Genomic DNA, 219462 nt, shown 5'->3' on the forward strand with positions numbered 1-219462 from the left:
CGGTCTCAAGCTTCAGCGTCAGCTTGTCGTAATCCAGAACCTGGCCCTCACGGGTGGGCTGCACGTCATAGGACACCTTTTTGACCGGCGAATAGATCGCATCGATCGGCATCAGGCCGATGGGCGCATCCTCGGGCCGGTTCTTGTCGGCGGCGACGTAGCCTTTGCCGGTATTGACCGTCAGCTCGATGTAGAGGTCGGCGCCATCGTCGAGGTGGCAGATCACGTGATCCTTGTTCAGGATCTCGATCCCCGCGGACTCGGAGATATCACCCGCCGTCACAACGCGCGGCCCTTTCGCGGAAATCGAAACCCGCTTGGGCCCTTCGGCTTCCATGCGGATCGCGACGCCCTTGAGGTTCAACACGATGTCGGTGACGTCTTCGCGCACACCGGGCACCGACGAAAACTCGTGCAGCACGCCGTCGATCTGAACCGACGTGATGGCCGCGCCTTGCAGCGACGACATCAGAACGCGGCGCAGCGCGTTGCCAAGCGTCAGGCCAAAGCCCCGCTCAAGCGGTTCCGCGACAACCGTCGCCTTCCGCGCAGGGTCATTGCCCGGCTGGACTACCAGCTGTGTGGGCTTGATCAGCTCTTGCCAATTTTTGTGGATCATGCGTCGCCTCCATGCTCGTGTCGGGGGGATCCATCCCGGACACACTCGAGGTAAAAATGACGAATCCGGGCCGCGCGAAAACGCAGCCCGGGAAGAAGTCCGGCCACCTTAGACGCGGCGGCGTTTGGGCGGGCGGCAGCCGTTGTGGGCCATCGGGGTCACGTCGCGGATGGACGTGATCTGAAAGCCAAGGGCCGCCAGGGCACGCAGCGCGCTTTCACGGCCCGAACCGGGGCCCTGCACTTCGACCTCAAGCGTTTTCACGCCGTGGTCCTGCGCCTTCTTGCCCGCGTCTTCGGCGGCCATCTGGGCGGCGAACGGCGTGGACTTGCGGCTGCCCTTGAAGCCCATCGTACCGGCGGACGACCATGCGATCGCATTGCCCTGTACGTCAGAGATCAGGATTTTCGTGTTGTTGAACGAAGAATTCACATGCGCAACGCCGGTGGCGATGTTCTTGGAAACCTTCTTCTTTGCGGGACGACGATCACGTGCCATGTGTCCAGCCCTCCCTTATTTCTTCTTGCCGGCAATGGCCTTTGCAGGGCCTTTGCGGGTGCGTGCGTTGGTGTGGGTGCGCTGACCGCGAACCGGCAGGTTGCGGCGATGGCGCAGGCCACGGTAGCAACCAAGATCCATCAGGCGCTTGATGTTCATCTGCGTCTCGCGGCGCAGGTCACCCTCAACGCTGTAGTTGGCGTCGATGTGCTCGCGGATCTGCAGAACCTCTGCATCGCTGAGCTCGTTGATACGGCGGGTCCCGTCGATGCCAACCGCTTCGCAGATCGCTGCGGCGGAGGTGTGGCCAATCCCGGTGATGTAGGTCAGCGCAATCGGGACGCGCTTGGACGTGGGGAGGTTAACCCCGGCAATACGTGCCATGTGTGGCATATCCTTCGGTTGCGAGCCCGTAATCCCAGGCCCTGTTTTCACAACGTAAGCCCGGGCGATTTTTCCCGGGCTTCTATACGCTCCGCCCAGAGTGATTCCTGCGGAGATGGCGGTAACTATGACTTGGCGACCGAAAGGTCAATAGCGGCCGATCAGCTGTCGAGAACGGCGGCAATTCCACCTGCAACCTCGTCGATATCGCCCAGACCCGGGACCCAGCGGAGCTGACCCTTGGCGTGGTAATATCCGATCAGGGGAGAGGTCTTTTTGTAGTATTCCATCAACCGCGTGCGCAGGCTTTCCTCGTTATCATCCGCGCGGCGCTTGAAGCTTGACGCACCGCAATTGGTACACGTCCCATCTGCAGGGATCGGCTTGGTGATGTCGTTATAGACCTCCCCGCACATGCCACAGGTGGCGCGCGCCGTGATCCGTGTGACGAGTTCGTCGTCGTTCACTTCCATCGCCACCACATGATCAAGCGTCTGACCCACCTCGGCCAGCAAATCCCCAAGCGCGTCGGCCTGTGCCAGCGTGCGCGGGAAACCGTCGAAGATGAACCCCGTGCCGCCACCTTCCAGCTTCTCGCGGATCAGGCCGATGACGATCTCATCGGTGACAAGCTCGCCCCGCGCCATAACATCGGCCACGACCTTGCCCATCTCGGTGCCGCTGTCTTTTGCTTCACGCAACATGTCGCCGGTGGACAGCTGTGTCATGCCACGGCCGTCAACCAAGATGCGCGCCTGTGTTCCCTTGCCCGCTCCCGGCGGGCCCAAAAGTATGATGTTCATCGACGCGCCGGTCCCTTCCGCGGTTTCTTGGCGCCACTCTTGCGCCCGCGGAGTTGGGACTTTTCGAGCAGGCCTTCGTATTGATGCGCCAGCAGATGCGATTGGATCTGCTGAACCGTATCCATCCCCACCGAAACGATGATGAGAATCGAAGTGCCTCCAAAGTAAGCAGTAATTGAAAGGTTTGTCCGCACAATTTCTGGCATCAGGCAAACCAACGCAAGATAGGCCGAACCAAGGACCAGGATGCGGCGCACCACATATTCCAGATATTCCGCCGTCCGAGCCCCCGGACGAATGCCCGGAATGAAACCGTTCTGGTTCTTCAGATTGTCGGCCACGTCCTCGGTCTTGAACGACACATTCAGCGTATAGAAATACGTGAAGAAGATGATCATCGACGCAAAGAACAACAGGTAAAGCGGCTGACCCGGTCCGAAGTTGGCAAGGATCCAGCCCATCACCGGGCCGTTGCCCTCGGCCCCACCGAACGTCGTCAGCGTGGTCGGCAGCAGCAGAAGCGACGAGGCGAAGATCGCCGGGATCACGCCCGCCGGGTTCACCTTCACCGGCAGGTGGCTCGACCCGCCATCGTAAACCTTCATGCCGACCTGTCGGCGCGGGTACTGGATATGGATCTTGCGCAGGGAGCGCTCCATGAACACCACGAAGAACAGCGTCCCGATCAGCATCACGATTACGCCCAGGATCGCAGGCGTCGACAGCGCGCCCTGACGGCCGGATTCGAAGAATTGCGCCAATGCGGCGGGGATTTCGGCGATGATGCCGACAAAGATGATCAGCGAGATACCGTTGCCGATGCCGCGCTGGGTGATCTGTTCGCCCAACCACATCAGGAACATCGTACCGCCCACCAGCGTGATCACGCAGGCCGCGCGGAAGAACCAGCCGGGATCAGTCACCAGACCGCCCGATTCCATGCTCACGGCCAGGCCATAGGCCTGCGCCGTGGCCAGAACCACCGTGCCGTAGCGCGTCCATTGGTTCAGCTTCTTGCGCCCCTGCTCGCCCTCTTTCTTGAGCTGCTCCATCGCAGGCACCATGGCCGCCATGAGCTGTACGATGATCGAGGCCGAAATGTAGGGCATGATGCCAAGCGCGAAGACACCCATCCGGCTCAACGCGCCGCCGGTGAACATGTTCAAGACACCGCCAAGACCGGCTGCCGCCTGATCAAAGAAGGCTTGCAATTCGACCGTGTCGATACCGGGCACGGGAATATAGGTGCCGATCCGGTAGATGATCAGAAGGCCCAGGGTAAACCAGATGCGCTGACGCAGCTCGGTGGCTTTGCCAAACGCGCTCCAGCTCATGTTGGAGGCCATTTGCTCCGCTGCTGATGCCATGCCGTCTCTCTTATGCGCTAAAGCCGCCGGCCCCATCATGGGGGCCCTGCGGCGCAAGAATTCCTAAGGATAGGATGTAGGCGGAGAGGTCCCCGCCCACAAGCGTTACGAGGTCACAAAGACCCCGAACGGGTTACTCCGCCGCAACAGGCGCTGCCGTGGCAAGCGATCCGCCGGCTTTTTCGACCGCCTCGACTGCCGCCTTGGATGCGCCGGTGACCGAAATGTTCAGCTTGGCCGAAACCTCACCCTTCGCCAGAACCCGCACGCCATCAAGCTTGCGGCGTACCAGGCCGGATGCGACCAGCGCATCTTCGGTAATCTCGGATTTCGCGTCGATCTTGCCCGCGTCGACGAACTTCTGGATCAGGCCCAGGTTCACAACGGCAAATTTCTTGCGGTTCGGCTTGGTGAAGCCGCGCTTGGGAAGCCGTTGGTAGAGGGGCATCTGGCCGCCTTCATAGGCGTTGATGGCTACACCCGAACGGGACTTCTGACCCTTGATACCGCGACCGGCGGTCTTACCGGTGCCCGAACCCGGGCCACGGCCCACGCGCTTGGGCTTCTTGGTTGCGCCGGGATTGTCGCGCAATTCATGCAGTTTCATATCGCTTCTCCTTCAAGCCGGACGCGCCCCCGGAAGCGAAATGGGACAGCCACGGCATTTCTTGATGACGCACCCTTGGTGCGCGTTTGGTTTTGATGGTGCGCCAGAGGCGCGCGCATCACTGCGACGGCCGATTCCGGCCACCGGGCGCGTATATGGGCTTGGCGGCAATCAGGCAAGACCCGTCTGGCCCCTGCAGCGATACAGGCCCCGACGCCATGTCCTCGGTGCCTGCGCAAGCTATACCTTGGCCGGGGTTGCGGGAAGAAAGGTTTCCACCCTCAACAGATGCGCAATGCTCTCATGCGGCAGCTCCAGCGCGTCCATAGCCTCCCGCTCGGTGCGAAACACCTCGACCTGCGTGCCTCCGGAAATTTCCGCCAGTGTCTGATACATGCGGCCAATCCCGAACGCCGTCTCATCAGGCGCATAAATGATGCTTCGGGTGTTCACGATCTTGCCCGGCGCCTGTTCATTGACCTGACGCACCATGGACCGGACCAGATTGAAATTGATATCGATCGAGGTAACGGCTGCAAGGTCGATCAATTCCGGACGGCCCGCCCGATAATTCGCATCCTGGAGGTAGCGGACGAAATTGGCTTGGAATTGGTCGTAATTGACCGCACCGCTCCAGCGGGCATAGAGCAGATCGTGCTCCAGGGATGTTGAAAATTCTATTGGCACGCGAACAGGACCCAATTTGCATAGGTTAGAGTAACAAATAAACCGCAGCGACGCTGAAATATTCGATCCGATAGCCAAAGAGACACAAAAGCCCCGGAAAATCCGGGGCTCTGCGGTACTTTGATGTCGGTCCGTGAGGGGCGGTTTAGCCGCGTTCCTCGACGATTTCGACGAGATGCGGGATCTTGTTGATCATACCGCGGACCGAAGGGGTGTCCTCCAATTCGCGGGTCTTGTGCATCTTGTTCAGGCCCAGACCGATCAGCGTTGCGCGCTGATCCTGGGGGCGGCGGATGGGCGAACCCACCTGCTTGACGACGATGGTTTTTGCCATGGGTCTCAGGCCTCCTCGGTCTCTGCGGCTGCGGGCGCATCATCGCGCTTGGGCAGGATGTCGGCGACCTTCTTGCCGCGACGTGCCGCCACCTGACGGGGCGAGCTTTCCTTGCGCAAGCCGTCCAGCGTGGCGCGGATCATGTTGTAGGGGTTCTGCGAGCCGGTCGATTTGGACACAACGTCCTTCACACCCAGCATCTCGAACACGGCACGCATCGGACCACCGGCGATAATCCCGGTCCCTTCCGGCGCCGTGCGCATCACGACCTTGCCCGCGCCATGACGGCCCAGAATGTCGTGGTGCAGCGTGCGGCCTTCCTTGAGCGGCACGCGGATCAGGTTGCGCTTGGCCTGCTCGGTGGCCTTGCGGATCGCCTCGGGCACCTCTTTGGCCTTCCCTTTGCCAAAGCCCACGCGACCGCGCTGATCACCAACGACGACAAGGGCTGCAAAGCCGAAACGCTTACCACCCTTCACGGTCTTCGAAACGCGGTTGATCGCGACCAGGCGATCGGCAAATTCCGGCGTTTCCTCTTCACGGTTGCGACCGCGGCCGCGCCCTCTGTTCTCACGTTCTGCCATATGGCAATTCCTTCAAATCGAAGCGCTCGAAAGCGCCGGAGTTATCTCAATCCTCGTGAGCCCAAGACCCCGGGATCATCGAGGCGGCCCCACCGGAGCCGCCTTCAAGTCTTCAGAACTTCAGACCACCTTCACGTGCGGCGTCGGCCAAGGCCTTCACACGCCCGTGGAACAGGAAGCCGCCACGGTCGAAATAGCATTCCTCGACCCCAGCCTTCTTCGCCCGCTCGGCAATCGCGGCGCCCACCTTGGTGGCGGCCTCCACGTTGTTCTTGCCGACCACGCCAAGCGACGATTCCAGCGAAGAAGCCGACGCGAGCGTGCGACCTTCCACATCGTCGATCAGCTGGACGCTGATGTTCTTGTTCGAACGATGAACCGAAAGGCGCGCGCGCCCTGCAGCCATCTTCTTCATTTTGTTCCGGTTGCGCAGGCGGCGCTTCTGGAACAGATCGCGTTTGCTCATAGCCATAGTGCCAGCCCTTACTTCTTCTTGCCTTCCTTACGGAAGATGTACTCACCCTTGTAGCGAATGCCCTTGCCCTTGTAGGGCTCCGGCGCACGCCACTCACGAATGTTCGCAGCCACCTGACCAACAAGCTGTTGGTCGTTGCCCTCGATCACCACTTCGGTGTTCTTCGGGCAGGTGACGGTCACACCCTCGGGCACGTCGAAATCGACATCGTGGCTATACCCCAGCGACAGCTTCAGGGTGTTGCCCTGCATCTGTGCACGATAACCAACACCCTGGATCTCAAGCTCTTTCTTGAAACCGTCGGTGACGCCGGTGACGAGGTTCTGCACCATGGTGCGGCTCATGCCCCATTGCTGACGCGCGCGCTTGGACTTGCCGCGCGGCTCAACATTGATGACATTGCCGTCCACCGTGACGGAGACATCGTCGGTTGCCTTGAAGCTGCGGGCACCCTTGGGGCCCTTCACTTCGATGGTCTGACCCGACACGGAAGCTTCAACACCCCCGGGCAGCTCGACCGGTCTTTTACCAATACGAGACATGTGTCACCCCCTCAGAAGATCGTGCAAAGCACTTCGCCGCCAACATTCTGGCTGCGAGCGTTTGCATCGGACATCACGCCCTTCGAGGTGGAGACGATCGACACACCCAGGCCCTGACGGACCTGCGGGATGTCGCCCACGCTCATGTAGACGCGGCGGCCGGGTTTCGACACGCGCTTGAGCTCACGGATCACCGGGGTGCCTTCATAGTACTTCAGGCTGATCTCGAAGGCCGGGTGTCCGTCCTTGCCGGTGGCGGGCTCATAGCCGCGGATGTAGCCTTCGTCCACCAACACATCCAAGACACGCGCGCGTTGCTTGGAGGCCGGGGTCTCGACCGTGGATTTACCGCGCATCTGGCTGTTGCGGATGCGGGTCAGCATATCGCCGATAGGATCATTCATCTTATCTGCTCCTCACCAGCTCGACTTGACCATGCCGGGGATCTGACCGTTGGAGGCCAGATCACGCAGCTTGATGCGCGACATTTTCAGCTTGCGGTAATACGCCTTCGGGCGCCCGGTCAGCTGGCAACGGTTGTGAAGACGGGTGGCCGAGCTGTTGCGCGGCAGTTTCGCCAGTTTCAGACGCGCCTTGAAGCGCTCTTCCATCGGCTTGTCTTCGTCATTTGCGATCTCTTTCAGCGCAGCACGCTTGGTGGCATACTTCTCCACCAGGCGCTGACGCTTGAGCTCACGTTGAACCATGGAAACTTTTGCCATTGGTCTATTCCTCTCGCGTCAGGCGTTGAAGGGCATGTTGAAGTGCTTCAACAGCGACTTCGCCTCGGCGTCTGTGTCCGCCGTTGTGACAATGATCACGTCAATGCCCCAAACCTCATCGACCTTGTCGAAGTTGATCTCGGGAAAGACGATGTGTTCCTTGATGCCCATGGCAAAGTTGCCACGACCGTCAAACGACGGCTTCACACCACGGAAGTCGCGAATGCGGGGCATTGCGATGGTGGTGAGGCGATCCAGGAAATCATACATGCGGTCGCCACGCAGCGTGACCTTCGTGCCAAGCGGCATGTCTTCACGGACGCGGAAGCCAGCGATGGACTTCTTGGCCTTGGTGATGACGGCGTGCTGGCCTGCGATGGCGGTCAGATCTTCCTGGGCCGATTTGGCCTTCTTGGAATCCCGAACCGCTTCCGCACCGGCGCCGATGTTGAGAACGATCTTCTCAAGACGCGGGATCTGCATGTCGTTCTTGTAACCGAATTCCTCCTTCATCGCGGCCTTGATGGCGTCGCGATAGGCGGTCTTCATACGCGGGGTATATGTTGCGGTGTCCAGCATCAGATTGCGTCCCCCGTGGTCTTGGCGAAACGTACCTTCTTGCCGTCTTCCATCTTGAAGCCGACGCGGGTCGCTTTGCCGTTGCTGTCGAGCAGCGCCAGGTTCGACAATTCGATCGGCATCGGCTGTGGGATGCGACCGCCCTGCGAGGATTGGCTTTGCTTGGTGTGACGGATGGCGATGTTCACGCCCTCCACGATGGCTTTGCCGGCCTTGGGGTTCACGGAAGCGATCTCGCCTTCCTTGCCCTTGTCCTTACCGGCAAGCACGACGACCTTGTCGCCTTTCTTGAGCTTGGCAGCCATCTTACAGCACCTCCGGCGCGAGCGAGATGATCTTCATGAAGTTCTTCGCACGCAGCTCACGAACAACCGGCCCGAAGATACGGGTGCCGATCGGCTCGTTGTTGTTGTTGAGAATGACGGCGGCGTTGCGGTCAAAACGAATGGCGGTGCCATCGTCGCGACGCACTTCCTTGGCCGTGCGAACGACGACGGCCTTGCGGACATCCCCCTTCTTCACGCGACCACGCGGAATAGCCTCCTTGACCGACACCACGATGATGTCGCCCACAGAGGCGTATTTGCGTTTGGAACCACCCAGAACCTTGATGCACTGAACACGGCGCGCGCCGCTGTTGTCAGCAACATCCAGATTTGTCTGCATCTGGATCATATTGGTTTCTCCCGACGTCCCGGACCGGCTGTTTGCACATTGGCCCGGGGGTTTCGATCAAACCGAGATGTGAACGCTTAGGACGCGATCACCTCCCAGCGCTTGGATTTCGAGACGGGGGCACATTCCTGAATGCGGACCTGGTCCCCGACCTTGAAAGTGTTCTCCGGATCATGCGCCCGATACTTCTTGGACTTCCGGATGGTCTTCTGCATGACCGGGTGCTTGAAGCGGCGCTCCACGGATACGGTCACGGTCTGCTCGTTGGCGTCGCTGGTCACGGTGCCGGTCAAAATACGCTTGGGCATAGATCAGGCCTCCGATGCGGCTGCGGACGAAGCGTCCGATGCAGCGACTGCTGCTTTTTCGTTCAGAATGGTCTTTACCCGCGCGGCGTCGCGGCGCACCTGGCGCATACGGGCGGTGTTCTCAAGCTGGCCAGTGGCCTGCTGGAAGCGGAGGTTGAAGGCCTCCTTCTTCAGGGCCGTCAACTCGTCACGGAGCTGATCCGGCGTCTTGTCACGCATTTCCTGGGCGTTCATCGCCTTTGTCCTTCTCTCACATCACGGGGGCGCCCTGTTGGCCGGATCGACCAAGGTCACGCTGATTCCCGTGGAGTTCGGTGAATAGAGGGCGCGTATAGGGGGGATGGGAGGGGTTGGCAAGGACGGATTAATCGGACGTTTTTTCTCTCTCTGGCTTGGGGGTGTTCCGCCCGCCAAGCTCATACTCCAGCCAATCAACCGGAGCCACATCAGCAGCCTGGAGTGTTCTGATCCAAACCTTCTCGCAAGTCCTTGTAACTGAGTAGAAGAAGAACAATCCGCTCGGGATGCCTAACGTTGTCGCAAATATTTGGCGATAGCTTGCCCATTCACCAAATTCGTCGATACGGCCATTATCCTCAAGAAACCAAAAGAGTCCGGAAAACACTTCGAAGCCAGCCCAAGCCCCGAGTATATGGAGCGCGAACGGCGTCGCGCGAACGCAGCAAATTTCCCAAATAGAGAAACGCGCTCGATCAAGGAAGCGGCGGTCGAACGCTTGATTGCAGGCCGCAATGTACTCTGGGCCCCTGAGGACTGCTCGTGCGACCAGGAACAAGGCCAATGCTCCGGTCAACGTGACAAGCCCTTGAATAAGGCCTAAAATCAGCAAACTGTTTCCCTACCTCAAAACTGCGCAGCATTAATGCGACTCCGCCAAGCCGGCCCGTCCTCCGCACCATAATCCCCCCTCACAAAAACGTCACCCCGGCGGTCCGAATAAACTCCGACGCCCAATCGTTCTCCCCATACACACCGCACGCCCGTGCGATCAATCGCAATGAAAAGGGAGATCTCCATGAAAACCACCGCTTTTACCGCCGCCCTTCTGGCGCTCGTCGCAACCCCCGTCCTGTCCGAGACCTGGACCCTGAACGCAGAGGGCTCGCATCTGGCCTTCGCGTCGGTCAAGAACGACTACATCGGCGAGGTCCACACCTTCGACGGCCTGTCCGGCACCGTGTCCGACACCGGCGCGACCGATATCGAGATTGACCTGACCACCCTTGAGACCATGATCGACATCCGCAACGAACGCATGGCCGAGCATGTCTTCAACGCCGTGCCCGCCGCGCGCCTGACGACCGAGATCGACATGGCCGCCACCGAAGCGCTTGCCGTCGGCGACATGATGGAGATGGAAGTGGACGCCGTCTTGTCGTTCATCGGCACCGAGCTGGACCTGACCACCGATATGGTTGTTGTCCGCCTGTCCGAAGATCGCGTTATGGCGATGACCAGCGACATGGTGTTTCTCGAAACCGATGTGGCCGGGATCGACGCGGGCATCGACGTTCTGCAAGAGCTGGCCAGCCTTGATCACATCTCGCGCGCCGTGCCCGTCACCATGCGCCTGATGTTCGACATCGAAAACTGACCCTGCCCGGCCGCAGGCCGCCCCTCCGCAAGCCGTCGTCGCTCACTTCGGCTTGCGGACCATCTCGATCGCGACGCTTTCGGTCGAGAAACTGATATACCGGTAATCGCCCTCTTTCAGCACCTCGGTCAGCGCCTTGTATTCATGGTGCCGCCAACCCGGATAGCCGTAGAGCTCGTCGAACAGGATCACCGTCCCCTTCACCAGCCGCTTCTTGATCGCCTTCAGCGCAAACAGCGTCGGCGTGTAGGTGTCCATATCCATATGCACAAAGGCGAACGGCCGCGCCCCGGTGTCCTTCAGATACCCCGGCAGCGTGTCCTGCACCCAGCCTTTCACCAAAGTCACGTTGTCGGGCACCTTCGGCATTGCGCCCCCTTGGGTGAACGCGCCCGCTTCCCGGCCAGATTGGATGCCGGTCCAATCCTCTTCCAGCCCCTCGAAACTGTCGAACCCGGTCAGCGTCTGACCATGGGGCTGCAACGCGTCCCCGAACAAGCGCGATCCAGCACCACCGGCGACGCCGAATTCCACGAACAAGCCGTCCTTGATCCCCGCCTTGATCGCCCGCCCCACCGCGTAGGACCGGTTCTTGTCGCGGTTCCGGAACAGCATGGATTGCTCCATATGCGCCTTGAAATGCGCGAAGCTTTCCTGCTTTGACGCCTCGGTGAGGTAGCTGATTGGGTTTCCGCCCGCCATGTGCCTGTGCCTCCTGCTCTTGTTTTGCCGCACCAGAACACGCCACGCGCCCCTCATGCAACACAGGCGTCAAGACCAGCTGTAATTGAAGCTCACACTGATGCGGTCGTCTTCATCCATGTTCATCGGCACCTCATGGCGGAGCCACGATTCCCAAAGCAACACATCCCCCGCCTGCGGGTTCGGATAGACAAACGCCTGCAATTCCGCGCGCGCGTCGGGTTTGCGTCCGGGGGCAGCCATCATCATCGCGTGGCGCGGATCTTCAAGCTTGATCGACCGCGCCCCCGGCGGCACCGCCACATAGGTCGTGCCCGAAATCACCGAATGCGGGTGGATATGCGACGTGTGTATCCCCCCCTCGGGCAGGATATTGATCCAGATGTCTTCGAGCTTGAGCTCCCGCCCCTCCAGATCGAACTCCAGGTCTTCGGCAAAGGCCGCGACATGGGCGTCCAACGCCTCCACCACCGAGGCAAAGATCGGAAACCGCCACGGCAGATCGGTCAGCGACGCATAGGACGTGTATCCGGGGAACCCGTTTTCCGCGCACCATTGCTGCCCCGCCTGGTCGTCATCGGCGATGGAAAAGCACGACGCCATCAACTCGTCCTCCTCCACCTGCGGGCCAAATTCGGCGAGCTTGGCATGGTAAAGACGCGTCGCAAAAAGGGATTTGATCGTAGCCATGGCCCGTCTTTAGGCGCGTGGAAACGGATTTGAAAGGTATTGCCGCCACATTGCCCGCCAAGAGTAATCCTGCGGGAATTGGCCAGAATGGCGAACCGACTGTATGGGGCCTTGTTCCTGCCCCTCACGATCATCTTCCTTCTCACCGGTCTGGCCAAGGCCGATGTCGCGCCCCTCGTGGCCCGCGCCTCTCCGCTTATCGACGGCTCCATCGGCGCAAGCGGCCCTGGCACCGGTTCGCTTTTTGCGGGCACTCGCGACGGTAGCCTCTTCGCCCCTTTTCCGGTCCGCACCCGCCCTGATCCGGTCGGGCAATCCGGGCCCATCGGCCAATCCGGACAGGTCGCGCTCCTTTTCAACCTCATCGCCCGGGCCGAGGCCGGGGCCGCGGGCTATGATGCCTACAACCGCGGTGCGCGCATTCCGCCGCCGCGGGCACCCACGCAAATGACGTTGGGCGAGATCTACGCCTGGATCGCCGCCACCCCCGGACAACCCCACGCCATCGGCCGGTATCAGTTCATCCCCGACACCCTGCGCCGCGTCGCGCGCATCCGCGGCTATGGCCCCGAAGTGCCGTTTACGCCCGAGGTGCAGGATAGCCTTGCCACCGTTTTGTTGCACGAGGCCGGGCTTGAGGGTTTTGAAGAGGGCACTCTTGGCCGTCGTGATTTCATGCACAACCTTGCCCGCATCTGGGCCGGCCTGCCGCTGCCCAACGGGCGCTCCTATTACGAGGGCTACGCCGGCAACCGCGCCACCATGTCCTGGGCCGATTTCAACGGCGGGATGGAGGCGATCTGGCCCTCCACCTGACCGCCGCGCGGCTTGACCCATCGCCAACGGGCGGCCTTACTGTCGCCCATGACCAACGCACTCGACACCGCCTTCCGCCGCCTCGACGCCCTCGACCTCTCCGCGATCCAATCGACCGGCGATTGGGACCTTGGCCGCACCTTCAGCCACCTCGCCCAAGGGGTCGAATTCTCAATGTCCGGCTACCCTGAACAGAAACCGAAACTGTTCCAGATGACCGCCGGGAAACTGGCCTTTACCGTTTTCAAATTGCGCGGACGCATGAGCCACGGCCTTGACGAACCCATCCCCGGCGAAATCATCGGCGACGTGACCGCCGATGCCGGGCTGCACCGCCTCTGGATCGCGCTGGAACACTTTCGCGATTTCGACGGCGCCCTGCGCCCCCACTTCGCCTTTGGCGCGCTCGGGAAGGATCACTTCGCTTTGGCCCACCTGATGCATATCGACAACCATTTGGAAGAGGTCCGGGGGCGTTAACCTACCCGCCGCACGTATAGGTCTTCGCGACAAACAGCACACCAAACGGCACAACAATCACACAAAGGCGCATTGCTTCCTGAGCGTTCGTCAAGAACACCCTTTTGACCCCAACTGCGTCTAACAAAGCCTCTCGCACGCTCAACGCATGGCACCGTCCAATGTGGATGGTGAACGGCAGGGCAAGGCACCAGAATGCGATGGCGGCGAAGATAACTGCGCCCTCCAGACAAGCGCTCATCGCCACCGGTTCCAACGCTCATAATTCTCGAAGAACGGGTCACCGAACCACGTCGCCCACTCCTCCTGCGGAACGGGAACTTCGCCGATGTATTCAGCGCCGCAGGCCTCAAAGGCTTCTGTGGTTTGCTGGAAGGAAGCCCGGTCCCGCATCGACTCCAGCACAGGCACCGGTTGCAGCCGCACATCGTAGACAAGCGGCTGCTCGCCCCGAGTATCCACCGCGAACACCCATCTGCCCCGTGTGGAGCGTCCAATCGTGAGTGTCGTAAAGGACTCCGATCGCTCAATGACGCGGGCATTAAAGCGCGCCTCCGTCGTGGGTCGCATGATTAGGTAACTCGGAGGCGGCTGGTCGTTGACGCAATTCGCCAGATCTGTTGCAGGATGCGCCGTGTTTATGATCGGGGGCGGCGGGGATAGGAAATCCCGTATGGCAACCTCGCGCATGGTGAATACGAGAAAGAACGCCGCAAAGCCAAAGGCCGCAATGCACGCAATGGATTGAATGGATTTTTTCAATACCGCCATTCGATCCCACTACATCTGGAATTTGAACAAAATAAGACCCCCGCCGATCGCTCGGCAGGGGCCCTGAACTCTCAATCAGCCAGAAAACGCAAAAGCGCCTTCGACCTTACCAGTCTTCGCGGACCACCGTGCGGGTCTTGACCGGAAGCTTCATCGCAGCAAGGCGCAGGGCCTCGCGGGCGACGGGCTCCGACACACCGTCGATCTCGAACATGATCCGGCCCGGCTTGACCTTGCAGGCCCAGAAATCGACCGACCCTTTACCCTTACCCATACGCACTTCGACGGGCTTGGAGGTCACCGGCGTGTCCGGGAAAATCCGGATCCAGACGCGACCCTGACGCTTCATGTGGCGCGTCATGGCCCGACGGGCGGCTTCGATCTGGCGTGCGGTGACGCGCTCGGGCTGAAGGGCTTTCAAACCGTAGGTGCCGAAGGTCAGGTCAGACCCGCCCTTCGCTTCGCCCTTGATCCGGCCCTTGTGCATCTTGCGGAACTTTGTCCGTTTCGGTTGCAACATGTCTCAGCCCCCCTCAGCGATCACGGCGCGGGCGCGAGGCCCCACCGCTTTCCTGAAGCTCCTGCTGGCGACGGTCACGGGCACTGGGATCGTGCTCCATGATCTCACCTTTGAAGATCCAGGTTTTGATGCCGATGATGCCGTACGGCGTCTTTGCCTCGGCATGTGCGTAGTCAATGTCCGCACGCAGGGTGTGCAACGGCACGCGGCCCTCACGGTACCATTCGGTCCGCGCGATCTCGGCGCCGCCAAGGCGGCCCGCGACGTTCACACGAATGCCCAACGACCCCATGCGCATGGCGTTCTGCACGGCCCGCTTCATGGCCCGGCGGAACGAAACGCGGCGCTCAAGCTGCTGCGCGATGGACTCAGCCACCAATTGCGCGTCCAGCTCGGGCTTGCGGATCTCAACGATGTTGAGGTGCAATTCGCTGTCGGTGATCTTCGCCAGCTCCTTGCGCAGACCCTCGATGTCCGACCCCTTCTTGCCGATGATCACACCCGGACGTGCCGAATGGATCGTCACACGGCACTTCTTGTGCGGACGCTCGATGATGATCTTGGCGATCCCGGCGTCACCGGGGTTGCGCTTGTCCCGCTTGGCGACAAATTCCCACCAGCCCGTCTTGATGAACTCGCGGATCTTGATGTCTTCCAGCAGCAGATCACCGTATTCCTTGGTGTTTGCGTACCAACGGCTGTCCCAGGTCCGGTTGACCTGAAGACGCATGCCGATCGGGTTTACCTTATGTCCCATTAGGCGGTCTCCTCAACCTGGCGGACCGTGATGGTCAGCTCTGCGAACGGCTTGTGTATGCGACCGAACCGGCCACGCGCCCGCGGACGGCCACGCTTCATCACAAGGTTCTTGCCCACATAGGCCTCGGTGACGACCAGTTCGTCGACATCCAGACCGTGATTGTTTTCGGCATTAGCGATGGCCGACTGAAGGCACTTCTTCACGTCAACCGCGATGCGCTTTTTCGAGAAGGTGAGATCGGTCAGCGCCTTCTCCACCTTCTTGCCGCGAATGAGGCCGGCAACAAGGTTGAGCTTCTGCGGGCTGGTCTTCAGCATCCGCAGCTTGGCGCGCGCCTCGTTATCCGCCACGCGGCGGGGATTTTTATCCTTGCCCATGGCTTACTTCCTCTTGGCTTTTTTGTCGGCCGCGTGCCCGTAATACGTGCGCGTGGGCGAATATTCCCCGAATTTCTGACCGATCATGTCCTCGGTGACGTTCACGGGCACATGCTTGTGGCCGTTGTAGACACCGAACGTCAGACCGACGAACTGGGGCAGAATGGTGGAGCGGCGCGACCAGATCTTGATGACCTCGTTGCGACCGGATTCCTTGGTGGCTTCGGCTTTCTTGAGGACATAACTGTCGACAAAAGGCCCTTTCCAGACGGAGCGGCTCATGACTTAGCGCCCTTTCTTCTTGGCGTGACGCGAGCGGATAATCAGCTTCTGCGACGCCTTGTTCTTGTTGCGGGTGCGCTTGCCCTTGGTGTCCACACCCCAGGGCGTAACCGGCGTACGGCCACCCGAGGTCCGACCCTCACCACCACCATGGGGGTGATCGATCGGGTTCATGGCCACACCGCGCACGCTCGGGCGCTTGCCCATGTGACGCACACGACCGGCCTTACCAAGGTTCTGGTTCGAATTGTCGGGGTTCGACACCGCGCCAACCGTTGCCATGCATTCCTGACGGACGAGGCGAAGCTCACCACTCGACAGGCGGATCTGGGCGTAACCGCCATCCCGACCGACGAACTGGGCATAGGTGCCCGCGGCGCGCGCGATCTGACCACCCTTGCCGGGCTTCAGCTCGATGTTGTGCACGATTGTCCCGATCGGCAGGCCCGAGAACGGCATCGCGTTGCCCGGCTTGATGTCGGCCTTGCTGGACGAGATCACCTTGTCCCCAATCGCCAACCGCTGCGGCGCAAGGATATAGGCCTGCTCACCATCGGTGTATTGCACCAGCGCGATGAAGGCGGTCCGGTTCGGGTCATATTCGATCCGAACGACGACTGCTTCGACGTCGAGCTTGGTGCGCTTGAAATCCACGATACGGTAAAGGCGCTTGGCCCCACCCCCACGACGACGCGCCGTGATCCGTCCGGTGTTGTTCCGGCCGCCCTTCTTGGTCAAACCCTCAGTCAGGGATTTGACAGGACGTCCTTTCCACAGCTCCGAACGGTCGATCAGTACCAGCCCACGCTGGCCCGGCGTCGTCGGCTTATACGACTTGAGTGCCATGTTAACTGTCTTCCGTTTGCTTGAAGGACCGGCATGAGGCCGACCCCGATGTTAAAGGCCCCCGGAGGTGCCCGTAGAGTTGGTCATGAGACCAAAAACGACAGCCCCGGACGAATCCGGGGCCATGCCGATGCGTGCGTTTAGGAGGTTGGGCGGTGGGGGTCAACACCAAGCACACAATGAAATGCGTCACGCCAAAGCTAGGGCCGGATCCTTACGACCCCAACGTCATCAAATGCCCTGTCCGACGAAACGCATGTCATGTTCTCGGACAAGGCCGTCGCCGCGATTATTCGGTCGAACGGGTCTCTGTGCGCCCAATCCAGATTGGCGGCATTCAAAGCCAAATCTGCCGTGATCGGCAAAACCCCAATATTTCCCGTGTTCGCGGAGGCAACAAGGTGCGGAACGATGTCATCGACGTCAGGCCACTTTCCCAACCTGGATTTTTGAGCGATTTCGTAGAAGGAAATGGCGGATACAAACACCGTGTCGCCCTCACTCAAGGCCATGCGTGTTGCGGGCGTCAGGCGCTCACTCCCAAGCAACAGCATAACGAACGGCCCTGTATCGAGAATGATTGAGGCCATTACCCGCCTTCCCAAAGTCGCAACTCTTCCTCAGACATCGGTTCTTCGAGGGCATCGATAAACGCGTCGACCACTTTGGGGTCCACCTTTCCCGCCAAACTCCCGAAGACCACACCACCCCTCTTCGGCGGCACCAGCTCCGCCGCCGGCTTACCATGTTTGGTGATCACGACACGTTCACCGCGCGCCACCGCTTCAAGCAGCTTTGACAGGTTCGTTTTCGCTTCATGGACCGAGGCTTGCATCGGGTCTCTCTGAAAATATGGCTAAGTCTTAGCTAAGTCAAAATACCCGAAAAATCAATGCTCCCTCAAAACAACATCCCCATCACCCCAAGCGACACCACCAGAAACAGCACCGTCATGATCCCGCCGCTCTTCATGAAATCCTTCACCGTGTAGCCCGCCGGCCCCATGATCAGCGCGTTGACCTGATGCGTCGGGATCAGGAAGCTGTTCGACGTCGAGATCGCCACGGTCAGCGCGAAGATCGCCGGGTTTCCGCCCGCCGCCACCGCAATCGACACCGCCAATGGCACCAGCAACACCGTCGCGCCGACGTTCGACATGATCAGCGTGAAGATCGTGGCCAGCACCGCCACCCCCGCCTGCAACGCCCAGATCGGCCACCCGTCCAGCAGGAACAGGATGCGGTCCGCGATCCATGCCGCCGTGCCGGTGCTCTGCACCGCCAGCCCCAGCGGGATCAGGCTCGCCAACAGGAACACCGTGCTCCAGCTCACCGATTGATACGCCTCGTCAATCGACAAGACCCGCGTCAGGATCATGCCCACCGCCCCGGTCAGCAAACACAGCGACAACAGGATGTCCGTGAACAGGATCATCCCCAACGCCACGCAGAAAAACGCCAACGCCCATCCCACCTTCGTCGGGCGCAGCTCTTCCTGCGGGAAATCCGTCGTGACCACCACGAAATCGCGGTTCTTGGTCAGGCGCGTCAACGCTTCCCATGTCGAATGGAGGACCAGCGTGTCGCCCGCGCGGAACGGCACTTCGGCAATCGCGGTCGGCGCGTGGTCTTCCGTTTCGACATAGCTGAGCGTTTGCTCGTCGCGGTGAATGGCCAGCATGCTCGCGCCATATGTCTTGCGGAACACCAGATCATGCGCGCATTTCCCGATGATGGATGAGCCCGGCGGAATAACCACCTCCGCCACGCCGGATTTCGTCGGCGCATAATCCTCGGCAAAGACGTCGAGGCCCGAATGCATCGTCAGGCCACGGTCCAGCACCATCTCGTTCACATCCCGCCCCCGGCCCAGAACCGCCAGACGGCACGGCGTCGTGATCGGCGTGTCGATCGTGGGCGCGAACCAGCGTTGACCGCGATAGGCGCTGCCGATGATGTAGACGTGGTATTCCTGCATCAATTCGTCAAACGTCATCCCCTCGCAGGGATGGCCGACCGGGATGCTCACCTCGAAGATATCGGCATGCAGGCCATAAAGCTTCCGCAGGTAATCGCTCAGCGATTGCGCGCTGGTGCCGTCGTCCTCATCCGGCGCGCCGGGAAGCACCCAGCGCCCCAGCAGCATGAAATACAAGATCCCCGTCAGGATCAGCGCGATCCCGATGGGCGTCACATCGAACAGGCCGAACTGCTCCATTTGCTGGTCGGCGGGCAGGCTTTCGTTCGCATTCTGGATCAGGTCATTCAGCAGGATCAGCGGCGACGAGCCCACCATCGTCATCGTGCCGCCCAGGATCGCGCAGAAGCCCATCGGCATCAACAATCGGCTCAGCGGGAGTTCCGTGCGCACCGAGATCCGGCTGACCACCGGCAGGAAAAGCGCCGCCGCGCCCACGTTCTGCATGAACGACGAAATCACCCCCACCGTGCCCGAGATGATCGGCACGATCCGCGCCTCGCTCCGCCCGCCGTGCTTGAGGATGAAGGCCGCGACCTTCGACATGATCCCCGTCTTGTCGAGCCCTGCGCCGATGATCATCACCGCGATGATCGACACCACCGCGTTCGATTCCAGTCCCGAGAACAGCTCGTCAGGGTCCGCGATATTCTCCAGCCCCGGCACCTGGCTCAGCAACCCAAGCAAAACCAGCACCGCTATCGCGGCCAGGTCGATGCGCACGACCTCGGTCACGAACAGGGTCACGGTCAACGCCAGCAGCCCCAAGACCACCGTCATCTCCAGTGTCAGTCCAATCGCGTCCAATCATGCCTCCCTTACCCCATTAACCCCACATCCGCCCCCGCGCGAAAGGGCCAGATCCCGACAAAACGCAAGACAGCGGGTTTGCAGACACACACGCAACGAAAAACCCCGCCGCGGCTGCGACGGGGTTCCCCGAATTCAGGCGATCGCTGGGATCAGAGGCCGGTCGACACGTCGATCGTATTGCCCTCTTCCAGCGTCACATAGGCCTTCTTGACGTCCCTCCGGGTGCCCAACTGGCCCCGGAAACGCTTGACCTTGCCCTTGGTGATGGTCGTGTTCACGGCCTTCACCTTGACCCCGAAGACCGCCTCGACGGCCTCCTTGATCATCGGCTTGTTCGCGTCGATGGCCACCTCGAACACAACGGCACCGTTTTCCGAGGCCATCGTGGTCTTTTCGGTGATCAGCGGCTTGCGGATCACATCGTAATGCTTGGCGTCTGCACTCATTTCAGGCGAGCCTCCAATGCTTCGACACCCGCCTTCGTGATCACCAACGTGTCACGCTTGAGGATGTCATAGACGTTTGCACCCATGCTCGGCAGCACATCGAGACCTTCGATGTTGCGCGCCGCCTGGGCGAAGTTTGCGTCCACGTCGGCACCATCGATGATCAACGCACGCTTCCACCCCATCTCCTTGACCTGCTTGGCCAGGGCTGCGGTTTTCGCGTCCTTCATCTCGATCGAGTCGATCACCACCAAACGCCCCTCGGCCGCCTTGGCCGACAGCGCATGGCGCAGACCCAGCTTGCGGAACTTCTTGGGCAGATCGTGGCCGTGGCTGCGTGGTGTCGGACCCTTGTAGATGCCGCCGCCGCGGAAGATCGGAGCCGACCGCGCGCCGTGGCGAGCGCCGCCGGTGCCCTTCTGGCGATAGATCTTCTTGGTGGAATAGCTGACTTCCTTGCGGGTCTTCACCTTGTGCGTGCCGGCTTGCGCATTGTTGCGCTGCCAGCGGACGACGCGATGCAGGATATCGGCGCGCGGCTCCAGCCCGAACAGGGCCTCGTCCAGGTCGACCGAACCGGCTTTCTTACCGTCCAGTTTGAGTACGTCGACTTTCATCATTCACCGTCCTTCTTCTCGGTCTCACCACCCTCGGGGGCAGCGTCACCTTCAGCAGCGATTTCAGCTTCGGCCTGTGCAAGGGCTTCGGCCTCGGACGCGGCCTGCTCTTCAGCAAGGCGGGCCGCTTCTGCTTCGGCCTCAGCCGCCGCCGCAGCAGCCGCCTCTTCCGCAGCCTTGGCCGCTTCCGCCGCCGCCGACGCCAGTGCCGCAGGCAGAATGGCGTTGTCGGGGAACGGCTTCTTCACCGCATCCTTGACCGTCACCCAGCCGCCCTTCGATCCGGGCACGGCGCCCTTGATCATGATCAGGCCGCGGTCGCTGTCGGTCTTCACAACCTGCAGGTTCTGCGTGGTCACCCGCGCAGCCCCCATGTGACCGGCCATCTTCTTGCCTTTGAAGACGCGGCCCGGGTCCTGACACTGACCGGTGGAGCCGTGCGAACGGTGCGAGATCGACACACCGTGCGTCGCGCGCAGACCACCGAAGTTCCAGCGCTTCATCGCACCAGCAAAACCTTTACCGATCGAGGTGCCCGTCACGTCGACGAACTGACCCTCGAAGTAATGGTCGGCGATGATTTCCTCGCCCACATCAAGCAGGTTGTCCGCATCGACGCGGAATTCCACCAGCTTGCGCTTGGGCTCCACGTTCGCCTTGGCGAAATGGCCGCGCATCGGCGCCGACGTCCGCTTGGCCTTCGCCGTACCGGCACCAAGCTGAACAGCCGAATAGCCGTCGCTGTCGGAGGTCTTCTTGGCGACCACCTGCAATTTATCCAATTGAAGAACGGTCACAGGGATCTGCTTGCCGTCTTCCATGAAAAGGCGGGTCATCCCGACCTTTTTCGCGATCACACCAGAGCGCAACATATCCGAAGCCCTCCCTTAGACCGAAATCTGAACATCAACGCCCGCCGCGAGGTCGAGCTTCATCAGCGCGTCCACGGTCTGCGGGGTCGGGTCAACGATGTCGAGCAGACGCTTGTGCGTCCGGATTTCCCACTGGTCGCGGGATTTCTTGTCGACGTGCGGGCCACGGAGAACCGTGAACTTCTCGATCTTGTTCGGCAGCGGGATCGGACCACGCACCGTCGCACCTGTGCGCTTGGCCGTGTTTACGATTTCCTGCGTGGAAGCGTCGAGAACCCGATAATCAAACGCCTTGAGGCGGATACGGATATTTTGGCTGGCAACTGCCATGCTGTTCCCCTTGCTTTAGGGGTTCCAACGGATTGGACGATGTACGCTCATCGCACACCCTCTTCGCGTCTTCGTCACACCAAAGGTGTGTATGGTGTCGTACCCAACTAAAAAAGGCACGCACGCAGCGCACCCTTGTTGGATGTGCGGCGTATAGGCGGAGTCGGAGGAGGGGGCAAGGACATTCGCCAGATTTTACACGCCCGGATAGGCGTATTGCGGAGCCACGCCGTCGTCGCACTGCCCGGCAGGGTCTTTTGCACCGCAAAAGGTCCCGATAGGGGGGCCTGGGTTCGGCGATGGCGGGGCGGGCGTTGCCCGCTGTTAACCCGCTGGGTGCATTGATCAACTCGTTGCGGGTATGATCGGCTGATCTGAGGAATGCGGGCCAGGAACATGCCCGGCGGAAACTACTGACGACGCCCCAAGAACATGTTTTTCTTGATCATCGAAAAAGATATGTGCCTGCATCGCATCAAGAATTGGCGATTTTTCGTTCGGACCCACAAAGTGTACTTCATCGACAGGTGTGCCCCAGACTCTGAGTGTTTGGATCACACGCTCATGTGCTGGTGCGTTGCGAGCAGTCACAATTCCAATTCGAACTTTGCTAACGCCGGGTTTGACGAGATGGATTTCCCGTAAAAGTGAGAGTTTCTTTAGAAACTTCCCAAATGGACCCTGCGACATTGGCTCGGACGCATTCTCAGTTTCGTGCTCTAGAAATGCATCCAGACCTTTGTCTTTGTAGATCATGTCCGACTCTGCACTGAACACAACGGCATCGCCGTCAAATGCAAATCGGACTTCTCTATCGTTATCTTGACCGGTTCGAATTTGGGGCGAAGTCAAAAGTTTTGCTGCCGCAGTTCCTGCAGCTGCCGCAGCTTGGACGTCGGCGGCCTCGTTAGAAAGAAAAAGGTCGATACCCCACGCAGGAACAAATGGACCGAGAGAACGGCCACTGGTGAAACTGCCGAGCCTAACGTTCAGACCGAGTTCTTTGATGGAATGGAAAGCCCGTAGGGAAAGGTCTGGAGAGTTTCGGGAGAGCACAATAACCTCGACCTGTGGCTTTTTGCCGATTTCATTAAGATCAAGTAATCTCTCGACGACCTCGTAACCCGAACCCTTTCGAAGCGGCTGTTTTTCGAGCTCTCTTTGCAATTTGCAGTAGGCTTCAACACCTTGCTCGACGAACACACTGTGCTCTTCTTCCAGATCAAACAGAGCCCGCGTCGATACGCCGATCCTCAAGGGCTCTTTTTCGAGTTGTTGCTTGATGTCCAATCCATTTCCTCTCTGCGCACAGGTCTTCATTCGCATTTAGGCATTCATGACATCACTACAAGCGGGGCAGCCGCTTCAACTAAGCGCCCCCCCTCCGATCATGGTTAAGCGTTCGTTAACAGAAACGGGTTTTCCGTTTTGGATCAGAGGGATGACCCCTTTGTGCACGCGTGCACAAAGCACGGCGACGGACGCAGAAAGGCCCCGCCGGTGGGGCGGGGCCTTCTATATCGTCTCAACCGAGGTGGTCGGTTCTCAGATCAGCCTTTCATGACAAAGGCCCCCGTGGGGGCCTTTGCATTACCGGCTTCGCGCATCGGCCCGTTGGGCCGCTACGCTTACTCGATGATCTTCGACACAACACCAGCTCCCACAGTCCGGCCACCTTCGCGGATAGCAAACCGCAGGCCGTTCTCCATCGCGATCGGCGCGATCAGCTCCACGTTGAACTTCAGGTTGTCGCCCGGCATCACCATCTCGGTGCCCGAAGGCAGCTCAACCGTGCCCGTCACATCCGTCGTGCGGAAGTAGAACTGCGGGCGGTAGTTGGCGAAGAACGGCGTGTGACGGCCACCCTCTTCCTTGGTCAGGATGTACGCTTCCGCCTCGAACTTCGTGTGCGGCGTCACCGAGCCGGGCTTGCAAAGGACCTGGCCCCGCTCGACGCCTTCACGGTCCACACCACGCAGAAGCGCGCCGATGTTGTCGCCCGCCTCACCACGATCGAGCAGCTTGCGGAACATCTCGACGCCCGTGCAGGTCGTCTTCGACGTGTCGCGGATGCCCACGATTTCGATCTCGTCGCCCACGTTGATCACGCCACGCTCCACACGGCCGGTCACAACCGTACCACGGCCCGAGATCGAGAACACGTCTTCGATCGGCATCAGGAACGGCTGATCCACAGCGCGCGCAGGCGTCGGGATGTACTCGTCCACGGCCGCCATCAGCTCGGCGATCTTCTCCGACCCGATGTTGTCGTCACGGCCTTCCAGAGCCGCCAGGGCCGACCCCGCGATGATCGGAATGTCGTCGCCCGGATACTCGTAGGACGACAGAAGCTCGCGGATCTCCATCTCGACCAGCTCAAGCAGTTCCGCATCGTCAACCTGATCGACCTTGTTCATGAACACGACCATGTAAGGGATGCCAACCTGGCGACCCAGAAGGATGTGCTCACGCGTCTGCGGCATCGGGCCGTCGGCCGCGTTCACAACCAGGATCGCGCCGTCCATCTGCGCCGCACCCGTGATCATGTTCTTCACGTAGTCCGCGTGGCCGGGGCAATCAACGTGCGCGTAGTGACGGTTCTCCGTCTCATATTCCACGTGCGCCGTCGAAATCGTGATCCCGCGCGCCTTCTCTTCCGGCGCACCGTCAATCTCGTCATACGCCTTGAAGTCGCCAAACTGCTTCGTGATCGCAGCCGTCAACGTCGTCTTGCCGTGGTCAACGTGACCAATCGTGCCGATGTTCACATGCGGCTTCGAACGTTCAAACTTTTCCTTTGCCATGATGGCCTCCTTGAAGAGTTGCGAGCCTAGGGCTCGTTTGGTGGGGCGGGCGGCGCAACCGCCCCGCCGTTATGCGTATTTCGCCTGGATCTCGTCCGAGATGTTGTTCGGAACCGGCTCATAATGGTCGAACTGCATCGTGAACTGCGCGCGGCCCGAAGACATGGACCGCAGCGTGTTGATGTAGCCGAACATATTGGCCAGCGGCACGAAGGCGTCGATCGCGATGGCGTTGCCGCGCGTGTCCTGGCCCTGCACCTGACCGCGACGCGAGGTGAGGTCGCCGATGATGCCACCGGTGTATTCCTCGGGCGTCACGACCTCGACCTTCATGATCGGCTCCAGCAACTTGGCGCCAGCCTTCTTCATGCCTTCACGCATGCCCATACGGGCCGCGATTTCAAAGGCCAGAACGCTGGAGTCCACGTCGTGGAACTTACCGTCGACAAGGGCCACCTTGAAATCGATCACGGGGAAGCCGGCCAGCGGACCGCTATCCATGACCGAATTGATGCCCTTTTCCACGCCGGGGATGTATTCCTTCGGCACGGAACCACCGACGATGCGGCTCTCAAAGGAATACCCTTCGCCCGGCTCGGTCGGCGTGATCTCAAGCTTGACCTCGGCGTATTGACCAGATCCACCCGACTGCTTCTTGTGGGTGTAGGTGTGCTCGACCGCGTGAGAAATCGTCTCACGGTAAGCCACCTGCGGAGCACCGATGTTGGCTTCGACCTTGAACTCGCGCTTGAGGCGATCGACGAGGATGTCGAGGTGAAGTTCGCCCATGCCCTTCATGATGGTCTGACCGGACTCCATGTCGGTCTCCACCCGGAAGGACGGGTCTTCTGCGGCCAGACGGGCCAGACCCTGGGACATCTTCTCCTGGTCGCCCTTGGTCTTGGGCTCGACCGCGATCTCGATCACCGGATCGGGGAAGGTCATCGTTTCCAGAACCACCGGATCGCTCTTGTCGCACAGCGTATCCCCGGTTGTGGTGTTCTTCAGACCACCCAGTGCGATGATGTCGCCCGCAAAGGCTTCTTCGATCTCTTCGCGGTTGTTGGAATGCATCATCATCATCCGGCCGACACGCTCGTTGTTCTCCTTGGTGGAGTTGAGCATGCTGTCACCCTTCGACAGGGTGCCGGAATAGATGCGCACGAAGGTCAGCGACCCCACGAACGGGTCGTTCATGATTTTGAACGCCAGGCCCGAGAAGGCCATATTGTCGTCGGCACGGCGCGGGATGTCGCGGGTTTCCGTTTCATCACCGGGCTTGAAGCCCATGTAATCCACAACGTCGAGCGGGCTCGGCAGATAGTCGATCACAGCGTTCAGAAGCGGCTGAACACCCTTGTTCTTGAACGCGGACCCACCCAGAACAGGCACAAAGGCCATCGCGAGCGTCCCCTTGCGCAGCAATGCACGCAGGGTCGGCACGTCGGGCTCGGTGCCTTCCATCAGGTAGGCTTCCATCGCGTCGTCGTCTTGTTCGACGGCGGCTTCGATCATCTTGCCACGCCACTCGGTGGCCATGTCCTGAAGCTCGGCGCGGATCGGGGCCTTGACCCAGGATGCACCAAGATCTTCGCCCTGCCACAGCCATTCTTCCATGGTCACGAGATCGACCAGGCCTTCCAGCTCGGTCTCGGCCCCGATCGGAATGCCGACGGGAACGGCGCGCGCACCGGTGCGGTCTTCGATCATCTCAACGCAGTTGAAGAAATCGGCGCCGATCTTGTCCATCTTGTTGACGAACACCATGCGCGGAACCTTGTAGCGGTCGGCCTGACGCCACACCGTTTCGGTCTGCGGCTCCACACCCGCGTTGGCGTCAAGAACGCAAACGGCGCCGTCAAGAACGGCCAGCGAACGCTCGACTTCGATGGTGAAGTCCACGTGGCCGGGCGTGTCGATGATGTTCAGGCGGTGCTTTTCGGAATCTGCGGATTGACCGTCTTCGGTGCGTTCCCAGAAGGTGGTCGTCGCAGCCGAGGTGATGGTGATCCCGCGTTCCTGCTCCTGCTCCATCCAATCCATGGTGGCCGCACCATCGTGCACCTCACCAATGTTGTGGGATTTGCCGGTGTAATACAGAATCCGCTCCGAACAGGTGGTCTTGCCCGCATCAATGTGGGCCATGATCCCGAAGTTCCGGTAACGGTCGAGGGGATAGTCGCGTGCCATGGGAATGTCCTCAGGCTTGAGATTGCAAACGGAAGACGGCCCCCGGGCGGGGCCGTCGAAGCCTTACCAGCGGTAGTGGCTGAACGCGCGGTTGGCGTCGGCCATCTTGTGCGTGTCTTCGCGCTTTTTCACGGCGGAGCCACGCATGTTGACGGCGTCGATAAGCTCGCCGGCCAAACGCTCTTCCATCGTGTTTTCGTTGCGCGCGCGGCTGGCATTGATCAACCAGCGGATCGCCAGCGCTTCACGACGCTCGGGGCGCACGTCGACGGGCACCTGATAGGTGGCACCACCCACGCGGCGCGAGCGCACTTCGACAGCAGGCTTCACGTTTTCCAGCGCTTCGTGGAAGACTTCCACAGGCGCCCGCTTGAGCTTGCCTTCGACGCGATCGAACGCGTTGTAGACGATCTTTTCTGCAACCGACTTCTTACCGTCGATCATCAGATTGTTCATGAATTTGGTCAAGACGGTGTCACCGAACTTGGCGTCGGGCAGCACCTGGCGCTTTTCAGCGGCGTGACGGCGGGACATGGCGGTATCCTCTTACTTGGGGCGCTTGGCGCCGTATTTCGAACGACGCTGGCGACGATCCTTGACGCCCTGCGTATCGAGCACACCGCGCAGGATGTGATAGCGCACACCGGGAAGGTCTTTCACACGACCGCCACGGATCAGGACCACGGAGTGCTCCTGAAGGTTGTGGCTTTCACCGGGGATGTAGCTGATCACCTCGTAGCCGTTGGTCAGGCGCACCTTCGCAACTTTCCGCATGGCGGAGTTCGGCTTCTTCGGCGTCGTGGTGTACACACGGGTGCACACACCACGCTTCTGCGGGCAGCTCTCGAGGTGCAGCGACTTCGAGCGTTTCACTTTGGGCTGCCGCGGCTTGCGGATCAGCTGTTGAATAGTTGGCATTCGGGGTCCCCGTCTTGCTCTCTCATCATGTCGGCGGTGCCCCCGTGCGTGCGGCCAGACCACACAGAAAACACCAAAACCGCATGCATCCCTTCCCTACCTGGAGGACGCTGCGGTGGAAGTTCCAGAGGATCGGGGCGGCAAAATTGCCCGGATCGTGGCCACTCAGATCTGTATTTCGGCCACGCTGGATGCGGATGCGCACCCGGGCCAAGTGGCGCGGGGTATAGGGGGTTGCCGGAAGGGTGTCAACAGCACCTGATCAGGCGTCGGGCAACGCGCTCCACTTGGCCTGAAACGCGGGCAAATCAACGCAAAACCGGCGCTGCAGGAGCGAGACGATTTCATCCTCCGGCACGCTTGTGGGCAAGGCCGCACCAAACGGTGTGCGCGCGTCGTTATGACCGTGGTCGCCGCGGATGAACATCAGCTGTTCGGTGAGGTTCACAAACGGCACCCGCGCCCAGATCTTGTGATGCGGGAAGTCCATGATGATCTTCTCGTCATCGGGCCGCAGAAAAAGCGCAAGCCCCGCAGACCAGCAATGGGTGTTGAGCACATGCGGCGTGATCCCACCGCCGGGCACCGCCTCCAACACCAGCCCCTTGCCGTGATCAAGCGCCACACGACCGGCGACATTTGCAATCCGGCGAAGACGCGGCCAGGACCGGCGCAGCTGCTGCACGTAATCCACGGCCACCGCGTCATCGTCATCCAATCGAAACTCGGCCACCACGTCCCGCATTGCGTCGCGACCGCGCCACAGCACATCGCGGCAGATCGCCCGGTGATCGCCCGGTGCCCGCCAATGGGCATTGATCTGCGGGATGTCTCGGATCGCATCCTCCACCCGGCCGCGCCACGGCTCGGGCAAATCCTCCCCCAACAGAAGGTGCATGGAAAAGTCAGCGTCGGTCTGCGCCCGGATCGACGGCATGAAGATATGCTCGAACCAGAGCGTCCGGGTGTCGAGCCGTCTGGGCGCATAAAGCGCCGCGCGCCGGTCCTCCAAGCTCTCGTGGTACTTCTTGAAGCCCCCTGTGCAGGGGAACGAAAACCGGCACAAGCCCTGCACCTGAACCGCTTCAGCCACGCGCCACCCTCCGCTCGCGGATCAAGGTGAAGACCCCGGTGGCAACCACGATGGCCGATCCGGTCAGCGCCAGCGCATTGGGAAACTCCGAGAACACGACCACGCCAAGGATCAACGCCACGACCAGCGCCGTGTAGCGAAACGGCGAGGTCACGGACACATCGCCCACCCGCATCACGAAGATCGACAGGACATAGCCCCCGATGATCGTGATTGCACATGCCAGAAGGTAGGCGACCTCCGCCGCCCCCATCGGCGCCCATTCGATCGTCGTCGACATGACCCCACCAAAGGCCCCGACGCCCGCCGCCGTAATCACTGCCACTGACATCAATGGTACATCGTTGCTGAAGGCGCGCGTGGTCAGGTCGCGACCGGCCACCAGAACCACCGCAATCAACGCCAGAAGCGAATAGGAATTGAACCCCGCCATCCCCGGCTGCACGATCAACAACACGCCGAACGCCCCGATCAGGATGGCGGTCCACCGCCGCCAGCCCACGGGCTCCCGAAACAGGATCGCCGCGCCGAATGTCACCACCAGGGGCAAGGCCGCAAGGATCGCGGCGGCATTGGCGATCTGCATGTTCACAAGCGCAGTCAGAAACGTCACCACCGTCAACATTTCGAACCCCGTGCGCAGGGCAACCTTCCAGCGGTCTCCCTTCGGGATGCGAAACGTCAACTTGCCGAACACCGCCACGGTCACGGTCAGAAACAGCGTCGTCAGGATCCCGCGCAGGAAGACGATTTGAAACAGCGGCACCGTCTCGGCCAGCAGCTTCACAAAGACATCGTTCAATGTGAACGCCGTCATCGATCCCATCATCAACAGCGCGCCTTTGAGGTTTGGCGTCATGGCTTGCCGCCACCCCGCGCGATGTCAGCCCGCGCCTCATCCGCCAATTTTTGCGCCATGCCCGAGCCGTCTTCCTGCAACTTCTCCATGATCGGCAAAAGCCGCTTGGGCGCCAGGCCAAAGCGTTCCCGGAACAACTTGCGCGCCTGCCAATCCGGCAATTGCCGCGCGCCGGGCGGGATCGAGCGTCCGCTGTCGTTGTGACCATGCAGCGTGCGCACGAACATATATTCGTTCGGATCAATCCAGCAGCGCGCGTTGCACGCCAGCTTGCGGTGGTTCCAGCGGAAGATGTTATGCGTGCTGTCGGGCGTGTGGATCATCGCGGACGCAAGCCCAAGCGGCTGCGGTTCGGAATAATCCCAAAACGGGTCGTCCTTGCGCGTCATGTCCCAATAGATCCCGCGATGGAAACACACCGCCGCGGGCGTGTCGGCGGTGGCCCAGTTCATCGCGATCAATGCATCGGCGACCGCGCGCGTACGCTCGATGTAATCGCAGGCGACGGCGTCGTCGTCATCAATGCGAAAGCCGGTGATGAAATCGGTTTCCTCGTCAAGGCCGCGCCGAAACGCCCGCCGGGTGGAATTGACCGGCCCCGCCGCCTCAAGCGTGCAGACCCGCAAATACGGGTGTGTTTCCGTCAGGCGCTTGAGCCGCTTGCGAAAATGGAACGGCATCGTGTCCCCGATCAGGGCGACTAGAACGAAATCGGGGTCGGTCTGCGCATCGAGCGACGGCAGGCAGATGTTCTCGAAATACGCGAAGCGGCGCTGCATTCGCGCAGGCGCGTAAAGCGCCTTCGCCGCCGCCTCCGGGCCGCCATCAAGCGAACGGAAACCGTGCTCTCCCAAGTAGGAAAACCGGCACACTCCGATGATCTTGTTCACTGCCATTGTCCGGCCCTTACCCGCGCCATGTACGCGAGGTTAGGCGAATTGGCGGACGCAGGGAATCCCCGGTGTCAGCCCGGGGTCCATACGGCCATTTCAGTGCCGCCCGGTTCGCGAAACTGGAACCGGCGACCACCGGGAAAGTCGAAGATCTCCTGCGTGATCTCGCCTCCCGCCGCCACAACCCGCGCCAGCATCGCTTCCAGATCATCGGCCTTGAGAACCGGAAGCGGTGGACGCAACGGCCCGCGCTCGATCCCACCGCCCAGACCCGCGCCCTGCAGATCGCGGTAGTCGGGGCCGTAGTCGATGAAGCTCCACCCGAAAGCCTCGGCGAAGAAGCTTTGCGTCTTTTCCAGCTCGGGGGAGGTGAATTCAAGGTAATCCAGCGGTGGATGGGCGTCGTTTGGCATCGGGTTTCCAGACGGGATGTGGACAAGGGACAATCCCATGCGCGCATGGGGCATCCGGCGCGTCAAGGTCCGCATCAGGAATGGGGCCCACAGCCACGGGGCGTCATGCACGCCCCCTCAATCGCCCATCTTTCGCCAATTTCGCCCCCTACACACAGCACCGATGCTTGACGGAAACGAGAAGTCATTGCTGTTCATCGGCATTCTGGTGGCGGGCTTCATCAGCCTCGCCTCTCAAAGCCTTGCGCCGGATGACGGCGGGCCGGTGCAACTCGACATCGCCGACCTGCCCGCATTGCCGGCAATCTCCAGCGCCGATCTTGCCGGCGCCGCGCCGCTGCAACTGGACTTGCCCGCACAGACCCATCGCCTGACCGACGACATGCAGGCGACGCTGCTCTATTCCTATGTGCTTGAAGGAGAGGTCGTCTCCCGGCGTCGTTTTCGGGGCGAACAGCATAACGCGGTCTCCCCCCTTGATCTCGGGATTGTCTGGGGCAATTTCGACACCACCGGGTTCGAGTTTACCGCCGGCAATCGCGTGCTCTGGTCGCGCCCGCCGCGGGGGGCCGCCCTCCCCCATGATTGGGATGACCACATCACCAACAACCACCTCCTGCCCGCCACAAACGCAATCCGCGCGGACCTCATGGCTGTTGAAGTGGGTCAGCGCGTCCGTATCGAGGGTTACCTCGTGGAGGTGACCGGCGACCGGCTCAGTCCCTGGCGCTCGTCCACGCTCCGCAACGACAGCAGCATAGGCGGCGGGTGTGAGATCATCCTTGTGCGCGGGGTCGAAATCCTCTCGGACGCCGCGGGATAACACCACGCGCCCAAAGAAAAGCGCCCCACCGTTTCCGATGGGGCGTTTCGATCTTGATCGCGGGGAACGGTTTACTCCGCCGCATCCCCTTCGGCGGCCTCGGGTGCGGCCTCGACGACCTCCTCGGGCGCGGCAAGGGCTGCGGCCTGTGCCGCCGCCGCCTGCTGCTCCTCGATCACGTCCATGTCGCGCGACTTGGCGACGCGCTCGACCTTCTGCGTCGCGCCACCGGTGCCCGCCGGGATCAGGCGGCCCACAATGACATTTTCCTTCAGGCCGACCAGCTTATCCCGTTTGCCCTGAACCGATGCCTCGGTCAGCACGCGCGTGGTTTCCTGGAACGACGCTGCCGAGATGAACGACCGGGTCTGGAGCGAGGCCTTGGTGATCCCCAGAAGGATCGGCTCACCCTGCGCCGGACGACGACCATCGGCGATGGCCTTCTCGTTGGCCGCGTCGAATTCGGCCTTGTCGACATGCTCGCCCTTCAGAAGCGTGGTTTCGCCAGAATCCTGGATCTCCCACTTCTGAAGCATCTGCCGTACGATGACCTCGATGTGCTTGTCGTTAATCTTCACACCCTGAAGGCGGTAAACGTCCTGCACCTCGTCGATCATGTAATCGGCCAGCGCCTCGACACCCATCACCGCAAGAATGTCATGCGGGGCCGGGTTGCCGTCCATGATGTATTCACCCTTCTGGATGAAATCACCCTCCGCCACCGGGATGTGCTTGCCCTTGGGCACCATGTATTCGACCGGCTCAAGGCTCTCGTCGGCGGGGACGATGCTGATGCGGCGCTTGTTCTTGAAGTCGCGGCCGAATTTCACATAACCGTCGAGCTCGGCGATGATGGCGTGATCCTTGGGACGACGGGCTTCGAACAATTCGGCCACACGCGGCAGACCACCGGTGATGTCCTTTGTCTTGGCACCTTCACGCGGGATCCGCGCGATCACGTCACCGGCTTCGACCTTCTGCCCTTCTTCGATGGACAAAATGGCGTCGACCGACATCGTGTAGGTGACCGGGTTGCCCTGATCGTTGCGCATCGGCTCACCGTCTTCACCCGCGATGATGATCTCGGGCTTGAGCTCGTTGCCCTTGGGCGCGGTGCGCCAGTCCGACACGATCTTCTGGGTCATGCCGGTCGCATCGTCCGTCTCATCACGCAGCGAGATGCCCACGGTCAGATCGACGAACTTCGCGGAACCCGCCGCCTCGGCGATGATCGGCAAGGTGTACGGATCCCATTCGAACAGGCGATCGCCACGGGCGATGTCCTGCCCGTCTTTCACCAGCACATTGGTGCCGTATCCCAGCTTGAACGAGGCGCGCTCTGCGCCCTGCTCATCCACGATGGCCAACTGCATGTTGCGCCCCATGACAACCGTCTGGCCGTCGCGGTTGGCCAGCAGGTTGGCGTTGCGGAACTCGATCTTGCCTTCGACGTTGGCTTCCTGGAACGACTGCTGGCCACCCTGGGCCACGCCGCCGATGTGGAACGTCCGCATCGTCAGCTGCGTGCCCGGCTCACCAATCGACTGCGCCGCGATGATGCCCACGGCCTCGCCGGTGTTCACCTTCGTGCCGCGCGCCAGGTCACGACCGTAGCAGGTCGCGCAGACACCCTCTTCCGCTTCACAGGTCAGCGGCGAGCGCATCTGCATCGTGGTCACACCGGCCTGCTCAACCGCATCGGCCTTGCGTTCGTCGATCAGCTCGCCCTTGGCAACGATCACCTCATCGGTGCCGGGCACCAACACGTCTTCCCCGGCCGTCCGGCCCAGAATACGCTCGGCCAGCGACGCCACGACCTCACCGTCATTGACGGCAGCCTCGGCCTTGATCGTGTTCTCGGTGCCGCAATCGTCCATCCGCACGATGCAATCCTGCGCCACGTCCACAAGACGCCGCGTCAGGTAGCCCGAGTTCGCCGTCTTCAACGCCGTATCCGACAGACCCTTCCGGGCGCCGTGGGTCGAGTTGAAGTATTCAAGAACGGTCAGACCTTCCTTGAAGTTCGAGATGATCGGCGTCTCGATGATTTCACCGTTCGGCTTGGCCATCAGGCCGCGCATGCCGCCCAACTGCTTCATCTGCGTGACCGAGCCACGCGCACCGGAGTGGGCCATCATGTAAACGCTGTTCGGCTCCATTTCGGCGCCTGCATCGTCCCGCTTGGAGGCCGAAATCGTGCCCATCATGGCATCCGTGACCTTGTCGTTGGCTTTCGACCAGGCATCGATGACCTTGTTGTACTTCTCACCCTGGGTGATCAGGCCATCCATGTACTGCTGTTCGAATTCCTTGACCTGACCGCGGGTGTCATCGACCAATTCCCACTTGTCCTCTGGAATGACCATGTCGTCCTTGCCGAACGAAATGCCCGCCTTGAACGCTTCGCGGAAGCCCATCGTCATGATCTGGTCGCAGAAGATGACCGATTCCTTCTGACCGCAATACCGGTAGACGGTGTCGATGACCTGCTGCACCTCTTTCTTCCGCAGAAGACGGTTCACCAGATCAAACGGCGCCTTGGCGTTGAGCGGCAGAAGCGCGCCAAGCAACACACGGCCCGGCGTGGTTTCAAACCGCACCATGACCTCGTTGCCCTCTTCGTCGATCTGCGGAAGGCGGGCGTGGATTTTCGAATGCAGGTGAACCTCACCCGCATCCAGCGCGTGACGCACTTCGTCCACATCCGCAAAGATCATGCCTTCGCCCTGCATCCCCTCACGCTGCAGCGTGACGTAATACAGACCCAGGATCATATCCTGCGACGGAACGATGATCGGCGCGCCGTTGGCGGGCGACAGAACGTTGTTCGTCGACATCATCAACACGCGGGCTTCCAACTGTGCCTCAAGGCTCAGCGGCACGTGAACGGCCATCTGGTCACCGTCGAAGTCGGCGTTGAACGCGGAACACACCAGCGGGTGAAGCTGGATCGCCTTGCCTTCGATCAGAACCGGCTCGAACGCCTGAATGCCAAGACGGTGCAGCGTGGGCGCGCGGTTCAGAAGGACCGGATGCTCACGGATCACCTCGTCGAGGATATCCCAAACCTCCGGACGTTCCTTTTCGACCAGCTTCTTGGCCTGCTTCACGGTCGAAGACAGACCCTTGGCCTCAAGCCGAGAATAGATGAACGGCTTGAACAGCTCCAACGCCATCTTCTTCGGCAAGCCACATTGATGCAGCTTCAGCTCCGGACCCGTCACAATCACCGAACGGCCCGAGAAGTCGACGCGTTTCCCCAGAAGGTTCTGGCGGAAACGGCCCTGCTTACCCTTCAGCATGTCCGACAGCGATTTCAGCGGGCGCTTGTTGGCCCCCGTGATCACGCGGCCACGACGGCCGTTGTCGAACAGGGCATCGACGGATTCCTGCAACATCCGCTTTTCGTTACGGATGATGATGTCCGGCGCGCGCAATTCGATCAGGCGCTTGAGGCGGTTGTTGCGGTTGATCACGCGGCGATAGAGGTCGTTGAGGTCCGACGTCGCGAACCGACCCCCATCCAGCGGCACCAGCGGGCGCAGCTCTGGCGGAATCACCGGAACCACGGTCAGAACCATCCATTCCGGCCGGTTGCCGGACTCAAGGAACGATTCAACGATCTTCAGACGCTTGATGATCTTCTTCGGCTTCAGCTCACCGGTCGCTTCCTTGAGGTCCTCGCGCAGGTTCTGCGCCTCACTATCAAGGTCGATCTGGGACAGCATCTCGCGGATCGCTTCCGCGCCGATATTGGCCTGGAACGCGTCGGAGCCATAGGCATCCTGCGCGTCCATGAACTCTTCTTCCGACATCAACTGACCGTATTCCAGGTCGGTCAGGCCGGGCTCGATCACCACGTAGTTCTCGAAATACAGGATCCGCTCAAGATCACGCAGCGTCATATCCAGCATCAGGCCGATGCGCGACGGCAGCGATTTCAGGAACCAGATGTGCGCGACAGGTGCGGCCAACTCGATGTGGCCCATCCGCTCACGACGGACCTTCTGCAGCGTGACTTCCACACCGCATTTTTCGCAGACAACGCCGCGATACTTCATCCGCTTATACTTGCCGCAGAGGCATTCGTAATCCTTGATCGGCCCGAAGATACGGGCACAGAACAGGCCATCACGCTCGGGCTTGAACGTGCGGTAGTTGATCGTCTCGGGCTTTTTGATCTCCCCGTAGGACCACGACAGGATCCGCTCGGGCGATGCGAGCGAGACCTTGATCTCATCAAACGCCTTAGGCGGTGTGAGCGGGTTGAACGGGTTGTTTGTCAGTTCCTGGTTCATATCAGTATCCAATCCCCTGCGAAGCAGGTGTCATCCAAAACGCACGGCAAACAAAAACAACGCAAACAGCGCGATGAAGCCGAACAAGTTGGGGAGTGTTGCGAGAAGCTCTCTCCACAAGAAGGCAAGCGACCAAGTCCTTATGTCCAAAGGATTGACGCCCATCTCCATGCGAAGCCTCAGCGACCGTGCCAACATGTTCATCAGGTTGGCAAAGGCCGCCAAAGCCAGGATTGCGAAGAAAGCTAGCTGCCAATTCACTCCGCCGCGATGCCTCCTTCGTCTTCCTCCGCATCCAGGAGTTCCATGTTGAGGCCCAGGCCGCGGACCTCTTTGACGAGAACGTTGAACGATTCCGGCACGCCGGCCTCGAAGTTGTCCTCACCCTTGACGATGCTTTCGTAGACCTTGGTCCGGCCCGCGACGTCATCCGACTTCACCGTCAGCATTTCCTGCAAGGTGTAGGCGGCGCCGTACGCTTCCAACGCCCAGACCTCCATCTCACCGAAGCGCTGACCGCCGAACTGCGCCTTACCACCCAGCGGCTGCTGCGTGACGAGGGAGTACGGCCCGGTTGAGCGGGCGTGGATCTTGTCGTCAACGAGGTGGTGCAGCTTCAGCAGGTATTTCACACCCACCGTCACCTGACGGGCGAACTTCTCGCCGGTGCGGCCGTCGAACAGATCCGACTGACCGGATTCCGAGAACCCGGCCCGCATCAACGCATCGTTCACATCGGCCTCTTTCGCACCGTCGAACACCGGCGTTGCGATCGGGACACCTTTGGTCACGTTGCCCGCCGCTTCCAGCAACGAGTCCTCGTCACGGTCGGCAAATGCCTCTCCGTAAACCTCGTCGCCATAGGCGATCTTCAGGGCATCGCGCACCGGGGTCATGTCGCCCGAGCGGCGATATTCGTCCAGCGCATCGTCGATCTTCAGGCCAAGGCCGCGCGCGGCCCACCCCATGTGGGTTTCAAGGATCTGACCCACGTTCATGCGCGACGGCACACCCAGCGGGTTCAGCACGAAATCAACCGGCGTCCCGTCCGCAAGGAACGGCATGTCCTCCATCGGGACCACCTTCGAAATCACGCCCTTGTTGCCGTGACGGCCGGCCATCTTGTCGCCCGGCTGAAGCTTGCGCTTCACGGCGATGAAGACCTTGACCATCTTCATCACACCCGGCGGAAGATCGTCGCCGCGACGCACCTTCTCGACCTTGTCCTCGAACCGGTGATCCAGCGCACGTTTCTGCGCGTCGAACTGTTCGTTCAACGCCTCCACCTGCGCCGCGTCCTGCTCGTCTTCAAGGGCAAGCTGCCACCACTGACCGCGCGACAGCTGCTCGTCCAGAAGCTCGGCGGTGATCGGCGCATTGGACTTTACGCCCTTCGGACCCTTCACCGCGACCTTGCCTTCGATCATGCCGCGCAAACGGGCGTAGATGTTCCGCTCAAGGATCACCAACTCGTCGTCCCGGTCACGGGCCAGGCGCTCGACCTCTTCGCGCTCGATCTGAAGCGCACGTTCGTCTTTTTCCACACCGTGGCGGTTGAAGACGCGCACCTCCACAACCGTCCCGAAATCACCGGGCGGCAGGCGCAGCGACGTGTCGCGCACGTCAGAGGCCTTTTCACCAAAGATGGCGCGCAGAAGCTTTTCTTCCGGCGTCATCGGGCTTTCACCCTTCGGCGTGATCTTACCGACCAGAATGTCGCCCGGCCCCACTTCGGCGCCGATATACACGATGCCCGCCTCGTCGAGGTTGCGCAAAGCTTCCTCACCGACATTCGGGATATCGCGGGTGATTTCCTCGGGCCCAAGCTTCGTGTCACGGGCGGCGACCTCGAATTCCTCGATGTGGATCGAGGTGAAGACGTCGTCCTTCACGATACGCTCGGAGATCAGGATCGAGTCCTCGTAATTGTACCCGTTCCACGGCATGAAGGCGACGATGACGTTCTTGCCGAGCGCCAGTTCCCCGATATCCGTGGACGGGCCATCCGCGATGACCTCACCCTTGCCGACCTTGTCACCGACCTTCACCAGCGGACGCTGGTTGATGCAGGTGTTCTGGTTCGAGCGCTGGAACTTGCGCAGGCGGTAGATGTCCACGCCCGCGTCGCCCAATTCCAGATCCTCGGTGGCACGCACAACGATACGCTGCGCATCGACCTGGTCGATGACACCGCCACGCTTGGCCATGATCGCCGCACCGCTATCCTGCGCCACGATGCTTTCGATGCCGGTGCCCACGAAGGGGGCATCCGCCTGCAACAATGGCACAGCCTGACGTTGCATGTTCGATCCCATCAGCGCGCGGTTCGCGTCGTCGTTCTCAAGGAACGGGATCAACGATGCCGCGACGGAGACCAACTGCTTCGGCGACACGTCGATAAGGTCAACGCTTTCACGGGCGTTCAGCGTGTATTCACCGGACATCCGCGTGTTGACCATGTCGTTGACGAACATGCCCTTGTCATCAAGGTTCGCGTTCGCCTGCGCCACGGTGTGCCGCATCTCTTCGGTGGCAGACATGTAGACCACGTCATCCGTGACCTTCGCATCCTCGACCCGGCGATACGGCGTCTCGATGAAGCCGTACTTGTTCACCCGCGCATAGGTCGCAAGCGAGTTGATCAGGCCGATGTTCGGCCCTTCCGGCGTCTCAATCGGGCACATCCGGCCATAGTGCGTCGGGTGCACGTCGCGCACCTCAAACCCCGCGCGTTCGCGCGTCAGACCACCCGGCCCAAGCGCCGACAGGCGGCGTTTGTGCGTCACTTCCGACAGCGGGTTGGTCTGGTCCATGAACTGCGACAGCTGGCTGGAGCCGAAGAATTCACGCACCGCCGCCGCGGCAGGTTTCGCATTGATCAGATCCTGCGGCATCACCGTGTCGATCTCGACCGAGGACATACGCTCTTTGATCGCACGCTCCATGCGCAACAGACCCACGCGGTACTGGTTCTCCATCAGTTCCCCGACGGAGCGCACACGGCGGTTGCCGAGGTGGTCGATGTCGTCGATGTCGCCACGCCCGTCGCGCAATTCGACCAGCGCCTTGATACAGGCGATGATGTCTTCCTTGCGCAGCGTCCGCATCGTGTCTTCGGCATCCAGGTCGAGACGCATGTTCATCTTCACGCGACCCACGGCCGAAAGGTCGTAACGCTCGCCATCGAAGAACAGCTGATCGAACAGGTTCGACGCCGCTTCAACGGTGGGCGGCTCGCCCGGACGCATCACACGGTAGATGTCCATCAGCGCGGTTTCACGGTTCAGGTTCTTGTCCGCCGCCATGGTGTTGCGCATGTACGGGCCGACCGTGATGTTGTCGATGTCGAGCACCGGAATCTCGGTGATGCCCGCGTCCAGCAGCTCTTTGAGCGTACCGCCCGAAACTTCACCTTCCTTGTCGACTTCCCACGTCAGCTCATCACCGGCCTCGACGTAGATCGCGCCGGTTTCCTCGTTGATGATGTCCTTCGCGGCAAAGCGGCCCACGATACCGTCGAACGGCACCAGAAGGTTCTCGATGTCGCCCTCGTCGATCCACTTCTTGACCGCGCGCGGCGTGACCTTCTTGCCCGCCTCGGCAATCACTTCGCCGGTTTTCGCATCCACCAGATCCGACACCGGGCGCGTGCCCCGCACACGCTCGGGGAAGAACTTGGTGGACCATCCCTTGTTCTTGACCATCTTGAAGGTGACGGTGTCGTAATAGGCATCCATGATGCCTTCCTGATCCAGACCCAGTGCATAAAGCAGGGTGGTCACAGGCAGCTTGCGGCGACGGTCGATGCGCGCGAACACGATGTCCTTGGCGTCGAACTCGAAGTCGAGCCACGACCCGCGGTACGGAATGATCCGGCAGGCAAACAACAACTTGCCCGAGGAATGCGTCTTGCCCTTGTCGTGGTCGAAGAACACACCCGGCGAACGGTGCATCTGCGATACGATCACACGCTCGGTGCCGTTCACGATGAACGTCCCGTTCGGCGTCATCAGGGGCATGTCGCCCATGAACACGTCCTGTTCCTTGATGTCCTTCACGGACTTCGCGCCGGTATCTTCGTCGATATCGAACACGATCAAGCGCAGCGTCACTTTCAGCGGCGCGGCATAGGTCAAATCGCGCTGTTGGCACTCCTCAACGTCGAACTTGGGCTGTTCCAGCTCGTATTTGACGAACTCAAGGACCGCGGTCTCGTTGAAATCCTTGATCGGGAAAACCGACTGGAACACGCCCTTGATGCCTTCGCCATCGGCGGGCTCGGGCTGATCACCAGACTTGAGGAACAGGTCGTAAGACGACTTCTGCACCTCGATCAGGTTCGGCATCGCGAGGACTTCCTCGATCTTGCCGTAAAATTTGCGGATACGTTTCTGGCCTGCGTAGGTCTGAGCCATGGTTGTCGCGCACCTTTCTGTCTCGCGCGGCACTCCCGCCGCCGGGGCCTCGGCGGAGCGCTCGCAAGATAATAGACGTGACGGATCAATCTGTTTGCCGTCCCACCGACAAAGCCCGACCCTCTTGTCACCGCCTAAGAAAAAGCCCTCTCACGCGAAGGCGCTTTCTAAGACGACGATAGCTGGACCCGGAAATTCCGGATCCAGCCATATGTAATACGCACCTTCCGGCGCGATGGACCAATCAGGCCAGCTCGACCTCGGCGCCAGCTGCTTCCAGCTTGCCCTTGATGTCTTCGGCTTCGGCTTTGTCGACGCCTTCCTTGATCTTGCCACCGGCTTCGACCAGATCCTTGGCTTCTTTCAGGCCAAGACCGGTGATGCCGCGCACTTCCTTGATCACGTTGATCTTCTGTGCGCCGGCGTTCTTCAGGACGACGTCAAATTCGGTCTTCTCTTCGGCTGCGGCGCCGCCACCATCGGCAGGGCCAGCCATCATCACTGCGCCGCCAGCGGCGGGCTCGATGCCGTATTCATCCTTGAGGATGGTCTTGAGTTCCTGGGCTTCCAGGAGGGTCAGACCAACAATCTCTTCTGCGAGTTTCTTAAGATCAGCCATTTTTCAAGTTCCGTATGTAAGTTTGTGTTCCAACGCCGCAAGGTGCGGGTCTCAACGATTTGCTTACGCCGCCTTCTCTTCGATGGTCGAAAGGATGGAAGCGATATTCGAAGCAGGCGCGCCAACGGCACCGGCGATGTTGGAGGCAGGGGCGCCGATGCAGCCTGCGATGGAGGCAATGAGCTCCTCGCGGGACGGCAGTTTGGCGACAGCCTTCACACCATCAGTGTCCAGTACGTTTCCGCCCATCGCGCCGCCGAGGATGACGTATTTGTCATTCTCCTTGGCGAACTCGTCCGCAGCCTTTGCAGCTGCGACCGGGTCTTCCGAATAGGCAAGAACGGTCATGCCATCCATAAGGTCCGCGATGCCGGCGGCAGGCGTCCCCTCGAGGGCAATCTTGGCGAGCTTGTTCTTGGCGACACGCACGGATCCGCCCGCGTCGCGAACGCGACCACGCAGATCCTGCATCTCGGCAACCGTGAGGCCCTGGTAGTGTGCAACCACCACGACGCCAGAGCTTTCGAAGATCTGGCCGAGTTCCTCGACCACTTTCTCTTTCTGGGCTCTATCCACAGGTTATCTCCAATTTGGCAGGCCCCCTCATCGTGAGGGAGCATCTGCCGGCTCAGGTTGTTACCGGATCGCTCCGGCGCTAGTCGGTCCGTATCGCAACGGAACCAAACCACGCCCGGGCGCTCAAACGGATCTGAGCCCTGAAACACATGTCTGATCCCGTCTCAGGCAGGATTTATCGGGGCTATATGGCCCCCACCCACCGTCTCGGACGAAACGCAAAAGAGCGCCCGACGAATCGCACGCTCCAATGCAAGGGCGTCCCTAAACCGCTTGGTGCGATTTGCCAAGGGGCATTCCCCAGGCGCGGCCCTGCCAACGGGCCGGTTGTGCAGCGCGCTAGAGCACGAAACTCTCCGCCTCGGACGTCTCGTCCGACCCGCAACTCGGGCACCCATTGCCACCGCAGGACGGGCAGCCCTCCGCGATATCGGGGAACGGCACAAGCGGCAGACCGACCAACTCCTCCAATGCCGCCGTCATTGCAATCGCCGACGCATCCGCCGGGGCGATCTCGGGCACGGCCTCTTCCGCGTCCTCTTCGCCGAACGGCATGCAAGTGCTGCACCCCGCGCCACCGCACGATGGGCATCCCGCAAGCGAACTGCCGAAGAAACTCTCATCAAGCGTCGCGGTCGCGTCACGGCTCGGGGCGATGCTCGATGGCGGTGAAACCTCCGTCAAAACCGTCTCTTCAAATGCAGGCGCACATGTGGCACATCCCGCGCCGCCGCAGGCCGGGCAGCTGGTGAAGGCAAACGGGTCGCTTTCCGCCGCATCGGCAGTGTCTGCGGCATCTTCGTCGTCCTCGCCGTCCTCGTCTTCCGGCTCATCGACCTCACCGAAGGCCAGCGCCGTACCCACGGCCGCACCGCCGCCGCCGCCGCCAAACAGGCCAAGCCCCGCAAGCGCCCCGCCAAACAGCCCGGCGATGCTGCCGAACAGGGCCAGCAATACGCCGATCCCAAGAAGCGCCGCGATGCCACCGGCCCCGCCGTCGTCGCCGTCGTCTTCCATCACAATCGGCACAGCCTCGGGTTCCGGCTCATCCTCCGGCTCCGGCGCCGCGTCAGGCTCCGGGTCTTCCACAGGCGGCTCGGGTTCTGGCTCCGGCTCGGGCTCAGGTTCCGGCTCGGGTTCTGGCTCCGGCTCAGGCTCGGGCTCAGGTTCCGGCTCCGGTTCCGGCTCGGGCTCCGGTTCAGGTTCCGGCTCGGGCTCGGGTTCCGGCTCGGGCTCAGGTTCGGGCTCAGGCTCAGGCTCGGGCTCCGGTTCAGGTTCCGGCTCGGGCTCAGGTTCGGGTTCCGGCTCGGGCTCCGGCTCCGGCTCGGGCTCCGGCTCCGGTTCAGGCTCCGGCTCCGGTTCAGGCTCGGGCTCCGGCTCCGGTTCAGGCTCGGGCTCCGACACCGGCGCAGGGCCATAGAGCGCCCGGATACCATCCAGATCGCCGTCGCCCAACTCGTCCGTTGTGATCGTCGGGTTCATGATCTCGGTCGGGTCATTCACATGCCCCAGGCCGATCGCGTGGCCGATCTCGTGTAGCGCGACTGCGTAGAAATCCGTGCCGCTCTCACCTTCGGGCGACCACACGCGCGGGTCGTCGAACGTGATCCGCGCTGCCGTCAACTCTTCGAAATCCCCCCCCGTCTGGCGGAACGAGAACTGCGCAACCCCGACCGTGTTGCCAGACAGATTGCCGGCTGCAAAGGTGATATCGGCCGGGTTCGCCGCATCGGCCAGTTCGAAATCAATGCCCGACGCGTCTTCCCAAGTCTGGAACGCACGGGCCAGCGCATCAATGAATTCCGCTTCGGAATACAGGGTCCGGTCGAAATCCAGCTCCCCGACAAACGTGCCCGGATCCCAATACACCGGGCCACTGGGCGTGCCCCCGTCCGAGGGGCCCCATTTCTGTCCATTCAGCGCAAACATCGTCGTCCCTTTTCTCCGACACACCTGTGGACGTTGAAAAGATCCACCGGCTCCCCTGTCTCGTGTTCACTTTCTGGCAATCAGTGCGGCGAAAATGAGGCGGAACCGAAGCGCTGCGTTAACTTTATGGCCACCTCGGCAAAAAGCCGCGTAATAACGGGGGGTGTCGGCGAGAAATCGACGTTTGGGCACACGAAGGGCGGGCGTCCCGTCCCTCTGCGCCGGATCTGGCGTCACGCCTCGGCCCTGAGATCGAGGCCGTCGCCCGCGCCTTAATCCGGTATCGAGATCAGCTGCCATTCGCCCGCGATGGCAACCGGCATGCCGCCCTCCGCGATCCGATCCGCAATCGCCCCACTTTCACTCAACGGGCAGCCCACGAGGGTCGCCGTATGGTCGAGATACTCCTGCGTTGCCGGGCTTTCGCCGACCACGAGACAGACATCCCCGGCGCTCGGATACGCACGGACCGGCACAAGGCCAGAGTCTTCGGGCGGGCTGTAGGACGCCATCGGCAAGCAGCCGGTCAGAACCACGAAAGCAGGTAGAAAAACGGGAAGTCTGAACATGTCTATATCCTCCAATACCCGAAGTCTGCAGGCCGCCGCGCGCGCGCGCAAGAAAAACGGCGCGAAGGCTCTCGCCCCGCGCCGCTTTGCCGAAATCCCGTACCAGCTCAGTTGCCGGTCGCGTTTTCCACGTTGATCGACACACCGCGACCCATGGTCGACGAAATGGCGATTTTCTTCATGTAGGTGCCCTTGGCGCCCGTCGGCTTGGCCCGGTTCACCGACTCGACAAACGCGCGCACGTTCTCGACCAGTTGGGCCTCATCGAACGATGCCTTGCCGATGCCCGCGTGCACAACACCGGCCTTCTCGGCCTTGTACTGCACCTGACCGCCCTTGGCGGCTTCAACGGCTTCCTTGACGTCCATCGTCACCGTGCCGATCTTCGGGTTCGGCATCAGGTTACGCGGCCCGAGCACTTTACCCAGACGGCCGACAATCGGCATCATGTCCGGCGTGGCGATGCAGCGATCGAACTCGATCGTGCCGCCCTGAACCGTCTCCATCAGGTCCTCGGCACCAACGATATCCGCACCGGCGGCCTGCGCCTCTTCGGCCTTGGGGCCACGGGCGAACACGGCCACACGGACCGTCTTGCCGGTGCCGTTGGGCAGGTCAACCGTACCGCGCACCATCTGGTCGGCGTGGCGCGGATCGACACCGAGGTTCATCGCGATTTCAATCGATTCGTCGAACTTCGCAGTCGCGTTGGCCTTCACCATCGCCACGGCCTCTTCGACACTCACATCTTCCTTGCCTTCAAACGCGGCCGTTGCGGCGGTCAGGCGCTTTCCCACTTTTCCCATGGTCTTACCCCTTTACCTCGATACCCATCGACTTGGCCGAGCCAAGGATGATCTGCATTGCGGCTTCCACGTCGTTTGCCGACAGATCCACCATCTTGGCTTCCGCGATCTCGCGCAGCTGCTTGGCGGTGATCGTGGCGACCGTTTCGCGACCGGGCGTTTCGGCCCCGCGCGGACGGTTGCGCTTGCCCACCGGCTTCAGGCCAGCGGCCTTCTTGAGGTAATACGACGCGGGCGGCGTCTTGATGTCCATCGCGAACGACTTGTCCTGGTAATACGTGATCACCGTGGGGCAAGGCGCGCCCTGTTCCATCTCCTGCGTCTTGGCGTTGAACGCCTTGCAGAATTCCATGATGTTGATGCCGCGCTGACCCAGCGCAGGGCCCACAGGGGGGCTGGGGTTGGCTTGACCTGCAGGGATCTGCAGCTTCATCGTGCCAGCAAGTTTCTTGGCCATGATTGACCTCTCCTTTTTGCAACAGCCGCCGGGCGCGCCCTTTGGCCTTTGTCGATGTGGTCCGGTCCGGGCACCGCGGTGCCCTCGCCTCCCACATTGGAATGTCCGATACCTCGGACGCGCGGGGTATGGGCGTTCTGGCGTGAAATGGCAAGGCCGCGTTTGACGCCCTACCGAAGGTGCGAAAACAACCGCGCATACCGCGGCGCAAAGAACCGCGCGAACGCCTTCACCTCGGGCCTGCGCCACGCTTCGGGCGAGATCAGCATCAAATGATCCGCCGCCCAGGCCTCGGGTGGATCAAAACACCGGATCAAACGGCCCTCCGCCTCATCCTTTTCCGCCATGCCCAGGTTGTTGATCGCCAATCCCTGCCCCGCCCGCACGGCGGCATCGAGCATTCCGATTTCCGTGTAGGTCCGCGAAATCTCGGCCTCCGACACGTAGTGCTGCAACCACGTATGAAGCACGGGTGCCATGCCCTTGCGCACCACCGAAAACAGGGTGTGACCCGCCATATCTTCGGGCGTTGCGGGCAGGCCGTGCCGCTTGGCATAGGCCGGCGCGCCGTAAAGCGTGAAGCGTGCCTTGCCCACGCGGCGCGAAATGAGGTCGGGCGGGTCCCCCCCGAAGGTCAGCCGAAGCGCGATATCCGCCTCCCCCGCCATCAGGTCGTATTTGCGCGTCCCGGGCAGAAACTCGAATTCGACATCCGGATAATCGGCGTGGAAACCGGCGATGATATCGGTGAAGGCATCGTTGAAGTTCCTCTGGAAGGCGGTGATGCGAATGACCTGCGGCGCGTGCAAGCCCTGCGCAATCCCGGTCAGCCCCGCCGCCGCCGCTTCCATCGCCTCCGCCCCGGGCAGCAACGCCTTCGCCGCGTCGGTGGGATGGAACCCGCGCGTGTCGCGCTCGAACAACGTCAGCTTGAGCGCATGTTCCAGCGCCTCAATCCGCCGCGCCACCGTGGGCTGCGCCACACCAAGACCCTTCGCGGCGGCCAGGGTCGACCCCTCGCGATAGACCACAAGAAAGACCCGAAGGTCGGACCAGTTGGAAATCTCGCTCAACATTTTTGTAGAGCAGCACAATTTCAACGCCAGTTCCAGCACCACGTCACCCGCGCCTAGCTTGGGGGCAGTTCAACGCCATCCCCGAAAGGCTTCACCTGATGTCCCTGACCCTGCCCGCCCTGCCGTTGCCCGCCCTGCCGTTGCTTGCCCGGTTCCGCCGCCCCGCCTTGCCCGAGGCCGGTCCGATGAGCGCCCCGGAAGACACCGATGAGACGCGCGCGGGCCGCGCCGCCGCCATGAACCTGATGGACCATTGCCCGGACGCGCTCGCCAGCGAGAACGATTTTCACGCCATGATGTATGTCTATGCGGGCCGCTACTAGGCGCTCGCCCCAAGGCGGGCCGCCCGTATAGTACGCCTTGCGATGCCGCGCCTCCCACGGGTTTAACGGACGGGCACGCAGGCCAATCCGAAGACTGGCTTGCAAAATGGGGGGATCGCACAGGAGGCAAATGGAATTTGCGCCCCGCTTTCACGCCTGCGGCCTCACGCCCTCCGCCTTCACGTTTTATAAACACGCTCCAGACAATTTCGCGCCGGGTCCGCGATCCCGCGATCCTCAACCTCGGCCAGGCGCTGCAACACCGCCGCCATCCCGTCCACCGGTTCCTGCATCTCTGTTGCGCACAACAGCGCTTCCCAGGTCAGGCCCGCGTCGATCATCTTGTCCACGAACGGCGGGTCAAGGCAGTAATGCTCATGCACCGGAAACCAGAACCCCTGCGCGCCGGGAAGGTGGACCTCGGGCACCGGGTCCGCGAAGATGCGCATCACCCAGCCATCCACATCATAGCCTTCAAGGCGCGGGTCTTTCTTCAAATCGACAAACACGTTGTTCCCGAAGTCATCAAGACCGTGCAAAAAGCCCCCCGCCACGGCACGGCGGTTTGTCGCAAGCGCGCCGATATGATCGAGGATGTTCGCCAAGGGCTGCGGCGTGCCGTTGTTGAACGACCGCTTGGTGTCCTTGTAGACCCTGCCAACGAACCGCCCCGCACAGCCCGCAATCAGCGGATGCGGATCGTCGAATTGCGGCAAGATCTCATGATCCATCGCCTTGCGGCTGACCTTTTGCCTGCCCGACTGCGCCAGAGAGGCCAGTGCAAACCCGCGCCGCAGGGCCTCGCCGGTGTTGCCAAGGCCAAGGCCGAGCGCGTCGATATCGGCGATCCAATCGTTGAAAATTACGTCGAACGGCGCGGCGGGGTGTTCTTTCACGCTCCAGCACAGGGGCAGATGCGACAGCGGCGCGTCGTCCAGACGCGCCTCCAGCATCTGCAGATACGGCAGCGCCAGCGCGCGGGCCTCCTCCAGGTCCAGGGGGAAATGGGGCAGCGGCGAGTGCGGATCAGAGACGTAATCAGGCAGCGGACGGTTGAAGGCGCTGACATGGTCCAATGATCCCTGCCGAAACGCGCGGGAGTCCCCATGGGGGTCCACGAAAAACCCTTCGATCAGCGTCTTGACCTGCCAGCGGAGCCGCCAGACATCCCGGTTTTCATCGCCGCCGGGATAATCGGGCCAGCGATCAAGCACCCCGTAGCAATGGGCAAAGATGCCACGGATCTGCTCACCCGTGAACATCACCTCATTGAACGGGTGTACCTCGGGATAGCGTGGTCGCCGGTGATTTTCCAACGCCCCAAAAGCCGCGCTGACAGCGGCAGCATCCGGCGCGGGACTGGCCATTTCGGCATCCAGTGCCGCCAGTGCTGCCTCAACCTCAACCGCGCCCATCCGTGCCCTACCCACTCTTCTCTTTGCGCGCGATGAACGTCCGGGCGGCCTCGGCCAACTCGGTCTCGCCCGCCACGATCCGATCCAGAACCGGGCGCACAAGCGCCAACTCAGCCCCTTCGGTAGCGCACATATACGCTATCCAATCGTGGCCTGCATCCAGAAGGCCAAACATGAAATCCACATCTCGCCAGTAATATTCGTGCACGTGAAACCAGAACGCCTGCGCGCCCGGCACGTAAGGCTCACCCAGCGGATGCGCCAGAATTTCCATCACCCAAGCGTCCAGATCAAACGCGTCGCCCAGGTCCTCCACCAGATAAGGCATCTCATCGAACGCAACCACAAAACCACCCGCCACGGCGCGGCGACAGCCTTGCACATGGGTCAGATGATCCATCATCTTCGTCAAAGGCCACGGCGTCGTGTTGCCAAACCGATCCATGTCAGGCGTGTAAAGCGAGCCCACCAGCTTGCCCGCACAGCCTGCCACCATCGGGTGTGGGTGCTCCAGCTTCGGCAACAGCACATCCTCGCAGGTCTGCCAGCCCACCACCTGCCGGCCCTCTTGCGCGATCTTCTCCAGCGCCTGCGCCTCTCGCAACGCGGGCAAGCTGTCGCCCGTCCCCACACCGCGCGCGTCCAGATCGGCCAGCCAATGCTCAAAAACCACGTCAAACGGCGCAACCGGGCGGCGGAACACATCCCATGCCAGTTTCAGGTGACTATAGGGCTTTTCGGCAATCTCGGCCTCCAGCCGCGCCAGATAGGGGGCGACCAAACCCGTGGCCTCCTCCAAATCCATCGGCACATGGGGGACAGGCTTCACAGGCTCCGGTGGCTTGCCGCCCCGGTCAAACCCCAGCGCCAGATACCGATTCACGCCCGATTGCGTGGCGGCGCGATACCCGGCGGCATCGTCCGTCACCGTGGCCTCGATCAGGCCGATGCAAATCCAATGGGCGCGCCAGCCGGGCGTTTGCGGCTCTGCCGTGCGCGCCTCGGCAAACCGATCCAGCGCCCAATAACACGCCGCAAACATGCGGGTCAGATCATCGCGCGAAAGCAGCGCCGTGCGGTTGGGCTTCAGCGTCGCCAGCGCCTCCACCACCACATCGCCATCGGGCGTGTCAGCCTCCCGCTGAGCGTCCAACACATCCAGCGCCGCGCGGAACTCGACCATCCCCATGGGCGCATCAGCCCTGCTTGGTGACCTGCGTGAATTCCAACTCCACCGGGGTCGCGCGGCCAAAGATCGACACCGTCACCTTCAGGCGCTGGTTGTCTTCGTCCACTTCCTCGACCATGCCGTCGAAATCCTCGAACGGACCGTCGGAGACCTTGACCTTTTCGCCGACCTCATAGGTGATCGTCGACCGCGGCGCGGCCTCGCCCTCTTCGACGCGGTTGAGGATCGAGTTCACCTCTTCATCGCGCATCGGCATCGGGCGGCCCTGCGGCCCGAGAAACCCCGTCACCCGCTGGATCGAGTTGATCGCGTGGTAGCCCTCGCCGGTCATCTCCATCCGCACCAGTACGTAGCCCGGCATGAACCGGCGCGGCACCGTGACCTTCTTGCCCCGGCGGATCTCGATCACGTCCTCTTCGGGAACCAGAACCTCTTCGATGACGTCCTGCAGGCCCTTCTCCTCGACGGCGGTGCGAATCTGCTCTGCGATACGCTTTTCGAAGTTCGAAAGAACCGACACCGAATACCAACGCTTGGCCATGGCCTTATCCCCTTTGCGTGGGGCGCGTGTGCCACCCCGTCCAACATGGTCCCTGAACATCCGGTAGAGACCCTTCGGGCCAGTTCTACCATAATCATGTCAGGAAAGTTGAAGCCCGATACCGCCGCAGGCCCCAAAACGCAAGGCCCCCGAAAACGCAAAACGCCCGAAACGCAGCGCCTATCCGAACGAGGTCAGGATCAATTCCAAAGCGGTGCGGATCACCCAATCGACGCCGAAAAAGAAGATCGCCGCCAGAACCGCCATCACGAAGACCATCGCCGTCGTCACCAACACCTCGCGCCGCGTCGGCCAAACCACCTTGGCGATTTCAGAGCGGGTCTGCTGGAGGAACTGGAACGGATTGGTCATGATGGCGCCACTTGCTTGGGTTGAGGGGCATATACGCATGGGGCAGACAGCATGCAAGACGGCACAATGACCGCGATCGTCGTTCTTGGGGCTGCGGTCTGGCCCGATGGCCCCTCGCCCACACTCCGACGCCGCGTGGCCCATGGCGCGTCGCTTTACCATGCGGGGGCCGGTCGCGTGGTGATCTGCTGCGGCGGGCTGGGGCGCCACCCGCCGTCCGAGGCCTCGGCAATGGCCGACCTGCTGCGCTCTGCCGATGTCCCCGCTTCCGCGATCCACCTTGAAGACCAATCCACGAACACAACTGAAAACCTGCGCTTTGCCCTGCCGATCCTGCGCGATCTGGGCACAAACCGCGTTCTGATCGTGTCTGACGCGTATCACCTGCCTCGGGCGAGGCTGATCGCGCGACGGCTTGGCCTGCACGCCTCCGGCACCGCGCCTTCGCTCCACGGGGCCCGCCTCTGGCCGCAACTCAAGGGCTGGCTGCGCGAGGGGCCGGGGCTTTTGGCCATTCTCCTGCGCATCCGCTGACACGACGCTTGCCGCCACCGACACGCAGGGGCCGCCTCAACACCGCTCCTTTGGGAAAACCGGCCTGGCAGGGGCAGCAGGATTCGAACCCGCGACCTACGGATTTGGAATCCGTTGCTCTACCAACTGAGCTATACCCCTATGGCCGTGGGACCGATTAAGCCGATTTCGAAACCGTGTCCAGATGTGAGCAGCGGATTTCCGGCGTGACCCTATATTCGAACCATACAAACCCGCTGTTCCCTTTTTGGAGTCTTTTCAGATGCGTAAGATTGCCCTTGGCCTGTCCCTCGCGATGGCCCTTCCGATGATCCCCGCCATGGCCACCGCCAACACCAACGGCTGTCACCAGCTTCGGCTGACCGTCGAGAACCGCGCGCCGTTGACCCTGCGCAACCTGCCCTACGATGCGCTGAGCTGTGGCGGCATCAGCCAGATCTATTCCCTGATCGTGCTGCGCTCGACCAACACGCACGGGCGACTTGAGGACCGCATCGAAGCGGTGTTCCGGCGGCAGGGTCTGATCCGCTGACCCCTTTGGCTGGCGCGCCCGCGCCCTTGCCCTCCTGCCGCGCGCCAGCCTCTCTTCCCGAAATCCCCGCTTCGAACCGCAATCTGTGGTAAGCTCCGCACATTGAAAGCTGCGGAGTGTCCCATGCGTCCCCTCATTTTGATTCTGTCCCTTGCCCTCGCGCTGCCCCTGGTGCCAGGCGCGGCGCAGGCCACCAACCATTCGTGCAATCAATTGCGGCAGACCGTGTTGAACCGTGCCCCTGCCTCCAGCCGCACCCTGCCGTATGGCGCTTTGCCCTGTTCCGCCATCAGCGAAATCCACCTCCTGATCGCGCGCCGTGGGAACATGTCGATGGGCCGTCTGGCAGACCGCATCGAAGCGGTTTTCCGCCGCGAAGGCCTGATCCGCTAGGCCCGGACAACCGAATTTCTCAAAACTTAATATTTCATTTCAGGGACTTACTAGATATTTCCCCGAGTTCTTCGGATTCATTTGGAACATCCAACGGGGGGTCTGCGTCGTCTATCCGACCGCCGCGATGATGTGGTGGACGTGAAGACAATAAGGAGAATTCCTATGAAACGCCTGATGCTTGCAACAACCGCCGCTATTGCCTTGACGGGTCCGGTCGCAGCTCAGACGAGCGCCGATGCCCTGGTCGAAAGCGAATTGACGACGATGGGCTATGACGCGGCAACCATCGACATGCTGACCGACGCTCAGATCGCTGAGCTCTACATCGCAATGACCTCCGAAGATGAAAGCGCCGTGATGTCGCTTCTGCGCGGCTACGAAGCAACGCAATCCGACGGTCCAGACGCCATTGTGGACACCGCCCGTGATGACGACACGCGTGCCATCGTGGTCGAAGCGCTGGCCGAAAACGGCATGGCGCCCGGCGTGGCCGACCTTCTGTCAGACGGTGAATACACCGAGTTGTATCTGGCCGCGTCCGGTGAAGACCAGACCGCCGTGCAACAGGTGATCGCTGGCTTCGACTTCGGCAGCAACGACGATGGGGCAATCGAAATCGCCGCATCGAGCGCCGAGCGCCGTGTGATGAGCGCCCTTGAAGCGCGCGGCTTTACCAGCGCCGAGTTGAATGAGATCGAAGGTGCCGAGATCACTGAGATCTTCGTGGCATTGGTCTCCGGTGACGAAACCGAGATCAGCAACGCCATCGAGAGCGCATTGAACTCGTAACGACGCGCTGCTCGTAGACACCGAGTAACCAGTACGATCCGGGGTGCGTCCGCGCATCCCGGATTTTTTGCGTCTCCTGCAAGATAGACCGCCCTGCCGTCCCGACAGCGGCGCAAGCCTCCCGGCCCCTCCTCCAACCTCCGATTGTCCTCGCAGCTGCGCTGTTTTGGGCGGGGCGGTTATGGGTGGGGATCGTGGTTAAGCGTTCGTTAACAGGAATGGGTTTTCCGTTTCGAAACAGGGGCTTGACCCCGGGTTGCAACCTTGCAACCGGCGTGCGGGGAAAGCAAAAGGCCCCGCCGGTGGGGCGGGGCCTTTTCGATAATGGCTAATGGGTGCTGCACCCTGCTCTCGGGATCATTTGGCCTTGCCAAATAACCCTGCCACAGGGCGCCCACGGTTCAGCAAAATCACTCGATGATTTTGCTGACCACACCAGCTCCCACAGTCCGGCCACCTTCGCGGATAGCAAACCGCAGGCCGTTCTCCATCGCGATCGGCGCGATCAGCTCCACGTTGAACTTCAGGTTGTCGCCCGGCATCACCATCTCGGTGCCCGAAGGCAGCTCAACCGTGCCCGTCACATCCGTCGTGCGGAAGTAGAACTGCGGGCGGTAGTTGGCGAAGAACGGCGTGTGACGGCCACCCTCTTCCTTGGTCAGGATGTACGCTTCCGCCTCGAACTTCGTGTGCGGCGTCACCGAGCCGGGCTTGCAAAGGACCTGGCCCCGCTCGACGCCTTCACGGTCCACACCACGCAGAAGCGCGCCGATGTTGTCGCCCGCCTCACCACGATCGAGCAGCTTGCGGAACATCTCGACGCCCGTGCAGGTCGTCTTCGACGTGTCGCGGATGCCCACGATTTCGATCTCGTCGCCCACGTTGATCACGCCACGCTCCACACGGCCGGTCACAACCGTACCACGGCCCGAGATCGAGAACACGTCTTCGATCGGCATCAGGAACGGCTGATCCACAGCGCGCGCAGGCGTCGGGATGTACTCGTCCACGGCCGCCATCAGCTCGGCGATCTTCTCCGACCCGATGTTGTCGTCACGGCCTTCCAGAGCCGCCAGGGCCGACCCCGCGATGATCGGAATGTCGTCGCCCGGATACTCGTAGGACGACAGAAGCTCGCGGATCTCCATCTCGACCAGCTCAAGCAGTTCCGCATCGTCAACCTGATCGACCTTGTTCATGAACACGACCATGTAAGGGATGCCAACCTGGCGACCCAGAAGGATGTGCTCACGCGTCTGCGGCATCGGGCCGTCGGCCGCGTTCACAACCAGGATCGCGCCGTCCATCTGCGCCGCACCCGTGATCATGTTCTTCACGTAGTCCGCGTGGCCGGGGCAATCAACGTGCGCGTAGTGACGGTTCTCCGTCTCATATTCCACGTGCGCCGTCGAAATCGTGATCCCGCGCGCCTTCTCTTCCGGCGCACCGTCAATCTCGTCATACGCCTTGAAGTCGCCAAACTGCTTCGTGATCGCAGCCGTCAACGTCGTCTTGCCGTGGTCAACGTGACCAATCGTGCCGATGTTCACATGCGGCTTCGAACGTTCAAACTTTTCCTTTGCCATGATGGCCTCCTTAGCTGGTAGCGGACCCGAGGCCCGACAAAGAGTTGCGGGCCTCAGGCCCGACGGCACCCCGTGATTTTGGGGTCATGCAGACCAAAGGTGCCGCAGACCCATTTTATCATCGCGCGCCACCTATTCGGGCGGCGCGGAAAAATCAAGACATGTTGATGATGACGGAGCGGATCAGTTCGCCACTTCAGCCTCTTCGACGGCTTCTTCGATCTCGGCGGCCTCTTCGGCGGCCTCGGCCAAGGCTTCGACACTGCTCAGCGCTTCGGCGGCTTCGGCGTCCGTGATGTTGAACCACTCGGGGTTCTCCAGCATGAACAACTGCACGCGACGCGCAGCGTTGCGGGCGAGGATTTGCATCTGCTCGTTGCGGTTGCGCGCGATACCCGAACCCACAATCAGCGTCTCGGGCGAGGCGCCTTCAAAGACGATGATCTGCTCCGATTCCTCGTGCAGCTTGCGCCCCAGCTCATCGTCCCAGATGTTGACCGACAGAACCAGAACCGACCGCGGGCTCAGCACGATCGGGATGCCCGGAGGGGCAAGGGAATAGCCGTCGACGGCAATGCCGATGTGATACAGACGCTCGCCCTCGTACCCGGAAAAGCGGCGGTCAATCTCGGCCACCAGAATCTCTTCCCATTCCTCCGGCGTGGCGTTGCGCGACGGCGGAACCTGCTGCATGTTGTCGGCCACGACGATGTTGTGCGCCAAGCGGAAGTCCCCCATCGGCGGCAGATCTTCGTCGAGGGGATCCCCGGCGGCGCAGGCCATGAGGAAAAGGGCGGGGGCAAGCGCGGCGAAGCGGGCCAGTCGAAGCATCTTGCGAACTCCTGAGATCATTGTTGCGCGGGAAACTAAGGGGCGGCGCGGTGCGGGTAAAGGGGGCGCGGAAACGCGGCCACATGGAGCGGGGTTGCAAGGTTGCAACCCATATCTAAGATCTTGATATATAGTCTTATTGCCATTTTTGGTAATGGTTTATTTACCACTGACATCCCAAAATTCCGCCCCAAAATCCCAACCGGATCGCCACGCAGGCAATCCCCACGCTCAGGTGAAGCGATTGTCTCGCGGGAAGCCGCGCGGCGCCATGCGACCGGCGGAGGCGCGTTTGGCCGTCCATTCCGCAAGCTCGGCCTCGGTTCGGGTACGTCCGGCGGGGTCGTGCCATGTGAGGCCATCGGCGAGATCAAACGTGCGCGCATCAGAAAGGCCGCCGTCCTTGAACTTCTGCAGCCGCACGCCTTTGCCGCGCCCCATCTCTGGCAATTCCTCCAGCGGGAAGATCAGCAGTTTGCGGTTTTCCCCGACGGTGGCGACATGGGTTTCGCCCGCAGCAATGGCACGACACACCAGCGCGGTGATCCCCTCCCTGACGTTCAGAACCTGTTTGCCGGATCGGGTCTGCGCCAGGATCTCTTCCTCGGCCACGACAAACCCATCCCCGGCGCTGGACGCCATGAGGCGTTTGGTGCCCGGCACATGGGTGAAGAGGTCGACGATCTGCACTTCGTTGGGCAGATCGACCATCAGGCGCACCGGCTCGCCCAGACCGCGCCCCCCCGGAAGCCCATTGGCGGAGAGCGTATAGACGCGCCCCTGCGACCCAAGGATCAGAAGCTTGTCGGTGGTCTGCGCGTGAAAGGCAAAGCGAGGACCATCGCCGTCGCGGAACTTCATCTCGGACGACAGGTCCACATGACCCTTCATCGCGCGGATCCAGCCCATCTGCGAACAGACCACGGTGATCGGTTCCTTTTCGATCATCGCCTCAAGGGGCACGTCCTCGACCTCCCCCGCCTCTGCAAAGATCGTGCGCCGCGCGCCGCCGTCTGCCTTGGCGCCGAACTTCGTGCGGACCTCGCGCAGTTCGTCGGCGATCTTGTTCCACTGCAAGCCTTCCTCGGCCAGCAAATCATCAAGGTTGGCGCGTTCCTCCATCAGACGATCACGCTCGGCCTGCAACTCCATCTCTTCAAGACGGCGCAAACTGCGCAGGCGCATGTTGAGGATGGCCTCGGCCTGAACCTCGGTCAGTTCACCCTCGCCCTCACGCGGGCTGACGTAATCGGCCTCGGACGTGGCACGGACGAACTCCTGATCCCACGTCTCGCGCATCAATGCGGGCTTGGGCGCGTCGTCATAACGGATGATGTCGATCACGCGGTCGAGGTTGAGGAACGCAATCAGGAAGCCTTCCAGCACCTCAAGCCGGTGGTCGATCTGCGCCATGCGGTGCTTGGAGCGTCGGATCAACACGTCGCGACGATGATCGAGGAAGGCGCGCAACACCTCCTTCAGGGAACAGACCTTGGGGGTGCGCCCGTCGATCAGGACGTTCATGTTGAGGCTGAAGCGGTTTTCCAGATCCGACTGCCGGAACAGCGTGCCCATCAGCACCTCGGGGTCCACGGTCTTGGCGCGCGGCTCCAGGACGATGCGGATATCGTCGGCGGATTCGTCGCGCACATCGGCGAGGATCGGGACCTTCTTGAGCTGGATCAGCTCGGCCAGCTTCTCGATCAACTTGGATTTCTGCACCTGATACGGGATCTCGGTGACGACGATCTGCCATTGGCCACGGCCCAGATCCTCGATCTCGTATTTCGACCGCAGGCGGAAGCCGCCCTTGCCGGTGCGATAGGTCTCGGCGATGGAGTCGGGCGGCTCGACAATGACGCCACCGGTCGGAAAATCGGGGCCCTGCACGTAATTCAGAAGCGTGTCGTCGCGCGCATCGGGCGTCTTGATCAGGTGCAGGCAAGCGGCGATCAATTCGTCGAGGTTGTGCGGCGGGATGTTGGTGGCCATGCCCACGGCGATACCCGAAGATCCATTGGCCAGAAGGTTGGGCACCTGCGCCGGCAGAACCTCGGGTTCCTGCAAGGTGCCGTCATAATTGTCGCGGAAGTTCACCGCATCCTCGGACAGCCCCTCCAGCAGAGCCTCCGCCATCGCGGTCATGCGCGCCTCGGTGTAGCGCGAGGCGGCGGGGTTATCGCCGTCGATGTTGCCGAAGTTCCCCTGCCCGTCGACCAGCGGATACCGGATGACGAAATCCTGCGCGAGACGGGCCATCGCGTCATAGATCGCGGCGTCGCCGTGGGGGTGGTAATTGCCCATCACATCGCCGCTGATCTTGGCCGATTTTCGGAAGCCGCCGTTGGAGGCCAGCCGCAGTTCGCGCATCGCATAGAGGATGCGCCGATGGACCGGCTTCAACCCATCGCGCGCGTCCGGAAGGGCGCGGTGCATGATCGTCGACAGGGCATATTGCAGATATCTTGAGCCAATCGCTCGGCCTAGAGATTCCTGTTCCTGACGGTCATCTTGTGTGTCGTTATCACTGCTCATCTAGATCATGTGCATATCCCGCGGGCGCTTGCATCGGCAAGGGATCAAAGAGCACGAAACAACGTTTTTCCCCTGAAAAATCACTATTTTCGAATCGGCTGAGCGCTTATCCACAGGCTCTGCGGGGGCAAACTGAATTGAAGGGGCGTGGGGATGATCCGCCTGACCGTCACGTTGATCGTGGCTATCTATGTTGTTTTGATCGTGGTTCCCGGTGAGGAGCACGGCGCAAATGTCACCGCCGCATCTTCGGGTGGGTCGAATTGGCTGATCGAGATCATTTCCTCGGCCGAGGCAAACGCGCAACGCCCAAGGGCGCAGCCGGTCTATGCGCGCGCCTACCGCACACGGCTGAGCGATGCGCTGATCGAGGACGGCGACGGCTACGTGATGGAAACCGCCGCCGGTGAGACATTGGAAATCACCGCCGTGATCGACCCCGCCGACCTGATGCCGGAAGACTCCAGCGCGCAGATTGCCACCGTTTCGGTGGTGGACAGCGGCGTGGTTGAGATTGCGCGGGCGCAGGCGCGTGCCAATCGCATCGTGTGGCGGGTGACCGGGAACAACGTGAATTTCCGGGCCGGCCCTTCGACCAACACCGCCGTTCTGGCCGGGCTGGTTCGCGGCGATCAGCTTGAGTTCATCGGCAACGGTCCGGACGGGTGGGCGCATCTTCGGGTGCTTGATAGCGGGCTTGAAGGTTACATGGCCGCGCGGTTTCTGGAGCCCGTGAACTGACTTGCGCGCCCCGCGCCGGGTGATCTACCCATGAGCCACCACGACGGCGCGGGCAGGTTCAGTGACAAAATCCATACTGATAACAGGGTCCTCAAGCGGGATCGGATATGCGGCGGCCCATGCGCTGACCGCGCGCGGCTGGCGCGTGTTCGCGAGCGTGCGCAAACCGGACGACAAGGCGCGGCTTGAGACCGAAGGGCTTGAAAGCTTGCGTCTGGATTGCGCCGACACGGTTAGCATCGAGCGCGGGCTGGCCGAGGTGCTTGAGCGCACTGGCGGGCGGCTGGACGCTGTGTTCAACAACGCGGGTTTCGGCCTACCGGGTGCGGTCGAGGATCTGCCGACCGAGGGGTTGCGCGCCACGTTTGAGACCAACGTGTTCGGCCTGCACCACCTGACCCGCGCGGTGATCCCCACGATGCGCGCCCAGGGACACGGCCGGATCGTGCAGCATTCGTCGGGCTTCGGGCGGCATGTGATGAAATGGCGCGGCGCCTACAACGCCTCGAAACACGCGCTGGAGGGGCTGACCGATACGCTCCGGCTTGAGATGCGCGGAACGGGCATCTTTGTCTCGACCTTGAACACCGGGCCGGTCACCTCGAAATTCCGTCTCAATTCCATCCCGCAATTCGAGCGCTGGATCGACTGGGAGAACTCGGCCGATCCGGACCGCTATCGGCGCGAGCTGCTGCGCCACCTTTATGAGGACACCGGGCCCGCGCCATTTCAGCGCGAACCCGACGCCGTGATCCGCCACCTGATCCATGCGGTTGAATCGCCGCGCCCGCGCCCGCGCTATCATATCACCGGCGCGACCCATATCGCCGAGGGCCTGCGCCGCATCCTGCCGCAGCGCGCCCTCGACGCAATCGCCGCGCGCCTCTAGCCTTTTTCGCACGACCCGCTAGGTAGGATCGGGCATTGAGCGGAGTTACCATGACTGACGACCCCCTACTATTGATCGCATTGCTGGCGTGCGCCGCGGTGCTCGTGATCTTGCTTCTGGGCATCAACTCTTTCCGCAAGGGCGGGGTCGAGGCCAGCAAGGAAAGCAACAAATTCATGCAATGGCGGATCGGGGCACAGTTTGTGGCGGTCCTGTTGATCCTCGCTTTCGTTTATTTCCGTCGCCAATCGGGGGGCTGATCCATGGTGGTTCTGAACAAGATTTACACCCGCACCGGCGATGCCGGCGAAACCGCTCTGGGCGATGGCAGCCGGGTGGCGAAGCATTCCGCGCGCGTCACGGCCTACGGCACGGTGGACGAATTGAACGCGACGCTCGGCGTGGCAAAGCTGCATGCCGAAGGTGTGATGGCCGACCGTCTGGCGATGATCCAGAATGACCTGTTCGATCTGGGTGCCGATTTGTGCACGCCGAACATGGAGATGGACGCGGATCGCGACTATCCCCCCTTGCGGGTCGCCGACGCCCAGGTGGATCGGCTGGAAGCGGAGATCGACAAGATGAACGGCAAGCTGGAGCCGCTGCGCTCCTTCATCCTGCCGGGCGGCTCGGCGCTTGCGGCGCATCTGCACATCTGCCGGACCGTGGCGCGGCGCGCCGAACGGCTCAGCGTGGAATTGGGCGGCGTGGAATCGATCAACCCTGCCGGGGTGAAATACCTCAACCGCCTGTCCGACTGGTTCTTCGTCGCGGGCCGCATCGCCAACAACGACGGCAAGGACGATGTCCTCTGGGTACCGGGCGCGAACCGCTAACGCGGTCTTTCGGTTCGGTAGGCCGAGTGGGGCGCCGCCAGAAGCGCCGCATCGCGCCAATCCAGCAGGTTCGACAGGTACTGCATCCACTGCTGATCCCGTGCGCCCATGGCGTAGCGCAGGATCAGCGTCTCGACCTCGGGCGCGGCCAGCGCGTCGATCAGGCGCTGCCGACCCTCGGGCTGCATACCCCTGTAGAACAGGTGGATATCGGTGCCACGCTGGGGTCGGTTCGGATCATGGATACTGTTGACCTGCGCGATTGTGGACCAGAAGCGCAAGTGGTGACGCGGCGGCCCGGTGCGGTAGTACCGGATCACTTCGGGCAATGCGTCGGTGAACACGGCGAGGTAGGTCAGAACATCCTGGATGAAGTAGGTGCCCCCGGCGACGGCGTAGTGCGTCATATCCAGCAGATAGGCCCGGATCCGCGCCGTGGTGGCGGGCGGCAAGGTGTCGAGCACGCCGGTGTCGAGCAGGTAGGGCAACAGGTAGTCGCAGTCTGCATAAGAGGACATCCGAAGGCTCATCTCGCGCGCCTGATCCAGCGGCAGGACGATCATCTGGCCCATCAACCGCAAAACATGGGTCAGGATCACGCGGGCCTCGTAAATCGCCTCGGGTGTCTGCACGGTTTCGACCGCCGCGACACCGCCGAAATACTGGCTGATGTGCTGCTCGGTCAGGTCGGGCGGCGGCGTCTTGATCAGCTGCGGATAGATATCGGGGGCGATACAGTTATCGCAGCAGCAGGCCAGTTCGATCTGCCGTAACGGCTCCGGCGGAAGGTCGGCGACAAGCGTATCGCCCCGCGTTGTGATGCGGTCGGCAAGCGTCTTGAGTAACTCTTTTTTGATGCCCATCTTCACGGCCATGACGTCACGACACCAAATTGTTTCCGATTGTTTACGTGGTTGTTAACCAGACTTGGTCTACACTCAACCGCATGTCGCATGTGAAACCCAATCGCGAATACAGTCGGGCCGAGTATATTTCGGACGCTGTTGTGCATGGGATGGGCATCGGAAGCGCATTGATCGCCGGGCCTGTCCTGGTGACGCTGACCGCCGTCTGGATCGGGGATCCGGGCATCATCACGGCCGCCGTGGTGTATACCATAACGATGCTGGCAATGTGGATCTGCTCGGCGCTTTACAACCTTGTCCAACGGGAAGACCTGATCCCGGGTTTGCGCCGGTTGGATCAATCGGCGATCTATTTCAAAATTGCAGGCACCTACACGCCGTTCATCGCGTTGGCCTCCGGGTCTCTGGCATTCATGGCGGGGATCTGGGCCACGGCAATCGCGGGGGCTTCGGTGATCCTGCTGTCGAGGCGCAAGTTCATATGGCTTGCCATCTTGCTCTACCTTGGCCTCGGTTGGGCGGGGGTCGTATTGGGTGGACCGTTGGTCAGCACCCTGTCCCCCGCGGCCTTCTGGCTGCTGGTGGCGGGTGGCCTGACCTATTCCGCAGGCGTGGTGTTCAACGTCTGGGGCAGCCTGCCGTTTCACAACACGATCTGGCATGTCTTCGTCCTTGCCGGGACCAGCCTGTGCTATGCCGCCATCGCGGCAGAAGTCGCCGTAACCGCCTAGACCCCCGTAACGCGGCGTCGGAACACCACACCGCGTCGATTTTGGCCTATTTTCCCGCGCCGCTTGGGTCTATCTCTTCTGCCAAGGAAATTGCTTGGGTCCGTCCCAGCCTGTGACAGAGGGAGAACGCCATGAAGGTCCTGGTGCCTGTGAAGCGCGTGATCGACTACAACGTGAAAGTTCGTGTCAAAGCGGACGGTTCCGGGGTTGATCTTGCCAATGTGAAGATGTCGATGAACCCGTTCGACGAGATTGCCGTCGAAGAGGCCATCCGCCTGAAAGAAGCCGGAAAAGCCGACGAGGTCATCGCCGTGTCCATCGGGGTGAAGCAATCGCAGGAGACCCTGCGCACGGCTTTGGCCATGGGAGCGGATCGCGCGATCCTAGTCATTGCCGCCGAGGATGTGCATACCGATATCGAACCGCTCGCGGTCGCCAAGATCCTCAAAAGCGTGATCGAGCAAGAGCAGCCGGGCCTCGTTCTGGCCGGCAAGCAGGCGATCGACAACGACATGAACGCCACCGGTCAGATGCTTTCGGCGCTTCTAGGATGGAGCCAGGCAACCTTCGCCTCCGAAGTGGATGTCGATGGCGACAGCGCCAAGGTGACCCGCGAAGTGGACGGCGGGCTGCAGACCATCGAGGTGAAGATGCCTGCCATCGTCACCGTCGACCTGCGCCTCAACGAGCCGCGGTATGCGTCGCTGCCCAACATCATGAAGGCCAAGAAAAAGCCGTTGGATGAAAAGACCGCCGCCGATTATGGCGTCGATGTCACGCCGCGCCTTACGGTGGTCAAGACAACCGAACCTGAAGCGCGCGCCGCTGGCGTCAAGGTCGGGTCGGTTGACGAACTTCTGACGAAACTCAAAGACGAAGCGGGGGTCATCTGATGGCTGTACTTCTCCTTGCCGAAGTGAACGCGGGCGAACTGGCGATGGATGCCACCGCCAAGGCCGTCTCGGCGTCCCAGCAATTGGGCGATGTGACCGTGTTGTGCGCCGGGGCCTCGGCCAAAGCCGCCGCCGAAGAAGCCGCGACCATTACCGGCGTGTCCAAGGTGCTCTGCGCAGAAGATGCGGTCCTCGGCCACCGGCTTGCGGAGCCGACCGCCGCGCTGATCGCCGCGCTGGCCGCGGATTACGACCATATCACCGCGCCCGCCACGACCGACGCCAAGAACATCATGCCGCGCGTCGCGGCATTGCTGGATGTGATGGTGATCTCGGACGCCTCCGCCGTCGTCGATGCCGACACGTTCGAACGCCCGATTTACGCGGGAAACGCAATCCAGACGGTGAAATCGTCGGATGCAAAGAAGGTCGTGACCTTCCGCACATCCACCTTCGATGCCGCAGAAACCGGAGGCTCCGCCGCCGTAGAGATGATCGACGCGGCTGGCAATCCCGGCTTGTCGAGCTGGGTCGAAGACAAGGTCGCGGCCTCGGATCGGCCCGAATTGACCTCTGCCGGGATCGTCGTCTCGGGGGGCCGTGGCGTCGGCTCGGAAGAGCAGTTCGCATTGATTGAAGGGCTGGCGGACAAGCTGGGTGCAGCGGTCGGCGCATCGCGCGCGGCGGTTGATTCCGGCTACGCGCCGAACGATTGGCAGGTCGGGCAGACCGGCAAGGTCGTCGCGCCCGAGCTTTATGTTGCCGTTGGCATTTCCGGCGCGATCCAGCACCTCGCGGGGATGAAGGATTCGAAGGTCATCGTCGCGATCAACAAGGACGAAGAAGCCCCGATTTTCCAGGTGGCAGACTACGGCCTGGTCGCGGACCTGTTCGATGCGGTGCCGGAACTGACCGGAAAGCTCTGAGCCAGAGGTCGTACCAAAGACAAAAAGCCCCGCCCGATCACTCGGTGCGGGGCTTTTTTCGATTGCGGTCAAAGCCTGCGGATCAGTTCAGCCGTTGCGTAATCGTGCAACTTCGGTCCTGGCAGCAGGCGGGCTGCGGCCTCTTCCCTCGGGCCGAAAAACTTGCCCTGCAGGTCGTCGGTGCTGGACGCCTCGTCCGGGGTCACGATCGTCATGCTGGCGGCATGTTCGGCAACCTGTTCCAACATCGGGGACGTTACGAACAATGGGTCGACCGACATGTCACATGCGTCGCTTTGGTCCGGTGAGCGGTTCGAAAGCCACAACAAATGCACTGGTGCGACCGTCTGATTGAGGAACCGGATTATGCGCGCGCTCCATGCCGATTCCAGTTCGGTCCGCAGGATTTCAAAGCGGTCTGCCGACAGATCATGCAGATGCGTCAGCATATGCCGCGTGAAGTTGAATTCCGTGAAATCGACCTGAGGATAGATCGTGCGCAACATGGTGCTGGCCGTCAGAAACCGATCGTTGCGGCGCGGATGCACTGTGTAGAACCGGTTCGACATGTTGTGGGCCGAAATGATCTGGAAAACGACGGCTTCCGCGTCGTCCAATGCCCCAAGGATCGCCGGATCCGTTAGCAAAACATCCAGCCCCGCGTTCATCACACCCAGGTTCAACACAGTCCCATCGCAGGCATCGTCCAGCTGCGCCGGGAACGGCGCATTGATGAACCGCCCGAAGGTCTCGGACCCTCCGATGCACACCACAGACGGCTGGCGATCGGTTGCCAGGGGCCCCCGAAACCGAAGGGCCGAGCCTGGTAAGGCCACAGGTTGATAGTCGAGGGGCAACCGCCCTCGTTGTTCAATACTCATATCTCTCGCTCCGTCACAATTGGAGACTCACCCACCACAATGTGTGCATGACAAATATTGACGGATCGCTAAACCTCTGTTTTACAGTGATTTTTAGGAAAATCTGGTCGGTTCACCCGTGCGCAATGGGCGCGGCATGCATGGCTTTTCTTTGCCCGCGACCAAGCCTAACCTGCGGACAACGCGCGGAAATACAAAGGGGCCGGTCATGGCAATCCAAAGCATCGGAATCGTCGGAGCGGGCCAGATGGGCAACGGGATCGCCCATGTCTGCGCGTTGGCCGGGTATGACGTTGTGATGTCCGATGTCAGTCAGGATGCGCTCGACGCCGCAAAGGCGCTGATCAACAAGAACCTCGAACGACAGGTCAGCCGCGAAAAGATCGGTGCAGCCGAAAAATCCGCCACCATGGACCGCATCCGCACAACGCTGAAGCTGCCGGATGTTGGCCCGACCGACCTGATCATCGAGGCTGCAACCGAACGTGAAACGGTCAAACAGGCGATTTTCGAAGACCTGCTGCCGCATCTGAAGCCCGAGACGATCCTGACGTCGAATACATCGTCGATCTCCATCACCCGGCTGGCCAGCCGCACCGACCGGCCCGAAAAGTTCATGGGGTTTCATTTCATGAACCCGGTGCCGGTCATGCAATTGGTCGAGCTGATCCGTGGCATTGCAACCGATGAACCCACATTCGAGGCCTGCAAATCGGTGGTCGACGCCTTGGGCAAGACCGCGGCCACGGCCGAGGACTTTCCGGCCTTCATCGTCAATCGCATCCTGATGCCGATGATCAACGAGGCGGTCTATACGCTATATGAGGGGGTCGGAAACGTCACCTCAATCGACATGGCGATGAAGTTGGGGACGAACCATCCGATGGGCCCGCTGGAGCTGGCGGATTTCATCGGGTTGGATACGTGCCTTGCGATCATGAACGTGCTGCATGACGGCTTGGCCGACACCAAATACCGCCCCTGCCCCCTGCTAACAAAATATGTCGAGGCCGGATGGCTGGGGCGCAAAACGCAGCGCGGGTTCTACGATTATCGGGGCGATGCGCCGGTTCCGACCCGCTGACAAACGCCTATCTGTCTGGGTTTTCGCGCAGTGACAGGGTCCGCTCACGCAGCCAAGCCATGAATTCGCGGGGCTTGCCAATGCGGTCGGCCCATTCGTCGGGGGTGATCGGGTTCCCGATTATCGGCGCTTGCGGCTGGTCAAAACTGCGCACAACCTCATGGATCAGCAAGCCCTGCCGCAAGACGGGGCTGATGCGATTGGCAATCTGGTAGATGCGGCTGTTCTGACCGGTAAAGAAACACGGCACGATCGTCGCCCCGGAATTGCGGATCATCTTGGCGGTGAACACGTTCCACTCACCTTCGATGGGTTGCCCCATCATCCGGTCCGAAGCCGCGACCGCGCCGGACGGAAACAGCGCGATCAAACCCGCCTGCTTGAGATGCGTCATCGCCTGCGCGCGCATATCCAACATCTTTTGCTGCGCATCAGATTCGTGCGGGAACGGGACCGAGATCATGTAACCCGATGCCGCCTCGTCAATTCCCGTCAGAAGTGCGCGGGTCAGGATGCGGTAATCATTGCGCCGCCGCCCGATCAGATCGGCAAGGATCATGCCATCGACAAGGCCGTGAGGATGGTTGGCCACGAAGACAACCGGCCCCTCGGAGGGAATGCGCGCCAGCTGGTGCTCGGGCGTCTGCAGGTCAATGCCCATCACCTTCATCGTCGCAGGCCAGAATGCCTGACCCTTGAACTCGCCCAGTTTTTCGAACTTCCGAACCCGGTTGATGATGGTCAACTTGCCCGTCATCCACTCGATCGCCTTGATCGTGTAGCGCACAAACGGGTTGGGGAAGGAGTTGGCGTAGGTCAGGGAACGACGGTCATAGGTCCCGCCCGGACCGGGTGTCCGGGTCGGCGCAGGAGCCGAAATATTTCGGGAACCCAAATCGGTCAAATGCCCTCGTCCCTTCCAAAGTGCCCCACCCCCGGGGCCCCGTTTCGCTCCCCGTTCGGAGCCGGCGCCAACCGCGTCCGGTTGATCAGGTTTCCTCGCCGAACCGGTCGGCGACCAGAGCTTGCAAAGCGTCTGCCAGGCGCTCTGCCTCGGCCCCGCTTGTTTCGACCTCAATAAAGGTTCCCATGGAAGCTGCCAACATCAAAAGGCCCATAATACTGTCTCCGGCGGCGCTCAGCCCATCCTTTCGGACCTCTGCCGTTGCGTCATGGTCTTCGACCACCTCGACAAAACGCGCCGATGCGCGGGCGTGCAACCCCTTGGTGTTCACGATTTTCAGTGTCCGGGTGGTGGGGCTGCTGTCGATCATGGGGGGTCGTCTTTCTTAGTCCGGAGCGCCGTCAAAGCTGTTGATGTAGCGCCGCCCGGCCTCGGCAGCGCGTGAGACGGCTTCATCGACGCTTAACTGCCGCGACTTGGCCAATTTCACCAGCATCGGCAAGTTCATTCCCGTCAGGATCTTGCGATTGGCCGGCCGACAGGCGCGCAACGACAGGTTCGATGGGCTGCCGCCGTACATGTCGGTCACCACAACCACGCCGTCGCCAAGATCCACCGCATCCGCCGCGTCGCAGATTTCGCGCGTGCGCAGGCTGCGATCGTCTTCGGGACCGATGGAAATCGCGACCATGCCAAGCTGTGCACCCACGACATGTTCGGTGGCGCGCTTGAGCTCGGTCGCAAGCCCACCATGGGCGACGATGACGATGCCGATCACGGTTTGCCTGCCTCTCCGTCAGTGACCGATCCGGGCTGTCGCGTGGGCGGCAGCGGGCGATCTCGGTCAGTGTCCAGGTCCCGGTGCCGTATAGACACCTGCCAGCCCGCTTGCGCAAGGTTTTGCCCGACAGTCTCGGTCAACGTGACAGAACGGTGCTTGCCCCCGGTGCATCCGAACGCGACGGTCAGATGGCTTTTCCCTTCGGCGCGGAAAGCGGGCAGCAACAGATCGAGCATGCTTTCGACCTGATCGCGAAACGGGGCAAAGCGCGCGTCCTCCGCCACGTAGGATTGCACCTGTTCGGCACGTCCATCGAGCGGGCGAAGTGCCATGTCCCAATGCGGATTGCGCAGGAAACGGCAGTCGAACACCATGTCGGCGGCCTGCGGCACTCCTCGGCGATACGAAAACGAGGTGACCTGGATGGCCATGCGCGCGCCACTTTCTGAAACGAAAACCTCCTCGATCCGGGCGCGGGTGTCATGCACGCTCAGGCTTGTCGTATCGATCAGCACATCCGCCCGCGCCCGTAATGGCGCCAGCATCCCACGTTCAAGCGCAATGCCATCGGCAGGGTCCGCATCGGGCGCAAGCGGGTGCCGCCGTCGCGTCTCCGAATACCGGCGCAGCAATGTGGCCGGCTCGCAATCAAGGTACACGAGATCAACCATGTAGGCCGGATCTTCCTGCAGCGTGTCATAGGCCGCCAATAGCTCTTCTGCGCCGAAATCGCGGGTGCGGGGGTCAATCCCCAGCGCGAGGGGGCGATCAGGCGGTGTGCCTTTGAGCAGACGCGGAAGCAGACGCAGGGGCAAGTTATCAATGGCTTCGAAGCCAAGGTCCTCCAACGCGTTGATCGCGGTACTGCGACCTGCGCCGGACGGGCCAGTAACGATAACAACATGTGCGGTTGCGGGGGGCATCCGGGGCTTTCCGTTCAAGGTGCGGCGCGACCATGCCGCAAAAACTGCAGCAACGCTGGCACAAGGGTGGGGTCGAATGTGGCCCGGATCAACGTCACTTTTTCGTCAGGTGTGGTGGCGATGCGTCGCGGTGGCAGGCGGTCATCCTCGGCACAACCCAGATCGACAACCAATGCAAGCGGAGCGGATACGTCGATCGCCCCCCCGTTCAGAAGGCCGATCCCACGCGCCTCGATCAAATGCGGCGCGGCTTCGGGCGGCACAAGGCATCCCTCCCGCAACCAGACCCCGTCGTCCGAGATCAGCTGCGCACCATGCGCCAAAAGCCCCAGCGCCGTCGCCGACTTGCCAGCAGCGGACGGGCCAAGAAACAAAACGCCGCACCCCTCAAGGGACACGGCGCTTGCGTTGAAGTAGAGGGCAGTGCCATCACGTGCGGCGGCCTTGGCGGCCAGCGGTTCAAAGAGCGGTGCGTCCACGCCTCAAATCGGGAGGCCAACAACGAAACGCGCGCCAAGCGGCTCGGACGTGACGTCGGCCTCGGTCGGGCGGATGTTTTCGGCCCAGATTACGCCGCCATGGGCTTCGATGATCTGCTTGGAGATGGCGAGGCCAAGACCGGAATGATTGCCGAATTGCTGCACCGGGCGCTCGGAATAGAAGCGGTTGAACACCTTCGTGAGCGCCTCTTCCGGAATGCCCGGGCCGGTATCTTCAACCACGATCAGAACGCGGTTTTCCCGCTGCCGGGTCCAGAGACGGACGGCGTCGCCATCTTCGCAAAACGAGATCGCGTTGCCGATGAGGTTCACGAACACCTGCGCCAAACGACCTTCGAGGCCCGCGATTTTGATGCTGCGATCGGGCAGATCGGTTATGAATTCGACGCCCTTCTTGGCCGCTTCTTCCGCGTGGTATTGGCTGATGTTGTCGAGCGTACGGACGAGGTCGAATTCCTCCTCCTCTTCCTTCACAAGCTCGGAGTCGAGCCTCGATGCGTTGGAAATGTCGCTGACCAGCCGGTCCAGGCGCTGCACGTCATGTTCGATCACCTCGACCAGGCGCGCGCGTTGCTCATCGGTGCGCGCCACAGTCAACGTGCCTACAGCCGAGCGCAGGGACGCCAGCGGATTCTTGATTTCGTGGCTCACATCGGCGGCGAATTGTTCGTTGGAATCGATCCGATCATAAAGTGCTGCGACCATACCGCGAAGCGCACCGGACAAACGGCCGATTTCGTCGGGCCGGCCGGTAAGATCGGGAATCCGCACCCGCGTGGGCGACATCTTGCGTGCGTTCTTGTCCCGGCCCAACTCAGCCGCTGCCGAGAGATCCGCCAACGGGTTCGCGATGGTCGAGGCCAGAACCAGCGACAGGGCGATGGACACGATCAGCGCCACAACAAACATTTGCAGAAGCTGCTCCTGTTCGACACGGACAAGCTGGTCGATCTCGCCTGCAGCGGTGGTCACCACCACGACACCAAGCGCACCACCTGCCGCGTCGATCGGCGTTGCGGCTGCGAAGATGGAGCCGGTGGCATCCTCACCGCGTTGCAGGATCGTTGCACCATCCAGGGCGGCCTGCACCATGGCGACATGGGCCTCGGGGCCGGACGGTGCCGCGGTCGATTGATCCTGGCGACCCAGGACACCGGACAATCCGTTCCAGATGGACACAAGGAAATCCGTGATCAGAAGCGTTTCGCCGGCATGCGCCTCCAACCCACGCACCGGACGCGCCACGCTGCGCCCGATTTGTTGCGTGGAAGTGACAAGCGTGCCGTCCGATGCGAACACGAAAATATCGACACCTTCCGTCAGACCGATCCGTGACAGGACCGCACCTGCGTCGATGCCATCGCCGGTCACCAGATTGGCAGGCGCGGCTTCGGGCAGGTTCGCCTCGAAAACATCTGCGATCAATTGCGCTTCGACAGCCAACGCCCGCTCACGCTGCACGACAAGGCTGTCGCGGAACGGGTTCAGCCACAAAAATCCGATCCCGAGGATCAGGATCGCGAGCAAGTTGAACAGGATGATCTTGCGCGCAAGCGGCGACGAATTCAGAGAAATCAGCGACCGCCGTGCGCGGGCGGCCCTGAGCTCACTTTCGAGATTCGCCTGCGGGCGGTCCCAATCCTCACCCAGGACGATGTCCGCCCGCTCGGCGGCGCGGCGGTTGGTCATTGAGACATCGGCTGGCACGGGCGGCCCCTATTCTTCGTTATAGCGGTAGCCGATGCCGTAAAGCGTCTCGATGGCCGAAAAATCATCGTCGACCGAGCGCATTTTCTTGCGCAGACGCTTGATGTGACTGTCGATGGTGCGGTCGTCGACATAGACCTGCTCGTCGTAGGCAACATCCATCAACTGATCGCGCGACTTCACGAAACCGGGGCGTTGCGCCAGCGCCTGAAGCAGCAGGAATTCGGTGACCGTCAACGTTACGTCGCGACCTTTCCACGTCACCGCATGGCGCAGAGGATCCATCTGAAGATGACCCCGGTCCAACACCGTGCTTTCCTCGGGCGAGCCGGTCGCATCCGAGGCAATGGCGTCCTGACGGCGCAGGATCGAACGAATACGCTCAACCAGAAGACGCTGCGAGAACGGCTTCTTGACGTAGTCATCGGCACCCATACGCAGGCCCATCAACTCGTCAATCTCATCATCCTTGGACGTCAGGAAGATCACCGGCATCTGCGATTTCTGACGCAGACGCTGCAGCAGATCCATACCATCCATGCGGGGCATCTTGATGTCGAAGACCCCCAGATCAGGCAATTTTCGGTTGAACGCATCCAGTGCGGACTGTCCATCATTGTATGTTTCGACGTCGAAACCCTCTGCCTCAAGGGTCATCGAAACGGACGTCAGGATATTCCTGTCGTCATCGACAAGTGCGATGCGGGCCATATTTTCATGTCCTCGATTACTGCTCGATATGTTTATTTTTCGGGCAGCTTCCAGTTTTCACTCCAGAGAATCAATCGGAAATCCCCCGGCGACTCACTGGCACACCCAAAGTGTGGCCATTTTGCGTTAATGCCCGATGAAGGAATGTGGCGAAATCACGGCGATTACCCGACAAACCGACAATCTCGGCGGAAGATTGCCTCGAATAATATTGTTTCGCGGTGATTGCGCTAATGGTTGCGCTAACTGTGCGCTCGCGTCCTGTTCAGGGCGAAAAACGTCATGTTATAGCTCGGTTGAGGTGACGCAATTCTGCGCCCCCGCAACATTATTTCGGGCATATTTCGCCTTTCAGGAGCATCCCAGCCATGACCAATGGACGCGTGAATCCCGCACACACGCTTGATCAACAAGGCATCACGGGGCTCGGATCCGTCTATTACAACCTGCACGAACCCGCGCTAATGGAAGCTGCGGTCAAGCGCGGCGAGGGGCACATCGGGCAGGGCGGCACCTTCCTTGTATCCACCGGGCAGTTCACCGGCCGCTCCCCCAACGACAAATTCGTCGTCCGCACGCCTGCTGTCGAGGATAGCATCTGGTGGGACAACAACGCGCCCATGGCGCCGGACGCCTTCGACCGCCTCTACGTCGACATGCTGGAGCACATGAAGGGCAACGACTACTACGTGCAGGACCTCTATGCCGGGGCCGACGCCGAGCATCGCCTTGATGTGCGCGTGGTGTCCGAACTGGCCTGGCACAACCTCTTCATCCGGCACCTTCTGCGCCGCCCCGACGCGCAGGAACTTGCGGCGTTCGTCCCCGAATTCACAATCATCAACTGCCCCTCGTTCAAGGCAGATCCCGAACGCCACGGCTGCCGGTCGGAAACGGTGATCGCACTCAACTTCGAGAAGAAGCTGATCCTGATCGGCAACACCGAATATGCGGGCGAGAACAAGAAATCAGTCTTTACGCTGCTGAACTACATGCTGCCTGAAAAGGGTGTGATGGCGATGCACTGTTCGGCGAACCATGCCATCGGCAACCCTGACGATTCGGCTGTCTTCTTCGGCCTTTCGGGCACCGGCAAGACCACGCTGTCGGCCGATCCGTCCCGCACTCTGATCGGCGACGATGAGCACGGCTGGTCCGACAACGGAACATTCAACTTCGAAGGCGGCTGCTACGCCAAGACCATCAACCTGCGCGAAGAGGCCGAACCCGAGATCTACGCCACCACGCGCAAGTTCAGCACCGTGATCGAGAATATGGTCTATGACCCCGATACGCTGGAACTGGACTTCGACGATGACAGCCTGACCGCGAATATGCGCTGCGCCTACCCGCTCGACATGATCTCAAACGCATCCGACACGGGCCTCGGCGGGCATCCCAAGAACATTGTCATGCTCACCTGTGATGCCTTCGGCGTCCTGCCCCCGATCGCGCGCCTGACACCGGCGCAGGCGATGTACCACTTCCTCAGCGGGTTCACTGCAAAGGTCGCCGGCACCGAGCGTGGCGTGACCGAGCCCACGCCGACCTTCTCCACCTGCTTCGGCGCGCCCTTCATGCCGCGTCGCCCGGAGGTCTACGGCGACCTGCTGCGCGAAAAGATCGCCGAACATGGCGCAACTTGCTGGCTGGTGAATACCGGTTGGACCGGCGGGGCATTCGGCACCGGCTCGCGGATGCCGATCAAGGCCACCCGCGCGCTTCTGACCGCCGCGCTGGACGGCACGCTCAACAAGGGCAAGTTCCGCAAGGACCCGCATTTCGGCTTCGAAGTGCCCGCCACTTGCCCCGGCTGCGAGGACGATCTGCTTGATCCGCGCGGCACCTGGGCCGATGGCGCAGCCTACGACAAACAAGCCGAAAAGCTGGTGCAGATGTTCTCCGACAACTTCGGCCAATACGTCGCCCATATCGACGCCGACGTCCGCGCCGCGGCGATCTGAACCCGCGACCATAGACTTGCTTGCAAGAACGGGGCCGGTGGATGAACTTCCACTGGCCCCTGTCACATGGGATGCATGGATTGACGCGACTTGCCCTCCTGCTGCTTACCATCCCGGCGCTTGCGCAGACCAAGCGCATCGTACTGATCGATGCGGGGATGGTCTGTCCGGGCGACCACCTCACGGGCGAAACCGATCCTGCGCCGGGCACAGAACGGGGAACGGCGGGCTATCAACGGCCCGGCACGCGGATCGAGGTCTCAACCGATATCATCGCATATGCCCGGGACGCATCCTTTGGCCCGGAGGTCATGCTGCTTGGCACCGCCCTTCACCAACGCATCCATGTCGAGGTGGATCGCCCTGATTACGACGGCAGCACCTTGACCGAATCCTACGACACGACACTCTACCCCGACGATCCTCGACCGTTGATCTTCACTTTCAACGCCGAGTCGACCCGCCTTTACGGCTATTGGGAATGGCGCATCTATCTCGAGGAGGCCGTGGTGCTCACCCACGCATTCCATGTCGTCCGTCCCGACGAGGCGCCCGACCTTTTGGCGGCCTGCCTCGCGCGACCGATCTCCTGAACGCACGGCCTCGCCCGGCCTTGTGACCTGCGCCGTCGTGTTTATCTCTTGTCACACGCCACGCAGTGGAGGTTTCATGCTCGCCCGCATCTTGCTCACCCTGACCCTGCTTCTGCCGTCGCTTGCCATGGCGCAATCCGGCGCGCCCAACCCCCGCATTGCGGACGGGATCGGAGACTTGGCCTACGGCATCTATTGCGCGCAGGAACCCGAGCGCCGCGACCCGGCGCCAAACACCGCCTCCGGCCACCTCAATATCGTGCCCACGATCCCCGATTTGCAGTTCCGCCAGAAACTCGTGCCCGCCGAGCTTGGGATCGGCTTCGGCGTTCTGGCCACCGCGGCGCCGGGCGTGATCCATGATCCGGTGACCGTCACCGTTACGCACCCTCCCTACCCCGACAGCGGCATCGAAGTAGAGCAGTGGACATCCGACATCGACGACCTTGGCCCCAGCCTCATGGGGTTCAGCTTTGACACCCCAAACGAATTGCTGCTTGGCGAATGGACATTCTCGGCCCACACCTCCGACGGCACGGAACTGTTTCACATCGCGTTCGAAGTCGTGCCGCCCGAATTGATGCCACAGGTCATCAGCGGCTGCTTTGGCTCTTTCCTGTCCTGACACCCGTCACGGCAGCGCCCGACGCCTTACCCGAAGATGCCCCGCCGGATCAGGTTCGCACCCGCGATCACCAATACGATCAGGATGATCTTACGTGTGCGTTCCGCATCCAGCCGATCGCCGATCCGGAACCCCACAACCATGCCCAAGACCGTCGGAACCAGGAGCAGCGCAGAGAACACCGAGGTCGACCCGTTCAACACGCCCGATTGCAAATGCCCCGCAACCAGGCTGACCCCGCCGAGGGAGTAAACCACCCCCTGCACCAGCAATTGCCGCGCCTTCGATGTGTTCAGCGCCATCAGGTACAACACCGTCGGCGGCCCCCAACTGCCGGTGATGCCGCCCAGAAATCCGGCCATACCGCCGATGCCCCATTCCGCGGCGCGCCGCCGCTCGGGCGGGATCGTCATGCGCCAACCGAAGAGCTGCACCAACGACAGGCCCATCACCGGCACGCCAAGCACAAGGTAGAAGGCGTGTTCCGGAAGCAACGCAACGAATTGCGTCACGATCAGGATCGTTACACAGACCATCACGATGAAACGCCAGAACTCGCGCACTGCGCTTTTCATCTCGGACAGCGGATAACGGAACACCTGGATCACATTGGAAAACAGAGCCGGCAGAATCAAACCGCCCAACGCGATCAACGGGTCCAGAAACAGCGACAGTCCCGACACAAGGATCAGCGGCAGCGCAAAGCCGATGGCGCCCTTCACAACGCCCGCGAACAAGGCCACCGCGCAGGCCGTCCAGAACGCCCAAGCGGGCATAAGTGTGAGGAAATCCGCGATCATAACCCCTTGTAGAGGGCGCACCGGGTCTGTGCATCCGCATTTCCAGCGCGACATTTTTGTGCGCTCAATGATGCAATACAGCATTTTTGTTGCGCTGCACCTGCAAACAACCTAGGAAAGTCCGAACGTGCTATCCTGCCAAGACGCCTGCTATTTTCGAGAGGTGATTCCATGCCCCGTGACGGCCAATTCGAAACGGACCAACCCGCGATCCTGCCCGACCTTCTCAACCTGACCGGTGCGGCCGTTGCCCCGGCGGAGGCCCTGCTGGAGGCTGCAAAAACAAGCGTACGCGCCATGGTCATCGATGGCGACCGCGTCTCAGGCGCTCTGATCGAGCAAAACCAGACCGCCGCCCACGGGCTTGCATGGCTTGCCACCTATGTCGAGGCCCTGCGCCAGATGCACAAATGGGCCGAGCGGTTGCAGGCCGACGGAAAGTTTGGCGAGGTCGAGCAACTGATCCTGCAAATCACCTTCGGCGAATACCTTTGGCAGATGTACGGCGGGTTGCAGATGAACCAGGGCGAGATGCTGCGCCCGCAGGACATGGGCCTGACCCAGGATGATCAGCGCGCCATGATGGGCGACGCGGTCATGACCCTGACCCAGGGTGGCAACACGCAGGCCGCACGCACGCGCCTCGTCGCGCTGATGCGCGAACGCTCTGCCGAGATCACCGTGGGCAATCCCGGCCTCGACGATGAGCTTGAGATGATCCGCGAGCAATTCCGCCGCTATTCCCTCGACCGCGTGATCCCTGAGGCCCATGAATGGCACCTCAAGGATGAATTGATCCCTATGGAGATCATCGAGGAACTGGCCGAGATGGGTGTCTTCGGCCTTACGATTCCAGAAGAATTCGGCGGCTTCGGCCTCAGCAAGGCGTCGATGTGCGTCGTCTCCGAAGAACTCTCGCGCGGGTATATCGGCGTGGGCTCGCTTGGCACGCGCTCCGAGATTGCGGCCGAGTTGATCCTTGCCGGTGGCACCGACGCGCAAAAGGCCAAATGGCTGCCGGGTCTCGCCTCCGGGGAGATCCTGCCCACGGCTGTGTTCACCGAGCCCAACACCGGCTCCGACCTCGGGTCGTTGCGCACAAAGGCGGTGCAGGACGACACCGGTGACTGGACTGTGAACGGCAACAAGACCTGGATCACCCATGCCGCGCGCACCCACATGATGACCGTGCTGGCCCGCACAATGCCCGACACCGACGATTACAAAGGCCTGTCGATGTTCCTGGCCGAAAAGACCCCCGGCACGGACGAAGCGCCCTGGCAGGACGCGGGCATTTCAGGCGGCGAGATCGAGGTGCTCGGATACCGCGGAATGAAGGAATACACGGTCAATTTCGACGACTTCAAGGTGAAGGGCGAAAACCTTCTGGGCGGCAAAGAGGGCGAAGGCTTCAAGCAATTGATGCAGACCTTCGAATCCGCCCGGATCCAGACCGCCGCGCGCGCCGTCGGCGTCGCCTGTTCGGCGCTGGACGCCGGCATGGCCTACGCCGAGGACCGCAAGCAATTCGGGAAGGCCCTGATCGAATTCCCACGCGTCTCCGGCAAGCTGGCGATGATGGCGGTGGAGATCATGGTCGCGCGGCAGCTCACCTATTTCTCGGCCTGGGAAAAGGACAACGACCGCCGCTGCGATGTGGAGGCCGGGATGGCCAAACTGCTCGGGGCGCGCGTTGCCTGGGCCTGCGCCGACAATGCGTTGCAGATCCATGGCGGCAACGGGTTCGCGCTGGAATACGGAATCTCCCGCATCCTCTGCGACGCCCGCATCCTCAACATCTTTGAAGGTGCCGCCGAGATTCAGGCTCAGGTCATTGCGCGGCGGCTTCTTGGCTAACCCTCATCCGGCCCGCGCACCCAAAGCGCGGGTCGCGTCCAGCCAGCGTGCAACGCGCGCGTTTGTAGCCTTGCTTGCCATTGTGAAATGCGTTGCCCGCATCGGTTTGATCCCGACGAAACCAAACACTTGTTTGCGCATCAGCTGGATGAAATTCCGCCCGTAGACCAAACGGAAATACCAATCCGGGGTGTCCGAAGTCACGACAAGGCGTGCCGTCCGCCCGGTCAGTAGCGGCAAAGGCGCGCCGAACCGCCGCCGCCGCGTGTCCATCGCGAAACCCGGGATCAGTACCCTGTCGATCAGGCCCTTCAACTTCGCGGGCGCGGCCCCCCACCACATCGGACAGATCAAGACCACATGCTGCGCCCAGGTGATCGCATCGGCCACCGCCTGCAGATCCGGCTCCAGCGCTTTGACCTCGCGATACGACCCTTCGCCGAAATCCGGGTCAAACTGCAGCTCGCTTATATGGGCCACCCGCACCGCATGCCCGGCCGCGCGCGCAGCCTCGGCATAGGCCTCCACCATGCTCCGTGACATGGACGTTCGGCCCGGATGGCCGTTCAGGATGAAGATGCGTTTTGTCATTCGAGACCTTTCCTTTGGGACGCATCAAACATCTCTCGCCGCGTGTATCCCCCCGATTCCGAAATCGGCACGGATTGTTGGAAATCGGCCTGACAAATTGTGCAGCATTGAATTGAAAAACGTCCACCGGCCTCCATGTCTTTTAGAACCGCACGCAACACAAAGAACCTCCCTTGCCCCAGACCGTCTTCCTGACCGGCGTCACCGGCTTCATCGCCAAGCGCATCACCCTGGACCTGCTAGAGGCCGGGCACAATGTCACCGGCTCGCTGCGCAGCGCCTCGCGCGCCGGGGAAGTGCGTGATGCGATCCGGCCGCATCTGAGCAATACCGATGCGCTCGACCGGCTGACCTTCGCCGAGCTCGATTTGACCGACGACACCGGCTGGAGTGATGCGCTGACGGGCCACGATGTGCTGATGCACACGGCCTCTCCATTCCCGATGTCGCAGCCCAAGAACGAAGACGACCTCATCCGGCCTGCCGTTGACGGCACCCTGCGGGCTCTGCGCGCCGCTCAGGCCGCGGGGACACCCCGCGTGATCCTGACTTCGTCCGTGGTCGCGATTGAAGCCAATGACAAACCCAACCCCAAGTCTCCCGCGGATTGGACCGATATCAACCACCCTCGCGCCTCGGCCTACTACAAATCCAAGACCCTCGCCGAACAGGCCGCTTGGGATTTCGTGGCCGATTACCCCGAGATGCAATTGACCACGATCAACCCCGCTCTGGTGCTTGGCGCGCCGCTTGATGGCCGCTACGGCACGTCGCTCGCGCTGATCGAACGGATCATGGGGGGCAAGGATCCGGCGCTGCCTGCCATGGGTTTCGGGATGGTCGATGTCGCCGATATCTCGGCCATGCACATCGCCGCGATGGACCGGCCCGGGACCGCCGGGAGGCGTTACATCGGCTCGGCCGGATCGATGATGATGCCCGACATCGCAAGGCATCTTGCCGCCGCCTATCCCGACCGCAAGATCGCGACACGACAAGCGCCCACGTGGCTGATGCGTCTGCTGGCCCTGTTTGATCCGGAGGTGAAAGGCATCCTGCCGCAGCTTGGCCCCATGCCCGAATTCGACACCTCCGCGACTCAGGCGGATCTGGGCATCACCTTCACCCCCGTCAGCAAAACGATCGATCGCGCCGCCGCCGCAATTGCCTGATGCGGAGTTTCATTGCCCTGCCGATGGAAGACGCCGCGGTTGACGCGCTCATCTCCGCGCAGGCACATCTGCCGTTCGGCAAGGCGGTGCCCGAAGACAATCTGCACCTGACGCTGGCCTATCTGGGCGACGTGCCCGAACCCGTGCTGGAAACCCTGCACGACCTGCTGGACAGTGCCCGCCTACCCGCGCCCGACATCACCTTCGGCGCGCTTGGCACCTTCGCCGAGATGGAGCGCGGGTTGGTTTTTGCTGAAGTGCGCTCCAACGACGCGCTCACCGCCCTGCACGCCCGAATCGCGCAGATGGCCCGGCAGGCCGGCGCGGAAGTGCCCCGTCGCCGCTTCCGCCCCCATGTCACGCTGATGCGCGCAAACCGCCAACCGCAGGGCCCCGCCCGCGACAGGCTGGCCGCCGCCCTCGGCATACGCTGCGCCATTCCTGGCTTCACCGCGCGGCGTATGTGCCTTTACCAATCCACCCTGACCCCGCAGGGCGCGGTGCATGATATCATGGCCGACTATCCGCTCGGCTGATCAGGTCGACATAGCGTTGCCGCGCGGCGGGCAGGCGGCGGTCGCCAAGGCTGGGAGCCAGGTGATGGTTCAGGAAATGGCCCGTGACCTGCAACCCCTGCGCCACCTCTGCCGCATCTCCGCTGACCCCGCGCAAAACGGCCGGAAGCGGCAACAACCGGTCCACCCAATCGCCCGCCGCCCCGCGTGAGACGGCACGGCCCGTTTTGGGTGAGATATAAGCCAGGTCCTGAGTGCTCCCGGTGACGGCACAGGCCGACAGGTCAAGGCCGAACCCCATGTCTTCCAGCAACGCCAGTTCCCAGCCCAGATACGCCTCGGCCCATCGCTCGGCACCCAAACCATCCAAAAGGGCAAGGCTCCGCGCATGCAGCGCGGGATAGGGCGCGCGTTCCGGCAAGGCGAAGGACAACAACGCACAGACCGCCGACATCCCCTCCAACGCAACTCGGTCGCCCAGAACCTCGGCCGCGCGACTTTTCCGAAGCTCGACCGTGTAGCTGCCGATATGATCGCTCAGCCGAGCCTTCCACGTGGCATCCAACTGCGCGCCCGTCTGCAACAATGGGGCCATCCTGCGCGACGCACCGCCCCGCACCACGCCAAGATGCCGTCCATGATCAGCCGTGAACAGCTCGATGATCGCCGCGGATTCCCCGTGGCGGCGCAGTGCAATAAGGATGCCATCGGCCCGCCACTCCATAGCGGCGGAGTATCCGGCACATGGGTGCTGTTGTCGATCCACACCCTGTGGATAAAATTGCGCACCCCGCTGGAAAAGGCTCCGGGCGCGTGGCATGCAACAGCCATGTTTCCGGCCCTGACCCCTCCGGCTCGCGTCACCGCAGGCCTGATCGCACTTCTCGCTGCGGGTTCCGTCGTGGCGCGCTATGTCTACGACCTCGGCGTCGGAACCGAGAGCCCATCGGAAACAATCTGGGATCTGGCGCGGTTCTTCACTCTGCTGACCAACACACTGGTGGCCATCACCTTCACCGTGGCCGCGTTCCGGCGTGACGGGATCGGGGCACCATGGGCTGCGGCGCTGACACTTGCCATCGTGTTGGTGGGTGCGGTCTATCACACGCTTTTATCGGGCTTGGTGGCGTTCACCGGCCTCGGCTGGTGGGCGGATCAAGGGTTGCACACCGCCGTGCCGATCGCCTGCCTTCTGTGGTGGCTGGCCTTCGCTCCGAAACGGACGTTGCGCTATGGCGATTTGCCAATGTTCATCATGTGGCCCTGCGTCTACGTCGCCTATGCCTTGGGCCGTGGGGCATCGGATGGTGTCTACCCCTACCCGTTCATGGACCTCACCACCCTCACCGCGGCGGCGGTTGCGACCAATTTGGTGGGCCTCGTGATCACCTTGCTGATCGGCGGGGTCATCTTCGTGATGATCGGACGGTTCGCAGACCGCTAGGCGGGACGCGCGCCCGCCTATTCCAACCCCGGCGCATCCAACAGGTGCCGCCCGGCGCGGTCTTCCACCTCGATCACCCACAGATCCGGGTCAAAGCCACGTTGTCGTGCAACTGCCGCGTCGACCTCGGCCTCCGGCCCTTCGGACAGAACCATCCAATTGCGCGCCCCGCTGAGCGGATCAAAGCTGCGTTGGAAAAGCGTCGCCGACCCATCCAGCGGCGATTGCTTGATCAGGATTGCCCCCGCCGTCCCATCGCCCCGCGCCACCACGAAGGCCGGGATATCCTCGGCCCTCAGCCGCGCCAGATACGCCGCGACCCAGAATTCAGCCGTCAGACGCGGACCGCTCATGCATTGCCGTCTTTGAAGTTCAGGCCCATCTCGGAATACCGCTCGGCCTCGTCCAACCAATTCGGCCGCACTTTCACCTGCAGGAACAGATGCACGGGATGGCCCGCGAATTCCGCGATCTCCTCACGCGCGGCCTTCGACACCGACTTGATCGTCTCACCACCCTTGCCAAGCACAATGCCCTTATGGCCGTCGCGCGCCACATAGATGATCTGCTCGATGCGGGCAGAGCCGTCTTTCTTCGGCTCCCAACTCTCGGTCTCCACCGTCAGTTGATACGGCAGTTCCTGATGCAAACGCAGGGTCAGCTTTTCGCGCGTCATCTCGGCCGCGATCATGCGCATCGGCAGATCGGCGATCTGATCCTCGGGGTAAAGGTACGGCCCCTCGGGCACCTCACCGGCCAGCCATTCGCGCAGATGCTGCACCCCGTGGCCCTTCTCGGCGGAGATCATGAACGTCTCGGCGAAATTGAACGCCGCATTCATATCCTCGGTCAGCTTCAGAAGCGCCTGCGCCTCGACCCGGTCGATCTTGTTGATCGCCAGCGCAATCTTCGTGGCCTGCGTCCGCCCGGCCAGCCCCTCAAGGATCGCTTGCACCCCTTCGGTCAGCCCGCGATGCGCCTCGATCAGCAACACCACCACATCGGCATCCGCCGCCCCGGTCCACGCCGCCGCCACCATGGCACGGTCCAGCCGCCGTTTCGGCCGGAACAGACCCGGCGTATCAACAAACACCAACTGGCTCTCGCCCTCCATCGCCACGCCCCGAAGGCGCGCGCGCGTCGTTTGAACCTTGTGCGTCACGATCGACACCTTCGCGCCCACCATCCGGTTCAGCAGCGTCGATTTTCCGGCGTTGGGCTCTCCGATCAGGGCGATGAAACCGGCGCGGGTTGGCATGGGGTGGTCCTTCATGGGCAGGGCAAAAGCGCCTCGGAAGTCGCGGTTATTGCCGCAAAGCGCAGGGCGGTCAATCTTTCGCCAAAAAGCTACGGCATCTGTGACCGGATGGATGTTCTTCTGGTCACCTTGTTGATAATCGGCACACTCGCCGGGTTGCTTTGGTTGGCCGCCAAGGGCGAACGGCCCCCACCCGATGATGGGCGCACACCCCGGATCGATCCCGACGGGGGCGCGCCCAAGCGCGCGCCACTGGCATCGCCGCCGCGCCCGTCTGTGCGCGAAACCAAGCCACCTGCATTGCCCATTCCGCCGGTGCCGACACCCGGGCATGCCCCTCCTCAACAGCCGCTTCGGCAGAAATACGAAACCCTCACCGGGCGTTGCTGGGTTGTGGACGGCGATACGATCATGATCGGAAAGACCCGCATTCGCCTTTGGGGGATCGACGCGCCCGAGATGAACCACCCCTATGGCAAAATCTCGAAATTCGCGCTTGTCGCCATGGTCAAGGGGCAAGACATCACCGCCACCTTCCATGGCACCGGATCGTATGAACGTGCCGTCGCCCATTGCCGCCTTCCCGACGGGCGCGACATCGCGGCGGAGCTGGTCAAACAGGGGCTGGCGTTGGATTGGCCGGACTATTCCAACGGCCACTACGCAAAATGGGAACCAGACGGCGTGCGCAAGAAACTCTGGCGCGCCCATGCCCGCATGACGCGCAAGACAAACGCTCGGACAAAGGCGGGCTAAGCCTCGCGGTCCAACCGCGCCAGCAACGCCTGCGCCGCCGCCTGTTCGGCCTGCCGTTTCGCCTTGGCCTCCGCCTCGGCATGTTGCCCATTGTCCAGCGTCACGCGGACACGGAACAACGGCGCGTGATCCGGGCCGGACCGCCCGATTTCCTCGTACACCGGCGGAGGCATGCGCCGCGCTTGTGCCCATTCCTGCAGTGCGGTTTTGGCATCGCGCGCATCGTCTTCGACCGTCGCAATCCTCTCGCCCCAAAGCCGCAGGATCACCGCCTGCGCCGCCGCGAATCCCGCATCCAGATAAACCGCCGCGATCACCGCCTCCATCGCGTCGCCAAGCAACGCCACACGCCGCCGCCCGCCCGCGCTCATCTCGGATTTGCCCAACCGCATCGCCGCACCCAGGTCAATCTGCCGGGCAACATCGGCGCAGGCTTCCTTGCGCACCAGCGCGTTGAACCGCGGCGCCAAAAGGCCTTCGCGCGCCTCCGGATCGGCGGCCAGAACCGCCTCGGCCATCACCAGGCCCAATACCCGGTCCCCGAGGAATTCCATCCGTTGATTGTCGGGCCGCGTCGGTGAAGACAGCGATGAATGCGTCAGCGCGCGCTGCAACAGGCTCGGGTCGGCAAAGCTGTGCCCCAGCCGATCCATGAACGCCTCAACATCCTTGCCCGGCTTCACAGATCCCTCGTCAGTCGATTGCGTGGAAGAAGCGGTCCGACCGCCAGGTCCAGAAATAGATCATGCGCGCGCCCGCCGAGGAAAACACCACCCGGTCCGCACGGCCCAGAAGGTTTTCGAACGGCACGAACCCCACACCGCCGATGGATTGTGGGAACCGCGAATCGATGGAATTGTCCCGGTTGTCACCCATCACGAAATACGTGCCGTCCGGCACCGTGAATTCCGGCGTGTTGTCGCCCCGCGTGCCATCTTCGATGTTGAGGATCGAATGCGTCACCCCACCGGGAAGCTCTTCGGTCGCGCGATCCTTCGTGCACAGGCCGCCCGCCCCCACCGGCGCATTGGCGCAGCGCGGCTGATGGCCTTGCGGGCCTTGCGGGCCGACAACTTCCTCGAACGGTGCCTCCGGCGTCAGGCGCACGGGATCGCCGTTCAAATGCAGCACGCCGTTGATCATCTGCACCCGGTCCCCGGGAAGCCCGATCACACGCTTGATGAAATCCGTGCCGTTGGTCGGATGGCGGAACACGACCACATCGCCCCGCTCCGGCTCCGCGCCGAAAAGGCGCCCCTCGAACGGACACATCGAAAACGGGCAGGAATGCTGCGAATAGCCGTAGGCCATCTTGTTGACGAACAGGAAATCCCCGATCAGCAACGTGTCCTTCATCGACCCCGACGGGATCCAGAACGGCTGAAAAAACAGGGTGCGAAAGACACCCGCGATCAACAAGGCCCAGAACACGGTTTTCACCGTCTCCATGATCCCGCCTTCTGATTTCGCCATTGGGTGCTCCTGCCCTGTGCCTGCCATCGCGCGGTTCTCGCCCGCGCCTCGCCCCTAGTCAAGCAAACCCGCCCAGAATTCCCGTGTGCTCCGCCGCACGGGCCGGCGGGAGGGGCGAGGCCGCAAGGCCAGCGTCTCCCCGCCAGGTCACGACATGCGCCGAACGTCTGGTCGCTGCGGCACCGGCCGCGTCTCTTCCACCTCTGCAGGCAGCGCCTCGATCACCACCATCGCCTGCGCCCAGGGGTGATCGTCGGTCAGCGTCACATGGATCACCGCGACATGCCCCTCGGGCGTCATCTGCTCCAGGCGGTCTTTCGCCCAACCCGTCACTTCCATCACCGGTTGGCCCGTCGGCAGATTGCGCACTGCCATATCCTTCCACGCGATCCCCATCCGAAGCCCCGTGCCCAGAGCCTTGGAACAGGCTTCCTTCGCGGCCCATCGCTTTGCATAGGCCGCCTCTGGCTTGGGTACGCGCGCCGCGCGCGCCTGCTCGGTCTCGGTGAACACGCGGTGCCGAAACCGGTCGCCGAACCGCTCCAACGCGCGTTCGATCCGCTCGATATTGGCCAGATCCGTGCCGATGCCCAGGATCATGCGCGGCCCGCTCGCAGCTCACTCATGGTGCGCCGTTACCGTGGCCGTCGCCCGGTTCACCGTCACGACAAGCCGCGACATCACCGAAGCTGATCCATCGTAGCGACCCGCGGGAAGGGTCAGCGTCACGCCAACACTCGGGTCATAGGTCGCAGTCATTTCATCATGGCGCAGGCCGGAAAATCCCACCCCCTCCGACGCCGAAACCAGGGCACAGATCGGAAATGGCTCCAACTCCGTGAAATAATTCACCATCAGATGCGCGGAGCAACACGCAGGCTCAAGCGTATCGAGGCCGATCGTCCAGACATCGCCATTTGCGAACACATCCACGGCCGGACGGCTGTTCGGCAAGAAGGCAAGGTTACGGGCATTGGCCTCAAACGTGTCGCACTCGCGCACGACCTGCCCGGTGGCAAGGCCCGGCAGAACACAGATCGCAAGGATCAGGGTCGCGCGCATTGGCATGGGGCCGCATTTCCAGGGTCCGATCATGGTCCTCGCACCCTCCTTCATCCATCGGCGCAACGCAATCGTCACCCGCGCGCCGCGTCCATCCGCGCGCGCATCTCCGCAATCGCCGCCTCCAGCCCCACGAACATCGCCTCGCCCATCAGGAAATGGCCGATGTTGAGCTCTCGCACCTCCGGCAACGCGGCAATCGGGCCCACCGTATCGTAGTTCAGCCCATGGCCCACATGCACCTCCAGACCCAGATCATGGCCCAGTTTCACACCATCCACGATCCGCGCCAGCTCCGCATCGCGGGCCTCGATATTCCCCTCGCTGTCAAAGTCCGTGTAGGCGCCGGAATGGATCTCGATCACCGGCGCACCGATCCGCGCCGCCGCCTCGATCTGCGCGGGCTCCGCGGCAATGAACAGCGACACCCGGATGCCCGCATCCGCCAGCGGCCCGATATAATGGCCCAGACGGTTCTGATCGCCGGCCACTTCCAGACCGCCCTCTGTTGTCCGCTCCTCGCGCTTTTCCGGCACAATGCACGCGGCATGGGGCCGGTGACCCAAAACGATCCGCTGCATCTCCTGCGTCGCGGCCATCTCGAAGTTCAACGGGATGGAAATCGCCTCCATAATGGCGCCGATGTCCTGATCGCGCATGTGGCGTCGGTCCTCGCGCAGATGGGCCGTGATCCCGTCCGCGCCCGCCCGCTCGGCCAGCACCGCCGCGCGCACCGGGTCCGGGGTTGCCCCGCCCCGCGCATTTCGCAGCGTCGCCACATGGTCGATGTTCACGCCCAGTCGCAGCTTTTCCATCTCAACGTCCTTTGTCTGGCCCCGTGCCGAACCCTTATTTTGCCGCTCCCGCCTGCTGGCGGAGCTTGTTCATCTTCTTGCGCAGCCGCGCCGCGCGACGGTTTTGATAGGCCCGGATCACCGGCACGCTCAGGTAATAGCAAACGATACCGCACAGCAGGCCAGGGATGATGCCGCCCACCGTCCAAGGCCAGACGACCGTATCCCAAAACACCTGCAATTCGTGCCACGACGCGACCTGATCGGTGAAGATCGCCATGAAGTTATGCCACAAGTCGCCGGCCGCATTGCCAAACCGCGCGAACAGGCTTTCGTTGATCTCACCATGCAACCGCGTGCCCAGAAGGAAATGCCCGAATTCCAGCGAGATGAAGGCAATCGGCACATAGGTCAGCGGATTGCCGATGAACGTCGCCAGCAACGCGGCGAGGATCGACCCCCGCATCAGCCGCGCCAACAACACTGCCAACACGAAATGCAGCCCGAAATACGGGGTGAAAACCACAAACGCCCCGGCCATGATGCCACGCGCAATCTGCTCGGGCGTGCCGGGCAGACGCCGCATCCGGTGCTTGACGTAATGCGCCGCACGCATCCAGCCCCCCCGGGGCCACAACACCTCGAGGATCACACGATACCAGGGTCTGTAATCACGGCGTCTGAACACGCGCCGCCCCTTCCGTTATCCTGTTGTCCTTGGGACAGATATGGACCGCCTGATCCCGTCGAACAACTGTTGTTCCGGGTTGTTGACCGCTCTATGTGGCCGACATGCCGGGTGGGGCGGATATTCCGAAATAATCCGGCCGGACGGTGGCGGCTATCCGCGCCACGTCACGGTCTGCGGTCCAAATCGCGGAACCGGTCCAGCGTGGCCACATCGGCCTCCGCCTCGACCGCGATCATCACCGCGTGCAGGTGTTCCGCATCCCGCACATCCACGTCGATCAAAAGGCGGAAGAAATCCGGCTTGCGGTCGACGAAATGCAGGTCCGAGATATTCGCGTTCTGCTCCCCGATCAGGGTGCAGATCCGCCCCAGAACCCCGTTTTCGTTCGAGATGGTGACATCCATCGTCACATTATGGATCGCGGCATGGCGTCCATCCGTCCAATGCAGGTCGATCCAGCGGTCCGGCTGATCGTCGAAGGCCGCCAGGGCGGCGCAGTCGATCGCATGCACCAGCGGGCCCTTTCCGGGATAGGTGATCCCGATGATCCGCTCGCCCGGCACCGGCTGGCAACATTGCGCGCGCTGCGTGCGCGCGCCCGGAGGCAGGCCGATCACCGCGCGGGTTTCCTCGATCACGGCGCCTTCATCGGTATGGGCCAGCTCGGGGTAGAGCTCCTGAACCACATTGCGCGCGCTCAATTCGGCCGAGCCGATGCGCGCCAGAACATCCTCCGCACTGGGCAGGGCCAGCGCCTTGGCCGCCGTAGACAGCGCCTGATCGGTGGCTTTCTTGCCGTATTGCTCGAACGCCACCCTGGCCAATTCGCGGCCAAGCTTGATATAGCGGTCGCGGTCCACTTCGCGCAAACTCCGCCGGATCGCGGCCTTTGCCCGGCCCGTCGTGGCAATATCGATCCAGGTGGCTTGCGGCGTCTGCCCCTCGGCGGTGATCACATCGACCGATTGGCCGTTTTTCAACCGCGTCCAAAGCGGCACGCGGATGCCATCGACCTTCGCACCGACGCAGGAATGCCCGATCCGCGTGTGGATCGAATAGGCGAAATCAATCGGCGTCGCCCCGCGCGGCAGCTTCACCACATCCCCCTTCGGCGTGAAGCAGAACACCTGATCGGAATACATTTCCAACTTCACATGTTCGAGGAACTCGTCATGGTCTTCGGCATTCTCGAACCGCTCGTTCAAGCTCTCCAGCCATTTCGCAGGGTCCACGGCAAACGGATTCTCCGCCCGGACCCCATCACGATAAGCCCAATGGGCCGCAACACCCGCCTCGGCCACTTCATGCATCTGCCGAGTGCGGATCTGCACCTCCACCCGCTTGCCGTCGCGCCCGCTGACGGTGGTGTGGATCGAGCGGTAGCCGTTGGATTTCGGCTGGCTGATGTAATCCTTGAACCGGCCCGGCACCGATTTCCACCGCTGATGGATCGCGCCAAGGATGCGGTAACAATCGTCTTCGGTCGCTGCGATCACGCGGAAACCGTAGATGTCGGACAAACGGCTGAAGGCCAGTTTCTTGTCCTGCATCTTGCGCCAGATCGAATAGGGCTTCTTCGCCCGCCCGAACACCTGCGCCGTGATGTCGTGCTTCTCCAGAACCGCTTCGATGTCGTCGGTGATCTTCGGGATCACATCGCCGGTTTCGCGCTGCAACGTAATGAATCGCCGCAAGATCGAAGACCGCGCCTCCGGGTTGACCACCCGAAAAGACAGATCCTCCAATTCCTCACGCATCCAATGCATACCCATCCGCCCCGCCAGAGGCGCAAAGATATCCATTGTTTCCTGGGCTTTCTGGCGTTGCTTTTCGGGGCGCATATGCCGGATCGTGCGCATGTTGTGCAGACGGTCCGCCAGCTTCACCAGGATCACGCGCAAATCCTTGGACATCGCCATGAACAGCTTGCGGAAATTCTCCGCCTGCTTGCTTTCGCGATTGCTCAGCTGCAAGTTCGTGAGCTTCGTTACTCCATCGACAAGCTCCGCGACCTCTTCGCCGAAGCGCTCGGCCACTTCCGAATAGGTCGATCGCGTGTCTTCGATCGTGTCATGCAGCAGCGCCGTGATGATCGTCGCATCATCCAGCTGCTGTTCGGTCAGGATCGCGGCCACCGCCACGGGATGGGTGAAATACGGCTCACCGGAATGCCGCGTCTGCCCGGCATGCATCTCGCGGCCATAGGCAAAGGCGCTGCGGATCAGCGCCTCGTTGGTGTTGGGATTGTAGTTCTGGACGAGGCTGAGCAGATCGTCGGCGTCGATGGCATCTTCGGCGCCGTGACTGCGATCAAGCGCCGCCTCCGCCGTCACTTCTGACCTTGCGCTTCCATGAGCGCGCGCAACATTTGCTCTTCGCTCATGTCATCCTGGGCCGGGCGATCCTGCTCTACACCCTGCAACAAGGCCATGGCGTCTTCTTCGGGCTCATCGACCTCGATCTGGGTCTGATGGCTTTCGATCAGGCGCTCGCGCAGGTCATCGGCCTGTTGTGTCTCGTCCGCAATCTCGCGCAGGGCAACAACGGGGTTTTTGTCGTTGTCGCGGTCCACGGTCAGCGGATCCCCCGCCGAAATCTCGCGCGCGCGGTGCGACGCAAGCATCACCAGCTCGAACCGGTTCGGGACCTTATCAACGCAATCTTCAACCGTGACGCGGGCCATGAAGCACTCCAGACGTATTACAAGGTGAATCAGAGCGGCCTACATAAGCACCATTGGCCTTATTGACAACCAGATTCGCCGCACCCCCCAAGGGGCGTGATGGTTTCCAGAACCGCGTGCGGCAACGCCTGCACCATCGCCCCCACGCTGCGCCCGCTTGTCGGGTCCACCCAATCCGGCGCCACATCCGCCAATGGCACCAAAACGAAGCCCCGCTCGGCCAGGCGAGGATGCGGCACGATCAACTGATCCGGAACCACCTGCGCCGCGTCTTCGGGTGACAAACCCGCCCATCTGGCGCGCGTCTCGGGGTCCGGCAGGATGGCATCGCCGAACCCGATCAAATCAAGATCCATCACCCGCGCTTCCCATCGCGCCTCCCGCCTGCGCCCGAACGCTGCCTCGATCCCATGCAAATGCGCCAACAGGGCCTGCGCCGTGCTTTGCCATTCCACCCGCATCGCGGCGTTCACGAAATCCGGCCCCGCCCCCTCGGGAAACGCCGGCGTCCGAAACAGACGACTGCGCGCCACCGCCCCGTCGCAGGCCTCCGCCACACGGTCCATCGCCTGCGAAACCGCCACCTCAGGCGAAATCCCGCCTTTTGGCAGATTCGCGCCCAACGCAATCAAGCAGGTCGTTACGTCACGTTTGGTCATCATGTGTTGCGTCCTGTGCACCGAACAGACATAAGCCTTCGACCCCGTGCCAATGGCGTCCGGCTTCACTCACCGGATATTTAATCGTCGGCGGTGCATTACACTCACTCACGGGTATTGGACATATTATGTTTTATCGTGACGAACGTTTGGCGCTGTTTATTGACGGCTCCAACCTTTATGCCGCCGCAAAAGCGCTTGGATTTGATATCGACTACAAGCTCCTGCGGCAGGAATTCATGCAGCGCGGCAAGCTCTTGCGGGCCTACTACTACACCGCTCTGCTGGAAAACGACGACTATTCCCCGATCCGCCCGCTGGTCGATTGGCTTCACTACAACGGCTTCAACATGGTCACGAAGCCCGCGAAGGAATTCATCGACAGCCAGGGGCGCCGCAAGGTGAAGGGCAACATGGATATCGAACTGACAGTCGATGCCATGGAAACCGCCGAACATGTCGACCACATCGTGATCTTCTCCGGCGACGGCGATTTTCGCCCCCTGGTCGGTGCATTGCAGCGCAAGGGATGCCGGGTGTCCGTCGTCTCCACGATCCGCTCGCAACCGCCGATGATCGCCGATGATCTGCGCCGTCAGGCCGACAATTTCATCGAATTGAACGACCTCAAGGATGTTATTGGGCGCCCGCCGCGTGAACCGCGCCCGACGGACGACCAAGCCCCGGTCGAAGAACAGGCCGACTGAGGCGGGGCTCAGCCGTCCGATGCCACATCGGCAGGGGGCGATTGCACACGTTTGACTTTGGGTGGGCGCGGCTTGGGGCCAATCAATTCCTCCAGCCGCGCACCCGTCTTGCGCTCCGCCGCCAACACCACGAGCGCTGCCGCTTTGGCGTCTTCGCCCGCATCGTGGTGTGTGAATTCGAGATCAAGCGCGCGTTTGAGATGGGCCAGGCCATGGCCGCCATTGCCCTTGAATTCGGGCCACGCGCGCCGCGCGACCTGAACGGAATCGGCCCAAAGCCAGTCCGGCTCAGCCACCCCATGGGCCTCGCAGGAGGCATAGATCGCGCGGCGGTCGAAACTGCTATGCTGAAAAATCAAATGCTGCCCCAGCAACGGCGCGATCTCGGTATAGACCCGCGGAAAGTCCGGCGCTGTCTTCACCGCATGCGCATCAATCCCATGCAGACCGGTGTTGAACGGGTCAAAGGCCTGCTTCGGGTTCACCAATGTGCTGTGCACGCTCATCTCTCCCGCGAACCCGACGCAGGCTATACCGATCTGGCAGATGCTTGCGACGTTGCCGTTCGCCGTCTCCACATCCAGCGCCACAAACCGAAACGGCCCGTCTGGCAGGTCGAGCGCACCTCTTTTCGATGCGATAACCCTCCGGCCAAACAACCACGACAGCACCACGAACACCCCTCGTCTTCTGATAGCCGTGATAGAACGGCACGGGCCGGTCGGGCACAAGAGGCATCCCTCACCCCGCCCGTGCCAGTGCCACCAACCCCAAACCGGCCAAAGCCAACGTCAGCCCCGAAACAACGGTTCGTGCGATGTTGAACACCTGCCAGCGCGGTGAATAAGCGGCCCAGATCTCTCGCGCGGCGTCGACATCCTCGGGCACCTCCACCATTGCCAATGACTCGTTCATCGGCACGTTCACCGCCATGGTCAGGCCCATGCCACCCAGGAGGTACAAGATGCCCGCCGCCGCAAATGCGATTGCGGCCTCCCGTGCGCCACCCGAAAGGCAAAACGCGGCCGTGATCAGGCACACGAAAGGCGTCCCGAAAAACGCAGGCGCGAACACCGCATTGCGCACGCTGGCATTCATGCCCTGCATCGCTTCAATCGCCACACGCGGGTCGATCGCGTCCAGGCCCCACATGGTCGAACACACCCACGCATAGAAAAACCCGAAGATCGCCCCGGCCAGCAGTAGCGCGGCAAAGCCCGAAGCGAAGGCTGCTTCCCTCATGCCACTGTCCTCCGACGGCCAAACGACAGGATCCCCTCGACAATCAGCGCTGCAATCGCGGCTTGCGCGGTCAGAACGGCAAGGGCGGGTCGCAAGAGAGTTTGGTCGTCAGGCATCGGATGCCTCCTTTCGTGTTGCTTCTTCATCAGCTCACAAAGCCGTAATTTTAGTTACGGCTTGCTTCAACCCGTAACCGTAATTACTGTTACGGGTCAAGAGGGGATGCAGATGAAGTCCGACAAAAAGGAAGAACGCCGCGCCCAGATCGAGGATGCGGCCTACAGGATGCTCGGCGAAAAGGGCTATGCGGGCACGTCCATGCAAGCCATCGCGCGCGCCGCGCAAGCCTCGAACGAGACGCTGTACAATTGGTACGGCGATAAAAAGGGGTTGATGGCGGCCCTTGTGGCCCGAAATACCGAAACCGTCCGCGCGACATTGGTCGAAAACGTGGGGGGTGACGCGCTTGACCGGTTGGCGCGGATGGGTCCGATCCTGCTCGGCATGGTCCTCGGGCCCCGCGCCGTGGCGCTGAATCGCGCCGCCGCCGCCGATCCCTCGGGCGATCTGGGCCGCGCGATATCAGCAGGCGGTCGCGAGGTTGTCGGGCCTATGGTGACGGCCGTCATGGCCGGCGCGGTGAACGAGGGTAAATTGCAAGGCGAACCCGAAGACCTTACCCAGCTCTATCTCACGTTGCTGATTGGCGATCTTCAGATCCGCCGCGTCATTGGCGCGATGGAGGTCCCGACGGCGCAGGCAATCGAGGCCCGCGCCCAGGCCGCCCTGGACACAATCAAACGCGCCTCAAAAGGTTAATGAACGATTAAAGAAACCGGCTCTATATAGCGTATTCAGATACTTAACCCTTGGTTGCAACCTTGCAACCGCTGCCTCAAACTTGGCCTTCATACTCGCCACGGGCCGGATAGCCCTTCTCAATGGCGAAATCGACCGCCCCCAGAAGCTCCCGGAAATGCGGCCTGACGAAGGGCATCGTCTGTACGCTCATGTAATACAGCGTCTGGTCCGGATTGATCAGGAACAAGCCCGGCTCCGCGAACAGCGCCGGCTCTTCGATCCCGATCGAGGTCTTGCCCCGAGAGGTCGAGATATAAAGCCCCCACTCCCGCGCCTTCGCCAGCGGCAAGTCATAGCCGAACCGCAGCTGCGTCGCTCCGATCTTGTCCTTCATCGCTGCCGCGCGCTCCGCGCCATCCGACGAAATCGCCACCGACGCGATCCCCCGTTCCGCAAAGTCATCCGCCAGCTTCTCGAACTCCGCCAGATACGTCGCGCACAACGGGCAATGCAGCCCCCGGTAGAAGCACACCACCGTCCCCCGCTCGGCCGTCTCGGCGGACAAATCAAACATGCCCCCGCCCACAAGCGGGACATTCAACTCAGGCGTTTTCTGGCGCGGCATCAGCATCTGGAACTCTCCTTTTGGGTGGCGGCACGGAACCACGCTCCCGCCCTCACCGCAACGCACATACCCCCCTGCGCCGATGCACCACTTTACGCCTTTCGCGCGAACGCTTACCTCTGGGCCAAGCAGGAGATGCAGACCATGACCAAGCCGCCCCTCACGATCTACCTCGCCGCCCCGCGCGGCTTTTGCGCGGGCGTGGACCGTGCCATCAAGATCGTCGAAATGGCCCTGGCCAAATGGGGCGCCCCCGTCTACGTCCGCCACGAGATCGTGCACAACAAATACGTGGTCGATGATCTGCGCGCCAAGGGGGCCGTGTTTGTCGAAGAACTCCACGAATGCCCTGATGACCGCCCCGTCATCTTTTCCGCCCACGGCGTGCCGAAATCCGTCCCCGCCGCCGCGCAGGCGCGCGAGATGGTCTATGTCGACGCCACCTGCCCGCTGGTTTCCAAGGTCCATATCGAGGCGCAGCGTCACGCCGACAACGGGTTGCAGATGATCATGATCGGCCACAAGGGCCACCCGGAAACGGTTGGCACCATGGGCCAATTGCCGAAGGGTGACGTCCTCCTCGTCGAAACCGTCGCAGATGTCGCCACCGTTTCCGTTCGCGACCCCGCCAAGCTTGCCTTTGTCACCCAAACGACCCTTTCCGTCGACGACACCGCCGACATCGTCGCCGCCCTTCAGGCACGCTTCCCCGCCATCGTCGGCCCCCACAAGGAAGACATCTGTTACGCCACCACCAACCGGCAGGAGGCCGTGAAGGCCGCCGCCCCCAAATGCAACGCGATGCTGGTCGTGGGCGCACCGAATTCCTCCAACTCCAAACGTCTGGTCGAAGTCGCTGCCCGCGCCGGATGCGCCTATTCACAGCTGGTCCAACGCGCGACCGATATCGACTGGCGCGCACTTGAGGGGATCAAATCGCTCGGCATCACCGCCGGTGCCTCCGCCCCCGAAGTGCTCATCGAAGAAGTGATCCAGGCCTTCGAAGATCGTTTCGACGTCACCCGCGAGCTTGTGGAAACAGCCGTCGAGAACGTTGAATTCAAAGTGCCCCGCCTCCTGCGTGAACCGGCGTGAGCGAGGCGTCCTTGCACCCTTCCATCGCGGCCCTCAAGGCCATCGGCCGCCCGCTGACCGATGATGACTACGACCTCATCGTCACCGCGCAGCCCTTTGTTGAAGATTTACCCGCCGAACCAAATGCTGCCGAGATCGCCGCCCTCATTACCCTTTTTCCAGCCAACGGCGACACGGCCAATGGCCTCAACTGGCCCATCCTGCATTGCATAGAAGCCTCCGCCGACTGGCCAATCTGGGAACTGATCGGCGAGCCTTACCACGAATGGCACATGATCCTGCGCAAACGCCTCGAAAACGCTGGACACAAGCCGCCGAAGCCCTCCCTCCTTAACCGTTTCTTCGGGCGCTGAGCCTTGCCGCAAATCACCTACGTCTATTCCGCCCATTCCGCCTATGCCTATCTCGGCTCGGCCGAACTCTCCCGCATCGCCACCCGGCACAGTGCCAAGATCATTCATCGACCCATCCTCCTGTCTCCGGTGGTCGAACAGCAAGGCAGCCAGCCCTTCGCAGCCCGCACGCAAGCCCATGTCGATTACTTCTTCGGACGCGAGATCGAGCGGTGGGCCGAATACCGCGATGTCCCCATCATCCGCCACCGCCCGACCTATCACGACGCTGATTACAGCCTCGCCTCGGGTATGATCCTGGCCCTTGGCGATCACGGGTCGGCGGTCGATGACATGGCCCACCGCCTGCTGGATGCCCATTGGCGCGATGACATCGATCTGTCCGACCGCACCGCCCTTGCCCGCGTCGCCACCGAAGCTGGCCATGATCCACAGCCCCTGCTCACCCGCGCCGCCGCCCCTGACGTGCAGGCCAAGCTACACGCCAACAACGACTGGGCCAAAGCGCAGAACATCTTCGGCTCTCCCACCTATATCATCGACGGCGACCCGTTCTACGGACAGGACCACCTGCACCTCGTCGACCGCGCTCTGGAAACGCCCTTCGCCCCGACTGAATGGCACAATCCACCGGTGGGGTGACCTAAAAACCATTGCCGTCACGTGGAGCAACAGCAACACTCCCCCATGCTCGATCTCCAGACCCTCCCCGCCGACACCCTCTCCGATTTCCGCCGTGACGGCGCTGTCGCGATCCGCAATGCCTTCTCGCCCGGCTGGCTCGAACGTCTCCGCCAAGGCATCGACAAGGCCACCGCCGCGCCGCATCCCAATGTCGCGCGCCACACCAAAGATCCCGACGCGCCAGCCTATCTTGAAGGCTACTGGCTCTGGTCCGAGATCCCGGAATTCACCGATTTCGTGCACAACTCCCCCTGCGCACCGCTCGCCGCACAGCTCCTCGGTGCGCCAAGCGTCAATCTGGTCATGGACAATTGGTTCCTGCGCGAGGCGGGCTCGACCTCCCGCCCGCCGTTCCATCAAGACCTCGCCTATTTCGACTTCGAAGGCACAATGTGCGTCCTCTGGCTGCCGCTGGAACCCGTGACCCGCGACAACGGCATCGCCTTCGTCAAAGGCTCGCATCTCTGGGATAAGCTCTTCATGCGCGTCCGCTTCGCCGATGGCCACGCCAGCATGGAGCCGCAAACAGTCAACGGCAAAACCTACCACATCCCGCCCGAAATCACGCCAGAGACCCATGACCTGCTGCAATGGGATCTCGCCCTTGGCGATTGCATATTCTTCGACATGCGCACACTGCACGGTGGCCTCGCCTCGGTCACGCCGACCGAAACGGTGCGCCGCTTTACGCTGCGCATGACCGCGCCGGACGGCATGATCCGCTACCGTGGCGATTGGGCCAAGGACGAACGCGCGCAATTTGAGGCCGCTGGGTATCGCGAGGGCGACCGCATCGCGGGCGATTTCTTCCCGCAGCTCTGGCCGCGCTGAAACTCGCCGCGCGCCCATGCCCACCGCATTCGATCCGATGGAGGTCCTGTCCCTCCCGCTCATGGCCAACCTCGCCACGGTCACCCCCGATGGCGCGCCGCGCAACGCGCCGGTCTGGTTCGCATGGGAAGACGACGCGATCTGGATGCTGTCCGAGAAAACCGCCTCGTCCGCCCGTCGCATCGCCATCAATCCGCAGGTCTCCGTCGAAATCGTCCACTACGACAATGCGGTGGGGCTGCTACGCCATTTGGGCCTGCGTGGCACGGCAACGATCGAACCGATGAACCCGGCCCTGTTCCGCCGCCTCCTGCACCGCTATCTCGGCCCCGAAGAGAGCCAGAATGACTGGTTCGTCACGCAGATTGCCCGCATCGATGACCCAGATGGCCGCCTGATCCGCCTTGCGCCGGATACGATCTTCACCAATGACGTCAGCTATTTTCGCACCGGCCCGACACTCGCGACACCCCGCGGTTGAAACCGCCCTTCCCGCTCGCCCAAAAGCCTGAAAGCCTCGCCCGGTCATTCTGGCTCCGGAGATCCGTGATGCTCACCACCCAATTCCTGCTCACCGCCTTCGTGGTCGTCATAGCGCCCGGAACAGGCGTGCTCTATACTCTGGCGCTTGGCCTCGGACGTGCACGGCGCGCGGCGCTTTGGGCGGCCCTGGGCTGCACGCTTGGCATCGTGCCGCATCTCTTGGCCGCCACCCTCGGACTGTCCGCGGTCCTTCACACCTCGGCGCTGCTTTTCAACGTGGTGAAATTCGCAGGCGTCGCCTACCTGCTCTACCTTGCCTATTCGGCGCTGCGCGCTGGCGGCGCGCTCAACGTGGAGCCATCCACCAACGCCGAGCCCGGCTTTGCCATCGCGCGGCGCGGCGCACTGATCAATATCCTCAACCCGAAACTCTCGATCTTCTTCCTGTCCCTGCTGACCCCGTTCCTGTCCGGCAACCCCGCCACGGTGACACAGGAAATCGTGGCCCTGGGATCGGTCTTCATGGCAATGACCTTTGCCGTCTTCGTGCTCTATGGCCTCTTCGCCGCGCAGGCACGGACGCGCATCCTCGGCTCCGCCCGGAGCATGGACTGGCTCAACCGCTCCTTCGCGGCGATCTTCGCACTTCTCGCGGGCCGTTTGGCCCTGGAGCGCGCCTGAGCCCATCGTTATTCCCCAAATATGCCATTCCCCTGCCCGCCGCCGCCCCTTCGTCTGGCCCTTGCCCAACCTCGCCGCACGGGCCACATACACGCCATGTCACGCATCCCTTCCTCCGCCCTGTTGCTCGGCCTTGCGGGCCTGATCCCGTTCCTGTGGGGCGCGGCAAGCTCCGCATGGATCGTCACCGGCTACCTGCCCGTGCCGGATATCGTCCTGCTCTACAGCGGCGTGCCCGTTTTGCTGCATTACGGCACGATCATCCTGTGCTTCATGGCCGGCGTCATCTGGGGCTTTGCGGCAAAGGACGGCGGCCCATGGATGCCGCTCGGGCTGACCCTGTCCGTGCTGCCCGCGCTTTTGATGTTCTTCGCCTTTTCACTGCCGCCCCTGACGCAGATGTTCGCCCTGATCCTCGGCTTCATCGGCCTTCTCGCGGTCGACTGGACCTGCGCGCGCAAGGGATTGGCGCCAGAATGGTGGATGTCTTTGCGGCTGATCCTCACGTCGGTCGTTGTCTTTTGCCTCGGCATCGGGGCAGCCTTCGTCCCATGACCGACCGCAAAACCATAGATGTCTACGAAGCACAGGCGCAGCGCTACGCGGATCTGGCGCTGAGCAAGATGCAGATTGCGGCCATCGACCGGTTCCTGTCGATGCTGCCGGCGCGCGCGACGATCCTTGATGCCGGGTGCGGACCGGGGCTGCATGCGGCGATCATGGTCTCAGCCGGGCACGACGTGCATGGGATCGACCCGACCGAGGCCTTCGTGACCGACGCCCTGTCGCGCGGCGTGAATGCCCGGCTCGGCAGTTTCGACGACATTACCGGCACCGCGCTCTATGACGGCATCTACGCCAGCTTCAGCCTGCTGCATGCCCCCCGCGCCGCCCTGCCCGATCACCTCGCCGCCATGATCCGCGCCCTCAAACCCGGCGGCGCGCTCTTTATCGGGATGAAAACCGGCAGTGGCGAAGACCGCGACACGATCGGTCGCCGCTACACCTACGTCACCGAGTTCGAGATGCGGGGTCTCCTGCGCGATCTCGGGGCCCGCGTGGTCCATGTCGAGACCGGCGAAGAAGCCGGGCTTTCCGGCGAGGTCGCGCCGTTTTTCCTGATGCATGCCACATCCAACACATCCGAGGGGCCCGATGCCTGATCTTTACGCCTATACCGACGGTGCCTGCTCCGGAAACCCCGGCCCCGGCGGCTGGGGCGCATTGTTGCAGGCCAAGGACGGGGACGCGGTCCTCAAGGAACGCGAACTCAAGGGCGGTGAGCCCGAGACAACCAACAACCGCATGGAGCTTCTGGCCGCCATCCACGCGCTCGAAGCGCTGGAACGCCCCTCCGCGCTGACCGTTGTGACCGACAGCGCCTATGTGAAAAACGGGATCACCGGCTGGCTGGAGGGCTGGAAACGCAACGGCTGGCGAACCGCCTCCAAGAAACCGGTCAAGAACGTCGAGCTGTGGCAAAGGCTGGAGGGCGCCGCCGCACGCCACGATGTGACGTGGGAATGGGTCAAGGGCCATGCCGGGCACCCGGAAAACGAACGCGCCGATGAACTGGCGCGCGCCGGTATGGCCCCGTTCAAGTAACATGGGGCCGCCATGACCCTGACCCTTGGCCTCGATTACGCCTCCGCCTTCGTCTTTGCGCTGACCGGTGCGCTGGCGGCTTCGCGCGCGCAGCTTGATATCGTGGGCTTCATCTTTTTCGGCGCCCTCACCGCAGTGGGCGGCGGCACATTGCGGGATCTGCTCCTGGACCGGGATCCGGTGTTCTGGATCGCCGATCCGACGCCGCTGGGGATTGCGGCGCTGGCGGCGGTGCTGGTCTTCTTTACGGCGCATCTTCTGGAGAGCCGCTTGAAATGGATCATCTGGCTCGATGCGGCGGCGCTAGCCATTGCCGTCGCTGCCGGCGTCGCGGTGGCGCGCAGCCTGGAGGCCTCCGCGCCCGTTGTGCTTGTGATGGGGGTCGCGACCGGCACGTTCGGCGGGCTTGCCCGCGATGTGATTGCAAATGAGGTGCCTCTGGTTTTGCGCCAAGGCGAGCTTTACGTGACCGCGGCCTTTGGCGGGGCTGCCGCGACGCTCCTCGGCGTCCGCCTCCTCGCTGTTGATCCGATTTGGGCGACGGCGATTTGCGTCGTGGTGACCTTTGGGCTGAGGGCGGGGTCACTGTTGTTCGGCTGGTCCCTGCCCGTCTACAAGGCGCGCCCGCCCCGGAGCTGAAACCTACGGGCAACGGCCACAGCGTCGGCGCCGGCCTTTGTCGGGGCCTTGCCAGGTACTTTTCTAGAACCTGGGCGCTTTTTTGCCTCAAGATGACAACAGCCCCGGCAGGGTCGGGGGCGAGTCGCCTGTTTTTCGACGCGGTCGGTCATGTGGTTCCGCGAAATATTACGCCGACCACCCCTCATTCTCACACGCGCGCGACCATTCCTCACGCCCCCGTGGGGTTGGTGCAGCGTGTCGGTGGTTCTGTGCGCAGGTGCACCTAAATCTCCCGTTTCTCGCGGTTCCGTGTATCGTATTTCAGCGCCCCACCCGCCATATTCAGTTCATCGGCAGGCCACAACGGCTCGCCAACGAAACCAAATCAGGGCCGCCTCCCATATCAGGCCCTCCACACAAACTGAGTAGGACCAGTCAAATGAAAAACATCGCAATCATCGCCGCCGTCGCCGCTTCCCTCGCCGCTCCGGCCGTCGCTCAATCCGCAGCCTCCGTCGCCGCGATCCAGCACTTCAACCAGTTCGAAGACAACGCCCTGGAGCGCACCAACGTCAACGGCGTCGGCCAGCGCGTCGCCCCCGCGGGCAACCTGGGCGAGACCTTCTCCGTGCTCAACAGCGTCCAGGACACCGCCTCCGATCGGCGCGGCCTGAACGGCGCAACCGTCGTCAACGGTACCCCAGCCTACGGCGCTGACATCTTCGACCGCCTCCGCGCCGCGTCGCTCGAAGACGAGTAAGTCAGACACACGAATGAGCCTCTCAAAGGCTCTGGTCCGGGTGCCCTCCTCCAGCAATGGTGGGGGGCATTCGGCATTCTGGGATCGGCTCAGTCGAAGGTGCCGGTCACACGGCCGAGCAACATGAAGGCGCGCGCCGTGCGAGTGTCGGACAGGTCCGCGATTTCCGCATCCGATGCGTTTTTCTCGAATTCCATGAAGGTGCGGTCGAAATGGCGCAGGAAATGGTGCACGGCATCGCGGAACACCGGATCCTTGCGCATGCGCCCCGCCGCCAGAACCAGCGAGGACCGGTCATGGATGCCACCCAGCGCTGCAATCGGACGCCCGCGTTCCCCGGTCGCAAAGCGGCGCCAGACCTCGGGCCGGGACCGGTCGGGGCGCAAATCGTCCATGTAGATGCCGTCCTGCGACAGCAACGTCAGCACGTCCTGACTGGCCCGGATCAACCGCTCGGTTGCACGGTCTTCCAAGGCGCGCCTCAGGGTGCGGAAGCCTTCCTTGTCATGCTCGTTTTCGGGGAAATCCAACGCCTTGATGAAATCGGCCACGGAAATCGGCTCGACCTCGGCAGGTTGCAAAAGCGCCAGCGCGGGTTGCGGCTGCGCCGGATCATCGGACAGCGCGCTCGGCGGCACGGCCGCCCGAAGATCGGCAGGCTCGGCGGTGCGCAGCGTTGTGAAGGTGGCAAGCTGCGTCTCGGCCGCCGCCTGCTTGGCCATCAGATCATCCAGCTTCTGCGCCAGCTCGGGCTTCATCTCCATGCTCTGACGCTGCTGCTGCTCGACATACGCCGCGCGCATCGCATCGATGGAGGCCTGCAACCGCGCCGCCTCCTGCCGCAGGGCGCGCGCAGTCCGGGCGGCCATCGCGGCAACCCAGATCAGGGCAAGCGGCACAATCACGGCCAGGACAGACACCAGCGTGCCAAGCCCCGATTGCGGCGTATCATTGCCCGAGCGCCCGAACCCGATCAGAACCACCGCGAGGATCCACAGAACCGACACCGCAATCGCCACGATCTCGATCCCGGTGATCTTTGGACCCGCCTCACCCCCCGCGTACAGGCCTAGGTCCAGGGCCGTCGGAGCGGCCTGCTGCGGCGTGCGGGGCGTGTCGGTGTTGGAGGGCGGCATATGCGGCCTCAACCTGCGTTACGTTGATAAGATGATGGCGGGGGTAAGTCCCTATCATACATAGGAAATCTTGACGATCTCGTAATCCTTGGAGCCTCCGGGCGTGCGCACTTCAACGCTATCGCCCTCCTCTTTGCCGATCAAGGCGCGGGCCAGCGGGGACTTGATGTTCAGAAGCCCCTTTTCGATATCAGCCTCGGCCTCGCCCACGATCATGTAGGTCTTCTCTTCTTCGGTGTCCTCGTCGACCAGATCGACCGTGGCCCCGAACTTGATCGCACCAGACAGGGTCTTTGGATCAATGACCTGCGCAAGGCTGATCGCACCCTCCAGCTCCTTGATACGGCCTTCGATGAAGGACTGCTTCTCCTTGGCGGAATGGTATTCCGCGTTCTCCGACAAATCGCCGTGTTCGCGTGCCTCGGCAATCGCCTTGATGATGGCGGGCCGCTCAACGCTTTTGAGCTGCTTGAGTTCGGTGTTGAGGGCATCGAGGCCCTGCGGCGTCATCGGGATCTTGTCCATGGGTCGAACCTTGCGACAGAATAGCAATGAAAAGCCCGGCCAATGCATGTGCCAGCCGGGGGAGTTACGGACGTTAGGCGCGAATGCCGATGGGATCAACTGGCTTTGCGCGCGACTGCGAAAGCTTGCTCAAAAGCTGCCGGAAACACCGACGGAGACCGTGCCGCTGACGCTCACGCCGGTGGCCATGGCCGGCATCTCGGCGCGGGTCGGGCGCTCGGGTTCACCATCGGCACCGCAAGCGGCCAGCGCAAGCAGGGCCATCGCGGTCAGGATCATCGTGGCACGGGTCATCGGCTGTCCTCCTTGGGCTTGCCGCAGCCTAGCTTACCCAATCCGATCCCGCCAGCGCGCGATCTGTTCGCGGACCCGCACCGGCGCAGTGCCGCCATAAGAGGTCCGCGACGCGACGGAATTGTGCACCCCCAGAACCGCGAACACATCCTTGGTGATCGCACCATGGACGCCCTGCATGTCGGCAAGGCTCAGGTCCGGCAGGTCGCAGCCCCTGTCCTCGGCCAGTTTCACAAGGCTGCCCGTTACATGATGGGCATCGCGGAACGGCATATCAAGCGCCCGGACCAGCCAATCGGCAAGGTCCGTCGCGGTTGAAAAGCCGCTGGCGGCGGCGGCTTCCAGCTCGGGCACGCGGGCCTGCATATCGCCCACCATCCCTTCCATTGCGGCCAGCGCCAGCATCAGGTTGTCGGCCGCATCGAAGACCTGCTCCTTGTCCTCCTGCATATCCTTTGAATAGGCCAACGGCAGGCCCTTCATTATTGTCATCAACGCGACATTCGCCCCGAAAATCCGCCCGATCTTGGCGCGGATCAACTCCGCCGCATCGGGGTTCTTCTTCTGCGGCATGATCGACGAGCCCGTCGAAAACCGGTCCGACAACGCCACGAACCGGAACTGCGCACTGGACCAGATCACCAATTCCTCCGCCAACCGCGACAGATGCATCGCGCAGATCGACGCCGCGGAGAGGAACTCCAACGCGAAATCCCGATCACTCACCGCATCCAGCGAATTGGCGCAGGGCCGGTCGAACCCAAGCGCCTGCGCGGTCATCTCCCGATCAATCGGAAAACTCGTCCCCGCCAGCGCGGCCGCCCCCAAAGGCGCCTCGTTCATCCGCACCCGCGCATCATGAAACCGGCTCGCATCGCGGCCGAACATCTCGACATAGGCCATCATGTGATGGCCCCAGGTCACCGGCTGCGCGGTCTGCAAATGCGTGAACCCCGGCATCACCCAATCGGCCCCTGCTTCCGCCTGTCCCAACAACGCGCGCTGCAACGCCTCAAGCCCCGCAATCGCGGCATCCATCTGATCGCGCACCCACAGACGGAAATCGGTCGCCACCTGATCATTGCGCGACCGGCCCGTGTGCAAACGCCCTGCCGGCTCGCCAATCACCTTCTTCAGACGCGCCTCGACATTCATGTGTATGTCCTCCAACGCTGCGGAAAATGCGAAATCTCCCGCCTCGATCTCTGACAACACCGTGAGAAGGCCTTCCCGGATCGCCTCCGCATCGCTATCCCTGAGGATGCCTGTCGCGGCCAACATCGCCGCATGGGCGCGGGACCCTTCGATATCCTGCCGCGCCATTCGCTGGTCGAAACTGATCGAGGCATTGATCGCCTCCATGATCGCATCCGGCCCGGCGGCAAAACGTCCGCCCCACATGGCGTTCGCGGTGCTGGCTTGATCGTCCTTGGGACCCGTATTGGTCATGTGCATCTGCCTTGCTGCGTAAATAAAGGGAACCCGATGGTCCGCAAACTCCTGATCACCGCCGCTTACCTCGCCCTTGGCCTCGGTGCAAATACCACCGCCGCGCAAGACCTCGATGGGCTGCTGACCGGCGAAATGCGCGGCCTGGTGGTCCATGGCACGCCTGTGGCGGCCTCCGACTTGCCGTTCCTCGCCGACGCCGACACCGAAGCGACCCTCGCGGATTACGCAGGCCAACATGTCGTGCTGAACTTCTGGGCCACCTGGTGCGCCCCCTGCCGCGAAGAAATGCCATCGCTGCAAGCCCTGCAACATCAACTCGGCGGCGACGAATTTCAGGTCGTCACACTCGCCACCGGCCGCAACCCGCCGCAAGCCATTCAGCGCTTCTTTGACGAGGAAGGCATCACCGACCTCCCGCAATACCGCGACATCAACCAGCAGATCGCGCGCGAAATGGGCGTGTTCGGCCTGCCGATCACCGTGATCCTCGACCCGTCGGGCCAGGAAATCGCCCGTCTGCGCGGCGACGCCCATTGGGACAGTCCAGAAGCCATCGCCATCATCGAAACGCTCATCGACGGCGGAAGCTGAACCAACCTGAACCGCCGCTCTTTGTTCCCAATGGACGCCAGGGGGCCAGAGCGCAGCGCCCCCCAAGACGGGACGGCGGGAGGGGCGACGTGCGGCCAGGCCGCACAAGTGTTTCCAGTGGCCACTCCCCCTATCGCGCCAGCCGCGCCACCTCTTCGTGGCGAAAACACCCCACCAGATGGTCGTTCACCACACCCGTCGCCTCCAACCAGGCATAAACAATTGTCGGGCCGCAAAACCGGAACCCCGCCTTCTTCATGTCCTTCGACATTTGCTCCGACAGCGCTGTTTTCGGCGGCACCTGCTCAAGCGTGCGATAGGTGTTCCGCAACGGTTTGCCGTCGAAATAATCCCAGATGAATGCTTCGAACCCGCCCCGTGCCTCCATCTCCTGCCACGCGCGCGCGTTGCCGATGGTGGCCTCGATCTTGCCGCGATGGCGCACGATTCCCGCGTCGCCCAGAAGCCGCTCCACATCCCGTTCGCCCCAGGTCGCGATCACGTCGGGATCAAACCCCTCGAACGCCGCGCGAAACGCTTCCCGCTTGCGCAGGATCGTGATCCACGCGAGCCCGGCCTGAAACCCATCCAGGATAAGCTTCTCCCACAACGCCCGGCTGTTATATTCCGGCACGCCCCATTCGGTGTCGTGGTAGGCAACATAATCTGGCGCCGTCCCGCACCAGCCACAGCGCCCCTTGGCGGTTTCGTCCATGTCCCATTTCCCCCGGATTTTCTACGAATGTCGAATTTCATTCTTCCTTAATGGCTGACACGTCAAATCGCCAAAACGATCGTGAGATTCTTTTCGGAGTGGGATGATGCCCAACACCAGAGCTGAGCCTGTGGAACCCGGTACGGAAAGTCCGCTGGACGCCGCCATCTCACAACGTGACCGCGGCACGCTTGCCATGGTCGAGCAGGCCATCGCGCGCGGCGACACGCGGCTGGCCTATCAACCCGTTATGCGCTCCGACGGCAAGGGCATCGCCTTCTTCGAAGGTCTGATCCGCGTGCTCGACGAAACCGGCCGGGTGATCCCCGCCCGCGATTTCATGGGCGCTGTCGAGGATACTGATATCGGTCGGCAGATCGATTGCTCCGCGCTAAAGATCGGGCTCGAAGCGCTGAAGGCCAACCCGACCCTGCGCCTGTCGATCAACATGTCCGCCCGCTCCGTCGGATACCCCCGCTGGATGCAGACGCTGCGCGGCTACCTGCGGGACTATCCCACCGTGGTCGAACGGCTGATCCTCGAGATCACCGAAAGCTCCGTGATGATGATGCCCGAGATCGTGGCCATCTTCATGGAAGATCTACAGGACAAGGGCATCACCTTCGCGCTCGATGATTTTGGCGCGGGCTACACCGCCTTCCGCTATTTCAAGACCTTCTATTTCGACATTCTCAAGATCGACGGCCAGTTCTCCCGCAACGTGGCCAGTGATCCCGACAATCAGGTACTGACCGAAGCGCTGATTTCGCTCGCCCGACATTTCGACATGCTGGTGGTTTCGGAATCGGTGGAAAATGCCGCCGATGCCGCCTGGCTCGCCCGCGCCGGGGCCGAATGCCTGCAAGGCTACTACTACGGCGCGCCTAGCATGCGATTGCCCGAACTTGGCGGCTCGGTCATGGCCAAATCCGCCTGAGCGCCCACGCGCTCGGCGGCTCATGTGAGAACCGATCCCACCAGAACGCGGCGCAAGCGACCCTACGTAAAGCTCTGCTGTCCGTGCATAACGGCCCTTATATTCTTGCCTGAGACACCGTGTCCGGTGCCCATCGCGCAAATGCGCCCTTATGACCCAGCCCAACAAATGCATGCGGTCGGGAACCAACTTTTCCTCCCGACCCGGACAGGAAAGGACACCTCCCCATGACCAATGTCGTCATCGCCTCCGCCGCCCGGACCCCGGTCGGCAGCTTCCTCGGCTCCTTCGCCAACACTCCCGCACACGACCTCGGCAAGACCGTAATCGAAGCGGTTGTCGAACGCGCCGGTGTCGACAAGGCCGAGGTGTCCGAGACCATTCTTGGACAAGTTCTGACCGCCGCCCAAGGCCAGAACCCCGCCCGTCAGGCCCATATCAACGCAGGTCTCCCGCAAGAGGCCGCCGCCTGGGGCATCAATCAGGTCTGCGGCTCCGGCCTGCGCGCCGTCGCCCTTGGCGCTCAGCACATTCAACTTGGCGATGCCGCCATCGTTGTTGCGGGTGGACAGGAAAACATGTCCATGTCCCCCCATGCCGCCACTCTGCGCCAAGGGCAGAAGATGGGCGACATGAAATACATCGACACGATGATCCGCGATGGCCTGTGGGACGCTTTCAATGGCTACCACATGGGCCAGACCGCCGAAAACGTCGCCGAGAAATGGCAGATCTCCCGCGATCAGCAGGATGAATTCGCCGTCGCTTCGCAAAACAAGGCCGAAGCCGCCCAGAAAGCAGGCCGGTTCGCCGATGAAATCACGTCCGTGATCGTGCCCAACCGCAAGGGCGACATCACCGTCGATCAGGATGAATACATCCGCCACGGCGCCACGATGGAAGCCATGCAGAAACTGCGCCCCGCCTTCACCAAAGAAGGCTCCGTCACCGCCGCCAATGCCTCCGGCCTCAACGATGGCGCCGCCGCGACCCTGCTGATGTCCGCCGACGACGCTGAAAAGCGCGGCATGCAACCGCTGGCCCGCATCGCCTCCTACGCCACCGCAGGCCTCGACCCGTCGATCATGGGCGTCGGCCCAATCTACGCTTCTCGCAAAGCGTTGGAAAAAGCGGGCTGGACGGTCGATGACCTCGACCTCGTGGAAGCCAATGAGGCCTTCGCCGCCCAGGCCTGCGCCGTGAACAAGGACATGGGCTGGGATCCCGCCATCGTGAACGTCAACGGCGGCGCCATCGCCATCGGCCACCCCATCGGCGCCTCGGGCTGTCGGGTCCTGAACACGCTGCTCTTTGAAATGCAGCGTCGCGACGCCAAAAAAGGCCTCGCTACCCTCTGCATCGGTGGCGGCATGGGCGTTGCCCTCTGCGTCGAACGCGACTAATTCACCCATAACATCCTTGGCCGTGCGCAATAATCTTGCGCACGGCCTTTTCATTGAATAATAAACTTACGACACCTCAGAAGGAGAGACAAACATGGGACGAGTTGCACTGGTCACCGGCGGCAGCCGCGGCATCGGCGAAGCGATTTCGAAGGCCCTGCAGGCCGATGGCTACACGGTCGCCGCAACCTACGCCGGCAACGATGAAGCCGCCGCGAAATTCACCGCCGAGACCGGCATCAAGACCTACAAGTGGAACGTTGCCGATTACGACAGCTCAAAGGCAGGCATCGAACAGGTCGAAGCCGATCTCGGCCCGATCGAGGTCGTCGTCGCCAACGCCGGGATCACACGCGATGCACCGTTCCACAAGATGACCCCCGAGCAGTGGCATCAGGTGATCGACACCAACCTAACTGGTGTGTTCAACACCGTGCACCCGATCTGGCCCGGCATGCGCGAGCGCAAGTTCGGCCGCGTCATCGTGATTTCTTCGATCAACGGCCAGAAGGGGCAATTCGCCCAGACCAACTACGCCGCAACGAAGGCCGGTGACCTCGGCATCGTCAAATCCCTGGCCCAGGAAGGCGCGCGCGCCGGAATCACTGCCAACGCGATTTGCCCCGGCTACATTGCCACCGAAATGGTTATGGCCGTGCCGGAAAAGGTACGCGAATCGATCATCGGTCAGATCCCCGCAGGCCGCCTGGGCGAGCCCGAGGAAATCGCGCGCTGCGTCTGCTTCCTGGCCTCCGATGACAGCGGCTTCATCAACGGCTCGACGATCTCGGCCAACGGCGCGCAGTTCTTCGTCTGACCCAGAGCCGCACCGCAAAACAGAAGGGCCTCCGCCATCCGCGGGGGCCTTTTTTCAATCCGCACCTCCCAAACGCCTCCACACCCCCGAAAGCACCAAGGCGTTTTCGACCTTCCACATCGGCCCCGACTCGCCTAACGCGATGCCCATGTCGCGCCACTCCGCCACCGCCATCGGCCTGATCGCCGTCCTGCTCTGGGCCCTTCTGGCGCTCTTCACCATAGGCACGGACCCCGTACCGCCGTTTCAACTCAATGCCATGACCTTCACCTTGGGCGGCACGATCGGCCTGCTTTGGGTCGCGGCAACGAACGGCTGGTCCCGCCTGCGCCGCGTGCCGCTGCGTGTTTATCTCTTTGGTACCCTTGGCCTTTTCGGCTACCATGCATTGTATTTTAGCGCCCTGCGCCTCGCCCCACCTGCCGAGGCCAGCCTGATCGCCTATCTCTGGCCGCTGTTCATCGTGCTTTTCTCGGGCCTGCTCCCGGGCGAACGCCTGGGCCTTTACCACGTCCTTGGCGCTCTGATTGCCTTCGCCGGGGCGGCCCTCCTGATCGCGCCGGATGGCAATGGCTTCACCGGGGGAGTCGGCCTTATCCTCGCCGGGCTCTGCGCCCTGACGTGGTCAAGCTATTCGGTGCTGTCCCGCACCGCAGGGGCAATCCCGACCGAAAGCGTCGCGGTGTTCTGTGTGCTGACCGCCCTGCTCTCGGTCCCGCTCCACCTGATGCTCGAAGTCACCCAATGGCCGCAGGACACCACTGGCTGGGGCGCGGTCCTCGCCCTCGGGATCGGGCCGGTCGGCCTTGCGTTTTATGTCTGGGACATTGGCGTCAAGGCAGGCGACATTCAGCTTCTGGGCGTCGCAAGCTACGCAGCCCCGCTGTTGTCGACCCTGATCCTTGTCCTCGTGGGGGTGGCTTCGACCTCCCTCACGCTTCTAACAGCTGCCGCCTTGATTTCCGGCGGCGCCGGACTGGCCGCCTACGGCTCTGCCCTGCGTCAGCGCAACGCGCCGAGGTAGCCCATCAGGCGCGCCATATCCTGCGCGTCGCGGGCCCTGCGTGCAGCCGTCATTCCGGTGATGCGGCGCATGTAAGTGAAAAGCATTTTAACTGACTTTCTAATCGGGCAAGTGAAAAACATCAGGTCTGGCTCCGACACCGAAGTGACGCCGCCCCCAAATGCCAATTCAGCATAGCCGCCATCAACTGGCTGCAACACGCCCCTCTACCGGGTCGGACTTGCGCATGGCACGCCGCCAAAGCGTGCGCAGGGCGTCGCGACGGGCCGCGCGGGCGTCCCGCATGATCTGGTCGAAATCGGGATCACAATAATACTGATACATGGCAAACCTGCTTCTTTGTCTTGCGTTCAACCAAGAGATAGGGGCTTTCAGGGAAGATAGAATTGCATTTTGCGCAACCCCGCATCCCACGTCGCCCGGCTTAGCGGCGGCCCGTCAGAAAGCCCCAGACCTCGCCAAGGATTTTGCCGCGTTCGGCATGGGCGCGGGTGATGGCATCGCGAGCACGGGCGTCGGTTGTGTTGTCGAAGAACATATCGAACCTCATAAGCTTTGTGTTTCTGTTGAACCTTACTTGGGCCGCAATCCGGTTTTTCGCAAACGAGACTTTCCATCGCCTCGATTTAGTTATACTTAACTGTATGTCTGATCGCCTCCCGCCCCTGACCGCCCTGCGCGCCTTTGATGCCGCCGCACGCCACATGAGCTTCTCCAAGGCGGCGGCGGAGTTGAACGTCACACCTGCCGCCCTGTCGTTTCAGATCAAGTCGCTCGAGGAACATCTCGAAGCGCCGCTCTTCCGCCGCCTGAACCGCGCGGTGGAGTTGACCGACGCGGGTCGCGCCTTGGCGCCCGGGGCCGCCGATGGCTTCACCGCGCTCTCGGCCGCATGGCGCGCCGCACGGCGCTCGGTCGATCAATCCACGCTGACCGTCACCGCCGGCCCCGCGTTCACCGCCAAATGGCTCGCACCGCGCCTCTTCACCTTCGCCGAGGCCCATCCCGGGATCGAGCTTCGGTTCTCCGCCACGCTCCGGCTGATGGATTTCACCCGCGATGACGTCGACGTCGCGATCCGTTTCGGCTTTCCGCGCGCCGAAGAGGGCCTGTTCTCCCGCAAGGTGATGGACGAATGGCTGACCCCGATGATGACCCCCGCCTTGGCCGCGCAATATCCCGACCCCTCGGACCTCGCCCGCGCGCCGCTTCTGCATCAAGACGACACCGCAGGCTTCAAGCCCGCCTTCGACTGGCCCGCCTGGTTCCGCGCTGCCGGATTGCCACCGCGGTTCGCCTCTGGAACCCGCTTCAGCCAGGCGGATCACGCGCTCGACGCGGCCATCGCCGGGGGCGGCGTGGTCCTGGGCCGGATCTCTCTGGCGGAGGGGGATTTGCGGGACGGGCGGCTCGTGGCCCCTTACAAGATCGGTCTGACGACGCGCGCCAAATATAGGTTCGTCTGCCCGGAAGGCTCCGAACACCGTCCGCAGGTGCGTGCGTTTCTTGACTTCCTCGAAGCACAGACCGTGGGGCTTGAGGCGTATCGGAAAGACTTGTCGTTTGTGGACGCCGCCGAGGTGGCCGACTAGCGACCGACCCCGGTCGACATCATCGCATCAGCTGTCGAGCCGCGCGATTTCTTCTTTGAGGCGGAGCTTTTCCTTCTTCAGCTCGCGGATCGTGAGATCATCCGTAGCAGGGCTTTGCTGGCTTTTCTCGACCTGAGCCGAGAGGTGGGCGTGTTTCTTCTTGAGTTCCTGAAGATGGGCGCCAAGCGACATATGAGTCTCCTCTCGTTGTGGAATGTTAACCCCGAAAGTGCAGCACAAAATCGGCGTCATGTCACGTCCGACGGCAGGCGTCGTCCAAAATGCTTGGCACATTGCCGGTTAATCGAAGGTTAGTGCCTCTGCGTTGCGCAGGACCGCCCGCGCTGTTGCAGAATAATCATCCCCATCACGCGCATGCACGGCACCTTCATGTATAAGAATTGGCGCGCAGAGCCGAAACGCTCCGCGTCCGCCCTTGCGCGCCCGCAAAATCACTCGCCCCGCCGCGCGGCCCTCGCGCGCGGCCAACGGCAGAACCGCAACCGATCCGTAGCCGTCCAACGCGGCCAAAATCTCTGGCAAACGCTCCGCAAGATGGATCATCGTCAGCCATCCACCCGGCTTCAACCGTGCCTTTGCAACCCCGCACCAATCGGCCAGCGGCGTCTCCTCGCGAAACGCCGACTCGCGCCCGGCATCCTGCGCCGCCGTCCCGGCTCCCTTCGCAAGATAGGGCGGGTTGGCCATGACGTGATCGAAGGACAGCTGGCGCAGCTCGGCGGGCAAATCCGTCAAATCGGCCTCGATCAAAGCAACCCCGTTGCGTCGCCCAAGATCGGCATAGGCTGCCTGCCGCTCCACGCCGGTGACACGCACCCCCTCGACCCGCGCCGCCAGACACAGCGCCGCCACCCCCACACCACATCCCAATTCCAGAACATGCTCTCCCGGTTGCGCCGGACAGGCCGCCGCCAGAAACACCGGATCGGTCGCCGCGCGATATCCGTCCCTGGGTTGCCAGGCCTGCACCCGACCGCCCAGAAACCCGTCCCGCGTCACCCCATCCATCACTCGCTTACCGGCAGGTCGTTGTCGCGCAATGCCGCCCGCGCCGCGAAGGCATCCGCGCGCCGCACCAGCAGACGGCGCGGCAATATGCCGATGCTGCCTTCAAGGGCGCTCATATGGACGTCCATCTCGAACACCTCTATATCCTCGCCAGATAGTAGCGCCGAAGCGAAGGCGATCACGGTTGGGTCGTTACTGCGCAGGATTTCAAGCATATCCGACTGGTAAGCAGCGGACGCCGGGATGTCGAGACGGGGGATAGAGCACATGGGCCTCGATCACGCAGCGGCCAAACCGCACGAGCGCATGAGCGCCGCGCTGGCCGAGGATCTGGCCGGTGTGAACGCCCTGATCCGCGACCGTATGGCCTCCGAACACGCCCCGCGTATCCCCGAAGTGACAGCCCATCTGGTGGAGGCCGGGGGCAAGCGTGTGCGCCCGATGCTGACGCTCGCCTGCGCGCGGCTCTGCGGCTACACCGGCACCGATCACGTGAAACTGGCCGCCACTGTCGAGTTTATCCACACCGCTACGCTGCTGCACGATGATGTCGTCGACGAAAGCGAAAAGCGGCGCGGTCGGCCCACCGCGAACCTGCTGTGGGACAACAAATCAAGCGTTCTGGTTGGCGATTACCTCTTTGCCCGAGCGTTTCAGTTGATGGTCGAACCGGGCTCGCTCCGGGTGCTCAGTATTCTGTCGAACGCGGCCGCCACCATTGCCGAAGGCGAGGTCCTGCAACTCTCCGCCGCGATGAACATCGACACGACCGAGGCCACCTACCTGCAGGTGATCCGGGGCAAGACCGCCGCGCTCTTCGAAGCCGCCTGCGAGGTTGGCGGCGTGATCTCCGACAGCGACGAGGCCATCGTGCGCGCCCTCGCCGCCTACGGGGACGGCCTTGGCGTGGCGTTCCAGATGGCCGATGATCTGCTCGATTGGGGCGGTGTGGACGCCGCCAGTACGGGTACGCTCGACAAGAACATCGGCGACGATTTCCGTGAACGGAAGCTGACCCTTCCGGTGATCCGCGCCATCGCCGCCGCCGATGCGGAACAGCGCGCCTTCTGGGCCCGCACCATCGCCAAGGGCGATCAGCACGACGGCGATCTCGACGAAGCCCTACGCCTTCTGACGCTGCATGGTACGCTCGCGCAAACCCGCGACGAAGCCCACGCCCACGTCGCCCGGGCCAAGGCCGCGCTGGCCGATCTACCTGATGATCCGATCCGCGATATGCTCGGCGATCTAGCCGATTATGTGGTGGCGCGGCTGAACTGAATACGTTGCGCCGTCGGGCTGTCCTCAAGGACCCGCGCCGCAACCGCCCACCAACCCTCCGGCAGGGCCGCCGCCGCCGCCCGGGCCTCCGCTTCGCCCGCGTATAGGCCAAAGCACGTCGCCCCCGATCCGCTCATCCGCGCCAATGCGCAGCCCGGCGTCGCCGCCAAACGCTCCAGCACAGCGCCGATGACGGGTTGCAGGTCTCTCGCCGCGCCTTCCATGTCGTTGCGCGTCTCCACCAACCATCCCAGGAAGCTGTCGAAATCTGTCCAATCCAGCGCAGGCAAGGGCGGGTTATCGACCCGCTCCATCGCGCCGAAAACGGCCCCCGTCGGCACCTCCACTCCGGGATTGACCAGCACGATCCATAGCGCGGGCAGCGGCGGCACATCATCCAGCACTTCGCCGATGCCACGCATGCGTGTCGGGCGGCACCGGACGCAGACCGGCACATCGGCCCCCAACGCCTCGCTACCCGCGCCCGTGGAGCCCAACGCGCGGAGAACAGCGGCGGCATCGGCCGACCCGCCGCCAATCCCCGCCGCATGGGGCAGGTGTTTTTCTATAAGAATATCCGCGGATTGCCTGACCCAGTCCGCGGCACGCCAGGCCAGATTGCGCTGATCCGTCGGCACCCCCTCGGCGGTTGGCCCCTGCACGCGAAGCCGCATCGTCTCAGCAGGCCGAACCTCGACCCAATCGCCGGTGTCCGCAAAGACGACCAGTGAGTCGAGCAGGTGTAACCCATCGTCCCGCCGGCCCACCACATGCAGCGCCAGGTTCACCTTGGCCGGCGCGAGACCACGCATACGCATGCGTCACTCTTCCTCCAGCGCCCCGACGCCACCTTCCTCTTCGAGGACATCGTACAGTCCGACCTCCAACTTGCGCCGGATCCGGTCCAATTCGTCCGTGTCATCGGGATCAAAGCTCAGCGCCCGATGCCATTGGAACTCCGCCTCACGGTAGCGTCCAACCATCCAATAGACGTCGCCCAGATGATCGTTGAGAATCCAATCGTTGGGCTCAAGCTCCACCGCCCGCTCCATCGGCGCGACCGCCTCGTCAAACCGGCCAAGCCGGTAATAGACCCACCCAAGGCTGTCCACGATATAGCCGCTTTCGGGCCGCGCCGCGACGGCCCGCTGAATCATATCCAGCGCTTCATCGAAGTTCCGGCGCTGCTCGACCAGAGAATAACCAAGGTAGTTCAAGACGTTGGGCTGTTCAGGGTTCAACTCCAACGCACGTCGGAAATCCGCCTCGGCAGGGGGCCAATCGTCCAGCTGATGGTAACAGATGGCGCGCGCGTAGTGGATGAACCAATACCGTGGCAGATCCGCGTCGACGAGCGTCAGCACCGCGCTATAGGCCTCGATCGCCTCCGCGAACATCTCGTTGCGGCGAAGCACATCGGCATAGGCCGCCTGAAGCGAGGCCAGTTCCGGGCGTGCCTCGACCAGCGCCGAAAGCGTGCTGATCGCCTCCTCGCTGCGGCCCATGTCTTCCAGGGCATTGGCCCGCGCCATCTGCGCCTCGATGTAGTTTGGATCGCCCTCCGGCACCGAGGCCAGCGTGGTCGCCGCAAGATGAACCTGCCCCTCTTCGCTCATCAACTCGCCCGCCAGAAGCGCCGCGTCGGTATGCGTCGGATCAATCCCACGCGCGGCCTGCGTCATCAACAGCGGCAGCGTTCGGTTCCGATCCCCCGACAAAAGCTGCGCAACGGTGAAAAACACCTCCGCCACGCCCTCCTGCGCGGTGATAACGAAATCATACGGCGTCTCGGCGCCACTGCCGATCTCGGCCTGCAACGCCAGAAGCCCGGGGTCCGGCACCGCCTGAGTGTAGCCGTCCAGCAAGTCCAGGGCCTCGCCCCGCATGTCGAGCTGCACCATGATCTGCGCCCGCGCGCGCACCACGCGTTCGGTGTTGGTGATCTCGACCCCGGTCTCGCCCGACAGGATCTGATGCGCGGCCTCGAAATCGCCAACCGCCGCCCGCGCCAGCGCCAGGTGCAGCGCGGCCAATTCCTCCAATCCCCGCTCGCTGGCCAGCGCCTCGAACGTCTCAACCGCCCCGGACATATCTCCTTGTCCAAAGACCAACCACGCGCGCGTCAGCTCATCGGCCAACGGTCCGGGGCCGTTGTCAGCCTCGATCATCGCAATCGCCTCGGGAAGCTGATCCTGCGCCACATGCCGCACAAACGCGACCAGCGCGATCAACTCCTGCCCATCCGCCCCCGCAGGCAGATCGGCGGCGATTTCAGCCGCCTCTTCCCATTCCGCCAGCGCCGCATGGGCAAAGACGGCATTGGAAATCAAGAAGCCATTGGCGGGATCATATTCAATCGCACGGTCGAAATACCGCGCCGCTTCTTCGTGATTGCCCGCCATCGCCGCTGACCGCGCCGCAAGATACGAACCCGCCAGACCATCCGCGGCCACGGACGAAGGTGTCCCGGCAGTCCCGGCCAGAACGGCAAGGACAGACAGGGTGTGTTTCAAGGCCATGGCAAGTGCTCTCCCGTTGCGCGCAGCATCGCGCAAAAGACTAGGCCGCACCCGGGCGAAGGGCAATCGCACCGACCTGACTTCTGCGTCAACACCCGGCCCGCCGGGGCCACGACACCGTCACATGTTCGGATAATTCGGCCCGTCGCCCCCCTGCGGCAGGGTCCAGTTGATATTCTGGCTCGGGTCCTTGATGTCGCAAGTCTTGCAATGCACGCAGTTTTGGAAATTGATCTGGAACCGCGGGTCCTTGCCCGCCTCCTCAACCACCTCATACACCCCCGCCGGGCAATAGCGCTGCGCCGGCTCCGCGTATTCGGGCAGGTTCACCGCAATCGGAATGCTCGGGTCCTTCAGCTTCAAATGCGCGGGCTGGCTTTCCTCGTGATTGGTGAACGAATAGGCCACATTGGTCAGCCGGTCGAAGCTCAACACGCCATCGGGCTTGGGATACTCAATCGGGTTCCACCGCGCCGCCTTCATCGTGGCATCGGCGTCGGATTTGCCGTGCTCCTTGGTGCCAAAAACCGAGAACCCGATGGTGTTCGTCCACATGTCGAACCCGCCCAGACCCAGCGCGCCAAGCACACCATTGCCCGACTGGATCGGCTTCACATTGCGCACCTTGTAAAGGTCCTGTCCCACCGGCCCCTCGCGCAACGCGGTGTTGTATTCGGTCAATTCGTCCGACGCACGGCCCTCCCCAATCGCCGCATGCACCGCCTCGGCCGCCGCGATCCCCGACAGCATCGCATTATGATTGCCCTTGATGCGCGGCACATTCACCAGGCCCACCGAACATCCCAACAATGCCCCGCCAGGGAAGCACGCCTTCGGCATCGACTGCCAACCGCCCTGCGCAATCGCCCGCGCGCCATAAGCCACGCGTTTGCCGCCCTCCAGAAGCTTCGCAATCATCGGATGATGCTTGAACCGCTGGAACTCCATGTAGGGATACACATGCGGGTTCTTGTAATTCAGCGCCGTCACCAGCCCGATGAACACCTGATTGTTCTCGGCATGATACACAAACGACCCACCTGCGGCGTTTTTGCCAAGTGGCCAGCCCAGCGAATGAAACACCGACCCTTCGCTGTGCTTATCCGGGTCAATCTCCCAGATTTCCTTCATCCCGAGGCCGAATTTCTGCGGCTCGCTGTCGGCGTCAAGGCTGAACTTTTCGATCACCTCTTTCGACAGGCTCCCGCGCACGCCTTCGCTCAGGAACACGTATTTGCCGTGCAACTCCATGCCCGGCTCCGTGCCCTCGCCATAGGATCCATCCGGCTCCAACCCGAAAATGCCGACCACCACGCCCTTCACTTCGCCGCTCTCACCATAGACCAGCTCCGAGCACGCCATGCCCGGGAAAATCTCAACGCCCATCTCTTCGGCCTGCTCCGCCATCCAGCGGCAGACATTGCCCATCGAGACGATGTAATTGCCGTGGTTGTTCATCAGCGGCGGCATCGGGAAGTTGGGGATACGCAGGCCACCGGCCTCTCCCAGTATGTAGAACTTGTCGTCCTTCACCGGCACGTTGAGCGGCGCGCCCTTGGCTTTCCAGTCGGGGATCAACGTGTCGAGGCCAACCGGGTCGAGAACCGCACCCGACAGGATATGCGCCCCCACCTCGGATCCCTTTTCCAGCACCACAACGTTCAGATCCGCGTCCAGCTGTTTGAGCCGGATCGCCGCGGACAACCCCGCAGGTCCCGCGCCCACGATGACCACGTCATATTCCATGCTTTCGCGTTCGATCTCGGACATGTCTCCGGTCCCTCTCAAGCTGTCATCGGGTCCATTGTACAATTGGCCCGGAAATGGCGTCCGGCGAGAGGTAGCGCGCAGGTGACGCAGGCGTCAATTGTGACGCCGCATCATTTTCATCTGCTGCGCGGCATGGACGCTGCGGCCCGGCGGCGCTACCTGCGAACATGACGCTGATCGGAGGGCCCCATGCTGCGCATCATCTACGCCATCGTTTTCCTCGCCGGGATCTACTACCCGTGGCGGCATTTCTACGCCTGGTTCAACGAACACGGCTGGGATCTCGGGCCGATGATCGACGCGTGGTATGTAAACGAGGCGACCACCGGCTTGACCTGGGATCTGACCATTGCGGCAATCGCGCTGATGATCTGGGTCGCCGTCGAAGTCATCCAGCGCCGCGACTTTTGGTTCCTTCTGGTGGTGCCCGCAACCTTCGGGATCGGCGTGTCGGCGGGCCTTCCGTTGGCGCTCTTCCTGATGGCCCGCCGCGCCGCATGATTGCGTTCAGATGCACGCAAATCCGTTCTTCCGATCGCATCTTCGGGGCCTTTGAACGTGTCGGAATCAATGCTAGGTGCCCGCGAAGACGGTGAAAAGGCGCGATCGGATGGACCATTTTCTCTACAAAAACGGTGTCTTGCATGCCGAAGATGTGCCCCTGACCGATATCGCGGCCAGCGTCGGCACGCCCTTCTATGTCTATTCCACCGCCACTCTGACCCGTCATTTCGACGTTTTCACCGAGGCTCTTTCCGGCCTTGATCACCTCATCTGCTACGCGATGAAAAGCAATTCCAATCAAGCGGTTATTGCCCATATGGCGTCGCTTGGGGCCGGTATGGACGTGGTGTCGGGCGGTGAATATCTGCGTGCCAAGGCCGCCGGTGTGCCAGGCGAGCGGATCGTGTTTTCGGGCGTCGGAAAGACCGCCGAAGAAATGCGCCTCGCGCTCGGTGGCGGCATCCGGCAGTTCAATGTCGAATCCGAGCCCGAGATGGAACGGCTTAGCCAAGTAGCTGGAAGCATGGGGAAAATTGCATCCATCACCATCCGCGTGAACCCCGACGTCGATGCCAAGACGCATGAAAAGATTTCCACCGGCCGCAAGGAGGACAAGTTCGGCATCCCCATCGCCCGCGCACGCGAGGTCTATGCCCATGCCGCGACCCTCCCCGGCCTCAAGGTGATCGGCATCGACGTCCACATCGGAAGTCAGCTCACTGACCTAGAACCGTTTGAAATTGCTTACACAAAAGTCGCCGAACTCACCCATCAACTGCGCGCGGACGGCCACGAAATCACCCGTCTCGACCTTGGTGGCGGGCTTGGTATTCCCTACGAACGCTCCAACTCCGCCCCGCCCTTGCCGCTCGAATATGGCGAAGTCATCAAGCGCACCGTTGGCGATCTGGGCTGCGAGATCGAGATCGAGCCGGGGCGCCTGATCTCCGGCAACGCGGGTCTTCTCGTCGCCGCGACAATCTACGTAAAGCACGGAGAAGACAGGGATTTTCTGATCCTCGACGCGGCGATGAATGACCTGATCCGGCCCGCGATGTACGGCGCCTGGCATGATATCGTCCCGGTGATCGAGCCCGCCCCCGGCGCCGAGCAGACGCCTTATGACATCGTCGGCCCGGTCTGTGAAAGCGGCGACACCTTCGCCAAACAGCGTAACCTGCCGGAATTGCAGGAAAATGATCTGATCGCTTTCCGCTCCGCCGGGGCCTACGGCGCGGTGATGAGCAGTGAGTACAACTCCCGCCCCCTGATCCCCGAGATCCTCGTGAACGGTGATCAATTCGCCGTCATCCGCGCGCGTCCATCGTTTGACGACATGATAAACCGCGATACTATTCCGACATGGGCCTGACGCCCGCCGGGCCCTGCCCGAGAAGGGGATCATGACCAAGCGCGACCCAAAGACCTCCGCCTTCCAACACCTGATCTGGCCGTTGCGCCTGACACGTTTGGGCATGGTGGCAGAACGCGCGGTGCGGGCCTTCTGGCCGGTCTGGACCTTGATATTCATCGTGCTCGCGGCCGCAGCCTTCGGCGCAGGCAGCCTGCTTCCCGCGACATGGCTCTGGCCGGTTGCAGGCGGTATTGGACTGATAACGCTTGGGTTTTTTGTGCGCGGGCTCCGTCTCTATCGGCACCCCTCACGCGATGACGCCATCGCGCGGTTGGATGCCACCATGCCGGGGCGTCCGATTACAAGCCTGATGGACACGCCCGCTGTCGGCGGCACGGATCCGGCCAGCCGCTCGGTATGGGCCACGCATGTGCGGCGCATGGCAGAGCGCGCTGCGACGGCACGCGCGCCCGAGCCGGACCTCCGCCTGTCGGCGCGCGATCCTTACGCTTTGCGCTACATTGGCGCGACCGCCCTTGCGATGGCGCTTCTCTTTGGCGCGTTCAGCCGTGTCGGCGAAGTGGGCGATGTTCCGCTTGGAGCAGGTCCCGCAACGGCGTCCTCCGGCCCAAGCTGGGAAGGTTGGGTCGAACCGCCGCTCTACACCGGCCTCCCGTCGCTTTACCTCAATGAAATCACCGCCGATGGCTTCGAAGCCCCGCTCGGTTCGGAAATCACGCTGCGTGCATACGGCGCACCGGGCGCGATCACCCTGCGCACCGACGTCGGCCCCATGCCAGACCCCGACCCGGACGCCTACGCCCAGACCGTCGTTATGGAACAGGGCGGCATTCTCGCCGTCGACGGCCCAGGCGGGCGCGAATGGCTGGTCTCGGTCCGGCCCGATCAACCGCCGAGTGTTGCCCTTGAAGGTGAGGTCGAAGGCGAGCCGCCCGGGGCAATGGAATTCAGCTTCACCGCCAGCGATGACTACGGAGTCCGGTCCGGTACCGCGACGATCCGCCTGAACCTCGACGCCGTTGATCGGCGATTTGGCCTGATCCCAGATCCGGAACCGCGCGAACCCGTCGTGCTGGACCTGCCGATGCCATTTCGCGGCAACCGGGACGCCTTCACCGAAGTCGTCCTTGAAGACCTGAGCGAGCATCCCTTCGCCAACCTACCCATCACCTTGACGCTGACCGTGACCGATGACGCGGGCCAAATCGCCACCGTTCGCTATGACGTGGACCGCCTGCCCGGGCAGCGGTTCTTCGATCCGATGGCCAATGCGCTGATCGAAATGCGTCGCGATATCCTGTGGAATCGGGCCAACGCCGACCGCAGCGCGCGTCTGCTGCGCGCCATGACGCATCTGCCGGAACCGGGTTTGCCCGAAGCCGTCTACCTTTCCCTCCGATCGGCCATCCAAAGACTGGAAAGCGCCGTCGATCTCGTGTCGCTTGAGGTGCAGGAGGACGTGGCAGAGATCCTGTGGGAGGCCGCGCTTGAGTTGGAATTCGGCGACTTGGACAACGCTTTGGAGCGCTTGCGCCGCGCGCAGGAGCGCCTCGCCGAAGGAATGCGCCAAGGCGCCAGCGACGAGGAAATCGCCGAGTTGATGCAGGAAATGCGCGAGGCGATGGACGATTACATGCAGGAACTCGCCGACAACACGGAGTTTGGCGACGACACCGACCAGCCTGATCAAGGCGACGGAGAACGCATGGAAATGTCCTCGGCCGACCTCGACGAAATGCTGGAGCGCATTCAGGAGCTGATGGAAGAAGGTCGCATGGCCGAAGCCATGGAATTGCTGGAACAGCTGCAGCAGCTTCTGGAGAACATGGAAATCACCCAAGGCGGTGAGGGCGGCGACGGGCCTCAGACCCCCGGGCAAGAGGCCATGGAAGGGCTGCAGGACACGCTGCGCGGCCAACAAAACCTCAGCGATGACAGCTTTCAGGAGCTACAGGATCAGTTCAACCCGAACCGGCCCGGTCAACAAGGCGAACAGCAAGGCGACGCTCCGCAAGGCAACCAGCAGGGTCAGGATGGCGAAAACCCGGGCCAGGGCCTGGGTGGGGATGACGAGCAAGGCGCGGGCTCCTTGGCCGAGCGCCAGGAAGAGCTGCGCCGCCAGCTTGAGGAACAGGCACGCCGCCTGCCTGGCACCGGAACCGAGGCCGGGGACGAAGCGCTCGAACAACTTGACGGCGCAGGTCGGGCGATGGACGAGGCCGCCGAGGCGCTGGAACGCGGCGACATTGCCGAAGCGCTTGACCTGCAGTCCGAGGCGATGGAGGCGATCCGCGAGGGCATGACGCAATTGGGCGAGGCCCTGGCACAGGAACAGGGCGCGGAACCCGGTCAGGGTCAGGCCGAAGGCAACATGGCCGAAAGCCGCCCGTTGCAGGACCCGCTTGGGCGCCAGGCCGGAAACAACGGCGCGTTCGGATCAGACGATGGGTTGGAAGGCAGCGAAGATGCACGCCGTCGGGCCCGCGAATTGCTGGACCTGCTGCGCGACCGGGCCGCTGAACAGGGTCGGCCTGAGGTGGAGCGTGATTACCTGCGGCGCCTTCTGGATCAATTCTGAGACGCGCTACTCGCTCGGGCCAGCCGCGCCGCCCGCTAAGGAGCGGGCAAAACCGTCCAGCCAGAATCGCCCGGCATTCACCAACTCGACGTAGCGCTCCAGGGCCGGACCCGCCTGCGGTGCGGCTTCGGTGATCTGCTCCGCATAGAGGTAGAGCACCACCGCAAGCGCCACGAGCACCAACGCGAGAAAGAAGCCGAACCGCCCGCGACCACGACGCCGCGCGCTTTCGACAATCGTATCCACGTCACTGGCGTCATCTTCATCCTCGCTCCGATCACCGGTGGCGCGCAGGGTCGAATTGATTTCCTCGATGTCGGGCAGCAGGTCACTGCGCGACGGCGTCGGGGTGGGGGCAGCGGCGGCAGCGGCTGCGGTTGCAGCCAGATCTTCAACCTCGAACGCGTCTTCCGCTTCTTCCAACCCGACCAGACGGCGCGCGCGGTTGCGATCTTCGTTACCGCTCAACGACATTTCTGATTGCGTCTGTACTGCGGCGGGCTCAGCATTTCCGCGGCGCAGACGTGCTTCGCGCTCCGCTTCCTGACGCAGGATATCGGCAACACCGGCCTCGATCTGACGTCGCGCAGGGCGGTCGAGCGCATCGTCGCCCGCGTCGGTGCCCATCGCACCGCTTGAACCGCGAATGTCGATTTCTTCCAGCTGCGGTTCCGGATCAGGCTGCGGGGTCGGCGCTGGGGCGGGGTCTTGTTCCGGCTCAGGCGTATCGTCCACCGGATCAGACCCCTCCATCTCGGGCGCTGCATCCTCTGCCGCGGGCTCCGCTGGCGCGGGCTCCGGATCAGCCGGGCGAACCCCCGGTTGGAACCACGTGGTAGCACAATTCGAGCATTGCACATCCCGACCAACAGCCGGGATCATGCTTTCGTCGACTTCATACTTCGCGCTGCAGTTTGGGCACGTCAGTCGCATGGTTCACTGCTCTCGTGGTTTGGCCATCCGATTGGCCATGACGGTCCCATAACCATGGGGCCGGTTCGGTTGTCTGATACAATGATTAACAATCCCGATAGCTGTTTCCAATCCCTGCCGCGCCCCAAGACTAAGGAAGTTGCATCTGCGCGCCATATGACGCCGGGCACACGCGGTGCGATTGCAAGTGACCCGCCAAGGGTGCAAGACAGGGCCAACACGAGCGGCGCAGGGGCGCAGGGCCAAATGATCGAGATGCAGGACGCCGCCTACGGCTATGGGACAGAACCGCTTTTGTCCGATCTTTCTCTGCACCTGGCTCCCGGTTCGTTTCACTTCCTGACTGGGCCATCGGGGGCCGGAAAGACCACGTTTCTCAAGCTGTGCTACGCGGAACTTTTGCCGACAGGCGGCAACGTCACCCTTTTCGGCCACACCGCAACCGGGCTCAGCCGGGACGGCATCGCGGATCTGCGACAAAGGATCGGCGTGGTGCATCAGGATTGCCGGTTCCTTGACCATTTGCCCCTGTCCGAAAACATCGCCCTGCCACTCAATGTGACCGGCAAAGCCGGCATGACACAGAAAACCGACCTGACCGAATTGGTCAGCTGGGTCGGCCTGACCGCGCGGGCGGAAGCCTTGCCACCAGAGCTTTCGGGCGGGGAACGTCAACGCGCCGCGCTCGCCCGTGCGATCATCATGGATCCCGATATGATTCTGGCCGATGAGCCCACGGGCAACGTCGACTGGGACATGTCACTGCGATTGCTGAACCTGTTGATCGAATTGAATAAATTGGGCAAAACCGTGGTGATCGCAACGCATGATCTGGCCCTTATCCGCGCCGCAAAACAACGTGTTCAGGCGCGGGTTTTGCGGATTCAGGGCGGCAACGTCACAGCAGCCGGGGCGGATTTATGAACCTGCGGGACGACCTTTTCGCGATCGTACGCGGGGACAGAGGCGCGGATCGGGTCGTGCCGCGCAGCGGACAATCGGCCCGGCTGACCTTTGCGACCTCTGCCGCGATGGCCTTTCTCGCCGTCTTTGCGATGGCTCTTGCGATAGCGTCGGGCCGCCTTGCCGAGCGTTGGTCGGATGCCTTGGCGCAATCCTCGACGATCCGAATTTCAGCCCCCGCAGCCGAGATGGATGCACAGACTTGGGCCGTTCTGGACGTGTTGGAGCAGACCCCCGGGATCGAAAACGCCCGCGCGCTGACCAATGAAGATCAACAGGCGTTGCTCGCGCCGTGGTTCGGCCCGGACCTGCCGCTCGACAATCTTCCGGTCCCGCAATTGATCGAAATCACCGAGACGCCCGAGGGCTACGACGCCGACGGTCTGCGCCAAAGGCTTGCCGCCGAGGCGCCCGGTGCGGTTCTGGATGACCATGACCGCTGGCGCCGCCCACTGGCCGAGGCCGCCACACGGCTGCGGATCTTGGGTTGGGTGGCGCTGGCCCTGATCCTTGGGGCAACGGCGGCGATGGTGACGCTGGCCGCGCAATCCGCGCTCAGCGCCAATGAGCAGGTGATCCGTGTGTTGCGTCTTGTTGGCGCGCGGGACAGCTACATTGCGCGCGCCTTTGTCCGCCGTTTCACCCTTCGCGCCCTGACCGGCGCCGCCCTTGGGGCAGGCGTAGGCCTTCTGGCGGTTGCGCTTCTGCCATCGGCCCAAGACACTGCCGCGATTCTGACAGGGCTCAGCTTTTCGGGCACGGGTTGGTTTTGGCCGCTTCTCATTCCTGTCCTGGCCGCGGCGACCGCCTTCGCGGCAACCGGTATCGCGGCTTTCCGCACGCTGAGGAGCCTGCAATGATCCAATGGCTCCGCTCGCTTCTGCATATCATCCAGATGTACGTTGCCATGCTTGTTGTGGCCGTGGCGTACTTCCCCTACGCCCTGTTCAGCGCGTCCGGGGCGCATGCCGCCTGCCACGCACTCAGCCGATGGGTGTTCTGGACGCTTGGCTGGATGGTTGGCCTGAAGACCGAAGTTCGCGGCACACCGCCGACCGACGAGGTCATGATCGCCGCAAAGCACCAGAGTTTTCTCGACATCATGATGATCTACAACGCCGTGCCGCGCGGTAAATTCATCATGAAAAAACAGCTGATGTATTCGCCGGTTCTGGGCCAATATGCCCTGCGCATTGGCTCGGTTCCCGTCAATCGCGGCAAACGCGGCGCGGCTATCAAGAAAATGCTGCGGGACGTGAAAAACGGTAGGCAGCAAGGCGGTCAGCTGATCATCTACCCGCAAGGCACCCGCGTCGCGCCGGGTGTAACCGCCCCCTACAAGGCCGGCACCGGCGCCCTTTATGAGCAGCTCGGTCAGCCGTGCGTCCCGGTTGCAACGAACGTTGGCGTGTTCTGGCCGCGCCATGGGATTCTGCGCAAGCAGGGCGTTGCGGTTGTCGAATTCCTTCCGCGGATCGAACCTGGGCTTGAAATTGCGGATTTCATGCAGCGCCTGGAATCACAGATCGAAACGGCAAGCGACGCGCTTTTGGTCGAAGCCGGGTTTGAGCGGAGGAATTGATGCGGAAAATCACGTCGCTCGAAGACCTCGCCGCGCTTTATGGCGCCCCGGTTGAGACGTCGCTGACAAAGGTTACGCCGCGATTGACACCGCTCTATCGCAAATGGATCGACGCCGCGCGCTTCGTGATCCTGTCGACAGTCGGGCCCGAGGGCACGGACGCCAGCCCCCGTGGCGACGACGGTCCGGTGGTGCGCATGGTCGACGATCGGACAATCTGGTTGCCGGATTGGCGGGGGAACAACCGGATCGACAATCTGCGCAACATCGTACGGGATCCGCGCGTGTCGCTGATGTTCATGGTACCGGGCTGCAACAACGTGGTGCGGATCAACGGCACCGCGTTTTTGACGGATGATCCGGACGTCACCGAAACGTTCGAGCAAGGCGGCAAACATCCGAAAACCGTCATCGTCGTGCAGACCGAGGAGGTCTATTTCCAATGCGCCAAGGCCTTGATCCGCTCGGGCCTGTGGTCTCGGGATGACGCGGACGGGCTGCCGACTCCGGGTGATTTCGTGAAGGCCGTGCATGCGGATTTCGATGCCGAGGCCTACGACACAGGCTACGCGGAATATGCCAAGGGCCGTATGTGGTGAAGGCGCTTGGCTACATGGTGTTTGTGCTGGCCCTCGGGTTGGGTGTGATCGCCGCCTTTGTGTTTTATGCGGCCTTCACGGATTGGCGCGGTCGCGGTTGCCCGGGCGCCGAGCAATGCTCCGACGCGGTGAGCGTTATGGTGCTGACCGGTTGCGCATTGGTCGCGTCGATGGTGATGGTCTTTGCCGGGATGGTGCTCGTCCGGCGTTAAGCCGCCAAGCCTTTGGAGCCCAAATCGAGGAATTTCCGGCGGCGATTTGCAATGACATCCGCACGCGTGGGTGTCCCCATTTCGGTCAGCAGATCGGAAATCGCTTTGCCCACTGCGTCGATCGTTGCGGGCTTATCTCTTTGTGCACCGCCGAGCGGCTCGCCGATGATGTGGTCGCACACGCCAAGGCGCTGCAGGTCCTGGGCGGTCAGGCGAAGCGCTTCGGCAGCCTCCCGCATCTTTTCGGCGTCTTTCCACAGGATCGACGCGCAGCCCTCGGGGCTGATCACGGAATAGATCGAATGCTCCAACATGGCGAGCTTGTCGGCGGTGGCAAATGCCACGGCCCCACCCGATCCGCCTTCTCCGATGATGACCGAGATCAACGGAACACCAATCTGCAGGCACTTTTCGGTAGACCGCGCGATGGCCTCGGATTGACCGCGTTCCTCAGCCCCCTTGCCCGGATAGGCGCCGGGCGTGTCGACAAGACTGATGACCGGCAGGTTGAACCGGTCTGCGAGATCCATCAGACGCACGGCCTTGCGATACCCTTCGGGTCGGGCCATGCCGAAATTGCGCTCGATACGCGTTTTTGTATCGTGGCCTTTTTCGTGGCCCATCACCACAACCGGCGTGTCATTGAAGCGAGCCAGGCCGCCCATGATCGCATGGTCGTCCGCGAAGTTTCGATCCCCGGCCAGCGGGGTGTACTCGGTGAACAAGTGATCAATGTAATCGCGGCAATGGGGCCGGTCGGGGTGGCGCGCGATCTGGCATTTGCGCCAAGGCGTCAGGTCCTTGTACAGATCGCGCAGCATATCGGCGGCCTTCTTGTCGAGAGCCGCCGCTTGATCCGCGACATCCATACCCTCTTCGCGCCGCGCCATTGCGCGCAGCTCTTCCGCTTTGCCTTCGATTTCGGCCAGCGGCTTTTCGAAGTCGAGATAGTTCATCGCGGCGCTCTCTGCTCGTTGCCCAACGCCACGTATATGGCGGGGCTAATGCCCGGATGCAACTCAGCGCATCCGACCAGCGCGATTGCAGACTATCCGCGGCTACGCTCCATCAGGAAATTTGCTTTTGCGAACAGGGCGTCATGTTCGTCTGGGTCGAAAATCCGGGACCGGGTCACGAATGACGCGTTGCCGTGCGGCTTGGGCGAATAGTTGAAGACCGGTTTCGGTGTCGCCCAGGTTGATCGTCCATTCAGCGCGGCCCGTTCGATCAGGTGCAGGAATTCGCCGGGGTCGGGCGTTGCGATTTCCGAAACGTCCCAGTAGAGCGGCGCGTGACCGTCGATCGCGTTTTCGGCCAGAGCGGTACGGACCGAAGCCCGCAATCGGTGGACCGTTTCCAGTTCTTCTCGTGTGATCGGCACCAGAATACTGCCATTCGCCGCACGCCCCGCAAGGGGCCAATGGCCCAGATGGCTCGACAACAAGCTCGCTTCAACCTCGGGCGCATTGGATTTGCGCGCCATCCAGAAAAAGCTGCGCCATCCGGGCGCCTCGGCAGCAATCACGAGGACACCGGCGAAAGATCCCAGTGGTTGGGCGGCGAATGCGTTGGTGATTTCGCGCACGAAGGTTTGGCCGGTCAAAAGGCCGGTATGTGCATTGCGCGACGCGCTTTTTTCGCGCTTTTCTTCGATTTGTATGCGCCGGTTTTCACGTTCCAGCAGCGCACCGATCAGCGGCACAACGAGTAAGTTCATCGCCAGAATGGGTCCGACGGCGGAGGTGAAGAACCAGACGGCCAGGTCACGCGGAAGCGCAACGGCGGCCAGAAGGTGCGTCGACATCGCCAAAGCCAGAAGGAGAAGCATCCCGAAATTGCGTTTCTTGAAGGCGGCCATCTTTCGGGCCCAGATAATGCCCGCGAGACCAGCAATGACCATCGCCCATAGGCCAGACACGGTGCCTACGCCGCCAATTTCGATGCGTGTAAGCATGGCAATGACCAGACACGGGATCAGACCGCGCCAGCCCAGGAACGCACCGGCGAGCGCGACAGGAATGTTTCTGAGGTCGATGATAAGGCCGGCATAGGGTTCGAGCGGGTTATGCATGTGCAGCGCCGCCATCGCGCCGAACATCACGCCGATAAGCGTCGGGGCCACCGCATTGCCCACGAGACGTCGTCGCACGGCCCCGTAGCTCTCGGCAAGAAGTGCGGTGACGGCCAAAGCCGCCGCCATATCAACGAAAGTCGCAATGCTCATGGAGTCCCCAATGCGCCTGATCAGAGTCCGGGACGCTAGGGGCTATCAATTTCGATTGTATTAACGCTGCGGCATCAGCTGGCCAGCATTTCCGCCTGTTTTACAATAACTTCAGCCTGTTTGATCGACGCGATGTCAACAAGACGGCCCTTGTAGACGGTCGCACCCGAGCCATCGGCTTTGGCCTGTTCCATCGCCGCCAGGATCTCGCGCGCTTCGGTAACCGCTTGTTCCGAAGGCGTAAAAACCTCATTCGCCAAGGCGATCTGCTTGGGGTGAATGGCCCATTTTCCGACCATTCCGAGGGTGGCGGAGCGTTTCGCCTGAGCCCGGTATCCGTCGTCGTCGGAGAAGTCACCGAACGGGCCGTCGACCGGCAAAACGCCGTGGGTTCGGCAGGCGGCCACGATGGCGGTCTGAGCCCAATGCCAGGGATCCGACCAATGCTTAACCCCCTGATGAAGCATGTAATAATCTTCCTGCGTGCCACCGATGCCGGTGGTTTGCATGCCCATGGAGGCGGCGAAATCGGCGGCGCCGAGGCTCATGGCTTGCAGGCGGGGGGAGGCGGCGGCGATGTCTTCTACATGGGCAATGCCGGCCGCACTTTCGATGATCACCTCAAAGCCGATGGGCTTGGTTCGGCCGCGCGCGGTTTCGATGGCCGTCACCAAGGCATCCACGGCGTAAACGTCTGATGCGCAACCTACTTTCGGGATCATGATGATATCGAGACGCGGTGTGTCGGCCTCTAGCAACTCCACAACATCGCGATACCAATAGGGGGTGTCGAGACCGTTGATGCGCACGCTGAGCGTCTTGGTGCCCCAGTCAACCTCTTGAATAGCCTGAATAATATTGGCGCGTGCCTGCGCCTTGTCATCGGGGGCCACGGAATCCTCAAGATCGAGGTTGATCACATCCGCCTCGGACGCGGCCATCTTACTGAAAAGCTTGGTATTTGAGCCGGGACCGAAGAGCTGACAGCGGTTCGGGCGGGCGACGGGGGCGGGTTGCAGACGGAAGCTCATATGCGGACCTCGGCGAAAGGATGTTTCATGTGACTTTCGCTGAGGGGTAGAATATTGCGCAAAAACACGCAAGTGCTGCGGTGCAGAAACCGGCGCGCCGGCCCCTGACCAAGGTGCATTTTCCTGTAGTTTTTCTGTAGTTTTTTCAGAGCTACCAAATCGCGCACATAAACAACCCACTCCGGCCCGTTCTGTGCGCGTAAGATCAGCGGCGATCATTCTTCCGCTTGCGGCGATGGGTGGCATATTCCGTCGGGATCAGGATCAACGCCGCCGCCGAACCGACCACGGCATCGAGGCCGGGCGAGCCAAGCGTCAAACCGAACAGCGAGCGGATAAAGAACAAGACCAACACAGCGCCCCAGGCGATGAAGACCGAGGGCAGGATGCCATTGTGGGTCCAGCCCCACTTCTCGAACAGAAAGCCAACGACCCCGGCAATCATCAACGAGCCGAAAAACGAAAACAGGATCATGTGGCCTCTCCCAATCTGTCACCCGGTGCGAGGCGCGCGCCGCGCATCCACTCTTCTGCCGTCATCGGCCCCTTGCCCTCGGGCTGAACCCGGGTGAGGTCGACCGCACCGGACCCGCAGGCAATCGTTGCGCCATCCAAAACAATCCCGGGTACGCCCGTTCCATCAACCACGGATGACGCCAAGATCTTCACCCGTTTTCCGTTCACCATGGTCCACGCCCCCGGAAATGGCGACAGACCGCGGATCTGTGCATCAATATGGGGGGCGGGCGCCGTCCAATCCACCTTTGCCTCGGATTTGTCGATCTTTGCGGCATAGGTGACACCCTCCGCAGGCTGCGGCTCGGGCGTGAGCATGTCGAGCATGGGCAGGGCCTTTTGCACCAACCCGGCGCCTTCGCGTGACAGCTTGTCATGCAAGGAGCCGGCGGTTTCATCGGGCGCAATCGCCACCTGATCGCGCAAAAGAACCGGGCCGGTATCAAGCCCGGCCTCCATCTGCATCAGGCAGACGGCGGTGGTGGTATCCCCGGCCATGATGGCGCGCTGAATCGGGGCGGCCCCGCGCCAGCGTGGCAAATCGGAGGCATGGACATTCACACAACCCATGCGCGGCGCGTCGAGGATGGGTTGGGGCAGCAGAAGGCCGTAGGCGACGACAACGGCGACATCGGCGTTGAGGGCGGCAAAATCTTCCTGCGCCTGCGGGTCCTTGAGGCTAACGGGATGGCGAACCGGCAAGCCAAGCGCCTCGGCGCGCTGATGCACCGGGCCGGGACGTTCTTTCTTGCCGCGACCGGCGGGGCGCGGGGGTTGGGAATAGACGGCGACGACGTCGTGCCCCTGCGCCACGATCGCATCGAGGATCGGGACAGAAAACGCAGGCGTACCCATGAAGATTATACGCATTTGCGCGCGCTCCCGATCACGATATCCATCAGCGGGCCTTCCTTGCCTTCTTGAGCAGCATGTCGCGTTTTACCTTTCCGAGATTGTCGAAATACATCCGCCCGGCCAAATGGTCGATCTGATGTTGCACGGAGGTGGCCCAGAGATCGACGAATTCCTGCCGCACCCGCATGCCCATCGCATCGGTGAAGGCCACGGTCACGCGCGCGGGGCGGGTGATCTTGGCGGAGACGCCGGGCAGATTCGGCGACGCCTCGGGGTAGGTGTTGAGGTCAGCGGACGCGGCGATGATTTCCGGGTTTGCCATGCGGATCGCCTGCCCGCGCGCATCGCTGGCATCGACGACGGCGAGGCGCAGCATGACCCCGATCTGAGGCGCGGCAAGGCCGAGGCCGGGCATGGCGTCCATCGTCTCGATCATGTCGTCCCAGATCGCGCGGTGATCGTCGGTGAGGGTATCCACGGGATCGGCCGGCGTGCGCAGGCGTTTGTCCGGCCAGGGAAGGAAGGGGCGCTTGGGCATGGAACCTCGGGGGATGGGGGTGCGGTCGCTCTTCGGGCCGGTGGCCCTCCTCGCAGGTGCGCCTGGGGGGTAGGAAGGGAGGGGATCAGGCTTTCTCGGTTGCCCTGTTGCGCTTGAATTTGACCATCTTGCGGGTGATCAATTGCCGCTTGAGCGGGCTGAGGTAGTCGATGAAGAGCTTGCCGTCGAGGTGGTCGATCTCGTGCTGCACACAGGTGGCCCAGAGGCCATCGAACGTGTCCTGCTGTTCCACGCCATTGGGGTCGATCCAGCGCACAGTCACGGCTTCGGGCCGGGTGACATCGGCGTAATGCTCCGGGATCGAAAGGCAGCCTTCCTCGTAGACGTTGGTTTCGTCGGAAGATGCGATGACCTCTGGGTTGAACATCGCCATTGGGCGGGGGTCCGCGCCTTCCTCCTTGACGCAATCCATGACGATCAGGCGGCGCGACACGCCGATCTGCGGCGCGGCGAGGCCGATGCCGGGCGCGTCGTACATGGTGGCCAGCATATCTTCGGCCAAAGCGCGCAGCTCGTCGGACAGATCATCGACGGGGGCCGCAACTTTTTTGAGCCGTGGATCGGGATGCAGGACAATCGGGCGTTTCATAAAGGCCCATGTAGGACAAACCGCCGCGCGAATAAAGGGCGTGGGCTTGCGGCCAGAAATCGGCGCGCTAGGGTCGCGTTCGTCACTTGATCGGAGCCCACACATGTCATTCGACGAAATCATCGACCGCCGCGGCAGCCATTGCGTGAAATGGGACATGATGGAGGCGCTTTACGGCGTTTCGCCCGAAGATGGCGTGTCGATGTGGGTGGCGGATATGGATTTCCGGCCGCCCGGATGCATTCAGGACGCGGTGCAGGCGATGCTGGATCATGGCGTCTACGGCTACTTCGGCGACGACAGCAAATATCGCGCGGCGATCTGCTGGTGGATGGCCGAGCGGCACGGTTGGAACGTGGACCCAAGCCACATCTTCACGACCCATGGGTTGGTGAACGGCACGGCGATGTGCGTCGACACCTTCACGGACGAGGGCGACGGTGTGGTTCTGTTCACGCCGGTCTATCACGCGTTTGCCAAGGTGATCCGGGCCGCGAACCGCGACCTGCGCGAATTGGAGATGGCGCAGGATGGTGGGCGGTATGTGTTGGATTTCGATGCCTTCGATGCGCAGATGACCGGCAACGAGAAGATGCTGATCCTGTGTTCGCCGCACAACCCCGGCGGGCGCGTCTGGACACGGGCGGAGTTGGAGGGTGTGGCCGAATTCGCAAGGCGACATGACCTGATCATCGTGTCCGACGAGATCCACCATGATCTGGTGATGCCGGGGCAGCGCCACATCCCGATGACGAAGATCGACGGGATCGCGGACCGTTTGGTGATGATGACGGCGGCCACGAAGACGTTCAACATCGCGGGCGCGCATGTCGGCAACGTCATCATCGCCGATGACGCGTTGCGCGCCAGGTTCGCCGCGCGGATGGCGGCTTTGGGCATGTCGCCGAATTCGTTCGGCTTGTTCATGGTGACGGCGGCCTATTCGCCGGCGGGCGCGGAATGGCTCGACAATCTGCGCGACTACATCGCGGAAAACGCCCGGATTTTTGACGCGGGGATCAATGCGATCCCGGGGCTGAGGTCGATGGCGTTGGAGGCCACGTATCTGGCCTGGGTCGATTTCGAGGGCACCGGCATGACGCAGGAGGAGTTTACCGATCGGGTTACGGGACATGCCAAGATCGCGGTGAATTACGGGCCAACCTTCGGGACCGGCGGCGACAGCTTTCTGCGCTTCAACCTCGCGGCGCCACGGGCGGTGATCGAGGATGCGGTGGCGCGGATGCAAAAGGCGTTCGGCGACCTTCAGTAAGCACCGCGGCGCTGCGACAGTAGGAAAACCGCAAGGCTGCCCACGACGATCGCACCGCCCAGCAGCATCAGGGCGGTGGGCGCTTCGCCGATGGCAAGCCAGACCCAGAGCGGGCCAAGCACCGTTTCCAGCAACAAAAGCAGGCTGACGTTGGCCGCTGCTGTGTGCCGGGAGGCGAGCGAGAGGCAATAGAAGCTGACCGGCAGGACCACCGCGCCGGTCAGCAGGATCGGCCAGAGTACCGCGTCACCCCGCATCTGCGCGGGGCCGGTGAGCACGATGCCGACAAGCCCGGCCAGCAGCGCCCCGAGGCCCACGGCAAGCGGGATCGGGACGGCGTCAAATCGGCGGATCAGTACGAACGACAACGCGAGGCAGATCGCAACACCAAGCCCGTAGAGCGCCCCCTTGAGCGCGGCCGCGTCCAAGGCCAATCCGCCCGCCTTGCCGAAGATCGCCACCGCGATCCCCGTCAGAACCGCCGCCATGGTGACCCATGTCGCGCGGCCCGTCGCCTCGCCCATCACCAGCCAGGACAGGACCGCAGAAACGACCGGCACGGTGGCGACGCCAAGCAGCACCGGGGTGACGGGGGATCCGACGATGCCGAAGGTGAAGAGCGCGCCATTCACCGCCTGGCAGAGGGCGATGGCAAGGCCGCCTGCACCAAAGGTCATGGCGATATCCGCGCGTCTGTTGTGACTGAGCACCGCCCAGAGGGTGATCATGACGACCCCCATGAGCGTCGAGCGCCAGCCGAGCATCTGCACGGCCCCCATCCCCGACAGGCGCATCAACATCGCGTCCGGCGTCAGGACCAGCGCGCCGAAGGTTGCAAGGGTCAGGCCATAGGCGGCAGGGCGCTGCATTCAGTCGATACCGTCGATCAGGGAGGCTTCCGCGCCGAGACCGAGGATCCAACCCTCCTCCCGGTCGCCTTGGCGCAGGAGCGCGTCGAGATGGCCGGGGTCGAGGCGGGAAAAGGCACGCGCAACAAGGCGGACCTGCGCGGCGTCGAGGATATCGCCCGCGCGCAGGCGGGTCTTGATCGCGGCGTCAATCAGGCCGGGATAGATCTCGGCCAGGACAATAGGGGCATCGGGTGCCTGAAACGGGCTGACGGCGAGCGCATCACCGTAGCGTTGCCGAAGCGCGTGAAGATGCGGCAGGCCGACGAGGCTTTGCGACCCGACAGAGCCATTGCCAAGCAATTGAAACGTGGTCTTCGCACGCGGCAATTCGGTTTCAATCTTGCGCCGCTCGGCAAAAGCAAAGGGCGCGTAGTCGGGCTTGCGAAACAACATCTGCGCGGTCGCGCGCTTGGCGGAGCAGCCCCAGAAAGGGCCGGGCGCGTGGAAAAGCGCGTTCAACGCCTCGGCGACGTCGAAGCGGTTGTTGCGGTTGCGATTGTCGTCCGTGATGCGGTCCGCCAGATGCGCCCAAAGCGCCAGCGGATTATCGGACCCGCAGACCGCGCGCGCAAAGCCGCGGGGGTAGCCGAACGGAAAGTCGAAACCGACCAGAACGCGGCGGCCCGCGCGGCGTTCCCCGTCTAGAAGGCCGGTCAGGCACCGCATCGCGCAGTGGCGGGTGCGTTGGTAGTTCGGCGGAGCGTCCCGCCCGTCGCGCGCCATGCCGATGAAGATGGCATCCTTTGTGCGCTTGACCGGCGACGGGGCGGAGCGAGCCGACCAATCGACCATGACGATGGTGTCGAAACGGCTCACATCCAGGCCTCGGCACGGGCGAGATCTTCGGGCGTGTTGATGTTGAAAAACGGCGGTGGCGCCGTGTCGGGGAAGGGCACTCGGGTCAGATCTTGCGTCGCGGCCCATTCGGTGACCTTGCGGGTGCCAGCGGTCAACGCCTGCATCAGATCAACCGACAAATGCGTGGGCCAGAGCGCGGTGGTGCCATGCAGGCCGTCGGCAGTCGCGGCCATGGCGATGCCGTCACCGTTGGCCAGCCGTGCCACCAGATCATGCGGAAGAAACGGTGTGTCGACCGCAACGGTCAGGACGCGGTCCGCGCCTTGGCCTTGGGCCCAGAGCATCGCGGCGAGGATACCGGCCAATGGCCCGAGGCCGGGGACAGTGTCGGGCACATGGGGCAGGTCGCCGAACGGATCGGGCGCGTTGACCGCAAGGGTCGAGACCTGCGGTGTGATCCGCTCTGCGACGTGCTGCCAGAGCGGCCTGCCCGCCAACAGATGCTGCGCCTTGTCCCCGCCGATGCGACGGCCCGCACCGCCGGCAAGGATGACGCCCGGAACGCTCATGAGCGCGCCGCTTTCTGCCAGGCTCGCATGTCGGCAATGGCAGATTTCGCCGCTTCCTCGTCCGCGAATCCTGCGAGGCGGATATAGGCCCAGGTAACGCCTGCCATGACGAAGATCACGTTTGCCGCAACCTCGATCCGCGTGACATCAGCCCAATGGAATTGCGTATAGCATCGCCCCGAAACGACGCGCATGCCGCCCTCCGACAATAGGACATGGTGGTTCTGCATCATCGGGTCATTGAGGAAACCGCGGGCGGTCGCCTTGTCGATCCAGCGGCCAAGCAGGGTGATCGCAGCCAAGAAAAGGCCCACCCCAACGGGCACCGCAACCAAGAGACCGCCCTGCCCCTGAAGACCGGGAAAAGTGCTGCCAGATGTTTGCAGGATCAGGAAAACAGCCGCCGTGGCCCCGGCCCCGGCAAGCAACATGGAGAGTGCCCACAAAATGTTCGTGGACCCCCCCACACCAAAGAGGTCAACCAGGGCATTGTCCGCCATACGGCTGGCGTCGCGAAAGGCTTTTTCATCCCCGGCTCCATCGATCCTGTACGTGCGGTTCATTCGCGGTTCCCGTGATCCAGCCCATGACAAGGCTTCATTTGCATCCCCCAAACACCGCGATTAAGGCGGGTTCACATCAGGAGTAATCGACACAATGGCCACTGCCAACTCATCCCGAACTGCCTTCTGGCGCGGCGCGCGTGACGCGGGGCCGTTTGTACTGGTCGCCGGTCCGTTCGGCGCGTTGTTCGGTGTGGTCGCGACGGAGGCGGGGCTGAACCTGACGCAGGTGATGGGGTTTTCCGTGGTGGTCATCGCGGGCGCGTCGCAGCTCGCGGCGTTGCAATTGATGCTGGATCAAGCGCCGGCGGTGATCGTGTTGTTGTCGGCCATAGCGGTGAACCTGCGCATGGCGATGTATTCCGCGTCGCTGGCGCCGCACCTCGGCGCCGCGTCGCTCTGGCAACGGGCGTTGGTGGCCTACATGAACGTCGATCAGACCTATGCGGTATCGGTCCTGAAATACGAGGACGCGCCGCAGATGGGGCTGGGGGAGCGGTTGGGATATTTCTTCGGGACCTGCGTGCCGATTATCCCGGTGTGGATCGTGGCGACCTATGTGGGGGCCTTGTTGGGCGAGGCGATCCCGGGCGATTGGGACATCACCTTCGCCGTGCCGGTGGCGTTTCTGGCGATGGTCGCGCCCGCCTTGCGCACCGGTGCGCATATCGCGGCGGCGGCGGCGTCGGTCGTATTGGCGATTGCGTTTGGCGGATTGCCCTACAACCTTGGCCTTCTGCCCGCCGGGATCGGTGCAATGATCGTCGGCGCGGAGGTCGAGCGACGCATGGGCGCGCGGTTCACGCCACCTGCGGGGTCCGGCAAATGACGGGTTGGAGCGGGACGGAGATCTGGTTGATCATCGTGGCGCTCGGGGTGGCGACCTATGCGATCCGGTTCTCGTTCCTGGGCCTTATCGGCAATCGCGAGCTGCCCGATTGGCTGCTGCGGCACCTTCGGTACACGCCGGTGGCGATCCTGCCCGCGCTGGTCACGCCGGGGGTTTTATGGCCTGCGGGCAGTGACGGAGCCCTGAGCCTGCCGCATATCGCGGCGGCCTTGGTCGCGGTGGGGGTGGGATATTGGCGCAAGAGCGCGGTGTTGGCGGCGCTCTGCGGCGTGCTGGCCTTTGTCGCGGTCAGCGCGGTGCTTTAGACCGGCAGGGCGGTGGTCTTGAACACGGTCTTGAGGGCAAAGCTTGATTGCATCTGCGCCACGCCCGGAAGACGCGAGAGGTGCTGTCGGTGAATGCGGGCGAAATCCTCGCTGTCGCGGGCGACGACCTTCAACAGGTAATCCGCCGTCCCCGCCATCAGGTGGCATTCCAACACATCCGGCACGCGGGCGACGGCCTTTTCAAAGGCATCGAGGGTTTCGTCGGATTGCCCCTGCAACTTGATCTCGACAAACACCGTCGTCACCCGCCCGACGGCGCGCGGGTTCAAAAGCGCCACGTAATCGCGGATCACGCCCGCCGCCTCCAGCCGTTGCACCCGCCTGTGGCAGGCCGAGGGCGAGAGGTTCACCCGTTCGGACAAGTCGGCATGGGTCATGCGGCCCTGCTTTTGCAGCGCGCGCAGAATCGCGGCATCCGTCGCGTCCAGTTCGGCACTTGATCCAGAATCCCTCATTCGATGCCCTTCTTATGCACGAATCCTGCAACAGATAAGTCCGACACAGGCAAACATTCAAAGCAATTCCACCACGACAAGCGCAAGCTTTGGTCATCGCAGGTATCGTTCAACGGAGGAGTGGACCATGCATATCGGGTGCCCGAAAGAGATCAAACCGCAGGAATTTCGCGTCGGCCTGACCCCAGCCGCCGCGCGCGAAGCCATCGGCCACGGCCACAGCGTCACCATGCAGACCGGCGCGGGCGACGGCGCGGGCTTCACCGATGACGACTACCGCGCGGTCGGTGCCGCGATTGCGGGAACCGCCGATGCGATCTTTGCCGAGGCCGACATGATCGTGAAGGTGAAGGAACCGCAGGCCGTCGAACGCAAGCAGCTCCGCGAGGGGCAGATCCTGTTCACTTACCTGCATTTGGCCCCCGACCCGGACCAAACCCGCGATCTTCTGAACAGTGGCGTGACCGCGATCGCCTACGAGACGGTGACCAATGCAAACGGGGGCCTGCCACTTCTGGCGCCGATGTCGGAGGTGGCCGGGCGGCTTGCGCCTCAGGTCGGGTCCTGGGCGTTGCAAAAGGCCAACGGCGGGCGCGGGGTTCTCATGGGGGGTGTGCCCGGCGTCGGCCCGGCGGAGGTTGTGGTGATCGGCGGCGGCGTCGTGGGCACGCAGGCCGCGCGGGTCGCCGCTGGCATGGGGGCGGATGTGACGGTGATGGACCGGTCGCTGCCCCGGTTGAGCTGGTTGGACGATGTCTACCGCGGCACATTCAAGACGCGCTACGCCAGTGCGGATGCCACCGCCGATCTGATCACTCGCGCCGATATGGTGATTGGCGCGGTCCTGATCCCTGGCGCTGCGGCGCCCAAACTGGTGACGAAAGCGCAATTGTCGACGATGAAGCCCGGCGCGGTGATCGTCGATGTGGCGATTGACCAGGGCGGCTGTTTCGAGACGTCCAAGGCCACCACCCACGAAGACCCGATCTACGAGGTCGGCGGCGTGGTGCATTATTGCGTGGCGAACATGCCGGGCGCGGTTGCGCGGACTTCGACGCTGGCGCTTGGCAACGCGACGATGCCGTTCATGCTGGCGCTGGCCGACAAGGGCTGGCGGCAGGCCTGCGCCGATGATCCACACCTGTTGGAGGGGCTGAACACCCATGCCGGCAAACTGACCAACTACGCGGTCGGGGTGGCGTTGGGGCTGGATGTGATATCCCCGGCGCTTGTGGTGAAACACTAGCGACGGAAACTGCGGGGCCCTGCGTGTAACCGGACATGACGTTTTCGGAGATCACACATGTCGCGCCTATCCCCCTACTGGCTTTGGGCCCTGCTCGCCGTTCTGCCCGCCCTTTTCACCTTTGAGGCCCTGACCTCGACCGACCCGGAGGCGATTCACGGCCTGCTGCACCCGTCGGGCGAATTCGCAGCCCGGCTCTTGATCCTCACGATGATGATCTCTCCGCTGGCGCTGATCTTCCGGCAGAGCCGCTTTATCGGCTGGCTCAGGCACAATCGCCGCTATTTCGGTGTTGCGGCCTTTGGCTATGCGCTGTTGCATACGGTGTTCTACCTGATCGACGAAGGCAGCCTTGCCGCCGTCACCGGCGATTTGCCGAAGCTCTATATCTGGACCGGTTGGGTGGCCTTCGCGATCTTCATTCCATTGGCGATGACGTCGATGGATGCCGCCGTGCGGGCCATGGGACCGCATTGGAAATCGCTGCGACGCACCACCTATGTGGCGTCCCTGTTCACCTTGCTGCATTGGGCGTCCCTGCATGATTGGGGCGGCACCGGCCCGGCGTTGGTGCATTTCGGCCCGCTTCTGGCGTTGGAGGCCTACAGGGGTTGGTATTGGTTCAACAGATCGGCAAAGCGGCGCATGGCGAAGGCCTGACGCCCCACGAAAAAGGCCCGCGCAGGGGCGGGCCTTTTCCAGATCTGTGAGAGATCGCTGACTTAGCCGCGCGCCTTCAGGGCGTCGCGGATCTCGGCCAGAAGCTCTTCCTGGGTCGGGCCTGCGGGCTCTTCTTCTGCTTCTTCCTCGGGGCCTTTGGCCTTGTTCACGGCCTTCACCAACAAGAACACCACAAACGCGATGATCAGGAAGTTGATGATCGCCATGATGAAGCGCCCGTAGGCGAACACCGCCGCTCCGGCTTCGTCAGCCGCGTCGATGGAGGCATAGTCGCCCTCACCCAGCAACACGAAGAGGCCGCTGAAGTCGACCCCGCCCATTGCGAGACTGATGATCGGGTTGATCAGGTCGGCCACGAGGCTGCCGACAATCGCCGTGAAGGCCGCGCCGATAATGATACCGACGGCCATATCCATAACATTGCCCTTGGCAATGAAGTCCTTGAATTCTGAAATCATGTGGTGCTCCACCCAGTCCTGTTCCGTTGTGCGGGCGGCATTCATTGGTGCGCTTGCGCACAGGCCACCCATAGAGCGCGCAGAAGGCAACCTCTGGCATACTCATTCAAGGGGAAGTATCTCAGCAAAGTAACTTTTTGCATTGAGGCGACGCATGAACCCGATTGAGACATTCCCGATAAACGCCCGCTGGACGGCGCAGGACCCGTCGGTGATCCAGCTGTATTCCTTCCCGACGCCCAATGGCGTGAAAGCCTCGATCGCGCTGGAAGAGATGGGCCTGCCCTACGAGGCGCACCGTGTGACGCTGTCCGACAGCGATGTGAAGAGCGATGAATTCCTGTCGCTGAACCCAAACAACAAGATCCCCGCGCTGATCGACCCGAACGGACCGGACGGCACGCCGATCGCGCTTTGGGAATCCGGGGCGATCCTGATCTACCTGGCGGAAAAGACAGGGAAATTCCTCGGTGAGACCGAGGCCGACAAGTACCAGGTCATCAAGTGGGTCATGTTCCAGATGGGCGGTCTTGGGCCGATGTTGGGTCAGCTTGGGTATTTCCACAAATTCGCCGGATCCGAGATCGAAGACCCCCGCCCGCGGGAGCGTTTCGTGGCCGAGGCCAAGCGCCTACTGAACGTGCTGGAGGGCGAATTGGACCGCAAGGACTGGATCGCGGGGGAGTATTCCATCGCCGATATGGCGATTGCGCCGTGGTTGGCTGCGCTCGATTTCTACGGCGCGAAGGAAATCGTCGGTTGGGGCGACCTGACCAACGTTCCGGCCTATCTTGACCAATTTCTGGCCCGCCCCGCCGTGAAAAAGGGGCGCAATACCCCGCCGCGCGAGGGCTAGGTCACTGGCTGCGCCGGGCGGAGGGTCAAATCCCCTGCGCCCGGCCACGCGATATCCGAGAGACGTGGCCCGCGCCTAGGCCGGAAGCGCGCCCGTCAACACGTAGCGCAGCACCTGAACCACCTGCTCGGGCTCTTCCGCAACCGCCAGCGCGGCGGCGTGGACTTCTTTCAACGGATGCTGATGTTCGGGCATCGACAACACGATCAACGGCTTGCCGAGCGCGCTGGCAAAGCCCGCATCAAACGCGGCATTCCATTGCTTGTATTTCTCGCCGAAACGCACGACGACGACATCGGCCTGTTCGATACCGTGCCGGGTGCGGATGGCATTCACCATCGCGCCCTTGTGGTCGTGCCAATATTTGTTCGGCTCTTCACCGAGGATCGCAACGCCGCAATCGTCGCTGGCCGCATGGTCCGTGACCGGGCCGGAAAACGTCACGTCCAGGTCTGCCGATCCATCGACAATCCGCTCGCGCCAATCGGTGTGAATTTCGCCCGACAGATAGACTTTCAAGGTCATCTTGCGTCCTTCCTTGTTTCAAAAATACTCAAATGCAACGCCCGACACCGGGGCGTAGTCGCTAGCCGCGCAATGCGCCGCCGGTGGCCTTGGCGACCTTCTCGACGATCTTCGCGCCCACCGCCTCGATCTCGTCCTCGGTCAGCGTCTTGTCCGTCGGCTGCATCCGCACGGTAATCGCCAGCGATTTCTGGCCCTCGCCAAGCGATCCGCCGACAAACTCATCGAACACCCGGACCTCTTCGATCAGGGCCTTGTCCGCCCCCGCCGCGGCGTTCACCAGATCAAGCGCGGCCACATCCGCCGCCACCACAAAGGCAAAGTCCCGCTCCACCGCTTGCAGATCGGCCATGGTCACGGCCCCGCGGCTGGCGGTGGACTTGCGCGGCATCGGCACCTCTTCGGGGAAGATCGTGAAGGCCATCGCGGGCCCTTTCACATCCATCGCCGCCAGCACCTTTGGATGCAGCTCGCCGAAGATCCCCAGCACCTTCTTGGGGCCAAGGCAGATCATGCCGTGCCGCCCCGGATGCCACCATTCCCGCGCGCCGCGCAGGATCTGTACCTTGGCGGGCGCCCCGATCGCGGCCAGAACGGCCTCTGCATCGGCTTTGACGTCGAACACATCCACCGCACGCCGCGCGCCATGGGGATCACGCGGGCCGGTGTGACCGGTCAGAAGGCCGCTGACGATAAGGTGCTGTTCGCCGGGCTCACCGCCATGAAACGCGGCGCCGACTTCGAAGAGCGCCATATCCATCATGCCGCGCGCCTGATTGCGGGCCGCCGCCTGCAGCAAGCCGGGTAGCACGGCGGGGCGCATATGCGACATCTCGGAGCTGATCGGGTTTTCGAGCATCACGGCATCGGACCCGCCGCCGAACAGCTCGGCCGACGCCTTGTCGATGAAGCTGTAGGTGACGCATTCGTTGTAGCCGAGCGCCGCCGCCGTGCGCCGCGCCGCGCGCTCGCGCAGCTGCATCGGCGTCAGGACGGGCGCGGGCACACCTGCGGCACGCGGCAAGGGCTGCGGCTTGAGACCCGTAAGGGATGTCACGCGTGCGACTTCTTCGACAAGATCTGCCTCGCCATGCACATCGCGCCGCCAGGACGGCACCCAGACCTCCAGCGTGTCGCCCGAGCCGCTGGCCGAAAAGCCAAGCGCGGTCAGGATGCGCACCTGTTGGTCGCGGTCGATCTGCATGCCGACAAGGCTCTCGACCCGCTTGGGATCCAGCTGATAGCTGCGCGCAGTCTGCGGCGCGGCGCCAGCCTCAACCACCTCCGACGCCTCACCACCGCACAAATCCAGCACCATCTGAGTCGCTGCCTCAAGACCGGGGCGCGTATATTCGGGGTCCACGCCGCGCTCGAACCGATAGCGGGCGTCGGAATTGATTTTCAGTTCGCGGCCCGTATAGGCGATGCGCACCGGCTCCCACCAGGCACTTTCAAGGAACACGTTCACGGTGTCCTCGGTGCAGCCCGTCTCGGCCCCGCCCATCACACCGGCGATGCTTTCCGGCCCCTTGTCATCGGAGATCACAACCTGCCCGGCGACGAGCGTATAGTCCTTGTCATCCAGCGCGGTGATCGTCTCGCCGCCCTGGGCCCGATGCACACGCAGGTTGCCCGCCACCTTATCGGCGTCGAACACGTGCAATGGCCGGTTCTGATCGAAGGTGAAGTAATTGGTGATATCGACAAGCGCCGAGATCGGGCGCAGGCCAATCGCGCGCAGACGGTCCTGCAACCATTGCGGGGAGGGGCCGTTCTTCACACCCTTGATCAGACGCCCGGTGAAATGCGGCGCGTCGTCAAGCGTATCGGCGTCGATCGTCACGCCAATGGGGCAAGGGAAGCTGCCTAGCACCTCCGCCGGGTCATGGGGCTTCAACGTGCCAAGCCCACGCGCGGCCAGATCCCGCGCGATCCCGCGCACGCCCAACGCGTCCTGCCGGTTCGGCGTGATGGCGATCTCGATCACCGGATCAACCTTGGCCGGGTCGTGTTCCGCCAACCAATCGACGAACCGCTCGCCGACCTCGCCCGACGGCAATTCGATGATGCCGTCATGTTCATCGGACAGCTCAAGCTCGCGCTCGGAGGCCATCATGCCAAAGCTCTCGATACCCCGGATCTTGCCCACGCCGATCGTCGTGTCGATGCCGGGCACATAGGTGCCGGGTTTGGCAAGGACCACGGTGATCCCTTCGCGCGCATTGGGCGCGCCGCAGATGATCTGCTGCATGCCTTCATCGGTCTCGACCTGACACACGCGCAGGCGGTCCGCATCGGGGTGTTTTTCGGCCGTTATCACCTTGGCGAGCGTGAAATCCGCCAACCGCGCGGCGCGGTCCTCCACCTCTTCGACCTCAAGGCCAAGGTCGGTCAGCGCGTCGAGGATATCGGCAAGGCTCGCCTCGGTTTCGAGGTGATCTTTCAGCCAGGAGAGGGTGAACTTCATAACATGCCCCAAGGGTCCAATTCGTCGGCCCCGGACATGGCAAAGAAAGCGGGTGGGGGCAAGTCTAGGGGTAGCTGTTGGGCAGGCCGAGCAATTCGTCCAACTGCCGCGCGATCCACCCATGGGGGATGAAATGCCCGCCGGGATGCGTATCAAGCGCCACACGCCCCCCGGCGCACTCCCATTCGGTGCGCGTCAGGGTCAGGAACGAACGTTGTTGCCATTCGCCGATGACCGCGCCATCGCCGCAGCCCATGGACGCGCGCCAGAGCGATACCGGGTGGTCCGTCTCGCCGTTGGGGCCAAAGGGAAAGCGCAGGACCGGATCGTCGAGGCCATAGACCTGCCGCGCGTTTTGCGGGTGGGTGGGGCAGGAGGTCGCTTGCGGAAGGGTGCCGGATATGGCCAGAAGCGCCGCGATATCCGCGCCATCCTGGCACACGAACCGCCACGCCATGCGCGCGCCATAGCTGTAGCCCGACACGAAGATCTGGTCTTCGTCGATGGGGTAGCGGGCGGCGATATCGTCCAGAACCGCGCGCGCAAACGGCACGTCGGGCGAATTTGGGGTGCGGAAGGTCCAGGTGCCGTTGTTGCCGTTGGGTGCCACCAGAAGGACGCCCCGCCGCTCGGTGGCACCGGCGATCCGGTCGTGTTGAACGATCAGGGTGCCTTGGCGTTGCCAGCCGTGGAAATGGAGGAGGACCGGGAGGGGTGTTTCGCCGTCCCAGCCGTCGGGTTCGAGCACGTGATACGAGCGGTCACCGATGGGGCACGGGGTCTGGCCGGTGCAGGCGTGGGAGGCGGTGGCGGTAAGGAGGAGGACGGCGAGGGTTAGGAGCGTTTTCATGGGGGGTGAGGTGACGCGGCGGGCGCGTGGTGTCAATTCACGGGTTGGTTAGGGGGAGCCAATTGGACTGGCAGCAACGCTCGCGCATCATCTTTAGCGCCCTTCGAAGCCAAGCCATTTCATCAATTCAACCGATAGTATGATCATGATGAAGGGAAATATGTATAGGATGAACCCGGGCACAAGGACCGTTCGAAACTTGATCTTGAACCAGTTCCAGCTGCGCAGCGTGACCTTTCTGACGGGGGTGCTGCCACGATGCCACCTCAGCCTTTCGCGCCCGGCCCGAAGCAGTCGGACGGTCAAATCTGCGTCGGTTTTCCAGACCCTGACAAAACCACGCTCCGCCATCTGTTCCAAGTGAAACAAGGTGTCGTTCCCGCGTCTCGTGACTTCATCGTAAAGCGGAATTATCGGATCGGATTCGCCAGAGTCGGTCTTGAGGCTTTCGTGCGTCCAGCGTTGAGTGCCTCCCTTCTGAAGCAACAGAAGCAGATGCTTCTCAAACTCCAGATCGTACCTCAAACCCCCGCGTGAACCGCCGGAATCTCCAGCGCCCCAAAGCCATAGTGCCGCAGCCACCGCAAATCGCTCGCGAAGAAGTCGCGCAGATCCGGGATGCCGTATTTCAGCATCGCGATCCGGTCGATCCCCATGCCGAAGGCGAAGCCCTGATACTTGGTCGGGTCGATCTTGCCGGCCTCCAGCACCTTGGGGTGCACCATGCCGGAGCCCAGTATCTCAAGCCAATCGTCGCCCTCGCCGACCTTCACCGTGCCGCCCTCGAACGAGCACTGGATGTCGACCTCCGCGCCCGGTTCCACGAACGGGAAATGCGAGGCGCGGAAACGGGTTTTGACGGCGACGCCGAAGAAGGCGGAATAGAATTCCTCCAGCACCCATTTCAGGTTCGCCATCGAGATATCTTCGCCCAGAACAAGCCCCTCGACCTGATGGAACATCGGCGTATGGGTCTGATCGTAATCGGCGCGGTACACACGGCCCGGCGCGATGATGCGGCAGGGCGCGCCGTGGGCCTCCATATGGCGGATCTGCACGGGCGAGGTGTGGGTGCGCAACACGTGCGGCGGGCGGTTATCGCCCTCGGCGCGATGCGTGTAGAACGTGTCCATCTCGGCCCGCGCGGGGTGGTGTCCGGGGATGTTCAGCGCGTCGAAATTGTAGAAATCGGTCTCGATCTGCGGGCCCTCGGCGACGGAAAACCCCATGTCGGCAAAGATCGCGGTGACCTCTTCCATGACCTGGCTGACCGGGTGGATCGTGCCCTGACGGCGCGGGCGCGACGGTAGTGTCACGTCAAGCCATTCGGCTTGCAGGCGTGCATCCAGCGCGGCATCGGCCAGCCCCGCCTTCTTGGCGGTCAGGGCTGCGTTGACTTCATCCTTGAGCGCGTTCAACGCAGGCCCGGCGACTTGCCGTTCGTCAGGCGTCATCTTGCCAAGCTCGCGCATCTTCAGGCTGATCTCGCCCTTCTTACCAAGCGCCGCCACGCGAAACTCTTCCAGCGTGCCCTCATCCGAGGCACCGCCGATGCGGTCCAGCCAGCTTTTGCGCAGCTCGTCGAGGCCATCCATGTCGCGTGCTCCATCCCTTGGAAATCGGCCTCTGACCTACCAGAGAAGGGACGGATTGCAAGATCATGGCTTTTGGCATTGATCCCTGTACCGTCCGTGGCAAACTGCACCCACAATCTATCGCAGGAGACCTGTCATGAGACGATGGTTTGCCGCCTTTTTCGCTACGATAACACTTGCCGCGCCCGCCGCGGCGGACGGGCATTTCTGGGGCCAATGGCAACATGGCCCGTCGGAATTTCTCGACTACGGCGCCTGGGTGTCGGAGCGCGACGGCGGCGACCTTGTGACCGCGACGGTGCTCTGCGCGGCGGATGCCTCTTACCTGAGTGTCGCGTGGCTACAGGGCGAAACCGAGCAAGCCGAAGGCCAGATGCAGATCACGGTCGACGGGCGGCCCATGTGGCTGAACGCGCGCTATCTGCTGTTCGTGGCGGAACCGGCCTGGACAGTGCGCCTGTTGCCCGAGGTGATCGACGCCCTGCGCGGCGGCTCGATCGTGACATTGCAGGTTGCCACACGCGGGCCATCGACCTTGCGGCTGAACGGATCGGCCGCCGCGATCGATGCGGCGTTGCAGGGCTGTGGAACGGGGGCGGGTTACCACACGGAATGGGCGAATTTCTTCAACTTCATGTCACCCGATGCCAACGGGATGATGCACCCCGTCGCCAACCTCGGCGATCCGCCCCCGTCCGAGGTCCCGCCGCCCGCAGCCTTGCCAGAGGATGCGCCGATCACCCGGGCAGAGCTTGAGGCCGGGTGGGCCGGGCAATGCCCGACCGGCGTGACACTCGGCGAGGGGGCGATCCGCATCGCGGACCTCGATGCCGACGGAACCCAGGACGTGATCGTGAATTCCGCCGCGCTCCGATGCGAGGGGGGAGGTTTCGCGATGCTGCGTGGGCTCGGCAATTGCGGCATGCACAATTGCGCGCTGTTCATCTACCTCTCGACCGCCGCGCCCGGCAGCGGGTGGAGCACGGTGATCCAGAACCACATGGAAATCCCGCCGACCTTCGACATGCGCAACGGGACAGCGGCCATTGGCACTGCGGTGCAGGGCGGGTCCTGTCCGTTCGCAGAAGTCTGTCGGGGCACCTGGCAGTGGGATGGCACCGCGATGATCTATACGCCCACCCAATAGCCCCGACGCAATGGAGCACAGAACATGGGTCACAGGCGAACGAAAAAGGCGCGCCCGGACGGGACGCGCCTTTTGCAGATGTGCGGGCCGTGTCGCTTAAAGCGCGGCTTTCGCCTGATCGACGATGGCACCGAATGCTTCGGGCTCATGCACGGCCAGATCGGCGAGGACCTTGCGGTCGACCTCAATCCCGGCTTTCGCCAGACCGTTGATGAACCGCGAATAGGTCAGAGCTTCGTCATGGGCGCGGACGGCGGCGTTGATCCGCTGGATCCACAGCGCGCGGAACTGACGCTTGCGGGCCTTGCGGTCGCGCGTGGCGTATTGGTTGGCCTTATCGACAGCCTGCGTGGCGGTGCGGAAATTCCGCGAGCGCGCGCCATAATAGCCTTTGGCCGCATCAAGAACCTTCTTGTGGCGACGATGGGTGACGGTTCCACCTTTGGTACGGGACATATCCGGGCCTCCTTAGCGGTCGTATGGCATGTAGGATTTGACGATCTTGCTGTCGGGAGCAGACAGTTCGCTTGTCCCGCGCGCATTGCGGAGGAACTTGTTGCTCCGCTTGATCATCCCGTGCTGTTTACCAGCTTGAGCGGCCATCACCTTACCGGTGCCCGTCACTTTGAAGCGCTTCTTGGCGCTCGACTTTGTCTTCATCTTCGGCATTTCCAACTCCTCAAGTCTTGTCTGAGCGGTTCGGGCGCATCGCGGCATGCCGTTTTCGGCCGGACGCACCGTTCGGAAGCTGCCGCATAAAGCCAAACCCTGCGCCTGACAAGGGGAGTCTGCGCACACGATGCGTTCTTGATGCGCTGGCCATTGGCACATAGGTCGGGGCGCAATGGAAACGCACCACACTCCCCCGGATCCGGCCCCACCCGCGTCCCTGCCCGAGATCATCGACCGCGTGCTTCAGGCCGCTGAGGTCGAGCTCACCGATATTCGCACGATCCTGCATTCGTTCGGGCGCGCCAGCTTCACACCGGTGCTATTGCTGCCCGCGATTGCCGTGGCAACGCCCCTGAGCGGCATACCCCTGTTCTCGTCGCTGATGGGGATTTTCATCGCCATCGTCTCGGCGCAGATGCTGGCCAGACGCAAATACCTGTGGTTGCCGGACTTCATCCTGTCGCGTCAGATCAATGGCGCAAAGCTCACCGCCGCCTTCACGCGCATCCGATCAGTCGCGGTATGGGTCGACACCCATACCGCCAAACGGTTTCGCCTGTTGTCCCGCAGACCGTTGGTCTTTGTGCCGCAATTGATCTGCCTGGTGTCCGGCCTGATGATGCCCTTGCTGGAATTCGTTCCGTTCTCATCCTCCGTCGCGGGGATCGGCGTGGCGATCCTGGCGCTTGGCATGCTGGCCCGGGACGGGGTGGTGATCGTGTTGGGGCTGCTGCCCTACGCGGGTGTCGGATGGTTGATCCTGCGGGTTCTCTGAGCGCGCAGGATCAGTTCAACATCCGTGCTGCCACCGAGATGAACGCATCCGGGATATCCAGCGGAACAAGCCCGTCCGATGCTTCGAAATGCACGAAGGCAAACATCCCAAGCGCGATGCAGAGCGAGATCATCGGCACCCACGGCCAGCGGCGCACGGTCCATGCGGCAATGATCGACGAGAACGACAGGATCGCCACGATGGTGGCAATCACCAGAAGGATATCCGCGCCGATCTGCACCCCTATTCCAGCTCGGAGGCGTAGATCAGCCGCTCGTCACAGGGCGCGATCCGCAGGATGTTGGTCGAGCCGGATTGCCCGAAGGGGACGCCCGCAGTCACAACGATCAGGTCGGATTTATCTGCCAGATTTTCGGTTGTGGCAGCGCGCACGGCGCTGACGACGGCTTCCTTGAAGCGTCCGACACTGCCGACCTTCACACAATGGCACCCCCACGTCAGGCACATGCGCCGCGCAATCGCCATCCGGCTGGTCAGCGCGAGGATCGGAACGGAGGGCCGTTCGCGGGCCGTCAACGCGGCCGTGGACCCCGACTCGGAGAAGCAACAGATCAGCTTGATGTTCGTCGTCTCCGCAATCTCGCGCGCCGCAGAGACAATGGCATCGGCCACCGTTTCCTTGTCGCCCCCGCGCGAGGCTTCGATGATATCGCGATAGGTCGGATCGCTTTCGACCTCTTCGGCGACGTTGTTCATCGTGGTCACCGCTTCGATCGGGTAATCGCCCGCGGCGGATTCCGCGCTGAGCATGACGGCATCGGCGCCCTCATAGATCGCCGCGGCCACGTCCGAGACTTCGGCGCGGGTCGGCATCGGGCTTTCGATCATGCTTTCCAGCATTTGCGTGGCGACGATCACCGGCTTGGCGGCGTTGCGGCATTTGCGCACCAGACGCTTCTGGATCGGCGGGACGGCTTGTACCGGGCATTCCACGCCCAGATCGCCGCGCGCAACCATGATGCCATCGGAGGCGTCGAGAATGGCTTCGAAATTGGTGACCGCCGCGGGTTTTTCGATTTTCGAAAGGATCGCCGCGCGGCCCTTGGCCAGATCGCGCGCCTCGGCCACGTCCTCGGGACGCTGCACAAACGACAGCGCCAGCCAATCGACGCCCAACTCGCACACAAATTCGAGATCCTTGCGGTCCTTGTCGGAGAGTGCCGCCAGCGGCAGCACCACGTCCGGCACGTTCACGCCTTTGCGGTTCGAGATCCGGCCACCGGCCAGAACCTCGCATTTGGCGAAATCCGCCCCGCATTCCAGCACTTTCACACGGATCTTGCCGTCATTGACCAACAAAGTGGCGCCGGGCTCGAGCGCGTCGAAGATTTCCTTGTGCGGCAGTTGCACGCGGCTGGCGTCGCCGGGCGTGTCGTCGAGGTCGAAGCGGAACGTCGCGCCGTCTTCGAGGTCATGGCCTTCGTCGTTGGCGAATACTCCGCAGCGCAGTTTCGGGCCCTGCAGGTCGGCGAGAATCGCAATCGGGCGCCCGAGATCCACCTCGATCTGGCGGATGATCGCATGGCGCGCGGCAATCTCGGAGTGATCGCCATGGGACATGTTGAGGCGGAAAACATCCGCGCCGGCCTCGTGCAGGGCCCGGATCACCTCGTAATCGTTGGACGCAGGTCCAAGCGTGGCGACGATTTTTACATTGCGGTCGCGTTTCATGGACATCTTTCCCCCAGATCCCTCGCACTGCCTGCCAGATGGCATGTTGGCGCTATCATCTTTCGATTGCGCCTCACATAGACGCAAATCCAGATGCGGAACAACCGCTGACGGGCTGGTCATTGGGATTGCGGCGATTTACCCACGTCGCAGCCAACCGAACATGTGGGGACTTGAAGGACAAAATGGCAGATGCCTGCACATTGACCGGGGCCGACCGGGCCGGGCGGTGGGTCGTGACTTGCGATCACGCCAGCAATCGCGTGCCGGTCGAGGTGGCGGACGGAGACCTCGGGCTGCCCGCGCAGGATATGGCACGCCACATTGCTTATGATGTGGGCGCTCTGGGCGTTGCCGAAGCGCTGGGGGCGGCGCTGGACGCGCCAGTCGTGGCTTCCACCTATTCGCGGCTCGTGATCGACCCGAACCGCGGCGAAGATGATCCGACGCTACTGATGCAGGTTTACGACGGCTCGATCATTCCCGCCAATCGCGGCGTTGACCCGGCGGAGGTAGAGCGGCGTCTGGCGCTCTACCATCGGCCCTACCATGCGATGATTTCCGAGGTTCTGGCCGCCCGGGACGATCCGCTGATTGTGTCGGTGCACAGTTTCACACCGCAATTCGTCGGCCGCCCGCCGCGTCCGTGGCACATCGGCGTGCTTTATGCTGAGGACCGGAGACTGGCCACGCCGTTGATCGACCGGCTGATCGTGGAGGGGGATCTCTGCGTCGGGGACAACGCGCCCTATTCGGGCCAGCTTCCCGGCGACGCGCTGGACCGGCATGGCATTCAGGCGGGGCGCAAGCATGTGCTGGTCGAACTGCGCAACGATCTGATCGAGACACCGACGCAGCAGGCGGCCTGGGGCAAACGATTGGCAGGTGTGCTTGAAGATGCCCGCGCCCATGCCGATCTTTGATCCGACACAGAGGAGACCATGATGTCAGAGCCCACGCAAACCGAGCTGGAAGCCGCCGCCTTTCGCCGCCTCCTGCAGCATCTCGATGAGCGCCGCGATGTGCAGAACATCGACATGATGAACCTGACCGGGTTCTGCCGAAACTGCCTGAGCCGTTGGTATCAGGAAGAGGCGGCTGCGCGGAGTGTGGAGATCGACAAGGAGGCCGCGCGGGAGGTGGTCTACGGGATGCCCTATGCGGAGTGGAAAGCCAAGTATCAGACCGAGGCCAGCGCAGAGCAGGCGGCCGCGTTCGAAGCGTCGAAACCCGATCACTAAGCTCACCGCTCCTCAGGCCTGTCGGCCCTCCTCGCAGCTTTTGCTCAAGGTTGATCAGGGGATCTATGTCTTTGTATTCGTTTGGGAACATGGGTCTTCTTAATGATCTGAAAACCATGTTTTCTAAAGGGCGCTGCCGGTTTTTTGTTCGAGGGTGCGCTGCCCGTTCTCTTGTAGGAGGGGGCGCTGCCCCCTACGCACCCTTTCCATGGGAAAGGGCGCTGACCCCCGAGGTTTTTTTGGCAAGATGAAAGGGCACCCGCCCGCTCAGGCGGCGGCCTTGGCGTTGGCTTCCGTGCGGAAGAAAGCGGGTTTTCCGGGGGCGCTGAGCTCTGGCGCGTGGGCGTAGCCGCCGGTGTCGAAATCGAGGATCTGATCGGGAGAGGTCAGGCGGCGTTCGACGATGAAACGGGCCATCGCGCCGCGGGCTTTCTTGGCAAAGAAGCTGACGATCTTTGGGCCGCCCGGTTTGTCTTCATAGAACTGCGGCGTGACGATCTGCAGGTCGAGCGCCGTTTCATCCACGGCGGAAAAATATTCGACGGAGGCACAATTCACGAGCGTGTCCGTTCCGACCTGCGCCGCATTTTCGTTCAGCGCTTCGGCAATTCGCGGGCCCCAATAGGCGTAGAGATTGGCCCCTTTGCGTGTCTTCAGGCGGCTGCCCATTTCCAGACGGTAGGGACGGATCGCATCGAGCGGACGCAGCAAGCCGTAAAGGCCGGACAGGATGCGCAGATGGTCCTGCGCGTAGGTCATGGTGTCGGGATCAAGGCTCGCCGCCTCCAGACCGATGTAAGTGTCGCCCGCGAAGGCGAGCGCCGCGGGGCGTTCTCCCTCGGGCGCATCTTCGAACGCCTTGAAGCGGTCGGCGTTGAGCTTGGCGAGGTCGGCGCTGATGTCCATCAGCTTCGACAGCTCCTTCTGGCTGAGCCGTTTGGCCACGCGCGCGAGTTTGACGGCGTCTTCGGTGAAGTCGGGCGCGGTCATCTGCGCGGTCCGCTCGGTCCAATCGAGACGTTTGGCGGGGGAAATCACACTCAGCATATCGATCATCCTTCTGTTGGCTCAGATGTAAGCGCGACGCGCCGGTTATCCAGCCTCTCTCAGCACGTCCAGGAAGGCCTCGCCAAACCGGTCGGCTTTCTGATCGGACATCCCGCCGATACGGGTCAGCGCTTCCAGACTGTCGGGCTTGCGTTCGGCGATCTTGCGCAGGGTCGAATGCGTGACGGACAGGTATTTGCCAGCGCCATCATCGCCGCGCATCAGCTCCTGACTGACTTCCATCAGCCGGTCGAACACATCCCCAGCCTCGCGCCCGGCCAAAGCCCGGCGGGCGGGGTGTACCGGCTCGGGCGCGTCGCCGGTGACGATCTGAAGGAAGGCCGCGCCGTAACGTTCCAACTTGGTGGCGCCGACACCGGAAATCCGCGCCATCGCATCCAGAGTGTCGGGCTTGGTTTCGGCCATCTCGATCAACGTCTTGTCGGTGAAGATAACGTAGGCAGGCACGCGGGACTCTTCGGCCAGCGCGCGGCGTTTGGCCTTCAAAGCGGACAAGAGCGGCGCGTCTTCCTCGGACACCAGCATCTTCACGGCGGGGCGGCGCGGCGCCTTGGTGATCGTGTCGCGGCGCAGCGTGATGGAGGCCTCGCCCCGCAGGATCGGGCGCGCGGCCTCGGTCATGCGAAACGCGCCGTGGCGGGCAGGATCGGGGCGCACAAGATCGCGCCCCATCATCTGCCGGAACACGGCCTGCCATTGCCGTTTGTCGAATTCGGTGCCGACGCCATAGACCGACAGCCGGTCGTGCCCGCGTTGGCGGATCTTGTCGTTGTCGGCCCCCAGAAGCACATCAATCAAATGCCCCGCACCGAAATATTCACCGGTGCGCAACATCGCGCTGAGCGCTTTTTGCACGGCGACGGAGGCATCAAACAGCTCGGGCGGCTTTTCGCAGAGATCGCAATTGCCGCAATCCTCGGCCGCTTCGCCGAAATACCCCAGCAGCACCTGCCGCCGACACCCCTGCGCCTCGGCCAGCCCCAGAAGCGCGTTGAGGCGGGCATGATCGGCGTCCTTGCGTTCGGGCGGAGCCAGACCTTCGTCGATCTGGGTGCGGCGAAAGCGGATGTCATCGGGACCATAAAGCGTCAGCGTGTCGGCGGGCGCACCGTCACGGCCCGCGCGGCCGATTTCCTGATAATAGCCTTCGATCGACTTCGGCAGATCGGCATGGGCGACCCAACGGATATCGGGTTTGTCGACGCCCATCCCGAAGGCCACCGTGGCGCAGACGATCAAGCCATCCTCGGCGTTAAACCGGCCCTCGACGATGCGGCGGTCATCCACGTCCATGCCGGCGTGATAGTAGCAGGCGTTGTGACCCGCTTCGCGCAACCCCTGCGCGAGCGTCTCGGTCTTGGCGCGGGTGCCGCAATAGACGATGCCGGATTGCCCCTTGCGGGCGGCGGCGAAGCTGAGGATCTGTTGCCGGGGCTGGTTCTTGACCTCGAAGGCAAGCGCAAGGTTGGGGCGGTCAAAGCCGCGCAGGAAGACCTCGGGCGATTGGTCATCGAACAGGCGATGGCAGATTTCCGTGCGGGTTTCCGCATCGGCGGTGGCGGTGAAGGCGGCGATGGGCACGTTTAGCGCCCGGCGCAGCGCACCGATGCGCAGGTAGTCGGGGCGAAAATCGTGGCCCCATTGGCTGACGCAATGGGCTTCATCGACGGCGATCAGGCTGACGCCTGCACGGCTGAGCATCCGTTCGGTGCCACTCGAGGCAAGGCGTTCAGGCGCGATATAGAGCAGTTTCAGGGTGCCGTTTTGCAGAGCGTCCCAGACGGCATCGGTTTCCTCGGGCGTGTTGCCGGAGGTCAGCGCGCCGGCCGCAACCCCCGCTTCACGCAGGCCGCGCACCTGATCGCGCATCAAAGCGATCAGCGGCGAGATCACAACCGTCACGCCATCGCGCATCAGGGCTGGCAATTGGAAACACAGCGATTTGCCACCCCCCGTGGGCATGATCGCCAGCACGTTCTTGCCGCTTGCCACGGCTTCCACGATCTCGGCCTGACCGGGCCGAAAGGCATCGAAGCCGAAGGTCGACTTCAGCAGGGCAGAGGCGTCGGGATGCGCGACCAGCATGGGTGGAGGGCAGCCTGTCTAGAGTTTGTTTCGAGTGCTCGTTATGGCGTGAAGGTCCCATATTGAGATTCGGTAAACAAGACCTACTGCATGTGGTTTTTGTGGATTACGTCAGGCCAAGCAATTCGGGCAGGTCAGCCATATCGCGAAACACCCGTGCGCCGTGCGCGGCAAGCCTATCATCGCCATGCGGCGCATAGCCGAAGCACCGCATGCCCGCGCGCTCTGCACCGAGCGCACCGGAGGGGCTATCCTCGATCACAACGGCGCGGTCCGGGGCCACGCCCATCTCCCGCGCAGCGATCAGGAACAGCTCAGGGTCGGGTTTCGACACCCCCAAAGTGTAGGCCGAGAACAGCCGCCCGCCCATCCGGTCCGCGATACCGGTGCCGCCCAGCGTGATCGCCATCTTCGCCTCCGCGCCGTTGGAGGCCACGCAATACGGCACGCCCGCCGCATCGAGCCGGTCGAGCACGTCGATCACACCGGGGATCGCGTCGACCCCTTCGCGCAGGCGGTCAAAGATCTGCGCGTAAATCTCGGGGATCCAATCGTCGGGCAAGTCCGCACCCAACGCGCGCGCCTTGTCGAACACGCCCTGCATCGTGCCGCCGACGAAATGCTCCATTGCGTACTCGATACTGACCGTCACGCCGTAGCGCGCGATGCTTGCGATCATCACCTCATTGGCGGGCCGCTCGCTGTCTACAAGCACGCCGTCACAATCGAAAATGACAAGATCGGGGGTCATGGATGCCTCAACAGGGTGATGGTTGTGTTGCCGTAGCTGCGTTGATCGAGGGTCTCGAACGACGCGGGGATGATCGGGGCTGTGGCCTCTTCCCAGACCAGGGTCGCACCCGGCGCCAGCCAGCCTTCCGCGCGCAGGACCGGCAGGATCTCTTCGCCCAATCCCTGCCCATAGGGCGGGTCGAGGAAGATCAGGTCGCAGGCCTCCCGCGCGGGGCCGATCTGGCGGACATCCTTGCGAAACACCTTGGTGACCCCCTGCGCGGCGCAGGCTTCGATGTTTTCGCGCAAAAGCGCGCGCGCCGCCGTACCGTTGTCAACAAAGGTGGCAGACACCGCGCCCCGGCTCAACGCCTCCAGACCCAGCGCGCCGGTGCCCGCGAAAAGGTCAAGCACACGCGTACCGTGCACAAGATCGCCATTGCGGCCATTGATCAGCAGGTTGAACAGGCTCTCGCGCACCCGGTCCGTTGTGGGTCGCAGATGCGCCGCCGCATCGCCCGCGCCGACCTCGGCCAGCTTCTTGCCGCGGAGACGACCGCCAACAATCCTCAAGACACTGGCCTCATGCCTTCAACAACGCTTTCAAATCGCTCTCCGGATCCGCCACAACCTCGGGCGCGGGCGACTTGCCCGCCTCGATCAACCGCTTGCCGATCATGTAGCCGCGCGGATCGTTCATTGCGTCCACGGCCAGCAACGCCGCGCCCTTGTAGTACCAATGCGACCGCGCCTTGCCGCCATCGCGCACCGCCACGCTGTCATAGCCCATGTTCAGGCCCGCGATCTGCAGCTTCACATCGTATTGGTCCGACCAGAACCACGGCTTGGGCACGTAATCCTCGCCCAAGCCAAGGATGTTTTTCGCCACCGCCTCCGCCTGATCAATCGCGTTTTGTACGCTCTCCAACCGGATGCGCGCGCCCCGGTACGGCAGCGATGCACAATCGCCCGCCGCCCAGATCGCAGGGTCCGAGGTCTGCCCGCGCGCGTTCGTGGCAATGCCGTTATCCAACGTCACGCCGGCCATTTCCGCCAAAACGTCGTTCGGCGTCACGCCGATCCCGGCAATCACCATGTCATAGGGATGCTCTTCCCCATTGGTCAGAACGGCCCCAACAACCCGGCCATCAGCAGCATTCAGGCACTCCAGCCCGACATTTTCGCGGATCGTCACCCCGTGAGCGCCGTGCAGATCGCGAAAGTAGCCCGCCGTCTCGGCACAGGCGACGCGGCCCAGAATGCGCGGCGCGGCCTCGATCAGGGTCACGTCCATACCGCGTTTGCGCGCCACTGCCGCGGCCTCCAACCCGATGTAGCCGCCACCCACGATCAACACCCTGCGATCAGGCGTGACCTCGGGCTCCATTGCATCCACATCGGCCAACGTGCGCACCACATGCACACCTTTGAGCGACCCGCCGATCTCGGCCGGCAAGCGACGCGGGGTGGAGCCGGTGGCGAACACCAGCGCGTCATAGGGCAACGCCGCTCCGGCGACCGTCACCGTCTTGGCCGCCGCATCCACGGCCTCAACGGCCTGCCCCATGCGCAGATCAATAGTGTTTTCCGCATACCAATCGGAGGGCCGCAGATACAGACGCTCCAACGCCATGTCGCCAAGCAGATAGGCCTTTGACAAGGGCGGGCGCTGATAGGGTGGGGCCGGTTCATCACCAATCAGGGTGAGCGCGCCGTCAAACCCCTCGGCCCGCAACTTGGCCACACAAGACGCTCCGGCCTGTCCGGCCCCGATGACGATTATCCGATCCATGGCGCTTTCCTGTTGGCGTGTTCCCGGCGGACCCTATATCCGCTTCAAACCACTCGACAAGCAGGAGAGAACCCCGATGTCCATTTCCGCAGGCGATACACTGCCCAATGCCACCGTCCTTCGCATCGGTGCCGACGGCCCCGAAAGCGTCGAGATGGAGAGCCTGACCAAGGGCCGCAAGGTGGTGATCTTCGGCCTGCCCGGCGCGTATACCGGCACTTGCACCTCGGCCCATGTGCCGTCGTTCATGCGCACCAAGGATGGGTTCGATGCGAAGGGTGTGGATGAGATCATCTGCATCTCGGTTAACGATCCTTTCGTGATGGACGCCTGGGGCGACAGCACCGGCGCAAAGGGCGCGGGGATCACGATGTTGGGTGACGCGGCGGCGGCATTCACCAAGGCCATCGGCATGAACTGGACGGCGGAACCGGTGGGCTTTTTCGACCGCTCGCGCCGCTACGCGATGTATGCAGAGGATGGTGTGGTGAAGGTGATCAACGTCGAGGAAGGCCCGGGCGTCTGCGAAGTGTCTGCCGGTGAGACGCTCCTGGACGCGATCTGAGCCCGGGGCAACACCGACCCCGCGTCAATGAAAACGCCCCGAAGACCACTTCGGGGCGTTTTTTTGATTATTCTGCCGCCATGTCCTGCGGTTGGGCGGAGAGGCGGATGGGCGCGTTGTCGTGGACCAGCGTGCGCGTCGGAAACGGAATGTCGATATCCTTCGCGTCGAAGGCTTCTTTGACCTTGCGTTTGATGTCGGCCTGGTAATCCCAGTACTGCGGTTGGTCCACCCAGGCTCGGACGAGGAAATCGACCGAGCTGTCGTTGAGCGTGTTGACCTGCACCCAAGGCGCCGGATCGGAATGCGTACGACTATCGTCGGAGAGCACATCGCGAATGATCTGCTCGGCCTGCGCAAGGTTCACACCATAGCCGACGCCAAAGCTCCACTCCGCGCGGCGGGTGTCGTAGCCAGAGTAGTTCTTGATCTCGTTGCCCCAAACATCCGCGTTCGGCACGAAGATCTGCACGTTCCCGATGCTGGCCAGCTCGGTCATGTTGAGCGAGATGTTCTTGACGGTCCCCGTGACATCGCCAACCTCCACGAAATCGCCGATTTTGACGGGGCGGAAGAGGATGATCATGATACCGGCGGCTACGTTCGACAACGTGCCTTGAAGTGCGAGACCGATTGCCACGCCAGCCGCACCCAGCGCTGCGATGATCGACGTTGTCTGCACCCCGAATGTGTTGAGGATGAACAAAAGCGCAAACGCCATGATGACGTAGCGCGCGATGTTGCCGAGGAAGGCAAACAGCGTGTTGTCGAGATGCTTGTGCTTCTCGCCAATCTTGCGGATGCGCCTTTTCACCCAACCGGCAAAGATCACGGCCACGATCAGGATCAGGATCGCGGCGACGACACTGCCCAGAATGCTGGCCATGAATTCCACGGAAAAAATATCGCCTACGGTCGTGCCGGCGGCGATTTCGGTATTCAGAATATTCTCAAAGTCCATTTCGGGCCCTTGCGTTGGCCCCGGAATGCGGGTCAGACCGCGAGGCGATCCATCTTCGACGCCATGGCGATATCCAGCGTCGAGATCCCGTCCACGTCATGTGTGGTCAGGGTGACATCGACGGTCTTGTAGACATTCGACCATTCCGGGTGGTGGTTCATCTGTTCCGCCACCATCGCAACGCGGGTCATCCAGCCGAAGGCCTCAGAGAAATCGGTGAAGGTAAAGGTCTTCGTGATCGCATCTCGGCTGTCGTCATGGCTCCAGCCACGTGCCGTGACCTCGGCCAAAGCCGCGTCGCGATCTGTGCCTTGCAGGTTCTCCGCCGTCATTCCGGCTCCTCCACTTGTGCTTTTCTGAACGGGCCGTAGCCAGTCAGAACTTCGATTTCCTCGTCCACTGCGGCGCGTTCGGCATCCAGATATTTACCGATCGCCTCAGCGAATCCCGCATCGCGCACCCAATGCAATGAGTGCGTGGTGACGGGCATATAACCCCGGGCAAGCTTATGGGTTCCCTGCGCGCCCGCTTCGACACGTTTCAGGCCATGGGCAATCGCGTGATCAATGGCCTGATAATAGCACAGCTCGAAATGCAGGCAGGGGTGATCCTCGGTGCAGCCCCAGTAGCGGCCGTAAAGCACCTCGGCCCCGATGAAGTTGAGCGCACCGGCCACCGGCACGCCGTCGCGCAGCGCCAGACACAGCAGCATATCATCGGCCATCGTGGCATGGGCGCAGTCGAAGAAATCGCGGGTGAGGTAGGGCGTGCCCCATTTCCGCGCGCCGGTGTCCTGATAGAAGCGCCAGAAGGCGTCCCAATGCTCGGGCTTGATGGCATCGCCGGTCAGCGACACGATCTCACCGCCGAAGTTCTGCGCCCGTTCTCGCTCCTTGCGGATGTTCTTGCGCTTGCGGCTCGACAGGGAGCCCAGGAAATCGTCGAATGTCGCGTAACCGTCGTTGACCCAATGGAATTGCTGCGACGCGCGGCGCATCAGGCCGATCTTCTCGCCGGCAATCGCCTCCTCCTCGGTGCAGAAGGTGACATGGAGTGACGACAGGTCATTGTCGGCGGCGATCTGCACCGCTCCCTGGATCAGCGCAGAAATACCAACCGCTTCCCATCCCGGACGCGTCAGGAACCGCCGGCCCGTGGCGGGCGTGAACGGCGCCGCGATCTGCAGCTTGGGGTAATATTCGCCCCCCGCATTCTCATAGGCATGGGCCCAATTGTGGTCGAAGATATACTCACCCTGACTATGGCCCTTGGCATACATCGGCGCCGCCGCGATCACCGCGCCATCGTTGCGCGCCACAAGATAGCGCGGTTGCCAACCGCTGCCGGGCCCGACGCTGCCAGATTGCTCCAAGGCGTCAAGAAACCGATAGGTGGTGAACGGGTCCCGTGGCCGCCCGTCTTCGGGGCAGGCACAGGCATCCCACTCCACCGCATCAATCTGCGACAGACTGCTCAGCAGGTCGATTGTGATGGCGGTATCGCCGTCCATCGAAAGGCTCCGTCTTGGGGACCCTCCAGAGATGGGTCCACCGCCCGTCAGGTCAACGGATCACACACCAAACGGGGCCAGATAACCTTCAAACGTTATGTTATCGGCGACTTTGCGCGCCATCGCCTCATCTTCGGGCGATTTCACGGTCCAGCACAGGATCGGCACGCCCTTTGCCTTCAAATCCAACACCCTCGGCGCGGCCAGGTCATGGCAATCATGGCTAATGAAGCTGGCCCCGACATTGTCGAAATCCGCCACCTCGCGCAATTGATGCAATGTGTCCGACGACAGATCCGGCCATTCCCGCTCGGCGTAGCCATCGGTGGTGATCCCGCGCACGACGCCGGGCGCGCGCTTGGCAAGATTGGCCACCATATGCGGGTTGAACGACATCACCGCGACCGGCCCCGCATAGCCATCCAGCGCATCGGCGACGGCGCGTTCCAGATCATCCGGCGCGGACCCAGTGCCGCCGGATTGGTCCTTCAGCTCGATCAGAAGCGGCACCTGTCCCGCGACGGCATCCAGCACTTCGGGCAAACTCGGCACGCAGTCATCGGACCCGGTCAACCGCAACTTGCCCAGATCGCGCGACGCCCATCCCCGGATCGGCCCGCTTTGAGCGGTCAACCGATCCAATCGGTCGTCATGGAACACCATCGCCGCGTTGTCAGAGGCCAACTGCACGTCGATCTCGATCCCGTAGCCCGCCGCAATCGCGGCCTTTACGGCGCCCATGGAATTCTCGACCACACCGGCGCTGCGGTCATGCAGCCCCCGATGCGCCAGCGGAATACTCAGGAATTCCGGTGCCAGCGTCATGGCTTGATCTGGAAGATGCCTTCGATCTCGACGGCGACGTTGAACGGCAACGCCCCGGCACTGACGGCAGATCGCGCATGCCGGCCCGCGTCGCCCAACGCCTCGACGAGGAAATCGGAGCAACCGTTGATCACCGCTGGCTGCTGTTCGAAATCGGGGGTGGAGTTCACGAACCCCGTCAGCTTCACAACCCGCACCAGTCGATCCAGATCACCGCCACAGGCCGCCTTGACCTGCGCCAGAAGGTTGATGGCGCAGACCCGCGCCGCGGCCGCCCCCTGCTCGATGCTCATATCGGCCCCGACCGTGCCGGTGATCATCTCGCCGTTTTCCATGCTGATCTGCCCCGAGACATAAAGCGTCTCGCCAACCTGCACGAAGGGCACGTAATTCGCGGCGGGCGCGGTCGCCTCGCCCAACGTGACACCGAGTTCGGCCAGACGTGCTTCGAAAGTTCCGCTCATGTCGAGCCTCCCATTGCGTTTGGATTCGGTGCGGACCGTAAGCCCCGCATTGCCCAAGGGGAAGGGGCGGCGATACCTGTCCAACCGATGCCTTTGCGTCGAAATCCGCCGGTCTCAACGGATCGTGTCGAATGCAACGAGAATTCTAGTGTCTTGCCCCGTCCGCTTGTCCTATACCGGGGGAACATGCTTCGGTTCCCGTGCTGCCTACTGGAACTGGCGAAGATCCTGGGGGATATCGTGCGCAGACGGACAACCTGCCTTTCGGCCCGTATGGCCGGTGCCATCGCCTTGACGCTGCTGGTCACGGCATGTGGCCCCGCGACGCTGCCGCCCGGGGATCAAGTCGAGGATCAATACGAAGAGCGGAACCGCGCCGCACATGAGCTGAACGTTTCGCTGGATCGCGCAGTGCTTGGCCCCTCTTCCGACGCCTACGGCTCGGCGATCCCCGAGCCTGTGCGCACCGGGGTGTCCAACTTTGCCTCGAACCTGAGCCAGCCCGGCTATGTCCTCAACAACCTGCTGCAATTGCGCATCGGCGATGCGGCGCAAAATACCGCGCGCTTTGCGATCAATACGACCATAGGGATCGGCGGGCTGTTTGACCCGGCCACGGCCATCGGACTTCCCGCAGAGACAACGGATTTCGGCGAAACGCTGCATATCTATGGCTTTGGCGAGGGCGATTACATCGTCCACCCGGTGATCGGGCCGTCCACCACGCGCGACACCGTCGGCATGGTGGTGGATTTTGCGCTCAACCCGCTGCGCCACTATGTCGAAACGCCGGAAAGCTATGTCCTGACGGCGTCTTCCGTTGCCTCGGGGCTTGGCAGTCGGTACCAATTCGACGGCACCATAGACTCGATCCTCTATGAAAGCGCCGACAGTTACGCGCAATTGCGATCGCTCTACCTGCAACAGCGCCGCTTTGAACTGGGCGGAAGCTCCGATGTGGGCGTCGGCTATGAGGATCCCTATGCCGGAGATGACCCGGCCGCCGCCACGGCGGATGGCGCCGCAGACAGTGCAGCCGCCGCTGCCGATGCCGCCGCAAACGACCCCTATTATGACCCCTACTCGGACCCTTATTTTGACCCCTATGCCCAATAATCTCCTGAAATTCCGCCGTCGCACCTTTCTGTCCACTGCTCTCGCGGGCGCGGCCCTGCCGCTGCTGCCGCGCCGGGCGGATGCGCTGACCACCGCACAAGCGCAGAGCCTTGTCGAAGCGGCAGTCGCCGACGTGAACCGCGTGATCGCCTCGGGGCAATCCCAAAGCGCGATGTTGCGTGAATTCGAACGCATTTTTCGGACCTATGCCGACGTGCCGACCATTGCGCGCTCGGTCCTCGGGCCGCCGGCACGCTCCGCCAGCAACGCGCAATTGCGCAGTTTCACCGACGCGTTTCAGGACTACTTTTCGGCCAAATACGGCCGCCGGTTCCGCGAGTTTGAAGGCGGCACCATACAGGTGCAATCGGCCCGCCCCGTGCGGTCGTTCTTCGAAGTCGTCTCGGTCGTGACCCTGCGCGGTCAGTCGCCGTTCGAGTTGAATTGGCTGGTCTCGGACGGCTCGGGCCGCCCATTGTTCTTCAACCTGATCATTTCCGGCGTGAACCTGATGATCTCGGAACGCACCGAAATCGGCGCCATGCTCGAAGCGCGCGGTGGCTCCATCGAGGCGCTGACGCAGCATCTGCGCACGCTGGCGTAATACGAAAATGCAAGCGGGATCGGCGTTCGGCCAAGGCCGGCGCGCCGCTCAGTTGAGCTGATATTCCAGCGGATATTGCCCGTCGCGAAACTCACCGAACAGATCCGGTAGGTCCGGGTGGCTTACGGGCTCGCCGGTTTCGTCCGGGATCAGGTTCTGCTCGGACACATAGGCCACGTAATAGGTCTGATCATTTTCGGCGAGCAGGTGGTAGAACGGCTGTTCCTTGCGCGGACGCGCCTCTTCGGGAATCGCTTCGTACCATTCATCCGTGTTCGAGAAGCGCGCATCGATATCGAAAACCACACCCCGAAACGGGTGTTTTCTGTGCCTCACGACCTGGCCGATATTGTATTTGGCATGTGTCTCTAGCATGGCTGGTCCTCGGTAACAGTCCGTGTACTAAAGAAAACGGGCGCGGTTTGTCCATGCCGAGAGGCGGAATACAGGGGAAACAGTCTGTGAACCTCGCCCTGACAGTGGTTGAGATCACCGCCCCGGTGTTCCTTTTGGGTGCCGCCGGGTTCGGCTGGGTGCGGCTTGGGTACGAGTATCCGACCGAATTCGTGACCCGCCTCGCCATGACCTTCGCGGTGCCCTGCCTGATCTTTACCGCTTTGGTGCAGGCCGATATCGACGCGGGCGCGATCGTGTCGCTTGGGGCGGCCACGGCGCTGGCCTACGCGGTGGCGGCGGGCCTGGTCTTCGCACTGCTGCGGCTGACCGGCCAAAGCCTGCGCGCGGTCTGGGCACCCCTGACCTTTGGCAACACCGGCAATCTCGGCCTGCCGCTTGCGCTTTTCGCGTTCGGGGAGCAAGGGCTTGGCCTTGCCGTCGTGGTCTTTGCGATCATGGCCATCGCGATGTTCACCTTCGGGCTATGGATGGTTGCGGGCACCGCCAACCCGCTGCGCGTCCTGCGCGAGCCGATCCTGTGGGCCTCCGTCCTCGGGGTCGCCTGCCTGTCGCTTGATCTGACCCCGCCCGAAACCGCGATGAATGCGCTCGGGCTAATGGGGCAGATGGGCATCCCCTTGATGTTGCTGACGCTCGGTGCGGCGGTGGCCCGGCTCGAACCCGCAGGCGCCCTAACCGCGCTTGGCCTGTCGTTCGCAAAACTCGCCATCGGCCTCGGCGCGGCCCTTGTCGCGATCCGGGCGCTTGGCCTCACGGGCTTGCCCGCCGCCGTTCTGATCCTTCAGATGGTCACACCCGTCGGCGTCACCTCCTACCTTCTGGCGGAGCGCTACAAACAATCGCCCGACACCGTCGCAGGCCTTGTCGTGATCTCCACGCTCCTGTCCATCGCAGCACTGCCGATCACATTGTCTTTCCTGCTCGCACCTTAAGGCATTCCACCCGTTTTCAGGCGCGGCATTTTCCGCTATACTGCCGCAAACGTCGAAAAATCGGCATCAGAGGCAGAGCAGGCCAATGTATAGAAGAACCTTCACCCTGGGCCTTGTCGCCCTTGTGGGCGCATGCGGTGGCGTGCGCGAATTCTCACCTCCCCGCAATCTCGACAACGCCTGCGCGCTCCTGCGCGAGCGTCCGCATTACGCCCGCAGCTTCGCGCGCGTCGAACGCCGGTGGAACGTTCAGCGGCACGTTTTGATGGCAATGATCCACCAGGAAAGCCGCTTCGATGGCGATATCCGCCCCCCCTATCGCTACGCGCTTGGCGTGATCCCCGTGGGTCGCCAAAGCTCCGCGCTTGGGTATTCGCAGGCGCTCGATGGCACGTGGGAAGATTATCAACGCGACCAACGCCGCCCCCGTGCCCGGCGCACCGATTTCGACGATGCCGTCGATTTCATGGGCTGGTATATGAACCTGACGCAGGAGCGGAACGGCATCGCGCTGAACGACACGCGCCATCAATACCTGGCCTATCACGAAGGTCATACGGGCTATGCGCGCGGGTCGTACAATTCCAAACCCTGGCTTCTGGATGTGGCCGTGCGCGTCGAGGAACGCGCCGAACGTTATCGCCAGCAACTCAGCGCCTGTTAACCGCGCGAATTGATCTCCTGCGGGATCGAGAAATAGCGCGCCGGAATCGACCCGCCGGTCTCCAACCCGCCCAGAACCACGGTGGTCTGCTGACCCCCCTCGTCGGTGATGATCCATTGCCGCAACTCGATCGGGTTCGGCGTGAAGACCAGCGTGATTGACCCGATATTGGGCCGGTCCGGGTCACGCGCCACCACGCGCGTCGAGGTGCCGTCAAACGAGTGCTCGCTGACCATTCCCGACCGGCCGAGGTTCACGTTACGATCGAGAATGATCCGCAGCGGCGTCTCCGACAGGGGGTATTGCTCCGGCGGGCCCGAGGCGCGGCCATCGAAAATCGCCACTTGGCTACCGCCCGCCATTACCAGCAGATCCTCGCCGTCATATTCGAACCGCACCCGACCGGGGCGATGGATGAAAACCGTCCCGGTGGACACCGTGCCGTCGGAATTGATCTGTGTGAACGGGCTTTGCGCCGTCTGAATGGTGTTCAGGTAGCCCGACAAATCCGCAAGCGGGATCGCGTTGGCATGGGCTGCGCCGCTGCCAAGCAGCGTGGCAAACGGGGCGGCGGCTGTGGCACCCAAAAGGGCGCGACGGGTGATCGGCATGGCTCGTTCTCTCCGATTCGAATGCGTTGCCAAAGATATAGGGAACCGCGCCGCGCTATACGATAACCGAAGCGGAAAACCGGCAGTCAAACGCCTGTGAGGCCAGGCGGATCGCGCGGATCTGCAGGCACGTAATGTAAATCTGCACCGCCGTTCAGGGTTTGTTTGCCTGTGTCGTCCATACTGCGGGGCGCGCATATCCGGAGAGACCCATGGCGACCGTTGATTGGTCCGCGATCTACCTCGGCAACATTGCCGATATGGACACCGACGAAAGTACGATGACGGCAGAGGGCGCGGCCAACCTTTTGACGACGTTCGGCTCGGCCGGTGCGCCGCTGAGCGACAACGTCGTGACCCTGACCACAACCAGCAACGACAACACCATCATGGAGCGCGACAACGCCGGTTCCTCCGATACGCTGACGTTTGAAAACACGCCTGGTGGAACGACCTCCACCACGGGGATCGACTCCATCGTTTCGGTCGATGTCACCATCTCGTTCGGCGACGGGACATCCGGTGATTTTGGCGGGTCGGTTTATATTATGCAGGACACGGATGGGAACCTGTTCTTTCTGATCACCGACACCTACGGGAATTTTGTCCCGAAGCTGTTCGAGGAACCGATCGACTCGATTCAGGTAAACGAAATCTCCGGGGATGCCAGACCTAGCCAGAGCCAGAGCTCTCACGACTCCCGCCAATTCGCCAGCACCTCGTCAGGGCCGACAATCTGTTTCCTCGCCGGCACGCGGCTGCAAACGCCCATCGGCGAGGTCGCGGTGGAGGATTTGGCGGTGGGCGATTTTGTCGACACACTCGATGACGGCCCGCTGGACGTGCTCTGGATCGGCAGGCAGGTCATGAATTTCCCGACGGAGGCGTCGAAATTCAAACCCTACCGCATCAAGGCCGGGGCCTTCGGCGGCGGTCTGCCGCGGCGCGATCTGAAGCTGTCGCGGCAACATCGGGTGTTGGCCGATGGCCCGATGGGCGAGGTGTTGGTGCCCATCGCCGGGCTTGAGCGCTGCACCGGCATCGCGCAGATGCGCGGGCGGCGTCGGGCCGTCTTCTATTCGATCCTGTTGCCGCGCCACGCGGTGCTGATTGCCGAAGGCGCTCCGGCGGAAAGTTTCTATCCCGGTCCGGTCGGTCTTGGCCTCCTGCCAAGGGTCGAACGGGCGCGCCTGTGCGCGCTCCTTCCCGGTCTGGAGCATGATCCCGAGGGCGTCTATGGTCCCCATGCCCGCCCGGTCCTGAGCCGCGCCGAGGCGGTACGCCTAAGCGTTGGGCGGGCGCCCGATCCGCCGATGCTCCGGCCACACAGCAGCGTCATTGGTGCCACAGCGCGTTAACAGAACCTTAACGAAAATCCGATTATCGTTCCTGATCAGATGTTTAAGCCCAGGTAGCACGCGTGCTACCACCACCCCTCAATCCTGCTCCGGCACCAGGATCTCGCGCTTGCCAACGTGGTTGGCCGACGAAACGAGGCCCTGCTCTTCCATCTGCTCCACCAGGCGCGCGGCCTTGTTGTACCCGATACCCAGTTTACGCTGGATGTAGCTGGTCGAGCATTTGCGATCCTTGATCACAACAGCCACCGCCTGATCGTAAAGCGCGTCTTCGCCATTGGTGTTGCCGCCCGTGTTCAGGCCCAGAACCGCATCGATATCGCTTTCGCGATCGTCCGACGGCCCGTCCAGCACCGAGGTCGCGTATTCCGGCGGCCCGAAGCTTTTCAGGTGGCGCACGATCTCTTCGACTTCCTCATCGGAACAGAACGGCCCATGCACGCGGGTGATCTTCGACCCCCCGGCCATGTAAAGCATGTCGCCCATTCCCAGCAGTTGCTCCGCGCCCATCTCGCCCAGAATGGTTCGGCTGTCGACTTTCGAGGTCACGTGAAAGGAAATCCGCGTCGGGAAGTTCGCCTTGATCGTGCCGGTGATCACATCCACCGACGGCCGCTGCGTCGCCATCACAAGGTGGATACCGCTGGCCCGCGCCATCTGCGCCAGACGCTGGATGCAGGCCTCGATCTCCTTGCCCGCGACCATCATCAAATCGGCCATCTCGTCCACGACGACGACGATATAGGGCATCTTCTCGGGCAGATATTCCTCGGTCTCGAACACCGGTTCGCCGGTTTCATCATCAAAGCCGGTCTGGAACGTACGGCTGAACATCTCGCCCTTGTCGAGCGCGTCTTTCACCCGGCCGTTGTAGCCGTCGATGTTGCGCACGCCCATCTTGGACATCTTGCGATAGCGCTCTTCCATCTCACCGACGGTCCATTTCAGCGCCACAACCGCCTTCTTCGGGTCGGTCACAACCGGGCTCAGAAGATGCGGAATGCCGTCATAGACGCTGAGTTCCAGCATCTTTGGGTCAATCATGATCATCCGGCAATCTTCCGGCTTCAGCTTGTAAAGCAGGCTCAGGATCATCGTGTTGATCGCCACCGACTTGCCCGACCCGGTCGTCCCCGCGATGAGCAGGTGGGGCATCTTGGCAAGGTTCGCGATGATCGGTTCACCGCCAATGTCCTTGCCCAGGGCCAGCGGCAGTTTGTGATTGCCGTCGCCGAAGTCGCGGTGGCTGAGCATTTCGCGCAAAACCACCATCTCGCGGTTCTGGTTCGGCAGTTCGATCCCGATGACAGTGCGCCCCGGCACGGTCGAAACCCGGGCCGACAGGGCCGACATCGACCGCGCGATATCGTCGGCCAGCCCGATCACGCGGGAGGCCTTCAGGCCCGGCGCAGGTTCAAGCTCGTACATCGTGACGACGGGGCCGGGGCGAACCGACACGATCTCGCCCTTTACGCCGTAATCATCCAGCACGTTTTCCAGCATCCGCGCGTTTTCCTCCAATGCCTCATCGCTGAGGTGATGGCGCTCGATGGTGGACGGATTGGTCAGAAGCGTCAGCGGCGGGAATTCGTAGGGCTCTGGCTCCGACAGGGGCAGCGAGGGCTGTTGATCGGCCTGCGCCTGACGCGATTGCACGGGGGCCTTGCGGGCGGGCTGCTGGATGACACGACGCTGAAGCGCTTCCGGCGCAGCGGCCGCAACCGGTGCAACCGGCTCCGCAACGGGACCAGGGATTGGCGCAGGCTCGGCCTCATAAAGATCAACTGGCTCAACCTCGGCCATCGGAGCCTCCATCTCGGCGGCATGGGCGGCGGTCAAAGGCGGCTCAACACGGTTCAGGCCTGGCACCTTCGACGGCGTTCCGGGCGTCACGCGGGCGCGGGCCGCAACTTCGGCGATGGACGTGCCATCACCCTTAGGTGCCGCCGGACGCACACGGGCGCGGATCGCGTCGGAAATGCGCGAGCGCACCCGATCTTCCCCCTCCGGAGCATCCCACAAATCCTCGGTCAAGGTTTGGTCTGCCTCGGGCAACGGGCCCTCAAGCGGCGGCTCGGCATCGCGCATCAGGCGCGCGAACAGCCCCATCGATTCCGGCTCGGGGCTGCGCTGAATGTCTTCGACAACCTCGAAATCGGGCTCCATTGGCACGTCGGCGCGATACACCCGCGGCTCGGTCTGCGCTTTGGCCACCATCGATACGGCACGGGTGGCGCGCGCGTCGGCCCGGTTGGCGCGAGCGGCCTGAATGGCGCTGGCGGTTGCACCGGCGCCCTTGCCGATGCCGCGCCCCGCGCCATGCAGCATGACCTTCACGGCCGCGCTGGTCGCAATAAAACCAACCAGAAGGAACCGCAACGCCAAGCCGAACTCCCGCTTGGTCACGCCCAGAACATACAGGACAAGAACCCCGGTGGCCGCAAAGGCGAGAGCCGCAAGAAGCTTGATCCCGATCTGCGGCGCAAACGGCAACGCACTCAGCAGCGCGCCGAGGATCGTATCGCCAAACAGCCCACCGGCCCCGAAGTTATGCGGCCAGACCTGCGGCGGCACATGGCTGGCGGCGTAGATCGCGGCAAAGGCAATGGCGATCGGAAGGAACAGGACACGGCCCAAGGCCCGCTCCTGCCCACGATGCAACAAGAACCGCCCGCCCCAGACCAGCGCCGCAATCGGCAAGAGCCACGCCGCGAACCCCATGATCATGATCAGGATCGCAGCAACGGACGCCCCCGCCCGGCCCAGAAGGTTCTCGGGCTGCGCATCGGTCGCGGCCATCCAGTTGGGATCTTCGGGAACATAACTCCACAGCAAGGCCGCCAGCATCACGCCAAGGCCGATCAGCGCGATGCCGATCATCTCTCGGCCACGGCGCACGAGGATTTCCTGCATGGGTCCGTCCAGAAGCGGCTCGCGCCCGCTGCGGGTCTGATAGGCCATCGTGTCTCGCCTCCTCAATCGTAGAGCGCTTCGCGGAGCGTTTTCAGCCCGCGGCGCATTTCTTCTTTTTCTGCCACCATTGCCACACGGATCCGGTCATGCCCGGGGGTCACGCCGTCCACCTCGCGCGCAAGGTACGCGCCGGGCAAAACCCGAACGCCTGTCTCGCGCCACAGCTTCAGCGTGGCCGCTTCGCCATTCGCCACCGGCAACCACAGGAAAAAGCCCGCCTCGGGGCCGTGGTATCCGGGGACATCGGCGAAAATGTCATCCGCGATGGTATATTTCGCGCGGTACAGCGCGCGGTTGTCGTCCACGTGGTCCTCATCCGCCCAAAGGCGTTCGGCCACCGCCTGCAACGGCATCGGAAGCGGTGAACCCGCGTAGGACCGCAGAAGCTTCATCCGTGCGATGCTTTCGCGCCCGCCCGCGCAGAACCCCGACCGCAGGCCGGGCATGTTCGAGCGTTTGCTGAGCGAGTGGAACACCAGGACCCGGTCCGGGTCCGCACCCATCCGCTGCGCCACCTGAAGCGCGCCGGGCGGCGGGGTATCGCGGTAAATCTCGGAGTAACATTCATCGGCGAAGATCTTGAAATCGTGCTGTTCGGCCAGCGTGATCAGCGCTTCCCAATAGGCCTCGGACGCGACCGCGCCCTGCGGATTAGCGGGCGAACAGATATAGGCAATCGCCGTGCGGTCGAGGATCGCGGGATCGACGGATTGAAAATCGGGCAGATCACCGGTCTCGGACGTCGCGGGCAGGTACACCGGCTCCGCACCCACCGAAAGCGCGGCGACGGCATAGACTTGATAGAACGGGTTCGGCGTCAGGACGACCGGCTGCTGGCCGTTCTTGCGTTCAGGGCACAAGGCCATGCAGGCATTGTAGAGCCCTTCGCGCGTCCCGTTCAGCGCCAGGATCTCCGTGGACGGATCGACCGTCACGCCATAGCGCTGCGCCAGCCACGCCGCTTGTGCCTCGCGCAGGGGCAGCGAGCCGTCGTTTTCCGGGTAATTGCCGAAACTGTTGAGGTTCTGGGCCAGGATCTCGGCAATCCAGGGCGGGAATGCATGGCGCGGCTCGCCGATTGTCATCGCAATCGGATCGCCGCCCGGATCATGGACGTCGAGAAGTTTCCGCAGACGCGGAAACGCATAGTCCGGAAGGTTCGAAAACCGCTCGGGAAACACCATATCTGCCTCAAACTCAGGGTCATTGACGCCCTGTTTGGTGGCAGAATAGCCAAGCGCAACGCCTTGGTCCACGAAAAAGGCTCAAAAAAGGCCCGGCGAATCAAATGGGTGTGGCGCTCAGGCCAGCGCAGCCTCCGCCGCCGCCGCCACCCGAAGAAGCCGCGCATCATCGCCCGGCGCGCCCATCAACATGATGCCGGTCGACGGCACGCCCGTGGGCAGAGTGATCGCACAGACCCCCATCAGGTTGCCGACCCGCGTGTTGCGCAGCGTCAGAAGGTTCTCCGTCACGAAATAATCATCATCACTGTCCAGGCGAGCCACATCCGGCGGCAGGTTCGCCGCCGACGGGATCAGCACCGCGTCATAGGCCGCCGTGGCGCGCAGGTACTCCGACCGCAAAATGCGCAGCCGCTGCCAGAGCGCGACGAAATCAGCCGCCTTCACCTCGGCCCCCTGCCGAAAGCGGTCGCGGATGCGGTGGAACATCTTGTCCGGATTGGCCTCGATCACCTGGCCCCAGGTCCCGTAGGCCTCGGCGGTATAAAGCGACAGGGTGGTTTCCATCGCCTCGTTCACGGCGGGGATGTCTGCGGTGTCGATCCGCGCGCCCGCGCCGCCCAACCGCTCCACCGCCGATTGAAACGCCGCCCCCGGCGCCTCGCGCACATCCGTCGACCACGGGTTCAGCACCAGCATCCGGGTGCCCTCAAGCGTGGCCTCGCGCAGGTCAGGCGCTTGCGCATTGCCCAGGATCGCGAACAATTCAGCGCAATCTTCAACAGTTCGGCACAGCGGGCCAACCGTGTCGAAACTGGCCACCAGCGGCACGACACCTTTCAACGACAGCGCGTCATGCGTCGGCTTGAAGCCGACAAGATCGTTCCAGGCCGAAGGCAGGCGCACTGACCCGCCGGTGTCCGAGCCAATGCCCGCCGCCGCAAGCCCATGCGCGACCGAGGCCGCAGCTCCGGAAGATGACCCGCCGGGCGCCAAGGTGGGATCGTTCACATTGGGCGGCGTCGCGGTGGACGGGTTCACACCAAGCCCGGAGAACGCCAGTTCCGTCATATGTGTCTTGCCAAGGCACACCAGCCCCGCATGGGTCGCGTTTACCAAGACGTCCGCGTCTTCCGTCGGCACCCGCCCCTCCAAGAGGTTCGAGCCGGCCTCCGTCACCACACCCGCCGTATCGAACAGATCCTTCCAACTGATCGGAACACCGTCGAGCACACCGCGCCGAATTCCGAATTTCGCGCGATCATGGGCGGCGATTGCCTCGGACAGGGCCCGGTCACGCATCCGGCGGGCGTATATCCGTTCCCCGGCGGGATGTGCCTTGGCCGTATCCAGATACGCCTCGGTCAGTTCGACCGGGTCAACGCGGCCTTCGCCGATGCCGCGCCCGATGTCGCACGCACTTTTCCACATCCAATCCATAGGCATGCCCCCTTTTGCCGCAGCGAAACGCTAACGGGGGCGCGCGGCATGGACAATCCCACCTCCGCCCCCATTATCAAGGTCATGGCAAAGCTGGACACGGATATTCTCATCGTTGGTGGCGGGCTCAATGGCCCAAGCCTCGCACTGGCCTGCGCGCAGGCCGGGCTCAGCAGTATCGTTGTGGATGCTTTGCCCGAAATCACCCGTACCGAACCGGATTTCGACGGGCGAGCCTATGCCCTCGCGCTGGCCTCGGTGCGCATGCTCGACGCGTTGGGGGTCTGGGATGGCGTGGCCGACCACGCGCAGCCGATGCTGGAAATCAAGGCCTCCGACGGGCGCGCCGGTGAAGGGGCTGCGCCGTTTTTCCTCCACTTCGATCATGCCGAGATCGAGGAAGGCCCGATGGGCCACATGCTGGAAGATCGCTACCTGCGTCGCGCGCTGATGACCGCGATGGCGCACGCGCCGCAGATCACCCACCGCCCCGGCGCTCGCGTCGTGTCGCAGGGGCCCGGCTCGGTGACGTTGCACAACGGCGAAACCCTGCACGGACGTCTTTTGATCGGCGCGGATGGACGGCGCTCGGGCGTGGCCGAACGCGCCGGGATCAAGCGCACCGGCTGGGGCTATGATCAGACGGCTCTGGTCTGCGCCGTTGATCACGAGCGCCCGCACAACGGCATCGCGCATCAATTCTTCATGCCCGGCGGTCCGCTTGCGATCCTGCCACTGCCCGGAAACCGCTCCTCCATCGTCTGGTCCGAGACCGAGCCGCGCGCCAGCGAACTGGCCGCCGCCGATGACGATACGTTCCTCGCCGCCCTGCGCCCCGCATTCGGCGATTTCCTCGGGCAGATCACGCTGACCGGCAATCGCCACAGCTATCCGCTTGGCCTGTCGCTGGCGCAAAGCTTCATCGCGGATCGCCTCGCGCTGGTGGGTGACGCGGCGCACGGCGTTCACCCCATCGCGGGCCAGGGCCTGAACCTTGGCCTGCGCGATGTCGGGGCCCTGGCGGAGACGCTGGCCGATGCAAAACGGCGTGGCGAAGATATTGCCGCGCCGGATGTTCTGGCCCGATATCAGCAATGGCGACGCTTTGACACCGCCGGGTTGGCGGTTGCGACGGATACAGTGAACCGTCTGTTTTCCAATGATAATTCTGCCCTGCGCGCGCTGCGTGATCTTGGAATGGGCGTGGTCGGAGCTCTGCCTGGCCTGCGCCGTGGCTTCATCCGCGAGGCCGCTGGCCTTACCGGGGATCTCCCGCGCCTGATGCAGGGCCGCCCCCTTTGAGCGCCGCGATAAACACCGTCTGGCCCGAGCAGCCGCACGCGCGTCAGTCCAGCTTGCGGGCTTCCTGTTCCAGCATGATCGGAATGCCACCCCGTATCGGATAGGCCAGATGCGCCGCTTTGGAAATCAACTCCTGCGCCTCTGCATCATAGCTCAGCGGAGCTTGCGTCACGGGGCAGACCAACGCCTCCAGCATGCGGCGATCAATCGGTGTCTCGTTCATTGCATCCGCTCTTCGTCGCTGCCCGCCCGCAAGGCAAACTCCAGAAGCGTCACGATCGTCTCGCGCCGCGTGCTCAGCGATGGCGCCTCCAGAAGTGCCTGCTTTTCCTCGGGCTCGAACGGGCACAGCATCGACAGTGAGTTGATCAGCAACTCGTCTTCCGCCTCTTTCAGACTGTCCCAATCGGTCGACAGGTCGAGTGCCTCGAAATACCGGCCCAAAAGATCAAGGAACGTCTCCCGGTCAAAGGCCTTGTCCTCTTCCGCCGGGCCAAGGTCCGCACCGAACCCGTCCCACGACACGTCACAGCGGCGGTAAGGCGTGAACCCCGTCACCTCCTGCTGGATACGGAACCGCGACATGCCCGACAGGGTAATCATGTAGCGCCCATCTTCGGTTTCCGAAAACTGCGTCAGGCGCCCCGCGCAGCCGATACTGTGCAGCTTGCGCTCGCCCCCGCCGGGCGCGTCATAGGGTTGCACCATCCCGATCAGGCGATGCGACGTCTTGAGCGTATCGTCCAACATCTGAAGGTAGCGCGGCTCGAACAGGTGCAGCGGCAACCGCGCACGCGGCAGCATCAGCGCCCCCGGCAAAGGGAACACGGGGATCGTCTTGGGGAGGTCGGCCGCTGACATCATGGCAACTGACCTAGGCCCTTGTGCGTGTTTGGCAACGCATGGGTCGCCCGTCTCACATAAAAATCATCGAGCTCAGACGACGACGCCCGTTCAGAGCGACGGGGTCCTGCGGCTTGAGCGCTTCGAAAATGGTGAAAAGCTGCGTTTTCGCCGCGCCATCGTTCCACTCCCGGTCACGCTTGAACAGGTCCAGCAATTGCTCGACCGCCTCCTCCACATTGCCATCGGCATGGAGCGCCTGCGCATAATCGAAGCGCGCCTGATGGTCATCGGGGTTGGCTTCGACCGCGGCCTGCAGATCCCCCAACGGGCCGGCGCCCGCCGCTTGCCGGGCCAGCGCGATCTGCGCGCGCGCGGCTTCGATTTCGGGCGCGTTGAAAATGGTGTCGGGCGCAGTGCTGAGCAAGGCTTCCGCCTCATCCACCTGATCCATGGCCAGATGCGCGCGCGCCAGACCGCCCATCGCGGCGGCGTTGTCCGGCTCTTCGCCCAGGATCGCGGCAAAGGTCTGCGCGGCATCGCTGGCCGCGCCCTGCGTCAACATCTCTTCGGCGGCCTCAAGCGCTTCGCCCAAGCCCCCGTCACTGCCGGCCATATCGGTCAGTTTCTTGATGAAATCACGGACCTGGCTTTCCGGCACGGCGCCTTGGAACATGTCCACCGGACGCCCTTCGACAAAGCCCACAACCGTCGGGATGGATTGCAGCGGCAGGCCCTGCTGCGCCAGCGCGCCCGCAAGACGTTGCTCGGCATCGACGTCGATCTTGACCATCTTCACGCGGCCCTTGGCCTCAGTGACGATCTTTTCCAGCATCGGCCCCAACGTCTTGCACGGCCCGCACCACGTTGCCCAGAAATCGACGATCACGGGCACCTCGGCGCTCGCTTCGATGACATCGGCCATGAATGTGGCCTCGGTTCCGTCCTTGATCAGATCAGCAGAGGCGGCGGCGGTATCGGTTCCGAATTCAAGCATGTCTCACTCCGTATGGTGTGGCGTGATGGTATGGCGTGGCTGCGGCCTATATGCGGTTCACTGCGCCCGGGGACAAGGTCACAGGTCGAAGGTCGCGAAAACCGGCGCATGGTCCGACGGCTTTTCCCACGCCCGCACATGGCGCAGCACGCGGCTTGAATGGCCCGCGTTCGAGATGTCCGGCGTGGCCCAGATGTGGTCCAGACGCCGCCCCTTGTCGGCCTCGTCCCAATTCGGCGAACGATACGACCACCACGAATACAGGTTGCCCTCGGGGATGTCCTGCCGCGTGATGTCGACCCATTGGCCCGCGTCCTGAACCTCGGCCATATGCTCCACCTCGATCGGCGTATGCGACACCACCTTCAGCAATTGCTTGTGGTTCCAGACGTCATCTTCGCGCGGCGCAATATTCAGATCGCCCACCAAAATGGCCTTGCCCGGTTTGTCCGCCCGCGCCCAATCCCGCATATCGGTCAGGTAATCCAGCTTCTGGCCGAATTTCACGTTCACCTCGCGGTCCGGCACATCGCCGCCTGCGGGCACATAGAAATTGTGGATCGTGACACCGTTGTCCAGGCGCCCCGCGATATGGCGGGCGTGGTCAAGCTGCGCGAAATCGTGGCTGCCCGCTTCGACCATCGGGATCTTCGAGAAGATCGCGACGCCATTGTAGCCCTTCTGCCCCCGCGCAACCATGTGGGTGTATCCCAGCGCCTCGAACACCTCGACGGGGATCTTGTCGACCGGGCTTTTGCATTCCTGCAGGCACAAGACATCCGGCGCCTCATCGCGCATCAATTGCGCCACGATCCCTTGCCGCAAACGGACAGAGTTGATGTTCCAGGTGGCAAGGGTGAAGGGCATGGGTAAGCTCCGGCTGCGACACGCGCGGAGCATAGAAGCCTCGCCCTTGGTGTCCAGTGGTGGGCATGGCGCGCTCTTAGCCCGCACCGGCTCCATGTCGCTCAAACCACGCGTCGAACAGGGCCTGAACCTCGTTCATCTTGCGCCGCTGTTCATATCGTTCCGCCCCTGGCACGAAACGCGGTGAGATCAGCTGCCGGTACACATTTGTCTTGTGGTCGAACACTCTCAGCTCCAGCGCATCCCCGTTGCGCAGCACCATGAAATTCTCCGGTCGGATCCCGTGTGTAAAGACACGATGGTCCGTCAACAGATCTCCGATCTCCGCGTATCGACGCGCCACGAACCGCATCTGCTCAGGCGTCAGATCAAGGCCGACCCGGTCCTTCAGGAGATCGCGCAGCACGGCATGCGCCTCCGCTCCATGGGTGGCGTTTTCGGCCAAGATCGCGGGGCCAAGGGATGTCTGCTCAAGCCCGTAGATGCGGGCCACAAAGGTGCGATGCGTGCCAAGCCGTGCCATCAGATTGGCATAGCCGCGCAACTCCCGCTCCATCGAGGATGCAATACGTGGCTTTCGCTCGTACCACCGTTTGCGCCCCGGCGCCTTGCCGGTTTCGATCTTCAGGACCAGGTCATCGCGCTCCGGGTGGCGATAGACCGAGCGCGTTTGCCGTCGCCCGATCAGCAGGTCGTCGCTCAACTCAACAACATGCGACCCGGCGTTGCACTCCGTCATCGGGCCTCCACCAGCGCACCCAACACCGCCAGCAAGGCCGCATCGAACGCCTCCGCGTCTTCGATCATCGGAATATGCCCGACATCGGGAAGGACCGTAAGCCGCGCCTCAGGGATCAATTCGGCCAGGTTCTGTCCCTGCGACAGCGGGGTGGTCGTGTCCTCTGCGCCCCAGATCAACGCCACGGGCAGCGAAAATTCGCGGTAAGCCTGCGACGATACCGACGGCAGCCCGACGGGCGGGATCAATAGCGTCGGCAACCAGTGCGCCAACGCCTCCGTCGCGCCGTCTTGCGTTGCCGGTTGGCTCAGCGTTGCAAGTACCTCGTCCGTCGCCGCCGCGTCGCGGTGCAGGAACGCCTGCAACAACGGGCGCGCCACAAGCGGATTGGTCACACTGGCCGACACCACGACCTCGCGCAGCCACGCCGGACGAAGCGGCGCAGGCAAGCTTGCGGAGCCGTCGGGATCAAGCGGCAAAGCGCCCGCGATAATGGTCAGCGATTGCGCCATGTCGGGCTGCTGCATCACCGCCTCAACCGCCGCCCCCGCGCCGAAGGAATGCGCCACGATATGCGGCGACACCCCAAGCGCATCCATGACCGCCAGGATCCGCGCCGCACTCGCCGCGCGCCCGTAATCCGCGCCCTCGGGTCGGTCGGAATAGCCCATCGGCGGCACGTCGATGGCGGTGGCACGGTACCCGGCTTCGGCCAAACGCTCCAGCGTATGCACCCAGGTTCCCGACCACCCGACCGAGCCGTGGATCAACAACACCGGATCCCCCGTCTCCGGCCCCATCGTGATCGCGTAGATCCGACCGTATTCGGTCTGCACGAAGCCCCCGATCCCCGGGCTGGACGAGGCATCGTCGGTTTCGCGCAAATGTGCGGCCAGACGCAGAGCGCCCAGGCCCATCACGACCAGCACCAAAAGAACGATGAAGATACGCAGAAGAAATCTCATTGGACCATTGTGCCGGAATGCGGGCTCTGCGCAAGCTGCGGTCATGCCCGCCCTGATCCGAGAAAACCGAAACTTCCGCCTGCTCTTGTCCGGCGCGGGATTGGCGAACCTGTCGGACGGGATCGGCGTTCTGGCGTTTCCGTGGCTGGCCACTTTGATCACCACCGACCCCCGCGCTCTGGCGCTTGTGGCGTTTGCGACGCGGCTTCCATGGTTTCTGTGGTCGTTGCCGGTCGGCGTTCTGACCGACCGGGCCGACCGGCAACGCATGATGGTACGCGCCGATCTGGCCCGAATGGCGCTGGCCTTGGCGGTTGTGGCGCTGATCCTGTCGGGCCCCGGCGATGGCGCAATCGCATGGCAGATCGCGGGCCTGTCGGCGCTGGCGTTCCTTATGGGCACGGCAGAGGTCTTCCGCGACAACGCCGCCCAGACCGCCCTGCCAACCGTTGTATCCAAGGACCGCCTGGAAGAGGCCAATGGGCAGATCTGGTCGGTCGAGCAGGTCATGGGCCAATTCGTCGGCCCGCCGCTGGCCGGTGTCCTGATCGCGGTGGCTGTGCCTGCGCCATTCATCTTCGAGGCCCTTGGCTTTGCATTGGCGGCTTGGGCCGTCTGGGCCATCGCCTTTCCCGCCCGCGAGGTGGCGATGCAGCGCGACAGTTTCTGGCGGGAGCTTCGGGCCGGATGGACCTGGATCCGGCAGCACCGCGTGATCCTGCAACTTGCCCTGATCCTCGGCGGGCTGAACGCCGCCCATATGGCCGGGTTCACCGTTCTGGTCCTCTACAGCCAAGAGGTCCTGGGCCTCGACGCCATCGGTCACGGTCTGTTGCTGACCGCCGGGGCGGCGGGCGGTGTCGCCGGTGGCCTCCTGTGCCCGGCCCTCGCACGGCGTCTGGGGGCGGAGCGCGCGCTTTGGATCGCCTTGGCCCTCATGCCGGTGCCGTTCATCGGCCTCTACCTGTTCAGCTCGGTCCCCTTAGCACTGATGCTCCTGTTCCTCGAAACCTTCGTGGCGGTCCTGTGGAACGTCGTCACAGTCTCCTACCGCCAACGGGCGATCCCCGATGCGCTTCTGGGTCGGGTCAATTCGATCTACCGCTTCTTCGGTTGGGGCATGATGCCCATCGGCGCCTTGGCGGGCGGCTGGATCATGGCGCTGGCCGAGCCGTCGTTGGGCCGAGAAGACGCGCTGCGGCTTGTCTTCCTCGTCGGCGCCGGGGCGCTTGTGGCCCTGTTTCTTTATGGCCTGGCCCGATTGCGCCTGCCCAAGGCCTGAGCCACCTGCAGCCCCTTCCCCCCCAAAAAAAGAAGCCCGGCACGATGGCCGGGCAAGTCACAACAGGGAGGTTGTATGGAAAGGTATACGCGGTCTGCCCCGGCCTGGATTTGATTCAGGTCAAAAAACTGGGCTACCAGTTAAAAAAGACCCGGGCACGAAGCCCGGGCCAAGTCCAACAGGGAGAGATGATGCCGTAACCCGGGCATCGGCGGGAACTTCTACTGCTCGTTACGCCACCAATCTGTAACCACCTGATTCGGTGACAAGAAGGCGCGCATTGGACGGATCTGGTTCAATTTTCTGACGCAACCGGTAGATATGCGTCTCAAGCGTGTGCGTCGTGACCCCGGCATTGTAGCCCCAGACCTCGTGCAGAAGGATATCGCGGGCCACCACACCGTCCTGCGCGCGGTAGAGAAACTTCAGGATGTTGGTCTCTTTCTCGGTCAGGCGGATCTTCCGCTCGTCCTCGGTGATCAACATCTTCATGGCGGGCTTGAACGTATACGGCCCAAGCTGGAACACCGCGTCTTCGCTCTGCTCATGCTGGCGCAGCTGTGCGCGGATCCGGGCCAGAAGCACCGGGAAGCGGAAGGGTTTGGTGACGTAATCATTGGCGCCGGCATCGAGGCCCAGGATCGTATCGGCATCGCTGTCATGGCCTGTCAGCATCAGAACCGGGCATTTCACACCCTGTTTGCGCATCAGGCGGCACAATTCCCGACCGTCCGTATCCGGCAGGCCCACGTCCAGGATCACGAGGTCGTAAATGCCCTCTTTGGCACGGTCCATCGCCTGCGACCCGTTGGCGGCCTCGAAGACGTCGAAGTCCTCGGTCATCACCAATTGCTCGCTCAGCGCTTCGCGCAGATCGTCATCATCGTCGACCAGGAGGATTTTCTTGAGGTTTGCCATGGGTCCCGTCCAAGTGCTGTCTTCGTTCCGTTGCCCTGACATGACCCGGCGACATCGGGTTTGTCTACGGATGTAACCGCGCCTCACGCGCGTGTGTGTGGCGGTGAGGAATGTTTCAATTTCCCGGCCCGCAGGGTTATGTGGGTCCGTATGACGCTATTGCCCTCCTCCTCCGAGCTTCTGGCCCGCGCGCGCAGCGACCTGCGGGTGGGCTTGCCCGTTGTGCTGCGCGACACGTCGGGCCTCTTGATGGTGATGGCCGCCGAAACCGCGCAGGCCGAACGCCTGTCGGCCATGCGCGCGCTCGGGCCCGTGGTCGCCGCGATCACCGGCTGGCGCGCGGCCACGCTCAAGGTTCGGGTCTACGACGGGGACATCGCGCGGATCGCCCTTCCCGCCGATGCCGGCGCGGAATGGCTCAGTGACATCGCCGATCCCGCCTGCGACCTGTCCGCACCATTGCGCGGACCGTTCCGCGAACTGCGTGACGGCGATGCGCACCTGCACCGTCTGGCTCTGGTGCTGGTGAAATCGGCACAGCTGCTGCCCGCCGTGGCTGCGGTCGAAATCTCCGACGTGCCGAAGGGCCTGACACTTCTGCAGGCCGATATCGCGGCGCGCGATCTCGCCGCCGCCCCCGCACTGGCCCCTGTTGCCGCCGCCGGTCTGCCGATGGAGGCCAGCGATGCCGGACGGCTGCACATCTTCCGCCCCGATAATGGCGAAACCGAGCATTACGCGATCGAGGTCGGCCGCCCGGACCGCGCGCAACCGGTGCTGGCGCGGCTGCATTCGGCCTGCTTCACCGGCGATGTCCTGGGCTCGCTGAAATGCGATTGTGGACCTCAACTGCGCACCGCTCTGGCGGAAATGGGGGCGGCGGGGGCAGGTGTTCTGCTCTACCTGAACCAGGAAGGGCGCGGCATCGGGCTTGCCAACAAGATGCGCGCCTATGCCTTGCAGGATCAGGGGTTCGATACAGTCGAAGCGAACCACCGGCTGGGGTTCGAAGATGACGAACGGGATTTCCGCCTTGGTGCGCGTCTGTTGAAACGGATGGGATTCGGCGCGGTGCGCTTGATGACCAACAACCCCCGCAAGGTGGACCGCATGACCAGCGAAGGCATCGAGGTCGTCGAACGCGTGCCGCTGGTGATCCCGTCGAATCGTTTCAATGCCGACTATCTGGCCGTGAAGCGCTCGAAATCCGGACATCTTCTGTGAACCATCGACCGCGCCCCGCGGGGGTGATGGGGGAAAGCCCGGCGCTGTGCTACGCTGGCACCACACCAACGGAGGACGTGCAATGCCCAAAGGTTATATCGTCGCCAACATCCGTGCGCGGGACATGGACGGCATGCGGCGGTTCGCCGAAGCCTCCGCCCCGGTCATCGCGGAATTTGGCGGTCGGATCCTGGCCCGCGACCCGAACCCGGAGCAGCGTGAAGGCGTCTTGGATGGCATCGCGGTGATCGTGGAACTCGACGATTTGGACACCGCGCCGCGGTTCTACGCATCGCAGGGCTACACCGATGCCAAGGCCATCCGCGAGGCCATTGCAGAGACGGATCTGCGGATCGTCTCGGGAATCTGAGCGGACGGCGCAGGGCATGATGACAGCGGAAGACATGGTTCTCACGCCCTCGGGCTTGCGGTTCTGGGGGGCCAACCTGCCGTTTTCGGTGGGGCGCGGCGGCATTGTGCGCGACAAGCGCGAAGGCGATGGCGGCACGCCTGTCGGGGTGCATCGCATCGTTGGCTGCCTCTACCGCCCCGACCGTTTGGCGCGGCCTTGCGACTGGGCGGTGCCCATCGGGCCGGGTGATCTGTGGTCCGATGATCCCACCCGCCCGGATTACAACACGATGGTACGCGCACCCTATGGTGGCTCGGCCGAGCGGCTCAGGCGCGGCGATCCGCTCTATGACATCGTGCTGATCACCGATTGGAACTGGCCCGATGCCGAGAGCCGGCGCGGATCGGCGATTTTCATCCACCAATGGCGCGGGCCGGGGCGCCCGACGGAAGGCTGCGTCGGCCTGCGCCCGGATCACCTGCGCTGGATCGTGCCGCGGATTAGCTATGAGACCCGACTGATCGTTCCGGAGCGTTTGGTGGGCTAGCGCCGGGGCGCAGCGCAGATGTACTCACCGATTGGGCAAGCCGTTGGCCCGCCGGGTGGCGCGCAGCTCGGCTGCCGAAGGGATGCTGGCGATCAGCCCATCGAGCCCGGCCAGAACCTCCGCGTAGGCAGCGGCGTGGCGCGTGCGCGGGAAATCCGGGTCCTGCCCGGTGGCCGCCCAGGTTCGCGCGCAGGTCATCGCGGAAATCCAATCGTCGCGATCGCCCGCCAGCCATTCGTTGATCGGGCGGGCGACGGTCTCCTGCAGGGATGCAAACAGCGCCTGCGCCTGATCGGACCGGCCCGGACGAATCATGAGCAGAAGGCGCGCCCGGAACTGGCCGCGGTACAGGATGCACCCCGCGCGCAGCCGGTCACCTTCATTGAAGACCTCGGCCGCGCGTGTGTAATCGTCCCACGGGCTCGACGTCATCGGAGCGGGGCTCAGGGTCTGGGCCTGAACGGGAAGGGCAAGTACCACACAGATCAAGATCCATCTGAACATCATGCGGTCCTTTCCCCGAAAATGGCCGAGCCGACGCGGATATGCGTGGCGCCCTGAGCGATTGCGTTTTCGAAATCCGACGACATGCCCATCGACAGGCCCGTCAGGCCGTTGCGCGCCGCGATTTTGGCCAGCAACGCGAAATGCAGGCTGGGTTCTTCCTCGACCGGCGGGATGCACATCAGCCCCTTGAGCGGCAGATCAAGCACGCGCACCTCGGCGATGAACGCATCTGCGTCGGACGGCAGGCATCCGGCCTTCTGCGGCTCTTCCCCGGTGTTCACCTGCACGAAAACCTCGGGACTTGCGCCGCGCTCCTGCGCCAGACGGGCCAGCGTGGTGGCCAATTTCGGACGGTCGAGCGTGTGGATGGTCGAAAACATCTCAACCGCCTGCCGCGCCTTGTTGGTTTGCAGCGGGCCGATCAGGTGCAGGTCGATGCCGTCGAACCGCGCTTGGAACTCGGGCCAACGCCCCTGCGCCTCTTGCACGCGGTTTTCACCAAAAATGCGGTGCCCCTGATCAAGAACGGCTTCGACCCGTTCGGGCGGCTGCACCTTGGAAACGGCGATCAGGGTGATGTCTTCCGGCGTGCGGCCATGGGCCTGCGCGGCGGCGTCAATGCGGGCGGTGATGTCAGACAAAGCCATGTCAGCGTTTCACCAAAAGAAAAGAGCGGGCACAAGGCCCGCTCTCTCCGTAATCCGATAATCCGTTAGGATTAGAAGGACATGTTCAGACCAACCGACCAGGTCGAAGCGTCGGTGCGCGCCGCTGTCGCGGACGTTGCAGTCGACGTCAGAACACCGTTCACGCTGCCGATGTCACTGTCACCGTAACCGACATGGGCGGACAGACCGCCACCCAGGTCGTAGGATGCTGCGAGACCGAAGCCAGTTGCGTCTTCGACGGTTGCGTTGGAATCCCAGTCGAACTCACCGTAGTTGGCGTGCACGGCGAAGTCACCGAACGAGTAAGATGCGCCAACCGCAACGTGCGTACCGGAGAACGAACGATCCGCAGCGGCGATGACTGTACCCAAATCTACATCAATCTGCGAATAGTTGATGCCAGCCGACAGGCCGTTGTCCAGAGCAACCGTTGCCGAAACACCGACAATCGAGAGTTCCTGGTCGCCAGCAACCGCTGCGTGCGAGTCTTGGGTCATCTGGTAACCAGCGCCAACGGTGTAGGAACCGCCGCCGAAGGACCCAGCGTAGCTTGCGCCGATGCCGAAGACTTCGTCTGCTTCCAGGCCGTCGGCAGCCGTGCCGTCGTCAGGCAGGTTGAACGGACGTGCGATCGTCGCGCCATCGTCCTGCTCAATCGAGCCGGTGATGGTGAAGCCGGACACCGAGTAGGAGTACGACAGGATCTGGCCGTCGAACGTGCCGTCGAGACCTGCGTTGCCCGAGTAACCGGCGTGCGTGGTTTCGTCGTCGTTGATCGAACCCGGCGAACCGATGTTCACTTCCTGCATGCCGGCGTCGAAGCCGCCATCGGTGTCGCCCATGGTGAGCGTGCCGAAGTCGCCGGAGATGAAGATCGCAACGCCTGCGTCGTCGGTGCCGACAGCGCCTGCGTCTTCGTCAAGATCGACAGCCGCACCGAAGGTGATGCCGCCGGGCGTTTCACCGGACAGGGTGAAGGTGACGTCGATGTCCTGGACGAACTGGGTCACGGCATCGCCGGAACCGCCTTGGACGCCCATTTGAGCCGAACCGCTGAGCGCGACATCGGCCGATGCGAAGCCTGCCGACGCTACAAGCGCGGTGGTCGCAAAGAGAACCTTTTTCATGGTTTTTCCCTCGTGTTCACTTAGAAGGTGCACCCCAAGACGGGATATCCGAATTGAGTATGCCTCTATCTCGCGCTTTGGCCCCGGCATTGCAAGAAAGGGTCCGGACCCCCGGAAAGGTTGCCTCAGGCATGGTGCAGACATGCCACAGTCGCTTTCCTGCGCCCCGCGATCCGGCCCGGATTCCACTCTATAAAGCCCCGATGTGCGTGAAATCATGCGAAAAACCTAACATCTTGCCGACAATTGAACTCTTCTCGCGCACACCGCCAAACGGAACACGCACCCCCCTCCGCGCCCTGCTCCCCCCGCACGACCTGGCGGGCCGCGCCTCGAATCGACGGCCTGGCCGGACTCGATTCCCTCAGGCCCCGCCGCACTCCCCGAACCACACGTTAAGGATTCGCCACGCGACCGGACCCGCAGCCGCCAGCCCTTGCTGCGCCACATGCGCTTGGGTAGAAGAGCACACGAATGATGGGCTGGGTGATCACTATGACGATGCGTTTTGGAAACCTTGTCGGCGCCACGGCTGTGCTGGCCCTGCTGGCGGCCTGTGGTGGCACCGGTAATTTCGCCAACGACACCGACCGGCAGGCGGAGCGGTTGCAGGGCGAAGGCTTGCTTCTGGATCCCGACCGCGAAACGATCTTCGACCTCTTCACCGGGAACGAGGACCCGTCCGTCACGGTCGAGGTCAACAGCTACCTCTGGCAGGCCGCGCAGGAGATCCTCGATTTCATGCCGCTCGAAGCCGCCGATCCGTTCACCGGCATTCTGTCCTATGGGTTCGCCACCCCACCCGGCGGCAGCCGCGCCTACCGTGCGACCGTGTTCGTAACCGACCCGGCGTTGGAGGCCCGCTCGCTGCGCGTGGCCCTGCAGGGGCGCAATGGCGGCGCGGTCAGCCGCGCCACCGCGCGCCAGGTCGAAGACGCCATCCTCACCCGCGCCCGGCAGCTACGCGTGGCGGATGGGCGCCTCTAGACCGCAGGCAAACGTCCGCCTAAACACACGCCGGGCTGGTTTCAGTCCGGCTTTTTTGCGTCCATCCCTCCAAGGAACATCGAAATGTCCCGCTACACCCCCGCCGAGATCGAGCCAAAATGGCAAAAAGCCTGGGAAGAGGCCGGGACCTTCCTTGCGACCATGTCCGCCGACAAGCCCAAGTATTACGTGCTCGAAATGTTTCCCTACCCCTCGGGCCGCATCCATATCGGGCATGTGCGCAACTACACGATGGGCGACGTGATCGCGCGCTACAAACTCTCCACCGGGCACAACGTCCTGCATCCGATGGGGTTTGACGCCTTTGGCATGCCCGCCGAAAACGCCGCCATGGCGCAGGGCGGGCATCCCGCCGATTGGACCTATCAGAACATCGACACAATGGTCGAACAGATGAAGCCGCTCGGCTTCGGCATCGACTGGTCCCGCATGTTCGCCACCTGCGACCCGGAGTATTACGGCCAGCAGCAGGCGCTGTTTCTCGACATGCTGGAAGGCGGTTTCATCGACCGCAAGAACGCCGTGGTGAACTGGGATCCGGTCGATATGACCGTTCTGGCCAATGAACAGGTCATCGACGGCAAGGGCTGGCGCTCGGGCGCGGAGGTTGAGCGCCGCGAACTGACGCAGTGGTTCTTCAAGATCTCCGACATGGCCGACGAATTGCTGGAGGCGCTGGACGGGCTCGACGATTGGCCCGCCAAGGTGCGCCTGATGCAGGAAAACTGGATCGGCAAGTCGCGCGGCCTGCAATTCGCCTTCGGTCTGGTCGATGCGGTGGGCGGCCATGACCGGGTCGAGGTCTACACCACCCGCCCCGATACGCTTCTGGGCGCAAGTTTCGTCGGCATCTCACCCGATCATCCCATCGCCAAGGAGTTGGAGGCCAAGGACGACACCATAGCGGCCTTCTGTGCCGAATGTCGCAAGGGCGGCACCACCGCCGAAGCCATCGAAAGGGCCGAGAAGCTCGGCCACGATACAGGCCTGCGCGTGCGCCATCCCTTCGACACCGCCGCAGAACTGCCCGTCTATATCGCCAATTTCATCCTCATGGATTACGGCACCGGCGCGATCTTCGGCTGTCCGGCCCATGACGAACGCGACCTTGAGTTTGCCCGCAAATACGATCTGCCTATCGTATCGACCTATGTGCCGGAGGCCAGCGAAGATGGCTTCACCCGTCCCGAAGACGGCGGCGAGGCCTATGTGCCGCCGAAAACCGAACCCGTCCGTTATGTCGCCGGATTCGCAGGTGAAGAGGTACAGACCGGCATTGCCGCCATCGACGCGGCCATCGCCTTCTGCGAGGGCGAAGGCGTGGGCCAGGGCGTCACCAAGTTCCGCCTGCGCGATTGGGGTCTCAGCCGCCAGCGCTACTGGGGCGCGCCGATCCCCGTCGTTCATTGCAAATCCTGCGGTGTGGTGCCCGAGAAAAAGGAAAACCTGCCCGTCGAACTGCCCAAGGACGTCAGTTTCGACGTGCCCGGCAACCCGCTCGACCGGCACCCGACCTGGCGCGATGTGCCCTGCCCCGCCTGCGGCAAGCCCGCGCGGCGCGAAACCGACACGATGGACACATTCGTCGATTCGTCATGGTATTTCGCCCGCTTCACCTCGCCCCACGCGGACACACCCACGGCGCGCGAAGAGGCCGAGTATTGGATGAACGTCGATCAATATATCGGTGGCATCGAACACGCGATCCTGCACCTTCTGTACTCGCGCTTCTTTGCCCGCGCGATGCACGCGACCGGCCACCTGCCCGCGAAATCCATCGAGCCGTTCAACGCGCTCTTCACCCAGGGCATGGTCACCCACGCGATCTACAAGACGACGGACGCAAATGGCCGCCCCGTCTATCACTACCCCGAAGAGGTCGCGCTGCGCGACGGCTCGGGCTTTCTCAAGGACGGCACAGAGGTCGAGATCGTTCCCTCCGCCAAAATGTCCAAATCCAAGAACAATGTCGTCGACCCGGTCGCGATCATCGACCAATACGGCGCCGATACCGCGCGCTGGTTCGTCCTGTCCGACAGCCCGCCCGAGCGCGACGTCGAATGGACCGCCGCCGGGGCCGAGGCCGCGTTCAAGCACCTCGGCCGCGTCTGGGCCCTGTCGGACCGTATCGCGCAAATGGACCGCGACGCACCGGGCAACAATGACGACGACCTCCTGCGCGCCATGCACAAGGCGATCCACGACGTCACAATGGGCGTCGAAAGCTTCGGCTTCAACGCCGCCATCGCAAAGCTCTACGGTTTCACCAATACGCTCTCGAAATCCAAAGCCTCTTATGCCGCGCAACGTCAGGCGATCCTGACGCTGGCGCAGCTCATGTCGCCCTTCACCCCGCATCTCGCCGAAGATATCTGGGCGCAGCAGGGCGAAACCGGCCTGATCGCCAACGCCCCTTGGCCCAAGGCCGACGACGCCATGCTGACCTCCGACACCGTCACCATGCCGATCCAGATCAACGGCAAACGCCGCTCGGAAATCACAATCGCCAAGGACGCCCCGAAGGAAGAGGTTGAAAAGATCGCGCTGGCAGACGACGCTGTGGTCAAGGCGCTCGCCGGGGGCGCCCCGAAAAAACTCATCGTCGTGCCCGGCCGGATCGTGAATGTCGTTGTTTAACCGCCTCGCCCTCTCGCTGGCCTTGCTCGTGCCCCTGGCCGCGTGCAATTTCACGCCCGTCTACGGGCCCGGCGGCGCGGGCAATGTGATCCGCAACCAGATCTCCGTCGCCGACCCCGACACGCGGCTGGAATTCGAAGTGCTCTCGCGCCTCGAGGACCGCATCGGTTTCGGCGCGACCTATGACCTCGACTACGTCATCAACACCGGGCAACGCGACATCGCCATCGACGAAACCAACACGATCGAACGGACCAACGTGCTCGGATCGCTCGCCTACACGGTCCGCCTCGCGTCCACCGGCCAGATCGTCGATCAGGGCGAGGTCTCGACCTTCACCGCCTATGCCACCACCGCGTCGCCCGTCGCCACCGCCGCCGCGCGACGCGATGCCGAGAACCGCCTTGCCGTGGCACTCGCCGATCAACTTGTCACCCGCCTCTTCGCAGGCGCCGCCACCTGGCCATGAAGCTCAGCACGCGCGACGCGAACACCTATTTCAAACGTCCCGATCAATCCGCCGCCGGCTGCCTGATCTTCGGCGATGACGCCATGCGCGTCGCCCTCAAACGGCAAGACCTGATGGCCGCCCTGCTCGGCCCCAACGCCGAGGAAGAGATGCGCCTGACCCGCCTTTCCGGGGCCGATCTGCGCTCCGATGGGGCCGCCCTTCTCGATGCCGTGAAGGCCGTTGGCTTCTTCCCCGGACCGCGCGCGGTGCTGGTCGACGGCGCCACCGATGGCCTCTCGAAAGTCTTCGCCACGGCGCTCGGCGAATGGGCCGATGGCGACGCGCAAATCGTCGCCACCGCCGGGCGCCTGACCCCGAAATCCGCGCTGCGCAAGGTGTTCGAGGGCTCGAAAACCGCCTATGCCGCCGCGATCTACGACGATCCCCCCGACCGCGCCCAGATCGAGGATTGGCTGCGCGACGCGGGCCTCTCCGCCCCCGACCGCGAGGCCATGACCGATCTCGAAGGCCTCGCGCGCGCCGTCCCGCCCGGCGATTTCCGGCAGATGATCGACAAACTCGGCCTCTACAAACGCGGCGACGCCACGCCTGTCTCGTCCGCCGATATCGACGCCGTCGCCCCCCTGACCCGCGAAGCGGAACTCGACGACATCCTCCACGCCACCGCCGAGGCCGAGACCGGGTCCATCGGCCCGATCCTCAACCGGCTGAAACAACAGGGCACCACCCCGGTCTCGCTTTGCATCGCCGCTTTGCGCCATTTCCGCGCGCTGCACATGGCCGCCAGCCATCCGAACGGCCCGGCGGCGGGCCTGCAAGCGATGCGCCCGCCCGTCTTTGGCCCGCGCCGCGATCGCATGGTTCGCCAAGCCGGCCGCTGGGGCCGCGACGCGCTGGAATCCGCCCTGTCGATGTTGGTGGAAACCGACCTCAGCTTGCGCTCAAACAGCGCAGCACCGCAAATGGCGGTGATGGAACGCACATTGATCCGGCTGGCGATGTTGCCGGGAAGGGGACGCAGATGACCTATCAGGTTTACGGAAGCGTGCGCAGCCGCGCGATGCGGGTGCTCTGGACGCTCGAAGAACTGGGCGTGGACTACGATTTTATCGAAGCCGCCCCGCGCTCACCCGAGGCAAAGGCCGTGAACCCGACCGGCAAGGTCCCCTTCATGGTCGCCGACGGGCAGATGATCCCCGACAGCGTCGCAATCATGACCTTTCTCGCTGACAAACATGGGCAACTGACCGCCCCCGCGGGCACCCTTGCGCGCGCCACGCAAGACGCCTTCACCCATCAGGTCAACGATGAGATCGACGGCATCCTCTGGGCCGCCGCCCGACACAGCTTCATCCTCCCCGAAGAACATCGCGTGGCCGCGTTGAAGGACTCTCTGAAATGGGAATTCGCCCGCAATCAAGATGCCGTCGCGGCCCGCATGAACCCCGATGGCCCCTTCGTCGCGGGCGATCACATCACCATCGCCGATATCCTGCTCAGCCATTGCATGGGGTGGGCGGCCAACGCGAAATTCGACGTCACGAACCCGCGCCTGATCGCCCATAACGATATGATGCGCGCCCGGCCTGCCTTTGAACGCGCCCTGAAGCAGGGCGCCTGAAAGCGGCCACGTCAGGCTTCGTGTGATTTTGGAAGAACTACAAAAAAACTACAGAAAAACTACAGAAAAATTCACCCCGAATTTGGACTGTTTCACGGCCTCCAACGCGCCGCGTGTTCCCCCGCCCAACGCCCCGTCGCAAGGCACGCGGAAATCAGGTAGCCGCCCGTCGGCGCCTCCCAATCCAGCATTTCACCTGCCACATGTATACCGGGCATGGCCCGAAGCATAAGGCCAGATGTGACCGCCTCCTGCATAACTCCGCCCGCCGTCGAAATCGCCTCGTCCATCGGGCGCGGGCCGCGGTGTTTGACCGGCAGCGCCTTGATAAGATCAGCCAGCGCCTCGGCATCCTCCGGCAGGGGTCGCCCGAATTCCTGCAACAACGCGCGCTTCGCCTCATCCAGCCCCAGTTTGGTCAAAGCCTTTGTAAGTGTTTGCTTTTTTGGTCGCCCCTTCAGTCGCCGGGTCAGCTCCGCCGCATCACGCCCCGGCAAAAGATCAATCGACAACCTCGCGCCGTCGCGCACCGCCGCCGAGACGGTGTAAATCCCGCCGCCTTCCAATCCGCGCGCGGACAAAATCGCCTCGCCCTTCACCGGTTTTCCATTTGCAATCAGGGCGATATTCTTCAACGGCGCGCCGAAATGCGGCGTCATATGCGCGGACCAATCCACCTCAAATCCCATATTCGCGGGCTTGAATGGAGCCATCTCGGCGCCCTTCTCCGCCAACCAATCGGCCCAGGCCCCGTCGCTTCCCAACCGCGCCCAGGACGCGCCGCCCAGTGCCAAAACCGTCACCGCCGGGTGCAGAACCCGCGCGCCATCCGGCGTCTCAAATGCCAGCCCATCGCCATCAAACCCGGTCCACCGCCAGCGCAACCGCAACTCCGCGTCAATCCGCTGCAACCACGCCCGCAGCAGCGGCGAGGCCTTCATCGCCTTGGGGAAAACGCGCCCCGTGGACCCTGTGAAAACCGGCTGTCCAAGGTCCTCGGCAAAGGCCATGATCTCCACCGGATCAAGCTTGGCGATCATCGGATAAAGCCAATCCGCCGCCGCACCATAGGCGGCGAAAAACCGGCCCAATTCCTCATCCTTCGTCAGGTTCAGACCCGACTTCCCCGCCATAAGGAACTTCCGCCCCGCCGAAGGTTTGCCCTCTACAATCAGAACCTTACGCCCAGCGTCCGCAAGCGTTTCCGCCGCCATCAGCCCCGCGGGCCCTGCGCCCACAACCAGTGCATCGACCTTGTCTTGGCGCGCGCTCACCCCATTGTTGTCATCCATGGAACCCGTCCCGATCTGCCCGCTTTGCGACCGCCCGATCCCGCCGGGCGCGCCGCAAAGCCTGCACCACCTTGTGCCGAAACTGCGCGGCGGCAAAGGCGGGCCGACGGTGCTCTTGCATCAGATCTGCCATAACGAAATTCATGCCACCCTGTCCGAGGCCGAATTGGCCCGCGTCTACAACACACCCGAGGCTTTGCGTGGCCATCCTCGGTTGGAGAAGTTCTTCGAATGGGTCCGCAAGCGCCCCCCGGATTTCCATTCCAAAACCGCCGGCGGACGCCGCGCGTGGAAAAACCGCTAGGCTGCGCGGACAGCCGCAGGTAGGAGGAGCGCCCGGGATCAGCGGACCATGGCCTTGATCGCCCGGACGTTCGCCGCATCCCCCTGCAACGCCGGTTCACACAAGCCCCGCGCCGAGGACATCAGGTTTTCCCGCGTCACGAGCCGTTCGATAAGGCCAAAATTCAGCGCCTCTTCCGCCGTCCACTTCGCCCCCGACATCAACAACATTTTCGCCCGCGCTGGCCCCACCAGAGCCGCAAGTCTTCCCGGATCAGACGGCTGCGGCAAGAACCCCAACCGCGCCACCGGATAAAAAAACGAAGCCCCCAAAACCCCCACCCGCACATCACAAGCCAGCGCCATACCAAACGCCCCACCTGCCAACGTGCCGTTGAGGGCCGCGATCGTCGGGCATTGCATAGCCGCCAGCCCGCCCGAGACGCGCTCCCACAGCGGTGATGTCGCAAGGCCCGCACGGGCTTCCTCAAGGTCGGCCCCGGCAGAAAAGACCTTCTCCCCGGCGCCGATCAGAATCAGGGCCTTGGGATCCGCGCCTTCCACCACCTCCGCCAGGTCCGACAGCATGGCCTCGGTCAACGAATTCGCCTTATCCGGGCGGTTCAACGTCACAATCAGCAGGCCGTCCTGATCGTTGACCTCGATCAAATCAGGCCCACCTTTGACCGAATGCCTTCATCCCGCAGAGAGATATCGGTGCCGAGGAATGCATCCGCCTCCGCCGTGCACATCCACGCAAGGGCCTTGGCCGGCCACTCCGGGGGCACGTGATCTTCCCACTCCAGCTGGCTGACGGGGTTGATGCCGGACGCCTTGATGTCGCGCTGCATTTGCGTGGCCACGGTCCCGGGGCTGAGGCCGAGCGCGCGGATGCCTTGATCGCCAACTTCCTTGTGCAAGCAGCGCGTCAGCATGAGCGCCGCCGCCTTCGACGAGCAATAATGCGACCAACCTTCAAGCGCATTGGTGGCCGCCCCGGACGAGATCCCGATGATCGTCCCGCCCCGCCCTGCCATCAACGGCAAGGCCGCGCGGGCCCCGTTGAAGGTGCCTTTCAGGTTGATGTCGATCACCTGTGCCCAGGCCTCTGGATCAGACGCATCAATCCGCGCGACTGGTTCAATGACGCCCGCATTGTTGATGACCACATCAAGTGCACCAAAGGTTTCGACCGCCGCGTTAAAGGCGGCCTCGACCTCCCAATAACGCGTCACATCGCAGGGCACGGCCAAGGCCGCGTCGCCGATTTCGCCGGCCAATTCGACAATCGCATCCCGCCCACGTGCCATTAAAATGACCTTGGCGCCCAGATCCGCAAATTCGCGGGCTGCAGCGGCGCCGATCCCGCGGCTCGCCCCCGTGATCGCGACAACCTTTCCCGATACGACATGAGACATCGCTATCCCCTTCTGCGTCAGTCATTTCTGTCACGCCAGACCTACCGTCCCAGCGGCGTGGGGACCAGACCCTTCGACCGCTCGCGCGCCCGGAAGCAGACTTTTCACGATCCTGACTTGACCCAACAGACGCGGAGGCCGACGCTATGGGCAGTGCTGTACCGCTGATGGAGCCGATGCCGTGATGACCCGTTTTTCATTCTCTCTTTCGACGCTCGCCCTTTTGGCGGCCACCCCGGCATTTGCCGAGACCCTCGCCGCCGACCTCTGGGCCGAATGGCAGGCACAAGCGGAATTGACCGGTCAGTCCGTGAGCGCCACGGTCACGGAAACCGAAACCGGGCTGACGCTGTCGAACTTTACAACAACAGCCGAGGAGGACGGATTTTCGACCCGAGGGGCCATTGACGAGATCGAGATGACGGAGAATTCCGATGGCACGGTGTCGGTCACCTATTCGGAGCTTTACTCCACGACCTTTACCTTCGAGGTCGACGCCGGCGACCCGCCGGCCAACATCGAACTGCAACTGCGCCACGAGGGGCTGGACCTGCAGGTGTCGGGCGAGCCCGGCAATCGCACCTATACCTATGCAGCCGACCGTCTGACGCTGACCGACGGCGCGATCTGGGGCGGCGGGGGTGAGCCACCGACCATCGATCTGGACATGGTTATCTCCGATATGGCGAGCACCTATTCGGTGACCGGCGACACCCCCGAAACCATGCGTTTTGATAGCACGGGCAGAATTGGCAGGATGCAGATGGCGCTTGAGGTCTTGCCGCCACCGGGTGAGACCGGGCGCCTGAAGATGGGGATGGTGATGGGCGCGGCGCAGGGAACGAGCGCTGGCACGTTCCTGTCGCTTGCTGCTCTGAGCGAGGCCGACGGCGCACTGCCGGACGGATTGGATTTGAACGGAACCACGTCCTACGATTCCTTCGCACTGGAGTTTGAATTCGTCGACGTCGACGAGCAATTCGCCATCACCTACACCAACGCGGGCGGGCGTCTCGGCTTTGGGATGAGCGAAACCGAAATCTCTTACGAGATCGCCGGGCAGGGAATGCAAACGCGGATTTCTGCAATGGATCTTCCGGTGCCGATTGATCTCTCGGTTGCCTCCTCCGAAGCCACAATTGCGGTCCCCTTGTCCGCGGGGGACGCGCCGCAAGATGTCATGGCGCGGATCGCATATGAGGACATAGCCCTGGGCGACAGCCTTTGGGCGATGATTGACCCAACCAACGCCATCCCGCGTGATCCTGCAAGCCTGATCCTGGATGCGACGGGGCAGGTGCAATTGTTCGTGGACCTAATCAGCATCGATCCAGAAACCATGACCGGCCCGCCTGGTGAGCTGCGCGGGCTCAGCGTCAACGAGTTGCGACTTGACGTCGGTGGAGCAGAGTTGAGCGGTACCGCAGATGTCAGTTTTGCGCCTGGCCAATTGATCCCGATGCCGGCGGGTGCTGCTGATCTGCAATTGTCCGGCGGGAATGCATTGCTCGATGCGCTGATCGCGGGCGGCATGGTGCCGGCCGAACAGGGTGCCTTCGTTCGTGGCATGGCCAATGCTTTTGCCCGGCCCGGTGCGGCTCCCGACACGCTGGAGACAAGCATAGAATTCGGTGAAGACGGCTCGATCACAGCCAACGGCATCCCGCTGCAATGACAGCAACCCCAGAGCGCCTGCGCGCGGCCCGGTTCCTTACGGATCGGGCCGTTCCACTTGCATGCCGCCGGGCCGCGCCCTAGGTCGAAGGCATCACCAGCGCCGGGGACCATCCATGAGCCATTCCGAAATCGCACCGCTGACCGAAGCGTTGCTGTCCGCCGCACAAAAAGCGGGAGCCGATGCAGCGGATGCGATCGCCATCGATGGCACGTCGATCCATATCGAGGTTCTCAACGGCGCGCTTGAGTTGGCCGAGCGATCCGAAGGGGTAGAGATTGGCTTGCGTGTCATGGTGGGCCACCGGCAGGCCTGCGTCTCTGCGTCGGATATCGAATCCAGCACGCTGACCGAGATGGCCGAACGCGCCGTCGCCATGGCGCGGCTTGCGCCGGAGGATCCGCATATCGGGCTGGCCGAACCCGACGCGCTTTCCGAGATGCGCGATGGCGATGCGCTTGATTTGGTCGACCTTGGTGAGGACCCCGATCCCGCGGCTCTGGAATCGCGCGCCCTTGAGGCAGAAGCCGCAGCCCTGGCTGTTGACGGGATTAGTCAGGTGTCCAGCGCCGGGGCTGCCTATAGCCGTCATCGCATCCATCTGGCCGCATCGAACGGCTTCGCCGGTGGCTATTCCCGCACCGATCACGGCACGTTCTGCGTGGCGATCACCGGCGAAGGCACCGGGATGGAGCGCGATCACTTTGGCGACGGGCGCAATCACCTGGACGATCTGATGCCCGCGGCAGTGGTCGGACACACCGCCGCCGAGCGCACCGTCGAACGCGCCGGTGCGCGCAAACCGCCGACCGGGGCGTTCCCGGTGGTTTACGATGAACGCGTCTCTTCGGCGCTGATCGGGCATTTGTTGTCGGCGACCAACGGCACCTCCATCGCGCGCGGATCGTCCTGGGCGCGGGACCTGTTGGGCGAGCAAGTGCTGCCTGCAGATCTGTCGCTGACCGAAGAGCCGCACCGCCCCCGGACCTCAGGCAGCCGCCCGTTTGATGCGGAGGGACTGCCGACCCGCAACCGCGCCATCGTGGAAAACGGCGTGTTGACCGGATGGACCCTCGACCTTGCCACCGGGCGCAAATTGGGGATGCCGTCCACCGGCAACGCGGGCCGCGGCACCAGCAATCCGCCATCCCCCAGCATCGGCAACGTCCGCCTGACCGCGGGCGATCTGACGCGCGGCGCGCTTTTGGCGGAGATGGGCACGGGCCTTTTGATCACGTCGATGATCGGCTCCTCGATCAACGCAACGACGGGGGATTATTCGCGCGGCGCCTCGGGCTTCTGGGTCGAGAACGGCGAAATTGCCTATCCTGTCAACGAATGCACGGTGGCGGGCAACCTCAAGGACATGCTGCGGTCCATCGTTCCGGCCAACGACGCGCGCGTGCATCTCAGCCGTGTTGTCCCCTCGTTGCTTGTCGAAGGACTGACGATTGCCGGGGCCTGAAGACGACCTGTCTCTATTGATCAACGCAGCGGAACGGGCCGGTGACATTGCTGGCCAATACTTCCAACGCAACCCACAGATCTGGGACAAGGGCGCCGAAGGGCCCGTGACTGAGGCCGATATCGCCATCGACACCATGCTGCGCGAGACCCTGCTTGGCGCGCGGCCCGATTACGGCTGGTTGTCGGAGGAAACCGAAGATGACCCCAGACGCCTATCGGCCGAAACGGTGTTCATCTGCGACCCGATCGATGGCACACGCGCTTTTATCGACGGGCAACGCAGCTTTGCGCATTCGTTATCTGTCGTGCATCGGGGGCAGGTGACGGCAGGGGTGGTATTCCTCCCGATGCGCGGCAAGCTCTACGCCGCCACGCGGGGCCATGGTGCAACGCTGAACGGCCAATCCACGCGTGTCACAGAAGCCAGCACGCCCGAACAGGCCACGTTCCTGACCACCAAGGCCAACCTCACACCGGAGCATTGGCCGCGCGGCGTACCGGATATCGGACGCGCCTACCGCCCATCGCTGGCCTATCGCATGTCGCTGGTCGGGGAAGGTCGCTTTGATGGAATGATGACGTTTCGCCCAACCTGGGAATGGGACATTGCCGCAGGCGCGCTGATCATTGAAGAGGCCGGGGGGCTGGCAACCGATAGTCGGGGGGCACCCCTTCGGTTCAACGGCCAAAGCGCGCAGGTGGACGGGGTGCTGGCCGGGGCCCCGGACGTGCACCGCGCATTGGTGGCACAGCGCGCCTAGCGGCCCGAAAGCTCGAAGACGATCACGTTGAGCGGCCCGGTGGACATCATCCGGACGGACGACAGCGCATCTTCGGCGTCTTGTGAGACGGCGTAGGCATCGGCAGAGCTGGAGAGCGTTGCAAGCACGGAGATGAGCAGAAGGGATGCCAGAAAAACAAGGGATACGCGAAGGGTCATGGCAGCTATGTCTTTTACTCGGAAATGGGATACAGGCGAAATCTTCCGCTCGTCAGCCGTACTTGCCCGTGAAAGCTACGCCTTCCCGAGCAACCGCGCGAGTAAGGGTGTCCTTACCCCGAAACTGCAAAGATCGCGGTGCACCGGAGACGCACGGCGATCAAGGGCTTAGAACGCAGGGGGTGTTAAGCGGAGCGGCCCTTTTGAGGGACAAGGGGAAGAGGGACAAAGGCCGCTCCGCTGTTGGCTGGTCGTGAAAAATCGACCGATGCCAGTTTTGGTTCAAAAAGTGTCTGTTGTTCAAAGTCGTTGTGTCTTTCGATGAGGACGGTATGCCCTGGATCATCGATCCGCGCGAGGCAGGAAAACCTGACCCTCACCCGCCGGTTTGGCACTCGACGTGGGAGGCTTGCTTGAAGCCCAAGGCTGTGCCGCTTATGGGTGCAGGCACATCCTTCAGCGACCGGAGACCTCCGATGCCCCAACGCCTGCACCTCGTATTCGGCGGCGAACTTGTCGACCCTCAGCGCACCGAGTTCGAAAACGTCGACGACATCCATATCGTCGGCATGTTCAGCGATTACGACAGCGCCTACAACGCCTGGAAATCCGAAGCGCAGCGTACGGTCGACAACGCGCATATGCGGTATTTCATCGCCCATATTCATCGCCTCCGTGATGAGGAGGCCGAAGCCTCTTCGACCGAGGAACTGGGACACTAGAGCCCGGTATGGCGCGGTCCATCTTCCTCAGCCTCTACCTCGCCTGGTCCGCACGTGGTGCCCGCGCCTTCGCGGAGCGCAAGCTGAGCGAGCGTGTTGCAGCGGGCAAGGAAGATCCCGCCCGCCTGAACGAGCGGCGCGGAATCGCAAGCCGCCCGCGCCCCGAAGGCCCGCTGATCTGGTTCCATGCGGCTTCGGTCGGGGAATCCGTCGCCATCCTTGAGCTGGTCCGCCGGGTACTGGAAGAGCGTGACGATGCCCATGTTCTAGTGACCACCGGCACCGTGACATCGGCCGAAATCATGACCGACCGCTTGCCGGGACGCGCCATCCACCACTTCGCACCGCTGGATGCCAAGACCTTCGTCACCGCTTTCCTCGACCATTGGCGCCCGGATATGGCGATCTGGACCGAGAGCGAACTTTGGCCAACCCTCGTGGTGGAAACCAGCGCGCGCGATATTCCCATGCTGCTGCTTAATGCAAGAATGTCGAAGGCCAGCCATGACAGATGGCGCTTTGCCAGAGGCGTGGTGCGCAACCTGCTTGAACGCTTCGACATGGCCTTGGTGCAAGATGAGTTGACCCAAAGCTACCTGCGCCAACTCGGTATGCCCGCCGACCGGATGCAGGTGCTCGGCACGTTGAAAGAGGGCGCCGCGGCCCTGCCATGTGACGAAGACGAGCGCGCCGAATACGCGAAATCTCTGGCCGGTCGCCCGGTCTGGCTGGCCGCATCGACCCATGAGGGCGAAGAAAAGCTGGTGCTTCAGGCGCATCGCCTTGCCATGCGCGCCTCGCCGCGTTTGTTGCTCATCCTTGTGCCGCGCCATCCCGAGCGTGGTGACGAGATCGCGACCCTCCTGCAGGAAGACGGCTGGCGTTTTACGCGCAGATCGGCGCGCGAAGGTCTCAAAGACGACGCGCAGATCTATCTTGCCGATACGATGGGCGAAATGGGTCTTTGGTACCGCCTTGCCCCAATCAGTTTCGTTGGCGGATCGCTTGTCGCCATCGGCGGGCATAATCCGTTTGAACCTGCGGCCCTTGGGTCTGCCATTCTGCACGGCCCCTATGTGACGAATTTCGTCGATATCTATCAGCGCTTGACCCAGGCCGAGGCCGCGCGCCTTGCCGCTTCTCCGGAAAAACTATCGGGCCATGTCGTTGATCTGCTCAGCCCTGAGACCGCCGCTGGCATGGCCGCAGCGGCCTGGGGTGTGATCTCGGAAGGGGCGGATGTGACGGACCGGGCACTGTCGCTCATCATGGATACCCTGGACGAGGCCGAAATCCGCGCCCTGCGCGCCGAGGTCTCCTGATGCGCGCGCCAGGCTTCTGGCATCGACCACCGGGATTGGCGGCAACATTATTGTCCCCGCTCGGCACGCTTTATGCCACAGGCACCGCCCGGCGCCTCGCTGGCGGGCCACGCGAAAAGGTCGGCGTACCGATCATCTGCGTTGGCAACATCAACGCTGGCGGAACCGGAAAGACACCAACCGTGATCGCGCTGGCTGAAATCTTTCGGAACCGGGGCATCACGGCCCATGTCGTCAGCCGCGGCTATGGCGGGCGGATCACCGAACCCACGCGGGTGGACGAACAGGGGCACAGCGCCGCGGATGTCGGAGACGAGCCGCTGCTTCTGGCCGCTTTCCTGCCGACATGGGTCGCCGAAGATCGGGCCGAAGGCGCGCGCGCGGCGGTGGGCGCGGGGGCCGAGGCGATCATCCTCGATGACGGTTTCCAGAACCCCGCGCTGCATCACGATCTGTCGATTGTGGTGGTCGACGCGTGGCGCGGGTTCGGCAACGGCAAGGTCATCCCCGCAGGCCCGTTGCGCGAGCCGGTTTCCGTTGGCATGGGCCGGGCGGATCTTTTGCTGTCGATCGGAAATGCAGCGGCGCAGTCCCGCTTTGACAGCCGTTGGAGCACTCAAGTCAACGCCCCACGTTTGCGGGGCGAGCTGACGCCACTGCCCACGGGCCTTCCGCTTGCTGGCATGCCCGTTCTCGCCTTCGCCGGCATCGGCCATCCGGAGAAGTTTTTCGCCACCCTCCGGGATCTGGGGGCCGACTTGCTGGCCACGCACGCTTTGGCCGACCATCAGCCGCTCAGTGGCGCATTGATGACACGTCTTATCCGCGACGCCGACATGCGTGGCGCGCAAGTGGTCACGACCGAAAAAGACGCCGTGCGCCTGAAACCGGAGCATCGTGCGCGGGTCATGACCGTGCCCGTGCGGTTGCAACTCAACGAAAAAGGACCGCTGGATGCGGCCCTTGATCGTGTTTTTTCGATGAACGGCTGACCGTCAGCCGGCGGCTTCAAGTTCCGCGTCGATCAGCCCGCGCAGATCATCGTAGTTCATGTTGCCGTGCAATTCGTCGTTCAACACAAAGGCCGGGGTGCCGGGTATTGCGTGGACTTCCGTATTGGCCTCGTAGGTCGCAATCATCGCCTCCGCCATGGCGGCATCCGTCATGCAGGCATCAAGCTCTTCGTTGGAAAACCCTGCCGTGCGCCCGATCCGGCGAAGGTTTTCGGCCACCTCGGCAGGCGCGCCTTGCGTCCATTCCGATTGGTTCGCGTAGATCAGATCCACGATCCCGAAGTACCGCAGCGGCCCCCCACAACGCGCGACCATGCCGGCCCATAGGCCGTACCTGTCGAAATACACCTCGCGGTAGATGAAGTTGATCAGGCCAGGCTCGATGTAATCGGCTTCAAGCTGTGGGTAGACGTTTTCGTGGAACGTCCGGCAATGTGGGCAGGTGAAGCTGGCATATTCGATCAACGTGACCGCCGCATCGGGATTGCCCTTCGACATCTCGACCACCTCCGGCAGGTCGCCGGACGCCTCTTGCGCGTTGGCGGGCTGGAACGGAAGAAGATCCGTCGCGGTTTCCATGGCCGTGGTCCCGCGCCCTTGCCAGTACAAGTAGCCACCTGCGCCCAACAGGCCGGTAGCGCCGCCCAACAACATGGCTCTGCGTTGCATCATATTCTCCTCAGGAGTTCGAAGTTGTTTGATTGCTAACTATGTTCCCGGCCAGCTTGCGCAAGGCATCCCGCAGGCCGGGGTCATCAATGGTGTCGAGCGCTTCGGTTGCCTTCGACAAGCGGGCGGGATCCGGGGCGGCGCGTTTTGTTGGCCTTTGCGCCTCGAACGCAACCTTGCCCTCGGCAAATCCCGTGGGTGCCGTCTGCGTGATCTGCACATCCTTGATCGCGGAATAGCCGTAGCAGGCGTTCACGCGCGTCACGATGACCTGCTTTTGCATCGCCAGCATCGGCGCGTGGGCCCCGGTCGTCAGGACCTGCAACGTGCCACCGAACCCACGGCCGAACTTGATCTTCACCGGCAGCGCCACATCGGCGATGTCTGGGCCCACAATCTCGGCCCAATGGGTGAGCAGCTTGGTTTCTGCAAAGCCGCGCTTTTCCGCCGGGCTGCGCAGTTCCGAACCGACCAATGTCACCGCACGCTCAAAGCCGCGCATCCGTCGGCGCGGTTTTCCTGGGCTTTGGGTCGGGCTATGCGCCATCGCAGGTTGATCCTTTCGTTATACGCACTCTATCCGTTCATGAGATGCTAACCAACACCAAGCGGCACGGGTTTGATAACGCATGCGTGAGAACACCACCGGGACCGAACTTTTGGCCTGGTATGACCAGAACGCCCGTGTCCTGCCGTGGCGAGTGCCGCCGGGATCGGATGCAACGCCGGACCCCTATCGGATCTGGATGTCGGAGATCATGCTGCAACAGACCACCGTGGCGGCGGTCAAGACGTATTTCGAACGCTTCACATCGCTTTGGCCCACGGTCGCGGACCTCGCAAGCGCCGAAGATGCGGCGGTGATGGGGGAATGGGCAGGGCTTGGGTATTATGCCCGTGCCCGCAACCTGCTTAAATGCGCCCGCGCGGTGGTGTCGGACCACGGCGGCGCATTCCCGGACACCGAAGAAGCGCTTCTGACCCTGCCCGGCATCGGCCCCTATACCGCAGCGGCCATCGCTTCTATCGCCTTCAATCGCCCTGCGCCGGTCATGGATGGCAATATCGAGCGGGTGATGTCACGGCTGTTCTGCGTGGAAACGCCCTTGCCAAAGTCAAAGCCGGTGCTCAAAGTCCACGCCACGCGCCTGACCCCGACGCACCGCCCCGGCGATCATGCGCAGGCATTGATGGATCTTGGCGCCACAATCTGCACGCCGAAATCCCCGGCCTGCGGCATTTGCCCCCTGATGGGGGCCTGCACGGCCCGCAAGGCCGGGATCGCCGCAGATCTGCCCCGGAAAATGCCCAAGAAACCCAAGCCAACACGTTTCGGTTACGTCTACCTCGCCCGCCGCGCGGACGGCGCGCTGCTGCTGGAAACCCGGCCCGGCAAGGGGCTTCTGGGTGGGATGTTGGCCCTGCCGACGTCCGACTGGTCCGACGCGCCCACCCCTGCGCCGCCAATCGATGCAGATTGGCACGACCCCAACCTGGAGGTGCGGCACACCTTCACCCACTTCCACCTCAGGCTCGCGCTGCGTCTTGCTGACCTGCCCCAAGATGCGGCACCCGAGCGCGGCACGTTCGCTCCAATGGACAAGTTTGCGCCAAGCACCCTGCCAACGGTTTTTCGCAAGGCCTTCGACCTCGGTCGTAGCGTCAACATTGACGGAGCGTCCGCGAAAGGTTGAATTTGCAACGGACCCGCAAGGACAACCTGATGACCACACCGACCGCCCTTTCAAAACTACACCGCGCCTTTCCGTTCTGGATGAGCCTGTTGTTGATCCCCCTTATCATCTTCTTGGCGCTGCAGGGGGGCTGGTGGCTGATCCTGATGCCGCTCAGCACCTGGTGGATGTTTTCGGTCCTCGATCACTTCGCCGGGCTCGACGTCGACAACGCCGACCCCAACACATCTGAGGATCAACTGTTCTGGTACAAGCTCATCACCCTGATCTGGCCCGCGCTTCAGATCGCCACGATCTTTGGGATTATCGCCTATGCCGTGCGCGCTGACCACCTGAACGGGCTGGAGCTTTGGGGCCTGTCCTTCGGTCTCGGCGTGATCAGCGGCACCATCGGCATCACCTATGCGCATGAATTGATGCACCAAAAGCCAAAGTACGAACGCTGGTTCGCCGATATATTGCTCGGCTCCGTCCTCTACGGACATTTCCGGTCGGAGCATCTGCTGGTTCACCACCGCTATATCGGCACCCGTCGCGACCCGGTCACAGCGCGCTACAACGAAGGGTTCCACCGGTTTTTCCCGCGCGTCCTGCGAGACAGCCTCCGCTCCGCCTGGGCCGCGGAAGCTGCGATGCTCGCACGCAAAGGCCTCCCCGTTTGGGACGGCTCGAACCCGTTCTGGCGTTACCTTGCGCTCCAAGCCGGATTCCTCGCGCTGGCGCTATTGATCGGTGGCTGGGTCGGCCTTCTGATGTTCGTGAACCAGGCTTTGGTCGCCATCTGGCAGTTGGAGCTTACCAACTACGTGGAGCACTACGGCCTGACCCGAAAGCACCTTGGCGGCGGTAAATACGAACATGTTCAGCCGCGTCATTCCTGGAACGCGGCGCAAAAGGCATCGAATTGGCTTCTGATCAACCTGCAGCGCCATTCCGACCACCATTACAAGCCTGACCGCCGCTTTCCCCTGCTGCAAACCTACACCGAAGACGTCGCCCCGCAGCTTCCCTACGGCTATCCGGTGATGACTGCCGTTGCGATGGTGCCGCCCTTGTGGACCCGGATGATGAATGCGCGCGTGAAGCGTTGGCGTGCAATGTATTATCCAGAGATCACCGATTGGAAGGCGTACAACAAAGGCCTGCATCCGCTTCCGCGCTGAACGCCGCCTTTGCGTGACGCCGGGAGCACCGACTTAGCGTTGCAACGCCGGGGTCTTTCCGATCATCTCCGGACCCTCTGCGGCCGTGACAAGGAAATCGGCGACGTCCGCCCGGGAGATCAAACCATTGCGCCATTCCGACTTCTCCGTCAGCACCTTGTAAGCGCCGCTCTTTCGATTGTCCGAAAGGATACCAGGACGCGCGATGGTCCAGTCGAGGTCACTCTCGCGCAGCATTTGTTCTTGCAGATCCTTGTCAGCATATGCACGCCCCAGGAACGCTTTCTGCGTCAAGCGCTCCGGTGTGGACAGCTTTTCCGCCGAATCCCCAGCGCCAAAGCCCGTCACGGTCAGCACCCGTTTCACACCTGCCTTTTCCATTTCCGCGATCAGGACCCGCGTCGCGTCCGAAAACAAAGTGGTTTTTTTCAGGACCCGCGCATCACGCGGCACCCCGAGTGTCAGGATGACTGCATCGACACCGTCGATGGCATTGAAGACATCGACCGCGTTTGTGGCGTCGCCCTCTAGAGATTCGAACCCGTCCGCTTCAAGGTCTAATCCACTGCGCGACAAGGCCCGCACGCTGTGTCCGCGCTGCAGCGCTTCGTCAACCGCTTTGCGACCGATGCCGCGGCTTGCTCCGAGAATTGCGAGTTTCATGGCGTTACCTCCTGCAACCTAAAGATAGGCGGTGGCCACAATGTTCCAACCGGGAGCGTTAAACCGAAAAGACCCGCCGGACTGGGCCGGCGGGGTAAGTTGGCCCGCGCTTCACCTGACGGTTGCGCGGGCGGCAAGGTTCGGGACAGGGTGCCTTTGCGGCCCCCCGAATGCCTTACTGGGCCATTTCGGCCCGGATCTGTTGGCGAAGAACGTCGATTGAGACGGTTTTCCCATCACGCTTGAAGTGCCAGTAGGTCCAGCCATTGCACGACGGCGCACCCTCCAGCTCGGCTCCAACCTTGTGGATCGAACCCTTCACATCATCGGCGATCAACGTCCCATCCGCGCGCACTTTAGCCTGTTGGCCCCGCGCATTGCGCAGCATTTCACCCGGGCGCAGCATGCCGCGTTCAACCAGCTGGCCGAACGGCACGCGTGGCTCGGCGCGTTTGCTCTGAGTCACCTCAAGGGCGGATTTGTCGAATTTGCGCACTTTCGAAAGGCGCTTTTCGGCAACCTTGCGATATGCCTCTTCGCGTTCGATACCGATGAAATCGCGCCCAAGCATCTTCGCTACCGCGCCGGTCGTGCCAGTGCCGAAGAATGGGTCTAGGATCACATCGCCGGGCTTCGTCGCCCCGATCAAAACACGGTGCAGCAGCGCCTCAGGCTTCTGCGTCGGATGCGCCTTGTCACCGTTTTCATCTTTGAGCCGCTCGCCACCATTGCAGATCGGCAGAACCCAATCCGAGCGCATCTGAATGCCCTCGTTAAGTTCTTTGAGCGCTTCGTAGTTGAACGTGTATTTCGCGCCTTCCTCTTTCGAGGCCCAGATCATCGTTTCATGCGCATTGGTGAACCGCTTGCCACGGAAGTTCGGCATCGGGTTCGATTTGCGCCAGACGACATCGTTCAGGATCCAGAAGCCCTGTGTCTGAAGCTCGGAGCCCACACGGAAGATGTTGTGATAGCTGCCGATCACCCAGATCGCCCCATCAGGCTTGAGAAGACGTCGCGCCGCCGCAAGCCAAGCCCGCGTGAAGGCGTCATAGGCCTTGAAGCTGTCAAACTGATCCCACGCATCATCGACCGCGTCGACCTTGGTGTTGTTGGGGCGATGCAAATCGCCCTTCAGCTGAAGATTATAGGGCGGATCGGCGAAGATCAGGTCGATCGACGCCTCCGGCAACGACTGCATGATCTCGATGCAGTCACCCGCAAGAATGGAATTGAGCGGCAACGCATCCGTCGCCCCTGGCTTTGTCTTTGTTGTCATTTTCTGCCTCTGGTGGGCGCCTCTTATGGGCACTGTATGTCCACGGAATGCAGAATCGCCGACTTTTTCAGATCGGTCAATTTTGTTTCGAATCAGCCTCTTACGAATTTATCCGCACAACATCTTGTGGATAGGGGCAAAGCTGCGCCGGTGATGTTGGGTGACCCCTAGATCGTGTAGAGCGGCTGTGTGTTTCGCGGTGCCGTATCCCATATTCGTCTCCCAACCGTAACCGGGATGCATCACCGCAAGCTCCTTCATCAGGGTATCGCGCCGCACTTTCGCCACAATCGACGCCGCAGCGATGGAAACCGAGCGTCCGTCCCCCTTCACGACACATGTCGCAGGACACGGAAGGTCCGAGGGGATCGCATTGCCGTCGATCAACGCGTGATCTGGGGGCGTCGATAATCCGTTGATGGCGCGTCGCATGGCCAGGAACGTCGCCTGCCGGATGTTGAGCGCGTCGATCTCCTCCACGCTGGCCCATCCCAGCGCGACATCTGCGGCCGCTTCGATCTGAAGCGCCAGCGCATTCCGCCGCGCTTCGGTCAATTTCTTGGAATCGTTCAGGCCATCGGGGATATTCGCCGGGTTCAGGAGCACGGCGCACGCCGTGACCGGCCCGGCCCAAGGACCGCGCCCCACTTCGTCGATCCCGGCAATCTTGCCGCCGATTTCGGTTTCCAGGGAAAAGTCGGGTTTCATGGGCCATGCTCTGCGTCAAAGCAAAGGGCGACGCAACCGCATGGTCACGCCGCCCCTCTGCTCGGTCGGTCTTTGCCGCGCAGTATAGTCCGGCGGTCACGGATTGCCGTCGGACTGCGCCTCGGGATCAGGGTTCAGCCACGGGTCCAGCCGTTGTTGCGCAAGCAGCGGCCACCATAGATCGTCCGCTGCCCGCGTTCCGTCCAGACATGGCGCAGGCAGTTGGATGGCAACAAGCGCGGCGCGCTGGCGTGATTTTGCATGCAGCGATAGCGATAGCCACGGAAGTATCCATTGCCGTCACGGCCTTCGATGAAACAGCGCGATGGGGCAACACGGCGGTTGGTATGTTGCGGACGCGGGTTCTGCGTGATGGTCAGGTTACCACGCGCACCATCGTTGCGGTTTGCCTGGCTCAGACCATAAAGCAGCAACAGCCCGCCGAAGATCGCGGCCGCTTCCGCGCCTTGATTGCGATGGTTGTTCGCGGCGGCGGGGGTCGCGGAGGCGGTGATGCCGGTGGCGGCCAGAGTGATGGCCAGAGCGCCGGCGGTCAGGGTCTTGGAGAGATTGCGAAACATGTCTTGAAGTCCCTTGTTTCGGTTTCGAGGAGGGGTTGAGGTCTTGGGTCTTGGCGCACTCATTCGGCGCTTGTGGGACAACCCTCGCTGCGACGCAGACCGCCATGCAATTACGACCGCGCGCTATTGGATAACGGCAAAGCCCGCGGGCATTTGAGGGGCAATGGGTGATCATGAAATAGCAAAGCCAAGGTTCATGACACAGGCAGATCTACGCGCTCAAGCCAAGGTCCAAACGCGATTTTTTCTTGCGGAATCAAGGTGAACGAGAGATACGCAGTTCTTTGGTTGCAATGCCTCTGCGACGGAAATCGCAAGCCCGTTATGCCTTCATGGTACCAAGTCTACTCAGCTTCCGGAAAACGCGCGGCTGCGACCTGATCGACATGCCCGAACCTGCGCTCGCCCACGCGCTGCGGGGCCAGGCGCGCCGCTGCTATCGGATAACAGCGCCGCAATCGGACCGCCGTCATTGAATGACACGGCGCATCTGCCGCATCTTCCATCGTGAAGCTGCCCCCATCCAGCAAACAAACGAGCCCACGTAATGACCCGATTTTTCAAACCTCTCCTGGCCGCCGCCGCTCTTGCGGTCCTGACTGGCCCCCTCCATGCCGCGTGTTACGCAGACTATCGCGCAAGGATGGATAACCCTTTGCGTCTGCACTACGGTGTAATCGAAGTGCCTGAAAACGCATGTTCGGTTGGCGCCGCCGCTTCCATCGTCGCCAGTCGCCTTGCGTCGCAAGGTTGGACGTTGGTGAATGTGAGTTCGGTCTTTGACGAGTCCGGCCTCGCATCGAGGAGAGCGGATGCCGGAGAATACTACCTCCGTTTCTGACCCTAAGGTTTCCGTCGCAGACACGCGCGTTGCCTCTACACGTGTGGTGCAGCTTGGAATATTGGCGGTGGTCACGGTTCTCGTGGTCTCCGCCATTCTCTTGTTCATGAACCTGCCGGATGCGGATGCCTTCAACGAAGCGGTTGTGACCGTATTCGAGGTCAATGACGTCCGCGATCCCGACGCGATCAGCGTGCTGGAGGTCCTGGCGCAGACCGGCACCACTTTCTCCAAAGTTCTGGCAAGCTACCGCGCCGTGATTTTTGTGCTGCTGATCTTTGCCACCGCGCTTTTGGTGGCCTGTCTGGTATTCCTGATCACGATCATCACCCTCAACCGCCGGATCGGCGAGATTGAGCGTCAAGGCATTCAGGTGTCGTCCCTGATCCTGTCCCGCGAAGAGCGTGTCGTCCTGATCAACAATCTCGAATTCAAGCTGACCGACGCCGCTATGGAGACGCTGTCGGTTCTGGCAGAAGCGCGGCTTGATGACGACGTGCTGTCCGGTGCGCAGATCGAGGCGATGGTGTCCGGTAAATCCGAAACGGACGTGGATGAGGCCGCCGGTGCTACCCGCATCAAGCGTCTGCGCGACACACTTGGCAATCAGATGGTGTCCGAGCTTCTGGTCAAGAACATCGCGCGGCGGGGGTATATTCTCGCCATCGACAAAGACGTCATAAAGATGGTCTGACCCATGGCGCGCGCGCCTTATCCTGGTCTTGCGCCTGACCTTTGGGATCTGGTGGCCGAAATGGCAGCGGGTACGGACCCGGTGCCGGATCATCAGCGCCCGATAGAGGTCCTGCGCGCCGCAACGGCCCGCTTGGAGGCCAGGCTCGGGCCGCTACCGGAGGGTGTGGAAACCAACGATTGGACGATCCCGTGCAATGGCCGCGCCGTGCGCCTGCGCCATTACACGCGCCCCGATACGCGCGCGGAAACCCTGCTCTATTTCCATGGGGGCGGGTGGATGCTGGGGTCCATAGAAGGCCACGATCTTGTCTGCGCTGACCTTGTGCTGGAAACCGGGATGCACGTCGTCAGCATCGACTACGCTCTCGCTCCCGAACATCCCTACCCCGCCGCATTGCTTGAAGGTCGCGCCGCCATCGCGCACCTGCAAGACACGTTTTCGGCGGACATGCTTTGGCTCGGCGGCGATAGCGCCGGAGCGAACCTTGCCCTTGGATGTGCGCTCCAACTTCGCGACTTCGACCTGCCAATGCCCGCCGGTCTGTTCCTGATCTATCCAGCCACCGACCCTCGTTGCCGTGCGATGTCGCACACCCGCCGCGCAGATGCGCCGTATTTGTCCCATGCCATGATGCGTCGTTGCTGGAACACGTACCTCGGCGACACCGCCCAAGCGCCTTACGCGGCCACCGCTGACGCCGATCTTCATGGACTGCCGCAAGCAATCATTCTGACTGCTGAGCTTGACCCGTTGGTCGATGAAGGCGACGCCCTCGCCAAAGCCTTCGCTTCGCATACTGACGTCTGGCACGAACAAGCCAAAGGCCTGATCCACGGCTTCCTGCGCTTCCGCGAGAGCTCTCACAGGTCAGACGCCGCTTTTCGCCGCGCCGCCCGCGCCCTTGCGTCTCGCTGTCCCTAGTAGAAGACACGGCAACACATCCGCCAACGCGCTCTATCTTTGTTCTGATGATATGCCGAGGACATGCCCCCAGCCGCGTTAGCAATAGGGCGCGCCGCGCCCTTGGCCCGCGGCATCTGTGATGGCTCCGGTGTCCGCATCGGTCGCGCCGGTGGCGGTTCCGCCCGACCCGCGCGGACAAGATGCGGCATCCTCCCAAACGCCGTTATCGGCATCTGACGCGGCGGCCGCGGTCGGAATGATGGCAACTGCACCCGCAGCCCCGCCTGCCGCCATCAGCCCAAGAAATCCACGGCGCCCTTTCGGACGCACCGTGGAGATGTCGGCATCGGTCAGGGTCTTCTGTTTTTTCCCGCTGGACATCGCCAAAGCTCCCGGATGCGTGACATGCAATGTGACAATCAATGGCCGAGTGACCTGGTGCCGTCAACAAACAGACGTCCTGTTCCCGCGAGAGCGTTGAACCGGCGTGGCGGGCGTGGTCTGTCTGATGCAGATCCGACCACCCTAGAAACCGGGCGCCCCGTATGAGCGAGCCATTGTCTTTCGATTGGGCCATCGCGCCAGAAACGCCAGAGCGCTTTTTCGCCGAGTATTTCGAGAAAGCGCCGATGCGCGTGAGCCGGGGCCAGCCGGGCTATTTCGCCGACTTACTTAGCTATGCAGAAGTCGATTGGGTGATCTCGACCATGGGGTTGAGCCATCCCGAGATCAACGTGACGCGGTCCGACGGCAATATCACCTCAGCCGATTTCACGACCGACACTGGGCGGATCGACCCGGTGCGCGTGACCCAGCTTTTCGCGGATGGGGCGACGGTCATTCTTGCCGGGCTTCAGGACCGGCTGCCGCACCTCGCACGCTACTGCCGTGCCGTGGAAGCTGTGATATCGGCACGGGTGCAGGCCAATGTCTACATGACGCCGCCAGGCAACATGGGCCTTCGCCCGCATTACGACAGCCATGATGTGATCGTCCTTCAGGTCGCAGGGTCAAAGGAATGGCGTATATACGGCACGCCGGTGGAACTGCCGCTTCGAGATCAGGCATTCGAGCGCGACATGGATATGGGCGACGAGGTGCAGCGTTTCGTGCTGGAGCCCGGCGATACGCTCTATGTCCCACGTGGCGTGGCGCATGACGCGGTCGCCACGGATGACACTTCGCTCCACATTACAACCGGCTTGATGGTGCGCACTTGGACGGATGTCCTGATCGAGGCGGTCATCGCCAAAGCGCACCGTATGCCAGAGATGCGCCGCGCCCTGCCGCCCGGTTTCGCCAATCACGGCGCAGATCTGGGCGCGCATGATGAGACCCTGAGGTATCTGCTCGGCTTGCTGGAGGATGCGCCGGTCGACAAGTTACTCCATCGGTTCCGCGAAGATTTCGTGACCGCGCGCGCGCCCCACATCGACGGACAGATGGCGCAGCTCGCCGCTCTTGATACGCTTACGATGGACAGCCGCGTTGGGGTGCGATCCCACCTGATATTCATGATCCAGCCCGTAGCAGATGACAAGGTCCGCCTGACTTGTCAGGGCGCCGAAATAGCGATGCCCGCTTTCGCAACCTCCGCGATGGAATTTTGCCTTACCACACCGGATTTCCGCGTGCGTGATATGCCGGGTGACCTGGACGCAGCGGGGCGGCTGGTTCTGGTCAAACGTCTGGTTCGGGAAGGCCTGATGCAGCTTCACTGATCAGGCCGCGCGCCGGTCACCAAGCCCCCGGACAGGTGCCTTGATGACATGCGATCACTTCCTGCAGCAGGCCCGGATGCGCATCCGCGAAGACGTTCCCGGGGCAGGCCTCCTCATCCAACACATAGCCGCCATTGACCTGCCGGAAGAAGAACATCCCATAATTAACGTCCTGCGCCGCGCCGCACCAGGCCGCCACGCAGGTCACGTTGACCGTCACCGGAAGGACGCGCGTATTGTCAAACGTAGCCCCCGTGAATAGCGCACCGTCGAATTGCGCAGGCTGCGTATAGCCGACCATCTGGTTAATATCACCGCCCTGCGCGACCGCCCCCTCCGGCGGATTGCTTGGACCGATCAGGTTCAGCGATCCCACCCCAATCACATAATTCTCGGGGCTCTCGGCCGCGAATGTATAGGTCTGGGCCACACTGGGCGCGATGCATGACAACGCATTCACCGGACCGGCGGCAGCAAGGGCAAGCACCACGGCAACCGAACGGATCATAGGCCAAACTCCTTGAAGACAGCTTCATATATATCACGTTTGAACGGAACAATCGCCGTTAGGATTTCGTGAGCTGTCATCCAGCGCCAAGCGCTGAACTCTTCGTCCTTGTGGGTCAGGTTGATTACATCATCAGGCGCATCCAACTGAAATTGCGCCCACATCTGTTTCTGTCCCCGGAACCGCCCGCCCCACCGGTTCGCGATCACCTCCGGCGGCAGTTCATAGCGGAGCCAATCCGCCGTCTCGCGCACAAACGTCACATGCGCAAGGCCGACGCCGGTTTCTTCCTCCAACTCCCGATAGGCCGCGTCCAACGGCGTTTCGCCCGCGTCCACACCGCCTTGCGGCATCTGCCACGCGGGGGTTTCCATATCCGCACGTTGCCCGGCAAAAATACGCCCCTGCGCGTTGGTCAGAACGACCCCCACGCAAGGGCGATACGGAAGCTTTGCAATCGCTTCAGGGGTCAATTCGACCAAACCTCAGTTCGGCCCCAACGCGTTCAAGCCCGTGAGAATGTCGATTGCATAGGCCAGCTGGTAATCCTCGTTCCGAAGCGTGGCGGTCGCCTCGGCGGCCTCGCGCTCTTCTTCCAGAAGGTTCAGCTCATCCTCGGTCAGCGACGAGTTCTCGATCGCACCACGCAGACCCGCTTCGGTCCGGCCGGGACGATCTTCGTCTTCTTCGACCTCAATCGGATCCCGCTGTTCCACGATGATATCGGGGGCCACACCCAGTGCCTGGATCGAGCGCCCGGACGGCGTGTAATAAAGCGATGTGGTCAACCGCATCGCGCCATCCCCGGCCAGCGGCATGACCGACTGAACCGAGCCTTTGCCAAAGCTCTGCGTGCCCACGACCACCGCGCGGCGATGATCCTGCAGCGCGCCCGCCACGATTTCGGACGCCGATGCAGACCCGCCATTGATCAAGACGACCATCGGCAAGCCTTCGATCATATCGCCGGGCGTGGCGTTGTAGCGCTCGCCATCCTGCGGCTCGCGCCCGCGGGTCGAGACGATCTCGCCCTGCTCCAGGAACGCATCGCTGACGCGGATGGCTTGGCTCAGAAGGCCGCCGGGATTGTTGCGCAAGTCCAGAACGACACCGTTCATGTTCTCCAAACCGCCGACTTCTTCGATCAACTCCGACAAGCCTTCCCGCAGGTTGGGGAAGGTCTGATCGCTGAAGGTCGACACCCGCAGAATGGCCGTGTTGCCTTCCAGCCGTGACCGCACCGCGGTCAATTGGATCCGGTCCCGCGTGATGGTGATGTCGAAGGGCTCGTCCGCGCCTTCACGCACCACGGTGATGATGATGTCGCTGCCCACAGGCCCCCGCATCAGATCCACCGCTTCTTCCAGCGTCAGACCCAAAAGCGCCTCGCCATCGACATGGGTGATGAAATCACCCGCCTCGACACCGGCTTCCATGGCCGGGGTATCATCCATCGGCGTAATGACGCGCACGAAGCCATCTTCCTGCGTCACTTCGATCCCAAGTCCACCGAATTCGCCGCGGGTCTGCACCTGCATATCCTCGAAATCGCTGGCCGAGATGTAGCTGGAATGCGGATCAAGCGAGACGAGCATCCCGTTGATCGCCGCTTCGATCAGGTCCGCCTCGTCGACCTCTTCAACGTAGTTCTCACGGATCCGCTCGAAAATGTCACCGAACAGATCAAGCTGTTCATAGACCGAGCTATTGTTGGCCGCCTCCTGCGCCAAAAGTGGGCCCGCGATTTGCGTACTGACCAGCACGCCCCCCGCAATACCGCCCACGGCGGCCATCATCAGCTTGTTCATCGCGCGTCGTCCTTCCTCATCAACTGCCGTCGCGGGGGCCTAGTTTGCGGCGAACCAATCCAAAGGATCCACCGGGCGCCCGCCCTGTCTCAGTTCCATATAAAGCGTTTCCGTCAGCCCGGCGCCACCGCCTTGCGCTTCGGATACGATCAAATCCGTCTCGTCTTCGCCGGTTTGGCCCGGCATCAGCCCTAAAGGTGCACCGTCTGGTACCAATTCACCAGCGCTGACAAACAGATCACCAGCGCCCGCGATAATGAGAAGATAATCCGCATCCGGCTCCAGAATAATGACATTTCCGTAATCCAGCAGCGGACCGGCATATCGGACCGATGCGGGCCACGGCGCCGTCAGAAGCGAGCGCGGCTCAACCGCATAAAGCACACCCGGTCGCGCAATGCCCGCAGCATCCGCTTCTTCGAATCGCCGCAGCAAGGCCCCGGATGCCGGCAAATCCAAGGTGCCCCGCGCGCTTGCGAAATTCGGCAGGCCCTCGGTCGTTCCGGCCGTCGTCTCGCCCAGGGTGGTTGCGAAACTGGCCAGGCTATCAATGCTACCAACCAATTGCGCCATGGCCGCCCCATCGAGGTCAAAGCGCTCGGGCAGGTCGACCCGATCCGCAATCGCCTGGCTCAGGGCGGTGCGCGCTTCCTGCACGCCTTGCACCGCGCCTTCCAACTCCGCAATCGCCCCATCCTGCAACGCCCGCATGACCGTAAGCTCTTCCAGTTGATCCCCCAACGCCGCCGCTTCGCGCGCGACCGCAGGCGCAACATCGGCCACGATCATCCCCAGTCGTGCCGTGCCTAACGGTCCCTCCGGGTGCAAAAGCGTCGCGGGCTCCGGCGCCTCCTCGATCCGTTGCAACACGCCCAAGAGCTGCGCCAAGCGCGCCCGCTCTGCCTCGAATCTCAAAAGGATCGTCTGTTCTTGCAAGGCAGCCTCGCGGATACCGGCCCGCAACGCATGAAGCCCATGTTCATAGGCCCGCACCGTCGTGGTCAACGCCTCCACCCGATCTCGCGACGTCTCGGCCTCCCGCAGACCAGTGGCCGCATCCTCCAGCAACCGCGTCGCCTCGCGCGCTGTTTCAGCCGGATCGGTCTGCGCAACACCCGGCGCAGCTGCGAGGAGGGCTGACAGCCCGAGGAGCGCCGCGCGCAGGATCATGCGATCAAGTTCTCCCCGGTCATCTCCGCAGGTTTCTCCAGCCCCATCAATTGCAACAGGGAAGGCGCAAGATCGGCCAAACGTCCATCCCGCAACTGCGCACCGTTCGGCCCACCAACCAGCACCACCGGCACCAGGTTCGTGGTATGCGCCGTGTGCGGCCCGCCGGTGTCGGGATCAACCATCATCTCGCAATTGCCGTGATCCGCGCAGACAATCATCGCACCGCCAACCTCTTCCAACGCCGAAATCGCTTCGCCAAGCCCCGCATCCACCGCTTCACAGGCCGCAATCGCCGCCTGCAAATCGCCGGTATGGCCAACCATGTCGGGGTTTGCGTAGTTAACGACGATCAAATCGTAGCCAGCGCGGATGGCGTCCACGAATTGCGCGGTCACCTCCCCCGCGCTCATTTCCGGCTGCATGTCATAGGTGGCGACATTCGGCGATTTCGGCATCGACCGATCCTCTCCCATCTCCGGCACCTCGACACCGCCGTTCAGGAAGAAGGTCACGTGTGGGTATTTCTCGGTCTCTGCCAAGCGGAACTGCCACAGACCTGCTTTTGCCACCCATTCCCCCAGTGTATTCGCGATGTCCTGCTTCGGGAACACCGTGCTCATATATGCGTCGTGTGCCTTCGAATAATCGACCATCCCGAGCTTGCTCGCCAGATCGGGTCGACCGAACGTGTCAAACGCATCGAAATCCGGATCGCCAATGGCAGCCAGTATCTCGCGGGCCCGGTCGGCGCGGTAATTCAGCATGAAGATCCCGTCACCATCCTGCATACCGGCATAGTCCGCAATCACGCTGGGTGGTACGAATTCATCCGTCTTGCCGGCGTCATAAGAGGCCTGCACCGCTTCAATCGGGGTCTCGTACGGATCCCCTCCACCAAGCACCATCGCGCCATAGGCTTTCTGCACCCGGTCCCAGCGGTTGTCGCGGTCCATGGCAAAGTAGCGGCCCAAAACCGTGCCAATCTGCACACCGTTCGGCAGGCGGGTCATCAAGCCCTCGACGAAGTCTTTGGCTGATTTCGGGGCAACGTCGCGTCCGTCGGTGATTGCGTGAATGACAACAGGTACCCCGGCACTGGCAAGGAACTCGACCGCGGCTTCCAGATGCGTCAGCTGCGAATGCACTCCGCCATCGCTGACCAACCCCATCAGATGCGCTGTGCCGCCGGTTGATTTCAAAGTCTCGATGAACTCGGTCAAGGCGGGGCGTGTCGCAAACGCGCCTTCCGCAATCGCGTCGTTGATCTCGACCAGATCCATCTTCACGACCCGGCCTGCGCCGATATTCGTGTGGCCGACTTCGGAATTGCCCATCTGTCCATCCGGAAGCCCAACATCGCGACCATGGGTCAGAAGCGTCGCATGCGGACAGGTCGACAAAAGCCGATCCATGTTGGGCGTCTTGGCCAGCAAGGGCGCATTGTCGGCCTCCGTCTGACCGATCCCCCAGCCGTCCAAAATGCATAAAACCACTGGTTTTGGAGTGTTTGCCATCTGTCGCGCGCTCTTTCCTACCGATCCGTTTCGATGGCTATCAGCCTTTGAGACAAGAGACAAAGTCTTGCCACATTTCCGCCCGCTTTCCGCCGCGCCAGAAATCTTGATGGAACGCACCCCTCTGATTGCCGCGACAAAAGCTGGAAATCCAATGTGTACGATCTGCACCGCGTTCCGCCCCCAGGACAAAGAATGCTCCTACGAAAGGCTGATGCCGGATGAGATCGCGCAGGGTGTACCTGCGATGGACTTCACCGCCATCCCAATGGGGGAGACGGGGTACACCACGTTCGCCCCGACCGATGGCTCCGGTGTCGAACAGGCAAGTGTTGATGCCACCAATGGCGCGACAACGGCCTATTTCATCGGCGCAGAAGACACATTCGATGGTGAGATTTCGGTGGCCGGGGACCGCGACTGGGTCGCGATCGATCTGACGGCGGGTGAGATTTACTCCTTTTCGGTCACGGGCCGCACCGGCAATGCGCTCGACGACAGCTTCCTCCGGCTGCGAAACAGTGACGGGACCGTCATTGCCATCAACGATGACGGCGGCGACGGCTTCGACGCCATGTTAAACTTCCAAGCGGCTGAGACCGGAACCTATTACCTCGACGTGGGCGCATTTATCAGCACCAACAGCAACAGCGAGTGGATGACCGGCGGCTATCGTCTCACCACGGACATCCTGACCCCAACGAAAACGCTCGCCACATACGATGCCTTGGCCGACTACCTGACTGATGGCTTCTGGCAAGACAAAGGTGCTGTAGGACATAGCTTCGACACCAGCAGCAGCAACGTGATCACCGTCGACATCGACGCCCTCGACGCCAATGGACAAAAACTCGCGCTTTGGGCGCTGCAAGCCTTTGAATTGGTGATCGACGTGGAATTCGATGTCGTTGCGTCCGGCGCCAAGATCACCTTCGACGATGAAGAGAACGGCGCCTTCGCCAGCTACACCTCGGCCTGGAACAACGCCTCGGTGACGGCGTCTGCGACGGTCAATGTCCACAAGAGCTGGGTCACGTCAGGGAAAGACGACATCAACGATTACGGGTTCCAGACGTATCTCCATGAAATCGGCCACGCCTTGGGCCTCGGCCATCAGGGCGACTACAACGGATCGGCCAGCTTCGGGCTCAGCAACACCGGAGATGCCAACACGAATACGTTTCTGAACGACAGCTGGCTCAGCTCGGTCATGTCGTATTTCAACCAGAACGAAAATCCCTTCACCGGCTCGACAGTGTCGTCGATCCTGACCCCGATGATGGTCGATATCATCGCTCTTCAGAACCTCTATGGCGCGGCGGATGGCAGCTCCAGCCCGACAACCGGCAATACGATCTACGGCGCGGGCCACACTTTCGCGAATGCCTATGCCGGGTCGGACCTCAACACCAACGGAAGCTACCTCGCGGCCCTGTTCGATTACCTAGAATTCGGCACGGACCCCGATGGATTGTTCGACACGTCCTCCATCGCCTTTTCGATCAGCGATGTCGGCGGAACGGACTTGATCGACTTTTCTTTCGATACGTCCGACCAGTTCGTCTCACTTGTGGCTGAGACGCTGTCGACGGTCGTGAATCCCTATGGTGCAGGCCACAACGACAACATGTGGATCGCGCGCGGCTCTGTGATCGAACACTTCACCGCTGGAAGCGGCAACGACTCCGTCGATGGCAATGCCGTCGGCAATGAGATCAAAGGTAATGACGGATCCGACACATTGCGTGGCGCTGAAGGTGCTGACACGCTTCTGGGCGGTGAAGGCAGTGATTTGCTAGA

255 protein-coding genes and 1 tRNA gene (2 of these 256 cut by a window edge) are annotated in these 219462 nt (G+C 62.6%); 92 read left to right on the forward strand and 164 right to left on the reverse strand.

Annotated features, from left to right (window positions below; translation table 11 throughout):
- The 19 genes from V8J83_RS15265 to V8J83_RS15355 form a co-directional block, all read right to left on the reverse strand.
- A protein-coding gene (locus V8J83_RS15265; RefSeq protein WP_339987294.1) for a DNA-directed RNA polymerase subunit alpha crosses the window boundary here: on the reverse strand, nt 1–619 show its 5' portion. It extends 398 nt beyond the left edge of the window; only the first 619 of its 1017 coding nucleotides appear in the window; its start codon is at nt 617–619; its stop codon lies beyond the left edge, outside the window.
- Nucleotides 620–727: 108 nt separating this feature from the next.
- A complete protein-coding gene (rpsK, locus tag V8J83_RS15270) occupies nt 728–1117 on the reverse strand; it encodes a 30S ribosomal protein S11 (protein WP_339987295.1) in 390 nt (129 codons plus the stop codon).
- Between the two features lie 15 nt (nt 1118–1132).
- On the reverse strand, nt 1133–1501 hold the full coding sequence (rpsM, locus tag V8J83_RS15275) for a 30S ribosomal protein S13 (protein ID WP_339987296.1): 369 nt from the start codon (nt 1499–1501) through the stop codon (nt 1133–1135).
- A gap of 161 nt (nt 1502–1662) precedes the next feature.
- A complete protein-coding gene (locus V8J83_RS15280; RefSeq protein ID WP_339987297.1) occupies nt 1663–2304 on the reverse strand; it encodes an adenylate kinase in 642 nt (213 codons plus the stop codon).
- Nucleotides 2301–3671 (reverse strand): preprotein translocase subunit SecY, encoded by a 1371-nt coding sequence (secY, locus tag V8J83_RS15285; protein WP_339987298.1) that lies wholly within the window; start codon nt 3669–3671, stop codon nt 2301–2303. Before secY ends, V8J83_RS15280 begins: the two co-directional genes overlap by 4 nt.
- 133 nt (nt 3672–3804) lie before the next feature.
- Entirely contained in the window at nt 3805–4278 is a 474-nt protein-coding gene (gene rplO / locus V8J83_RS15290) for a 50S ribosomal protein L15 (protein WP_339987299.1), read from the reverse strand.
- A gap of 240 nt (nt 4279–4518) precedes the next feature.
- Nucleotides 4519–4965 carry a hypothetical protein gene (locus V8J83_RS15295; protein WP_339987300.1) on the reverse strand — a complete coding sequence of 149 codons (447 nt, stop codon included), beginning with the start codon at nt 4963–4965 and terminating at the stop codon, nt 4519–4521.
- A 145-nt stretch (nt 4966–5110) separates the two neighbouring features.
- Entirely contained in the window at nt 5111–5299 is a 189-nt protein-coding gene (gene rpmD / locus V8J83_RS15300) for a 50S ribosomal protein L30 (protein ID WP_339987301.1), read from the reverse strand.
- 5 nt (nt 5300–5304) lie between these two features.
- Nucleotides 5305–5883, reverse strand: a complete 579-nt coding sequence (gene rpsE / locus V8J83_RS15305) for a 30S ribosomal protein S5 (protein WP_339987302.1) — start codon at nt 5881–5883, stop codon at nt 5305–5307.
- A 112-nt stretch (nt 5884–5995) separates the two neighbouring features.
- A complete protein-coding gene (gene rplR, locus V8J83_RS15310; protein WP_339987303.1) occupies nt 5996–6355 on the reverse strand; it encodes a 50S ribosomal protein L18 in 360 nt (119 codons plus the stop codon).
- Between the two features lie 11 nt (nt 6356–6366).
- Complete coding sequence (rplF, locus tag V8J83_RS15315; RefSeq protein WP_339987304.1) at nt 6367–6900, reverse strand: 50S ribosomal protein L6; 534 nt, start codon at nt 6898–6900, stop codon at nt 6367–6369.
- Nucleotides 6901–6911: 11 nt separating this feature from the next.
- On the reverse strand, nt 6912–7304 hold the full coding sequence (rpsH, locus tag V8J83_RS15320; RefSeq protein WP_339987305.1) for a 30S ribosomal protein S8: 393 nt from the start codon (nt 7302–7304) through the stop codon (nt 6912–6914).
- A gap of 12 nt (nt 7305–7316) precedes the next feature.
- Complete coding sequence (gene rpsN, locus V8J83_RS15325) at nt 7317–7622, reverse strand: 30S ribosomal protein S14 (protein ID WP_339987306.1); 306 nt, start codon at nt 7620–7622, stop codon at nt 7317–7319.
- Nucleotides 7623–7640: 18 nt separating this feature from the next.
- The gene (gene rplE / locus V8J83_RS15330; RefSeq protein ID WP_339987307.1) at nt 7641–8201 is read right to left on the reverse strand and encodes a 50S ribosomal protein L5; all 561 of its coding nucleotides are present in this window, start codon (nt 8199–8201) and stop codon (nt 7641–7643) included.
- Entirely contained in the window at nt 8201–8506 is a 306-nt protein-coding gene (gene rplX / locus V8J83_RS15335; RefSeq protein WP_339987308.1) for a 50S ribosomal protein L24, read from the reverse strand. The genes rplE and rplX overlap by 1 nt, the downstream gene beginning before the upstream one ends.
- Before the next feature lies 1 nt (nt 8507).
- Nucleotides 8508–8876 carry a 50S ribosomal protein L14 gene (gene rplN / locus V8J83_RS15340; RefSeq protein ID WP_013963207.1) on the reverse strand — a complete coding sequence of 123 codons (369 nt, stop codon included), beginning with the start codon at nt 8874–8876 and terminating at the stop codon, nt 8508–8510.
- Nucleotides 8877–8953: 77 nt separating this feature from the next.
- A complete protein-coding gene (gene rpsQ / locus V8J83_RS15345; RefSeq protein ID WP_339987309.1) occupies nt 8954–9184 on the reverse strand; it encodes a 30S ribosomal protein S17 in 231 nt (76 codons plus the stop codon).
- A 3-nt stretch (nt 9185–9187) separates the two neighbouring features.
- Nucleotides 9188–9418: a 50S ribosomal protein L29 gene (gene rpmC / locus V8J83_RS15350; protein ID WP_339987310.1), complete on the reverse strand. Its 231-nt coding sequence runs from the start codon at nt 9416–9418 to the stop codon at nt 9188–9190.
- A 130-nt stretch (nt 9419–9548) separates the two neighbouring features.
- On the reverse strand, nt 9549–9980 hold the full coding sequence (locus tag V8J83_RS15355; RefSeq protein ID WP_339987311.1) for a hypothetical protein: 432 nt from the start codon (nt 9978–9980) through the stop codon (nt 9549–9551).
- Between the two features lie 240 nt (nt 9981–10220).
- Between V8J83_RS15355 and V8J83_RS15360 the strand changes: the two genes are divergently transcribed.
- Complete coding sequence (locus V8J83_RS15360) at nt 10221–10799, forward strand: YceI family protein (protein ID WP_339987312.1); 579 nt, start codon at nt 10221–10223, stop codon at nt 10797–10799.
- Nucleotides 10800–10841: 42 nt separating this feature from the next.
- Here V8J83_RS15360 and V8J83_RS15365 read toward each other — a convergent pair whose 3' ends face one another.
- Nucleotides 10842–11501 (reverse strand): class I SAM-dependent methyltransferase, encoded by a 660-nt coding sequence (locus V8J83_RS15365; RefSeq protein WP_339987313.1) that lies wholly within the window; start codon nt 11499–11501, stop codon nt 10842–10844.
- Between the two features lie 69 nt (nt 11502–11570).
- Nucleotides 11571–12191: a TIGR02466 family protein gene (locus tag V8J83_RS15370; RefSeq protein ID WP_339987314.1), complete on the reverse strand. Its 621-nt coding sequence runs from the start codon at nt 12189–12191 to the stop codon at nt 11571–11573.
- A gap of 87 nt (nt 12192–12278) precedes the next feature.
- Between V8J83_RS15370 and V8J83_RS15375 the strand changes: the two genes are divergently transcribed.
- Both V8J83_RS15375 and V8J83_RS15380 read left to right on the forward strand, forming a co-directional pair.
- Nucleotides 12279–13007 carry a hypothetical protein gene (locus tag V8J83_RS15375; protein WP_339987315.1) on the forward strand — a complete coding sequence of 243 codons (729 nt, stop codon included), beginning with the start codon at nt 12279–12281 and terminating at the stop codon, nt 13005–13007.
- Between the two features lie 48 nt (nt 13008–13055).
- Complete coding sequence (locus V8J83_RS15380) at nt 13056–13487, forward strand: DUF1569 domain-containing protein (protein WP_339987316.1); 432 nt, start codon at nt 13056–13058, stop codon at nt 13485–13487.
- Nucleotides 13488–13724: 237 nt separating this feature from the next.
- On the opposite strand, the gene V8J83_RS15385 is transcribed toward V8J83_RS15380, so the two are convergent.
- From V8J83_RS15385 to V8J83_RS15490, 22 genes are all read right to left on the reverse strand, one after another.
- Nucleotides 13725–14258, reverse strand: a complete 534-nt coding sequence (locus tag V8J83_RS15385) for a hypothetical protein (protein ID WP_339987317.1) — start codon at nt 14256–14258, stop codon at nt 13725–13727.
- A 106-nt stretch (nt 14259–14364) separates the two neighbouring features.
- Nucleotides 14365–14778, reverse strand: coding sequence for a 50S ribosomal protein L16 (gene rplP / locus V8J83_RS15390; protein ID WP_339987318.1), 414 nt, complete (start codon nt 14776–14778; stop codon nt 14365–14367).
- Nucleotides 14779–14791: 13 nt separating this feature from the next.
- A complete protein-coding gene (rpsC, locus tag V8J83_RS15395) occupies nt 14792–15535 on the reverse strand; it encodes a 30S ribosomal protein S3 (protein WP_339987319.1) in 744 nt (247 codons plus the stop codon).
- Nucleotides 15535–15915, reverse strand: coding sequence for a 50S ribosomal protein L22 (gene rplV, locus V8J83_RS15400; RefSeq protein WP_339987320.1), 381 nt, complete (start codon nt 15913–15915; stop codon nt 15535–15537). The genes rpsC and rplV overlap by 1 nt, the downstream gene beginning before the upstream one ends.
- Before the next feature lie 3 nt (nt 15916–15918).
- Nucleotides 15919–16197 (reverse strand): 30S ribosomal protein S19, encoded by a 279-nt coding sequence (rpsS, locus tag V8J83_RS15405; protein WP_339987321.1) that lies wholly within the window; start codon nt 16195–16197, stop codon nt 15919–15921.
- Nucleotides 16198–16200: 3 nt separating this feature from the next.
- Nucleotides 16201–17043 (reverse strand): 50S ribosomal protein L2, encoded by an 843-nt coding sequence (gene rplB, locus V8J83_RS15410; RefSeq protein ID WP_339987322.1) that lies wholly within the window; start codon nt 17041–17043, stop codon nt 16201–16203.
- A 200-nt stretch (nt 17044–17243) separates the two neighbouring features.
- Entirely contained in the window at nt 17244–17633 is a 390-nt protein-coding gene (locus V8J83_RS15415) for a type II toxin-antitoxin system VapC family toxin (RefSeq protein WP_339987323.1), read from the reverse strand.
- Nucleotides 17633–17878 carry a type II toxin-antitoxin system Phd/YefM family antitoxin gene (locus V8J83_RS15420; RefSeq protein WP_339987324.1) on the reverse strand — a complete coding sequence of 82 codons (246 nt, stop codon included), beginning with the start codon at nt 17876–17878 and terminating at the stop codon, nt 17633–17635. The genes V8J83_RS15415 and V8J83_RS15420 overlap by 1 nt, the downstream gene beginning before the upstream one ends.
- A 65-nt stretch (nt 17879–17943) precedes the next feature.
- Complete coding sequence (locus tag V8J83_RS15425) at nt 17944–19827, reverse strand: SLC13 family permease (RefSeq protein ID WP_339987325.1); 1884 nt, start codon at nt 19825–19827, stop codon at nt 17944–17946.
- A gap of 155 nt (nt 19828–19982) precedes the next feature.
- Nucleotides 19983–20279, reverse strand: a complete 297-nt coding sequence (locus V8J83_RS15430) for a 50S ribosomal protein L23 (RefSeq protein ID WP_339987326.1) — start codon at nt 20277–20279, stop codon at nt 19983–19985.
- The gene (gene rplD / locus V8J83_RS15435; RefSeq protein WP_339987327.1) at nt 20276–20896 is read right to left on the reverse strand and encodes a 50S ribosomal protein L4; all 621 of its coding nucleotides are present in this window, start codon (nt 20894–20896) and stop codon (nt 20276–20278) included. Before rplD ends, V8J83_RS15430 begins: the two co-directional genes overlap by 4 nt.
- Entirely contained in the window at nt 20896–21768 is an 873-nt protein-coding gene (gene rplC, locus V8J83_RS15440) for a 50S ribosomal protein L3 (protein ID WP_339987328.1), read from the reverse strand. The genes rplD and rplC overlap by 1 nt, the downstream gene beginning before the upstream one ends.
- A 15-nt stretch (nt 21769–21783) precedes the next feature.
- The gene (rpsJ, locus tag V8J83_RS15445) at nt 21784–22098 is read right to left on the reverse strand and encodes a 30S ribosomal protein S10 (RefSeq protein WP_339987329.1); all 315 of its coding nucleotides are present in this window, start codon (nt 22096–22098) and stop codon (nt 21784–21786) included.
- Between the two features lie 345 nt (nt 22099–22443).
- Nucleotides 22444–23424: a 5'-nucleotidase gene (locus V8J83_RS15450; RefSeq protein WP_339987330.1), complete on the reverse strand. Its 981-nt coding sequence runs from the start codon at nt 23422–23424 to the stop codon at nt 22444–22446.
- 302 nt (nt 23425–23726) lie between these two features.
- A complete protein-coding gene (gene tuf, locus V8J83_RS15455; protein WP_339987331.1) occupies nt 23727–24902 on the reverse strand; it encodes an elongation factor Tu in 1176 nt (391 codons plus the stop codon).
- Between the two features lie 69 nt (nt 24903–24971).
- A complete protein-coding gene (gene fusA / locus V8J83_RS15460) occupies nt 24972–27092 on the reverse strand; it encodes an elongation factor G (protein ID WP_339987332.1) in 2121 nt (706 codons plus the stop codon).
- 63 nt (nt 27093–27155) lie between these two features.
- Nucleotides 27156–27626: a 30S ribosomal protein S7 gene (gene rpsG / locus V8J83_RS15465; protein ID WP_339987333.1), complete on the reverse strand. Its 471-nt coding sequence runs from the start codon at nt 27624–27626 to the stop codon at nt 27156–27158.
- Between the two features lie 12 nt (nt 27627–27638).
- Nucleotides 27639–28010: a 30S ribosomal protein S12 gene (gene rpsL, locus V8J83_RS15470; protein WP_339978186.1), complete on the reverse strand. Its 372-nt coding sequence runs from the start codon at nt 28008–28010 to the stop codon at nt 27639–27641.
- Nucleotides 28011–28272: 262 nt separating this feature from the next.
- Entirely contained in the window at nt 28273–29103 is an 831-nt protein-coding gene (locus V8J83_RS15475; protein ID WP_339987334.1) for a putative rhamnosyl transferase, read from the reverse strand.
- Nucleotides 29096–29962, reverse strand: a complete 867-nt coding sequence (locus V8J83_RS15480; RefSeq protein ID WP_339987335.1) for a DMT family transporter — start codon at nt 29960–29962, stop codon at nt 29096–29098. The genes V8J83_RS15475 and V8J83_RS15480 overlap by 8 nt, the downstream gene beginning before the upstream one ends.
- Nucleotides 29959–30858: a glycosyltransferase gene (locus V8J83_RS15485; protein WP_339987336.1), complete on the reverse strand. Its 900-nt coding sequence runs from the start codon at nt 30856–30858 to the stop codon at nt 29959–29961. The genes V8J83_RS15480 and V8J83_RS15485 overlap by 4 nt, the downstream gene beginning before the upstream one ends.
- 68 nt (nt 30859–30926) lie before the next feature.
- On the reverse strand, nt 30927–31343 hold the full coding sequence (locus tag V8J83_RS15490; RefSeq protein ID WP_339987337.1) for a VOC family protein: 417 nt from the start codon (nt 31341–31343) through the stop codon (nt 30927–30929).
- An 88-nt stretch (nt 31344–31431) separates the two neighbouring features.
- Between V8J83_RS15490 and V8J83_RS15495 the strand changes: the two genes are divergently transcribed.
- A complete protein-coding gene (locus V8J83_RS15495; RefSeq protein WP_339987338.1) occupies nt 31432–32091 on the forward strand; it encodes a hypothetical protein in 660 nt (219 codons plus the stop codon).
- Nucleotides 32092–32162: 71 nt separating this feature from the next.
- Here V8J83_RS15495 and rpoC read toward each other — a convergent pair whose 3' ends face one another.
- From rpoC to V8J83_RS15545, 10 genes are all read right to left on the reverse strand, one after another.
- A complete protein-coding gene (rpoC, locus tag V8J83_RS15500; protein ID WP_339987339.1) occupies nt 32163–36389 on the reverse strand; it encodes a DNA-directed RNA polymerase subunit beta' in 4227 nt (1408 codons plus the stop codon).
- 30 nt (nt 36390–36419) lie between these two features.
- Nucleotides 36420–36650, reverse strand: a complete 231-nt coding sequence (locus tag V8J83_RS15505; protein ID WP_339987340.1) for a hypothetical protein — start codon at nt 36648–36650, stop codon at nt 36420–36422.
- Nucleotides 36647–40804, reverse strand: coding sequence for a DNA-directed RNA polymerase subunit beta (gene rpoB / locus V8J83_RS15510; protein ID WP_339987341.1), 4158 nt, complete (start codon nt 40802–40804; stop codon nt 36647–36649). Before rpoB ends, V8J83_RS15505 begins: the two co-directional genes overlap by 4 nt.
- Before the next feature lie 244 nt (nt 40805–41048).
- Nucleotides 41049–41423, reverse strand: a complete 375-nt coding sequence (gene rplL, locus V8J83_RS15515; protein ID WP_339987342.1) for a 50S ribosomal protein L7/L12 — start codon at nt 41421–41423, stop codon at nt 41049–41051.
- 63 nt (nt 41424–41486) lie between these two features.
- Entirely contained in the window at nt 41487–41999 is a 513-nt protein-coding gene (gene rplJ, locus V8J83_RS15520; protein ID WP_339987343.1) for a 50S ribosomal protein L10, read from the reverse strand.
- A gap of 339 nt (nt 42000–42338) precedes the next feature.
- Nucleotides 42339–43928 carry a matrixin family metalloprotease gene (locus tag V8J83_RS15525; protein ID WP_339987344.1) on the reverse strand — a complete coding sequence of 530 codons (1590 nt, stop codon included), beginning with the start codon at nt 43926–43928 and terminating at the stop codon, nt 42339–42341.
- Between the two features lie 272 nt (nt 43929–44200).
- Complete coding sequence (locus V8J83_RS15530; RefSeq protein WP_339987345.1) at nt 44201–44497, reverse strand: hypothetical protein; 297 nt, start codon at nt 44495–44497, stop codon at nt 44201–44203.
- Between the two features lie 107 nt (nt 44498–44604).
- Nucleotides 44605–45303: a 50S ribosomal protein L1 gene (gene rplA / locus V8J83_RS15535; protein ID WP_339987346.1), complete on the reverse strand. Its 699-nt coding sequence runs from the start codon at nt 45301–45303 to the stop codon at nt 44605–44607.
- A gap of 4 nt (nt 45304–45307) precedes the next feature.
- The gene (gene rplK / locus V8J83_RS15540) at nt 45308–45760 is read right to left on the reverse strand and encodes a 50S ribosomal protein L11 (RefSeq protein ID WP_339987347.1); all 453 of its coding nucleotides are present in this window, start codon (nt 45758–45760) and stop codon (nt 45308–45310) included.
- 170 nt (nt 45761–45930) lie between these two features.
- Nucleotides 45931–46836 (reverse strand): LysR family transcriptional regulator, encoded by a 906-nt coding sequence (locus V8J83_RS15545; RefSeq protein WP_339987348.1) that lies wholly within the window; start codon nt 46834–46836, stop codon nt 45931–45933.
- Between the two features lie 98 nt (nt 46837–46934).
- Here V8J83_RS15545 and V8J83_RS15550 point away from each other — a divergent pair, with 98 nt between their 5' ends.
- Entirely contained in the window at nt 46935–47159 is a 225-nt protein-coding gene (locus tag V8J83_RS15550) for a hypothetical protein (RefSeq protein ID WP_339987349.1), read from the forward strand.
- A gap of 179 nt (nt 47160–47338) precedes the next feature.
- On the opposite strand, the gene V8J83_RS15555 is transcribed toward V8J83_RS15550, so the two are convergent.
- From V8J83_RS15555 to secE, 4 genes are all read right to left on the reverse strand, one after another.
- Nucleotides 47339–48574, reverse strand: coding sequence for a hypothetical protein (locus V8J83_RS15555; protein WP_339987350.1), 1236 nt, complete (start codon nt 48572–48574; stop codon nt 47339–47341).
- Between the two features lie 7 nt (nt 48575–48581).
- Nucleotides 48582–49763, reverse strand: coding sequence for a hypothetical protein (locus tag V8J83_RS15560; protein ID WP_339987351.1), 1182 nt, complete (start codon nt 49761–49763; stop codon nt 48582–48584).
- A 7-nt stretch (nt 49764–49770) separates the two neighbouring features.
- Nucleotides 49771–50304 (reverse strand): transcription termination/antitermination protein NusG, encoded by a 534-nt coding sequence (gene nusG / locus V8J83_RS15565; protein WP_339987352.1) that lies wholly within the window; start codon nt 50302–50304, stop codon nt 49771–49773.
- Nucleotides 50305–50484: 180 nt separating this feature from the next.
- Nucleotides 50485–50676, reverse strand: coding sequence for a preprotein translocase subunit SecE (gene secE / locus V8J83_RS15570; RefSeq protein ID WP_339987353.1), 192 nt, complete (start codon nt 50674–50676; stop codon nt 50485–50487).
- A 51-nt stretch (nt 50677–50727) separates the two neighbouring features.
- On the opposite strand from secE, the gene V8J83_RS15575 reads away from it, so the two are divergent.
- Nucleotides 50728–51210 carry a YdcF family protein gene (locus V8J83_RS15575; RefSeq protein WP_339987354.1) on the forward strand — a complete coding sequence of 161 codons (483 nt, stop codon included), beginning with the start codon at nt 50728–50730 and terminating at the stop codon, nt 51208–51210.
- A gap of 65 nt (nt 51211–51275) precedes the next feature.
- Here the strand turns inward: V8J83_RS15575 and V8J83_RS15580 are convergent.
- Nucleotides 51276–51351 (reverse strand) — tRNA-Trp (locus V8J83_RS15580).
- 121 nt (nt 51352–51472) lie between these two features.
- On the opposite strand from V8J83_RS15580, the gene V8J83_RS15585 reads away from it, so the two are divergent.
- From V8J83_RS15585 to V8J83_RS15595, 3 genes are all read left to right on the forward strand, one after another.
- Nucleotides 51473–51742, forward strand: coding sequence for a hypothetical protein (locus V8J83_RS15585; protein ID WP_339987355.1), 270 nt, complete (start codon nt 51473–51475; stop codon nt 51740–51742).
- Nucleotides 51743–51865: 123 nt separating this feature from the next.
- On the forward strand, nt 51866–52135 hold the full coding sequence (locus tag V8J83_RS15590; RefSeq protein ID WP_339987356.1) for a hypothetical protein: 270 nt from the start codon (nt 51866–51868) through the stop codon (nt 52133–52135).
- A gap of 165 nt (nt 52136–52300) precedes the next feature.
- Nucleotides 52301–52927, forward strand: a complete 627-nt coding sequence (locus V8J83_RS15595; protein WP_339987357.1) for a hypothetical protein — start codon at nt 52301–52303, stop codon at nt 52925–52927.
- Between the two features lie 410 nt (nt 52928–53337).
- Here V8J83_RS15595 and tuf (V8J83_RS15600) read toward each other — a convergent pair whose 3' ends face one another.
- From tuf (V8J83_RS15600) to parC, 3 genes are all read right to left on the reverse strand, one after another.
- Entirely contained in the window at nt 53338–54513 is a 1176-nt protein-coding gene (tuf, locus tag V8J83_RS15600; RefSeq protein WP_339987331.1) for an elongation factor Tu, read from the reverse strand.
- 183 nt (nt 54514–54696) lie between these two features.
- Entirely contained in the window at nt 54697–55344 is a 648-nt protein-coding gene (locus tag V8J83_RS15605) for a hypothetical protein (RefSeq protein WP_339987358.1), read from the reverse strand.
- Nucleotides 55345–55575: 231 nt separating this feature from the next.
- Entirely contained in the window at nt 55576–57879 is a 2304-nt protein-coding gene (gene parC, locus V8J83_RS15610; protein WP_339987359.1) for a DNA topoisomerase IV subunit A, read from the reverse strand.
- Between the two features lie 153 nt (nt 57880–58032).
- Here parC and V8J83_RS15615 point away from each other — a divergent pair, with 153 nt between their 5' ends.
- From V8J83_RS15615 to V8J83_RS15630, 4 genes are all read left to right on the forward strand, one after another.
- Nucleotides 58033–58620, forward strand: a complete 588-nt coding sequence (locus V8J83_RS15615) for an SH3 domain-containing protein (protein WP_339987360.1) — start codon at nt 58033–58035, stop codon at nt 58618–58620.
- Nucleotides 58621–58681: 61 nt separating this feature from the next.
- A complete protein-coding gene (locus V8J83_RS15620; RefSeq protein WP_339987361.1) occupies nt 58682–59509 on the forward strand; it encodes an SDR family NAD(P)-dependent oxidoreductase in 828 nt (275 codons plus the stop codon).
- Nucleotides 59510–59559: 50 nt separating this feature from the next.
- The gene (locus V8J83_RS15625) at nt 59560–59769 is read left to right on the forward strand and encodes a twin transmembrane helix small protein (protein ID WP_339987362.1); all 210 of its coding nucleotides are present in this window, start codon (nt 59560–59562) and stop codon (nt 59767–59769) included.
- A gap of 3 nt (nt 59770–59772) precedes the next feature.
- Nucleotides 59773–60345 carry a cob(I)yrinic acid a,c-diamide adenosyltransferase gene (locus V8J83_RS15630; protein ID WP_339987363.1) on the forward strand — a complete coding sequence of 191 codons (573 nt, stop codon included), beginning with the start codon at nt 59773–59775 and terminating at the stop codon, nt 60343–60345.
- On the opposite strand, the gene V8J83_RS15635 is transcribed toward V8J83_RS15630, so the two are convergent.
- Nucleotides 60342–61208 carry a hypothetical protein gene (locus V8J83_RS15635; protein WP_339987364.1) on the reverse strand — a complete coding sequence of 289 codons (867 nt, stop codon included), beginning with the start codon at nt 61206–61208 and terminating at the stop codon, nt 60342–60344. The two genes, V8J83_RS15630 and V8J83_RS15635, sit on opposite strands and share 4 nt — an antisense overlap.
- An 83-nt stretch (nt 61209–61291) precedes the next feature.
- Here V8J83_RS15635 and trhA point away from each other — a divergent pair, with 83 nt between their 5' ends.
- From trhA to V8J83_RS15650, 3 genes are all read left to right on the forward strand, one after another.
- A complete protein-coding gene (trhA, locus tag V8J83_RS15640) occupies nt 61292–61942 on the forward strand; it encodes a PAQR family membrane homeostasis protein TrhA (RefSeq protein WP_339987365.1) in 651 nt (216 codons plus the stop codon).
- Nucleotides 61943–62073: 131 nt separating this feature from the next.
- Nucleotides 62074–62835 carry an electron transfer flavoprotein subunit beta/FixA family protein gene (locus tag V8J83_RS15645; RefSeq protein ID WP_339987366.1) on the forward strand — a complete coding sequence of 254 codons (762 nt, stop codon included), beginning with the start codon at nt 62074–62076 and terminating at the stop codon, nt 62833–62835.
- Nucleotides 62835–63761, forward strand: coding sequence for an electron transfer flavoprotein subunit alpha/FixB family protein (locus V8J83_RS15650; protein WP_339987367.1), 927 nt, complete (start codon nt 62835–62837; stop codon nt 63759–63761). Before V8J83_RS15645 ends, V8J83_RS15650 begins: the two co-directional genes overlap by 1 nt.
- Before the next feature lie 68 nt (nt 63762–63829).
- Here the strand turns inward: V8J83_RS15650 and V8J83_RS15655 are convergent, their stop codons facing one another.
- The gene (locus V8J83_RS15655; RefSeq protein WP_339987368.1) at nt 63830–64642 is read right to left on the reverse strand and encodes a DUF6473 family protein; all 813 of its coding nucleotides are present in this window, start codon (nt 64640–64642) and stop codon (nt 63830–63832) included.
- Between the two features lie 208 nt (nt 64643–64850).
- Here V8J83_RS15655 and V8J83_RS15660 point away from each other — a divergent pair, with 208 nt between their 5' ends.
- Nucleotides 64851–65726, forward strand: coding sequence for a 3-hydroxybutyryl-CoA dehydrogenase (locus V8J83_RS15660; protein ID WP_339987369.1), 876 nt, complete (start codon nt 64851–64853; stop codon nt 65724–65726).
- Between the two features lie 7 nt (nt 65727–65733).
- Here the strand turns inward: V8J83_RS15660 and V8J83_RS15665 are convergent, their stop codons facing one another.
- From V8J83_RS15665 to V8J83_RS15695, 7 genes are all read right to left on the reverse strand, one after another.
- Nucleotides 65734–66621 carry a lysophospholipid acyltransferase family protein gene (locus tag V8J83_RS15665; RefSeq protein ID WP_339987690.1) on the reverse strand — a complete coding sequence of 296 codons (888 nt, stop codon included), beginning with the start codon at nt 66619–66621 and terminating at the stop codon, nt 65734–65736.
- Nucleotides 66622–66715: 94 nt separating this feature from the next.
- Complete coding sequence (locus V8J83_RS15670; protein WP_339987370.1) at nt 66716–67000, reverse strand: HPr family phosphocarrier protein; 285 nt, start codon at nt 66998–67000, stop codon at nt 66716–66718.
- A gap of 15 nt (nt 67001–67015) precedes the next feature.
- Nucleotides 67016–67408 carry a PTS sugar transporter subunit IIA gene (locus V8J83_RS15675; protein ID WP_339987371.1) on the reverse strand — a complete coding sequence of 131 codons (393 nt, stop codon included), beginning with the start codon at nt 67406–67408 and terminating at the stop codon, nt 67016–67018.
- Entirely contained in the window at nt 67405–68334 is a 930-nt protein-coding gene (rapZ, locus tag V8J83_RS15680; RefSeq protein WP_339987372.1) for an RNase adapter RapZ, read from the reverse strand. Before rapZ ends, V8J83_RS15675 begins: the two co-directional genes overlap by 4 nt.
- Nucleotides 68335–68348: 14 nt before the next feature.
- Nucleotides 68349–68813 (reverse strand): HPr kinase/phosphorylase, encoded by a 465-nt coding sequence (locus V8J83_RS15685; RefSeq protein ID WP_339987373.1) that lies wholly within the window; start codon nt 68811–68813, stop codon nt 68349–68351.
- A gap of 3 nt (nt 68814–68816) precedes the next feature.
- The gene (locus V8J83_RS15690; protein ID WP_339987374.1) at nt 68817–70523 is read right to left on the reverse strand and encodes a sensor N-terminal transmembrane domain-containing protein; all 1707 of its coding nucleotides are present in this window, start codon (nt 70521–70523) and stop codon (nt 68817–68819) included.
- Between the two features lie 27 nt (nt 70524–70550).
- Nucleotides 70551–71252, reverse strand: coding sequence for a response regulator (locus V8J83_RS15695; RefSeq protein WP_339987375.1), 702 nt, complete (start codon nt 71250–71252; stop codon nt 70551–70553).
- A gap of 368 nt (nt 71253–71620) precedes the next feature.
- Between V8J83_RS15695 and V8J83_RS15700 the strand changes: the two genes are divergently transcribed.
- The 3 genes from V8J83_RS15700 (at nt 71621) to V8J83_RS15710 (ending at nt 74434) form a co-directional block, all read left to right on the forward strand.
- Nucleotides 71621–73216 carry a phosphoenolpyruvate carboxykinase gene (locus tag V8J83_RS15700; RefSeq protein WP_339987376.1) on the forward strand — a complete coding sequence of 532 codons (1596 nt, stop codon included), beginning with the start codon at nt 71621–71623 and terminating at the stop codon, nt 73214–73216.
- A 41-nt stretch (nt 73217–73257) separates the two neighbouring features.
- Entirely contained in the window at nt 73258–73809 is a 552-nt protein-coding gene (locus V8J83_RS15705) for a hypothetical protein (protein WP_339987377.1), read from the forward strand.
- Between the two features lie 76 nt (nt 73810–73885).
- Complete coding sequence (locus tag V8J83_RS15710; protein WP_339987378.1) at nt 73886–74434, forward strand: DUF3859 domain-containing protein; 549 nt, start codon at nt 73886–73888, stop codon at nt 74432–74434.
- 26 nt (nt 74435–74460) lie between these two features.
- On the opposite strand, the gene V8J83_RS15715 is transcribed toward V8J83_RS15710, so the two are convergent.
- A complete protein-coding gene (locus tag V8J83_RS15715; protein ID WP_339987379.1) occupies nt 74461–75234 on the reverse strand; it encodes a sulfite exporter TauE/SafE family protein in 774 nt (257 codons plus the stop codon).
- 171 nt (nt 75235–75405) lie between these two features.
- Between V8J83_RS15715 and V8J83_RS15720 the strand changes: the two genes are divergently transcribed.
- The gene (locus tag V8J83_RS15720; protein ID WP_339987380.1) at nt 75406–77091 is read left to right on the forward strand and encodes an acyl-CoA dehydrogenase family protein; all 1686 of its coding nucleotides are present in this window, start codon (nt 75406–75408) and stop codon (nt 77089–77091) included.
- Nucleotides 77092–77094: 3 nt separating this feature from the next.
- Here the strand turns inward: V8J83_RS15720 and V8J83_RS15725 are convergent, their stop codons facing one another.
- Nucleotides 77095–77682 carry an NAD(P)H-dependent oxidoreductase gene (locus tag V8J83_RS15725; protein WP_339987381.1) on the reverse strand — a complete coding sequence of 196 codons (588 nt, stop codon included), beginning with the start codon at nt 77680–77682 and terminating at the stop codon, nt 77095–77097.
- Nucleotides 77683–77855: 173 nt separating this feature from the next.
- On the opposite strand from V8J83_RS15725, the gene V8J83_RS15730 reads away from it, so the two are divergent.
- Entirely contained in the window at nt 77856–78854 is a 999-nt protein-coding gene (locus tag V8J83_RS15730; protein ID WP_339987382.1) for an NAD-dependent epimerase/dehydratase family protein, read from the forward strand.
- Nucleotides 78854–79390: an RNA 2',3'-cyclic phosphodiesterase gene (gene thpR / locus V8J83_RS15735; protein WP_339987383.1), complete on the forward strand. Its 537-nt coding sequence runs from the start codon at nt 78854–78856 to the stop codon at nt 79388–79390. The genes V8J83_RS15730 and thpR overlap by 1 nt, the downstream gene beginning before the upstream one ends.
- Here the strand turns inward: thpR and recO are convergent.
- A complete protein-coding gene (gene recO / locus V8J83_RS15740; protein WP_339987384.1) occupies nt 79365–80093 on the reverse strand; it encodes a DNA repair protein RecO in 729 nt (242 codons plus the stop codon). The genes thpR and recO overlap by 26 nt on opposite strands.
- A 105-nt stretch (nt 80094–80198) precedes the next feature.
- On the opposite strand from recO, the gene V8J83_RS15745 reads away from it, so the two are divergent.
- Nucleotides 80199–80813, forward strand: coding sequence for a Pr6Pr family membrane protein (locus V8J83_RS15745; protein WP_339987385.1), 615 nt, complete (start codon nt 80199–80201; stop codon nt 80811–80813).
- A gap of 17 nt (nt 80814–80830) precedes the next feature.
- On the opposite strand, the gene V8J83_RS15750 is transcribed toward V8J83_RS15745, so the two are convergent.
- On the reverse strand, nt 80831–81166 hold the full coding sequence (locus V8J83_RS15750) for a DUF1491 family protein (RefSeq protein ID WP_339987386.1): 336 nt from the start codon (nt 81164–81166) through the stop codon (nt 80831–80833).
- Complete coding sequence (gene era / locus V8J83_RS15755) at nt 81163–82071, reverse strand: GTPase Era (protein WP_339987387.1); 909 nt, start codon at nt 82069–82071, stop codon at nt 81163–81165. Before era ends, V8J83_RS15750 begins: the two co-directional genes overlap by 4 nt.
- 108 nt (nt 82072–82179) lie before the next feature.
- Here era and V8J83_RS15760 point away from each other — a divergent pair, with 108 nt between their 5' ends.
- A complete protein-coding gene (locus tag V8J83_RS15760; RefSeq protein ID WP_339987388.1) occupies nt 82180–82827 on the forward strand; it encodes a thermonuclease family protein in 648 nt (215 codons plus the stop codon).
- Here the strand turns inward: V8J83_RS15760 and rnc are convergent.
- The 9 genes from rnc to folK form a co-directional block, all read right to left on the reverse strand.
- Nucleotides 82824–83480, reverse strand: coding sequence for a ribonuclease III (gene rnc / locus V8J83_RS15765; protein WP_439649793.1), 657 nt, complete (start codon nt 83478–83480; stop codon nt 82824–82826). The two genes, V8J83_RS15760 and rnc, sit on opposite strands and share 4 nt — an antisense overlap.
- 40 nt (nt 83481–83520) lie before the next feature.
- Nucleotides 83521–84300, reverse strand: a complete 780-nt coding sequence (gene lepB, locus V8J83_RS15770; protein WP_339987390.1) for a signal peptidase I — start codon at nt 84298–84300, stop codon at nt 83521–83523.
- A gap of 147 nt (nt 84301–84447) precedes the next feature.
- Nucleotides 84448–84900, reverse strand: a complete 453-nt coding sequence (gene acpS, locus V8J83_RS15775; protein ID WP_339987391.1) for a holo-ACP synthase — start codon at nt 84898–84900, stop codon at nt 84448–84450.
- 18 nt (nt 84901–84918) lie between these two features.
- Entirely contained in the window at nt 84919–85395 is a 477-nt protein-coding gene (locus V8J83_RS15780; protein WP_339987392.1) for a hypothetical protein, read from the reverse strand.
- Nucleotides 85396–85436: 41 nt separating this feature from the next.
- The gene (locus V8J83_RS15785) at nt 85437–86177 is read right to left on the reverse strand and encodes a pyridoxine 5'-phosphate synthase (RefSeq protein ID WP_339987393.1); all 741 of its coding nucleotides are present in this window, start codon (nt 86175–86177) and stop codon (nt 85437–85439) included.
- 34 nt (nt 86178–86211) lie between these two features.
- Nucleotides 86212–86844, reverse strand: a complete 633-nt coding sequence (locus V8J83_RS15790; protein WP_339987394.1) for a DUF2062 domain-containing protein — start codon at nt 86842–86844, stop codon at nt 86212–86214.
- A 167-nt stretch (nt 86845–87011) separates the two neighbouring features.
- The gene (locus V8J83_RS15795; protein WP_339987395.1) at nt 87012–89180 is read right to left on the reverse strand and encodes a RelA/SpoT family protein; all 2169 of its coding nucleotides are present in this window, start codon (nt 89178–89180) and stop codon (nt 87012–87014) included.
- Entirely contained in the window at nt 89177–89530 is a 354-nt protein-coding gene (gene rpoZ / locus V8J83_RS15800) for a DNA-directed RNA polymerase subunit omega (RefSeq protein ID WP_339987396.1), read from the reverse strand. Before rpoZ ends, V8J83_RS15795 begins: the two co-directional genes overlap by 4 nt.
- Before the next feature lie 59 nt (nt 89531–89589).
- The gene (folK, locus tag V8J83_RS15805; protein ID WP_339987397.1) at nt 89590–90192 is read right to left on the reverse strand and encodes a 2-amino-4-hydroxy-6-hydroxymethyldihydropteridine diphosphokinase; all 603 of its coding nucleotides are present in this window, start codon (nt 90190–90192) and stop codon (nt 89590–89592) included.
- A gap of 125 nt (nt 90193–90317) precedes the next feature.
- On the opposite strand from folK, the gene V8J83_RS15810 reads away from it, so the two are divergent.
- Nucleotides 90318–90896, forward strand: a complete 579-nt coding sequence (locus V8J83_RS15810; RefSeq protein ID WP_339987398.1) for a LabA-like NYN domain-containing protein — start codon at nt 90318–90320, stop codon at nt 90894–90896.
- A gap of 8 nt (nt 90897–90904) precedes the next feature.
- Here V8J83_RS15810 and V8J83_RS15815 read toward each other — a convergent pair whose 3' ends face one another.
- Both V8J83_RS15815 and V8J83_RS15820 read right to left on the reverse strand, forming a co-directional pair.
- Nucleotides 90905–91567 carry a 3'-5' exonuclease gene (locus tag V8J83_RS15815; protein WP_339987399.1) on the reverse strand — a complete coding sequence of 221 codons (663 nt, stop codon included), beginning with the start codon at nt 91565–91567 and terminating at the stop codon, nt 90905–90907.
- Nucleotides 91568–91637: 70 nt separating this feature from the next.
- Nucleotides 91638–92138 (reverse strand): anthrone oxygenase family protein, encoded by a 501-nt coding sequence (locus V8J83_RS15820; RefSeq protein WP_339987400.1) that lies wholly within the window; start codon nt 92136–92138, stop codon nt 91638–91640.
- Between the two features lie 228 nt (nt 92139–92366).
- On the opposite strand from V8J83_RS15820, the gene V8J83_RS15825 reads away from it, so the two are divergent.
- On the forward strand, nt 92367–92957 hold the full coding sequence (locus V8J83_RS15825) for a TetR/AcrR family transcriptional regulator (RefSeq protein ID WP_339987401.1): 591 nt from the start codon (nt 92367–92369) through the stop codon (nt 92955–92957).
- 76 nt (nt 92958–93033) lie between these two features.
- Here the strand turns inward: V8J83_RS15825 and V8J83_RS15830 are convergent, their stop codons facing one another.
- A complete protein-coding gene (locus tag V8J83_RS15830; RefSeq protein WP_339987402.1) occupies nt 93034–93570 on the reverse strand; it encodes a peroxiredoxin-like family protein in 537 nt (178 codons plus the stop codon).
- 138 nt (nt 93571–93708) lie between these two features.
- Between V8J83_RS15830 and ispH the strand changes: the two genes are divergently transcribed.
- The 11 genes from ispH to V8J83_RS15885 all read left to right on the forward strand — a co-directional run bounded on the left by ispH (nt 93709) and on the right by V8J83_RS15885 (nt 100677).
- The gene (ispH, locus tag V8J83_RS15835; RefSeq protein ID WP_339987403.1) at nt 93709–94659 is read left to right on the forward strand and encodes a 4-hydroxy-3-methylbut-2-enyl diphosphate reductase; all 951 of its coding nucleotides are present in this window, start codon (nt 93709–93711) and stop codon (nt 94657–94659) included.
- On the forward strand, nt 94656–95012 hold the full coding sequence (locus tag V8J83_RS15840; protein WP_339987404.1) for a hypothetical protein: 357 nt from the start codon (nt 94656–94658) through the stop codon (nt 95010–95012). The genes ispH and V8J83_RS15840 overlap by 4 nt, the downstream gene beginning before the upstream one ends.
- Before the next feature lie 3 nt (nt 95013–95015).
- Entirely contained in the window at nt 95016–95654 is a 639-nt protein-coding gene (locus tag V8J83_RS15845) for a 2-hydroxychromene-2-carboxylate isomerase (RefSeq protein ID WP_339987405.1), read from the forward strand.
- 45 nt (nt 95655–95699) lie between these two features.
- Nucleotides 95700–96527, forward strand: coding sequence for a phytanoyl-CoA dioxygenase family protein (locus tag V8J83_RS15850; RefSeq protein WP_339987406.1), 828 nt, complete (start codon nt 95700–95702; stop codon nt 96525–96527).
- 16 nt (nt 96528–96543) lie between these two features.
- On the forward strand, nt 96544–97008 hold the full coding sequence (locus V8J83_RS15855) for a pyridoxamine 5'-phosphate oxidase family protein (RefSeq protein WP_339987407.1): 465 nt from the start codon (nt 96544–96546) through the stop codon (nt 97006–97008).
- Between the two features lie 68 nt (nt 97009–97076).
- A complete protein-coding gene (locus V8J83_RS15860; protein WP_339987408.1) occupies nt 97077–97691 on the forward strand; it encodes a LysE family translocator in 615 nt (204 codons plus the stop codon).
- Between the two features lie 96 nt (nt 97692–97787).
- A complete protein-coding gene (locus V8J83_RS15865; protein WP_339987409.1) occupies nt 97788–98246 on the forward strand; it encodes a DUF3429 domain-containing protein in 459 nt (152 codons plus the stop codon).
- Entirely contained in the window at nt 98243–98854 is a 612-nt protein-coding gene (locus tag V8J83_RS15870; RefSeq protein ID WP_339987410.1) for a class I SAM-dependent methyltransferase, read from the forward strand. The genes V8J83_RS15865 and V8J83_RS15870 overlap by 4 nt, the downstream gene beginning before the upstream one ends.
- Nucleotides 98847–99296, forward strand: coding sequence for a ribonuclease HI (rnhA, locus tag V8J83_RS15875; protein ID WP_339987411.1), 450 nt, complete (start codon nt 98847–98849; stop codon nt 99294–99296). The genes V8J83_RS15870 and rnhA overlap by 8 nt, the downstream gene beginning before the upstream one ends.
- A gap of 12 nt (nt 99297–99308) precedes the next feature.
- Nucleotides 99309–99935, forward strand: coding sequence for a trimeric intracellular cation channel family protein (locus V8J83_RS15880; RefSeq protein ID WP_339987412.1), 627 nt, complete (start codon nt 99309–99311; stop codon nt 99933–99935).
- A gap of 421 nt (nt 99936–100356) precedes the next feature.
- On the forward strand, nt 100357–100677 hold the full coding sequence (locus V8J83_RS15885) for a hypothetical protein (RefSeq protein ID WP_339986396.1): 321 nt from the start codon (nt 100357–100359) through the stop codon (nt 100675–100677).
- 89 nt (nt 100678–100766) lie between these two features.
- On the opposite strand, the gene V8J83_RS15890 is transcribed toward V8J83_RS15885, so the two are convergent.
- From V8J83_RS15890 to argH, 4 genes are all read right to left on the reverse strand, one after another.
- A complete protein-coding gene (locus V8J83_RS15890; RefSeq protein ID WP_339987413.1) occupies nt 100767–101813 on the reverse strand; it encodes a hypothetical protein in 1047 nt (348 codons plus the stop codon).
- Nucleotides 101814–101867: 54 nt separating this feature from the next.
- The gene (gene greA / locus V8J83_RS15895) at nt 101868–102338 is read right to left on the reverse strand and encodes a transcription elongation factor GreA (RefSeq protein ID WP_339987414.1); all 471 of its coding nucleotides are present in this window, start codon (nt 102336–102338) and stop codon (nt 101868–101870) included.
- A gap of 129 nt (nt 102339–102467) precedes the next feature.
- Nucleotides 102468–102632, reverse strand: a complete 165-nt coding sequence (locus V8J83_RS15900) for a hypothetical protein (RefSeq protein WP_339987415.1) — start codon at nt 102630–102632, stop codon at nt 102468–102470.
- Nucleotides 102633–102665: 33 nt separating this feature from the next.
- Nucleotides 102666–104081: an argininosuccinate lyase gene (argH, locus tag V8J83_RS15905; RefSeq protein ID WP_339987416.1), complete on the reverse strand. Its 1416-nt coding sequence runs from the start codon at nt 104079–104081 to the stop codon at nt 102666–102668.
- 36 nt (nt 104082–104117) lie between these two features.
- Here argH and V8J83_RS15910 point away from each other — a divergent pair, with 36 nt between their 5' ends.
- Nucleotides 104118–104675, forward strand: a complete 558-nt coding sequence (locus tag V8J83_RS15910) for a TlpA family protein disulfide reductase (RefSeq protein ID WP_339987417.1) — start codon at nt 104118–104120, stop codon at nt 104673–104675.
- A 130-nt stretch (nt 104676–104805) separates the two neighbouring features.
- Here the strand turns inward: V8J83_RS15910 and V8J83_RS15915 are convergent, their stop codons facing one another.
- Nucleotides 104806–105390 carry a DNA-3-methyladenine glycosylase I gene (locus V8J83_RS15915; RefSeq protein WP_339987418.1) on the reverse strand — a complete coding sequence of 195 codons (585 nt, stop codon included), beginning with the start codon at nt 105388–105390 and terminating at the stop codon, nt 104806–104808.
- A gap of 103 nt (nt 105391–105493) precedes the next feature.
- On the opposite strand from V8J83_RS15915, the gene V8J83_RS15920 reads away from it, so the two are divergent.
- The 4 genes from V8J83_RS15920 to yddG all read left to right on the forward strand — a co-directional run bounded on the left by V8J83_RS15920 (nt 105494) and on the right by yddG (nt 109571).
- Nucleotides 105494–106327: an EAL domain-containing protein gene (locus V8J83_RS15920; protein WP_439649794.1), complete on the forward strand. Its 834-nt coding sequence runs from the start codon at nt 105494–105496 to the stop codon at nt 106325–106327.
- A 227-nt stretch (nt 106328–106554) separates the two neighbouring features.
- Complete coding sequence (locus tag V8J83_RS15925; protein ID WP_339987420.1) at nt 106555–107730, forward strand: acetyl-CoA C-acetyltransferase; 1176 nt, start codon at nt 106555–106557, stop codon at nt 107728–107730.
- A 94-nt stretch (nt 107731–107824) separates the two neighbouring features.
- The gene (gene phbB, locus V8J83_RS15930) at nt 107825–108547 is read left to right on the forward strand and encodes an acetoacetyl-CoA reductase (RefSeq protein WP_339987421.1); all 723 of its coding nucleotides are present in this window, start codon (nt 107825–107827) and stop codon (nt 108545–108547) included.
- 148 nt (nt 108548–108695) lie between these two features.
- Nucleotides 108696–109571, forward strand: a complete 876-nt coding sequence (gene yddG, locus V8J83_RS15935) for an aromatic amino acid exporter YddG (RefSeq protein WP_339987422.1) — start codon at nt 108696–108698, stop codon at nt 109569–109571.
- Nucleotides 109572–109754: 183 nt separating this feature from the next.
- Here the strand turns inward: yddG and V8J83_RS15940 are convergent, their stop codons facing one another.
- Together V8J83_RS15940 and V8J83_RS15945 are read right to left on the reverse strand one after the other, a co-directional pair.
- Nucleotides 109755–109895 (reverse strand): hypothetical protein, encoded by a 141-nt coding sequence (locus V8J83_RS15940; protein WP_339987423.1) that lies wholly within the window; start codon nt 109893–109895, stop codon nt 109755–109757.
- A 100-nt stretch (nt 109896–109995) separates the two neighbouring features.
- Nucleotides 109996–110121 carry a hypothetical protein gene (locus V8J83_RS15945; protein WP_339987424.1) on the reverse strand — a complete coding sequence of 42 codons (126 nt, stop codon included), beginning with the start codon at nt 110119–110121 and terminating at the stop codon, nt 109996–109998.
- A 94-nt stretch (nt 110122–110215) separates the two neighbouring features.
- On the opposite strand from V8J83_RS15945, the gene V8J83_RS15950 reads away from it, so the two are divergent.
- Nucleotides 110216–111163 carry a transcriptional regulator GcvA gene (locus V8J83_RS15950; RefSeq protein ID WP_339987425.1) on the forward strand — a complete coding sequence of 316 codons (948 nt, stop codon included), beginning with the start codon at nt 110216–110218 and terminating at the stop codon, nt 111161–111163.
- A 27-nt stretch (nt 111164–111190) separates the two neighbouring features.
- Here the strand turns inward: V8J83_RS15950 and V8J83_RS15955 are convergent, their stop codons facing one another.
- From V8J83_RS15955 to V8J83_RS15965, 3 genes are all read right to left on the reverse strand, one after another.
- Nucleotides 111191–111355: a YdcH family protein gene (locus tag V8J83_RS15955; protein ID WP_339987426.1), complete on the reverse strand. Its 165-nt coding sequence runs from the start codon at nt 111353–111355 to the stop codon at nt 111191–111193.
- Nucleotides 111356–111463: 108 nt separating this feature from the next.
- A complete protein-coding gene (locus V8J83_RS15960; protein WP_339987427.1) occupies nt 111464–112192 on the reverse strand; it encodes a tRNA1(Val) (adenine(37)-N6)-methyltransferase in 729 nt (242 codons plus the stop codon).
- On the reverse strand, nt 112192–112407 hold the full coding sequence (locus V8J83_RS15965) for a putative signal transducing protein (RefSeq protein ID WP_339987428.1): 216 nt from the start codon (nt 112405–112407) through the stop codon (nt 112192–112194). Before V8J83_RS15965 ends, V8J83_RS15960 begins: the two co-directional genes overlap by 1 nt.
- A gap of 52 nt (nt 112408–112459) precedes the next feature.
- Here V8J83_RS15965 and V8J83_RS15970 point away from each other — a divergent pair, with 52 nt between their 5' ends.
- Nucleotides 112460–113473 carry a polyprenyl synthetase family protein gene (locus tag V8J83_RS15970; protein WP_339987429.1) on the forward strand — a complete coding sequence of 338 codons (1014 nt, stop codon included), beginning with the start codon at nt 112460–112462 and terminating at the stop codon, nt 113471–113473.
- Here the strand turns inward: V8J83_RS15970 and V8J83_RS15975 are convergent.
- The 3 genes from V8J83_RS15975 to V8J83_RS15985 all read right to left on the reverse strand — a co-directional run bounded on the left by V8J83_RS15975 (nt 113449) and on the right by V8J83_RS15985 (nt 117762).
- Nucleotides 113449–114291, reverse strand: a complete 843-nt coding sequence (locus V8J83_RS15975; RefSeq protein WP_339987430.1) for a 4-(cytidine 5'-diphospho)-2-C-methyl-D-erythritol kinase — start codon at nt 114289–114291, stop codon at nt 113449–113451. The two genes, V8J83_RS15970 and V8J83_RS15975, sit on opposite strands and share 25 nt — an antisense overlap.
- 3 nt (nt 114292–114294) lie before the next feature.
- Nucleotides 114295–115992 (reverse strand): tetratricopeptide repeat protein, encoded by a 1698-nt coding sequence (locus V8J83_RS15980; RefSeq protein WP_339987431.1) that lies wholly within the window; start codon nt 115990–115992, stop codon nt 114295–114297.
- Nucleotides 115993–116112: 120 nt separating this feature from the next.
- Complete coding sequence (locus tag V8J83_RS15985) at nt 116113–117762, reverse strand: electron transfer flavoprotein-ubiquinone oxidoreductase (protein WP_339987432.1); 1650 nt, start codon at nt 117760–117762, stop codon at nt 116113–116115.
- Nucleotides 117763–117951: 189 nt separating this feature from the next.
- Between V8J83_RS15985 and V8J83_RS15990 the strand changes: the two genes are divergently transcribed.
- From V8J83_RS15990 to V8J83_RS16000, 3 genes are all read left to right on the forward strand, one after another.
- Nucleotides 117952–118263: a DUF2834 domain-containing protein gene (locus tag V8J83_RS15990; protein WP_339987433.1), complete on the forward strand. Its 312-nt coding sequence runs from the start codon at nt 117952–117954 to the stop codon at nt 118261–118263.
- 109 nt (nt 118264–118372) lie between these two features.
- Complete coding sequence (lysA, locus tag V8J83_RS15995) at nt 118373–119638, forward strand: diaminopimelate decarboxylase (RefSeq protein ID WP_339987434.1); 1266 nt, start codon at nt 118373–118375, stop codon at nt 119636–119638.
- A 31-nt stretch (nt 119639–119669) separates the two neighbouring features.
- Nucleotides 119670–122219, forward strand: a complete 2550-nt coding sequence (locus V8J83_RS16000; protein WP_339987435.1) for a DUF4175 domain-containing protein — start codon at nt 119670–119672, stop codon at nt 122217–122219.
- A gap of 6 nt (nt 122220–122225) precedes the next feature.
- Here V8J83_RS16000 and V8J83_RS16005 read toward each other — a convergent pair whose 3' ends face one another.
- Nucleotides 122226–123152, reverse strand: a complete 927-nt coding sequence (locus V8J83_RS16005; RefSeq protein WP_339987436.1) for a zinc-ribbon domain-containing protein — start codon at nt 123150–123152, stop codon at nt 122226–122228.
- Nucleotides 123153–123398: 246 nt separating this feature from the next.
- On the opposite strand from V8J83_RS16005, the gene V8J83_RS16010 reads away from it, so the two are divergent.
- The 5 genes from V8J83_RS16010 to V8J83_RS16030 are packed head-to-tail and all read left to right on the forward strand — an operon-like array spanning nt 123399 to nt 126508.
- Nucleotides 123399–124076: a cell division ATP-binding protein FtsE gene (locus tag V8J83_RS16010; protein WP_339987437.1), complete on the forward strand. Its 678-nt coding sequence runs from the start codon at nt 123399–123401 to the stop codon at nt 124074–124076.
- Nucleotides 124073–124975: a cell division protein FtsX gene (locus V8J83_RS16015; protein WP_339987438.1), complete on the forward strand. Its 903-nt coding sequence runs from the start codon at nt 124073–124075 to the stop codon at nt 124973–124975. The genes V8J83_RS16010 and V8J83_RS16015 overlap by 4 nt, the downstream gene beginning before the upstream one ends.
- On the forward strand, nt 124972–125697 hold the full coding sequence (locus tag V8J83_RS16020) for a lysophospholipid acyltransferase family protein (protein ID WP_339987439.1): 726 nt from the start codon (nt 124972–124974) through the stop codon (nt 125695–125697). The genes V8J83_RS16015 and V8J83_RS16020 overlap by 4 nt, the downstream gene beginning before the upstream one ends.
- Complete coding sequence (locus V8J83_RS16025; protein ID WP_339987440.1) at nt 125697–126296, forward strand: pyridoxamine 5'-phosphate oxidase family protein; 600 nt, start codon at nt 125697–125699, stop codon at nt 126294–126296. Before V8J83_RS16020 ends, V8J83_RS16025 begins: the two co-directional genes overlap by 1 nt.
- Entirely contained in the window at nt 126293–126508 is a 216-nt protein-coding gene (locus tag V8J83_RS16030; RefSeq protein WP_339987441.1) for a hypothetical protein, read from the forward strand. The genes V8J83_RS16025 and V8J83_RS16030 overlap by 4 nt, the downstream gene beginning before the upstream one ends.
- On the opposite strand, the gene V8J83_RS16035 is transcribed toward V8J83_RS16030, so the two are convergent.
- From V8J83_RS16035 to def (V8J83_RS16065), 7 genes are all read right to left on the reverse strand, one after another.
- Nucleotides 126505–127464, reverse strand: coding sequence for an acetyl-CoA carboxylase carboxyltransferase subunit alpha (locus V8J83_RS16035; protein WP_339987442.1), 960 nt, complete (start codon nt 127462–127464; stop codon nt 126505–126507). The two genes, V8J83_RS16030 and V8J83_RS16035, sit on opposite strands and share 4 nt — an antisense overlap.
- Nucleotides 127465–127556: 92 nt before the next feature.
- Nucleotides 127557–128732 (reverse strand): LytS/YhcK type 5TM receptor domain-containing protein, encoded by a 1176-nt coding sequence (locus V8J83_RS16040; RefSeq protein WP_339987443.1) that lies wholly within the window; start codon nt 128730–128732, stop codon nt 127557–127559.
- Nucleotides 128733–128806: 74 nt separating this feature from the next.
- A complete protein-coding gene (locus tag V8J83_RS16045) occupies nt 128807–129763 on the reverse strand; it encodes an L-malyl-CoA/beta-methylmalyl-CoA lyase (RefSeq protein ID WP_339987691.1) in 957 nt (318 codons plus the stop codon).
- A 205-nt stretch (nt 129764–129968) separates the two neighbouring features.
- Nucleotides 129969–130238 (reverse strand): hypothetical protein, encoded by a 270-nt coding sequence (locus V8J83_RS16050; RefSeq protein WP_339987444.1) that lies wholly within the window; start codon nt 130236–130238, stop codon nt 129969–129971.
- The gene (gene fmt / locus V8J83_RS16055; protein ID WP_339987445.1) at nt 130235–131149 is read right to left on the reverse strand and encodes a methionyl-tRNA formyltransferase; all 915 of its coding nucleotides are present in this window, start codon (nt 131147–131149) and stop codon (nt 130235–130237) included. Before fmt ends, V8J83_RS16050 begins: the two co-directional genes overlap by 4 nt.
- A 28-nt stretch (nt 131150–131177) precedes the next feature.
- Nucleotides 131178–131672 carry a peptide deformylase gene (gene def, locus V8J83_RS16060; protein ID WP_339987447.1) on the reverse strand — a complete coding sequence of 165 codons (495 nt, stop codon included), beginning with the start codon at nt 131670–131672 and terminating at the stop codon, nt 131178–131180.
- A gap of 85 nt (nt 131673–131757) precedes the next feature.
- Nucleotides 131758–132282: a peptide deformylase gene (def, locus tag V8J83_RS16065; RefSeq protein ID WP_339987448.1), complete on the reverse strand. Its 525-nt coding sequence runs from the start codon at nt 132280–132282 to the stop codon at nt 131758–131760.
- A 103-nt stretch (nt 132283–132385) separates the two neighbouring features.
- Here def (V8J83_RS16065) and V8J83_RS16070 point away from each other — a divergent pair, with 103 nt between their 5' ends.
- Nucleotides 132386–133555, forward strand: coding sequence for a MalY/PatB family protein (locus V8J83_RS16070; protein WP_339987449.1), 1170 nt, complete (start codon nt 132386–132388; stop codon nt 133553–133555).
- Here V8J83_RS16070 and V8J83_RS16075 read toward each other — a convergent pair.
- The 4 genes from V8J83_RS16075 to V8J83_RS16090 are packed head-to-tail and all read right to left on the reverse strand — an operon-like array spanning nt 133549 to nt 136396.
- Nucleotides 133549–134424 carry a DMT family transporter gene (locus tag V8J83_RS16075; RefSeq protein WP_339987450.1) on the reverse strand — a complete coding sequence of 292 codons (876 nt, stop codon included), beginning with the start codon at nt 134422–134424 and terminating at the stop codon, nt 133549–133551. The two genes, V8J83_RS16070 and V8J83_RS16075, sit on opposite strands and share 7 nt — an antisense overlap.
- Entirely contained in the window at nt 134425–135282 is an 858-nt protein-coding gene (locus V8J83_RS16080; RefSeq protein WP_339987451.1) for a molybdopterin guanine dinucleotide synthesis, read from the reverse strand.
- Nucleotides 135279–135833: a molybdenum cofactor guanylyltransferase MobA gene (mobA, locus tag V8J83_RS16085; RefSeq protein ID WP_339987452.1), complete on the reverse strand. Its 555-nt coding sequence runs from the start codon at nt 135831–135833 to the stop codon at nt 135279–135281. The genes V8J83_RS16080 and mobA overlap by 4 nt, the downstream gene beginning before the upstream one ends.
- Nucleotides 135830–136396, reverse strand: coding sequence for a hypothetical protein (locus V8J83_RS16090; RefSeq protein ID WP_339987453.1), 567 nt, complete (start codon nt 136394–136396; stop codon nt 135830–135832). Before V8J83_RS16090 ends, mobA begins: the two co-directional genes overlap by 4 nt.
- Nucleotides 136397–136490: 94 nt before the next feature.
- On the opposite strand from V8J83_RS16090, the gene V8J83_RS16095 reads away from it, so the two are divergent.
- Nucleotides 136491–137225: an AzlC family ABC transporter permease gene (locus V8J83_RS16095; RefSeq protein ID WP_339987454.1), complete on the forward strand. Its 735-nt coding sequence runs from the start codon at nt 136491–136493 to the stop codon at nt 137223–137225.
- Entirely contained in the window at nt 137222–137551 is a 330-nt protein-coding gene (locus V8J83_RS16100) for an AzlD domain-containing protein (protein ID WP_339987455.1), read from the forward strand. Before V8J83_RS16095 ends, V8J83_RS16100 begins: the two co-directional genes overlap by 4 nt.
- On the opposite strand, the gene V8J83_RS16105 is transcribed toward V8J83_RS16100, so the two are convergent.
- A complete protein-coding gene (locus V8J83_RS16105; RefSeq protein WP_339987456.1) occupies nt 137548–138027 on the reverse strand; it encodes an Lrp/AsnC family transcriptional regulator in 480 nt (159 codons plus the stop codon). The two genes, V8J83_RS16100 and V8J83_RS16105, sit on opposite strands and share 4 nt — an antisense overlap.
- Nucleotides 138028–138154: 127 nt before the next feature.
- On the opposite strand from V8J83_RS16105, the gene ald reads away from it, so the two are divergent.
- Together ald and V8J83_RS16115 are read left to right on the forward strand one after the other, a co-directional pair.
- A complete protein-coding gene (ald, locus tag V8J83_RS16110) occupies nt 138155–139273 on the forward strand; it encodes an alanine dehydrogenase (RefSeq protein ID WP_339987457.1) in 1119 nt (372 codons plus the stop codon).
- 57 nt (nt 139274–139330) lie between these two features.
- Entirely contained in the window at nt 139331–139933 is a 603-nt protein-coding gene (locus V8J83_RS16115; protein WP_339987458.1) for a protein-methionine-sulfoxide reductase heme-binding subunit MsrQ, read from the forward strand.
- A 62-nt stretch (nt 139934–139995) separates the two neighbouring features.
- Here the strand turns inward: V8J83_RS16115 and mscL are convergent, their stop codons facing one another.
- Nucleotides 139996–140412: a large conductance mechanosensitive channel protein MscL gene (gene mscL, locus V8J83_RS16120; protein WP_339987459.1), complete on the reverse strand. Its 417-nt coding sequence runs from the start codon at nt 140410–140412 to the stop codon at nt 139996–139998.
- A gap of 154 nt (nt 140413–140566) precedes the next feature.
- Between mscL and V8J83_RS16125 the strand changes: the two genes are divergently transcribed.
- Complete coding sequence (locus V8J83_RS16125) at nt 140567–141268, forward strand: glutathione S-transferase N-terminal domain-containing protein (RefSeq protein ID WP_339987460.1); 702 nt, start codon at nt 140567–140569, stop codon at nt 141266–141268.
- Between the two features lie 75 nt (nt 141269–141343).
- Here the strand turns inward: V8J83_RS16125 and V8J83_RS16130 are convergent, their stop codons facing one another.
- The 5 genes from V8J83_RS16130 to pheS all read right to left on the reverse strand — a co-directional run bounded on the left by V8J83_RS16130 (nt 141344) and on the right by pheS (nt 146705).
- Nucleotides 141344–141793, reverse strand: a complete 450-nt coding sequence (locus V8J83_RS16130) for a YtoQ family protein (protein ID WP_339987461.1) — start codon at nt 141791–141793, stop codon at nt 141344–141346.
- A 61-nt stretch (nt 141794–141854) separates the two neighbouring features.
- Nucleotides 141855–144260 carry a phenylalanine--tRNA ligase subunit beta gene (gene pheT, locus V8J83_RS16135; protein WP_339987462.1) on the reverse strand — a complete coding sequence of 802 codons (2406 nt, stop codon included), beginning with the start codon at nt 144258–144260 and terminating at the stop codon, nt 141855–141857.
- A gap of 64 nt (nt 144261–144324) precedes the next feature.
- Nucleotides 144325–145110 carry a CE1 family esterase gene (locus V8J83_RS16140; RefSeq protein WP_339987463.1) on the reverse strand — a complete coding sequence of 262 codons (786 nt, stop codon included), beginning with the start codon at nt 145108–145110 and terminating at the stop codon, nt 144325–144327.
- A 93-nt stretch (nt 145111–145203) separates the two neighbouring features.
- Entirely contained in the window at nt 145204–145635 is a 432-nt protein-coding gene (locus tag V8J83_RS16145; protein WP_339987464.1) for a hypothetical protein, read from the reverse strand.
- On the reverse strand, nt 145632–146705 hold the full coding sequence (pheS, locus tag V8J83_RS16150) for a phenylalanine--tRNA ligase subunit alpha (RefSeq protein WP_339987465.1): 1074 nt from the start codon (nt 146703–146705) through the stop codon (nt 145632–145634). Before pheS ends, V8J83_RS16145 begins: the two co-directional genes overlap by 4 nt.
- A 136-nt stretch (nt 146706–146841) precedes the next feature.
- On the opposite strand from pheS, the gene V8J83_RS16155 reads away from it, so the two are divergent.
- Nucleotides 146842–147852 (forward strand): hypothetical protein, encoded by a 1011-nt coding sequence (locus V8J83_RS16155; RefSeq protein WP_339987466.1) that lies wholly within the window; start codon nt 146842–146844, stop codon nt 147850–147852.
- A gap of 96 nt (nt 147853–147948) precedes the next feature.
- Here the strand turns inward: V8J83_RS16155 and rplT are convergent, their stop codons facing one another.
- A complete protein-coding gene (rplT, locus tag V8J83_RS16160; RefSeq protein ID WP_339987467.1) occupies nt 147949–148308 on the reverse strand; it encodes a 50S ribosomal protein L20 in 360 nt (119 codons plus the stop codon).
- Between the two features lie 12 nt (nt 148309–148320).
- Nucleotides 148321–148521 (reverse strand): 50S ribosomal protein L35, encoded by a 201-nt coding sequence (rpmI, locus tag V8J83_RS16165; RefSeq protein ID WP_339987468.1) that lies wholly within the window; start codon nt 148519–148521, stop codon nt 148321–148323.
- Nucleotides 148522–148696: 175 nt separating this feature from the next.
- On the opposite strand from rpmI, the gene V8J83_RS16170 reads away from it, so the two are divergent.
- Nucleotides 148697–149299, forward strand: coding sequence for an exopolysaccharide biosynthesis protein (locus tag V8J83_RS16170; RefSeq protein WP_339987469.1), 603 nt, complete (start codon nt 148697–148699; stop codon nt 149297–149299).
- Between the two features lie 10 nt (nt 149300–149309).
- On the opposite strand, the gene V8J83_RS16175 is transcribed toward V8J83_RS16170, so the two are convergent.
- Nucleotides 149310–149540, reverse strand: a complete 231-nt coding sequence (locus V8J83_RS16175) for a hypothetical protein (protein ID WP_339987470.1) — start codon at nt 149538–149540, stop codon at nt 149310–149312.
- A 2-nt stretch (nt 149541–149542) separates the two neighbouring features.
- The gene (gene pyk, locus V8J83_RS16180; protein WP_339987471.1) at nt 149543–150991 is read right to left on the reverse strand and encodes a pyruvate kinase; all 1449 of its coding nucleotides are present in this window, start codon (nt 150989–150991) and stop codon (nt 149543–149545) included.
- 185 nt (nt 150992–151176) lie between these two features.
- Between pyk and V8J83_RS16185 the strand changes: the two genes are divergently transcribed.
- Together V8J83_RS16185 and V8J83_RS16190 are read left to right on the forward strand one after the other, a co-directional pair.
- The gene (locus tag V8J83_RS16185; RefSeq protein ID WP_339987692.1) at nt 151177–151914 is read left to right on the forward strand and encodes an N-formylglutamate amidohydrolase; all 738 of its coding nucleotides are present in this window, start codon (nt 151177–151179) and stop codon (nt 151912–151914) included.
- 21 nt (nt 151915–151935) lie between these two features.
- Complete coding sequence (locus V8J83_RS16190; RefSeq protein ID WP_339987472.1) at nt 151936–152232, forward strand: DUF1244 domain-containing protein; 297 nt, start codon at nt 151936–151938, stop codon at nt 152230–152232.
- Between the two features lie 267 nt (nt 152233–152499).
- Here V8J83_RS16190 and yaaA read toward each other — a convergent pair whose 3' ends face one another.
- The 5 genes from yaaA to V8J83_RS16215 form a co-directional block, all read right to left on the reverse strand.
- Nucleotides 152500–153279, reverse strand: a complete 780-nt coding sequence (yaaA, locus tag V8J83_RS16195) for a peroxide stress protein YaaA (RefSeq protein ID WP_339987473.1) — start codon at nt 153277–153279, stop codon at nt 152500–152502.
- Between the two features lie 45 nt (nt 153280–153324).
- Nucleotides 153325–155385: a DNA helicase RecQ gene (gene recQ / locus V8J83_RS16200; RefSeq protein ID WP_339987474.1), complete on the reverse strand. Its 2061-nt coding sequence runs from the start codon at nt 155383–155385 to the stop codon at nt 153325–153327.
- Nucleotides 155386–155491: 106 nt separating this feature from the next.
- Nucleotides 155492–156136, reverse strand: a complete 645-nt coding sequence (locus V8J83_RS16205) for an HAD family hydrolase (protein WP_339987475.1) — start codon at nt 156134–156136, stop codon at nt 155492–155494.
- Complete coding sequence (rsmD, locus tag V8J83_RS16210) at nt 156133–156690, reverse strand: 16S rRNA (guanine(966)-N(2))-methyltransferase RsmD (RefSeq protein ID WP_339987476.1); 558 nt, start codon at nt 156688–156690, stop codon at nt 156133–156135. Before rsmD ends, V8J83_RS16205 begins: the two co-directional genes overlap by 4 nt.
- A 10-nt stretch (nt 156691–156700) precedes the next feature.
- On the reverse strand, nt 156701–157909 hold the full coding sequence (locus tag V8J83_RS16215) for an NAD(P)/FAD-dependent oxidoreductase (RefSeq protein ID WP_339987477.1): 1209 nt from the start codon (nt 157907–157909) through the stop codon (nt 156701–156703).
- A gap of 76 nt (nt 157910–157985) precedes the next feature.
- Between V8J83_RS16215 and V8J83_RS16220 the strand changes: the two genes are divergently transcribed.
- On the forward strand, nt 157986–158474 hold the full coding sequence (locus V8J83_RS16220; RefSeq protein WP_339987478.1) for a peroxiredoxin: 489 nt from the start codon (nt 157986–157988) through the stop codon (nt 158472–158474).
- Between the two features lie 67 nt (nt 158475–158541).
- On the opposite strand, the gene V8J83_RS16225 is transcribed toward V8J83_RS16220, so the two are convergent.
- Genes V8J83_RS16225 through V8J83_RS16245 form a run of 5 tightly spaced genes read right to left on the reverse strand, consistent with a single transcriptional unit; the run spans nt 158542 to nt 162234 of the window.
- On the reverse strand, nt 158542–159435 hold the full coding sequence (locus tag V8J83_RS16225) for a mechanosensitive ion channel family protein (RefSeq protein ID WP_339987479.1): 894 nt from the start codon (nt 159433–159435) through the stop codon (nt 158542–158544).
- Nucleotides 159436–159467: 32 nt separating this feature from the next.
- Complete coding sequence (locus V8J83_RS16230) at nt 159468–159767, reverse strand: 4a-hydroxytetrahydrobiopterin dehydratase (protein WP_339987480.1); 300 nt, start codon at nt 159765–159767, stop codon at nt 159468–159470.
- Entirely contained in the window at nt 159764–160945 is a 1182-nt protein-coding gene (locus V8J83_RS16235) for a GNAT family N-acetyltransferase (RefSeq protein ID WP_339987481.1), read from the reverse strand. The genes V8J83_RS16230 and V8J83_RS16235 overlap by 4 nt, the downstream gene beginning before the upstream one ends.
- Nucleotides 160946–161005: 60 nt before the next feature.
- Nucleotides 161006–161770, reverse strand: coding sequence for a glycerophosphodiester phosphodiesterase family protein (locus V8J83_RS16240; protein ID WP_339987482.1), 765 nt, complete (start codon nt 161768–161770; stop codon nt 161006–161008).
- Complete coding sequence (locus V8J83_RS16245) at nt 161767–162234, reverse strand: RidA family protein (RefSeq protein WP_339987483.1); 468 nt, start codon at nt 162232–162234, stop codon at nt 161767–161769. Before V8J83_RS16245 ends, V8J83_RS16240 begins: the two co-directional genes overlap by 4 nt.
- 186 nt (nt 162235–162420) lie before the next feature.
- Here V8J83_RS16245 and V8J83_RS16250 point away from each other — a divergent pair, with 186 nt between their 5' ends.
- Together V8J83_RS16250 and V8J83_RS16255 are read left to right on the forward strand one after the other, a co-directional pair.
- On the forward strand, nt 162421–163350 hold the full coding sequence (locus tag V8J83_RS16250; protein WP_339987484.1) for an MlaA family lipoprotein: 930 nt from the start codon (nt 162421–162423) through the stop codon (nt 163348–163350).
- Nucleotides 163340–163954 carry an MlaC/ttg2D family ABC transporter substrate-binding protein gene (locus V8J83_RS16255; RefSeq protein ID WP_339987485.1) on the forward strand — a complete coding sequence of 205 codons (615 nt, stop codon included), beginning with the start codon at nt 163340–163342 and terminating at the stop codon, nt 163952–163954. Before V8J83_RS16250 ends, V8J83_RS16255 begins: the two co-directional genes overlap by 11 nt.
- Before the next feature lie 48 nt (nt 163955–164002).
- On the opposite strand, the gene hspQ is transcribed toward V8J83_RS16255, so the two are convergent.
- Entirely contained in the window at nt 164003–164329 is a 327-nt protein-coding gene (hspQ, locus tag V8J83_RS16260; RefSeq protein ID WP_339987486.1) for a heat shock protein HspQ, read from the reverse strand.
- Between the two features lie 86 nt (nt 164330–164415).
- On the opposite strand from hspQ, the gene V8J83_RS16265 reads away from it, so the two are divergent.
- Together V8J83_RS16265 and V8J83_RS16270 are read left to right on the forward strand one after the other, a co-directional pair.
- On the forward strand, nt 164416–165303 hold the full coding sequence (locus V8J83_RS16265; protein WP_339987487.1) for an AEC family transporter: 888 nt from the start codon (nt 164416–164418) through the stop codon (nt 165301–165303).
- 85 nt (nt 165304–165388) lie between these two features.
- Entirely contained in the window at nt 165389–165967 is a 579-nt protein-coding gene (locus V8J83_RS16270; RefSeq protein WP_339987488.1) for a transglycosylase SLT domain-containing protein, read from the forward strand.
- Here the strand turns inward: V8J83_RS16270 and V8J83_RS16275 are convergent.
- On the reverse strand, nt 165964–166578 hold the full coding sequence (locus tag V8J83_RS16275) for a LolA family protein (protein WP_339987489.1): 615 nt from the start codon (nt 166576–166578) through the stop codon (nt 165964–165966). The two genes, V8J83_RS16270 and V8J83_RS16275, sit on opposite strands and share 4 nt — an antisense overlap.
- A gap of 212 nt (nt 166579–166790) precedes the next feature.
- On the opposite strand from V8J83_RS16275, the gene V8J83_RS16280 reads away from it, so the two are divergent.
- Nucleotides 166791–167936 (forward strand): Hint domain-containing protein, encoded by a 1146-nt coding sequence (locus tag V8J83_RS16280; protein ID WP_339987490.1) that lies wholly within the window; start codon nt 166791–166793, stop codon nt 167934–167936.
- 78 nt (nt 167937–168014) lie between these two features.
- Here V8J83_RS16280 and V8J83_RS16285 read toward each other — a convergent pair whose 3' ends face one another.
- From V8J83_RS16285 to V8J83_RS16295, 3 genes are all read right to left on the reverse strand, one after another.
- Nucleotides 168015–170897 (reverse strand): DNA translocase FtsK, encoded by a 2883-nt coding sequence (locus V8J83_RS16285; protein WP_339987491.1) that lies wholly within the window; start codon nt 170895–170897, stop codon nt 168015–168017.
- Between the two features lie 14 nt (nt 170898–170911).
- Nucleotides 170912–172093 carry an aminotransferase class I/II-fold pyridoxal phosphate-dependent enzyme gene (locus tag V8J83_RS16290; RefSeq protein ID WP_339987693.1) on the reverse strand — a complete coding sequence of 394 codons (1182 nt, stop codon included), beginning with the start codon at nt 172091–172093 and terminating at the stop codon, nt 170912–170914.
- A 117-nt stretch (nt 172094–172210) separates the two neighbouring features.
- The gene (locus tag V8J83_RS16295) at nt 172211–173533 is read right to left on the reverse strand and encodes an amidase (RefSeq protein ID WP_339987492.1); all 1323 of its coding nucleotides are present in this window, start codon (nt 173531–173533) and stop codon (nt 172211–172213) included.
- A gap of 48 nt (nt 173534–173581) precedes the next feature.
- Here V8J83_RS16295 and V8J83_RS16300 point away from each other — a divergent pair, with 48 nt between their 5' ends.
- Entirely contained in the window at nt 173582–174835 is a 1254-nt protein-coding gene (locus tag V8J83_RS16300; protein WP_339987493.1) for an FAD-dependent monooxygenase, read from the forward strand.
- A 43-nt stretch (nt 174836–174878) separates the two neighbouring features.
- On the opposite strand, the gene V8J83_RS16305 is transcribed toward V8J83_RS16300, so the two are convergent.
- From V8J83_RS16305 to V8J83_RS16330, 6 genes are all read right to left on the reverse strand, one after another.
- Nucleotides 174879–175058, reverse strand: coding sequence for a Trm112 family protein (locus V8J83_RS16305; RefSeq protein ID WP_339987494.1), 180 nt, complete (start codon nt 175056–175058; stop codon nt 174879–174881).
- Nucleotides 175055–175699: an LON peptidase substrate-binding domain-containing protein gene (locus tag V8J83_RS16310; RefSeq protein ID WP_339987495.1), complete on the reverse strand. Its 645-nt coding sequence runs from the start codon at nt 175697–175699 to the stop codon at nt 175055–175057. The genes V8J83_RS16305 and V8J83_RS16310 overlap by 4 nt, the downstream gene beginning before the upstream one ends.
- Before the next feature lie 52 nt (nt 175700–175751).
- Nucleotides 175752–176675: a tetratricopeptide repeat protein gene (locus tag V8J83_RS16315; protein ID WP_339987496.1), complete on the reverse strand. Its 924-nt coding sequence runs from the start codon at nt 176673–176675 to the stop codon at nt 175752–175754.
- A gap of 78 nt (nt 176676–176753) precedes the next feature.
- Complete coding sequence (locus V8J83_RS16320; RefSeq protein ID WP_339987497.1) at nt 176754–177542, reverse strand: exodeoxyribonuclease III; 789 nt, start codon at nt 177540–177542, stop codon at nt 176754–176756.
- A gap of 76 nt (nt 177543–177618) precedes the next feature.
- Nucleotides 177619–178281 carry a YrbL family protein gene (locus tag V8J83_RS16325; RefSeq protein WP_339987498.1) on the reverse strand — a complete coding sequence of 221 codons (663 nt, stop codon included), beginning with the start codon at nt 178279–178281 and terminating at the stop codon, nt 177619–177621.
- Nucleotides 178278–179246 (reverse strand): alpha/beta fold hydrolase, encoded by a 969-nt coding sequence (locus V8J83_RS16330; RefSeq protein ID WP_339987499.1) that lies wholly within the window; start codon nt 179244–179246, stop codon nt 178278–178280. Before V8J83_RS16330 ends, V8J83_RS16325 begins: the two co-directional genes overlap by 4 nt.
- 43 nt (nt 179247–179289) lie before the next feature.
- Here V8J83_RS16330 and V8J83_RS16335 point away from each other — a divergent pair, with 43 nt between their 5' ends.
- Nucleotides 179290–180528 carry an MFS transporter gene (locus V8J83_RS16335; protein ID WP_339987500.1) on the forward strand — a complete coding sequence of 413 codons (1239 nt, stop codon included), beginning with the start codon at nt 179290–179292 and terminating at the stop codon, nt 180526–180528.
- Nucleotides 180529–180759: 231 nt separating this feature from the next.
- Here the strand turns inward: V8J83_RS16335 and V8J83_RS16340 are convergent, their stop codons facing one another.
- Complete coding sequence (locus V8J83_RS16340; RefSeq protein WP_339987501.1) at nt 180760–181446, reverse strand: response regulator transcription factor; 687 nt, start codon at nt 181444–181446, stop codon at nt 180760–180762.
- A gap of 150 nt (nt 181447–181596) precedes the next feature.
- Here V8J83_RS16340 and ribA point away from each other — a divergent pair, with 150 nt between their 5' ends.
- The 3 genes from ribA to V8J83_RS16355 all read left to right on the forward strand — a co-directional run bounded on the left by ribA (nt 181597) and on the right by V8J83_RS16355 (nt 183569).
- Complete coding sequence (gene ribA, locus V8J83_RS16345) at nt 181597–182670, forward strand: GTP cyclohydrolase II (protein WP_339987502.1); 1074 nt, start codon at nt 181597–181599, stop codon at nt 182668–182670.
- Between the two features lie 82 nt (nt 182671–182752).
- Nucleotides 182753–183040: a DUF1330 domain-containing protein gene (locus V8J83_RS16350; RefSeq protein WP_339987503.1), complete on the forward strand. Its 288-nt coding sequence runs from the start codon at nt 182753–182755 to the stop codon at nt 183038–183040.
- Nucleotides 183041–183059: 19 nt separating this feature from the next.
- Nucleotides 183060–183569, forward strand: coding sequence for a L,D-transpeptidase family protein (locus V8J83_RS16355; RefSeq protein WP_339987694.1), 510 nt, complete (start codon nt 183060–183062; stop codon nt 183567–183569).
- Between the two features lie 24 nt (nt 183570–183593).
- Here the strand turns inward: V8J83_RS16355 and V8J83_RS16360 are convergent, their stop codons facing one another.
- The 3 genes from V8J83_RS16360 to V8J83_RS16370 all read right to left on the reverse strand — a co-directional run bounded on the left by V8J83_RS16360 (nt 183594) and on the right by V8J83_RS16370 (nt 185871).
- Complete coding sequence (locus V8J83_RS16360) at nt 183594–184073, reverse strand: hypothetical protein (RefSeq protein WP_339987504.1); 480 nt, start codon at nt 184071–184073, stop codon at nt 183594–183596.
- Entirely contained in the window at nt 184073–184723 is a 651-nt protein-coding gene (locus tag V8J83_RS16365; protein WP_339987505.1) for a YggS family pyridoxal phosphate-dependent enzyme, read from the reverse strand. The genes V8J83_RS16360 and V8J83_RS16365 overlap by 1 nt, the downstream gene beginning before the upstream one ends.
- Nucleotides 184724–184794: 71 nt before the next feature.
- Nucleotides 184795–185871: a porin gene (locus V8J83_RS16370; RefSeq protein WP_339987506.1), complete on the reverse strand. Its 1077-nt coding sequence runs from the start codon at nt 185869–185871 to the stop codon at nt 184795–184797.
- Between the two features lie 501 nt (nt 185872–186372).
- Between V8J83_RS16370 and V8J83_RS16375 the strand changes: the two genes are divergently transcribed.
- From V8J83_RS16375 to V8J83_RS16395, 5 genes are all read left to right on the forward strand, one after another.
- On the forward strand, nt 186373–186858 hold the full coding sequence (locus V8J83_RS16375; protein ID WP_439649798.1) for a DUF3576 domain-containing protein: 486 nt from the start codon (nt 186373–186375) through the stop codon (nt 186856–186858).
- 84 nt (nt 186859–186942) lie between these two features.
- Complete coding sequence (gene leuS, locus V8J83_RS16380) at nt 186943–189516, forward strand: leucine--tRNA ligase (RefSeq protein WP_339987508.1); 2574 nt, start codon at nt 186943–186945, stop codon at nt 189514–189516.
- A complete protein-coding gene (lptE, locus tag V8J83_RS16385; protein ID WP_339987509.1) occupies nt 189503–189985 on the forward strand; it encodes an LPS assembly lipoprotein LptE in 483 nt (160 codons plus the stop codon). Before leuS ends, lptE begins: the two co-directional genes overlap by 14 nt.
- Nucleotides 189982–191013: a DNA polymerase III subunit delta gene (gene holA, locus V8J83_RS16390; RefSeq protein WP_339987510.1), complete on the forward strand. Its 1032-nt coding sequence runs from the start codon at nt 189982–189984 to the stop codon at nt 191011–191013. The genes lptE and holA overlap by 4 nt, the downstream gene beginning before the upstream one ends.
- Nucleotides 191010–191609 carry a glutathione S-transferase family protein gene (locus V8J83_RS16395; protein WP_339987511.1) on the forward strand — a complete coding sequence of 200 codons (600 nt, stop codon included), beginning with the start codon at nt 191010–191012 and terminating at the stop codon, nt 191607–191609. The genes holA and V8J83_RS16395 overlap by 4 nt, the downstream gene beginning before the upstream one ends.
- Nucleotides 191610–191701: 92 nt before the next feature.
- Here V8J83_RS16395 and V8J83_RS16400 read toward each other — a convergent pair whose 3' ends face one another.
- Nucleotides 191702–192901 (reverse strand): BaiN/RdsA family NAD(P)/FAD-dependent oxidoreductase, encoded by a 1200-nt coding sequence (locus V8J83_RS16400; RefSeq protein ID WP_339987512.1) that lies wholly within the window; start codon nt 192899–192901, stop codon nt 191702–191704.
- Between V8J83_RS16400 and V8J83_RS16405 the strand changes: the two genes are divergently transcribed.
- Nucleotides 192900–193205 (forward strand): HNH endonuclease family protein, encoded by a 306-nt coding sequence (locus tag V8J83_RS16405; protein WP_339987513.1) that lies wholly within the window; start codon nt 192900–192902, stop codon nt 193203–193205. The two genes, V8J83_RS16400 and V8J83_RS16405, sit on opposite strands and share 2 nt — an antisense overlap.
- Before the next feature lie 38 nt (nt 193206–193243).
- Here V8J83_RS16405 and V8J83_RS16410 read toward each other — a convergent pair whose 3' ends face one another.
- Nucleotides 193244–193852: an enoyl-CoA hydratase/isomerase family protein gene (locus V8J83_RS16410; protein WP_339987515.1), complete on the reverse strand. Its 609-nt coding sequence runs from the start codon at nt 193850–193852 to the stop codon at nt 193244–193246.
- On the reverse strand, nt 193849–194601 hold the full coding sequence (locus V8J83_RS16415) for an SDR family oxidoreductase (protein WP_339987516.1): 753 nt from the start codon (nt 194599–194601) through the stop codon (nt 193849–193851). Before V8J83_RS16415 ends, V8J83_RS16410 begins: the two co-directional genes overlap by 4 nt.
- A 184-nt stretch (nt 194602–194785) precedes the next feature.
- On the opposite strand from V8J83_RS16415, the gene V8J83_RS16420 reads away from it, so the two are divergent.
- From V8J83_RS16420 to V8J83_RS16430, 3 genes are all read left to right on the forward strand, one after another.
- The gene (locus V8J83_RS16420) at nt 194786–196276 is read left to right on the forward strand and encodes a DUF2125 domain-containing protein (protein WP_339987517.1); all 1491 of its coding nucleotides are present in this window, start codon (nt 194786–194788) and stop codon (nt 196274–196276) included.
- 115 nt (nt 196277–196391) lie between these two features.
- Complete coding sequence (locus V8J83_RS16425) at nt 196392–197741, forward strand: TldD/PmbA family protein (RefSeq protein ID WP_339987518.1); 1350 nt, start codon at nt 196392–196394, stop codon at nt 197739–197741.
- Entirely contained in the window at nt 197728–198504 is a 777-nt protein-coding gene (locus V8J83_RS16430) for an inositol monophosphatase family protein (RefSeq protein WP_339987519.1), read from the forward strand. The genes V8J83_RS16425 and V8J83_RS16430 overlap by 14 nt, the downstream gene beginning before the upstream one ends.
- Here V8J83_RS16430 and V8J83_RS16435 read toward each other — a convergent pair.
- A complete protein-coding gene (locus tag V8J83_RS16435; RefSeq protein ID WP_339987520.1) occupies nt 198501–198683 on the reverse strand; it encodes a hypothetical protein in 183 nt (60 codons plus the stop codon). The two genes, V8J83_RS16430 and V8J83_RS16435, sit on opposite strands and share 4 nt — an antisense overlap.
- Before the next feature lie 476 nt (nt 198684–199159).
- Here V8J83_RS16435 and V8J83_RS16440 point away from each other — a divergent pair, with 476 nt between their 5' ends.
- Genes V8J83_RS16440 through lpxK form a run of 3 tightly spaced genes read left to right on the forward strand, consistent with a single transcriptional unit; the run spans nt 199160 to nt 201719 of the window.
- Complete coding sequence (locus tag V8J83_RS16440; protein ID WP_339987521.1) at nt 199160–199405, forward strand: DUF4170 domain-containing protein; 246 nt, start codon at nt 199160–199162, stop codon at nt 199403–199405.
- An 8-nt stretch (nt 199406–199413) separates the two neighbouring features.
- On the forward strand, nt 199414–200727 hold the full coding sequence (locus tag V8J83_RS16445; protein WP_339987522.1) for a 3-deoxy-D-manno-octulosonic acid transferase: 1314 nt from the start codon (nt 199414–199416) through the stop codon (nt 200725–200727).
- Nucleotides 200727–201719 carry a tetraacyldisaccharide 4'-kinase gene (lpxK, locus tag V8J83_RS16450; RefSeq protein ID WP_339987523.1) on the forward strand — a complete coding sequence of 331 codons (993 nt, stop codon included), beginning with the start codon at nt 200727–200729 and terminating at the stop codon, nt 201717–201719. Before V8J83_RS16445 ends, lpxK begins: the two co-directional genes overlap by 1 nt.
- 3 nt (nt 201720–201722) lie before the next feature.
- Here the strand turns inward: lpxK and V8J83_RS16455 are convergent, their stop codons facing one another.
- A complete protein-coding gene (locus V8J83_RS16455; RefSeq protein ID WP_339987524.1) occupies nt 201723–202409 on the reverse strand; it encodes a DsbA family protein in 687 nt (228 codons plus the stop codon).
- 10 nt (nt 202410–202419) lie between these two features.
- Nucleotides 202420–202911 carry a DUF721 domain-containing protein gene (locus V8J83_RS16460; RefSeq protein ID WP_339987525.1) on the reverse strand — a complete coding sequence of 164 codons (492 nt, stop codon included), beginning with the start codon at nt 202909–202911 and terminating at the stop codon, nt 202420–202422.
- A gap of 127 nt (nt 202912–203038) precedes the next feature.
- Between V8J83_RS16460 and mutY the strand changes: the two genes are divergently transcribed.
- On the forward strand, nt 203039–204103 hold the full coding sequence (mutY, locus tag V8J83_RS16465) for an A/G-specific adenine glycosylase (protein ID WP_339987526.1): 1065 nt from the start codon (nt 203039–203041) through the stop codon (nt 204101–204103).
- A gap of 29 nt (nt 204104–204132) precedes the next feature.
- Entirely contained in the window at nt 204133–205266 is a 1134-nt protein-coding gene (locus V8J83_RS16470) for an alkane 1-monooxygenase (protein ID WP_339987527.1), read from the forward strand.
- Nucleotides 205267–205299: 33 nt separating this feature from the next.
- Here the strand turns inward: V8J83_RS16470 and V8J83_RS16475 are convergent, their stop codons facing one another.
- From V8J83_RS16475 to V8J83_RS16490, 4 genes are all read right to left on the reverse strand, one after another.
- Entirely contained in the window at nt 205300–205929 is a 630-nt protein-coding gene (locus V8J83_RS16475) for an NAD(P)-dependent oxidoreductase (RefSeq protein WP_339987528.1), read from the reverse strand.
- Between the two features lie 175 nt (nt 205930–206104).
- Complete coding sequence (locus tag V8J83_RS16480) at nt 206105–207208, reverse strand: site-specific DNA-methyltransferase (protein WP_339987529.1); 1104 nt, start codon at nt 207206–207208, stop codon at nt 206105–206107.
- Nucleotides 207209–207316: 108 nt separating this feature from the next.
- Nucleotides 207317–207916: a ribonuclease HII gene (rnhB, locus tag V8J83_RS16485; protein ID WP_339987531.1), complete on the reverse strand. Its 600-nt coding sequence runs from the start codon at nt 207914–207916 to the stop codon at nt 207317–207319.
- Nucleotides 207917–208050: 134 nt separating this feature from the next.
- Nucleotides 208051–208497 (reverse strand): hypothetical protein, encoded by a 447-nt coding sequence (locus V8J83_RS16490; RefSeq protein ID WP_339987532.1) that lies wholly within the window; start codon nt 208495–208497, stop codon nt 208051–208053.
- Nucleotides 208498–209309: 812 nt separating this feature from the next.
- On the opposite strand from V8J83_RS16490, the gene V8J83_RS16495 reads away from it, so the two are divergent.
- Together V8J83_RS16495 and V8J83_RS16500 are read left to right on the forward strand one after the other, a co-directional pair.
- On the forward strand, nt 209310–210032 hold the full coding sequence (locus V8J83_RS16495; protein ID WP_339987533.1) for a winged helix-turn-helix domain-containing protein: 723 nt from the start codon (nt 209310–209312) through the stop codon (nt 210030–210032).
- A 3-nt stretch (nt 210033–210035) separates the two neighbouring features.
- Nucleotides 210036–210956: an alpha/beta hydrolase gene (locus V8J83_RS16500; protein ID WP_339987534.1), complete on the forward strand. Its 921-nt coding sequence runs from the start codon at nt 210036–210038 to the stop codon at nt 210954–210956.
- Between the two features lie 78 nt (nt 210957–211034).
- On the opposite strand, the gene V8J83_RS16505 is transcribed toward V8J83_RS16500, so the two are convergent.
- Nucleotides 211035–211319 carry a hypothetical protein gene (locus V8J83_RS16505; protein ID WP_339987535.1) on the reverse strand — a complete coding sequence of 95 codons (285 nt, stop codon included), beginning with the start codon at nt 211317–211319 and terminating at the stop codon, nt 211035–211037.
- Between the two features lie 164 nt (nt 211320–211483).
- Here V8J83_RS16505 and V8J83_RS16510 point away from each other — a divergent pair, with 164 nt between their 5' ends.
- Nucleotides 211484–212659, forward strand: coding sequence for a cupin domain-containing protein (locus V8J83_RS16510; RefSeq protein WP_339987536.1), 1176 nt, complete (start codon nt 211484–211486; stop codon nt 212657–212659).
- Between the two features lie 16 nt (nt 212660–212675).
- Here the strand turns inward: V8J83_RS16510 and V8J83_RS16515 are convergent, their stop codons facing one another.
- From V8J83_RS16515 to gpmI, 5 genes are read right to left on the reverse strand one after another with little or no spacing between them, the layout of a single operon-like run.
- Complete coding sequence (locus tag V8J83_RS16515) at nt 212676–213167, reverse strand: hypothetical protein (protein WP_339987537.1); 492 nt, start codon at nt 213165–213167, stop codon at nt 212676–212678.
- Entirely contained in the window at nt 213164–213649 is a 486-nt protein-coding gene (locus V8J83_RS16520) for an RNA pyrophosphohydrolase (protein WP_339987538.1), read from the reverse strand. The genes V8J83_RS16515 and V8J83_RS16520 overlap by 4 nt, the downstream gene beginning before the upstream one ends.
- Before the next feature lie 3 nt (nt 213650–213652).
- Entirely contained in the window at nt 213653–214975 is a 1323-nt protein-coding gene (locus V8J83_RS16525) for a S41 family peptidase (RefSeq protein ID WP_339987539.1), read from the reverse strand.
- Between the two features lie 39 nt (nt 214976–215014).
- Complete coding sequence (locus V8J83_RS16530; protein WP_339987695.1) at nt 215015–216142, reverse strand: murein hydrolase activator EnvC family protein; 1128 nt, start codon at nt 216140–216142, stop codon at nt 215015–215017.
- The gene (gene gpmI, locus V8J83_RS16535; protein ID WP_339987541.1) at nt 216142–217662 is read right to left on the reverse strand and encodes a 2,3-bisphosphoglycerate-independent phosphoglycerate mutase; all 1521 of its coding nucleotides are present in this window, start codon (nt 217660–217662) and stop codon (nt 216142–216144) included. The genes V8J83_RS16530 and gpmI overlap by 1 nt, the downstream gene beginning before the upstream one ends.
- A gap of 109 nt (nt 217663–217771) precedes the next feature.
- Between gpmI and V8J83_RS16540 the strand changes: the two genes are divergently transcribed.
- Nucleotides 217772–219462, forward strand: the 5' portion of a protein-coding gene (locus V8J83_RS16540; RefSeq protein WP_339987542.1) for a pre-peptidase C-terminal domain-containing protein. The gene runs 1462 nt beyond the window's last position; only the first 1691 of its 3153 coding nucleotides appear in the window; its start codon is at nt 217772–217774; the stop codon falls past the right edge of the window.

It is taken from the genome of Gymnodinialimonas ulvae, assembly GCF_037543845.1.
Taxonomy (GTDB): domain Bacteria; phylum Pseudomonadota; class Alphaproteobacteria; order Rhodobacterales; family Rhodobacteraceae; genus Gymnodinialimonas; species Gymnodinialimonas ulvae.

Bases quoted from the DNA above. Each gene is read 5' to 3' on its own strand.
- rplC (WP_339987328.1), bottom strand. From the start codon at position 21,768: ATGTTGCGCTCTGGTGTGATCGCGAAAAAGGTCGGGATGACCCGCCTT.
- V8J83_RS15670 (WP_339987370.1), bottom strand. From the start codon at position 67,000: ATGATCGACAGCAGCCCCACCACCCGGACACTGAAAATCGTGAACACC.
- trhA (WP_339987365.1), top strand. From the start codon at position 61,292: ATGTCGCATGTGAAACCCAATCGCGAATACAGTCGGGCCGAGTATATT.
- V8J83_RS16225 (WP_339987479.1), bottom strand. From the start codon at position 159,435: ATGGACTTTGAGAATATTCTGAATACCGAAATCGCCGCCGGCACGACC.
- V8J83_RS16170 (WP_339987469.1), top strand. From the start codon at position 148,697: ATGGAAACGCACCACACTCCCCCGGATCCGGCCCCACCCGCGTCCCTG.
- V8J83_RS16215 (WP_339987477.1), bottom strand. From the start codon at position 157,909: ATGGATCGGATAATCGTCATCGGGGCCGGACAGGCCGGAGCGTCTTGT.
- lpxK (WP_339987523.1), top strand. From the start codon at position 200,727: ATGCGCGCGCCAGGCTTCTGGCATCGACCACCGGGATTGGCGGCAACA.
- V8J83_RS15900 (WP_339987415.1), bottom strand. From the start codon at position 102,632: ATGACCCGTGCCACGATGATCCTGACCGCGATGGCCCTGCTTGCGCTG.
- V8J83_RS15635 (WP_339987364.1), bottom strand. From the start codon at position 61,208: ATGGGCATCAAAAAAGAGTTACTCAAGACGCTTGCCGACCGCATCACA.
- V8J83_RS16300 (WP_339987493.1), top strand. From the start codon at position 173,582: ATGGACAATCCCACCTCCGCCCCCATTATCAAGGTCATGGCAAAGCTG.
- gpmI (WP_339987541.1), bottom strand. From the start codon at position 217,662: ATGGCAAACACTCCAAAACCAGTGGTTTTATGCATTTTGGACGGCTGG.
- rpsS (WP_339987321.1), bottom strand. From the start codon at position 16,197: ATGAGCCGCTCCGTCTGGAAAGGGCCTTTTGTCGACAGTTATGTCCTC.
- rpmC (WP_339987310.1), bottom strand. From the start codon at position 9,418: ATGAACGCCCAGGAAATGCGTGACAAGACGCCGGATCAGCTCCGTGAC.
- V8J83_RS16370 (WP_339987506.1), bottom strand. From the start codon at position 185,871: ATGAAAAAGGTTCTCTTTGCGACCACCGCGCTTGTAGCGTCGGCAGGC.
- V8J83_RS15605 (WP_339987358.1), bottom strand. From the start codon at position 55,344: ATGCTTCGACTGGCCCGCTTCGCCGCGCTTGCCCCCGCCCTTTTCCTC.
- recO (WP_339987384.1), bottom strand. From the start codon at position 80,093: ATGGAGTGGCGGGCCGATGGCATCCTTATTGCACTGCGCCGCCACGGG.
- rpsN (WP_339987306.1), bottom strand. From the start codon at position 7,622: ATGGCAAAAGTTTCCATGGTTCAACGTGAGCTCAAGCGTCAGCGCCTG.
- rplT (WP_339987467.1), bottom strand. From the start codon at position 148,308: ATGTCCCGTACCAAAGGTGGAACCGTCACCCATCGTCGCCACAAGAAG.
- V8J83_RS15910 (WP_339987417.1), top strand. From the start codon at position 104,118: ATGGTCCGCAAACTCCTGATCACCGCCGCTTACCTCGCCCTTGGCCTC.
- V8J83_RS15810 (WP_339987398.1), top strand. From the start codon at position 90,318: ATGTTTTATCGTGACGAACGTTTGGCGCTGTTTATTGACGGCTCCAAC.
- rpoZ (WP_339987396.1), bottom strand. From the start codon at position 89,530: ATGGCCCGCGTCACGGTTGAAGATTGCGTTGATAAGGTCCCGAACCGG.
- V8J83_RS15820 (WP_339987400.1), bottom strand. From the start codon at position 92,138: ATGAGGGAAGCAGCCTTCGCTTCGGGCTTTGCCGCGCTACTGCTGGCC.
- V8J83_RS15830 (WP_339987402.1), bottom strand. From the start codon at position 93,570: ATGCTGATGCCGCGCCAGAAAACGCCTGAGTTGAATGTCCCGCTTGTG.
- V8J83_RS15555 (WP_339987350.1), bottom strand. From the start codon at position 48,574: ATGGGCGCGGTTGAGGTTGAGGCAGCACTGGCGGCACTGGATGCCGAA.
- V8J83_RS15485 (WP_339987336.1), bottom strand. From the start codon at position 30,858: ATGGCAGTGAACAAGATCATCGGAGTGTGCCGGTTTTCCTACTTGGGA.
- rpsJ (WP_339987329.1), bottom strand. From the start codon at position 22,098: ATGGCAGTTGCCAGCCAAAATATCCGTATCCGCCTCAAGGCGTTTGAT.
- V8J83_RS15785 (WP_339987393.1), bottom strand. From the start codon at position 86,177: ATGGAAAAGCTGCGACTGGGCGTGAACATCGACCATGTGGCGACGCTG.
- V8J83_RS15965 (WP_339987428.1), bottom strand. From the start codon at position 112,407: ATGCTTGAAATCCTGCGCAGTAACGACCCAACCGTGATCGCCTTCGCT.
- V8J83_RS16185 (WP_339987692.1), top strand. From the start codon at position 151,177: ATGGCAGATGCCTGCACATTGACCGGGGCCGACCGGGCCGGGCGGTGG.
- V8J83_RS16330 (WP_339987499.1), bottom strand. From the start codon at position 179,246: ATGAGATTTCTTCTGCGTATCTTCATCGTTCTTTTGGTGCTGGTCGTG.
- V8J83_RS16475 (WP_339987528.1), bottom strand. From the start codon at position 205,929: ATGAAACTCGCAATTCTCGGAGCAAGCCGCGGCATCGGTCGCAAAGCG.
- V8J83_RS16010 (WP_339987437.1), top strand. From the start codon at position 123,399: ATGATCGAGATGCAGGACGCCGCCTACGGCTATGGGACAGAACCGCTT.
- mscL (WP_339987459.1), bottom strand. From the start codon at position 140,412: ATGATTTCAGAATTCAAGGACTTCATTGCCAAGGGCAATGTTATGGAT.
- V8J83_RS16070 (WP_339987449.1), top strand. From the start codon at position 132,386: ATGTCATTCGACGAAATCATCGACCGCCGCGGCAGCCATTGCGTGAAA.
- V8J83_RS16125 (WP_339987460.1), top strand. From the start codon at position 140,567: ATGAACCCGATTGAGACATTCCCGATAAACGCCCGCTGGACGGCGCAG.
- V8J83_RS15625 (WP_339987362.1), top strand. From the start codon at position 59,560: ATGACTGACGACCCCCTACTATTGATCGCATTGCTGGCGTGCGCCGCG.
- V8J83_RS16015 (WP_339987438.1), top strand. From the start codon at position 124,073: ATGAACCTGCGGGACGACCTTTTCGCGATCGTACGCGGGGACAGAGGC.
- V8J83_RS15585 (WP_339987355.1), top strand. From the start codon at position 51,473: ATGCGTAAGATTGCCCTTGGCCTGTCCCTCGCGATGGCCCTTCCGATG.
- rplX (WP_339987308.1), bottom strand. From the start codon at position 8,506: ATGGCTGCCAAGCTCAAGAAAGGCGACAAGGTCGTCGTGCTTGCCGGT.
- rpsG (WP_339987333.1), bottom strand. From the start codon at position 27,626: ATGTCCCGCCGTCACGCCGCTGAAAAGCGCCAGGTGCTGCCCGACGCC.
- V8J83_RS16270 (WP_339987488.1), top strand. From the start codon at position 165,389: ATGTATAGAAGAACCTTCACCCTGGGCCTTGTCGCCCTTGTGGGCGCA.
- secE (WP_339987353.1), bottom strand. From the start codon at position 50,676: ATGACCAATCCGTTCCAGTTCCTCCAGCAGACCCGCTCTGAAATCGCC.
- lptE (WP_339987509.1), top strand. From the start codon at position 189,503: ATGTCGTTGTTTAACCGCCTCGCCCTCTCGCTGGCCTTGCTCGTGCCC.
- V8J83_RS15280 (WP_339987297.1), bottom strand. From the start codon at position 2,304: ATGAACATCATACTTTTGGGCCCGCCGGGAGCGGGCAAGGGAACACAG.
- V8J83_RS16305 (WP_339987494.1), bottom strand. From the start codon at position 175,058: ATGAACGAGACACCGATTGATCGCCGCATGCTGGAGGCGTTGGTCTGC.
- rnhB (WP_339987531.1), bottom strand. From the start codon at position 207,916: ATGAAACCCGACTTTTCCCTGGAAACCGAAATCGGCGGCAAGATTGCC.
- V8J83_RS16255 (WP_339987485.1), top strand. From the start codon at position 163,340: ATGCCCAATAATCTCCTGAAATTCCGCCGTCGCACCTTTCTGTCCACT.
- V8J83_RS16375 (WP_439649798.1), top strand. From the start codon at position 186,373: ATGCGTTTTGGAAACCTTGTCGGCGCCACGGCTGTGCTGGCCCTGCTG.
- nusG (WP_339987352.1), bottom strand. From the start codon at position 50,304: ATGGCCAAGCGTTGGTATTCGGTGTCGGTTCTTTCGAACTTCGAAAAG.
- V8J83_RS15575 (WP_339987354.1), top strand. From the start codon at position 50,728: ATGCAAGACGGCACAATGACCGCGATCGTCGTTCTTGGGGCTGCGGTC.
- V8J83_RS16025 (WP_339987440.1), top strand. From the start codon at position 125,697: ATGCGGAAAATCACGTCGCTCGAAGACCTCGCCGCGCTTTATGGCGCC.
- V8J83_RS15450 (WP_339987330.1), bottom strand. From the start codon at position 23,424: ATGCGAATGAAGACCTGTGCGCAGAGAGGAAATGGATTGGACATCAAG.
- rpmI (WP_339987468.1), bottom strand. From the start codon at position 148,521: ATGCCGAAGATGAAGACAAAGTCGAGCGCCAAGAAGCGCTTCAAAGTG.
- V8J83_RS16315 (WP_339987496.1), bottom strand. From the start codon at position 176,675: ATGCTTGAATTCGGAACCGATACCGCCGCCGCCTCTGCTGATCTGATC.
- rplP (WP_339987318.1), bottom strand. From the start codon at position 14,778: ATGTTGCAACCGAAACGGACAAAGTTCCGCAAGATGCACAAGGGCCGG.
- V8J83_RS16350 (WP_339987503.1), top strand. From the start codon at position 182,753: ATGCCCAAAGGTTATATCGTCGCCAACATCCGTGCGCGGGACATGGAC.
- rplD (WP_339987327.1), bottom strand. From the start codon at position 20,896: ATGAAAGTCGACGTACTCAAACTGGACGGTAAGAAAGCCGGTTCGGTC.
- V8J83_RS16140 (WP_339987463.1), bottom strand. From the start codon at position 145,110: ATGAAAACGCTCCTAACCCTCGCCGTCCTCCTCCTTACCGCCACCGCC.
- rpsL (WP_339978186.1), bottom strand. From the start codon at position 28,010: ATGCCAACTATTCAACAGCTGATCCGCAAGCCGCGGCAGCCCAAAGTG.
- rpmD (WP_339987301.1), bottom strand. From the start codon at position 5,299: ATGGCAAAAACCATCGTCGTCAAGCAGGTGGGTTCGCCCATCCGCCGC.
- V8J83_RS15955 (WP_339987426.1), bottom strand. From the start codon at position 111,355: ATGTCGCTTGGCGCCCATCTTCAGGAACTCAAGAAGAAACACGCCCAC.
- V8J83_RS16295 (WP_339987492.1), bottom strand. From the start codon at position 173,533: ATGGATTGGATGTGGAAAAGTGCGTGCGACATCGGGCGCGGCATCGGC.
- V8J83_RS15710 (WP_339987378.1), top strand. From the start codon at position 73,886: ATGCTCGCCCGCATCTTGCTCACCCTGACCCTGCTTCTGCCGTCGCTT.
- rpoB (WP_339987341.1), bottom strand. From the start codon at position 40,804: ATGGCTCAGACCTACGCAGGCCAGAAACGTATCCGCAAATTTTACGGC.
- V8J83_RS16525 (WP_339987539.1), bottom strand. From the start codon at position 214,975: ATGAACAAGCTGATGATGGCCGCCGTGGGCGGTATTGCGGGGGGCGTG.
- V8J83_RS15590 (WP_339987356.1), top strand. From the start codon at position 51,866: ATGCGTCCCCTCATTTTGATTCTGTCCCTTGCCCTCGCGCTGCCCCTG.
- V8J83_RS15480 (WP_339987335.1), bottom strand. From the start codon at position 29,962: ATGACGCCAAACCTCAAAGGCGCGCTGTTGATGATGGGATCGATGACG.
- V8J83_RS15595 (WP_339987357.1), top strand. From the start codon at position 52,301: ATGAAACGCCTGATGCTTGCAACAACCGCCGCTATTGCCTTGACGGGT.
- V8J83_RS15630 (WP_339987363.1), top strand. From the start codon at position 59,773: ATGGTGGTTCTGAACAAGATTTACACCCGCACCGGCGATGCCGGCGAA.
- V8J83_RS16460 (WP_339987525.1), bottom strand. From the start codon at position 202,911: ATGCGCGGCTTTGAGCGTGCGGTGACATTGGTCGGTTCGGAACTGCGC.
- V8J83_RS16415 (WP_339987516.1), bottom strand. From the start codon at position 194,601: ATGTCTCATGTCGTATCGGGAAAGGTTGTCGCGATCACGGGGGCGAGC.
- V8J83_RS16155 (WP_339987466.1), top strand. From the start codon at position 146,842: ATGAGACGATGGTTTGCCGCCTTTTTCGCTACGATAACACTTGCCGCG.
- rpsC (WP_339987319.1), bottom strand. From the start codon at position 15,535: ATGGGACATAAGGTAAACCCGATCGGCATGCGTCTTCAGGTCAACCGG.
- V8J83_RS15525 (WP_339987344.1), bottom strand. From the start codon at position 43,928: ATGTTTGCGCTGAATGGACAGAAATGGGGCCCCTCGGACGGGGGCACG.
- V8J83_RS16095 (WP_339987454.1), top strand. From the start codon at position 136,491: ATGGCCACTGCCAACTCATCCCGAACTGCCTTCTGGCGCGGCGCGCGT.
- rpsH (WP_339987305.1), bottom strand. From the start codon at position 7,304: ATGAATGATCCTATCGGCGATATGCTGACCCGCATCCGCAACAGCCAG.
- V8J83_RS15700 (WP_339987376.1), top strand. From the start codon at position 71,621: ATGACCAATGGACGCGTGAATCCCGCACACACGCTTGATCAACAAGGC.
- rplN (WP_013963207.1), bottom strand. From the start codon at position 8,876: ATGATCCAGATGCAGACAAATCTGGATGTTGCTGACAACAGCGGCGCG.
- V8J83_RS16440 (WP_339987521.1), top strand. From the start codon at position 199,160: ATGCCCCAACGCCTGCACCTCGTATTCGGCGGCGAACTTGTCGACCCT.
- V8J83_RS16470 (WP_339987527.1), top strand. From the start codon at position 204,133: ATGACCACACCGACCGCCCTTTCAAAACTACACCGCGCCTTTCCGTTC.
- V8J83_RS16100 (WP_339987455.1), top strand. From the start codon at position 137,222: ATGACGGGTTGGAGCGGGACGGAGATCTGGTTGATCATCGTGGCGCTC.
- V8J83_RS16000 (WP_339987435.1), top strand. From the start codon at position 119,670: ATGACCAAGCGCGACCCAAAGACCTCCGCCTTCCAACACCTGATCTGG.
- V8J83_RS16240 (WP_339987482.1), bottom strand. From the start codon at position 161,770: ATGACGCTGGCACCGGAATTCCTGAGTATTCCGCTGGCGCATCGGGGG.
- pheT (WP_339987462.1), bottom strand. From the start codon at position 144,260: ATGAAGTTCACCCTCTCCTGGCTGAAAGATCACCTCGAAACCGAGGCG.
- V8J83_RS15415 (WP_339987323.1), bottom strand. From the start codon at position 17,633: ATGGCCTCAATCATTCTCGATACAGGGCCGTTCGTTATGCTGTTGCTT.
- era (WP_339987387.1), bottom strand. From the start codon at position 82,071: ATGCCAACCCGCGCCGGTTTCATCGCCCTGATCGGAGAGCCCAACGCC.
- rplK (WP_339987347.1), bottom strand. From the start codon at position 45,760: ATGGCCAAGAAACTTGCTGGCACGATGAAGCTGCAGATCCCTGCAGGT.
- rplF (WP_339987304.1), bottom strand. From the start codon at position 6,900: ATGTCTCGTATTGGTAAAAGACCGGTCGAGCTGCCCGGGGGTGTTGAA.
- V8J83_RS16320 (WP_339987497.1), bottom strand. From the start codon at position 177,542: ATGCCCTTCACCCTTGCCACCTGGAACATCAACTCTGTCCGTTTGCGG.
- V8J83_RS15960 (WP_339987427.1), bottom strand. From the start codon at position 112,192: ATGGATGGGGTGACGCGGGACGGGTTTCTGGGCGGTCGGGTGCAGGCC.
- rplL (WP_339987342.1), bottom strand. From the start codon at position 41,423: ATGGCTGATCTTAAGAAACTCGCAGAAGAGATTGTTGGTCTGACCCTC.
- V8J83_RS15880 (WP_339987412.1), top strand. From the start codon at position 99,309: ATGACCCTGACCCTTGGCCTCGATTACGCCTCCGCCTTCGTCTTTGCG.
- lysA (WP_339987434.1), top strand. From the start codon at position 118,373: ATGGACCATTTTCTCTACAAAAACGGTGTCTTGCATGCCGAAGATGTG.
- V8J83_RS15430 (WP_339987326.1), bottom strand. From the start codon at position 20,279: ATGAGTGCAGACGCCAAGCATTACGATGTGATCCGCAAGCCGCTGATC.
- rplV (WP_339987320.1), bottom strand. From the start codon at position 15,915: ATGGGCAAGGATAAAAATCCCCGCCGCGTGGCGGATAACGAGGCGCGC.
- secY (WP_339987298.1), bottom strand. From the start codon at position 3,671: ATGGCATCAGCAGCGGAGCAAATGGCCTCCAACATGAGCTGGAGCGCG.
- pheS (WP_339987465.1), bottom strand. From the start codon at position 146,705: ATGGATGGCCTCGACGAGCTGCGCAAAAGCTGGCTGGACCGCATCGGC.
- V8J83_RS15920 (WP_439649794.1), top strand. From the start codon at position 105,494: ATGATGCCCAACACCAGAGCTGAGCCTGTGGAACCCGGTACGGAAAGT.
- V8J83_RS16230 (WP_339987480.1), bottom strand. From the start codon at position 159,767: ATGACGGCGGAGAACCTGCAAGGCACAGATCGCGACGCGGCTTTGGCC.
- V8J83_RS16395 (WP_339987511.1), top strand. From the start codon at position 191,010: ATGACCTATCAGGTTTACGGAAGCGTGCGCAGCCGCGCGATGCGGGTG.
- V8J83_RS16325 (WP_339987498.1), bottom strand. From the start codon at position 178,281: ATGACGGAGTGCAACGCCGGGTCGCATGTTGTTGAGTTGAGCGACGAC.
- V8J83_RS16275 (WP_339987489.1), bottom strand. From the start codon at position 166,578: ATGCCGATCACCCGTCGCGCCCTTTTGGGTGCCACAGCCGCCGCCCCG.
- V8J83_RS16500 (WP_339987534.1), top strand. From the start codon at position 210,036: ATGGCGCGCGCGCCTTATCCTGGTCTTGCGCCTGACCTTTGGGATCTG.
- holA (WP_339987510.1), top strand. From the start codon at position 189,982: ATGAAGCTCAGCACGCGCGACGCGAACACCTATTTCAAACGTCCCGAT.
- V8J83_RS15375 (WP_339987315.1), top strand. From the start codon at position 12,279: ATGGCGAACCGACTGTATGGGGCCTTGTTCCTGCCCCTCACGATCATC.
- V8J83_RS16130 (WP_339987461.1), bottom strand. From the start codon at position 141,793: ATGACCTTGAAAGTCTATCTGTCGGGCGAAATTCACACCGATTGGCGC.
- tuf (WP_339987331.1), bottom strand. From the start codon at position 24,902: ATGGCAAAGGAAAAGTTTGAACGTTCGAAGCCGCATGTGAACATCGGC.
- V8J83_RS16105 (WP_339987456.1), bottom strand. From the start codon at position 138,027: ATGAGGGATTCTGGATCAAGTGCCGAACTGGACGCGACGGATGCCGCG.
- thpR (WP_339987383.1), top strand. From the start codon at position 78,854: ATGCGGAGTTTCATTGCCCTGCCGATGGAAGACGCCGCGGTTGACGCG.
- V8J83_RS15705 (WP_339987377.1), top strand. From the start codon at position 73,258: ATGAACTTCCACTGGCCCCTGTCACATGGGATGCATGGATTGACGCGA.
- V8J83_RS16280 (WP_339987490.1), top strand. From the start codon at position 166,791: ATGGCGACCGTTGATTGGTCCGCGATCTACCTCGGCAACATTGCCGAT.
- rpoC (WP_339987339.1), bottom strand. From the start codon at position 36,389: ATGAACCAGGAACTGACAAACAACCCGTTCAACCCGCTCACACCGCCT.
- V8J83_RS15985 (WP_339987432.1), bottom strand. From the start codon at position 117,762: ATGTCCGAGATCGAACGCGAAAGCATGGAATATGACGTGGTCATCGTG.
- recQ (WP_339987474.1), bottom strand. From the start codon at position 155,385: ATGCTGGTCGCGCATCCCGACGCCTCTGCCCTGCTGAAGTCGACCTTC.
- rplE (WP_339987307.1), bottom strand. From the start codon at position 8,201: ATGCTGGACACCGCAACATATACCCCGCGTATGAAGACCGCCTATCGC.
- rplB (WP_339987322.1), bottom strand. From the start codon at position 17,043: ATGGCACTCAAGTCGTATAAGCCGACGACGCCGGGCCAGCGTGGGCTG.
- V8J83_RS15760 (WP_339987388.1), top strand. From the start codon at position 82,180: ATGGATGTTCTTCTGGTCACCTTGTTGATAATCGGCACACTCGCCGGG.
- V8J83_RS16020 (WP_339987439.1), top strand. From the start codon at position 124,972: ATGATCCAATGGCTCCGCTCGCTTCTGCATATCATCCAGATGTACGTT.
- yaaA (WP_339987473.1), bottom strand. From the start codon at position 153,279: ATGCTGAGTGTGATTTCCCCCGCCAAACGTCTCGATTGGACCGAGCGG.
- V8J83_RS16490 (WP_339987532.1), bottom strand. From the start codon at position 208,497: ATGTTTCGCAATCTCTCCAAGACCCTGACCGCCGGCGCTCTGGCCATC.
- V8J83_RS16510 (WP_339987536.1), top strand. From the start codon at position 211,484: ATGAGCGAGCCATTGTCTTTCGATTGGGCCATCGCGCCAGAAACGCCA.
- V8J83_RS16425 (WP_339987518.1), top strand. From the start codon at position 196,392: ATGAGCCATTCCGAAATCGCACCGCTGACCGAAGCGTTGCTGTCCGCC.
- V8J83_RS16495 (WP_339987533.1), top strand. From the start codon at position 209,310: ATGCCGGAGAATACTACCTCCGTTTCTGACCCTAAGGTTTCCGTCGCA.
- lepB (WP_339987390.1), bottom strand. From the start codon at position 84,300: ATGGCGAAATCAGAAGGCGGGATCATGGAGACGGTGAAAACCGTGTTC.
- V8J83_RS15725 (WP_339987381.1), bottom strand. From the start codon at position 77,682: ATGACAAAACGCATCTTCATCCTGAACGGCCATCCGGGCCGAACGTCC.
- V8J83_RS16420 (WP_339987517.1), top strand. From the start codon at position 194,786: ATGACCCGTTTTTCATTCTCTCTTTCGACGCTCGCCCTTTTGGCGGCC.
- V8J83_RS16220 (WP_339987478.1), top strand. From the start codon at position 157,986: ATGTCCATTTCCGCAGGCGATACACTGCCCAATGCCACCGTCCTTCGC.
- V8J83_RS16480 (WP_339987529.1), bottom strand. From the start codon at position 207,208: ATGACAACAAAGACAAAGCCAGGGGCGACGGATGCGTTGCCGCTCAAT.
- V8J83_RS15490 (WP_339987337.1), bottom strand. From the start codon at position 31,343: ATGCGGACCTTGACGCGCCGGATGCCCCATGCGCGCATGGGATTGTCC.
- hspQ (WP_339987486.1), bottom strand. From the start codon at position 164,329: ATGCTAGAGACACATGCCAAATACAATATCGGCCAGGTCGTGAGGCAC.
- rpsE (WP_339987302.1), bottom strand. From the start codon at position 5,883: ATGGCAGAACGTGAGAACAGAGGGCGCGGCCGCGGTCGCAACCGTGAA.
- V8J83_RS15975 (WP_339987430.1), bottom strand. From the start codon at position 114,291: ATGCGTATGCGTGGTCTCGCGCCGGCCAAGGTGAACCTGGCGCTGCAT.
- def (WP_339987447.1), bottom strand. From the start codon at position 131,672: ATGCCCAAGCGCCCCTTCCTTCCCTGGCCGGACAAACGCCTGCGCACG.
- V8J83_RS15945 (WP_339987424.1), bottom strand. From the start codon at position 110,121: ATGAGGTTCGATATGTTCTTCGACAACACAACCGACGCCCGTGCTCGC.
- V8J83_RS16285 (WP_339987491.1), bottom strand. From the start codon at position 170,897: ATGGCCTATCAGACCCGCAGCGGGCGCGAGCCGCTTCTGGACGGACCC.
- V8J83_RS16205 (WP_339987475.1), bottom strand. From the start codon at position 156,136: ATGACCCCCGATCTTGTCATTTTCGATTGTGACGGCGTGCTTGTAGAC.
- rpsM (WP_339987296.1), bottom strand. From the start codon at position 1,501: ATGGCACGTATTGCCGGGGTTAACCTCCCCACGTCCAAGCGCGTCCCG.
- V8J83_RS16035 (WP_339987442.1), bottom strand. From the start codon at position 127,464: ATGAACTATCTCGACTTCGAAAAGCCGCTGGCCGAAATCGAAGGCAAA.
- V8J83_RS16235 (WP_339987481.1), bottom strand. From the start codon at position 160,945: ATGGACGGCGATACCGCCATCACAATCGACCTGCTGAGCAGTCTGTCG.
- V8J83_RS16040 (WP_339987443.1), bottom strand. From the start codon at position 128,732: ATGAGCATTGCGACTTTCGTTGATATGGCGGCGGCTTTGGCCGTCACC.
- folK (WP_339987397.1), bottom strand. From the start codon at position 90,192: ATGATGACCAAACGTGACGTAACGACCTGCTTGATTGCGTTGGGCGCG.
- V8J83_RS15420 (WP_339987324.1), bottom strand. From the start codon at position 17,878: ATGCAAGCCTCGGTCCATGAAGCGAAAACGAACCTGTCAAAGCTGCTT.
- V8J83_RS15715 (WP_339987379.1), bottom strand. From the start codon at position 75,234: ATGATCGCGGATTTCCTCACACTTATGCCCGCTTGGGCGTTCTGGACG.
- V8J83_RS15545 (WP_339987348.1), bottom strand. From the start codon at position 46,836: ATGTTGAGCGAGATTTCCAACTGGTCCGACCTTCGGGTCTTTCTTGTG.
- tuf (WP_339987331.1), bottom strand. From the start codon at position 54,513: ATGGCAAAGGAAAAGTTTGAACGTTCGAAGCCGCATGTGAACATCGGC.
- V8J83_RS15860 (WP_339987408.1), top strand. From the start codon at position 97,077: ATGCTCACCACCCAATTCCTGCTCACCGCCTTCGTGGTCGTCATAGCG.
- V8J83_RS16505 (WP_339987535.1), bottom strand. From the start codon at position 211,319: ATGTCCAGCGGGAAAAAACAGAAGACCCTGACCGATGCCGACATCTCC.
- V8J83_RS15560 (WP_339987351.1), bottom strand. From the start codon at position 49,763: ATGGGGATGGTCGAGTTCCGCGCGGCGCTGGATGTGTTGGACGCTCAG.
- V8J83_RS16050 (WP_339987444.1), bottom strand. From the start codon at position 130,238: ATGATCCTGTTTTCGTTTTTCGGCTCGTTGATGATTGCCGGGGTCGTT.
- V8J83_RS16245 (WP_339987483.1), bottom strand. From the start codon at position 162,234: ATGAGCGGAACTTTCGAAGCACGTCTGGCCGAACTCGGTGTCACGTTG.
- V8J83_RS15940 (WP_339987423.1), bottom strand. From the start codon at position 109,895: ATGTATCAGTATTATTGTGATCCCGATTTCGACCAGATCATGCGGGAC.
- rpsK (WP_339987295.1), bottom strand. From the start codon at position 1,117: ATGGCACGTGATCGTCGTCCCGCAAAGAAGAAGGTTTCCAAGAACATC.
- parC (WP_339987359.1), bottom strand. From the start codon at position 57,879: ATGAGCAGTGATAACGACACACAAGATGACCGTCAGGAACAGGAATCT.
- ispH (WP_339987403.1), top strand. From the start codon at position 93,709: ATGACCAAGCCGCCCCTCACGATCTACCTCGCCGCCCCGCGCGGCTTT.
- V8J83_RS15915 (WP_339987418.1), bottom strand. From the start codon at position 105,390: ATGGACGAAACCGCCAAGGGGCGCTGTGGCTGGTGCGGGACGGCGCCA.
- rplA (WP_339987346.1), bottom strand. From the start codon at position 45,303: ATGGGAAAAGTGGGAAAGCGCCTGACCGCCGCAACGGCCGCGTTTGAA.
- mobA (WP_339987452.1), bottom strand. From the start codon at position 135,833: ATGAGCGTTCCGGGCGTCATCCTTGCCGGCGGTGCGGGCCGTCGCATC.
- V8J83_RS15495 (WP_339987338.1), top strand. From the start codon at position 31,432: ATGCTTGACGGAAACGAGAAGTCATTGCTGTTCATCGGCATTCTGGTG.
- V8J83_RS15990 (WP_339987433.1), top strand. From the start codon at position 117,952: ATGCTGCGCATCATCTACGCCATCGTTTTCCTCGCCGGGATCTACTAC.
- V8J83_RS15850 (WP_339987406.1), top strand. From the start codon at position 95,700: ATGCTCGATCTCCAGACCCTCCCCGCCGACACCCTCTCCGATTTCCGC.
- V8J83_RS16310 (WP_339987495.1), bottom strand. From the start codon at position 175,699: ATGATGTCAGCGGCCGACCTCCCCAAGACGATCCCCGTGTTCCCTTTG.
- V8J83_RS16005 (WP_339987436.1), bottom strand. From the start codon at position 123,152: ATGCGACTGACGTGCCCAAACTGCAGCGCGAAGTATGAAGTCGACGAA.
- ald (WP_339987457.1), top strand. From the start codon at position 138,155: ATGCATATCGGGTGCCCGAAAGAGATCAAACCGCAGGAATTTCGCGTC.
- V8J83_RS16515 (WP_339987537.1), bottom strand. From the start codon at position 213,167: ATGATCCGTTCGGTTGCCGTGGTGCTTGCCCTTGCTGCCGCCGGTCCG.
- ribA (WP_339987502.1), top strand. From the start codon at position 181,597: ATGACGCTATTGCCCTCCTCCTCCGAGCTTCTGGCCCGCGCGCGCAGC.
- V8J83_RS15925 (WP_339987420.1), top strand. From the start codon at position 106,555: ATGACCAATGTCGTCATCGCCTCCGCCGCCCGGACCCCGGTCGGCAGC.
- V8J83_RS15855 (WP_339987407.1), top strand. From the start codon at position 96,544: ATGCCCACCGCATTCGATCCGATGGAGGTCCTGTCCCTCCCGCTCATG.
- fusA (WP_339987332.1), bottom strand. From the start codon at position 27,092: ATGGCACGCGACTATCCCCTCGACCGTTACCGGAACTTCGGGATCATG.
- V8J83_RS16455 (WP_339987524.1), bottom strand. From the start codon at position 202,409: ATGCAACGCAGAGCCATGTTGTTGGGCGGCGCTACCGGCCTGTTGGGC.
- yddG (WP_339987422.1), top strand. From the start codon at position 108,696: ATGTCGCGCCACTCCGCCACCGCCATCGGCCTGATCGCCGTCCTGCTC.
- V8J83_RS16365 (WP_339987505.1), bottom strand. From the start codon at position 184,723: ATGGCTTTGTCTGACATCACCGCCCGCATTGACGCCGCCGCGCAGGCC.
- V8J83_RS15745 (WP_339987385.1), top strand. From the start codon at position 80,199: ATGTTTCCGGCCCTGACCCCTCCGGCTCGCGTCACCGCAGGCCTGATC.
- V8J83_RS15870 (WP_339987410.1), top strand. From the start codon at position 98,243: ATGACCGACCGCAAAACCATAGATGTCTACGAAGCACAGGCGCAGCGC.
- V8J83_RS16355 (WP_339987694.1), top strand. From the start codon at position 183,060: ATGACAGCGGAAGACATGGTTCTCACGCCCTCGGGCTTGCGGTTCTGG.
- V8J83_RS16335 (WP_339987500.1), top strand. From the start codon at position 179,290: ATGCCCGCCCTGATCCGAGAAAACCGAAACTTCCGCCTGCTCTTGTCC.
- V8J83_RS16190 (WP_339987472.1), top strand. From the start codon at position 151,936: ATGTCAGAGCCCACGCAAACCGAGCTGGAAGCCGCCGCCTTTCGCCGC.
- V8J83_RS15660 (WP_339987369.1), top strand. From the start codon at position 64,851: ATGGCAATCCAAAGCATCGGAATCGTCGGAGCGGGCCAGATGGGCAAC.
- mutY (WP_339987526.1), top strand. From the start codon at position 203,039: ATGCGTGAGAACACCACCGGGACCGAACTTTTGGCCTGGTATGACCAG.
- V8J83_RS16360 (WP_339987504.1), bottom strand. From the start codon at position 184,073: ATGTTCAGATGGATCTTGATCTGTGTGGTACTTGCCCTTCCCGTTCAG.
- V8J83_RS16435 (WP_339987520.1), bottom strand. From the start codon at position 198,683: ATGACCCTTCGCGTATCCCTTGTTTTTCTGGCATCCCTTCTGCTCATC.
- argH (WP_339987416.1), bottom strand. From the start codon at position 104,081: ATGACCAATACGGGTCCCAAGGACGATCAAGCCAGCACCGCGAACGCC.
- V8J83_RS15825 (WP_339987401.1), top strand. From the start codon at position 92,367: ATGAAGTCCGACAAAAAGGAAGAACGCCGCGCCCAGATCGAGGATGCG.
- V8J83_RS15885 (WP_339986396.1), top strand. From the start codon at position 100,357: ATGAAAAACATCGCAATCATCGCCGCCGTCGCCGCTTCCCTCGCCGCT.
- rnc (WP_439649793.1), bottom strand. From the start codon at position 83,480: ATGGATCGGCTGGGGCACAGCTTTGCCGACCCGAGCCTGTTGCAGCGC.
- V8J83_RS15970 (WP_339987429.1), top strand. From the start codon at position 112,460: ATGGGCCTCGATCACGCAGCGGCCAAACCGCACGAGCGCATGAGCGCC.
- V8J83_RS15780 (WP_339987392.1), bottom strand. From the start codon at position 85,395: ATGATCGGACCCTGGAAATGCGGCCCCATGCCAATGCGCGCGACCCTG.
- V8J83_RS15380 (WP_339987316.1), top strand. From the start codon at position 13,056: ATGACCAACGCACTCGACACCGCCTTCCGCCGCCTCGACGCCCTCGAC.
- V8J83_RS15360 (WP_339987312.1), top strand. From the start codon at position 10,221: ATGAAAACCACCGCTTTTACCGCCGCCCTTCTGGCGCTCGTCGCAACC.
- V8J83_RS15980 (WP_339987431.1), bottom strand. From the start codon at position 115,992: ATGGCCTTGAAACACACCCTGTCTGTCCTTGCCGTTCTGGCCGGGACT.
- rpsQ (WP_339987309.1), bottom strand. From the start codon at position 9,184: ATGCCCAAGCGTATTTTGACCGGCACCGTGACCAGCGACGCCAACGAG.
- V8J83_RS16075 (WP_339987450.1), bottom strand. From the start codon at position 134,424: ATGCAGCGCCCTGCCGCCTATGGCCTGACCCTTGCAACCTTCGGCGCG.
- V8J83_RS16340 (WP_339987501.1), bottom strand. From the start codon at position 181,446: ATGGCAAACCTCAAGAAAATCCTCCTGGTCGACGATGATGACGATCTG.
- V8J83_RS15650 (WP_339987367.1), top strand. From the start codon at position 62,835: ATGGCTGTACTTCTCCTTGCCGAAGTGAACGCGGGCGAACTGGCGATG.
- V8J83_RS15550 (WP_339987349.1), top strand. From the start codon at position 46,935: ATGTCCCTGACCCTGCCCGCCCTGCCGTTGCCCGCCCTGCCGTTGCTT.
- def (WP_339987448.1), bottom strand. From the start codon at position 132,282: ATGAAACGCCCGATTGTCCTGCATCCCGATCCACGGCTCAAAAAAGTT.
- greA (WP_339987414.1), bottom strand. From the start codon at position 102,338: ATGGACAAGATCCCGATGACGCCGCAGGGCCTCGATGCCCTCAACACC.
- V8J83_RS15865 (WP_339987409.1), top strand. From the start codon at position 97,788: ATGTCACGCATCCCTTCCTCCGCCCTGTTGCTCGGCCTTGCGGGCCTG.
- V8J83_RS15530 (WP_339987345.1), bottom strand. From the start codon at position 44,497: ATGTTCAGACTTCCCGTTTTTCTACCTGCTTTCGTGGTTCTGACCGGC.
- rplR (WP_339987303.1), bottom strand. From the start codon at position 6,355: ATGGCTATGAGCAAACGCGATCTGTTCCAGAAGCGCCGCCTGCGCAAC.
- V8J83_RS15890 (WP_339987413.1), bottom strand. From the start codon at position 101,813: ATGCCGCCCTCCAACACCGACACGCCCCGCACGCCGCAGCAGGCCGCT.
- V8J83_RS16400 (WP_339987512.1), bottom strand. From the start codon at position 192,901: ATGGATGACAACAATGGGGTGAGCGCGCGCCAAGACAAGGTCGATGCA.
- V8J83_RS16445 (WP_339987522.1), top strand. From the start codon at position 199,414: ATGGCGCGGTCCATCTTCCTCAGCCTCTACCTCGCCTGGTCCGCACGT.
- fmt (WP_339987445.1), bottom strand. From the start codon at position 131,149: ATGCGTATAATCTTCATGGGTACGCCTGCGTTTTCTGTCCCGATCCTC.
- V8J83_RS16250 (WP_339987484.1), top strand. From the start codon at position 162,421: ATGCTTCGGTTCCCGTGCTGCCTACTGGAACTGGCGAAGATCCTGGGG.
- V8J83_RS16045 (WP_339987691.1), bottom strand. From the start codon at position 129,763: ATGAGCTTCCGTCTGCAACCCGCCCCCGTCGCCCGCCCGAACCGCTGT.
- V8J83_RS15695 (WP_339987375.1), bottom strand. From the start codon at position 71,252: ATGGCCCGCATCGCACTTGTCGATGACGACAGGAATATCCTGACGTCC.
- V8J83_RS16290 (WP_339987693.1), bottom strand. From the start codon at position 172,093: ATGGTGTTTCCCGAGCGGTTTTCGAACCTTCCGGACTATGCGTTTCCG.
- pyk (WP_339987471.1), bottom strand. From the start codon at position 150,991: ATGAAACGCGACCGCAATGTAAAAATCGTCGCCACGCTTGGACCTGCG.
- rapZ (WP_339987372.1), bottom strand. From the start codon at position 68,334: ATGCCCCCCGCAACCGCACATGTTGTTATCGTTACTGGCCCGTCCGGC.
- V8J83_RS16115 (WP_339987458.1), top strand. From the start codon at position 139,331: ATGTCGCGCCTATCCCCCTACTGGCTTTGGGCCCTGCTCGCCGTTCTG.
- acpS (WP_339987391.1), bottom strand. From the start codon at position 84,900: ATGATCCTGGGCATCGGCACGGATCTGGCCAATATCGAGCGGATCGAA.
- V8J83_RS15365 (WP_339987313.1), bottom strand. From the start codon at position 11,501: ATGGCGGGCGGAAACCCAATCAGCTACCTCACCGAGGCGTCAAAGCAG.
- V8J83_RS15615 (WP_339987360.1), top strand. From the start codon at position 58,033: ATGATCCGCCTGACCGTCACGTTGATCGTGGCTATCTATGTTGTTTTG.
- V8J83_RS15385 (WP_339987317.1), bottom strand. From the start codon at position 14,258: ATGGCGGTATTGAAAAAATCCATTCAATCCATTGCGTGCATTGCGGCC.
- V8J83_RS15645 (WP_339987366.1), top strand. From the start codon at position 62,074: ATGAAGGTCCTGGTGCCTGTGAAGCGCGTGATCGACTACAACGTGAAA.
- phbB (WP_339987421.1), top strand. From the start codon at position 107,825: ATGGGACGAGTTGCACTGGTCACCGGCGGCAGCCGCGGCATCGGCGAA.
- V8J83_RS15370 (WP_339987314.1), bottom strand. From the start codon at position 12,191: ATGGCTACGATCAAATCCCTTTTTGCGACGCGTCTTTACCATGCCAAG.
- V8J83_RS16090 (WP_339987453.1), bottom strand. From the start codon at position 136,396: ATGAACCGCACGTACAGGATCGATGGAGCCGGGGATGAAAAAGCCTTT.
- leuS (WP_339987508.1), top strand. From the start codon at position 186,943: ATGTCCCGCTACACCCCCGCCGAGATCGAGCCAAAATGGCAAAAAGCC.
- rnhA (WP_339987411.1), top strand. From the start codon at position 98,847: ATGCCTGATCTTTACGCCTATACCGACGGTGCCTGCTCCGGAAACCCC.
- V8J83_RS15950 (WP_339987425.1), top strand. From the start codon at position 110,216: ATGTCTGATCGCCTCCCGCCCCTGACCGCCCTGCGCGCCTTTGATGCC.
- V8J83_RS16405 (WP_339987513.1), top strand. From the start codon at position 192,900: ATGGAACCCGTCCCGATCTGCCCGCTTTGCGACCGCCCGATCCCGCCG.
- V8J83_RS15750 (WP_339987386.1), bottom strand. From the start codon at position 81,166: ATGAGCGGTCCGCGTCTGACGGCTGAATTCTGGGTCGCGGCGTATCTG.
- rplO (WP_339987299.1), bottom strand. From the start codon at position 4,278: ATGAAACTGCATGAATTGCGCGACAATCCCGGCGCAACCAAGAAGCCC.
- V8J83_RS15690 (WP_339987374.1), bottom strand. From the start codon at position 70,523: ATGACCAACCGCCGCGCCGCCGAGCGGGCGGACATCGTCCTGGGTGAG.
- V8J83_RS15720 (WP_339987380.1), top strand. From the start codon at position 75,406: ATGCCCCGTGACGGCCAATTCGAAACGGACCAACCCGCGATCCTGCCC.
- V8J83_RS15655 (WP_339987368.1), bottom strand. From the start codon at position 64,642: ATGAGTATTGAACAACGAGGGCGGTTGCCCCTCGACTATCAACCTGTG.